At 57.6% G+C, this 230,686-nt stretch carries 189 protein-coding genes, 3 tRNA genes and 1 pseudogene (1 of these 193 cut by a window edge); 126 read left to right on the top strand and 67 right to left on the bottom strand.

Features of this window, described 5'->3' with window-relative positions; all coding sequences use genetic code 11:
- From trhA to ACN0TS_RS08540, 3 genes are all read right to left on the bottom strand, one after another.
- Positions 1-232, bottom strand: the 5' end (the start) of a protein-coding gene (gene trhA, locus ACN0TS_RS08550; RefSeq protein ID WP_417258930.1) for a PAQR family membrane homeostasis protein TrhA. The gene continues 416 nt to the left of window position 1, outside the view; only the first 232 of its 648 coding nucleotides appear in the window; its start codon is at positions 230-232; its stop codon lies off the left edge, out of view.
- 163 nt (positions 233-395) lie between these two features.
- Positions 396-1,451 (bottom strand): ABC transporter ATP-binding protein, encoded by a 1,056-nt coding sequence (locus ACN0TS_RS08545; protein ID WP_417258929.1) that lies wholly within the window; start codon positions 1,449-1,451, stop codon positions 396-398.
- Between the two features lie 11 nt (positions 1,452-1,462).
- A complete protein-coding gene (locus ACN0TS_RS08540) occupies positions 1,463-2,251 on the bottom strand; it encodes an IclR family transcriptional regulator (protein WP_417258928.1) in 789 nt (262 codons plus the stop codon).
- Between the two features lie 150 nt (positions 2,252-2,401).
- Here ACN0TS_RS08540 and ACN0TS_RS08535 point away from each other — a divergent pair, with 150 nt between their 5' ends.
- From ACN0TS_RS08535 to ACN0TS_RS08505, 7 genes are all read left to right on the top strand, one after another.
- A complete protein-coding gene (locus ACN0TS_RS08535; protein ID WP_417258927.1) occupies positions 2,402-3,658 on the top strand; it encodes an ABC transporter substrate-binding protein in 1,257 nt (418 codons plus the stop codon).
- A 116-nt stretch (positions 3,659-3,774) separates the two neighbouring features.
- Entirely contained in the window at positions 3,775-4,689 is a 915-nt protein-coding gene (locus ACN0TS_RS08530) for a carbohydrate ABC transporter permease (RefSeq protein WP_417258926.1), read from the top strand.
- A 1-nt stretch (position 4,690) separates the two neighbouring features.
- The gene (locus ACN0TS_RS08525) at positions 4,691-5,539 is read left to right on the top strand and encodes a carbohydrate ABC transporter permease (protein ID WP_417258925.1); all 849 of its coding nucleotides are present in this window, start codon (positions 4,691-4,693) and stop codon (positions 5,537-5,539) included.
- A complete protein-coding gene (locus ACN0TS_RS08520; protein ID WP_417258924.1) occupies positions 5,536-7,620 on the top strand; it encodes an alpha-galactosidase in 2,085 nt (694 codons plus the stop codon). Before ACN0TS_RS08525 ends, ACN0TS_RS08520 begins: the two co-directional genes overlap by 4 nt.
- A gap of 76 nt (positions 7,621-7,696) precedes the next feature.
- Positions 7,697-8,608: a 2-dehydro-3-deoxygalactonokinase gene (locus tag ACN0TS_RS08515; protein ID WP_417258923.1), complete on the top strand. Its 912-nt coding sequence runs from the start codon at positions 7,697-7,699 to the stop codon at positions 8,606-8,608.
- Positions 8,605-9,210 (top strand): 2-dehydro-3-deoxy-6-phosphogalactonate aldolase, encoded by a 606-nt coding sequence (locus tag ACN0TS_RS08510; protein WP_417258922.1) that lies wholly within the window; start codon positions 8,605-8,607, stop codon positions 9,208-9,210. Before ACN0TS_RS08515 ends, ACN0TS_RS08510 begins: the two co-directional genes overlap by 4 nt.
- A 62-nt stretch (positions 9,211-9,272) precedes the next feature.
- The gene (locus ACN0TS_RS08505; RefSeq protein WP_417258921.1) at positions 9,273-11,183 is read left to right on the top strand and encodes a beta-galactosidase; all 1,911 of its coding nucleotides are present in this window, start codon (positions 9,273-9,275) and stop codon (positions 11,181-11,183) included.
- Here ACN0TS_RS08505 and ACN0TS_RS08500 read toward each other — a convergent pair.
- On the bottom strand, positions 11,164-12,192 hold the full coding sequence (locus tag ACN0TS_RS08500) for a glycosyltransferase family 61 protein (protein WP_417258920.1): 1,029 nt from the start codon (positions 12,190-12,192) through the stop codon (positions 11,164-11,166). The two genes, ACN0TS_RS08505 and ACN0TS_RS08500, sit on opposite strands and share 20 nt — an antisense overlap.
- Before the next feature lie 242 nt (positions 12,193-12,434).
- Here ACN0TS_RS08500 and ACN0TS_RS08495 point away from each other — a divergent pair, with 242 nt between their 5' ends.
- From ACN0TS_RS08495 to ACN0TS_RS08480, 4 genes are all read left to right on the top strand, one after another.
- The gene (locus ACN0TS_RS08495) at positions 12,435-13,958 is read left to right on the top strand and encodes an aldehyde dehydrogenase (NADP(+)) (RefSeq protein ID WP_417258919.1); all 1,524 of its coding nucleotides are present in this window, start codon (positions 12,435-12,437) and stop codon (positions 13,956-13,958) included.
- A gap of 306 nt (positions 13,959-14,264) precedes the next feature.
- Positions 14,265-17,393 carry a methyl-accepting chemotaxis protein gene (locus ACN0TS_RS08490; RefSeq protein ID WP_417258918.1) on the top strand — a complete coding sequence of 1,043 codons (3,129 nt, stop codon included), beginning with the start codon at positions 14,265-14,267 and terminating at the stop codon, positions 17,391-17,393.
- Positions 17,394-17,408: 15 nt separating this feature from the next.
- Positions 17,409-18,497 (top strand): chemotaxis-specific protein-glutamate methyltransferase CheB, encoded by a 1,089-nt coding sequence (gene cheB / locus ACN0TS_RS08485; protein WP_417258917.1) that lies wholly within the window; start codon positions 17,409-17,411, stop codon positions 18,495-18,497.
- On the top strand, positions 18,497-19,030 hold the full coding sequence (locus tag ACN0TS_RS08480; protein WP_417258916.1) for a chemotaxis protein CheD: 534 nt from the start codon (positions 18,497-18,499) through the stop codon (positions 19,028-19,030). The genes cheB and ACN0TS_RS08480 overlap by 1 nt, the downstream gene beginning before the upstream one ends.
- 216 nt (positions 19,031-19,246) lie before the next feature.
- Here ACN0TS_RS08480 and ACN0TS_RS08475 read toward each other — a convergent pair whose 3' ends face one another.
- The 10 genes from ACN0TS_RS08475 to ACN0TS_RS08430 form a co-directional block, all read right to left on the bottom strand.
- Positions 19,247-19,642, bottom strand: a complete 396-nt coding sequence (locus tag ACN0TS_RS08475) for a hypothetical protein (RefSeq protein WP_417258915.1) — start codon at positions 19,640-19,642, stop codon at positions 19,247-19,249.
- Entirely contained in the window at positions 19,642-20,028 is a 387-nt protein-coding gene (locus ACN0TS_RS08470) for a response regulator (protein WP_417258914.1), read from the bottom strand. Before ACN0TS_RS08470 ends, ACN0TS_RS08475 begins: the two co-directional genes overlap by 1 nt.
- Before the next feature lie 32 nt (positions 20,029-20,060).
- Positions 20,061-20,933 (bottom strand): CheR family methyltransferase, encoded by an 873-nt coding sequence (locus ACN0TS_RS08465; RefSeq protein WP_417258913.1) that lies wholly within the window; start codon positions 20,931-20,933, stop codon positions 20,061-20,063.
- Positions 20,930-21,397, bottom strand: a complete 468-nt coding sequence (locus ACN0TS_RS08460) for a chemotaxis protein CheW (RefSeq protein ID WP_417258912.1) — start codon at positions 21,395-21,397, stop codon at positions 20,930-20,932. The genes ACN0TS_RS08465 and ACN0TS_RS08460 overlap by 4 nt, the downstream gene beginning before the upstream one ends.
- Positions 21,398-21,401: 4 nt before the next feature.
- Positions 21,402-23,711: a chemotaxis protein CheA gene (locus tag ACN0TS_RS08455; protein WP_417258911.1), complete on the bottom strand. Its 2,310-nt coding sequence runs from the start codon at positions 23,709-23,711 to the stop codon at positions 21,402-21,404.
- 11 nt (positions 23,712-23,722) lie between these two features.
- Positions 23,723-24,088 carry a response regulator gene (locus ACN0TS_RS08450; RefSeq protein ID WP_417258910.1) on the bottom strand — a complete coding sequence of 122 codons (366 nt, stop codon included), beginning with the start codon at positions 24,086-24,088 and terminating at the stop codon, positions 23,723-23,725.
- Entirely contained in the window at positions 24,085-24,366 is a 282-nt protein-coding gene (locus ACN0TS_RS08445) for an STAS domain-containing protein (RefSeq protein WP_417258909.1), read from the bottom strand. The genes ACN0TS_RS08450 and ACN0TS_RS08445 overlap by 4 nt, the downstream gene beginning before the upstream one ends.
- A 204-nt stretch (positions 24,367-24,570) precedes the next feature.
- The gene (locus ACN0TS_RS08440) at positions 24,571-25,548 is read right to left on the bottom strand and encodes a glucokinase (RefSeq protein WP_417258908.1); all 978 of its coding nucleotides are present in this window, start codon (positions 25,546-25,548) and stop codon (positions 24,571-24,573) included.
- Between the two features lie 5 nt (positions 25,549-25,553).
- Positions 25,554-26,900, bottom strand: coding sequence for a GH1 family beta-glucosidase (locus ACN0TS_RS08435; RefSeq protein WP_417258907.1), 1,347 nt, complete (start codon positions 26,898-26,900; stop codon positions 25,554-25,556).
- 170 nt (positions 26,901-27,070) lie between these two features.
- Positions 27,071-28,102, bottom strand: coding sequence for a substrate-binding domain-containing protein (locus tag ACN0TS_RS08430; RefSeq protein WP_417258906.1), 1,032 nt, complete (start codon positions 28,100-28,102; stop codon positions 27,071-27,073).
- A 315-nt stretch (positions 28,103-28,417) separates the two neighbouring features.
- Between ACN0TS_RS08430 and ACN0TS_RS08425 the strand changes: the two genes are divergently transcribed.
- The 13 genes from ACN0TS_RS08425 (at position 28,418) to ACN0TS_RS08365 (ending at position 46,706) form a co-directional block, all read left to right on the top strand.
- Positions 28,418-29,701 carry an ABC transporter substrate-binding protein gene (locus ACN0TS_RS08425; protein WP_417258905.1) on the top strand — a complete coding sequence of 428 codons (1,284 nt, stop codon included), beginning with the start codon at positions 28,418-28,420 and terminating at the stop codon, positions 29,699-29,701.
- A 199-nt stretch (positions 29,702-29,900) separates the two neighbouring features.
- On the top strand, positions 29,901-31,106 hold the full coding sequence (locus ACN0TS_RS08420) for a carbohydrate ABC transporter permease (RefSeq protein WP_417258904.1): 1,206 nt from the start codon (positions 29,901-29,903) through the stop codon (positions 31,104-31,106).
- A gap of 18 nt (positions 31,107-31,124) precedes the next feature.
- On the top strand, positions 31,125-32,267 hold the full coding sequence (locus tag ACN0TS_RS08415; protein WP_417258903.1) for a carbohydrate ABC transporter permease: 1,143 nt from the start codon (positions 31,125-31,127) through the stop codon (positions 32,265-32,267).
- 42 nt (positions 32,268-32,309) lie between these two features.
- Complete coding sequence (locus tag ACN0TS_RS08410) at positions 32,310-33,947, top strand: alpha-glucosidase (RefSeq protein ID WP_417258902.1); 1,638 nt, start codon at positions 32,310-32,312, stop codon at positions 33,945-33,947.
- A gap of 18 nt (positions 33,948-33,965) precedes the next feature.
- The gene (locus ACN0TS_RS08405; protein WP_417258901.1) at positions 33,966-35,063 is read left to right on the top strand and encodes an ABC transporter ATP-binding protein; all 1,098 of its coding nucleotides are present in this window, start codon (positions 33,966-33,968) and stop codon (positions 35,061-35,063) included.
- A 151-nt stretch (positions 35,064-35,214) separates the two neighbouring features.
- Positions 35,215-36,228 (top strand): tellurium resistance protein, encoded by a 1,014-nt coding sequence (locus ACN0TS_RS08400; protein ID WP_417258900.1) that lies wholly within the window; start codon positions 35,215-35,217, stop codon positions 36,226-36,228.
- Between the two features lie 163 nt (positions 36,229-36,391).
- Positions 36,392-37,843 carry an IMP dehydrogenase gene (gene guaB / locus ACN0TS_RS08395; protein ID WP_417258899.1) on the top strand — a complete coding sequence of 484 codons (1,452 nt, stop codon included), beginning with the start codon at positions 36,392-36,394 and terminating at the stop codon, positions 37,841-37,843.
- Positions 37,844-37,935: 92 nt separating this feature from the next.
- A complete protein-coding gene (locus ACN0TS_RS08390; protein WP_417258898.1) occupies positions 37,936-39,114 on the top strand; it encodes an RsmB/NOP family class I SAM-dependent RNA methyltransferase in 1,179 nt (392 codons plus the stop codon).
- A 202-nt stretch (positions 39,115-39,316) separates the two neighbouring features.
- Entirely contained in the window at positions 39,317-41,629 is a 2,313-nt protein-coding gene (locus ACN0TS_RS08385; protein WP_417258897.1) for an ATP-binding protein, read from the top strand.
- 324 nt (positions 41,630-41,953) lie between these two features.
- Positions 41,954-43,048, top strand: a complete 1,095-nt coding sequence (gene recA / locus ACN0TS_RS08380; protein WP_417258896.1) for a recombinase RecA — start codon at positions 41,954-41,956, stop codon at positions 43,046-43,048.
- Between the two features lie 150 nt (positions 43,049-43,198).
- On the top strand, positions 43,199-45,853 hold the full coding sequence (gene alaS, locus ACN0TS_RS08375; RefSeq protein WP_417258895.1) for an alanine--tRNA ligase: 2,655 nt from the start codon (positions 43,199-43,201) through the stop codon (positions 45,851-45,853).
- A 67-nt stretch (positions 45,854-45,920) separates the two neighbouring features.
- A complete protein-coding gene (locus ACN0TS_RS08370; RefSeq protein ID WP_417258894.1) occupies positions 45,921-46,208 on the top strand; it encodes a DUF1330 domain-containing protein in 288 nt (95 codons plus the stop codon).
- Between the two features lie 117 nt (positions 46,209-46,325).
- Positions 46,326-46,706: a VOC family protein gene (locus tag ACN0TS_RS08365; RefSeq protein ID WP_417258893.1), complete on the top strand. Its 381-nt coding sequence runs from the start codon at positions 46,326-46,328 to the stop codon at positions 46,704-46,706.
- A gap of 81 nt (positions 46,707-46,787) precedes the next feature.
- On the opposite strand, the gene typA is transcribed toward ACN0TS_RS08365, so the two are convergent.
- From typA to ACN0TS_RS08340, 5 genes are all read right to left on the bottom strand, one after another.
- Positions 46,788-48,605, bottom strand: a complete 1,818-nt coding sequence (gene typA / locus ACN0TS_RS08360; protein ID WP_417258892.1) for a translational GTPase TypA — start codon at positions 48,603-48,605, stop codon at positions 46,788-46,790.
- Between the two features lie 195 nt (positions 48,606-48,800).
- Complete coding sequence (locus ACN0TS_RS08355) at positions 48,801-49,415, bottom strand: YitT family protein (protein ID WP_417258891.1); 615 nt, start codon at positions 49,413-49,415, stop codon at positions 48,801-48,803.
- A gap of 76 nt (positions 49,416-49,491) precedes the next feature.
- Complete coding sequence (locus ACN0TS_RS08350; protein WP_417258890.1) at positions 49,492-50,115, bottom strand: YitT family protein; 624 nt, start codon at positions 50,113-50,115, stop codon at positions 49,492-49,494.
- Positions 50,116-50,224: 109 nt separating this feature from the next.
- Positions 50,225-51,439, bottom strand: coding sequence for an NADP-dependent isocitrate dehydrogenase (locus ACN0TS_RS08345; RefSeq protein WP_417258889.1), 1,215 nt, complete (start codon positions 51,437-51,439; stop codon positions 50,225-50,227).
- Between the two features lie 124 nt (positions 51,440-51,563).
- On the bottom strand, positions 51,564-52,253 hold the full coding sequence (locus tag ACN0TS_RS08340) for a VIT1/CCC1 transporter family protein (RefSeq protein ID WP_417258888.1): 690 nt from the start codon (positions 52,251-52,253) through the stop codon (positions 51,564-51,566).
- Positions 52,254-52,480: 227 nt separating this feature from the next.
- Between ACN0TS_RS08340 and rplM the strand changes: the two genes are divergently transcribed.
- From rplM to ACN0TS_RS08305, 7 genes are all read left to right on the top strand, one after another.
- Positions 52,481-52,945 (top strand): 50S ribosomal protein L13, encoded by a 465-nt coding sequence (rplM, locus tag ACN0TS_RS08335; RefSeq protein ID WP_417258887.1) that lies wholly within the window; start codon positions 52,481-52,483, stop codon positions 52,943-52,945.
- Positions 52,946-52,947: 2 nt separating this feature from the next.
- On the top strand, positions 52,948-53,433 hold the full coding sequence (rpsI, locus tag ACN0TS_RS08330) for a 30S ribosomal protein S9 (RefSeq protein ID WP_417258886.1): 486 nt from the start codon (positions 52,948-52,950) through the stop codon (positions 53,431-53,433).
- A 559-nt stretch (positions 53,434-53,992) separates the two neighbouring features.
- A complete protein-coding gene (gene ytfQ / locus ACN0TS_RS08325; RefSeq protein ID WP_417258885.1) occupies positions 53,993-54,943 on the top strand; it encodes a galactofuranose ABC transporter, galactofuranose-binding protein YtfQ in 951 nt (316 codons plus the stop codon).
- Positions 54,944-55,045: 102 nt separating this feature from the next.
- Positions 55,046-56,563: a sugar ABC transporter ATP-binding protein gene (locus ACN0TS_RS08320; protein ID WP_417258884.1), complete on the top strand. Its 1,518-nt coding sequence runs from the start codon at positions 55,046-55,048 to the stop codon at positions 56,561-56,563.
- Positions 56,560-57,594 carry an ABC transporter permease gene (locus ACN0TS_RS08315; RefSeq protein WP_417258883.1) on the top strand — a complete coding sequence of 345 codons (1,035 nt, stop codon included), beginning with the start codon at positions 56,560-56,562 and terminating at the stop codon, positions 57,592-57,594. Before ACN0TS_RS08320 ends, ACN0TS_RS08315 begins: the two co-directional genes overlap by 4 nt.
- A complete protein-coding gene (gene yjfF, locus ACN0TS_RS08310) occupies positions 57,591-58,583 on the top strand; it encodes a galactofuranose ABC transporter, permease protein YjfF (protein WP_417258882.1) in 993 nt (330 codons plus the stop codon). The genes ACN0TS_RS08315 and yjfF overlap by 4 nt, the downstream gene beginning before the upstream one ends.
- Positions 58,580-59,311 carry a FadR/GntR family transcriptional regulator gene (locus tag ACN0TS_RS08305; protein ID WP_417258881.1) on the top strand — a complete coding sequence of 244 codons (732 nt, stop codon included), beginning with the start codon at positions 58,580-58,582 and terminating at the stop codon, positions 59,309-59,311. The genes yjfF and ACN0TS_RS08305 overlap by 4 nt, the downstream gene beginning before the upstream one ends.
- Positions 59,312-59,322: 11 nt before the next feature.
- Here ACN0TS_RS08305 and ACN0TS_RS08300 read toward each other — a convergent pair whose 3' ends face one another.
- The 11 genes from ACN0TS_RS08300 to ACN0TS_RS08250 form a co-directional block, all read right to left on the bottom strand.
- The gene (locus ACN0TS_RS08300) at positions 59,323-59,943 is read right to left on the bottom strand and encodes a TetR/AcrR family transcriptional regulator (protein ID WP_417258880.1); all 621 of its coding nucleotides are present in this window, start codon (positions 59,941-59,943) and stop codon (positions 59,323-59,325) included.
- A gap of 8 nt (positions 59,944-59,951) precedes the next feature.
- Positions 59,952-60,854 (bottom strand): polyphosphate kinase 2, encoded by a 903-nt coding sequence (gene ppk2 / locus ACN0TS_RS08295; RefSeq protein WP_417258879.1) that lies wholly within the window; start codon positions 60,852-60,854, stop codon positions 59,952-59,954.
- An 87-nt stretch (positions 60,855-60,941) separates the two neighbouring features.
- Positions 60,942-61,859, bottom strand: coding sequence for an alpha/beta fold hydrolase (locus ACN0TS_RS08290; RefSeq protein WP_417258878.1), 918 nt, complete (start codon positions 61,857-61,859; stop codon positions 60,942-60,944).
- Positions 61,859-62,782 (bottom strand): homoserine O-succinyltransferase, encoded by a 924-nt coding sequence (locus tag ACN0TS_RS08285; protein ID WP_417258877.1) that lies wholly within the window; start codon positions 62,780-62,782, stop codon positions 61,859-61,861. Before ACN0TS_RS08285 ends, ACN0TS_RS08290 begins: the two co-directional genes overlap by 1 nt.
- A gap of 44 nt (positions 62,783-62,826) precedes the next feature.
- On the bottom strand, positions 62,827-63,699 hold the full coding sequence (locus ACN0TS_RS08280; RefSeq protein WP_417258876.1) for an ATPase: 873 nt from the start codon (positions 63,697-63,699) through the stop codon (positions 62,827-62,829).
- Between the two features lie 61 nt (positions 63,700-63,760).
- Positions 63,761-64,681 (bottom strand): DMT family transporter, encoded by a 921-nt coding sequence (locus ACN0TS_RS08275; RefSeq protein WP_417258875.1) that lies wholly within the window; start codon positions 64,679-64,681, stop codon positions 63,761-63,763.
- A 155-nt stretch (positions 64,682-64,836) separates the two neighbouring features.
- Positions 64,837-65,943 (bottom strand): OmpP1/FadL family transporter, encoded by a 1,107-nt coding sequence (locus ACN0TS_RS08270; RefSeq protein ID WP_417258874.1) that lies wholly within the window; start codon positions 65,941-65,943, stop codon positions 64,837-64,839.
- Positions 65,944-66,162: 219 nt separating this feature from the next.
- Positions 66,163-67,062 (bottom strand): DMT family transporter, encoded by a 900-nt coding sequence (locus tag ACN0TS_RS08265; RefSeq protein WP_417258873.1) that lies wholly within the window; start codon positions 67,060-67,062, stop codon positions 66,163-66,165.
- On the bottom strand, positions 67,059-67,337 hold the full coding sequence (locus ACN0TS_RS08260) for a putative quinol monooxygenase (RefSeq protein WP_417258872.1): 279 nt from the start codon (positions 67,335-67,337) through the stop codon (positions 67,059-67,061). The genes ACN0TS_RS08265 and ACN0TS_RS08260 overlap by 4 nt, the downstream gene beginning before the upstream one ends.
- Positions 67,338-67,451: 114 nt before the next feature.
- On the bottom strand, positions 67,452-69,023 hold the full coding sequence (gene guaA, locus ACN0TS_RS08255) for a glutamine-hydrolyzing GMP synthase (RefSeq protein ID WP_417258871.1): 1,572 nt from the start codon (positions 69,021-69,023) through the stop codon (positions 67,452-67,454).
- A gap of 384 nt (positions 69,024-69,407) precedes the next feature.
- Complete coding sequence (locus ACN0TS_RS08250; RefSeq protein ID WP_417258870.1) at positions 69,408-69,701, bottom strand: DUF6477 family protein; 294 nt, start codon at positions 69,699-69,701, stop codon at positions 69,408-69,410.
- A gap of 301 nt (positions 69,702-70,002) precedes the next feature.
- Here ACN0TS_RS08250 and ACN0TS_RS08245 point away from each other — a divergent pair, with 301 nt between their 5' ends.
- A complete protein-coding gene (locus tag ACN0TS_RS08245; protein WP_417258869.1) occupies positions 70,003-71,187 on the top strand; it encodes a DUF6456 domain-containing protein in 1,185 nt (394 codons plus the stop codon).
- Between the two features lie 241 nt (positions 71,188-71,428).
- On the opposite strand, the gene ACN0TS_RS08240 is transcribed toward ACN0TS_RS08245, so the two are convergent.
- Entirely contained in the window at positions 71,429-72,883 is a 1,455-nt protein-coding gene (locus ACN0TS_RS08240; RefSeq protein WP_417258868.1) for a catalase, read from the bottom strand.
- A 96-nt stretch (positions 72,884-72,979) separates the two neighbouring features.
- Between ACN0TS_RS08240 and ACN0TS_RS08235 the strand changes: the two genes are divergently transcribed.
- On the top strand, positions 72,980-73,909 hold the full coding sequence (locus ACN0TS_RS08235; protein WP_417258867.1) for a hydrogen peroxide-inducible genes activator: 930 nt from the start codon (positions 72,980-72,982) through the stop codon (positions 73,907-73,909).
- 62 nt (positions 73,910-73,971) lie between these two features.
- Here ACN0TS_RS08235 and ACN0TS_RS08230 read toward each other — a convergent pair whose 3' ends face one another.
- The gene (locus tag ACN0TS_RS08230) at positions 73,972-74,523 is read right to left on the bottom strand and encodes a peroxiredoxin (RefSeq protein ID WP_417258866.1); all 552 of its coding nucleotides are present in this window, start codon (positions 74,521-74,523) and stop codon (positions 73,972-73,974) included.
- A gap of 337 nt (positions 74,524-74,860) precedes the next feature.
- Here ACN0TS_RS08230 and lipA point away from each other — a divergent pair, with 337 nt between their 5' ends.
- The 3 genes from lipA (at position 74,861) to ACN0TS_RS08215 (ending at position 77,938) form a co-directional block, all read left to right on the top strand.
- Positions 74,861-75,820: a lipoyl synthase gene (lipA, locus tag ACN0TS_RS08225; RefSeq protein WP_417258865.1), complete on the top strand. Its 960-nt coding sequence runs from the start codon at positions 74,861-74,863 to the stop codon at positions 75,818-75,820.
- A 4-nt stretch (positions 75,821-75,824) separates the two neighbouring features.
- Positions 75,825-76,946, top strand: a complete 1,122-nt coding sequence (locus ACN0TS_RS08220) for a THUMP domain-containing class I SAM-dependent RNA methyltransferase (protein ID WP_417258864.1) — start codon at positions 75,825-75,827, stop codon at positions 76,944-76,946.
- A gap of 110 nt (positions 76,947-77,056) precedes the next feature.
- On the top strand, positions 77,057-77,938 hold the full coding sequence (locus ACN0TS_RS08215) for a LysR family transcriptional regulator (RefSeq protein ID WP_417258863.1): 882 nt from the start codon (positions 77,057-77,059) through the stop codon (positions 77,936-77,938).
- On the opposite strand, the gene ACN0TS_RS08210 is transcribed toward ACN0TS_RS08215, so the two are convergent.
- Complete coding sequence (locus ACN0TS_RS08210; RefSeq protein ID WP_417258862.1) at positions 77,860-78,141, bottom strand: hypothetical protein; 282 nt, start codon at positions 78,139-78,141, stop codon at positions 77,860-77,862. The genes ACN0TS_RS08215 and ACN0TS_RS08210 overlap by 79 nt on opposite strands.
- Positions 78,138-78,698 (bottom strand): hypoxanthine phosphoribosyltransferase, encoded by a 561-nt coding sequence (gene hpt, locus ACN0TS_RS08205; RefSeq protein WP_417258861.1) that lies wholly within the window; start codon positions 78,696-78,698, stop codon positions 78,138-78,140. Before hpt ends, ACN0TS_RS08210 begins: the two co-directional genes overlap by 4 nt.
- Positions 78,699-78,779: 81 nt before the next feature.
- On the opposite strand from hpt, the gene ACN0TS_RS08200 reads away from it, so the two are divergent.
- On the top strand, positions 78,780-79,241 hold the full coding sequence (locus ACN0TS_RS08200; RefSeq protein WP_417259088.1) for a type II toxin-antitoxin system RatA family toxin: 462 nt from the start codon (positions 78,780-78,782) through the stop codon (positions 79,239-79,241).
- A gap of 73 nt (positions 79,242-79,314) precedes the next feature.
- Here the strand turns inward: ACN0TS_RS08200 and ACN0TS_RS08195 are convergent, their stop codons facing one another.
- The 4 genes from ACN0TS_RS08195 to ACN0TS_RS08180 form a co-directional block, all read right to left on the bottom strand.
- Positions 79,315-80,493, bottom strand: coding sequence for an ammonium transporter (locus ACN0TS_RS08195; RefSeq protein ID WP_417258860.1), 1,179 nt, complete (start codon positions 80,491-80,493; stop codon positions 79,315-79,317).
- A gap of 224 nt (positions 80,494-80,717) precedes the next feature.
- A complete protein-coding gene (locus ACN0TS_RS08190; protein ID WP_417258859.1) occupies positions 80,718-81,206 on the bottom strand; it encodes a CinA family protein in 489 nt (162 codons plus the stop codon).
- Positions 81,203-81,703 carry a phosphatidylglycerophosphatase A gene (locus tag ACN0TS_RS08185; RefSeq protein ID WP_417258858.1) on the bottom strand — a complete coding sequence of 167 codons (501 nt, stop codon included), beginning with the start codon at positions 81,701-81,703 and terminating at the stop codon, positions 81,203-81,205. Before ACN0TS_RS08185 ends, ACN0TS_RS08190 begins: the two co-directional genes overlap by 4 nt.
- A gap of 23 nt (positions 81,704-81,726) precedes the next feature.
- On the bottom strand, positions 81,727-82,884 hold the full coding sequence (locus ACN0TS_RS08180; RefSeq protein ID WP_417258857.1) for a bifunctional 2-C-methyl-D-erythritol 4-phosphate cytidylyltransferase/2-C-methyl-D-erythritol 2,4-cyclodiphosphate synthase: 1,158 nt from the start codon (positions 82,882-82,884) through the stop codon (positions 81,727-81,729).
- A gap of 170 nt (positions 82,885-83,054) precedes the next feature.
- Here ACN0TS_RS08180 and dusB point away from each other — a divergent pair, with 170 nt between their 5' ends.
- The 10 genes and pseudogenes from dusB to ACN0TS_RS08130 all read left to right on the top strand — a co-directional run bounded on the left by dusB (position 83,055) and on the right by ACN0TS_RS08130 (position 95,559).
- Entirely contained in the window at positions 83,055-84,035 is a 981-nt protein-coding gene (dusB, locus tag ACN0TS_RS08175; RefSeq protein ID WP_417258856.1) for a tRNA dihydrouridine synthase DusB, read from the top strand.
- On the top strand, positions 84,032-85,102 hold the full coding sequence (locus tag ACN0TS_RS08170; protein WP_417258855.1) for a two-component system sensor histidine kinase NtrB: 1,071 nt from the start codon (positions 84,032-84,034) through the stop codon (positions 85,100-85,102). Before dusB ends, ACN0TS_RS08170 begins: the two co-directional genes overlap by 4 nt.
- Before the next feature lie 66 nt (positions 85,103-85,168).
- A complete protein-coding gene (locus ACN0TS_RS08165) occupies positions 85,169-86,545 on the top strand; it encodes a response regulator (RefSeq protein ID WP_417258854.1) in 1,377 nt (458 codons plus the stop codon).
- A gap of 135 nt (positions 86,546-86,680) precedes the next feature.
- A complete protein-coding gene (locus ACN0TS_RS08160) occupies positions 86,681-88,957 on the top strand; it encodes an ATP-binding protein (RefSeq protein WP_417259087.1) in 2,277 nt (758 codons plus the stop codon).
- A 21-nt stretch (positions 88,958-88,978) separates the two neighbouring features.
- Complete coding sequence (locus ACN0TS_RS08155; protein ID WP_417258853.1) at positions 88,979-90,382, top strand: sigma-54-dependent transcriptional regulator; 1,404 nt, start codon at positions 88,979-88,981, stop codon at positions 90,380-90,382.
- A gap of 79 nt (positions 90,383-90,461) precedes the next feature.
- Positions 90,462-91,850: pseudogene (gene trkA, locus ACN0TS_RS08150) on the top strand (Trk system potassium transporter TrkA); the annotation flags it as partial.
- A complete protein-coding gene (locus tag ACN0TS_RS08145; protein WP_417258852.1) occupies positions 91,850-93,397 on the top strand; it encodes a TrkH family potassium uptake protein in 1,548 nt (515 codons plus the stop codon). The pseudogene trkA and the gene ACN0TS_RS08145, both read left to right, overlap by 1 nt.
- 165 nt (positions 93,398-93,562) lie before the next feature.
- Positions 93,563-93,802 carry an RNA chaperone Hfq gene (gene hfq / locus ACN0TS_RS08140; RefSeq protein WP_062215548.1) on the top strand — a complete coding sequence of 80 codons (240 nt, stop codon included), beginning with the start codon at positions 93,563-93,565 and terminating at the stop codon, positions 93,800-93,802.
- A gap of 152 nt (positions 93,803-93,954) precedes the next feature.
- Complete coding sequence (gene hflX / locus ACN0TS_RS08135) at positions 93,955-95,250, top strand: GTPase HflX (RefSeq protein ID WP_417258851.1); 1,296 nt, start codon at positions 93,955-93,957, stop codon at positions 95,248-95,250.
- Between the two features lie 3 nt (positions 95,251-95,253).
- On the top strand, positions 95,254-95,559 hold the full coding sequence (locus ACN0TS_RS08130) for a hypothetical protein (RefSeq protein ID WP_417258850.1): 306 nt from the start codon (positions 95,254-95,256) through the stop codon (positions 95,557-95,559).
- 18 nt (positions 95,560-95,577) lie between these two features.
- On the opposite strand, the gene ACN0TS_RS08125 is transcribed toward ACN0TS_RS08130, so the two are convergent.
- The gene (locus tag ACN0TS_RS08125) at positions 95,578-96,006 is read right to left on the bottom strand and encodes an RbsD/FucU family protein (protein WP_417258849.1); all 429 of its coding nucleotides are present in this window, start codon (positions 96,004-96,006) and stop codon (positions 95,578-95,580) included.
- A 41-nt stretch (positions 96,007-96,047) separates the two neighbouring features.
- On the bottom strand, positions 96,048-98,510 hold the full coding sequence (locus tag ACN0TS_RS08120; protein WP_417258848.1) for a penicillin acylase family protein: 2,463 nt from the start codon (positions 98,508-98,510) through the stop codon (positions 96,048-96,050).
- 42 nt (positions 98,511-98,552) lie between these two features.
- Here ACN0TS_RS08120 and ACN0TS_RS08115 point away from each other — a divergent pair, with 42 nt between their 5' ends.
- From ACN0TS_RS08115 to ACN0TS_RS08080, 8 genes are all read left to right on the top strand, one after another.
- Positions 98,553-99,506, top strand: coding sequence for an NAD(P)-dependent oxidoreductase (locus ACN0TS_RS08115; protein ID WP_417258847.1), 954 nt, complete (start codon positions 98,553-98,555; stop codon positions 99,504-99,506).
- 105 nt (positions 99,507-99,611) lie between these two features.
- Positions 99,612-100,352, top strand: coding sequence for an RlmE family RNA methyltransferase (locus ACN0TS_RS08110; protein ID WP_417258846.1), 741 nt, complete (start codon positions 99,612-99,614; stop codon positions 100,350-100,352).
- A 5-nt stretch (positions 100,353-100,357) separates the two neighbouring features.
- The gene (locus tag ACN0TS_RS08105) at positions 100,358-101,431 is read left to right on the top strand and encodes a hypothetical protein (protein WP_417258845.1); all 1,074 of its coding nucleotides are present in this window, start codon (positions 100,358-100,360) and stop codon (positions 101,429-101,431) included.
- Between the two features lie 98 nt (positions 101,432-101,529).
- Complete coding sequence (locus tag ACN0TS_RS08100; RefSeq protein ID WP_417258844.1) at positions 101,530-102,018, top strand: Rrf2 family transcriptional regulator; 489 nt, start codon at positions 101,530-101,532, stop codon at positions 102,016-102,018.
- Between the two features lie 178 nt (positions 102,019-102,196).
- Positions 102,197-103,141, top strand: coding sequence for a phosphatase PAP2 family protein (locus tag ACN0TS_RS08095; protein WP_417258843.1), 945 nt, complete (start codon positions 102,197-102,199; stop codon positions 103,139-103,141).
- A 69-nt stretch (positions 103,142-103,210) separates the two neighbouring features.
- Positions 103,211-104,602, top strand: a complete 1,392-nt coding sequence (locus ACN0TS_RS08090; protein WP_417258842.1) for a phosphomannomutase — start codon at positions 103,211-103,213, stop codon at positions 104,600-104,602.
- Positions 104,603-104,789: 187 nt separating this feature from the next.
- On the top strand, positions 104,790-105,902 hold the full coding sequence (ald, locus tag ACN0TS_RS08085; protein WP_417258841.1) for an alanine dehydrogenase: 1,113 nt from the start codon (positions 104,790-104,792) through the stop codon (positions 105,900-105,902).
- 115 nt (positions 105,903-106,017) lie between these two features.
- Positions 106,018-108,348: a Tex family protein gene (locus ACN0TS_RS08080; RefSeq protein ID WP_417258840.1), complete on the top strand. Its 2,331-nt coding sequence runs from the start codon at positions 106,018-106,020 to the stop codon at positions 108,346-108,348.
- A gap of 26 nt (positions 108,349-108,374) precedes the next feature.
- On the opposite strand, the gene ACN0TS_RS08075 is transcribed toward ACN0TS_RS08080, so the two are convergent.
- A complete protein-coding gene (locus ACN0TS_RS08075) occupies positions 108,375-108,794 on the bottom strand; it encodes an IclR family transcriptional regulator domain-containing protein (protein WP_417258839.1) in 420 nt (139 codons plus the stop codon).
- Positions 108,795-109,045: 251 nt separating this feature from the next.
- On the opposite strand from ACN0TS_RS08075, the gene ACN0TS_RS08070 reads away from it, so the two are divergent.
- The 12 genes from ACN0TS_RS08070 (at position 109,046) to ACN0TS_RS08015 (ending at position 142,974) form a co-directional block, all read left to right on the top strand.
- Positions 109,046-110,089 (top strand): NAD(P)-dependent alcohol dehydrogenase, encoded by a 1,044-nt coding sequence (locus ACN0TS_RS08070; protein ID WP_417258838.1) that lies wholly within the window; start codon positions 109,046-109,048, stop codon positions 110,087-110,089.
- Positions 110,090-110,584: 495 nt separating this feature from the next.
- Positions 110,585-111,469, top strand: coding sequence for an AraC family transcriptional regulator (locus ACN0TS_RS08065; RefSeq protein WP_417258837.1), 885 nt, complete (start codon positions 110,585-110,587; stop codon positions 111,467-111,469).
- Positions 111,470-111,558: 89 nt separating this feature from the next.
- Positions 111,559-112,476: an ABC transporter substrate-binding protein gene (locus tag ACN0TS_RS08060; protein ID WP_417258836.1), complete on the top strand. Its 918-nt coding sequence runs from the start codon at positions 111,559-111,561 to the stop codon at positions 112,474-112,476.
- 60 nt (positions 112,477-112,536) lie between these two features.
- Positions 112,537-114,039 (top strand): sugar ABC transporter ATP-binding protein, encoded by a 1,503-nt coding sequence (locus ACN0TS_RS08055; protein WP_417258835.1) that lies wholly within the window; start codon positions 112,537-112,539, stop codon positions 114,037-114,039.
- Positions 114,029-115,006, top strand: a complete 978-nt coding sequence (locus ACN0TS_RS08050; RefSeq protein ID WP_417258834.1) for an ABC transporter permease — start codon at positions 114,029-114,031, stop codon at positions 115,004-115,006. Before ACN0TS_RS08055 ends, ACN0TS_RS08050 begins: the two co-directional genes overlap by 11 nt.
- An 80-nt stretch (positions 115,007-115,086) precedes the next feature.
- Positions 115,087-116,718, top strand: a complete 1,632-nt coding sequence (locus tag ACN0TS_RS08045; RefSeq protein ID WP_417258833.1) for an FGGY-family carbohydrate kinase — start codon at positions 115,087-115,089, stop codon at positions 116,716-116,718.
- Between the two features lie 73 nt (positions 116,719-116,791).
- A complete protein-coding gene (locus ACN0TS_RS08040; RefSeq protein ID WP_417258832.1) occupies positions 116,792-117,517 on the top strand; it encodes an SDR family oxidoreductase in 726 nt (241 codons plus the stop codon).
- Between the two features lie 99 nt (positions 117,518-117,616).
- Positions 117,617-118,345 carry an SDR family oxidoreductase gene (locus ACN0TS_RS08035; protein WP_417258831.1) on the top strand — a complete coding sequence of 243 codons (729 nt, stop codon included), beginning with the start codon at positions 117,617-117,619 and terminating at the stop codon, positions 118,343-118,345.
- A gap of 780 nt (positions 118,346-119,125) precedes the next feature.
- On the top strand, positions 119,126-119,764 hold the full coding sequence (locus tag ACN0TS_RS08030) for a hypothetical protein (protein ID WP_417258830.1): 639 nt from the start codon (positions 119,126-119,128) through the stop codon (positions 119,762-119,764).
- On the top strand, positions 119,764-140,367 hold the full coding sequence (locus ACN0TS_RS08025) for a leukotoxin LktA family filamentous adhesin (protein ID WP_417258829.1): 20,604 nt from the start codon (positions 119,764-119,766) through the stop codon (positions 140,365-140,367). Before ACN0TS_RS08030 ends, ACN0TS_RS08025 begins: the two co-directional genes overlap by 1 nt.
- 14 nt (positions 140,368-140,381) lie before the next feature.
- The gene (locus ACN0TS_RS08020; RefSeq protein ID WP_417258828.1) at positions 140,382-142,049 is read left to right on the top strand and encodes a ShlB/FhaC/HecB family hemolysin secretion/activation protein; all 1,668 of its coding nucleotides are present in this window, start codon (positions 140,382-140,384) and stop codon (positions 142,047-142,049) included.
- A gap of 136 nt (positions 142,050-142,185) precedes the next feature.
- Positions 142,186-142,974, top strand: coding sequence for a SapC family protein (locus tag ACN0TS_RS08015; RefSeq protein ID WP_417258827.1), 789 nt, complete (start codon positions 142,186-142,188; stop codon positions 142,972-142,974).
- A gap of 262 nt (positions 142,975-143,236) precedes the next feature.
- On the opposite strand, the gene ACN0TS_RS08010 is transcribed toward ACN0TS_RS08015, so the two are convergent.
- A tRNA-Ser gene (locus ACN0TS_RS08010) sits at positions 143,237-143,326 on the bottom strand.
- A 226-nt stretch (positions 143,327-143,552) separates the two neighbouring features.
- On the opposite strand from ACN0TS_RS08010, the gene ACN0TS_RS08005 reads away from it, so the two are divergent.
- From ACN0TS_RS08005 to ACN0TS_RS07975, 7 genes are all read left to right on the top strand, one after another.
- Entirely contained in the window at positions 143,553-144,413 is an 861-nt protein-coding gene (locus ACN0TS_RS08005; protein ID WP_417258826.1) for a hypothetical protein, read from the top strand.
- A gap of 288 nt (positions 144,414-144,701) precedes the next feature.
- Positions 144,702-145,304: a 50S ribosomal protein L21 gene (locus ACN0TS_RS08000; protein WP_417258825.1), complete on the top strand. Its 603-nt coding sequence runs from the start codon at positions 144,702-144,704 to the stop codon at positions 145,302-145,304.
- 23 nt (positions 145,305-145,327) lie between these two features.
- Positions 145,328-145,597: a 50S ribosomal protein L27 gene (gene rpmA, locus ACN0TS_RS07995; protein ID WP_417258824.1), complete on the top strand. Its 270-nt coding sequence runs from the start codon at positions 145,328-145,330 to the stop codon at positions 145,595-145,597.
- Between the two features lie 210 nt (positions 145,598-145,807).
- Positions 145,808-146,380, top strand: a complete 573-nt coding sequence (locus tag ACN0TS_RS07990) for a GNAT family N-acetyltransferase (RefSeq protein WP_417258823.1) — start codon at positions 145,808-145,810, stop codon at positions 146,378-146,380.
- 192 nt (positions 146,381-146,572) lie between these two features.
- Positions 146,573-147,625, top strand: a complete 1,053-nt coding sequence (obgE, locus tag ACN0TS_RS07985; RefSeq protein ID WP_417258822.1) for a GTPase ObgE — start codon at positions 146,573-146,575, stop codon at positions 147,623-147,625.
- Positions 147,613-148,728, top strand: a complete 1,116-nt coding sequence (gene proB, locus ACN0TS_RS07980; RefSeq protein WP_417258821.1) for a glutamate 5-kinase — start codon at positions 147,613-147,615, stop codon at positions 148,726-148,728. Before obgE ends, proB begins: the two co-directional genes overlap by 13 nt.
- Complete coding sequence (locus tag ACN0TS_RS07975) at positions 148,725-149,990, top strand: glutamate-5-semialdehyde dehydrogenase (protein ID WP_417258820.1); 1,266 nt, start codon at positions 148,725-148,727, stop codon at positions 149,988-149,990. Before proB ends, ACN0TS_RS07975 begins: the two co-directional genes overlap by 4 nt.
- Before the next feature lie 80 nt (positions 149,991-150,070).
- Here ACN0TS_RS07975 and ACN0TS_RS07970 read toward each other — a convergent pair whose 3' ends face one another.
- The gene (locus tag ACN0TS_RS07970) at positions 150,071-150,670 is read right to left on the bottom strand and encodes a histidine phosphotransferase family protein (protein ID WP_417258819.1); all 600 of its coding nucleotides are present in this window, start codon (positions 150,668-150,670) and stop codon (positions 150,071-150,073) included.
- On the opposite strand from ACN0TS_RS07970, the gene ACN0TS_RS07965 reads away from it, so the two are divergent.
- The 3 genes from ACN0TS_RS07965 to ACN0TS_RS07955 all read left to right on the top strand — a co-directional run bounded on the left by ACN0TS_RS07965 (position 150,588) and on the right by ACN0TS_RS07955 (position 152,679).
- On the top strand, positions 150,588-150,893 hold the full coding sequence (locus tag ACN0TS_RS07965; RefSeq protein WP_417258818.1) for a DUF3553 domain-containing protein: 306 nt from the start codon (positions 150,588-150,590) through the stop codon (positions 150,891-150,893). The two genes, ACN0TS_RS07970 and ACN0TS_RS07965, sit on opposite strands and share 83 nt — an antisense overlap.
- Before the next feature lie 164 nt (positions 150,894-151,057).
- Positions 151,058-151,837, top strand: a complete 780-nt coding sequence (locus ACN0TS_RS07960) for a GNAT family N-acetyltransferase (RefSeq protein WP_417258817.1) — start codon at positions 151,058-151,060, stop codon at positions 151,835-151,837.
- Entirely contained in the window at positions 151,834-152,679 is an 846-nt protein-coding gene (locus tag ACN0TS_RS07955; RefSeq protein WP_417258816.1) for a lysophospholipid acyltransferase family protein, read from the top strand. The genes ACN0TS_RS07960 and ACN0TS_RS07955 overlap by 4 nt, the downstream gene beginning before the upstream one ends.
- Before the next feature lie 6 nt (positions 152,680-152,685).
- Here ACN0TS_RS07955 and ACN0TS_RS07950 read toward each other — a convergent pair whose 3' ends face one another.
- Positions 152,686-153,324: a thiamine phosphate synthase gene (locus ACN0TS_RS07950; RefSeq protein WP_417258815.1), complete on the bottom strand. Its 639-nt coding sequence runs from the start codon at positions 153,322-153,324 to the stop codon at positions 152,686-152,688.
- 190 nt (positions 153,325-153,514) lie between these two features.
- Here ACN0TS_RS07950 and ACN0TS_RS07945 point away from each other — a divergent pair, with 190 nt between their 5' ends.
- From ACN0TS_RS07945 to ACN0TS_RS07930, 4 genes are all read left to right on the top strand, one after another.
- The gene (locus ACN0TS_RS07945) at positions 153,515-154,303 is read left to right on the top strand and encodes an RNA methyltransferase (protein ID WP_417258814.1); all 789 of its coding nucleotides are present in this window, start codon (positions 153,515-153,517) and stop codon (positions 154,301-154,303) included.
- Between the two features lie 124 nt (positions 154,304-154,427).
- The gene (gene ctaA / locus ACN0TS_RS07940) at positions 154,428-155,573 is read left to right on the top strand and encodes a heme A synthase (RefSeq protein ID WP_417258813.1); all 1,146 of its coding nucleotides are present in this window, start codon (positions 154,428-154,430) and stop codon (positions 155,571-155,573) included.
- 1 nt (position 155,574) lies between these two features.
- Entirely contained in the window at positions 155,575-157,056 is a 1,482-nt protein-coding gene (locus ACN0TS_RS07935) for a carboxypeptidase M32 (RefSeq protein WP_417258812.1), read from the top strand.
- A 3-nt stretch (positions 157,057-157,059) separates the two neighbouring features.
- Positions 157,060-157,482 (top strand): PaaI family thioesterase, encoded by a 423-nt coding sequence (locus ACN0TS_RS07930; protein ID WP_417258811.1) that lies wholly within the window; start codon positions 157,060-157,062, stop codon positions 157,480-157,482.
- On the opposite strand, the gene ACN0TS_RS07925 is transcribed toward ACN0TS_RS07930, so the two are convergent.
- From ACN0TS_RS07925 to ACN0TS_RS07915, 3 genes are read right to left on the bottom strand one after another with little or no spacing between them, the layout of a single operon-like run.
- The gene (locus tag ACN0TS_RS07925; RefSeq protein ID WP_417258810.1) at positions 157,479-158,654 is read right to left on the bottom strand and encodes an HD domain-containing protein; all 1,176 of its coding nucleotides are present in this window, start codon (positions 158,652-158,654) and stop codon (positions 157,479-157,481) included. The two genes, ACN0TS_RS07930 and ACN0TS_RS07925, sit on opposite strands and share 4 nt — an antisense overlap.
- A complete protein-coding gene (locus ACN0TS_RS07920) occupies positions 158,644-158,913 on the bottom strand; it encodes a hypothetical protein (protein WP_417258809.1) in 270 nt (89 codons plus the stop codon). Before ACN0TS_RS07920 ends, ACN0TS_RS07925 begins: the two co-directional genes overlap by 11 nt.
- A 13-nt stretch (positions 158,914-158,926) precedes the next feature.
- Complete coding sequence (locus ACN0TS_RS07915; protein ID WP_417258808.1) at positions 158,927-159,580, bottom strand: alpha/beta hydrolase; 654 nt, start codon at positions 159,578-159,580, stop codon at positions 158,927-158,929.
- 433 nt (positions 159,581-160,013) lie between these two features.
- Between ACN0TS_RS07915 and ACN0TS_RS07910 the strand changes: the two genes are divergently transcribed.
- The 14 genes from ACN0TS_RS07910 (at position 160,014) to ACN0TS_RS07845 (ending at position 171,295) form a co-directional block, all read left to right on the top strand.
- A complete protein-coding gene (locus tag ACN0TS_RS07910; RefSeq protein WP_417258807.1) occupies positions 160,014-160,493 on the top strand; it encodes an Rrf2 family transcriptional regulator in 480 nt (159 codons plus the stop codon).
- A 15-nt stretch (positions 160,494-160,508) separates the two neighbouring features.
- Positions 160,509-161,555, top strand: a complete 1,047-nt coding sequence (locus ACN0TS_RS07905) for a cysteine desulfurase family protein (protein ID WP_417258806.1) — start codon at positions 160,509-160,511, stop codon at positions 161,553-161,555.
- Between the two features lie 56 nt (positions 161,556-161,611).
- On the top strand, positions 161,612-163,141 hold the full coding sequence (sufB, locus tag ACN0TS_RS07900; RefSeq protein ID WP_417258805.1) for a Fe-S cluster assembly protein SufB: 1,530 nt from the start codon (positions 161,612-161,614) through the stop codon (positions 163,139-163,141).
- Between the two features lie 117 nt (positions 163,142-163,258).
- Positions 163,259-163,411, top strand: coding sequence for a hypothetical protein (locus tag ACN0TS_RS07895; protein WP_417258804.1), 153 nt, complete (start codon positions 163,259-163,261; stop codon positions 163,409-163,411).
- The gene (locus tag ACN0TS_RS07890) at positions 163,408-163,620 is read left to right on the top strand and encodes a hypothetical protein (RefSeq protein WP_417258803.1); all 213 of its coding nucleotides are present in this window, start codon (positions 163,408-163,410) and stop codon (positions 163,618-163,620) included. The genes ACN0TS_RS07895 and ACN0TS_RS07890 overlap by 4 nt, the downstream gene beginning before the upstream one ends.
- Before the next feature lie 125 nt (positions 163,621-163,745).
- A complete protein-coding gene (locus ACN0TS_RS07885) occupies positions 163,746-164,315 on the top strand; it encodes a hypothetical protein (RefSeq protein ID WP_417258802.1) in 570 nt (189 codons plus the stop codon).
- Positions 164,316-164,459: 144 nt separating this feature from the next.
- Entirely contained in the window at positions 164,460-164,729 is a 270-nt protein-coding gene (locus ACN0TS_RS07880) for a hypothetical protein (RefSeq protein ID WP_417258801.1), read from the top strand.
- A gap of 136 nt (positions 164,730-164,865) precedes the next feature.
- Positions 164,866-165,630, top strand: coding sequence for a Fe-S cluster assembly ATPase SufC (gene sufC / locus ACN0TS_RS07875; protein WP_417258800.1), 765 nt, complete (start codon positions 164,866-164,868; stop codon positions 165,628-165,630).
- A complete protein-coding gene (sufD, locus tag ACN0TS_RS07870) occupies positions 165,630-166,925 on the top strand; it encodes a Fe-S cluster assembly protein SufD (RefSeq protein WP_417258799.1) in 1,296 nt (431 codons plus the stop codon). Before sufC ends, sufD begins: the two co-directional genes overlap by 1 nt.
- A 3-nt stretch (positions 166,926-166,928) precedes the next feature.
- Positions 166,929-167,417 carry a YIP1 family protein gene (locus tag ACN0TS_RS07865; RefSeq protein WP_417258798.1) on the top strand — a complete coding sequence of 163 codons (489 nt, stop codon included), beginning with the start codon at positions 166,929-166,931 and terminating at the stop codon, positions 167,415-167,417.
- Positions 167,418-167,422: 5 nt separating this feature from the next.
- Complete coding sequence (locus tag ACN0TS_RS07860) at positions 167,423-168,640, top strand: cysteine desulfurase (RefSeq protein ID WP_417258797.1); 1,218 nt, start codon at positions 167,423-167,425, stop codon at positions 168,638-168,640.
- 67 nt (positions 168,641-168,707) lie between these two features.
- Positions 168,708-168,784: transfer RNA gene (locus ACN0TS_RS07855), tRNA-Arg, on the top strand.
- 169 nt (positions 168,785-168,953) lie between these two features.
- Positions 168,954-170,627 (top strand): tetrathionate reductase family octaheme c-type cytochrome, encoded by a 1,674-nt coding sequence (locus ACN0TS_RS07850; RefSeq protein ID WP_417258796.1) that lies wholly within the window; start codon positions 168,954-168,956, stop codon positions 170,625-170,627.
- Entirely contained in the window at positions 170,624-171,295 is a 672-nt protein-coding gene (locus ACN0TS_RS07845) for a cytochrome b/b6 domain-containing protein (RefSeq protein ID WP_417258795.1), read from the top strand. The genes ACN0TS_RS07850 and ACN0TS_RS07845 overlap by 4 nt, the downstream gene beginning before the upstream one ends.
- A gap of 172 nt (positions 171,296-171,467) precedes the next feature.
- Here the strand turns inward: ACN0TS_RS07845 and ACN0TS_RS07840 are convergent, their stop codons facing one another.
- The gene (locus ACN0TS_RS07840; RefSeq protein ID WP_417258794.1) at positions 171,468-172,037 is read right to left on the bottom strand and encodes a YcbK family protein; all 570 of its coding nucleotides are present in this window, start codon (positions 172,035-172,037) and stop codon (positions 171,468-171,470) included.
- A 585-nt stretch (positions 172,038-172,622) separates the two neighbouring features.
- Here ACN0TS_RS07840 and ACN0TS_RS07835 point away from each other — a divergent pair.
- From ACN0TS_RS07835 to ACN0TS_RS07820, 4 genes are all read left to right on the top strand, one after another.
- A complete protein-coding gene (locus tag ACN0TS_RS07835; RefSeq protein WP_417258793.1) occupies positions 172,623-174,272 on the top strand; it encodes a L,D-transpeptidase family protein in 1,650 nt (549 codons plus the stop codon).
- 155 nt (positions 174,273-174,427) lie between these two features.
- Positions 174,428-175,495 (top strand): UDP-3-O-(3-hydroxymyristoyl)glucosamine N-acyltransferase, encoded by a 1,068-nt coding sequence (locus tag ACN0TS_RS07830; RefSeq protein ID WP_417258792.1) that lies wholly within the window; start codon positions 174,428-174,430, stop codon positions 175,493-175,495.
- 113 nt (positions 175,496-175,608) lie between these two features.
- Entirely contained in the window at positions 175,609-175,875 is a 267-nt protein-coding gene (locus ACN0TS_RS07825; protein ID WP_417258791.1) for an acyl carrier protein, read from the top strand.
- The gene (locus ACN0TS_RS07820) at positions 175,872-177,083 is read left to right on the top strand and encodes a beta-ketoacyl-[acyl-carrier-protein] synthase family protein (RefSeq protein WP_417258790.1); all 1,212 of its coding nucleotides are present in this window, start codon (positions 175,872-175,874) and stop codon (positions 177,081-177,083) included. The genes ACN0TS_RS07825 and ACN0TS_RS07820 overlap by 4 nt, the downstream gene beginning before the upstream one ends.
- An 81-nt stretch (positions 177,084-177,164) precedes the next feature.
- Here the strand turns inward: ACN0TS_RS07820 and ACN0TS_RS07815 are convergent, their stop codons facing one another.
- Positions 177,165-177,830, bottom strand: coding sequence for an invasion associated locus B family protein (locus ACN0TS_RS07815; RefSeq protein WP_417258789.1), 666 nt, complete (start codon positions 177,828-177,830; stop codon positions 177,165-177,167).
- 508 nt (positions 177,831-178,338) lie between these two features.
- Here ACN0TS_RS07815 and ACN0TS_RS07810 point away from each other — a divergent pair.
- Positions 178,339-179,934: a helicase HerA-like domain-containing protein gene (locus tag ACN0TS_RS07810; RefSeq protein WP_417258788.1), complete on the top strand. Its 1,596-nt coding sequence runs from the start codon at positions 178,339-178,341 to the stop codon at positions 179,932-179,934.
- Positions 179,935-180,010: 76 nt separating this feature from the next.
- On the opposite strand, the gene ACN0TS_RS07805 is transcribed toward ACN0TS_RS07810, so the two are convergent.
- The 5 genes from ACN0TS_RS07805 to ACN0TS_RS07785 form a co-directional block, all read right to left on the bottom strand.
- Entirely contained in the window at positions 180,011-180,802 is a 792-nt protein-coding gene (locus tag ACN0TS_RS07805; protein ID WP_417258787.1) for a 23S rRNA (adenine(2030)-N(6))-methyltransferase RlmJ, read from the bottom strand.
- 45 nt (positions 180,803-180,847) lie between these two features.
- Positions 180,848-182,161, bottom strand: a complete 1,314-nt coding sequence (locus ACN0TS_RS07800; protein ID WP_417258786.1) for an HlyC/CorC family transporter — start codon at positions 182,159-182,161, stop codon at positions 180,848-180,850.
- A gap of 60 nt (positions 182,162-182,221) precedes the next feature.
- Positions 182,222-183,151 (bottom strand): site-specific tyrosine recombinase XerD, encoded by a 930-nt coding sequence (locus ACN0TS_RS07795; protein ID WP_417258785.1) that lies wholly within the window; start codon positions 183,149-183,151, stop codon positions 182,222-182,224.
- On the bottom strand, positions 183,148-184,632 hold the full coding sequence (locus tag ACN0TS_RS07790; RefSeq protein WP_417258784.1) for a hypothetical protein: 1,485 nt from the start codon (positions 184,630-184,632) through the stop codon (positions 183,148-183,150). The genes ACN0TS_RS07795 and ACN0TS_RS07790 overlap by 4 nt, the downstream gene beginning before the upstream one ends.
- Before the next feature lie 107 nt (positions 184,633-184,739).
- Positions 184,740-184,877, bottom strand: a complete 138-nt coding sequence (locus tag ACN0TS_RS07785) for a hypothetical protein (RefSeq protein WP_417258783.1) — start codon at positions 184,875-184,877, stop codon at positions 184,740-184,742.
- A gap of 123 nt (positions 184,878-185,000) precedes the next feature.
- Here ACN0TS_RS07785 and ACN0TS_RS07780 point away from each other — a divergent pair, with 123 nt between their 5' ends.
- From ACN0TS_RS07780 to ACN0TS_RS07770, 3 genes are all read left to right on the top strand, one after another.
- Positions 185,001-185,633 carry a shikimate kinase gene (locus ACN0TS_RS07780; protein ID WP_417259086.1) on the top strand — a complete coding sequence of 211 codons (633 nt, stop codon included), beginning with the start codon at positions 185,001-185,003 and terminating at the stop codon, positions 185,631-185,633.
- On the top strand, positions 185,630-186,754 hold the full coding sequence (gene aroB, locus ACN0TS_RS07775; RefSeq protein ID WP_417258782.1) for a 3-dehydroquinate synthase: 1,125 nt from the start codon (positions 185,630-185,632) through the stop codon (positions 186,752-186,754). Before ACN0TS_RS07780 ends, aroB begins: the two co-directional genes overlap by 4 nt.
- Positions 186,755-186,925: 171 nt before the next feature.
- Positions 186,926-189,268: a methyl-accepting chemotaxis protein gene (locus ACN0TS_RS07770; protein ID WP_417258781.1), complete on the top strand. Its 2,343-nt coding sequence runs from the start codon at positions 186,926-186,928 to the stop codon at positions 189,266-189,268.
- Between the two features lie 142 nt (positions 189,269-189,410).
- On the opposite strand, the gene ssb is transcribed toward ACN0TS_RS07770, so the two are convergent.
- Positions 189,411-189,923: a single-stranded DNA-binding protein gene (gene ssb, locus ACN0TS_RS07765; RefSeq protein WP_417258780.1), complete on the bottom strand. Its 513-nt coding sequence runs from the start codon at positions 189,921-189,923 to the stop codon at positions 189,411-189,413.
- A gap of 174 nt (positions 189,924-190,097) precedes the next feature.
- On the opposite strand from ssb, the gene ACN0TS_RS07760 reads away from it, so the two are divergent.
- The gene (locus ACN0TS_RS07760) at positions 190,098-190,700 is read left to right on the top strand and encodes a lytic transglycosylase domain-containing protein (protein WP_417258779.1); all 603 of its coding nucleotides are present in this window, start codon (positions 190,098-190,100) and stop codon (positions 190,698-190,700) included.
- Between the two features lie 106 nt (positions 190,701-190,806).
- Here the strand turns inward: ACN0TS_RS07760 and ACN0TS_RS07755 are convergent, their stop codons facing one another.
- Both ACN0TS_RS07755 and miaA read right to left on the bottom strand, forming a co-directional pair.
- Positions 190,807-191,757: a helix-turn-helix domain-containing protein gene (locus ACN0TS_RS07755; RefSeq protein WP_417258778.1), complete on the bottom strand. Its 951-nt coding sequence runs from the start codon at positions 191,755-191,757 to the stop codon at positions 190,807-190,809.
- A 158-nt stretch (positions 191,758-191,915) separates the two neighbouring features.
- Positions 191,916-192,800, bottom strand: coding sequence for a tRNA (adenosine(37)-N6)-dimethylallyltransferase MiaA (miaA, locus tag ACN0TS_RS07750; protein ID WP_417258777.1), 885 nt, complete (start codon positions 192,798-192,800; stop codon positions 191,916-191,918).
- A gap of 203 nt (positions 192,801-193,003) precedes the next feature.
- Between miaA and pyrH the strand changes: the two genes are divergently transcribed.
- The 13 genes from pyrH to lpxB all read left to right on the top strand — a co-directional run bounded on the left by pyrH (position 193,004) and on the right by lpxB (position 205,676).
- Positions 193,004-193,741, top strand: coding sequence for a UMP kinase (pyrH, locus tag ACN0TS_RS07745; RefSeq protein ID WP_417258776.1), 738 nt, complete (start codon positions 193,004-193,006; stop codon positions 193,739-193,741).
- A gap of 287 nt (positions 193,742-194,028) precedes the next feature.
- Positions 194,029-194,592, top strand: a complete 564-nt coding sequence (gene frr, locus ACN0TS_RS07740; RefSeq protein WP_417258775.1) for a ribosome recycling factor — start codon at positions 194,029-194,031, stop codon at positions 194,590-194,592.
- 141 nt (positions 194,593-194,733) lie between these two features.
- Positions 194,734-195,450 carry an isoprenyl transferase gene (locus ACN0TS_RS07735; protein ID WP_417258774.1) on the top strand — a complete coding sequence of 239 codons (717 nt, stop codon included), beginning with the start codon at positions 194,734-194,736 and terminating at the stop codon, positions 195,448-195,450.
- The gene (locus ACN0TS_RS07730; protein ID WP_417258773.1) at positions 195,447-196,130 is read left to right on the top strand and encodes a phosphatidate cytidylyltransferase; all 684 of its coding nucleotides are present in this window, start codon (positions 195,447-195,449) and stop codon (positions 196,128-196,130) included. Before ACN0TS_RS07735 ends, ACN0TS_RS07730 begins: the two co-directional genes overlap by 4 nt.
- Positions 196,131-196,139: 9 nt before the next feature.
- Positions 196,140-197,306, top strand: coding sequence for a 1-deoxy-D-xylulose-5-phosphate reductoisomerase (gene dxr / locus ACN0TS_RS07725; protein WP_417258772.1), 1,167 nt, complete (start codon positions 196,140-196,142; stop codon positions 197,304-197,306).
- Positions 197,307-197,393: 87 nt separating this feature from the next.
- A complete protein-coding gene (gene rseP, locus ACN0TS_RS07720; RefSeq protein WP_417258771.1) occupies positions 197,394-198,728 on the top strand; it encodes an RIP metalloprotease RseP in 1,335 nt (444 codons plus the stop codon).
- 165 nt (positions 198,729-198,893) lie between these two features.
- The gene (locus ACN0TS_RS07715; protein WP_417258770.1) at positions 198,894-199,025 is read left to right on the top strand and encodes a hypothetical protein; all 132 of its coding nucleotides are present in this window, start codon (positions 198,894-198,896) and stop codon (positions 199,023-199,025) included.
- Positions 199,026-199,201: 176 nt separating this feature from the next.
- Positions 199,202-201,538, top strand: coding sequence for an outer membrane protein assembly factor BamA (bamA, locus tag ACN0TS_RS07710; RefSeq protein WP_417258769.1), 2,337 nt, complete (start codon positions 199,202-199,204; stop codon positions 201,536-201,538).
- 2 nt (positions 201,539-201,540) lie between these two features.
- Positions 201,541-202,302 carry an OmpH family outer membrane protein gene (locus ACN0TS_RS07705; RefSeq protein WP_417258768.1) on the top strand — a complete coding sequence of 254 codons (762 nt, stop codon included), beginning with the start codon at positions 201,541-201,543 and terminating at the stop codon, positions 202,300-202,302.
- 172 nt (positions 202,303-202,474) lie between these two features.
- Positions 202,475-202,933 (top strand): 3-hydroxyacyl-ACP dehydratase FabZ, encoded by a 459-nt coding sequence (gene fabZ / locus ACN0TS_RS07700; RefSeq protein ID WP_417258767.1) that lies wholly within the window; start codon positions 202,475-202,477, stop codon positions 202,931-202,933.
- A 3-nt stretch (positions 202,934-202,936) separates the two neighbouring features.
- Complete coding sequence (lpxA, locus tag ACN0TS_RS07695) at positions 202,937-203,734, top strand: acyl-ACP--UDP-N-acetylglucosamine O-acyltransferase (protein WP_417258766.1); 798 nt, start codon at positions 202,937-202,939, stop codon at positions 203,732-203,734.
- Positions 203,735-203,742: 8 nt separating this feature from the next.
- On the top strand, positions 203,743-204,525 hold the full coding sequence (locus tag ACN0TS_RS07690) for an LpxI family protein (RefSeq protein WP_417258765.1): 783 nt from the start codon (positions 203,743-203,745) through the stop codon (positions 204,523-204,525).
- Positions 204,522-205,676, top strand: coding sequence for a lipid-A-disaccharide synthase (gene lpxB / locus ACN0TS_RS07685; protein ID WP_417258764.1), 1,155 nt, complete (start codon positions 204,522-204,524; stop codon positions 205,674-205,676). Before ACN0TS_RS07690 ends, lpxB begins: the two co-directional genes overlap by 4 nt.
- 8 nt (positions 205,677-205,684) lie before the next feature.
- On the opposite strand, the gene ACN0TS_RS07680 is transcribed toward lpxB, so the two are convergent.
- Complete coding sequence (locus tag ACN0TS_RS07680) at positions 205,685-205,939, bottom strand: zinc ribbon domain-containing protein (protein ID WP_417258763.1); 255 nt, start codon at positions 205,937-205,939, stop codon at positions 205,685-205,687.
- A 110-nt stretch (positions 205,940-206,049) separates the two neighbouring features.
- Complete coding sequence (mnmA, locus tag ACN0TS_RS07675; protein ID WP_417258762.1) at positions 206,050-207,195, bottom strand: tRNA 2-thiouridine(34) synthase MnmA; 1,146 nt, start codon at positions 207,193-207,195, stop codon at positions 206,050-206,052.
- 124 nt (positions 207,196-207,319) lie between these two features.
- On the opposite strand from mnmA, the gene ACN0TS_RS07670 reads away from it, so the two are divergent.
- From ACN0TS_RS07670 to ACN0TS_RS07650, 5 genes are all read left to right on the top strand, one after another.
- Positions 207,320-207,598, top strand: coding sequence for a DUF1153 domain-containing protein (locus ACN0TS_RS07670; RefSeq protein ID WP_417258761.1), 279 nt, complete (start codon positions 207,320-207,322; stop codon positions 207,596-207,598).
- 103 nt (positions 207,599-207,701) lie between these two features.
- A complete protein-coding gene (ctrA, locus tag ACN0TS_RS07665) occupies positions 207,702-208,415 on the top strand; it encodes a response regulator transcription factor CtrA (RefSeq protein ID WP_417258760.1) in 714 nt (237 codons plus the stop codon).
- Between the two features lie 165 nt (positions 208,416-208,580).
- Positions 208,581-210,722: an NAD-dependent DNA ligase LigA gene (gene ligA, locus ACN0TS_RS07660; protein WP_417258759.1), complete on the top strand. Its 2,142-nt coding sequence runs from the start codon at positions 208,581-208,583 to the stop codon at positions 210,720-210,722.
- Positions 210,719-212,812 (top strand): ATP-dependent DNA helicase RecG, encoded by a 2,094-nt coding sequence (gene recG, locus ACN0TS_RS07655; RefSeq protein WP_417258758.1) that lies wholly within the window; start codon positions 210,719-210,721, stop codon positions 212,810-212,812. The genes ligA and recG overlap by 4 nt, the downstream gene beginning before the upstream one ends.
- 147 nt (positions 212,813-212,959) lie before the next feature.
- Entirely contained in the window at positions 212,960-213,082 is a 123-nt protein-coding gene (locus ACN0TS_RS07650; protein ID WP_417258757.1) for a hypothetical protein, read from the top strand.
- Positions 213,083-213,309: 227 nt separating this feature from the next.
- Here the strand turns inward: ACN0TS_RS07650 and ACN0TS_RS07645 are convergent, their stop codons facing one another.
- Positions 213,310-214,716 (bottom strand): methyl-accepting chemotaxis protein, encoded by a 1,407-nt coding sequence (locus ACN0TS_RS07645; protein WP_417258756.1) that lies wholly within the window; start codon positions 214,714-214,716, stop codon positions 213,310-213,312.
- A gap of 56 nt (positions 214,717-214,772) precedes the next feature.
- Positions 214,773-215,219 (bottom strand): iron-sulfur cluster assembly scaffold protein, encoded by a 447-nt coding sequence (locus ACN0TS_RS07640; RefSeq protein ID WP_417258755.1) that lies wholly within the window; start codon positions 215,217-215,219, stop codon positions 214,773-214,775.
- Positions 215,220-215,283: 64 nt separating this feature from the next.
- Here ACN0TS_RS07640 and hisI point away from each other — a divergent pair, with 64 nt between their 5' ends.
- Complete coding sequence (hisI, locus tag ACN0TS_RS07635) at positions 215,284-215,643, top strand: phosphoribosyl-AMP cyclohydrolase (protein ID WP_417258754.1); 360 nt, start codon at positions 215,284-215,286, stop codon at positions 215,641-215,643.
- Positions 215,644-215,647: 4 nt separating this feature from the next.
- Here the strand turns inward: hisI and gluQRS are convergent, their stop codons facing one another.
- The 6 genes from gluQRS to ACN0TS_RS07605 form a co-directional block, all read right to left on the bottom strand.
- Complete coding sequence (gluQRS, locus tag ACN0TS_RS07630) at positions 215,648-216,490, bottom strand: tRNA glutamyl-Q(34) synthetase GluQRS (protein ID WP_417258753.1); 843 nt, start codon at positions 216,488-216,490, stop codon at positions 215,648-215,650.
- Complete coding sequence (gene trmFO / locus ACN0TS_RS07625) at positions 216,490-217,836, bottom strand: methylenetetrahydrofolate--tRNA-(uracil(54)-C(5))-methyltransferase (FADH(2)-oxidizing) TrmFO (RefSeq protein ID WP_417258752.1); 1,347 nt, start codon at positions 217,834-217,836, stop codon at positions 216,490-216,492. The genes gluQRS and trmFO overlap by 1 nt, the downstream gene beginning before the upstream one ends.
- Positions 217,837-217,932: 96 nt before the next feature.
- Positions 217,933-220,716 carry a DNA gyrase subunit A gene (gyrA, locus tag ACN0TS_RS07620; RefSeq protein WP_417258751.1) on the bottom strand — a complete coding sequence of 928 codons (2,784 nt, stop codon included), beginning with the start codon at positions 220,714-220,716 and terminating at the stop codon, positions 217,933-217,935.
- 145 nt (positions 220,717-220,861) lie between these two features.
- Entirely contained in the window at positions 220,862-221,008 is a 147-nt protein-coding gene (locus tag ACN0TS_RS07615) for a hypothetical protein (protein WP_417258750.1), read from the bottom strand.
- A gap of 18 nt (positions 221,009-221,026) precedes the next feature.
- Complete coding sequence (locus ACN0TS_RS07610; protein WP_417258749.1) at positions 221,027-221,524, bottom strand: disulfide bond formation protein B; 498 nt, start codon at positions 221,522-221,524, stop codon at positions 221,027-221,029.
- Positions 221,521-222,099 carry a YqaA family protein gene (locus tag ACN0TS_RS07605; protein ID WP_417258748.1) on the bottom strand — a complete coding sequence of 193 codons (579 nt, stop codon included), beginning with the start codon at positions 222,097-222,099 and terminating at the stop codon, positions 221,521-221,523. The genes ACN0TS_RS07610 and ACN0TS_RS07605 overlap by 4 nt, the downstream gene beginning before the upstream one ends.
- Positions 222,100-222,283: 184 nt before the next feature.
- On the opposite strand from ACN0TS_RS07605, the gene ACN0TS_RS07600 reads away from it, so the two are divergent.
- The 3 genes from ACN0TS_RS07600 to ACN0TS_RS07590 all read left to right on the top strand — a co-directional run bounded on the left by ACN0TS_RS07600 (position 222,284) and on the right by ACN0TS_RS07590 (position 230,432).
- A complete protein-coding gene (locus ACN0TS_RS07600; protein WP_417259085.1) occupies positions 222,284-223,156 on the top strand; it encodes a neutral zinc metallopeptidase in 873 nt (290 codons plus the stop codon).
- 68 nt (positions 223,157-223,224) lie between these two features.
- Positions 223,225-223,311, top strand: a tRNA-Leu gene (locus tag ACN0TS_RS07595).
- Between the two features lie 800 nt (positions 223,312-224,111).
- Entirely contained in the window at positions 224,112-230,432 is a 6,321-nt protein-coding gene (locus ACN0TS_RS07590) for a cadherin-like domain-containing protein (RefSeq protein ID WP_417258747.1), read from the top strand.
- The last annotated feature ends 254 nt before the right edge of the window (positions 230,433-230,686 follow it).

Below are 230,686 nucleotides of genomic sequence, written 5' to 3'. Positions count from 1 at the left end.
GGCTGTGCAAGGGCGCGAAATGATAGGTGAAAGACGCAAGGTTCGAGATCAGCGCACAGGCGATATAGACCATGACGGCCACCATGAGCGAGGTGTCGAGTGTGCCCGCAGCCTTGGCTATCAACAGGCTGCCTGCACTCAGGATCAGAATTAAACCGACGATATGCACGCCCAGATCGGCATGACGATGGGACGGGATCGGGCTTGGATAGGTGGGGGCGGACATCGACATGGAAACTCTCACGCTTGGGCTGCCTCCGCGTTACGGGGGAACGGGCGTGATGTCCACGATACCGGTGCGTCAGATTGGACGCGGGGCGCGTGAGGGGAGAAATTATGCCGACCCGCGCCCCGTATGTCAGGCGCAGATCGGCGGAGTGTTAAGGCGAAAACCTTTAGCGTAGACGGGCTTCCGTTTGGGCGTCAAAGAGCATTACATCTTTGGCGTCAAATTCGACGGATACCGCATCGCCTTCGCGCATCCGCTCAAGACCGCGTTCTTCGATCACGATTTTCTCGCCTGAGGGCATCACGACGTGGGTGTAGCTGACGCCGCCAAGGGCTTCGGACAATTCAACCGCGAGCGGACCGCCGCGGGAGATGGTACAATGCTCGGGGCGGATACCGACAGAAACGGCCGTGCCATCAGCGGGCAGGGCGGTTGATACCTTGATCGTGCGATCAAGTGCATCAATGCGTACCGCGCCGTTATCAACGACACCGTTCAAGAAGTTCATCGACGGGGAGCCGATGAAGCCCGCAACGAATTTATTGTCAGGGTCGCGATAAAGATCAAGCGGCGCGCCGACTTGTTCAATGCGTCCCGCGCGCAAGACCACGATCTTGTCGGCCAATGTCATGGCTTCGACCTGATCGTGGGTCACGTAGATCATCGTCGCGCCGATTTCCTTGTGCAGGCGGGCGATTTCCACCCGCATCTCGACGCGTAATTCGGCATCAAGGTTGGACAAAGGTTCATCGAACAGGAAGACCTCGGGCCCACGCACAATGGCGCGCCCGATGGAGACGCGTTGCCGTTGGCCCCCCGAAAGGGCGGAGGGTTTACGCTTGAGGTAATCGTCGAGCTTGAGAATGCGGCTGGCCTCGGCCACTTTGGCTTCGATCTCGGCTTTTGGGTAGCCGTTCATCTTTAGCCCGAACCCCATGTTTTCCTTGACGGTCATGTGAGGGTAAAGGGCATAGGTCTGAAACACCATTGAGACCCCGCGCTCGGCGGGTTCCATGCGGGTCACGTCCCGTTCACCAATGAAGATTTTACCTTCCGACGTTTCCTCAAGACCCGCGACCATGCGCAACAGGGTGGATTTGCCACAGCCCGACGGGCCGACAAAAACACAGAATTCCCCATCATCAATCTCGAGATCAACGCCGTGGACGACCTGAACGTCGCCATATTTCTTGATTACGTTTTGTAGCGTTACACCTGTCATTGGGTTCCTCTCTAGGCGGTCATTTTGGATTCAGGGAAACGCCAGTTCTGCGCCTCTCTTGCGATATGGTCGGCTGTGTCACGGATGAGTGGCACATTGTTTTCGAGGGTGTCGAGCGTGGTGCGCAGCGTCGAGGAGGTCACGGAGATCGCGCCGAGGACGCGGCCGCGCTCGCTGAGAATCGGCAGCGCCACACAGATGATTCCAATCTCGTGTTCTTCGCGGTCATAGGCATGGCCTCGCTCACGGATCGCGGCAAGCTCTGCCTTGAGTGCGGCTTCGTCGGTGAGCGTGCCATCGGTAAAACGGTGCCACGATTGCTGCGCCAGAACGCCTGTCAGTTCGTCGTCGGGCAGGTAGGCAAGCATCGCTTTTCCCACACCTGTGCAATAGGCGGGGCCGACCTTACCAGCCTCCGAGAACATCGGCAGCGGTTGCGAGGCGTTGCGTTTGTCGACGTAGATGACCTGTGCGTGATCGAGTTGCGCCAAGTGAACGGTTTCGCCCGTTTTTCCTGATAATTCATCAAGGTAGGGGCGCGCGATCGGAGCCAGAGAACTTGTCCGCCATGCGTCATGGGCTAGCCGTACGAGGCGCACGCCAAGGGTATACATGCCCGTATCGGGATCATGGGCCAACATGCGTTGGTTGGTCAGCGTTTGTAGGAGCCGGTACAGGGTTGCTTTGGGGTAGGCGCTTGTGGCCAAGACCTCACTAAAGCGAACTGGGCGCCCAAATCCCGCAACTTCTTCGAGCACGGCGAGCGCCTTGCCCACGGTTCCGTCCATTTTGCTTTCCATTTTTCCTCCCTCTCCCAGGTGATCCTAGGAAACTATTGACAAGACTATACCCATTCGCGTTATGTTTTCAATATTAGAAACGCGGTTCCATTATATGAAACTCAAAGCGAGAATCAAGCGAACTGCACGGAAGCATAAAGGGAGGACATTATGCGTTCTATGAAGAGACTGATGCTGGCCGGATTGGCTGCAACCACAATGTTGAGCGGCGCGGCATTTGCCGATGGGCTGTCGGGCGAGTTGAGAATTTTCTCCGACATGTCGAACCCTGCGCCCCGCGCAGTGATGGAGGGCATGGTCGAGCGCTTTGGCGCAATGCACCCTGATCTCGACATCGAGCTGACCATCATTGACCGTGAAGCTTACAAAACACAGATTCGCAACTTCCTGACCGCAGACGCGCCGGATGTTGCCAACTGGTACGCGGCAAACCGTATGGGTCCATACGTGAATGCGGGCCTGTTCGAAGATGTGTCTGACCTGTGGGCCGAGCCTGAATTTGCTGATCTGGCGTCGACCAAAGGGGCGATGACCATCGACGGCAAACAGTGGGGCGTGCCTTATACCTACTATCAGTGGGGCATCTACTACCGTCAGGACATTTTCGAAGAATTGGGCCTCTCGGTTCCAACGACCTTTGACGAAGAACTGGCAAACTGTGAGAAAATCGTGGCCTCCGGTCGTGCGTGCTACACCATCGGTTCCAAGTTCCTTTGGACCGCTGGCGGTTGGTTCGACTACATGAACATGCGCACAAACGGCTATGATTTCCACATGGCTCTTGCCCGTGGTGAAGTCTCATGGACCGATGAGCGCGTGCGCGCCACCTTTGCAAACTGGCGCAAGCTGATTGACATGGGCGCTTTTGTTGAGGATCACCAGACCTACAGCTGGCAAGAAGCGCTGCCCTTCATGATCAATGGTGAAGCAACGGCTTACCTCATGGGGAACTTTGCTGTGCCACACCTGCGTGAAGGTGGCCTGACCGATGATCAACTTGGTTTCTACCAGTTCCCGGCGATCACCGACGGTATTCCAATGGCTGAAGATGCGCCAACGGATACCTTCCACATCCCTGCGAACGCCAAGAACAAAGAAGCGGCGCGTGAATTCCTGCGCTTCGTGACATCTGCCGACAACCAGACCCTGATCAACGCAGGCGATGCTTTGGGTCAGTTGCCTGTGAACGCGGCGTCTTCGGTTGACGACGACAAGTTCCTCGAAGCCGGGTTCGCTATGTTGTCCAACGACGCCCCAGGCGGTGTTGCACAGTTCTTTGACCGTGACTTCTCTGCCGAGATGGCTGCGGCTGGCATGGAAGGTCTGCAAGAATTCATGGTTTACCCTGATAATCTTGACGACATCCTTGAGCGTCTTGAGGCTGTTCGCCTCGAAATCGCTGAATAAAACCACGTATAGGGCGGGGTGGCATGTGCTGCCCCGCTTTTCCTTCCATCAACGAGAGACTGAATTGTAAACGCCTGTGCTGCGGACGTTTTCATTTGGGATCTGAGGAGACTCGCATGACCGACACGTCAGGGCTGCCACGGCGACATGGCTGGTATCATCGAAACAGGCAAACAGTGACCCCTTGGTTGTTTCTGTTGCCTGGCATTTTGTTTTTCGGGGTCTATGTGGTTTACCCGATTATTCAGAGTGTGAACCTGTCCTTTTACAAGTGGGACGGGTTGGGGGAGGCCGAGTTTGTCGGCACCCGCAACTATGAAAAGCTGGTCAGCGACCGCGCGTTTTCTGTGTCTTTGATCAATAACGTGAAATGGCTGCTGCTCTATTTGCTCGCCATCCCTGCGGGTCTGTTCATTGCCTTGTTCCTGAACCAAACCGTGCGTGGCATTCGTATCTATAAGTCGCTGTTTTTCTTTCCCTTCGTGATTTCTCAAGTGGTTGTGGGGCTTGTCTTTACATGGTTCTATGATCCGAATTTCGGTCTGTTGAACTCGGTGCTGGGGCTTGTTGGCCTTGGTCCGATCAACGTCTTGGGCGATCCCGCTTTGGCCACCTACGGTATCATCGCGGCGGGTCTTTGGCCGCAAACGGCCTATTGCATGATCCTGTATCTGACGGGTCTGAATGCCGTTGATCCCGAACAAATCGAGGCCGCGCGACTGGACGGGGCAAAGGGGGGGCGGATGTTGTGGCACATTATCATTCCGCAACTCAAACCCGCGACCTTTATTGCCTTTGTTGTCACCATCATCGGAGCGCTGCGCTCGTTTGATTTGATCTCGATTATGACCAACGGCGGACCGTTCGGGTCGACCCGCGTTTTGAGCTTTTACATGTTTGAAAAGGCGCTGTCGGAATACGGGTTCCGCATGGGGTATGGTGCGGCCATTGCCGTTGTGTTGTTCCTCATCATGCTATGTTTCATCGCCTACTTCCTGTGGTCGATGTATCAAGAAGAGAAAGGGCGCTAAGATGTTCCCCACCCCCCTCGAAAAGACATCTCGCGCGTGGCAGATCAGTTATCAAAGCCTGCTACCTGTCGCGCTCATCGCATGGTTGTTGCCGCTCATTGCTGTGGCGCTCTTCTCCATCAAACCTGCCGCTGATTTTACGGCTGGGAACTATTGGAACCTGCCGTCGCGCTTTGCCGGATTTGAAAACTATGGCCGCGTGTTCATGGGCAGCCCCATGCCGCGTTACATTCTGAACTCGTTCATGATCACCATCCCGACAGTGATCGGTGCGGTGGCCCTGTCCTGTATGACGGGGTTTGCGCTCGGGATTTACCGCTTCAAACTCAATCTGCTTGTGTTTTTCTTCTTCATCGCGGGTAACTTCGTGCCGTTCCAGATCTTGATGATCCCTGTGCGCGATCTGACGATTGATATGGGGCTTTATAACACCAAATTGGGTCTGGTTCTGTTCCATGTCGCCTTCCAAACGGGCTTTTGCACCCTGTTTATGCGCAACTTTATCCGTGCGCTGCCGTTTGAATTGGTCGAGGCGGCTCGCGTCGAAGGCATCACCGAGTTTCAGATTTTCTGGAACATCGTGCTGCCCTTGATGAAACCTGCCATCGCGGCCCTGTCGGTTCTGGTCTTTACCTTCATCTGGAACGACTATTTCTGGGCTGTTGTGCTGACCCAAGGGCCACAGGCCCAACCCGTCACCGCGGGGATTACCAGCTTTAACGCCCAGTTCGGTGTGGCCTATCAAATGCTCTCGGCAGGCTCGATTGTCGCCGCATTGCCACCCGTCCTGATGTTCTTCTTGATGCAGCGCCACTTTATCGCTGGTCTCACCCTTGGAGCCGTCAAATGATCCATTGTTGGCGACTGGATGATGCGCGCCAAACGCTTGTATTGGGCGTGCGTGATAATCACCTCGCAGAGGCGATCTATTGGGGTCCGCGTCTGCCCGATGATGAAAACCTTGAGATGCTGTATGGGGCGCATGAGATTGATGTCACGGGCGGGATGCTCGACGTTAATCCCGAGCTGTCGATCTGTCCCGAGGCGACGCGTACCTTTCCTGGTCAACCGGGGATGGTGGTGCGTGATGAGACGGGCAAGTCTGTGTTGCCGGCATTCAGTTTTGAGAGCGTGGAGCAGAGCGAGACTGCGCTGACGCTGACCTTCACCGATGCCGAGAATGGGCTGGCTTATCGTGCGCATTTCGCGATTGATCCGCAAACCCATCTGATCACGCTTTGGGCGGAACTCGAGGGGACGCGGGCGCTCAACCTGCATTGGTTGTCAGCCCCTGTTTTGCCCGCACCGCAACTGTCCGACGAAATGATTGATGTCGCAGGGCGGTGGTGTGGCGAGTTTCAGATCAACCGCACACCGTGGTCGGCAGGGATGCGCACCCGCGAGAACCGCACAGGGCGTACGGGCCACGAACATTTTCCGGGTCTGATTGTTCCGTGCCGTGGCGCGACCAATACCCAAGGCGAGGCCTACGGCTTTCACTACGGGTGGTCGGGTGGCCACAAGATGGTGGCCGAAGAGCTGCCTGACGGGCGGCGCCAAATCCAGTTTGGCAATGCCACACAAGTCGAAGACGAGGCGCGCACCCTGTTTAAAACCGCGCCGCTCTATGTGACCTATTCCAACAGTGGTTTGAACGGCTGTGCGGTGGCGTTTCAGCGACATGTGCGGGATCGCCTGATCACATGGCCGCATCCAGAACGCCCGCGTCCTGTGCATTACAACTGTTGGGAAGCAATCTATTTCGATCACAACCTGCCCGAACTCAAAGAGATCGCGACCATCGCCGCGGGCCTCGGTGCGGAGCGTTTCGTGCTTGATGACGGGTGGTTTGGCGAGCGTGATGATGACACCTCGTCACTCGCAGATTGGGAGGTTGATCCGCGCAAATACCCCGATGGTCTGACGCCACTTATCGACCATGTACGCGGCCTTGGCATGGTGTTCGGCATTTGGTTCGAACCGGAAATGATCAATCCTGATAGCAACATCTATCGTGCCCACCCCGAATGGGCGTTGGGTCGCGAAGACCAGATTTTGGGCCGCAATCAACTGGTGCTCAATATGGCGCTGCCCGAGGTGCGCGAGTTCCTATTCGAGCGCATCGGTAAAATTCTGGCTGATCACGATATTGATTACGTCAAATGGGATCACAACCGTGTGCTGCCGACGCCCGATGCCGATCAGACGCGCGGGACGTATGCGCTGTTGGATCGTTTGCGCACGGCCTTTCCCGATGTGGAAATCGAAAGCTGTGCCTCGGGTGGGGGACGGACGGATTTTGGCATTTTGGAGCACACCCAACGGGTGTGGCTGTCGGACAGCAACGATGCCTTGGAGCGGTTGAAAATCCAGCACAACGCCGCGCTGTTCCTCCCGCAATGCGTCACGGGCAGCCATGTCGGACCACGCGTGTGTCACACCTCTGGCCGTGTTCTTGATATCCGGTTCCGCGCATGGGTCGCCGCACAGCGCCACATGGGGTTCGAGATGGACCCGCGTGAGCTGACAGATGAGGAGGCGGACGTGTTGCGCCGTGTCACTGCTTGGTGGAAAGCCAATCGTGGCTGGATGTATCACGCCGATATTTTGCGCTTGGATGCCGCCGATCCTGCGGTGGTGGCCGAGCAACATTTGCACGAGGACCAGTTCGTGGTCTTTGCAGGCAAAGCCGATACATCGGATCAGATTTCACCGCGCCCCCTGCGCTTCACAGGTTTGAACCCCGACGCCATGTACCGCGTTGATCTGGTCAACCGCGACGAGATTGCACGCGTGGCGCTGTCACGCGGTCGCTCCATGTTGAAAACCGGAGCGATGAAGGTCAGTGGCCGCTATTTGATGCACCACGGCGTCACCCTGCCGTGGAGCTTCCCAGAGACAATGTGGGTCATTGAGGGCCATAAAATATGAAACAACCACACCGCAGCCGCCAAAAGCCCACGATGATGGGCGAGGCCTCGCGCCGTGTTTCATGGGAGCGTGTCTGATGGACTCTAGACAGGCACAAGACGACTGGATCGCCGTTGATTGGGGCACATCCAATCTGCGGGTTTGGGTCATGCGTGGCACACAGGTGCGCGAGCGGATCGTCTCGGATCAGGGTATGGGCAGCATTACGCCGCGTGAGTATGAGCCTGTGCTTTTGGGCCTCGTTGCACCGTATTTGAGCGCCACGACCACGCGCGTTTTGGTCTGCGGCATGGCAGGATCGCGTCAGGGATGGGCAGAAGCGCCGTATGCCTCGGTGCCCTGTGCGCCGCCAAACCGCGACAATGCCGTGTCTGTCGCCACGGATGATCCGCGCCTGAGCGTGTCGATCCTTCCGGGGATGAAGCAACAGACTCCAGCGGACGTTATGCGCGGGGAAGAGACACAAATTGCTGGTTATCTGGCACAGAAACCCCATTTCGAGGGCGCGATTTGCCTCCCTGGGACGCACTCGAAATGGGCTCAAATAAGCGCGGGCACGGTCGCCCAGTTCCGCACCTTTATGACGGGCGAGGTCTATGCGCTTTTGTCGAAGACCTCCATCCTGCGCCACTCGGTTGGCGAGACCTGTGATCTTGAGGCATTTGATGCGGCGGTTGCAGATATGATGCGCCACCCCGAAGCCTTCACAGCCGATTTGTTCGGATTGCGCGCGGGGACCTTGGTTGGTGGTCTTGGGGAGGATGCGGCCTTGGGGCGCTTGTCCGGGTTGATGATCGGGGCCGAGATTGCAGGGGCGCGGTCCTTTTGGTCGGGGCAGAATGTGGCCTTGATCGGGGCACCGAAAATCTCCGCTCTTTATGCGCGCGCATTGACTGCGCAAGGCGTGGATGTGGATATCGCCTCTGGCGAAGATATTGTACTTGAAGGGCTCATTGCAGCCTATCATCAGACGGAGGGCCAGACATGAGCCGGAACATTATTGCGATTTTGCGAGGGCTTGAGCCTTCCGAGGCACAGGTTATTGGCGCGGCTTTGATCGAGGCGGGCATCGACCACATCGAAGTGCCGCTCAATTCGCCACGCCCACTTGAGAGCATCGCGACGCTTGTGCAGTCCTATGGCGATCACGCAGTGATTGGCGCGGGCACGGTCTTGAGTGTGTCCGATGTGAACGATGTTATGGGCGTGGGCGGGCGGCTCATTGTCTCGCCCAACTGCAACTCTGATGTGATCAAGGCGACCAAAGCCGCTGGTGGTTTGAGCTACCCAGGTGTGATGACGCCGACCGAGTGTTTCACCGCATTGGACGCAGGCGCCGATGGGCTCAAGTTTTTCCCCGGCTCCCTGATCGGTGTGGATGGGTTCAAAGCCGTCTCTGCCGTGCTGCCCAAATCGACGCAATGCTATGCCGTGGGCGGCGCAGGGCCATCCAATTTCGCCGCGTGGTTCGCTGCGGGCGTTGTCGGGTTCGGCATCGGATCGGCTTTGTTCAAGCCCGGGATGAGTGTGGCGCAGGTTCGGGCCAATGCCGAAGAGATCGTTGCCGCCTATGACGCCGCACAGGCCTAAGGCCTAGGCGCGTCCTTTCTCCACCCCATCAAACGCGACGTTCTATATCAGGTGCAATTTCAATGACTTCAGTTGGTTTTCCACGTGCGCTCGGCACATGCTACTATCCCGAACACTGGCCCCAAGAGGTCTGGGCCAAAGATGCTCAGATGATGGTTGAAAGCGGTCTGACGTGGGTGCGGATTGGTGAATTTGCGTGGTCGCGTCTTGAGCCAAAGCCGGGTGTGTTGGAATTGGAGTGGCTTGAAGAGGCCATCAAAACGCTGACCTCTGCGGGGCTCAAAGTTGTGTTGGGCACGCCCACGGCGACCCCGCCGCGGTGGATGCTTGATAAGCACCCCGATATGTTGGCCGTCGATGCCGAGGGCCGCCCGCGCGGATTTGGCTCACGGCGGCACTATTGCTTTAGCCACGCGGGGTATCGCGAGGAAAGCCGTCGGATCACAGGGATCTTGGCCGAAGTCTTTGGGTCGTCTGTGGCCGCATGGCAGACGGACAATGAATACGGGTGCCATGACACAACCCTGTCCTATTCCGACGCAGCGCTAGAGGCGTTTCAGGATTGGCTTGAGGCGCGCTATGGCACCATTGAGGCGCTCAATGCGGCGTGGGGCAATGTGTTCTGGTCGATGGAGTATGACCGCTTTGATCAAATCGGCCTGCCGAATTTAACCGTCACCGAACCCAATCCCGCTCATGTGCAGGCGTTTCGGCGCTTTTCCTCGGACCAAGTGGTGGCCTTCAACCGTGCGCAGGTCGAGGAAATCCGCAAATGGTCCGATGCGCCGATCAGCCATAACTACATGGGGCGGGTGACGGATTTTGATCACTACGACGTGGGTGCGGACTTGGACATTGCCACGTGGGACAGCTACCCGCTCGGCTTTCTGGAGGACCGCGTCGGCGCAAGCTCTGAGCGTCAAAAAGCCTTTTCACGTCAAGGCGATCCAGATTTCCAAACCTTTCACCACGATCTTTACCGCGCCGTTGGCAAGGGGCGTTGGTGGATCATGGAGCAACAACCCGGTCCGGTGAATTGGGCGCCCTATAATCCTGCGCCTTTGGCGGGGATGGTGCGTCTGTGGAGTTGGGAAGCCTTCGCCCACGGCGCCGAGGCCGTGTGCTATTTCCGTTGGCGTCAGGCCCCCTTTGCGCAAGAGCAGATGCATTCGGGCCTGTTGCGCCCCGACAGCGCACCCGCCGCAGGACTGGCCGAAGTGCGCCAAGTGGCTTCCGAACTGGCCGCTGCCCCGCACGTCGAGGCCAATGTCGCCGATGTGGCTTTGGTGTTCGACTATGACGCCGAATGGGCATGGGCCGTGCAGCCGCACGGGCAGGGGTTGAGCTATTTCGATCTGGTGTTTGAACACTACCGTGCCCTGCGTCGTGCAGGGTTGAACGTCGATATCGTTGCGCCGACGACACGTGATTTTACAGCGTACAAAGCCGTGTTCGCACCGGGATTGATGCATCTGTCTGACGACTTGCGCCATGCGCTTGAGACGGCGGATTGTCCCTGTGTTCTTGGACCGCGCACTGGGGCGCGGACGCTCGATTTTGAGATTCCTGTGCCATTGCCCCCTGCGTTGAGCGGGTTGGATGTGACGGTGACGCAAGTGCAAACTCTGCGCCCTGATCGCCCCGTTGCGCTTGCGGGCGGTGGTCATGCGGTCGGATACATTGAGACACTAGATGGTTCGGCGGCGACAATTTTGGAAGATACATCAGGGGCTTGCGTCGCAGTGCAAACCCAAAACCTGATCTATTGCGGGGCGTGGCTTGACGAGGCGGGGCTTGATCGTTTGGTTGCTCTGGTTGCCGACAGCGCAGACGTGTCGATACGCAGCTTGCCTGATGGTGTTCGCGTCCGACGCACCGCGACACAGGAGTTCTGGTTCAACCATAACGCTCATTCTGTGGACACCGAGGCAGGCCCAATGGCCCCCGCATCGGTTATCTGGCGCGATCTGTAAGCGCAGGGGCGAGGTCAAAGGCGCGGCTGAGCGCGGCAATATCAATGCTAAAGCTGTCGAGAGATTGTGACAGGAACGGTTGTGACAGGTCATAGGCGGGGGTGACGTAATTGGGCTTGATCCGCCCGCGCACTCCTGTCCAGCCGATCCCCAGTTGCGCCGCCATCACGCGGTAGACGTCCGTCATATGGCCGCAGGGCATCAGCTCGATCAGCCGCTTGGGGCGGGTATTGGCGTGGGTGTAGAGCAAGGGGGCGAGGCTCGCGCCGTGAATGGCCACGATCTCATGGGCTGTATTGAACAGGCGGAACTGGTCGGCGGCACTGAGGTCTTCGACGTAGAGCTTTACAAAGCCTTTCGTGCGCAGCCAATCCGACACTTCCGTTTCGTTTTCCAAGGTGCGTGTGTCTCTGCGCGACAGAAACGCTTTTTGCGGTAGAAGTATGCCATCGGGCCGCGTGTTGCGGGCCACGGTGCGGGTGCGGTTGCGCACCACATCGCTGTCGACCCACAGGTGGCGCTCGGGGCGCAGACCTGTCCACGGCGTCAGATCATACAACAGACCTTCGCCCTGAAAATGCGCGTCGCTGGCCAGAAGCGTGATCCCCAACAGGTCCGCTGCTGCCTTGATGTAGGCAGGGGTGTTTTGGGGTACCAAAAGCGTGACCTCCGCAGGGTCGATCTCCATGAGTTCACAGATTTTGAAGATTAACGGCAGATGGTTGTTGAGAAAATGCGCCCAGTTTTGCGGTGCGTCACGGCGCAGGTCGATCACGTCGCCCTTGGGAGCGGGTTCGGATTTTGCTCGTTTGAGCAGCCGTGCCGTGCGACTGGCCGGCACTGGTGCGGGCAGGGGGCCGCGCGATAGGGTTAGCGTACCGCCCTCAACCTGTTTGGCGGGCAGAAGGATTTGTTCGCAGTCTGGTACAAAGCGATCCACAAAATGCGACGCGGGCGTGATGAGCCAGTGTTCGGGCACCGTAAACGGGGCAATCGTAAGCGCGTGCATGTGGGCGTCCTTGTTGTCCTAATCAATGGCCGGCGCGGGCGGGCCGTGGCGCATCATAGGGGGACTATGCCCGCTGTTCCATTTTCCGCAAGGGGGGTGCGCTATATCGGATGTTATATGGCGGTGAAGTGGGATAACAATTTGGCTATAACCCCATATTGCGTTCACGCGTTGACGGAGCGAGGTAAACATGTCTTTTCTTCCGCCAAGCCGACTTTGCGCAAATAGACTGGAGATTTCCGATGACGACTGACACCTTCACCCCCCACGGCAAGCATTTGATTGCTGGCGACTGGATTGGCACCGAGGCGACGTTTATGTCGGAGCCTGCAACGGGGACGGCGCATCCGTTTTCAGTTGGGACACCTGCGCTTGTCGATCAGGCCGCTCGCGCCGCTGAGGAGGCCTTTTGGTCTTTTGGCTATTCAACCCGCGAAGAGCGTGCCGCATTTTTGAACGCGATTGCCGATGAGATTGAGGCCCGCGCCGAGGCCATCACACAGATCGGCAGTCAAGAAACAGGCCTGCCGGAAGCCCGACTTCAGGGCGAGCGTGGCCGCACCACGGGCCAGTTGCGCCTGTTTGCGACCCATATCCTGTCGGGCGATTACCTTGACCGTCGCTATGACAGAGCTCTGCCTGATCGTGCGCCACTGCCACGTCCCGACATTCGCATGATGCAGCGTCCTATCGGCCCTGTGGCGGTGTTCGGCGCGTCTAACTTCCCGCTCGCCTTTTCCACCGCAGGCGGCGACACAGCGGCGGCTTTGGCTGCGGGCTGTCCCGTTGTGGTCAAAGGCCATTCCGCGCACCCTGGTACGGGCGAAATTATCGCTGAAGCCATTGATGCGGCTATTAAATCTTGCGGCCTTCATGCGGGTGTTTTCTCGTTGATCCAAGGCGGCACACGTGAAGTTGGTGCGTCCTTGGTGCAGCACCCGTTGATTAAGGCCGTGGGCTTTACAGGCTCATTGGGTGGCGGTCGTGCGCTGTTCGATCTGTGCGCACAGCGCCCCGAGCCGATCCCCTTCTTTGGCGAACTCGGGTCGGTCAACCCGATGTTCTTCCTGCCCGAAGCGCTCAAGAACCGTGGCACAGACATTGCCGAAGGGTGGGCGGGCTCGCTCACAATGGGCGCGGGTCAGTTTTGCACCAATCCAGGGATCTCGGTCGTGATCGACGGACCTGACGCCGATGCCTTTACAGAGGCTGCAACCGCGGCGCTTGCGCCGATGGGCGCACAGGTCATGCTGACCGATGGTATTGCGCAGGCCTATCGCTCCGGTCGCGACAAAATCGCGGCCACGGCGGGGGTTCAGGAATTGCTGACCTCGACCTGTGATCTGCGCAATGCGACGCCGTATCTGTTTGCGACCACGGGCAAGGAATGGCTCGACAACGAGATTTTGGGCGAAGAGGTCTTTGGCCCGCTCGGTCTGATCGTGCGTGTTGCTGACATGGATGAAATGCGCAGCCTTGCCAAGGCGTTGCAGGGTCAGCTGACCTGCACGATCCACCTTGACGATGGCGATGCGGATGCAGCCAAAACGCTTCTGCCGATCTTGGAGCGCAAAGCGGGTCGCGTGCTCGCCAATGGCTTCCCAACTGGTGTGGAAGTGTGTGACGCGATGGTGCATGGCGGGCCTTACCCTGCCTCGACCAACTTTGGCGCGACCTCCGTGGGGACATTGTCCATTCGTCGCTTCTTGCGCCCTGTGAGCTATCAGAACATCCCTGAAAGCGTTTTGCCAGCCGACCTCGCGTAACGCGTCATTTTCCGCGTCAAACGCAATTACAGTCCATAATCCGAATTTGCCCCTGCACAGTGTGTCTGTGTGGGGGCGTTTCATATGTGCCGCCCCATGTTTGGTTACTCACCCCTTTCAATCAAAGCGGTCTGACGATTTTTTTGCGAATTTTCCCCAAAGTCACCACAACGGTGCACTGCACTTAAACGAATCTTCATTCCTTCGCGTCATGTCTCGGTTCAGGTCGAGCTGTCTAAGCTCATCCGCCGATTGGTTAGGCGCTGCTCCGTGTCATGGTCACGGGCTGTCGCGAGGAGATAAGAAATGAAGTTCATTAATAGTATCAAACTGGCCGTTAAACTCCCTGTGATCATGATCGCATTGTCGGTGATGACCATCACCATTGCCACCTACGTGTCGTACAAACGCGCGTCTGCGTCGTTGTTGGTTGAAGCCGAAGATATGCTTCAAACCGTTTCAGAGGCGCGGTCTCTGGAATTGCAAAGCTGGTTCAACGGTATTGATATTGATCTGCGCTCGCAGGCCTCAAACCCCACTGTTTTGTCAGCCATTCGCGGGTTTGACGAGGCATGGCGGTCGATTAACGGGGATGCGACGGAGTATCTGCACAAGTGGTACATTGATGAAAACCCCAATCCTGCCGGGGAGAAGCAAGCTCTTGATCTCGCCGAGGACGGTAGCTCCTACAGTCAGGTGCATAAGCTCTACCACCCGTATTTCCGCAAACTTGTGGAGGAAAAGGGGTACTATGATGTCTTCGTGTTCGATCTTTTGGGGGATTTGATTTATTCGGTTGTTAAAGAACGCGATTTTGCGACCAACTTTGTTGAGGGGCCATTCGCGGACACAGGGCTGGGCCGCGCGGTCAGCCACGCGCTTAATGCTGAAACACCTGGAATTTTCTTCTCCGATTTCCAGAATTATGACCCTTCTAACGGCGCGCCGGTGTCCTTTGTTTCCTCTCCTGTGGTGGACCGTCGAGGGGAAGTGCGTGGTGTCATTGCGTTTCAACTCCCTGCAAACCGCCTCGACAGTGTGATGCAACGCAGCACGGGGCTGGGCGAGACGGGCGATGCCTATATCGTTGGCGAAGATCATTTGCTGCGCTCCGATCCACGTCTTGGCGATGGAAATGACGTTCTTGTGGTGTCGGTGACAACCCAGTCCGCTAAAAACGCTCTCAAAGGCCAGACAGGTCTGTTGCGTGAAGTTGAGGTACATGAAGAAACGGGTTTTTCCCATGAACACCTCGCGGCCTATGTCCCTGTCGAATATCATGGCGTTAAAATGGGCCTCATTGTCGAACAGAGCATTGAGGAAATTCTGACACCCGCCAAGGAACTTGGGGCAACCATGTTATGGCAGGGTGCGGTGATGATCGCCGTTGTCGGTGTCATCTCTCTGTTGATTTCCCGAGCTGTTTCGCGACCTCTGACCAATGTCGAATCCGCAATGCGCAGCGTGTCGGAAGGGGACTATAACGTCGTCATCCCTGAGACGGATCGAGGTGATGAAATCGGTGGAATCGCTGCAACTCTGGATGATTTCCGCGATGCTTTGGGGCGGGCGGAACACGCTACGCGCGACGCGTTATTCAAAGGGTCGGCCTTTGAAGGCTCCTCTGCTGCGCTGATGATGACCGATCAAGACGTCAACGTCACCTATATGAACGAAGCGGCTCTCACCTTGATGCGGCATCATGCGGCCGCGTTCCAAACGCGGTTCACGGATTTTGATGCTGACACATTGGTTGGCAAGAATATCGACGCATTCCATGATGAACCTGAATATGTCCGCAAGATGTTGGCTGATCCCAGCAAGATGCCATTCTCCTTGGATATGAAGATGGGAGAAGTGTATTTTTCTCTGGATGTGAATTCCGTGGTCGATACCGAAGGCACACCAATCGGCTGTGTCATGGAGTGGAAAGACGTCACCGACATCCGCACGAGCGAAGCCGTGATCAGAACGCTCAACGAAACCCAAGCCAAGGTAGAGTTTAACCCGAATGGGCAAATCCGTGACGCCAATGATCTCTTTGCCAACATGCTCGGCCAAGAGAAAGCGGAGCTGATCGGAAGGGCACAGGATGAATTCTTCAACTGGGACGAGCAAGCCAGCAGTGATGAGGGCTCGGTATGGGAGCGCCTGATCGACGGCGAGAGTATCTTCGGGCGGTTTAACCTTACCGGGGCCAATGGCCAAATCTCTATCATTGAAGGGACGTTCAGCCCCGTGAAAGATGGCGAGGGCAACGTGTTCCGCGTGATCCTTTTGGGGTCCGATATCACCGAAAACCAACTGCTTCTCGCCGAAGCCGATGCGCGTCAGAAAGCAATGAAAAGAGAACAGGATCAAGTCGTTGATGGTCTTCGCGTCAGTTTGAAAAAACTCGCAGAGGGGGATTTGACAGCGCGTCTCGAGCAGGAGTTCGGAGCGGAATACGAAACGCTGCGATCCGATTACAATACAGCCGTGGACAACCTGCTCGAAGCAATGTCAAACGTTGTCGAGAATGCGGATATGATCCGTGGCGAAGCGTCTGAAATTTCAAGCGCAGCCGATGATCTGTCGCGTCGGACCGAGAAACAGGCGGCAACACTTGAGGAAACAGCCACAGCACTTGACGAGTTGACCTCCTCTGTGCGCTCGGCCTCTGAAGGAGCCAACCAAGCCAGCCAAATGGTGGAAACGGCGAAATCCAATGCCGAAGCCTCGGGTGAGGTGGTTCAGCATGCCGTGGATGCAATGAGCGAAATTGAAAGCTCTTCCAACCAGATCTCGAAAATCATTTCCGTGATTGACGACATTGCCTTCCAGACCAATTTGCTCGCTCTCAACGCGGGTGTTGAGGCGGCACGGGCCGGCGAGGCAGGACGCGGGTTCGCTGTCGTGGCCTCGGAAGTGCGTGCCTTGGCACAGCGTTCCTCGGAAGCAGCACGGGAAATCAACGATTTGATTTCGAAATCGGGCGCCCATGTGAAACGGGGCGTGAGTCTGGTTGGTGAGACGGGCGAGGCGCTGCGCGGCATCGTGCAATCTGTGACGGAGATCGCGCATAATGTAAGCGAAATCGCTCTGTCCGCCCGCGAACAATCATCGGGCCTGGCCGAGATTAATGAGGCGGTCAATCAACTCGATCAGGTGACGCAACAAAACGCCGCCATGTTTGAACAGACCACGGCTGCGTCGCATTCTTTGACGCGCGAAGCCGAAAACCTCAATGCAACAACCTCGCGGTTTTCGATTGGTGCCGTAGCTCGTGAGGCATCGGAGGCAAAGATCGTCAACATGCCACCCGCCGTAACCGCGCCAGTTCAGGGGGACGAGGATCCCGATTCAACTGCGCAAGATGAGAAAATCGCAGTCAATCAATCCGCGATGGACCCAACGCCAACGGCGCCAGCAAATGATGGTTGGGAAGATTTTTAATCACCGAAAGGTCGTGTGACTGTGAGTTCTCTTGATAAGGTATTTAGAGCATCGAAGGTGGAAAAACCTGCCGCTCCTGTTCGAACGCTCATCGTGGACGACTCGCGGACAATGCGAGGATTGATCCGGACGGTTCTGGAGCGTGACCCACGTATCAAGGTTGTGGCCGAGGCAGAAACTGCGCGCGAAGCCCGCGATGCCGTGAATGAGCACTGCCCAGATGTGATGACATTGGATGTGGAAATGCCATCAATGTCGGGGCTTGAGTTTCTCGATCGGTTGATGCGTCATCGCCCTATGCCCGTCGTGATGGTGTCTACTCTCACGACGGCAGGGAGTGAAACCGCGGTTGCCGCTTTGGCGAAGGGGGCGTTGGAGTGCGTTGCAAAGCCTACCATCGGGCAAAGAAGCCCGCCATTCGCAGGCCTTGCCGACATCCTCGTCGCGGCCGCCTCGGCGCAGGTAACTGTACCGACTTCAATATCGCCCGTGGTGCCAAATAGAATAAGCGGTCGGAATTTCCGTCGGATTTGCCTGTTGGGTGGCTCTACGGGGGCGGTGGAGGTCATTGAGAAAATCTTGCGGCATTTTCCTGCGGATTGTCCGCCAACCCTGATCACGCAGCATATGCCTGCGCCGTTCCTGAGCAGCTTTGCAGCGCGGTTAAACAATATCATTGCACCGACCGTGCGGTTGGCCCGCGATGGTGACGAATTGCGCCGGGGGGAGGTTTTGCTGGCCCCGGGTGGAGATTGCCACCTCAATATCGAACAAGGCCAAACGCGTTGTGTTTCTCTTCTCAAGGGGCCGGATGTGTCGGGGCATACTCCATCTGTGGACTCGATGTTCTATTCGGCGCTCCATATGAGTGATCAAATCGTGGCAGGCATTATGACCGGTATGGGCCGTGATGGTGCCGAGGGGATGGCTGAACTGCGCGCCAGAGGGGCCATCACGCTTGCCCAATCTCAAGACAGTTGTGTTGTCTTCGGCATGCCCCGTGTCGCGGGAGAATTGAGCGGGGTTGATGATTGGGTTCATGTCGATGACTTTGGAGAAGCGCTGTTGGAGGCAGCAGAAGTGCCAGTTGGAGCAAAAATATAATGATTCATGCAGAGATTTCGCCCAAATCGTCCAAGAACACCTATATCACGCAAGGCGAGTATGCCGTGTCGTCGGAATGTGATGCGGTTATTTCCACCATTTTGGGCTCCTGTGTTGCGACCTGCCTTTGGGATGCTGAGGAAGGGATTGGCGGTATGAACCACTTCCTTTTGCCTGAGGGTGCCATAGGGCAGGGAGGAACGGATTCCTTTGGGGCGAACGCGATGGAATTGCTCATCAATGGTCTGATCCAGAAAGGGGCCTGTCGAAAAAAGCTCCAGGCCAAAGTCTTTGGTGGAGCGGCTCTCCGCCAGGGGCTCACCTCAGTGGGGCGGGATAACGGGCAATTTGTGTTGGACTATCTTTCGAAAGAAGGCATTCCCTGCATCAGCCAGAGTTTGGGAGGAACAAGTGCGCGGCGCATCGAGTTTGAACCCGTATCGGGCAATGCCCGCCAGAAACTTGTGACGGATCATAACCTCAAGGAGGTCGCACCTCCGCCACCACCGTCGAGCGATATAGAACTCTTTTAAATTGCATGACCCGCTCTCGCCCGAGAGTGGGTTTTGTTCGGCTGGCAACGGATAGGATGACCTTGCAATGGGATATGCACGCGACGTCCCGTGAGCCGGGTGCATTCACATAGCAAAAGACCTGCACGTTTTATAAACGGCAGGTGGGTATTTCTAATCTGTTGTGTGGGTTTGGTGTCGGGACCCGCGCCATCGGCGCAATTGGGTCTGATCAGGTTAGAACCATGATACAGTTCCGGACTCCTCTTCGCTGAGGGTAAATGGGGTGTCGATGTCGTCAAAAAGCTTATGGGCCAGATGGCGTAACTGAATGCTGTCTTTTATCGGCGTAATGTCGATGGTGGAGCTTCCGTTTTGGATAGAGAGTTGCGCCATGACACTTTGGAGATCTTCGAGCGTTTGTTGGAGGCGGTCGATGGCCTGCATACTGCGCTGCACCGACGGAGACAGGTTTTGCACGTTTTTCAGGGTGGCACCGAGAGCGATTTGAACTTCGGCGGCCAACATCGTGAGGGCTAGCATCTCATCTTGTAGACGTGCGTGGAGCGTCGCCAATGGCATGACGGTGCTATTACGGCCGCCGCGGGTGATATTCGGTGCCTGGAACGTCATTACAGTTTCCCTACGATCGCTTCGATTGCGATTTTGAGTGTCATGGGATCAAATGGTTTTTTGACAAAATTGTTCATCCCGAGCTTTTTTCCCATCTCGATGATTTCACGGTCTGCACGCCCTGTAATGAGCATAAAACCGATCCCTTTGGTGCGAGGGTTGGTTCGCAGGGCATGGAGCAATTGAAGCCCGTCCATACCCGGCATGTTGTAATCTGAAATCACCAGATGCACAGGAGAGGTCTGTAGCTTGGTCAGCGCCGTCGGTCCATCAGACGCACTCGCAATATTGCGAATGCCAAATCCATCAAGTGCATTTGTAATGAGGCCGCGGCTGGTCGACATATCGTCCACGACCATGATGCGGAGTTGATCCCTAAGTGCCATGTTTTAAACCTTTTTATTGGCGCGATACGGCATTAGTGTTTATGCGCACGCGTGTAAGTCGTGACGCCGACATTGGTAAGTTGCGGGGCAATATCATCGGGTAGGCGTTCAGAGTGGCCGATCATCAGCCACCCATTTTGAGTGAGCTTGTTGCAGAACCGTGTGAGCAAACGAGATTGCGTTGTCGTGTCAAAATAGATCATCACGTTGCGACACATAATCAGGTCAAATGATCCTTGCATTGGCCAGTCATCATTCAGGTTGAGTTGACGGAACCGCACCAGAGATTTCACCTTATCCGTGACGTGATAGCGCAGGCCATCAGCCTCCTGCGACACCGTGAAGGATTTGGTCAGAAGGGGCTCCGGAATGCCGCCGATCAGGGAGACGGCATAAGAGGCAGCGCTGGCGGTGGCCAAGACCAAGGGGTCAATGTCGGTGGCCAAAATCAGACAGTCCTTTGAGCCAATTGCGGGATCGCAATCGAGCAATGTCATCGCAATCGAATAGGGCTCTTGACCATTGGAACATCCCGCCGACCAAATTCGCACCTTTTCGCCGCGATCCAGTTTGGCTTTGATCTGCGGATAGATGGTGGTTCTGATAAAATCGAAATGGTGGTTTTCACGAAAGAACTGCGTCACGTTGGTGGTCAGTGCCGAGACAAAGGCGCTCATCTCATCCGCATTTTCCGCACGTTCGAGAAAGTCGAGATAGCCCTCAAATGTGGGGATGCCCAACACGCGTAGACGCCGCGTCAGGCGGGATTTGACCATCGACACCTTGGAGGGCGACAGCATGATGCCCGCTTGTGACTTCGAGAGCGCAACAATCCGTGCGTAAGCCGCATCAGAAATGTGGCTTTCAATTGGAACGCTTCGAGGGATGGAGGCGACCTGAGTCATGCGGCCTCCTCATCGGGCGGGGGCATGACAGCATCCAGATCGAGAACGCGGATCATGCGGTTCTCAACCACGATCAAAGCGGATACGAAATTGCGGGCGTCGTCGATCGACATCTCGGGGGGAGCTTGTAGCTCGTCGTGCGGAATGGCGAGAATGTCCGAGACAGCATCGACCATCAGACCGGCAGTGCGCCCGCCAAGATCAACGACGATGATCACATTGCGATCATTGTTGCCCTCTGTTTCCAGACCAAGACGGGCCGCGAGATCGACGATAGGAAGGACCGTACCGCGCAGATTGATCACGCCTTTCACAAATGCGGGAGCGTGCGGCAATGATGTGGCTTTGGCCGACCCACGGATTTCGCGGACGGACATGATATCTACCGAATAGTCCTGACCGCCGACGCGGAAAGACAGTAGCTCGATAGACGCAGATGCGGATTGTTTGGTGTCTTCTGTCATGAGCTTAACCTACGAGAGATGGGGTTGGGGAGGGTGTTTTGGTGCGGCCCGAGGCCTGCGCCACCAGATCGCCGGGGTCGAGAATGAGCGCAATTTGTCCGTCGCCCAAAATGGTTGCTGCGGCGATGCCCGGAATGCGGCCATAGCTGCCTTCCAGGCCTTTGATGACGACCTGGCGTTGATCTTCGATGGCATCGACGGCGAGGGCGGCGCGATTGCCATCCTCTTGCCCGATCAAAAGCACGACACGACCAACATAGCTTGGCTCTGGCGCGCGATATCCCAATTCGGCGCCCAAATCGAGCAATGGCACAAACCCGCCGCGAACTTGAACAACCTGACTTTGCGGGCCAAGGGATTCCAAGTCGTCTTCGGTCAGCGTCAGGGTTTCCAGAATGGAGTTGAGAGGGACGACAATTGTCTCGTTTTCGACGCGCACGACCATGCCATCCAACACGGCGAGGGTCAGCGGTAGCGAGATCGAGAAGGTGGTGCCTTTGCCTTCGATCGACGAGATGGAAATACGTCCACCGAGTCCCTGAATCGCGCTTTTGACGACGTCCATGCCGACACCACGACCAGATAGGTTGGAGATTTCGCTCGCGGTGGAAAATCCGGGCATAAACAGGAGGTTATCAATATCGGCGTCGCTCAGTTGCGCGTCTGGCGCTATCAGCCCGTTCTCAATGGCTTTTGCCTTCACGCGGTCACGGTTGATGCCCGCGCCATCGTCGGCAATTTCGATGACGATCCGTCCCGAGCGATGTTGTGCGGAAAGGGTGACATGTCCGATTTCAGGCTTTCCATTGTCGCGACGCACTTCGGGTGTCTCCAACCCATGATCGACAGCATTCCGGATCATATGGGTCAGGGGGTCGGCAAGGCGTTCGATGACGGTTTTGTCGACTTCTGTGTTCTCGCCGATGGTGGTCATGCGGACATCTTTGCCGACCGAGGCTGAGGACTCTCGGACGATTCGCCCCATCCGTTGGAAGAGGGATTTGATCGGCTGTGCGCGGATCATCATCACTGATTCCTGAATGTCGCGGGTGAGTTGCAAGAACTCTTCAAGACCCGAGCTGACAGGCGAATTTGGTGGAATATTGGCCTCTACCACGGATTGGCTCAGCATGGCTTGGTTGATGACCAACTCCCCGACGAGATTGACCAACCTGTCGATCCGCTCAAGGTCCACGCGCACGGTTGCGCGCGGTTGCGTTGGGGCAGGAACGGCCTCTTTGGCCTCTGTGGGGGCGGGCGTGGGCACAGGAGCAGGAGATGCTGCGGCAACGGGTGCTGCGGCGTTTTCCGGTTCCGGCGTGGGAGTTGTTTGCGGTGTCGCGGGCGCGTCCAAAGCTGCGGGCTGATCATCCGTCAGTGTGGGAGCCTCTTGCGCGCGGTCCATGACCGGAGCGTTCATTGAGCCCAATGCAGTGTCGAGCAACGGCTCATCCGCGTCAACGGGGTCTGGTGTGAGCGGTGTGATGCTCAACTGGCATAGGCCATCGACGAATTCGAACACATCTATAACGGCGGTTTCAGGCTCGTCGGTAAGCAGATCAATGGTCCACGACAGATAGCCGGCATCTGGGTCCAAGTCCTCAAGCGTGGGGAGGTTGGCGGTGTGGCATGTAATCGTGCACTCGCCAAGCTCGCGCAACGCGCGAAAGAGATAGAGTGGTTCGTTGCCAGAGGTGTATAGTGCGTTCTCCGGCTTCAGACACACGCGAAATCCCTTGGCTGTTGTCATATCGTGGAGGATGGTGTCGTCCACATCGTCGGTGCCATCGAGCTGTGGCAGATCCGACAGATCGGGCAAGTCACCCAAATCCATACCGTCCGCCATATCAACATCATCGCTCAGATCGAGATCGAGTGAGAGAGTCGCGGGCGTGAAATCCACGGCGTCTTCGTCGTCCTCTTGCGAGATGCCGACCATTTTACCGAGCGTTTCGAGCACGGGCTCCGTGATGTCGTCTGAGATGACCTCGCCGTCGCGGGCGGCACGCACGAGATCGCCAAGGATGTCGCTACAGGTGTAAAACAGGCGGATTGCGTCAGCGCCGGGGGTGAACCGACCGGCACGGACCTCGTCCATTGCTGTCTCGAACTGATGGGCGAAGCGAACAAGGTCGTCGAGGCCGAAGGCACCAGCCCCGCCCTTGATCGAGTGAACGGCGCGGAACACGACGTTGATTGTCTCTGAGTCCGTCGCGCCGTCATCCATTCGTTGAAGGCCATCATTGAGGCTTTCGAGAAGCTCTTCGCATTCGACAAAGAAAGACGCGCGGATTTCTGCCATCGGATCGGACATGGGACTACCTCTCAGCCAGAGACCATTTGAAGGGCCTTAACGAGTTTCGCGGGATCAAATGGTTTGACGATCCAGCCTGTCGCCCCTGCGGCGCGGGCCTTTGTTTTTAACTCGTCCGCACTTTCGGTGGTCAGAACGAGGATCGGGATGCGTCGCCATTTTTCTTCGGAACGTACAGCGTTGATAAAGGCGAATCCGTCCATGCGTGGCATGTTGATGTCGGTGATGATGACGTCAGGTTCGGTTTTCTCGAGCACCTCCAGCCCGTGAACGCCATCTTCAGCGAGGTGTGCAGTAAACCCTGCAGATGACAGCGCAAGGTTAAGCATATCACGCATCGTTCGGCTGTCGTCGACAGCAAGGACTTCAAGGCTCATGTCCAGGCCTCCGGTTGGGATAAGGTTTCAGGTGAAAAGCCGAAAAGGCCTAACATTTCGATACAGGCATCATTGGCATTGGCGATGCGTGTCGATTTGCCTGCTTCGGCGCGGGTTTTGATTGCCGACATAATGGTTTGCAGGGGCAGGGTGCCTAAATGACGCAATTCTTGCGCGTCAAGAACAAGGCTGTCATCCGTCACCGATTTCAGTTCATCAAGCAAGTCAGGCAAGGATTGATAGTCGAGACGTTGGGGCAAAGCGAGTGTCTTGCTCATGCCTGTCCCTCCCTTTCTGGATGCGCAGCAACCATATCAAAAACTCCGTATTGGTCTGTCTTGACCATCGGTGTAAGGCGCAGGGGGTTAAGACGACGTTACATCGTGCAAAAATGTCATCAAAAAAACCGCACAGAGATTTTCCCTGTACGGCCTAAATGTGTGTATTGAGATGTCGCTTGGCCCCGTAATCGGGGCGGAGGGTTAGCGCATGATATGGACCAGATGCGAGGCACAGCCCGTCAGCGCGGCATAGTCGTCCTCGATCACATAGATCGGGAAGTTCTTCATAAACCCTGCAAATCGACCCTTGTCGCGGAAGGCATCGGTGAAACCGAAACGGTCGAGATACGGCGTGATGGCACGGGCTACGCCGCCAATCAGGTAGACCCCGCCAAAGGGCAGTTGGATCAGCGACAGGTTGCCCGCGACGGTCCCGAGGATCTTGACAAACAACTGGGCCGTGGCGTCGGCGCGTGGATCGTCGCCCGCCTCGACAGCGGCCATAATGTCGGCGGCTGATTTCTCGCGCGGATCGCCCTCTTGTTGGCCCAAGAACAGATAGACCCGCTCCAACCCGCGGCCTGACAATACGTCCTCGACCGCAGGAAACCCGTGCGCGGTTTCAACGTATTGGCACAGCGCCAATTCGTCTTCGTTGCGGATCGGCAAGTTGGCGTGGCCGCATTCGGACGGGGCAACAAACCGCCCCATCTCGGTCTCGAACACGGGCGCGGCGTTAAAGCCCGTACCGACCCCGATCACCATGCGCACGGCATTGGGGGACGGCTCGGGCGCATCGTCGATAATGGTGCGGATGTTTTCAGGGGCGACAAAGCCAAGCGCGTGGCCCTGTGCCTGCAAATCGTTGAGGATCGCGACATGTTCGGCATGGGCCGCACGGCGCAGCGTGTCCTTGTCAATCGCCCAATCGAGGTTGGTCATGGTGCCAACGCCATCACGGACGGGACCGGCCAAGGCGACACAGGCGCCCTTGCAATCCACGTTGTCCTCTTCGGCGATATACTGGCTGAGAATGCTCTCAAGACCGGGGAACTTGCGGTTGGAATAGCGCCGCACCGTTTCGGGCAAAAGCGATGTCCCATTGGCCAAGGCCACACGCGTGTTGGTGCCGCCGATGTCGGCCACAAGCGAAAGGGTGTTTGCAGGGTGCTTACTCATCAAGGTCAGCCTTTGGTCAGAATGTCTTTGAGCATGTGATAGGAGGCTTTTGGCGTCCGCTGCAAGGTGTCGAAATCAACATGCACGATGCCAAAGCGCTTTTCATAGCCCTCAGCCCATTCATAGTTATCCATCAGCGACCAGTAAAAGAAGCCCTTGAGGTTGGCGCCATCGGCGATGGATTGTTTCATAGCGGCCATGTGGCCTTGGATAAAGTCGCACCGCTCGGGATCGTTGACCGTGCCGTTGATCTTGCGGTCATCCCACGCCATGCCGTTCTCGGTGACGTAGATTGGCAGGTCGCCAACATAGTCTTTGGCCATGCGGGTGATGAAGTGGCGCAGGCCCTCGGGGTAGATTTCCCATCCCATCTGCGTGGTCGCAAGGTGGCCTTTGACGCCCTTGGTATAGGGCCATGCGGTGGCCTCGGGGTCGTGGGCGTGATGGTTGCGAGTGTAGTAGTTGACGCCGAGCCAGTCGAGCGGCTGATGGATGTAAGTTTTGAGGTCATCCTCCCATCCGTGCGGCATATGCGCCCCGAAGCCTTCGAGCGATTCGGCGGGGTAGGTGCCTTTGGTGATGGCTTCGATGAACCAGCGGTTGAACACGGCGTCGGCGGTGGCGGCGGCGCGGGCGTCCTCGTCGCTCTCGGTGGCGGGCACGGCGTAGTCAAAATTGAGAACGATACCGAGGTTGTCGCGGCCTTTGGCGCGCAGGCGCGTCATCGCCTCGCCGTGGGCTTTGAGGACATGGTGCATCGCACGGGATGCGGCACGGATGTCACGGGTTCCGGGTGCGTGGGCACCGAGGAAATGCGACAGAAACGCCACGCACCACGGTTCGTTGATGGTGGCAATCGCCTCCATGCGGTCGCCAATGCGGTCGTCGATGATCTCGACGTAGTCGCCAAACCAGTTATGAACATCGGGGTTGGTCCATCCGCCCAGATCGGACAAGGCAGAGGGCATCTCCCAGTGGTAGAGCGTCTGAAACGGTTTCAACCCGCGTTCAAGCAGTGCATCGGTGAGGCGGTCGTAGTAATCCAAGCCCTCTTGGTTCACCTGTCCGCGCCCCTCGGGCAAAACACGCGCCCATGAGGTTGAGAAACGGTAGGCGTCAAAATTACCCGCTTTCAGCAGGTCGAAGTCCTCGGCGTAGCGGTGGTAGTGATCGCAGGCCCGCGCGCCGTCTTCCGCCCGCACCACATTGCCGGGGGTGGCCGCAAAGGTGTCCCAATGGGTCGGACCCGCGCCGCCAAAGCTATGGCCTTCAATCTGATAGGCCGCTGTGGCAGCGCCAAAGGTGAACCCGTCAGGAAAGTCCGCGCGGGTCAGTTTGGGGGACTTGGTCATGGCTGTGCTCCCTTAAGGCCAATTGCTGCACCCTAAGGGGGCATGTGTGGCGGTGTTGTTGTCGGTTTCAAAATCAACGTTAGCGCTATCTATAACGATTACATAGATGAATTGACAACACCAAAGCGCTTTGATTTTTCGCGCTGCGTGTTTTGTTGCGTAGCGGGCCTTTAGGGTTTGGGGGCAGGGCCGTGGGTGTGGCCGATGATCAGTTCGGCATCAAGCAACCGATGTTCTGGTGGCGCACTTGGATTGGCGATCCGCCGCATCAGCATATCGGCGCAAATCCGTCCTGCAAGGCGCACGGAGGAGCGGGTTGCAGTGTAAATCGGTTCACTCGTGCCATTGCGCAGATAGGACAAATCGTCGTCGTGGATCACCAAGGACACATCGCGCCCCAGTTTCAGATTGGCCTCTTCACAGGCGCGGCGCACACCGATGCCGATGATGATGGATGAGGCGAGAAAGGCCGTGGGGGGCTCGTCTGATTGCAGCATGGCGCTGGTCGCGTTATAGCCGAATTCCTCTGTCATTTCAGCAGAGTAACAAATGGTAGGGTCTTCGGGAATGCCGCGTGCGGTGAGCGAGGCGGTGTAGCCGTGGCGGCGGCGCAAGGCAAAATCCATGCTCTCCAATCCATTGAGCAAACCGATCCGCCTGTGCCCGAGATCAAGCAGGAAATCGGTGGCCCGCTCGAATGCCCGCGCATTGTTCATATCCACCCACGAATAGTCATCTTCACCTTTGCCACCCGAGCGCCCATGCACGACAAAGGGCATGCCGATGCTGCGGAGCAGTTCGATCCGTTTGTCGTTGTCCTTTGGTCCGTGAACGATGACCGCATCCACCGCGCCTTTGAGCGCGATGTCGCGGTAGGTTTGTTCCTCTTGCGCGTCGGGGACAATTTTCAGGTGCATATCGTAGTTTTCGCGAGCGTAGATCTCGGACGCACCTGCGATGAAGTCGGTGAATACGGGGTTAACCACTTCGTGTTCGGTGGAAACGGGAATCACGTGGCCGACGGCGTGGGTGCGCCCTGTCGCCAAGGAACGCGCACGGTTGTTCGGTGCGTAGTTATACTTTTCGGCAGCCTTGCGCACGCGCTCGCGGGTGGCTTCCGAAACCTCTGGATATCCATTGAGTGCGCGGCTCACTGTCGTTTGCGATAAGCCAACTATATCTGAAAGTTTTTTGAGATTCATGGGGAACGACGGCCCTTTGGTCTGCTTGGAATATTGATAAAGCGTAGAGCGTTTCCTGTTTCATGGCAAAGGTTTAGTCCGTGTTTGACGTTGGGTTCGTCAATCAACTTGATGCTGCATTGCAGCATTGGCATTTGTGTCCACTGTTTGGGGGGACTGTGCGTTTATGGCCGCGCTAACATCATTGACAGTGCCGCCAGTTTAAACCACCCTAGGGCATCCAAAGCGCTTTGGTAAATGGATCGAATCTGTTTGATTCCATCGCTTGAGCGCTCGGAAACGTACCATTGTCTAGGCAGAAACTGGGAGGTTTACATGAAGACATATCTTTTGACGGGTGCCGCTGTTGCCGCACTTTCCATCGGGGCCGCATCCGCGCAGGACCTGTCTGGCGAAGTGATTACAGTTGCAGGTCCGTGGCTCAGCCCTGAGTCCGAAACTATCGCAAAAATCTTTGATATTTTCGAAGAGAAGACAGGCGCTGAAGTTAAATATGTTGGCTCCGATAGCTTTGAACAGCAAATCGTCATCGACGCCGAAGCCGGCTCCGCGCCAAACGTAGCTGTGTTCCCGCAGCCCGGTCTTGCCGCTGATATGGCGTCACGTGGTTTCCTGACGCCTCTCAAACCCGAAGTGGGCGAGTGGATCAAAGAGAACTACGCTGCGGGTCAGTCTTGGGTTGATCTGGCGACCTTCGCCAACAAAGAGGGTGAAGATCACCTGTACGGCATGTTCTTCCGTGCCGACCTGAAATCTCTCGTCTGGTATTCGCCTGAGAACTTCGAGGACGCCGGTTACGACGTTCCAACCACAATGGAAGAGCTCAAAGCTTTGACCGAAGAGATTGCCGCAAACGGCGAGACACCTTGGTGTATTGGTCTGGGTTCCGGTGCCGCGACGGGTTGGCCTGCAACCGACTGGGTCGAAGACCTGATGCTGCGCACGCAGTCTCCTGAGGACTACGATGCATGGGTCTCCAACGACCTGAAGTTCAACGACCCAAAAGTTGTTGCTGCTATCGAAGACTTCGGTTGGTTCGCACGTAATGACGCTTACGTTGCTGGCGGCGCAGGTGCGGTTGCAACCACCGATTTCCGCGACAGCCCCAAAGGCCTGTTTGACAGCCCACCCCAATGCTACATGCACCGTCAGGCATCCTTTATCCCTGCGTTCTTCCCTGAGGGCACGGAAATGGGTGTGGATGCGGACTTCTTCTACTTCCCTGCCTATGCTGAAAAAGACCTCGGCAAGCCTGTTCTCGGCGCTGGTACGCTCTTTGCGATCACCAACGAATCCGAGGGCGCGCATGCTCTGATCGAGTTCCTCGAAGATCCAGCCGCTCACGAGCTGTGGATGGCCGAAGGCGGCTTCCTCACACCGCATAAAGGTGTTGATCCATCGAAGTTCTCTTCCGATACGCAACGGGCGATGAACGACATCTTGCTCAACGCAACCACCTTCCGTTTCGACGGCTCCGACCTGATGCCTGGTGGCGTTGGTGCAGGCTCGTTCTGGACGGGTATGGTTGACTACACAGGCGGCAAAGATGCCCAAGCTGTGGCTGACGAGATTCAGTCCTCTTGGGACGCTCTGAAGTAAGAGATTCACATTTTGGGCAATCCGAGCATGTCTCGGGTTGCCCTTTTTCAATGGCGAGCGCCATACTGACTTAAGGTTGCTATCCGCAGGGAGCAGTCCATCCGCTCTCTTCGCGTAACTGCCATCATAAAAACGCGCCCAATTCGCGATGACGAACACGGCGCGATGACGGAACGATCCTTTTGGGAGGGGAATGGACATGCATCCAGCACTTCAAGGTCTGATGACCATCGTGGTCGGGGTCGGGGCCTGTGTAAGCTACTTTTACGCCTCGAACCTGTTGATTGATAAGGTGCTATTTCCACCGCGAAATGTTTCAGTGCAACAAGCCAAGACCAAAAGGTTAATTGCGTTCGCACTTGTGATCCTCATTATTCTTGGGATTGTCCTATTGGGTTTGAAACCATTCCCTCTCTATTCATTACAATCATGGGGGGGCTACACATCGCTCTCCATGACATTGTTTGTGTCGGCCGTGTTCCTTTTGGGCGTACATTTTCTCTTTCCTAAAGTTGAGCAATCGGCGGGCAATAATATCAACCGCGCCAATATCATTCGCCCGTGGCTGTTCTTGTTTCCCGCGCTCTTCGTGCTGACGGTCTATCTGGCCTATCCCGTGTTCGAGACGCTGCGCCTGTCGCTGACAGATCGCGCTCAGGACGGGGCCTTTGTGGGGTTGGATAACTACCGTCAACTGGTCTCCGAGCCCAAGTTCTGGGAAGCCATTCGCAACAATATGCTCTGGCTGATCGTCGTGCCCGCCATGTCGACCATTTTCGGTCTGATCGTGGCGCAGCTGACCGACCGGATCAAATGGGGCAATATTGCCAAATCGATCATTTTTATGCCGATGGCGATTTCCTTTGTCGGCGCTTCGGTGATCTGGAAACTCGTATATGACGCGCGCCCACCCGGCACCGAGCAAATCGGTGTGCTCAACGCGGTTTATATGTACCTGACAGGCAATGACCCGCAGCAATGGTTGACCATTCCGCTGTGGAACAACTTCTTTTTGATGGCGGTGCTGATCTGGATTCAGACGGGCTTTGCCATGGTGATCCTGTCGGCGGCGCTGCGCGGTATTCCTGAGGAAACTATTGAGGCTGCGATCATCGACGGGGCAGGGCCGTTCCAGATTTTCTTCAAAATCAAAGTTCCGCAGATGATGGGAACGATCATGGTGGTGTGGACCACGATCACCATCACCGTGCTGAAGGTGTTCGACATCGTTTACGCCATGACCAACGGTCAATGGGAGACGCAGGTCTTGGCCAACTACATGTATGACAAACTGTTTCGGGCCAATGACTGGGGCGTCGGGTCGGCGGCGGCGATGGTCATTATGTTGCTCGTGACACCGATTTTGGTGTGGAATGTCGTCAACGCACGTCGGGAAATGCGCTGATCGCGCGGGAGAGAGATTATGGATAATATCGCTGGATCTAAATCATCGCTCACCTGGGCCGTTCACATTTCGGTCGCCCTTCTCGTGTTGCTATGGATTTTCCCCACGCTTGGGTTGTTGGTGTCCTCTTTCCGCACCGCTGATCAGATTTACTCCTCAGGGTGGTGGGCGTCGCTGTTCACCCAAGAAAGCCAGAACCCCGCCATCCGCCTTGAGGGTGATGAGGTCATGGATGGTCCGTTCTATGTGATCGAGGGCGATCTGTTCCCATCCACGGATGCGACGATTTCCAAGTGGGGCACGTCCTCGCGTGATCCCGAGGCATATTCCCCCGGGGAAACGGCGGAACTGAAAAACGATTGGACCGTGACCGTGGATGTGGCGGGCGATTTTCGACTGACTTCGCCCACGTCTTTTGAGGGGGAGCGGTTGCCGCGTGTGTTTACCACCGCCGAGACGCCACCAGAGTTTACCTTGGACAACTACAACGAGATGCTGTTCTCGCCGACAACATCGCAAAACATGGCCAAGGCGTTTTTCAATACGCTCACTGTGACCATTCCCGCGACGATCATCCCGATCCTGATTGCAGCTTTTGCGGCCTATGCTCTTGCGTGGATGGACTTTCCGGGGCGGGCGCTGCTTGTGGCCTTTGTGGTGGCCTTGCTCGTCGTGCCGCTGCAACTGGCGTTGATCCCGTTGCTTAAATTACACCTCGGCCTCGGCATTGGCAAAGGCTATCTTGGGGTGTGGTTGGCGCATACGGGGTTCGGGATGCCGCTCGCCATCTATTTGCTGCGCAACTACATGGTCGGCCTGCCCAAAGATATCATCGAAAACGCCCGCGTAGACGGCGCGACAGAGTTCCAGATTTTCATAAAGATCATCCTGCCGCTGTCCTTCCCCGCCCTCGCAAGTTTCGCCATTTTCCAGTTTCTGTGGACATGGAATGACCTCTTGGTCGGTCTGGTGTTCCTCATCGACAGTACGGGCGACACCACCATTATGACGCGTCAGATCATCGAGCTATTGGGCACCCGTGGCGGCAATTGGGAAATCCTTGCCACCGCCGCGTTCGTCTCCATCGCCGTGCCGCTTGCCGTCTTCTTTGCCATGCAAAAATATCTCGTTCGCGGCTTGCTCGCGGGCTCGGTCAAATAAGAGAACACATCTAAAATGAACGCAATGACAGGACAGGACCCTATGTCCAAAACCTTTACCCGAGACCCCGATTGGTGGCGTGGTGCAGTGATCTATCAGATTTATCCGCGCTCCTATCAAGACAGCAATGGCGATGGCATTGGCGATCTTTTGGGCATCGTCCAACGTCTACCATACATTGCCTCTTTGGGCGTGGATGCGATCTGGATTTCGCCGTTTTTCACCTCGCCGATGAAGGATTTCGGCTACGACGTGTCCGATTACTGCGATGTCGATCCGATGTTCGGCTCGCTTGCAGATTTCGATGCAGTGATCGAGACGGCGCACCAATACGGCGTCAAGGTTATGATCGACCTCGTGTTGTCGCACACCTCGGATCAGCATCCGTGGTTCAAAGAGAGCCGTGCGTCTCATGATAACGCCAAATCCAATTGGTACGTCTGGGCCGACGCCAAGCCCGACGGCACGCCGCCCAATAACTGGCTGTCGATCTTTGGCGGATCGGCGTGGCAATGGGATGCGGGTCGGATGCAGTATTTCCTGCATAACTTCCTGACCTCGCAACCCGATTTGAACTTCCACGAACCACAGGTCCAAGAGGCTTTGCTCGACGTCGCGCGCTTCTGGTTGGAGCGGGGCGTGGATGGCTTCCGCCTCGATACCATCAACTTCTACACCCATGACGCCGAACTGCGCGACAACCCCGCGCTGCCCGCCGAGGCGCGCTCGTCCAAAACTGCGCCCGCCGTCAATCCCTACAACTGGCAAGAGCATCTCTACGATAAATCGCGCCCTGAAAACCTCACCTTCCTGCGCAAACTGCGCGCGGTGATGGAGCCCTATAATGCGGCTGCGGTCGGCGAAGTGGGCGACGAGCAACGCGGTCTAGAGATCCTTGGGGAATACACCTCCGGCGATGACCTCATGCATATGTGCTACGCCTTTGAGTTGCTGTCGGGCGAGACCCCTGATGCGGCCTATATCAAGGAGGTGATGGACAAAGTCGCCGCTGTAGCCGCCGATGGGTGGGCCTGTTGGGCCTATTCCAACCACGATGTGGTCCGCCATGTGTCGCGGTGGAACCTGTCCCCCGCGGCAGCACGGGCCTTTACCACCTTGATGATGTGTCTGCGCGGGTCAGCTTGTATCTATCAAGGGGAGGAGCTTGGTCTGCCAGAGGCGGAGATTGCCTTTGATGATCTGCAAGACCCCTATGGCATTGAGTTCTGGCCCGAGTTCAAGGGCCGTGATGGCTGTCGCACGCCGATGGTGTGGGAAAAATCCAACCATAATGGCGGTTTTTCCGATGCGACAAAGACGTGGCTGCCCGTGCCTTCCGAGCATGTGAACATGTCGGTCAATGCGGCTGAGGATGATCCCGCGTCGCTCGTACACCACTACCGCCGCGCCATCGCATTTCGTCACTCACATGCCGCGCTCAAAGTGGGCACGCAAGAGGGGATGCGGGTCGAGGATGGTTGCTTGATCTTTACGCGCAAACAGGGGGATGAGGAGCTGTTTTGCGCATTCAACCTCACCGATACGCCCGCGACGCTTGAGACGCCTGCGGGTCAGTGGCACGCAATCGGTGGCGAACTTAATTCCGCCTCTCCAATGGAGGACGGCAAAATTCATCTTGGGCCTTGGCAGCCCTGTATCATGCTGCGTGAGCATGTTTGATTTGGGAGGGGATATCCAATGGCAGAGCTAAAACTGACCAATGTTGCAAAGACCTATGGCGGAAAGGTTGAGGTCCTCAAAGACATCAACCTCGACATCAAAACAGGCGAGTTGATCGTTTTTGTCGGTCCATCGGGCTGCGGGAAATCCACGCTTTTGCGAATGATTGCGGGTCTGGAAAAGATCACCAGCGGGACGCTTGAGATCGACGGTCTGCGCGTCAACGATGTGCCGCCCGCACAGCGCGGCATCGCGATGGTGTTCCAGTCCTACGCGCTCTATCCGCATATGACCGTGCGCGACAACATGTCCTTTGCGCTCAAGATTGCCAAGAAACCCAAGGCGGAAATCGACGCGGCCGTGGCCAAAGCCGCCAAGATCCTTCAGCTCGAAGACTACCTCGACCGTCTGCCCAAAGAACTGTCGGGCGGGCAGCGCCAGCGTGTCGCCATCGGGCGGTCGATTGTGCGCGACCCGAAGGTCTATTTGTTCGATGAACCCCTGTCCAACCTCGACGCCGCCTTGCGCGTCGCGACCCGTCTGGAGATCGCGCAACTCAAAGAGAGCATGCCCGACAGCACCATGGTCTATGTGACCCACGACCAAGTTGAGGCCATGACCTTGGCCGACAAGATCGTGGTTCTGGCCAACAAGGGCATCGCGCAAGTCGGCAGCCCGCTTGAGCTCTACGAGACGCCAGACAACGAGTTTGTGGCGCAGTTTATCGGCTCTCCTGCAATGAACCTTCTGTCGGGCGAGATCGTGAAAACGGGCGCGCAGACTGAAGTGAAACTGGACGGCGAGGGTGTCGCCATCTCTAACGTGCCGACGTCCGCCGACGATCTGGGGCGGCGTGTGAATGTCGGGGTGCGCCCCGAAGACCTGACCTTGGTCAAAGAGGGAGGTTTGGGCATCATCAACGGTGAAGTCGATATGATCGAAGCCCTTGGCGAAGTGACTTTGCTCTACTTCGTGCCAGAGCGCGGCAACGATCCGTTGATCGCAAAACTGCCTGGCATCCATAAGGGCCTGCGCGGCAACACGGTTAATCTCACGGCTGATCCGGCCAAGGTGCATTTGTTTGCCGATGGGGTGTCGATGCGCGTCAAAGCGTAAACAGGCGAAGCGAAAGATTGGGAAAGGGGGCGCTTTGGTGCCCCTTTTTCTATGGCCGCGACACCGCGTCACAAGACAAGGTGATGTGCGGGCTGTTCGCGGCGCTCGGGCGATGGTATTCAAGACAGGCAATATGACAAAGGCCGAACCCATGTCCGAGACTTCCGCACCGAAGAAACCGTATTTTCCACCGCCGCCACCGTTGAATACACCACCCAAAGGGCTGTGGCGCGCAACACCACCCGCGATCTTCCCGCCGATGTTGGGTTTGCTCGGCATGGGATTGGCATGGCGTCAGGCGGGCGTGGCTCTGAATGCGCCGACATGGATTGGCGAGATGATCCTCGGTGCGGTCTGTTTGCTCTATGTGTTTGGCGTCATTGCCTACAAAGCCAAGGTGGCACGACGTCCGTCGGTTGTGGCTGACGATCTGCGCATTCTGCCTGGTCGGGCTGGGCTGTCGGCGGGGACGGGGGCAGGGATGCTCTTTGCCGCCGCCCTTGTGCCGTTCTCCATTCCCTTGGCCAAGCTCGTGCTTGTCGTGTCCTTGATCGGTCATGCGATCGTGGCGCTGTTGATCATCCGTTCGTTTATGATTGGTCCTGCCGAGCAACGACGTGTGACGCCTGTGTGGCATCTGAGCTTTGTCGGCTTCATCATTGGCGGTGTGGCCGCGCCCGCTGTGGGCTGGTCCGCTCTGGCGCAAATGCTCTTGGTGACGACTTTGCCGATTGCCGCCGCTATTTGGCTCATCTCCGCGCTGCAATTTACCAAGGCCGATGTGCCGCCACCGCTGCGTCCGCTCTTGGCCATTCACCTCGCGCCTGTCGCCCTGTTCGGGATCGTCGCTGCCGGGCTTGGCTACGCAGGTCTGGCCGTGGCCTTTGGCTACCTCGGGATTACCGTGTTGGTCGTGATGCTGCTCGGGGTGCGCTATTTCACCAAGGGGGAGTTCACCGCTCTTTGGGGCGCGTTCACCTTTCCTATGGCGGCCTTCGCCAATCTGATGTTCGCGGCGGCCAAGTTCCAAGAGACGCCCTTTGCCATTATCGGCGGGCTTGAACTGGTGGCGGCAACACTCGCGATCTCGGTCATTGCCTTTAAAATCATGCAGATATGGGCGCGAGGCAAGCTGTCCAAGGCCACCAACGCCGCGACGGTATAATCCGCTAAACGCCCTTTAGGTGAGGCCAAGAGCGCCGTGGTCCGAACAGGCCGCGGCGCTAAATCTTGGGGTTGGGCGGGGAAATGGCACAAACACCCTTCCCAAATGGCCCGATCCGTGTAATAGCGGCGTGCCTAACCGTATCACGCCAAGGAGAAATTGGATGGAGATTCGCGAGGCTCTCACCTTTGACGACGTATTGCTTGTTCCTGCGGCATCCTCAGTGCTGCCGACGACAGCGGACACGTCAACGTTCGTCACAAAAACAATCAAGCTGAATATCCCCCTGTTGTCCTCCGCAATGGACACCGTGACCGAGGCGCGCATGGCGATTGCCATGGCGCAGATGGGCGGGATGGGCGTGATCCATAAAAACCTCAACGTGGTCGATCAGGCCAATGAGGTGCGCCGCGTCAAGCGGTTCGAGAGCGGGATCGTCTACAATCCAATCACCCTGACGGCAGACCAAACCATCGCCGACGCACGGGCTTTGGCGATGCAATACAATTTCACGGGCTTCCCTGTCATTGATGACGAGGGTCGCGTTGTGGGCATTGTGACCAACCGCGATATGCGCTTTGCCACGTCTGAGGACACTCCTGTGTCGCAAGTGATGACCTCCAACGACCTCGCGATCCTGCATGAGCCTGCGGACCGTGACGAAGCGATTTCTCTGATGAAGGCGCGTCGGATCGAAAAGCTGCTCGTCACTGATGGATCAGGCAAACTGACGGGGCTATTGACGCTCAAGGATACGGAAACAGCGGTGTTGAACCCTTCGGCGTGCAAAGACGACCTCGGGCGTTTGCGCGTTGCTGCGGCTACTTCTGTGGGCGACAGTGGTTTCGAGCGCTCAGAGGCATTGGTCGATGCAGGTGTGGATGTGATCGTGATCGACACGGCGCACGGACATTCCAGCGGCGTCATCGACGCAGTGGCCCGCGCCAAGAAAGAGTTTGGCGATAAGGTCCAGATCATCGCGGGCAACGTGGCCACAGGGGAAGCGACCAAAGCTCTCATCGGCGCGGGCGCGGATGCGGTCAAGGTCGGTATCGGGCCGGGCTCGATCTGCACCACACGTATGGTCGCAGGTGTCGGCGTTCCACAGCTCACCGCGATCATGGATTGTGCTGCGGCTGCGGGCGAGGTGCCTGTCATTGCTGACGGCGGGATCAAGTTCTCCGGCGATTTTGCCAAGGCCATCGCCGCAGGGGCCTCTTGTGCAATGGTCGGCTCGATGATCGCAGGCACGGATGAAAGTCCGGGCGAGGTCATTCTCTACCAAGGCCGTTCGTTTAAATCCTATCGTGGCATGGGCTCGCTCGGCGCGATGGCGCGCGGGTCTGCGGATCGCTATTTCCAAAAAGACGCAGCTTCGGACAAACTCGTGCCCGAAGGCATCGAAGGCCAAGTGCCCTACAAAGGCACCGTTGGCACCGTGTTGCACCAGATGGTCGGCGGTCTTCGCGCTGCTATGGGCTATACGGGCAACGCAACAGTGGCGGAGATGCGCAAAGGCTGCAACTTTACCAAGATTACAGGCGCGGGCCTCAAAGAGAGCCATGTGCATGACGTGCAGATCACCCGCGAAAGTCCGAACTACCGTATCGGCTGAGCCTGCGCTACAATTTGAACACGGGAACGGGGGCCTTACGCCCCCGTTGCTATTTGCGTCCTACTTTGTCCGTCCATAAGGGGCTGTCTCCAATGACACCAACCGCACGTCTCTCCGCCGCTATTGAATTGCTCGATACCGTTCTGTCTGGCGTTAATGCCGAGAGAGCCTTGACCAATTGGGCGCGGGGAAACCGCTATGCGGGGTCCAAAGATCGCCGCGCCATCCGCGACTATGTCTTTGACGCGCTGCGGTGTCTGCGCTCCTACGCATGGCTTGGTGGTGCGGGAGAGGCCACGCCCACGGGACGCCAAGTGATGATCGGGGCGCTTAGAGCCAACGGTGTGGACCTTGATACCTTATTCTCGGGCGAGCGGTTTTCGCCTGAGCCTCTGACAGACGCCGAGCGCGATCTGCCTCCCTTGGATGGCGCTCCGCGTGGCGTGCGTCTGGATACGCCCGATTGGCTTTTGCCCATGTTCGACGCGGCTTTGGGCGCGGAAGCGGATGCCGTTTTGGCCAAATGCCGCGAGCGCAGCGCTGTGTTTTTGCGCGTCAATCGTCGCAAAGCTACGGTTAAGCAAGCCATTGAAATGCTGGCCGACGACGACATTGTTGCCGCGCCGCATGGGCTGAGCGAGGGGGCGTTGATCGTCACCAAGGGCGCGCGCGCCGTGGCGCGCTCCTTGGCTTATCTCGATGGTGCGGTCGAGGTGCAAGACGCGGGCTCTCAGGCCATCATCAACACTCTGCCGATCGAAGACGGTCAAAGCGTGTTGGACTACTGCGCGGGCGGCGGCGGGAAAGCCTTGGCCTTGGCGTGCAAGGCAGATGTGTCCGTGACCGCCCATGATATCGACCCGTCGCGGATGCAAGACATTGCCCCGCGGTCCGAGCGGGCGGGGGTGACGATCCGCACGGCTGGGGCGGCGCAATTGGACGACATTTACGATCTGGTCGTGGCGGATGTGCCGTGTTCGGGATCGGGATCATGGTCGCGCGCACCGCAAGCCAAATGGGCGCTGACGCCTGAACGTCTGACCGAGTTGACCGAAATCCAAGCGCAAATCTTGGACGAGGTGGCCCCGCGCGTGGCCAAGGGCGGTGTGCTTGGCTACATGACGTGCTCTTTGTTCGAGGTCGAAAACGGCGACCAGATCACGGGTTTCTTGGCACGTCATCCCGAATTTTCTGTCGAGGTCACGCGGTTGATAACGCCGCTTGAGGGGGCGGATGGCTTTTTCGTCTGTGTGCTGCGCAAATCAGCCTAAGTGCAATTCGGGGCACGTGGACGCATAAGTGTCCATGATCTTAACAATTTCACGCATACGTTGCATTTCTGGGCTGAAACAACTTTACCGATAGTCGACCATTTACTACAAAGATGAGAGGGTTAAGGGCGCGTTAACTAATTTTGGGCACAGTCCGAGACCCGTGGATCGTGCGTAGCCCATTGGGCGAGAAGGGGCAGTTTTGAACGCAGCTGTAATGAGTGTTGGGCCTTTGGGGCGGCTTGGTGTGCGTCTTGCACCTTTGACGGTGTGGTTCTTCATCCTGGGGCTCGGCCTGTGTGTACTCTCCTTTGTTGTGCCCAATCCTCAAATAGGGGTTTTGGCATTTATTAGCGGGTTTGCACTGCTCTGGATCGTGTTGATCCTGCGCTTGCTCAATGCGCGGGAACGCCGCAAACGCCGTCAGTTCCATAAAATGATTGCCAATTTCGTCGCCCATGACGCGGCGCCGTCCTTCACCACGGATGCAGACGGGGTGATTGACTATGAGAACAAGGCCGCCGTGACACGGTTTGGTTCACGCCAAGGGGCCTCAATGCTGGCCACTGTTGAGGGTATGTTTGCCGCGCCCTCCGCGACCTTGGCGCGGTTGCAGAATTTTGCCCATGCCAAGGGCGCCGCGTGCGAAGATGTGGCCACCCGTACGGGACATATGCGCCTGTCTGTGCATTTGGTCGGGGCGGACAGCGAATACTATCTTTGGCGCTTGGAAGACCTCACCGAACGTGGCGAGCACGGGGTTGGAGGAGAAGCTGTTTCCCTACCGATGATTGTGCTCTCGGCGAAGGGAAAACTGTTGTTCTCCAATGCAGCACTTCACCGTTTGATCGGACACCGCCCCGCGGCTCTCGATCGGATCGTCAACGATTTGCCGCTGCGCAACGGCGATCTGCATTTGCTTTCGGGGAAATCTACCCCCATTTCAGCTCGTGTTGCGGTGTATGAAACGCCGACAGGGCGACAGGAAGTCTATTTCCTTCCCGAATTGACGCCGCAAGTGGGCGCATGGACCGATTTCGATGCTTTGCCCGTTGCGCTGCTCAAAGTGAGCGCAGAGGGTGAAATCCTCGAAAGCAACCGTGCGGCGCGTGAATTGCTCGCCATGCCCGCCAATCCGCGCAATCTCAACCTCGGAGATGTCGTTGAGGGGTTGGGCCGGTCCGTGTCGGAATGGGCCGGTGATGTGGCGCAAGGACGGATGCACAAACCCGAGTTTGTGCGCGCCTCGCGACCAGAAAAGGACACCTTCCTGCAAATCTCGCTCACCCGTGTCGAGGGGGAGGATGGCGCGATTGAATTGGTCTCCGTATTGACCGACGCCACACAGCTCAAGGCCCTTGAGGCGCAGTTCGTGCAAAGCCAGAAAATGCAGGCGATTGGCCAACTTGCGGGCGGTGTGGCCCATGACTTCAACAACCTGCTGACCGCCATTTCGGGGCATTGTGATCTGTTGCTCCTGCGCCATGATAGTGCCGACCCCGAATATGGCGATCTCGTTCAAATTCACCAAAACGCAAACCGTGCCGCTGCCTTGGTCGGGCAGTTGCTCGCCTTCTCGCGCAAGCAAACGCTCAAGCCTGAGGTGATCAATCTGCGTGATACCCTGTCCGATCTGACCCATCTGCTCAACCGCTTGGTCGGAGAGAAGATCAGCCTTGCCGTCTCCCATGACGACGATCTGCGACCTATCCGCGTTGATAAGCGGCAGTTGGAACAGGTCATTATGAACCTTGTGGTAAATGCCCGTGATGCCATGCCGGGAGGTGGGGAGATCGCGATAGAATCGCGTAATGCGGTGTTGCATGAGGCCATGATGAAAGGGCGCGCGACGGTGCCTGCGGGAGACTATGTTTTGATCTGCGTGACCGATCAGGGCACGGGTATTCCCAAAGAGTTGCTACAGCAGGTGTTCGAGCCGTTTTACACCACGAAGCGAACGGGCGAGGGCACAGGGCTTGGCCTGTCCACGGCTTACGGAATTATCAAGCAGACGGGCGGCTTCATCTTTGTGGATAGTGCCGTTGGCGTGGGCACGAAATTCTCCATCTATCTGCCCACCCATGCTGCTAATGGCGATGAGGTGGCCACGGAAGCGGCGACCACACCGAAACGTGTTGTGGAGCGGGGCGATGGTGTCGTGCTTTTGGTCGAAGATGAGGCGCCTGTACGTGCCTTTGCGGCACGTGCCCTTAAACTGCGCGGATATACGGTGTTGGAGGCCGAATGCGCCGAAGATGCTTTGGAGCTTTTGGAGGACGAGAGCCTGCGCGTCGATCTATTCCTGTCCGATGTCATCATGCCCGGAATGGATGGCCCCACATGGGTAACCAAGGCGCGCGAAGCCCGTCCGGATGTTAAGGTTATCTTTGTCTCCGGCTATGCGGAAGATCATTTCTCCGATCAGCAGGCACGGATTCCAAATTCGGTGTTCCTGCAAAAACCGTTCTCTCTGTCTGAGCTGACCGAAATCGTGCAGCAACAGTTCGAAGAGTGAATTTTATCGCGGTGCTTTGATGCGAGCGCTCCTGTGATCTATGTCACTCATTTTACACTAACTTTTTTGCTTAAATTCCAGCACTTACACCTTGTAGTTAATTGAATGGCGTAGCTGATTTAGCCCGAAATTTTCCCCTAAATGAAACATTAACCAATTTCTGCCACTCCTGACCTCGTCAGATTTTTGTTGAAATGTTCTCTTTTTGATCTCATAAGGAGGCAAGAGAACAAGACAGGAACATAACCTGTCCTTGTGGAAGGTCACGGACCATCGAGTTTCCGTTGCCGCCCCAAGGTGGGTGTGAAATAAGGGTAGAGACCAATGGCTAAAGCAGCGGTAGTAGAGATGAGCAAAAACGACAGCAATAAGCAAAAAGCCCTCGATAGCGCTTTGGCGCAGATTGAGCGTCAATTTGGCAAGGGCTCGATTATGAAAATGGGCGCGGATAATCCCGCCCATGAGATCGAAGCTACGTCCACAGGCTCGCTTGGCCTCGACATCGCGCTTGGCATAGGCGGTTTGCCAAACGGGCGCATCATTGAAATCTACGGCCCTGAGTCCTCGGGTAAAACAACCCTGACGCTGCACTGTGTCGCCGAAGAACAGAAAAAAGGCGGCGTCTGCGCCTTTGTGGATGCGGAGCACGCGCTTGATCCGATCTATGCCCGCAAGCTGGGTGTGGACCTTGACGAACTGCTGATTTCGCAGCCTGACACAGGTGAGCAGGCGCTCGAGATTGTGGACACCTTGGTGCGCTCCGGTGCTGTGTCGCTCGTTGTTGTCGACTCCGTCGCCGCGTTGACGCCGAAATCCGAACTTGAGGGTGACATGGGCGATAGCTCTGTTGGTGTGCAGGCCCGTTTGATGTCGCAAGCCATGCGCAAGCTGACAGGGTCGATCAACCGCTCCAAATGTACCGTGATCTTCATCAACCAGATCCGCATGAAAATCGGCGTGATGTTCGGCTCGCCCGAAACCACCACGGGCGGCAACGCGTTGAAATTCTATTCTTCCGTGCGTCTTGATATTCGCCGCATTGGCCAGATCAAGGATCGCGACGAAGTTGTCGGCTCCGAGACCCGCGTGAAGGTCGTCAAAAACAAAGTGGCGCCACCCTTCAAACAGGTGGAATTCGACATCATGTATGGCGAAGGTATTTCCAAAACGGGTGAGCTTCTGGACCTCGGTGTGAAAGCGGGCGTGATCGACAAGTCGGGATCGTGGTTCTCTTATGGGGACGAACGTATCGGGCAGGGCCGTGAAAACGCCAAACGGTTCCTCAAGGAAAACACCCATTTTGCGCTTGAGATCGAGGACAAAATCCGCGCCTCTCACGGGCTTGAGTTCGATCTTGGTAAAGAGATGGCTGCGATTGAAGAGATCACAGACGTTGTTGAGGGCGATGAGGCCGAATAAGCCACGCATCCTGCGCTAAAATCCACTGAAAAAAGGGTCGGAACCATCGGGTTTCGGCCCTTTTGCATTGTGGGGTGATGGACAGGCTCTCAAAGGGGCGATAAACCCGATGCAACGCCAATCCCTGCCCAAAAACAAGAGCCCTGTGATATGCCTAGCGTCAACGACATTCGCTCCACATTCCTGAACTATTTCGACAGCAACGGCCATACGGTCGTGGACAGTTCTCCGCTGGTCCCGCGCAATGATCCCACCTTGATGTTCACCAACTCGGGTATGGTTCAGTTCAAAAACTGCTTCACGGGTGTGGAAAAGCGCGACTATGTGCGGGCCACCTCGGCGCAAAAATGCGTGCGGGCAGGGGGCAAACACAACGACCTCGACAACGTTGGCTACACCGCCCGTCACCACACGTTCTTTGAGATGCTCGGCAACTTCTCCTTCGGCGACTATTTCAAGGAGGAAGCGATCCCCTTTGCATGGGAATTGATCACGGGGGTGTTCGGCATCCCCAAAGACAAGCTCTATGTGACCGTCTACCACACCGATGACGAGGCGTTCGACATCTGGAAAAAGGTTGGTGTTCCCGAAGACCGGATCATCCGCATTGCCACCTCCGACAACTTCTGGCAGATGGGCGACACGGGGCCTTGCGGTCCGTGCACCGAAATTTTCTACGATCACGGCGATCATATCTGGGGCGGCCTTCCCGGAACACCTGAGGAAGATGGCGACCGTTTCATCGAGATTTGGAACGTCGTGTTCATGCAGAACGAGCGGTTTGCGGATGGGTCCATGACCGAACTGGATATGCAATCCATCGACACGGGCATGGGGCTTGAGCGGATTGCGGCGCTTTTGCAGGGCAGCCACGACAACTACGACACCGACATGATGAAGGCGCTGATCGAGGCTTCGGCTCATGCCACCTCCGTCGATCCCTATGGTGACAAAAACGTGCATCACCGTGTGATTGCCGATCACCTTCGCTCGACCTCGTTCCTGATTGCCGATGGTGTGATGCCATCGAATGAGGGCCGCGGTTATGTGTTGCGCCGCATCATGCGCCGCGCCATGCGTCACGCGCATTTGCTTGGGGCGAAAGATCCGATCATGCACAGCCTTGTGCCCGAATTGGTGCGCCAGATGGGCGACGCTTACCCCGAGCTGCGCCAAGGTCAGTCGATGATCGAAGAGACGCTGCGCCTTGAGGAAACACGGTTCAAACAGACACTTGATCGCGGGTTGAAATTGCTCGACGACGAATTGGACGGGCTGCCCGAAGGCGAAAAACTGGCCGGTTCCGCGGCGTTCAAGCTCTATGACACCTATGGTTTCCCGCTCGATTTGACGCAGGATGCGTTGCGCGAAAAGGGCCGTGAGGTCGACACCGATGGCTTCGATGCGGCGATGGCCGAGCAAAAAGCCAAAGCCCGCGCCGCTTGGGCCGGATCGGGTGAAACGGCCGACGCAACCGTGTGGTATGACGTCGCCGAGGACAAAGGCACCACTGAATTCTTGGGCTATGAGACCGAAAAGGCCGAGGGCGAGATCGTCGCACTGGTCAAGGACGGCGCACGTGTGGAATCTGTAAATGCAGGTGACACGGTGCAAATCGTCGTCAACCAGACGCCCTTCTACGGCGAAAGCGGCGGTCAGGTCGGCGACACGGGTGTGATCCGGATCGACGGTAATATTGCCAAAGTCACGGACACCAAAAAGGTTGCAGGCGTGTTCATCCACATGGCCGAAGTCGTTGAGGGAACGATCACGGTTGGCGAGCCTGCGGTGCTGGAAGTCGATCACGCCCGCCGTGCTGCTATTCGCGCCAATCACTCCGCCACCCACCTGTTACACGAGGCGCTGCGCGTCACGTTGGGTGATCATGTGGCGCAACGCGGGTCGTTGAATGCGCCTGATCGTTTGCGCTTCGACTTTTCGCATGGCAAGGCATTGAGTGCTGAAGAACTGGCCACGGTTGAGGCCGATGTGAACGCGTTCATCCGTCAAAACACCTCCGTCGAAACCCGTATTATGACGCCCGACGATGCCCGTGCCATTGGCGCACAGGCGCTGTTTGGCGAGAAATACGGCGACGAGGTGCGGGTTGTCTCGATGGGCCGTGCCGATACGGGAAAGGGCGTTGATGGCAAGACCTATTCGCTCGAACTCTGTGGCGGCACCCATGTGGCGCGCACGGGCGATATCGGTGTGTGCATTATCACCGGCGATAGCGCATCATCCGCAGGTGTGCGCCGTATTGAGGCTCTCACAGGGCAGGCGGCACTTGATTACATGGCGCAGGCCGCAGGGCGCGCCGATGAGGTCGCCACGCTTTTGAAAGCCCCCGTGGGCGAGGTCGTGGACCGCGTCAAAGCACTCAGCGACGAGCGTAAAAAACTCGAACAAGAGGTCGTAAATCTGCGCCAACAAATCGCTATGGGCGGTGGAGCCTCTGGTGGCGCTGTCGAGGCCCGCGATGTGAACGGCGTGCCGTTTTTGGCCCAAGCCTTGCAAGGCGTGTCGGGCAAAGACCTGCGCGGATTGATCGACGCCCATAAAAACAACCTTGGCTCTGGCGTGATCCTTTTGATTGCCGATGATGACGGTAAAGTCGCCGTGGCCTGTGGCGTGACGGACGATCTGGTGGATCGTGTGTCCGCCGTGGATGTGCTCAAGGCCGCTGTGCCCGCAGTGGGCGGCAAGGGCGGCGGTGGCCGTGCCGACATGGCGCAAGGCGGGGGCAAGGATTTCTCGGGCGCCGAGGCCGCGATTGCCGCTGCTGAGGCTGTGTTGACGGCATAAGGACCGTGAGGGCCGCGCAATGAGCGTGGCCGCGCACCCGCAATGATTTCATAAGAAGGACACTGAAATGGCTGCACTTTGGATCACGAATGTGACGGTGACGGACGAAGAAGAATACGGCAAATATGCCAAGCTCGCAGGGCCTGCGATTGCCAAACATGGCGGCGAATTTATCGCCCGTGGTGGCGCTTATAAGCAGATGGAGGGGCGCGAGCGTCCCCGCAATGTCGTGATCCGTTTCGAGAGCATCGCGGCAGCAGAGGCCTGCTATAACTCGCCCGAATATCAAGAGGCGCTTGCCTTTGCCAAGGACAGTTCCGAGCGCGATTTGGTGATTGTCGAACTGCTCGACTAAACCGCGCAACCGCTCTGAGATCACGCCCTGCTTGTTATGAGCGGGGCGTTTTTGTTTGGAAATTGCCCATAGGTTCGGCATCATTGGCGCACTTTGCATAAATGAATGGAGCGAGCCATGAGTTTGGGATGTTTTTCAGTGAGCCTGACGGTCAAGGATTTAAAGGCGTCAAAGACGTTTTACGAGACGCTTGGATTTGAAAAATTTGGCGGTGATGAGGCGCATAACTATCTGATCTTAAAGAATGGCGATGCCATCATCGGCCTCTACCAAGACATGTTTGAGGCCAACATTCTGACGTTCAATCCCGGATGGAATACGAACGCGCAGCCTGTGGAGACGTTTGAGGATGTGCGCCACGTGCAGGACCAGCTGAAGGCCGCAGGTGTTGACATGGTAAAAGCCGCGGATCCGGAGGGCACAGGGCCAGATCATATCATCTTCACCGATCCTGACGGCAATACGATCATGTTTGATCAACATGTGGACAAGCCGTAATCCGCAATCTCTAACAAGCGGGAGACGCAAAAAGGGCGACCGCTTGGGTCGCCCTTTTGTATTCGGTACTTGTGGTGGCGCTTACTGCGCGGAACGACCTTGGCGCTTGCGCTCATGCGGGTCGAGGAAGCGTTTGCGCAGACGGATCGCGTTTGGCGTGACTTCGACCAACTCGTCGTCGTCGATATAGGCAATCGCTTGCTCCAGTGTCAGCGTCACGGGCGTGGTCAGACGCACAGCGTCATCGGTGCCAGAGGCGCGCACGTTGGTGAGCTGCTTGCCTTTGAGGGGGTTCACTTCGAGATCGTTTTCACGGGTGTGCTCGCCGATGATCATGCCTTGGTAGACATCTTCCTGCGCACCGATGAAGAAGTGACCGCGATCTTCAAGTTTCCACAGGGCGTAAGACACGGCTTTCCCTGCATCCATAGAGATGAGAACACCTGCGCGGCGGCCCGGAATGTGACCTTTGTGCGGGGCCCATTCGTGGAACACACGGTTGAGAACGCCAGTGCCGCGCGTATCGGTGAGGAATTCACCGTGGTAGCCGATGAGGCCACGCGAGGGGACGTTGGCAATGATGCGTGTCTTGCCGTTTTGTTGTTTCATCTCCGTCAGGTCGCCTTTGCGTGCGCCTGTCAGTTTCTCGATCACGGCGCCGGAGTATTCGTCATCCACGTCAATGGTGACTTCCTCAATGGGCTCCATTTTCACGCCGTCGATTTCGCGGATCAGAACCTGCGGGCGGGAGATCGACAATTCGAACCCTTCACGGCGCATGTTTTCGATCAGAACTCCCATTTGAAGCTCGCCACGTCCGGCAACCTCAAAGGCTTCACCACCGGGGGTGTCGGTGACTTTAATCGCCACGTTCACTTCGGCTTCGCGCATCAGGCGGTCACGGATGACGCGCGATTGCACTTTTTTACCATCGCGACCCGCAAGCGGGCTGTCGTTGATGCCAAAGGTGACGGTGATGGTTGGCGGGTCAATCGGCTGCGCCTCAAGCGGCGTTTCGATTTCAAGCGCACAAAGCGTGTCCGACACGGTGGCTTTGGACATGCCTGCGACGGAAACGATGTCGCCGGCGATAGCTTCGTCAATGTCCTGCATCCCAAGGCCGCGGAAGGCTTGGATTTTCTTGACTTGGAACTGCTCGATCTTTTGGCCGTTGCGGGTCAGCGCCTGAATGGTTGCGCCTGTTTTCAACGTACCTGTTTCAACACGCCCCGTGAGCAAACGCCCCAAGAAGGGGTCAGCGCCGAGGGTTGTGGCGAGCATTGTGAACGGTTCATTTTGTTTTTTGAGCTGCTTTGGCGCAGGGACGTGGTTCAAGATGAGGTTGAACAGCGCGTCGAGGTTCTTGCGCGGACCGTCGAGTTCCGTGTCGCACCAACCGCTACGACCAGAGGCGTAGAGGTGGGGGAAGTCGAGTTGATCTTCGTCAGCGTCGAGGGAGGCGAACAGGTCAAAACACTCGTCGAGCGCACGGTCAGGCTCGGCGTCGGGCTTGTCGACCTTGTTGAGAACAACGATCGGGCGCAGGCCAAGAGCGAGCGCTTTCGAGGTCACAAATTTAGTCTGGGGCATCGGGCCTTCGGCGGCGTCCACCAAAAGGACAACACCGTCGACCATGGACAGGATGCGTTCGACTTCGCCACCGAAGTCGGCGTGGCCTGGCGTGTCAACGATATTGATGCGGTGGCCTTTGTATTCCACAGAGGTGGCTTTCGCGAGGATGGTAATCCCGCGCTCACGCTCCAGATCGTTGCTGTCCATAGCCCGCTCGGTGGTGGCTTGGTTTTCACGGTACGTGCCCGATTGTTTGAGTAGCTCGTCCACCAGAGTCGTCTTGCCGTGGTCCACGTGAGCGATGATTGCGATATTGCGAAGGTCCATTAAGGTTCTATCCGTAGGTAAAGGGTTTGCGCTGCCCGTAACGCGTGTTGCGCCAAAAGACCAGAAGAAAAGGAGGCGACGCGGCGATGCACGCGCTTTCCTGTGTTAATCGTGCTCTAGAGTGTCATGACACGTAATATTATGGCGTGATCTGTTAAGGCTGCCACTATCTGCCGTAAACTCGCGATGCGATGTTTACATTGCGATATAGCGGTCGCGGCGGTGGTTGATGGCGATGACGAGGTTCAGGATCACAGCGCCCAAGAGCGAGTAACCAACCTGCGACAGGGGCAAGAGGAAGGCCGCGACAGCGAAGAGAACGGCGTCGAAGCCAAGCTGCACATAGCCCGCTTTGAGTTTCGTCGCGTCTTGTAAGTAGAGCGCCAGAATGCCGATGCCGCCCAATGAACCGCCGTGGCGGAAGATGGCCATAAGCCCTGCGCCTTGGAGGAAGCCGATCATCACTGCGCCGAAAATTGGATCGACGCGCTCAAACGAGACCAGATGCGGAAACAGTTCGGAAAAGCCGGAAATCAGGGCGACGCAGGCAAAGGTCTTGAGAACGAATTTCACGCCCATGCGTTTGTAGCCAAACCAGTAGAACGGCAGGTTCACCGCGAAAAACACCCACCCGAACGGCGCTTCAAGCACATAGGACGCGAGCAGGGCGAGGCCTGCGGTCTGACCAGTGATGAATCCCATGTCTCGTAACATTACCACGGCAAAGGCGCACATGGCGGTGCCAAAGATGAATCCTTGGGCGTCTTCAAAAAGGGTGTGACTGGCGGCGGTTTGTTCTTTTGTCTGCATGGCGGTCTTGGATACCGAAACGCGCAGGAAATCAAGAGGGGCGGTACAAATGTCTTTTGCCGTAGGCGAGAGCGGACTATGGCGCGATGTAGCGGTCGCGGCGGTGGTTGAAGGCGATCACACCGTTGAGGATCAAAGCGCCGAGCAGCGAATAAAGCACGCGTTCGGGCGCAAAGAGGAAAAAGGCGACCCCGAATAGAATGGCGTCAAAGCCGAGCTGCACCAGTCCTGCGCGGATGCCAAAGCGGTCTTGGGCGTAGAGCGCCACCACGCCCAAGCCCCCAAGCGAGCCTTTGTGGCGAAACGTGCCGAGAAGCCCGTATCCCGTGAGGACGCCAAAGGCCACAATCCCGAACAACGGGTTGAGGTGGGAAAATTGCATCCAGTTGGGGACGACCTCCATCAAAAGCGATAAGGATGTCACGCAAGCGATTGATTTTAGAGTGAACTCTTTCCCCATCTGCGTCCATGCCAAGGCGTAGAAGGGGATGTTGATAATCCAGAACACCCATGAGAAGGACCAGTCCGTGAGGTAGGAAATGACCAAGGCCAAGCCCGCCGTTTGTCCAGTGATGAACCCCAGTTGGGTGATGAAACTCAGTCCGATTGCCGTTGTCACAAGGCTGATTGAGAACCCTTGCAGATCCTCAAGTGCGGTATGTTTCGGCGGGTCAATCGGGAGAGGGATGGGAGATGGCATGGGGTTATCTTATGGCAGCACTGCTGACCTGTCTAGCAGGATATGTCGACATAACAAAAAGGGCCACCCGTGAGGGCAGCCCAATGCTTAATAATGTGGCATATAGGGGTTAACCCACGAGAGCCTTGTTGAGATTTTCGTCGATCTTCTCAAGGAAGCCCATGGTGGTGAGCCAGCTTTGATCGGGGCCGACCAAAAGTGCGAGGTCTTTGGTCATGTGGCCGCTTTCAACGGTGTCGACGATCACCTTCTCCAAGGTTGTGGCGAAGCGCATCAATTGCTCGTTGTTGTCGAGTTTGGCGCGGTGTTTGAGGCCACCCGTCCATGCGTAGATCGACGCAATGGAGTTGGTTGAAGTGGCTTCGCCTGCTTGGTGCTGACGGTAGTGGCGCGTCACGGTGCCGTGGGCGGCTTCGGCTTCGACGATCTTCCCGTCTGGCGTCATCAGTTGCGAGGTCATCATGCCAAGGCTGCCGAAGCCCTGCGCAACCGTATCCGACTGCACGTCGCCGTCGTAGTTCTTACAGGCCCAGACAAATCCACCCGACCATTTGAGCGCGCAGGCGACCATATCGTCGATGAGGCGGTGCTCATACCAGATGCCCGCTTCTTTGAACTTTTCGGCAAATTCGGCCTCATAGACCTCTTCAAAGATGTCTTTGAAACGACCGTCATAGGCCTTGAGGATGGTGTTTTTGGTCGACAGGTAAACGGGCCAGCCGAGGTTGAGGCCGTAGTTGAGCGAGGCATAGGCGAAATCGCGGATGCTGTCGTCGAGGTTATACATCGCCTGATAGACCCCAGCGGAGGGCGCATCAAAGACTTCCTTCTCGATTACCGTGCCGTCTTCACCAACGAATTTCATCGTCAATTTACCTGCGGAGGGGAAGGTAAAGTCGGTGGCTTTATACTGGTCGCCATAGGCATGACGCCCGACGACAATGGGTTTGGTCCAGCCTGGAACAAGGCGCGGCACGTTTTTACAGATGATCGGCTGACGGAAGATCGTCCCGCCAATGATGTTGCGGATCGTCCCGTTGGGAGAGCGCCACATCTGTTTGAGGCCAAATTCCTCGACGCGGGCCTCATCGGGCGTGATGGTCGCGCATTTCACCGCGACACCGACCTCTTTGGTCTTTTCAGCGGCATCAATGGTGATTTGGTCGTTGGTCTCGTCGCGTGATTCAATTCCCAGATCATAATACAGCAGATCGAGGTCGAGATACGGCAGGATCAGTTTCTCTTTGATGAACGCCCACATGATGCGGGTCATCTCATCTCCGTCCATTTCGACGATCGGGTTGTCTACCTTGATCTTTGTCATCGGGTCGCGCTCCTTGGATATGGGCGATGCTTATGTCTCGGGGTGTATATAGCGTAAAGTCGGGGTAGGGGGAAGTGCTGTATACATTGGTATACTAGAAAAGTGCGGCGGCGCTTCGGCTCATTTATCCGCCCGCCACAATCAGGCCGACACCATAGGCAACGCCGGCGCACACTCCCCCTAGCGTGACCGTTTCTCCGACGCAACGCACAAGACCCGCACGGGTGGCGACATGGCGCAACAGTCCCAGCAAGATTAGTGCGATAAAGGTGGCAATGACTGCGGCGCGGGTCTGTGTCGAGACGGGAAGGCCGAGCAAGTAAGGCAGGAGTGGAATGGTTCCGAAGATGACAAAGGACACAAAGGTGACAAGGGCCCGTGGCCATAGTGGCCCTTGGCCGGGGTCTTCGATCCCGTCGACTTGGCTTAGGGTCAGTTCCGCCATCAGCGCGGGCGATTTGGCGGTGAGCGAAGCCATCGTTGTGGCATCAAGCGTCGATAATCCGCGCGATTTGAGATGTGTTGTCAGCGCGTCCACTTGCGCAGACGGGTCACGGGCCAAGGTGGCGCGGCGGCGTTTTATCATGTCACGAGCGGCACGGGCGGACAGGAATTCCCCCAAGCCCATAGAGGTGGCATCGGCAAACAAATTGGCCAAGCCGAACAGCAACACGGCCAAAGCACCGATCTGGGCGGTGCCTTGGGCTTCGGCGCCCGCAAAGCCCGCAACAATGGCAAATGTGGTGACAATCCCGTCATTGCCGCCGTAGACGATTTGTTTAAGGTGGTCGGTAAATTGGGCACGTTTGGTCATCATGGGCTCCGTGGGGCATAAGTATGCTGAGTGTAGACGATTTGATCTCTTTTGGCTTGCGCGAGCGCAATGAGGGGTGAAAGAAGTGCTGAATTTTGGGGTATAATGATACCTATTTCATAACGCATTGTTTTTGAATGATTAATAAGGGTTTGTTGCGCTTGACTGTGCGTGTGAAACCTATAGAACACCCCAATCTGAAGTATCGACCCCAAAGGGCATCTATCATGAAGACTTTTACCGCTACTCCGGCGGACGTGGACAAGAAATGGATCATCATCGACGCTGAAGGCGTTGTTCTTGGCCGTCTTGCGTCTATCGTCGCCATGCGTTTGCGCGGCAAGCACAAAGCCACGTTCACACCGTCCGTCGACATGGGCGACAACGTGATTGTTATCAACGCTGACAAAGTGCAGATGACAGGCAAAAAGCGCACCGACAAAATCCACTACTGGCACACTGGTTATCCAGGTGGCATCAAACAGCGCACCGCTGGTCAGATCCTTGAGGGCAAACACCCCGAGCGTCTCGTGACGAAAGCTGTTCAGCGTATGCTTCCAGGCAACAAGCTGTCTCGCAAAGTGATGACAAACCTGCGCGTCTATGCAGGCACCGAGCATCCTCACGAGGCTCAAAAGCCTGAAGTCCTGGACGTGAAGTCCATGAACAAGAAAAACACTCGGAGCGCGTAATCATGGTTGATGAAATCAAATCCCTCGACGAGCTGAATGCCGTCGCCGGTGGCGAGGCAACGACCGAAGTTGTAGCGCCCCGTGAACCCGTACGTGATGAACTCGGCCGCTCCTATGCGACTGGTAAGCGTAAAGATGCGGTTGCCCGCGTGTGGATCAAACCTGGCTCTGGCAAGGTCACCGTCAACGGCAAAGAGATGAGCGTTTACTTCGCCCGTCCCGTTCTGCAGTTGATCGTCAAGCAGCCATCGCAGGTTGCCGGCGTTGAAGGCGAGTTCGATGTTGTTGCAACTGTTAAAGGCGGCGGTCTCTCCGGCCAAGCTGGCGCAGTGAAGCACGGCATCTCCAAAGCTCTGCAACTTTACAACCCCGAACTGCGTGGCGCTTTGAAAGCCGCAGGCTTCATCACACGCGATAGCCGCGTTGTTGAGCGTAAGAAATTCGGTCGTCGTAAAGCACGTCGTTCCTTCCAGTTCTCCAAGCGTTAATCCGCTACACTGGATGTCGAATTGGAAAGGCCGCCCCGACAGGATCGTGGGCGGCCTTTTCGTTTGTTTGAGTGGGCGAGTGGGTCTGCCGCTTTAGCCCCCGTGTGTCGCCCGCTGTTTGGTCTCCACACACTCTTTGCGCGGGACTGTGGGGATGCTGAATTGATTCGTTGCCGCATGAAACCATGCTTTCCTGACAGTGCTGTGACACCGCTAATCGGCACTTTGACACTCACCCAACCTCATTACTCTGCGTGGCGCAGTTGTCTGTTCGTCGTGGTCCCCATTACGCGGCTGCGCGGCTATGGTGGAGGTGAGGTGTCTTGATTTTTGTGACGCCCTGTTTTCTGAAATCATGTTTATATTGAATACTTTATAGTGATTTCTTTAATGTCGCCTTGATCTCTCAAGCTGTCTTTTGTCGGCGCGTGATGTGTCGTTTTTTGGGGGGGCGTTTGCCCATGAAAAATCCGCGTTTTAGCGGGCTAAAACACGTCGCGCTTTACAAAAATAATAAAGTAATACTTAATGACCTCACTTAAAGTTTTGGGAGGAACTCATGAATATCAAATCAACACTACTCGCGTCTGTCGTCGCCTTGGCCCCCTTTGCCGTTTCGGCGGAGGTCACTATCGGCTTTTCACAAATCGGATCGGAATCCGGTTGGCGCGCGGCCGAAACCACGGTCACAAAACAACAAGCAGAAGCCCGTGGCATTAACCTCAAATTTGCTGACGCACAGCAAAAACAGGAAAACCAGATTTCTGCGCTGCGCTCCTTTATTGCGCAGGGCGTAGATGCAATTTTGATCGCGCCCGTTGTGGCCACAGGTTGGGATGAAATTCTCGAAGAAGCCAAGGATGCGGACATTCCCGTCATTCTTCTGGATCGCACCGTCGACGCATCCGATGACCTGTACCTGACGGCTGTTACATCCGATCTGGTCCATGAGGGTATGGTTGCAGGTCAATGGTTGGTCGATGACCAAGCGGGCGCGGATTGCCGCATCGTCGAGCTTCAAGGCACAACGGGATCGTCCCCAGCCATTGATCGCAAAAAGGGGTTTGAACAGGCTATCGCAGGTCACGACAACCTCGAAATCGTCCGTTCGCAAACAGGGGATTTCACCCGTTCTCAGGGTAAAGTCGTGATGGAAAGTTTCCTTAAGGCCGAAGGTGGCGAGAACATCTGTGCGCTTTACGCTCACAATGATGACATGGCAGTTGGCGCCATTCAGGCTGTGCGTGAAGCAGGTCTGAAACCTGGTGTCGACATCAAAATCGTTGCTATTGACGCGGTTCCTGATGCACACTTGGCACTCGCAAATGGTGAAATGAACGCCACGATCGAGTTGACGCCAAACATGGCAGGCCCTGCGTTGGACGCTTTGGCATCCTACTTGGCTTACGGCACTGTGCCACCAAAATGGATCCAAACCGAATCGCGTCTTTACACGGCGGCAGACGACAATCAGGCAGTTTATGAGATCAAAAAAGGTCTGGGCTACTAACCAGAACGGGCCAATTGTAGGCTAACTTGATCGCATATCATCCTTTGGCAACGCGCATTTGTGCGTTGCCAATCGTCACTCTCTCTGCCTGAGGACTTCTTAATGACTGATATATCCCCCCCAATGTTACACGCTACGGGGATTTCCAAATTTTTCCCCGGCACCGTTGCTTTGGATAATGTGGAGCTCACCTTACAGCGCGGTGAAATTCATGCGCTTTTGGGAGAAAACGGTGCGGGAAAATCCACCCTCATCAAATGCCTCACAGGGGTGTATCGCCGTGATGGAGGTCAGATTGTTCTGGACGGCGAGACCGTCGATCCGACATCGACCCACCACAGCCAGACCCTCGGGATCGGCACCGTTTACCAAGAGGTGAACTTGTTGCCCAATCTGACGGTGGCCGAAAATCTCTACCTTGGCCGTCAACCGATGCGCGGCCCGTTTTTGGATCGACGCCGCATGAATGCCGACGCGCGGAGATCGCTGCGCAGCTTTGGCATCGAGATTGATCCATCTCAACCTTTGTCTACGTTTTCTGTTGCAATTCAACAGGTTGTCGCCATTGCGCGCGCTGTTGAAATGTCGGGAAAGGTTTTGATCCTCGATGAGCCAACGGCAAGTCTGGATCAGGACGAAGTGCAGTTTCTATTCTCGGTGATCCGAAAGCTCAAAGAGCGCGGATTGGCGGTTGTTTTTATCACCCACTTTCTTGATCAGGTGTTTGACCTATGCGACTGCGCCACTGTGTTGCGTAATGGTCAGATGGTCGGCCACCTTGATCTCAAAACCGCGAGCCGCAATGACGTCATCACCATGATGCTCGGCCGCCAATTGGCCGCGCAGATCAAGGCGGCGCCCCCCAAAGCAGGGGCCAAAACTCTATTGCAGATCGATGGTCTGCAAAAGACAGGGATGTTGGACGCCTTCAACCTCGATCTCAATGAGGGCGAAGTTGTCGGTCTGGCGGGGCTTTTGGGCTCTGGACGTACTGAGACCGCCAACCTAATTTTTGGTGCGGTAAAGGCCGATCATGGACAAATGCGTTTGCGTGGTCAGGATATTCAGGTCCGTAACCCTCGTAGCGCTGTGGCGCATGGATTTGCGCTTTGCCCCGAGGACCGCAAGACCGAAGGCATCGTTGGTGATCTCAGCGTGCGCGACAATATCGCCCTTGCCTTGCAGGCCCGCCAAGGGTGGCTGCGTCCAATCCCGCGCCGCAAAGTCGAAGAGATCGCACAGCATTATGTGCGCACGCTCGACATCCGTTTGGCCAATCTCGACATGCCGATACGCCTGTTGTCAGGCGGCAATCAGCAAAAGGCCATTTTGGCCCGTTGGCTGGCCACTGACCCTGATTTCCTGATCCTCGACGAGCCGACCCGCGGCATCGACATTGGCGCGCACGCCGAAATCATCGCTCTGATCGGACGCCTGCAACAAGACGGTATGGCGCTTTTGGTGGCCTCCTCCGAGATGGAGGAACTGGTCGCCTATTCCAACCGCGTAATTGTGCTACGCGACCGCAAGCAGGTGGGCGAGTTGACGGGCGACGAGATCACCTCTGACAATATTATCCGTGCCATCGCGGCCGAACCCACGGGGGAGATCGCTCAATGACCCGTCATGCTTTTATACGCCGCATCTCGCCGCAACTGATTATCTTGGCCGTTGTTCTGGGATTGAACCTCTTGGTTTTCCCCGACTTTTTCAAAATCGAAATGCAGAATGGCCGCCTGTTCGGCTATTTGATTGATGTGCTCAACCGTGGCGCGCCAACGGCGTTGCTGTGCCTTGGCATGACCTTGGTGATCGCCACCAAAGGGATCGACTTGTCCGTGGGGGCTGTCATGGCCATAGCAGGGGCCACTGCCGCATCGCTCGTGGTGGATGGACACCATTGGATGACCGCCGTGGCCGGCGCTTTGGCCGTTGGGGTTTTGTGCGGGCTTTGGAATGGCATTTTGGTTGCCGTTCTTCGTATCCAACCCATTGTGGCAACGCTTGTGTTGATGGTCGCAGGGCGCGGGATTGCGCAGTTGATTACTGAAGGTACAATCCTGACCTTTCTCGATCCTGGTCTGATCCATTTGGGGGCGGGCACCGTGCTTGGGATGCCAACCCCTGTGGTGATCTGGGTGCTACTCGGAGCCTTTGTCACCATAGGCGTGCGTCGCACCGCCCTTGGGATGCTCATCGAAGCCATCGGCATCAATGAGGCCTCGTCGCGCCTTGCAGGGATCAACAGCCGCGTGCTTTTGCTCTGTGTCTACGTCGTATCCGGCATCGGGGCCGCTATTGCTGGGGTTATCGTTGCCGCCGATATTCAGGGGGCAGACGCCAATAATGCGGGGCTGTGGTTAGAGTTGGACGCCATCCTCGCGGTGGTGATCGGGGGCAATAGCCTGCTCGGCGGGCGGTTCTCGATTGTCGCCTCATTGTTGGGGGCCATGATCATCCAATCGGTCAATTCACTCATCTTGCTCTCGGGTATGCCGCCTGAATTCAACTTGGTGATCAAGGCCTTGCTGATCCTTTCCATCCTTGTGATCCAGTCGCCCAAAGTCGGGCATATCCTCTACATCCTGCGGGCCTCTGCGCCTCAACCCACCGCCAAAACGGCGCCAGCTCTAAACGAGGACCACTCATGATCCGCGCCAGCCATCTTCCGCTTTTCGTCACGCTTATCACCTTTGTCTTGGCCTATGCGCTCTGTGCCTCGCAATATCCCGCGATGTTGTCGTGGCGTGTTGTGGCCAACTTGCTCACGGATAATGCTTTTCTCGGCATTGTCGCCGTGGGGATGACCTTTGTGATCTTGTCGGGCGGGATTGATCTGTCAGTAGGGTCCGTCATTGCCTTTAGCGGTGTGTTTCTGGCAGTTATCCTGCGCGATACCTCGATCCATCCCCTCGTCGCATTCGCAATGGTTCTGGTGATCGCTACCGTCTTTGGCGCGGCTATGGGAGCGCTCATCCATTACCTTGAAATGCCTCCCTTTATCGTGACGCTCGCGGGGATGTTCCTCGCGCGTGGCGCAGCCTATTTGCTGTCCACCGACTCTGTGCCAATCAACCATGAGTTCTATGACACGTTACAATCGCTCTACTGGAAAACGGGCGGCGGGGCGCGGTTTCGCTTGATCGGCGGGGTTATGATTTTGACCTTTATCGTCGGTGCTTTGATCGCCCACCGCACGCGGTTCGGACAGAATGTCTACGCCTTGGGCGGGGGCAGTGCGACATCTAAACTCATGGGCGTTCCTGTGGCCTCGACCACAATCGGGATCTATGCGATTTCGGGGGGGCTGGCAGGGCTGTCTGGCATCGTCTTCTCGCTTTATACTTCAGCGGGCTATTCGCTTGCCACAGTGGGCGTCGAGCTGGACGCCATTGCGGCTGTGGTCATTGGCGGCACGCTTTTGACGGGTGGCTACGGATTTGTGGGGGGCACATTCTTCGGTATCTTGATCATGGGGTTGATCCAGACCTACATCGTTTTTGACGGTTCGCTGTCGAGTTGGTGGACAAAGATTGTGATTGGGGTTTTATTGTTTGCATTCATCCTGTTGCAGAAGGGACTGACGTGGGCGTCGACGGCACGCAGAAAAGCGGCAACAAGCTACATCGCGCCATCATGAGCTTTGTCCATTCTGGTGGACGGGTGGAGCGCGCATCGAACCACACCACATTTGTTGTCGATCAGTTGGGACGAGCGATTGTCGCGGGGGAATATCCCGAAGGCACAATGATCCCGCTCGACCCTGATCTGTGCGAAATGTTCGGCGTCTCTCGCACGGTGGTCCGTGAAGCGAAAAAAACGCTTATTGCCAAAGGGTTGATCATGTCCAAGGCCAAGGTCGGCACCCATGTGCGCCGCGCCGATGATTGGAACATGTTCGATGAAGACGTGTTGATGTGGCACACGGCACAGAAAAATCCGACACAGTTTTATGAAGAGCTGTTCGAAATCCGTATGATTTTCGAACCTGCCGCTGCTGCGAAAGCTGCGAAAATGGCCAATTCCGTGGATCATGAGCGTTTGACGCAACTGTGCAACGATATGGAAAACGCCACAGACCGCGCGGCTTTTGCCGTCGCCGACTACGAGTTTCACAAACATATCCTGAAGCTTTCGGGCAACAGGTTTTTGCATTCGCTTGGCGATATGGTGCAAACGGCGCTGTATTCGATGTTTATGGCGGAGGCCAACGACGCATTTCCGCAAAGCAAGGTGGATGTGGCGCGCCGCCACCGCACTATTGCTGCGGCCATTTCCGGTGGGGAGCCTGCGACGGCCTGTGCGGCCATGACCGAAGTCATCAGTGACAGTTTTGCGCGGACACGGATGCGACTACAGGCGAACTGATCACGCCGCGCCTATGTGTCCGTGGGCAGCAACCCCAACCCGCGCAAGTAAATTCCGATACCGGTCTCCAACAGATCCTCGGGCGGGAAGGGGCTTTTTGTGCCGGGGCTGTTGCGAGCGAACAGTTCGACCACGCCGTGACTCATCGCCCAGATATGGGCAGCAAACATCTGTGGCGGTGGTCGGTTCTCGGCAGGGATGTGTTTCGACAACTCTTCGGCGGCGCGTTCGAGAACGCCATGGGCGCGGGTCGCGACCTGATACAATTCAGGTGTGCGTTGGATCGAGATGGAGCTTTCAAACATCGCCACATAGTGGCCAGGGTATTTGCGGGCAAAGGCCAGATAGGCGCGGCCCACGGCCTCGAAACTGGCGAGGGCCGAAGGTTGCCCCTTGGAATAGGCGTAGTCCAACAGATCGCCAAAGACTGCATAGCCTTGCTGTGCGATCTCCGCGATCAGATCCTCACGTCCTTCGAAATGGCGATAGACCGCCGCAGGGGTGACGCCCGCCGTTTTGGCGGCCTCGGACAGGGTGAATCCCGTCGGTCCCTTGGCTTCAATCAGACCAAGGGCGGCGTCAACGAGCGCCTGACGGAGATTTCCGTGGTGATAACCGCGTTTTTTGACCATATCGGCGCTTACTCCGCCTCCGTGCCTGTAAGGATCATCTCAGGTCCGCCGCACACTTTGGTGTCGACCTCTCTGAGTTGTTTGGCGTCTTTGCCTGCGTAGTCAATTTGCGACAGCACGGCGCGAATGGCGTTGAGGCGGGCGCGGTATTTGTCGTCCGAGCGCACAACGGTCCACGGGGCAGTTGCGGTATGGCTGAGCTGCAATGTCTCGGTAATGGCCGTTGAATAGTCGTCCCAAAGTGACAGGCCTTTGACGTCGATGCCTGACAGTTTCCACTGTTTGAGCGGATCGGACTCGCGGGCCAGAAAACGGCGCAACTGCTCGGCGCGACCGACGTTGAGCCAGATTTTGAATAGCTGAATACCTTCGCTCACCAACATGTCCTCGAACTCGGGCAATTGGTGAAAGAACCGCGTGCGTTGTTCATCGCTGCAAAAGCCGAAGACCTTTTCGACAACGCCGCGATTATACCACGAGCGGTCGAACAGGACGATTTCACCTTCGGTAGGTAAGTGTTTGGTATAGCGTTGGAAATACCACTCTCCGGCCTCGCGGTCTGTTGGTTTTGAAAGCGCAACGACACGGGCGGAACGGGGGTTCAGGTTCTCGCGAAACCGTTTGATCGTGCCGCCTTTGCCCGCGGCATCACGGCCCTCAAACACCACCACAATCCGTTTGCCCGTGGCTTTGACATCCCCGAGCATTTTGACCAACTCGCGCTGAAGGGACGCCATCTGATCTTCATAGTCATCCTTGTCCATCCAGCGGTCATAAGGGTAGCTGGGCGACAGGATATCTTTTTTCTTCCCGTCTTCAATCGCGTCGCGGATGTGATCGGGGGCCTCTTGCGCAAAGAATTTGGATATCGCGCCATCAAAGGGAAGATCATTAACAGGGGTGTCGCTCATCTGTCGGGGCCTTTTGGTTTGGGGCGCGGGGTCGCGGTGTTAACTCGTTTAACAATATGGGGGCTTTCGCCCTCCAAAGCAATGAAATCACATGAGTTTGGCACGTTTCGCTGCGCGCATCACCGCTTGGACCACCGCGCCTGTGGCCACGTGGTGCGGCATATGGCCAATTCCTGTAAGGGTGGTGAGGTGGTTGCTTGTGATCTCCGCCTCAAGAGGTTGGGCGTGAAGCGCAATGGGCACGATTTTATCGGCCTCACCGTGTAAGCTTTCAATCGGCATCTGCAGCGCAGGATAGGCATCCACCATGCTCTCAAGTTGCGATTTGAGCGCGACACGTTGGCGTGCGTTGAGCATATGAGTGGCGGGACGCAGGGCCATTTCGGGTTGGAAGTAGGCACCGTAGCCTTTGGGCGTGGGCTGCGGGGCAAAGACATCCTCAATCTCGGAGTCAATATGGGACGGCGGCACCCATGCGGCGATCATCCATGCGAGAACGCCGCCAATCACAGGCATGGCGAGCAGGCGGTAGAGCCATGCAGGACGTCCTTTCCATGTGTGTGATGGTGCGGAGACAAGCACGAGGGCGGCGAGGCTGTCGGGCGCGTCCACAGCCCATGCAAGTGCCACCGCGCCGCCGTAGGACTGGCCCAAAACGATGGGGGGGCGCGGGTCGATTTGGGCAATGGCGGCGCGAATGGCGGTGGCTTGTGCGGTCAGACCCTCGCGGGCAAGCGGGACGGAATGGCCAAAGCCAGGGCGGTCGACGACATAAACGCGAAAATCCTGCGCCAGTTTGGGCGCAAGGGAAAAGGTCATGTCATAGGTGGACCCAGATGCACCGTGGATCAACACCACCGATGGCGCGCCCTCAGGCCCGTAGCTTTCCACGTGCAGCCCGTTGACCATTTGGCCGCGAGCATCAGCAATCCGCTCGACATTTCTGCCGCGCCATGTGGCGACGGCAACCGTGGCGACGGCCAGAATGAGAAGCACAAACAGCATTACGCTCCAATATCAGCCAAGCGGAACGGCGTGGTTTGATAAATCTCGTTGATCCAGTTGCCATAAAGCAGGTGCGCGTGTGAGCGCCAACGATTGACAGGCCGTTCGTCGGGATCGTCGTGCGGATAGTAGTTTTGCGGGATCTGGATCGGTTGGCCCGCTGCCTTGTCGCGCATCAACTCCTCGTGCAGCGTGCCCGTGTCATATTCAAAGTGGTTGAAGATGTAGAGCGCACGGTGGTTTGGATCTTCGACAAGGCACGGCCCCGTTTCATCCGAGCCGAGCAGCGGGATCAAGGCGGGAACGGCGTCGATCTCTGCCTGTTTCATCTCGGTCCAGCGGCTCACGGGAATGTAGCACTCATCCGAAAATCCACGCAGGTAGGGCGAGGAGGGCGCGAGGTTGTTCTGGCGGAACAGGCCAAAGGTCTTGGCCTCCAACAGGTGCTTCTTCACGCCGTGGAAATAGTTGATCATCGCCATGCCGCCCCAACAGACGCCAAAGGTGGAATGGACATGGGTTTGGGTCCACTCAAAGACCTCTTTGAGTTCCTCCCAATAGGTAACGTCCTCGAAATCCATATGCTCGATGGGAGCGCCTGTGATGATCAGCCCGTCGAACTTTTCGCCCGAGGCTTTGACCTCGTTAAAGGGGCGGTAAAACTGCTCCATATGTTCGGCGGCGGTGTTCTTGGTCTGATGTTCGCTCATCCGGATGAGTTGAAAATCAATCTGCAACGGCGTCGCACCGATCAGGCGGGCGAACTGGTTTTCCGTCTGGATTTTCTTTGGCATCAGGTTGAGCAGCGCGATGCGAATGGGACGAATTTCCTGTGACGCTGCGCGACCCTCGCCCATGACCATAACACCCTCGGAGGAGAGGACGTCAAAGGCGGGCAGGTTTTCAGGCAACGTAATGGGCATGAGACAAGACTTTCAGCTGTGTTTCAGGTGGGTGAGGACTGCAATTAGGGCGCAGATGCGCGGTTATCAAGAGCCGCTCCGATGAGGTCGCAAACGGCATCGGGGGTGGGTGCTTTGGCCAGTTCGTCAGCACAGATGGTCACGCCCCAGTTGTCCGCCATTGCTTTGTAGCGCGGTTGGCGATGTGCAAGGGCGCGGGCGTAGGTGTAGCGGATGAAGTCGTCGGGGTTCACCTCTGCCTCGCTCACGCCTTTCTGGTCGAGGTATTCCTCCCAGATCGCGTCGAGGAATTCGGGCTGATAGGCCATTGGTTTGGGCGCACGGTCAAAGCGGCGCACCAATTCCTCTGTGTGGGCGTCCGAGCCCTCGATCCACACAAGCAGCGCGTCGCGGGACAAGGCGGTTAGGATCGGATCGTTTGCATCCTCGGCATCAACCCATTCACAGATGGACCCGCCCGTATCGCCCACGAAATGCGGGTAGCCGTAAAGCTCTGTCGCGCGGGAAATAAAGTGCCCCGTGTCCAGAAGTGCGGCCTCTTCGGCGGCGCGGAATTGGGCTTGGCGGCGTTTGAACTCTGCAATCGGGATGCCGCCCAGGTCCGGATTTCCCGGTTTTCCAAGGTAATGGGAGACGGGGGCGAGGTTGTTAAACGTCACATTCGACTTGATAAAGATGCTGTCGGAGAGCAGCTGCGCGCGCAAAAAATCCGACTTCATCGCCTCTGCTTTGAGGTTGTCGTCAATGGATTCACCCAAGTAGCGTGTGGCAATGCGGTAATCGACCGAATAGTGATACCATTGCTTTGTGTCACGCAACATGTTGGAAACATGTGTTTTTCCAAGGCCCGACATGCCAAACAGGATCACCCGTTTCGCTGTGCAGTCACGCCACTCATCACCTGTTTTATACGTCATCGCTCGCCTCATATGCCTTGCCCTATTGGGTGCCACGATGAGGGTGAAAAGCCAAGAGGGTTTAGGCGGTTTTGCGGCCACGTATACGGCGCAGGAGCCGCCCGTCGATTACCAAAAGTCCAAGCGCGAGGAAGGCAAAGCCGAGATAGGTCGACGGGGCGAGGCTTTCGCCCAAAACGACCGCGCCCAAGATCACGGAGACAGGGGCAACCCCCAAGGTCACAAGTGTCGCATTGCCTGATCCCGCAGATTTGATGACGCGGAACAAGAGCAAATAAGCCAGTCCCGTGGACACGATCGACACATAAGCCCATGCGCCCAGTGTCGTGGGCGAGAAGGTCGCGAACTGCGGCCAGCCGTGATTGATGAGCGTTGCGGGCACCATAAACACCGCAGCCCCTGTGATCATACCCGCAGCCGAAACTTCGAGCGGCATGTCCGTGAGGTGCATCCGCGCCAGAGCAGCGCCAAAGGCATAGCACAGTGAGGCAGCGATCAATGCCATTTGACCCGCCGAGGTCAGATCGAAGGCGCGAATGGCGTCGAGGCCGATGATCGTGGCCACCCCGAAAAAGCCCAAGATCACCCCCGCCAGTTTGCGTGCGCCAAGGCGTTCGTCAGCAAAGAGGAGGGCTGCGACGAGGGGGCCGAAAATGGCGGTGGTGGCGTTGAGAATGCCCGCGAGGCTCGAGGTGATATATTGCTGTCCCCATGAGATGAAGGAGAAGGGCGCAGCCACGTTGATCCCGCCGATAATGAGAAAGGCGAGCCAGATTTTTGGCGAGCGGGGCAATTCCAGACGGGCGAGAAATACATAGGTCCAAAGCGCGATTGCGCCGCCCGAGACACGCAGGGCGACAAGCGTCTCGAACGGCATGTCGCGCAGCATCAATTCGATGGCCAGAAACGATCCGCCCCAAAACAGACCCATCAGGCCAAGCCCGATCCAAGCGGCGGTGGTGATGGTCTTTTGCGGAGCCATTGGCGCGTCCTTCGCGAAATTTGATCAGATGGTCATATAGACGCGCAATGCCGCCGCACACAAACCGGAAATTGTGCAAAGGGGGATCACAAGATTTGATATGAAAAAGCCCCGCACAATGGCGGGGCTTTAAATCGTTTTAAGTGATTTCGCGTTTAGAAGTTGTGCGAAATTTTGATGCCGAATGCCACAGCATGGTTGCCGGTAAAGTCACCAAACGCCATGCCTGCAGGGAATGGAGCGGGGGCTTCGGTTTGCGCATCGCCGAGTTTTACGTAGCGCACGCCACCGGAAATGGCGGTGCTGTCGCTGACCTGATATTCAAGGCCAAGTGCGAGCGAAATGTATCCATCAGTTGGGCCTAGGTTGCCCGCGAAACCACCATGGGATTTTTCATAGCCAATGGTTGCGGAGCCCGACAGTTTGTCGTTGAAGCGACGACCGACACCAAGGGTGTAGGAAAACGTGTCGTTGTCATAAGACACCAAGGAGCTGCCACCTGACGCGATGGTAAAGCCAGCGGGAGAGATGTCGAATGATGTCCAGTCAGCCCAACGCACAGAGGCCATCAGCAATGTATCCGCGGCGATCCCTGTCTGGAAGTCGAGGTTCACAGATTTAGGCAACGTTGTTGTCATCGTGTGCGGACCAGTGAAGTCGGTCGCAGTGAAATCGTGGGTGATTTCGGAGTTATAGGTCAACGATGCGCGCAGAGCGATATCAGGAATTTCGTAGCTTGCGCCAATCAGGTAGCCATAGTCTGTCTCTTTCGAGGTCGACATGGTGTAGCCACTGGACAAAGAGACTTCGCCAGAGGATGTGATCGAACGTACACCGCCGTGAATTGAGAAGCGGTCAGACAATTTGTAGCGACCGACAGCGGTCAGGCTGTTGCTTGTCACCCGCGCTGTTGAACCGCCATAGGCGTATCCTGTCGCCGCAGGGTAGGCTACGTCGGCACCAAAGGGCTGATCCCAGATCAATGCAAAGCTGAGCTTGTCGCTCAAGTCGCGTTTATAGGCGGCACCTGGCAAGACATAGTCTTTGGCCATTTTCCCTGATTGGGAGCCAGCAGGACTTGGGCCTGCTGGTAGAAGCTGTGTGCCCGACACGCTTGGCAATACAACACCCATTGAAAATTCAATGTAATTGCCGGTTTCGAAAATAGGTAAAATGGATTGACCTGATCGGTCAATGCCGCCTGCGAATGCGCCTGTGGCGCCGACCGCGAGAGCCGCGGCCAAGGTGAGGTGTGTTTTCATGATCTCCATCCCTTATCGAGCACTGGGCTCCGAGAAATTTTTGTTTTTTGCCCGACGTGTCTCCTCACGTCTGGCCTTTAAAAAGCCTAAGCGAGGAGTTGCCGATCACGCAATTCTGACGCAGCGTCAGAATATATCAAGAGGCTCTGTGATCAACGTATACGTGTTTTTCCCGCAACGGTTCTCCGCGCGGGCGGTCGCAGCGCGGGACGGTATGGGCTACGCAGCCTTAAAGGCGCGTGACTTTCGCGATTCCGACAGGATGTTGATGTAGTTTGCGCCAAAGATGATCGCCGCGCCCACATAGGTGGCCCATGTCGTGGCTTCGCCGTAGAGCAGATAGGCGATAAAGGCGATCAGTGGCAGGCGCAGGAAGTCAATTGGCGTGACGACCGAGGCCGGTGCCAAAGACAGTGCGGTGGTCAGGCAAAAATGCGCGCCCAGACCTGCAAGCGAGAACACGGCGAGCAGTGGCAGTTGCGCAAGTGTGAACAGCTTCATCTCGCCATCAATCATCGCACAACCGATCCCGAGCGCCAGTTGCATCAGCGAGAGCCAGAACAGGATGTTGGTGACGGTGCCATCAGGCGTGCGGGTGAGGCGTTTGGTGAAAAGTGCAGACCCTGCAAAGCCGAAAGCGCAGGCAATTGCGGCGAGAAGGCCAATGGACAGACCGCCCGCGCCAAACGGCTGTGCCACAATCAGGATGCCGATGAAGCCAAGCGCGGCGGTGGCGCTGCGCAGGGGCGTGAGCCGTTCGCCCAAAAACAGGCTCGCGCCAAGCGCCACAAGGATCGGATAGGCAAATTCAAGCGCGAAAAGCTGTGCCAGTGGGATCAGGGTCAGCGCGAAGAGCCACAGGTTTTGCCCCGTGAAATGCGAGACATTGCGCCCCAGATGTAAGGGCAGGGCGCGGGCACGGATTTGATCGCGTGTGCCGGCCAATGTAGAGATGATCAGCACCGTGAACACCCCGATGAGGGAGCGGTAGGCCATGATTTCGAAGGTGTCGAGATCAAGTGTCAGACTGCGCCCGACCACGGCCATAGACGAAAAGCCGAAGACAGCGCCTGACATCCAGAGTGTCGCTTTGAGCGGGTGGATGGTTTGGGCGCTCATGCCGATACCTTCTTGAAATCACGAGACATGTGTCGGGTGATACGCCACCAATCGGAGCCTTGGGTCCGTTCTTGGTGTTTGGCAAAGGCCGCTTCGCTCAGAAATACCTCGGAGACGTGGAACGCCGTGGGCGTCAGTTCGTCCTGCCACAGCTCGAACTGCATACAGCCCGCCTCGGCGCGGCTTTTGCGGATGTGGTCGGCCATAACGCTCAACACGTCGTCAACCTCGGAAGGGGCGCAGGTCATGGTGCCTGTCAAAAGAACTTTACTCATCGGATCAGGTAGCCATCTGTGATGGAGACGGGCAAGCAAAAAGCTAAAGGCGCCGCCCATTCCCATGAGAAGCGCCTTTGCATTTTTGATCAGTGATTCTGTTTTGTCAGCGGATCACTCCAATTCGATCGTACCCGGAGGCTTCGATGTGACGTCGTAGAAGACGCGGTTGACGCCTTTGACCTCGTTGATGATGCGGGTCATGGTCTCGCCGAGGAAGTCATGGCTGAACGGGTAGGTGTCTGCGGTCATGCCGTCCACCGATGTCACCGCACGCAGCGCCACGGCGTAGTCATAGGTGCGCCCGTCGCCCATCACGCCCACGGTTTTCATCGGCAAGATCGCGGCGAATGCTTGCCAAATCTCGTCGTAAAGACCGTGCTTGCGGATCTGGTCGATGTAGACCGCATCGGCCTTTTGCAGGATCGCCAGCTTTTCGCGGGTGATTTCACCGGGGCAGCGGATCGCAAGACCCGGACCGGGGAAGGGGTGGCGGCCAATGAAGCTGTCGGGCAGGCCAAGTTCGCGACCAAGCTCGCGCACTTCGTCTTTGAACAGCCCGCGTAGAGGCTCGACCAGTTTGAGACCCATCTTCTCGGGCAGGCCGCCGACGTTGTGGTGCGATTTGATTGTCACGGAAGGGCCGCCAGAAAACGACACGGATTCAATCACATCGGGGTAAAGCGTGCCTTGGGCAAGGAATTCCGCGCCTTCGATCTGATCGGCGTATTTCTGGAACACGTCGATGAACAGTTTGCCGATGATTTTGCGTTTGGTTTCGGGGTCGCTGACGCCTTCAAGCTCACCGAGGAACAAATCACTCTCGTCGGCGTGGATCAGTTTGAGGTTGTAGTTGTCGCGGAACATCTTGACCACTTGCTCGGCCTCATTGAGGCGCAGCAGGCCGTGATCCACAAACACACAGGTCAATTGATCGCCAATGGCCTCGTGCAGCAGGATGCCCGTGACGGAGCTATCAACACCGCCAGAGAGCGCGCAGATTACCTGTTTGTCTCCGACTTGCGCACGGATATCCGCGATCATTTCCTCGCGGTAGGCACCCATGGTCCAGTCGCCCGTGAAGCCCGCCAGCTTGACGAAGTTTTCATAGAGCGTCGCGCCGTTGGGCGTGTGGTGCACCTCGGGGTGGAATTGCACCGCGTAGAAATTGCGCTCCAGATCCGCCGTGATCGCGAATGGCGCGCCCGGTGAGGTGCCATAGACCTCAAAGCCCGGCGCGATTTTCGAGACGTGATCGCCGTGTGACATCCACACTTGCTCTTTGCCCGTGCCGTCGAGGAACCAACCCGTGAGGAAATCAGGGCGGATCTCTGTTGGCGTGACATAGGCGCGGCCAAACTCGGCTGTGGCCTCTTCGCCCGCTTCAACCTGACCGCCCAAGTCGAGCATCATTACCTGTTGACCGTAGCAAATGCCAAGGATCGGCACGCCCATCTCATAGGCCGCTTTCGGCGGACGGGGGCTGCCCTCGCGCATCACGCTGTCTGGACCGCCTGAAAAGATGATCGCCTTTGGATCAAAAGCACGCAGGCTTTTGTCCGTGACGTTCTGATAGGGGTGGATTTCGCAATAGACATTGAGCTCACGCAGGCGACGCGCAATGAGCTGCGTGACCTGAGAGCCGAAGTCGATGATGAGGAGGCGGTCATGGGAAATCTGTGTCATGTCCTGCGTTTACTCGCAGGCGTATATATGAGGCAAGGTGGATTCTGCGTCGAAGGTGGCGCGGAGGTGAAATAATGGAGCAGGGGGACGAAAAAGGGACAAGAATGGGCGATTTGTCGTCTTTTCACATTGTCTCCGCTTTGCCTCTATCCCTGAGCTTCCCCCGTTCGTTGCCCATACTTCCATCCCGCGAGCGGCGGCGACCGTTAGGGAGCTTTTTCTTGCTTGTCTGTCTGACGGGCCGTGACGCGGCTCAACTTTGGTTAATAAAATGCCCTGTCCCACTGGGAGGTGGCGGAACAGGGCGATGCGCAATTCTTAACGCATTGTAAAAGGACCAGACGGGTCGAAATGGTTACCTGACGGGTAATATTCCTTAAAAATTCAGGCCGCTGTGACAGTCGGCGTAAGCAGGCGGGCCTCGCCCATCAGTGCAATCAGGACCTCGACGTGGCGCACCACGCTATAGCTGCCGTCATCTGTTTTGCGGGTCGCTTCCAATTCGGCCTCGCGTTCCATCAACATCGAAACGCTGGCACTCGGAGAGGGCAAAGTGGCGCTGCGCAAGACGCGTTTGAGATCTCTGCGACGGTTGTAATCCATAACGCCACAACGGGCTGCGCGGATCAAAAGGCGCGGACGACGAAGATGAGTGAGAGCGTTTGCTGAGGTTGTCATTGTGGTCTCCTGTTAGTGCCTTGGTGCGGCTTTTATAGGAGGAAGGTTACACAACCTAAGCGGGTGTTGCGTACGGGCGGATCGCGGCGAACGGTGATTTTTACGAACCTTTAACTATTTGGCTCAGCATGGGTTTTGTCAGGAATTGGTTAACCTTTACTAAAGGAATGCAACTTTAGGTTGACTGAGACTCACGGGGTTATTTTGTTACAAGTCGCGGTTTTAGCGAACAAAAGGGCCTCTGGTATAGAATTGTCGCAGCATAAGAGACAAAGGGCTGCGTTAACACTTTGGGGAACATATGCACGACCACGGGAACAGTTCACTGGGGCGCCACGCGGGCATGGTCACATTGCCAACTTGGGTGCCGAAAGACGCACAACGATATCTCGCACATACAGAAGGCGGGCATAGCATCCGCGAATTGGCGCGCAACGGGGGCTGCGCACCATCCACGGTGATGAGACAGGTCAGGCGGATCGAGCAAAAGCGCGATGATCCACTGGTGGATGAAGCATTGGACCGCTTGCGGATACGCCGTGACATTACGGGCGCTTCCACACCATCCGACGCCACCGATTTGTTCTACTCCGCTGCCACAAAAGAGGATGCGCACCCTATGAGTAAACCTCCCAAAGACCCCCAATTGCACGCCGCAAGTGCGCCCGACGACATGACTTTTGAACGCGAAGGCAAACGGATTTTACGCCGTTTGTCCGAGCCGGGTGCCTGTTTGGCAGTGGCCAAGGATATGGAAAAGGCGGTGGTTGTTCGCGATCTGCCCGATGGGCGCACGACACGCACGGCGGTGTTGGATCGTTCCGTGGCGCAAATGCTCGCCCTCAAAGGATGGATTGAAGCGCAGGTGAAGGGCAAAATCACCCGTTACTCCATCACGTCGGCGGGACGCACGGCGTTTCGCGAGTTTTTAGCCGCCGAAGAAAGCGCGCGTGCGGGGTTTGCCGAGGCCCCTTCGGTCTTTGGCGACAGCACGGAAGCGTGGCAAGGCGAGGCCGTCGGGGGGGCGGACAAGTCAAAGAGCAAGCGCATTCGCTACAATGCGGTCGAGAGCCCCGTCATGGTGTTGGCGCGGCGGCGCAATAAGGACGGTTCTATGTTTTTGCCGCCCGAATTGGTCGCGGTGGCAGAGCGGTTGCGCGAGGATTTCGAATTGGCGCAGATGGGAGATCGTGTGGCGCAAGACTGGGAGGCGTTCTTGGCAGGGGAAGAGCGCGGCTTACTGGAGGGAGATGTCCAAGGGTTCGGTGCCGATGCAGCACAGGCCCGTGTGGCGGCAGCCCTCGACGAGCTTGGGCCTGGATTGGGCGACGTTGTTCTGCGGTGTTGCTGCCGACTTGAAGGCATGGAGCAGGCTGAAAAACACATGGGATGGTCGGCCCGTTCGGGAAAAATCGTACTGCGCATCGCACTTCAGCGACTCAAGCGGCACTACGATCGTGCGGGTTATTCTAACCTGATTGGGTGATCCACGGTTCGGCCAAAGGCCGATGAAAGGTCCAGTGGACCTTTCAAGTGGATCACGGGCGGAGCCCTGGACGGTTCGGCCAAAGGCCGATGAAAGGTCCAGTGGACTGTCTCAGCGCCTCACAGGCCGCGCCCTCATTGGGTCCAACACTGACGATAAACTCTACACTATGGTCTGACACTGATAAAAAGCCGCCCGATGATATCCATCGGACGGCTTCATTTCTATGGATTTGCGCGTTTTAACTCGCGTCGATTTGGGCCAATGCGGCGCGGACACCGGCTTCATAATCGGGATGCACACGGCCCAAGACGGCAAGCCACCGCTCGCGCACACTGTCCGAACAAGGGGCCATTGCCCCCGCCATATTGGCGTGCAGGCGACCGCGCTCGGCCTCTCCGATAACATCGGCATAGAGCGCGCGGGGTTGGACGTAATCGGCATCCGTCATCTCTTGGACGTATTTATCCGCGTCGCCCGAGATGTTCAGCGGCGGTTCGGCCACCGATGGGTCGGGCTTGGCGCTCGCCTCATATTGGTTCGGCTCATAGTATGCGTCGATGTGGCCCGTGCTTGGCCCCGTAAAGTTCATCGCGCCGTCTTTGTGGTAGTGATGCACAGGCGATTTAGGCGCGTTTGCGGGCAGGGCCTCATAGTGGGTGCCAAGGCGGTAACGGTGCGCATCGGCGTAGGAGAACACCCGTGCTTGCAGCATTTTATCGGGGCTAAATCCAATGCCCGGCACTTTGTTGGATGGGGAATAAGCCGCATTTTCAACCATTTGGAAGTAGTTGTCAGGGTTCTTGTTAAACTCCAACATGCCCACAGGAATGAGAGGGAAGTCGGCATGGGGCCAGACTTTGGTCAAATCGAACGGGTTGAAATCGACCTCTTCTGCCTGTGCTTCGGGCATGACCTGAATGTTGAGCTCCCATTTCGGATAGTTGCCCGCTTCAATCGCGCTGAACAGATCCTCTTGGTAGCTTTCACGGGTCTTGCCGATCAGCGTTTCGGCCTCTTCGGAAGTATAGTTTTTGATACCTTGTTGATTGCGGAAATGGAATTTGACCCAGACCCGCTCGCCGTCTTTGTTCCACATCGAATAGGTGTGCGAGCCATAGCCGTGCATGTGCATCGGATTGACGGGAATACCGCGATCCGACATCAAAATTGTCACCTGATGGACGCTTTCGGGATGGGCGGCCCAGAAATCAAACATCGCCTCGGGTGAGCGCAGGTTGGTTTTCGGGTGGCGTTTCTGGGTGCGGATGAAGTCGGGGAATTTGAACCCGTCGCGGATGAAGAACACAGGCGTGTTGTTGCCGACCACGTCCCAGTTGCCCTCGTCGGTGTAGAATTTAACCGAGAATCCGCGCACATCACGTTCCGCGTCGGCTGCGCCCAATTCGCCCGCCACGGTAGACCAGCGGCTGAGAATGTCACAGGTATTGCCGACTTTGGAGAAGATGTCGGCGCATGTGTATTGGCTGATGTCATGGGTGACGGTGAAGGTGCCCTGTGCGCCCCAACCCTTGGCATGGACGACGCGTTCGGGGATACGTTCGCGGTTCTGGTGGGCGAGCTTTTCGATCAACTGGTAATCATCGAGCATCGCGGGGCCACGTGCGCCGGCGGTTTTGGTGGTGTCGTTGTGGCTGACCGGAGCGCCAGCGGAGGTTGTGAGGCGTTTGGACATGTGAACTCTCCCATTTGTGTGTCGTTGGCGGGAGTGTGGCGCAGAGTGATGATAAAATGAAATTGTAAGATTTTCTATATGCTATAATCTTAGCTTATGATTACACTCAAGCAAATGACTGCCTTTGTCGCTCTCGTTGAAACGGGCAGTTTTTCTGCGGCCGCCGAGCGTGTCCACGTCACGCAACCCGCGCTCAGTCAACAGATTAAAGAGATGGAGCGGATTCTTGGCGTCACTCTTGTCGAGCGTCTGCCGCGCGATATTCGCCTGACACGGGCGGGGCAGGTGGCGCTTGAACGGGTGCGGGGGATTCTTGCCATGACCCATGATCTTGCCGCAGAGCTGCGCTTGCAACAGGGGCTATCGGGGCGGCTGACGCTTGGTGTGATCCCGACCATCGCGCCTTATCTCTTGCCGCGTGCGCTGACACGGATCAAAGCGGCGGCACTCGACATCGACATGCGGGTGCGAGAGGCGCAAACGGCGGACTTGCTTGGCGATGTGGCCCGTGGGCGGTTGGATGCGGCGGTGATCGCGTTGCCCTATGATTTGCACGGGCTTGTGGCCGAGCCGTTGTTTACCGACCGCTTTTTGCTGGCAGGATCAAAGGCGCGGATTGCAGCGCTCTGTACCAATGACGCGCCGCCACGGCCCTCTGATTTGTCTCCCGATGCGCTTTTGCTGCTCGACGAGGGGCATTGTCTGGCCGATCAGGCGTTGGATGTCTGCGGGCTGAACCGCGCGCGGCAACGGGTGGACCTCGGGGCCTCATCGCTCTCAACGCTGTGCGGACTTGTGGCGCAGGGGTTCGGGCTGACCTTTGTGCCAGAGATTGCCTTGACCACCGAGCAGGCCGCCAGTCCCGACATGGCCGTGCTGCGGTTTCCGTCGCCTGAACCCGAACGGGTCATCGCCCTCGTGCGGCGCAGTTCGACACAGGCTTCGGCATGGTTCAACGATCTGGCGGCGCTGCTTTCAGAGGCGGGCGGGGAGTTGCTTTTCGAGGCGCGGCGAGTCAGGGGCTAGGCCATGAAAAAGGCCCGACAGTTTCCCGTCGGGCCTCATTGGAGCATTAAGCGCTGTGCTGATTATTCAGCGGCGACTTCTTTTTGTGCGTTCTTGAGGTAGGCCATAACGGTCTCGGGGGAGGAGACGCCGTAGGGGTCTTCGCCGTGGTTGTCGGCCAGACCGGGTTCTTCGAACCATGCTTCAATCACGCCGTTATTGACGACGGCGGCATAGCGCCACGAGCGCAGGCCAAAGCCGAGGTTGTCTTTGCGCACCAGCATACCCATGCGGCGGGTGAACTCACCGGAGCCATCGGGGATCACTTTGACGTTTTCAAGGTTCTGCGACTGCGCCCATTTGTTCATCACAAAGCTGTCGTTGACAGACATGCAGTAAATCTCGTCGATGCCTTGCTCTTTGAAGTCGGCAAAGCCGTTTTCAAATCCGGGCAATTGGTATGTGGAGCAGGTCGGTGTGAAGGCCCCAGGCAAGGAGAACAGCACAACGCGTTTGCCTGCGAAGTAATCAGCGGTTGTTTTGTCTTCCCATTTGAACGGGTTGTCGCCACCGATGCTGTCGTCGCGCACACGGGTGTGGAAGGTCACGTCGGGGAGGGTGTATCCGGCTTTCATGGGGATCGTCCTTTATGAGAGGTCTTGAATGAATTGGTTGGGGCGTGTTTAGAACGATTCTGAACTTGGGTGCAATGCAGGTGCGGCATTTCCCCGTGTGCCTGATGTATCTTCTTGAAAATAAAATAAAAACAAGAAGGTTCGGGTTTGCCATCTAACGTTTTGAGGAATGATCCTTGCGTATGGTGCATGGCAATGTGTCGCGAGACGCATGGCGTGACGATGGAACGGGTTGGACAGGGCTCAACCGAAGGCCTATATCGGTGGAAATGTCTGGAGCGTGACAAGCCCGCAATGCCCCTTGGCGGCGGGACACAGCACTCCAAAAGGAGGACCAATGGCGCCACGTGACCTTAAAATCCCCGAGCAACGCCACCCTGAAAAGGCGCGTCGCCCCGACAATGCACAGCCTAAAAAACCGTCTTGGATCAGGGTCAAGGCCCCGACGTCGGAGGGCTACCAAAAGACTCACAAGATCATGCGCGAGCATAAACTCGTCACGGTCTGCGAAGAGGCAGGGTGCCCCAATGCGGGTGAATGTTGGTCGCAAGGACACGCGACGATGATGATTATGGGAGAGGTCTGCACACGGGCCTGTTCGTTCTGCAACATCGCGACGGGTAAACCGCCTGAGGATCTGGATGTATTCGAGCCGGGTCGTGTGGCCGATGCCGTGGCTAAACTGGGTCTTAACCACGTGGTTGTCACCTCGGTGGACCGCGATGACATCGAGGATGGTGGGGCCGAGCATTTTGCCCAGACCATCCGTGCGATCCGTCATCGGTCTCCCGGAACCACGATCGAAATTCTGACTCCTGATTTTATCCGCTGTGACGATAGCGTTTTGGAAACAGTGGTTGCCGCGAAACCTGATGTGTTTAACCACAATCTTGAAACCGTTCCGGGTCTCTATCCCGAAGTGCGCCCAGGTGCGCGGTATTTCCACTCGTTGCGCCTGTTGCAGCGCGTCAAAGAGATCGACCCGACGATGTTCACCAAATCAGGCATCATGGTTGGTCTGGGTGAGGACAAACAGGCCGTTATTCAGGTGATGGAAGATATGCGGGCCGCCGACATCGACTTCCTCACCATCGGTCAATATCTGCAACCTACGCCGAAACACCATGCGGTGGATCGCTTCGTGACGCCCGAGGAATTCAAAACCTACGAGAAAACCGCGTATAACAAGGGCTTTCTGATGGTGTCGGCATCGCCGCTGACCCGTTCGAGCTACCATGCGGGTGACGATTTCGCGCGGTTGCGCGAGGCGCGGAACCAAAAACTCGGTCGGGCCTGAGCGGGTGACGGAACAGACCTTCGAGATTTTTCTCGCGACTCCTCCAGGGTTGGAGGAGTGGCTTTTGGCCGAGGTTGTGGAGGCGGGATTTTCCAATCCACGCGCCACAGGCGGCGGTGTCACGATTGACGGCACATGGAGTGATGTCTGGCGGGCCAATATGACCCTGCGCGGCACCTCGAAGGTTCTGGCGCGGATCGGTGAGTTCCGCGCGTTTCACCTTGCCCAACTCGACAAACGGTCACGCAAGTTTCCGTGGGGCGACATCCTGACCAAAGGCCAGTCGGTCAAGGTTGAGGTGAGCACCAACAAGAAATCCAAAATCTATCACGCAGGCGCCGCTGTCGAGCGTATTGAGCGTGCCATTGCCGAAGAGTTCGGCGCTCCTATAGCTGAAGGGTTGGAAGACGCCGATCTGGTGATCAAGGCGCGGATTGACGACAACAACGTGTTGCTGTCAGTCGATACCTCTGGTGACGGGCTACACAAGCGCGGCCATAAACAGGCCATGGGCAAAGCGCCGATGCGTGAAACGATGGCAGCGCTGTTCCTGCGTGCTTGTGGCTATGACGGGCATGAGCCAGTTTTGGACCCGATGTGCGGCTCTGGCACCTTTCTCATCGAGGCGGCTGAAATTGCGCGTCACATGATGGCGGGACGGGCGCGGGCGTTTTCGTTCGAACGTCTGGCGACTTATGACGCGGCGGCGGTTCAGGCGATCCGCGATGCGTGGCAGACGCGCCCAAGCGATCAAAAATTCTATGGCTCGGATCGCAATGTCAATGTGATCGGATCGGCGGGCGAGAATGCCGCGCGGGCAGGGGTGGCCGATATGTGTACCTTTGCACCGACACCTGTTTCGGGGATCACGCGCCCGGATGGACCTGCGGGGCTTGTGGTCGTCAACCCGCCTTACGGGGCGCGTGTTGGTAAAAAGAAAGACCTCTTTGCCCTCTACGGGGCCTTTGGCGACAAAATGCGGGCCGAGTTCAAAGGCTGGCGTGTCGGTTTGATCACCACCGACACGCAACTGGCAGAGAGCTGCAAGCTGCCGTGGCTACCCACGGGCGCACCGATTGCGCATGGCGGTCTGAAGGTCAAATTATTTCGGACCGATCCGTTGTAGGGCGACGTCCTATTTCTCGAAAATTAGAACAAAACCTGATCTCCCTCAAAGCAGAGATGCTGTGTGAAGGTTACTATACTGTCATCACTTCGGAGGAGGCGTGTTAAAATATGCACAAGACAAATTGGGATGACTTTCGCTTTGTTCTCGCTGTTGCGCGGATGGGATCGGTATCTGCGGCGGCGCGGGAGCTGGGCGTAAATCACGCGACCGTGCTGCGGCGGGTTGCTGGGGTAGAGGAGCGGCTCGGCGTCGAGTTGTTTGAAAAATCCGTGCGCGGTTATGATATCGCTCCGGAAAAGCTGCGCCTGATTGAGGCCGCCCGCGAAGTCGAAGCCGCTGTGAATGCGGTCGAGCGGATGGCGCAGGCGGGGGAAGCGCCGCTTGCAGGTGTGATCCGTGTCACCTCGACGGATACGTTGTGTCACGAAGTCCTGCCCTCCATCGTCGCGCGGATGTCGATGAACTCTTCTGATTTGTCCTTTGAATTGCTGTGTTCCAATGCGCATATAGACCTGTCGCGCCTGCATGCCGATGTGACTGTACGCCCGGCATTTAAACTTCCTGATGATCTATACGGCGAGATCGCGGGACAAATGGCATTCGGATTTTACGCAGCCGAAGGCGTGGCTGAAGATCATTGGCTCGGTCAATCGGGTATGATCGGGCGGATACCTTTCGCTCAAAAGCTGCGTGAGCGGTTGGAGAAGGATGGCGCGGCGTTTCGCGCTGCTGCCGATAGTTTCTTGACCCTGCGGTCGATGGCGGAGGCGGGGTTGGGGCGCACGATGCTGCCGTGTATCATCGGGGATCGCAGCCCGAAACTGCACCGCGTTCATGCGCCGATTGAATTACCTCCTGTGCCGATTTTCGTGGCCTCACATGCCGATTTGGCCGACGCACCGCGTCAGCGTCAGGCCCGTACACGGATCGCGGCGGCCTTGGAGGCTGAGGCCGAGCAGTTGCTCGGGCTTACGTCCGAGGCGGCATAGGTGATTAAAGGTGGGCTTAAAAACTGAACGCCGCGCCGACCGGTGCGGCCTTCGAGTTCCATCCAAGCGGGCAGCAGGTCTGCGCGTTCAAGGAGATAGAGCGCGACACAGGCCGCAACCACCCCAAAGACCAAAAGTACCCGCTTGGCGGAGGGCGGGTGTTTGGCCCAACGTTTGGCGCGTATCAGCCAGAACAGGTTCATGAGTCTGCCTGTTGTTCCTCGTCGTCAAAGACCACCGCGCCGATAAAAGGCAGGTTGCGGTTGGCTTGGGCAAAATCAATGCCGTAGCCGACCACAAAGGCATCGGGGATTTCAAAGCCCGTCCATGTGGCTTTCAGATCGACCTCGCGCCGCGCGGGTTTGTCCAACAGGGCGATGGTTTCGAGCTTTCGGGGCTTGCGTGACGCCAACAGCTCCAACACGGCGGTGAGCGTGTGTCCTGTGTCGACGATATCCTCGACAACCAAGACGTCGCGCCCTTCAATTGCGCCACGCAAGTCTTTGAGAATGCGTACTTCCCGCGTGCTTTCCGTGCCGTCTCCATAGGAGGAGGCCTCCAGAAAATCCACCTCTACGTTCATGTCCAACTCGCGCACGAGATCGGCAATAAAGACGAAAGAGCCGCGTAAAAGTCCGACAACAACGAGCTTGTCTGTGTCGCTATATTCGCGACGGATGTCACGGGCGAGGTCTTCGATCCGCGCGGCAATGGCTTTGGCTGAGATCAAGACGTCGATGTGATATGGCCTGTGCGGCATGGTATCCCCTTGCAATTCGGTCGCGGGTTTAAGAGATAACAGGTGAACCAGAAATTGCCAGAGCCTCAGACACCCGAGATCATGCCAACACACCAAGAGACAAAACACCTGCCGTATACGGCGCAACAAATGTATGACCTCGTTGCAGATGTCGAGAGCTACCCGCAGTTTTTACCGTGGAATGCGGCGGCTCGGATACGCTCACGCGAAGATTGCGGCGATTACGACCTGTTGCTTGCCGATCTGGTGATCTCGTTCAAGGTGTTCCGCGAAAAGTTCGGCTCGCGGGTGAAACTGTTTGACGCGGAGCGACGCATTGACACCGAATACCTCGACGGGCCTTTCAAATATATGAAAAGTTGGTGGGTCTTTCGCGAAGCTCAGGGAAAAGAGGGCGGTTGCGAGGTCGAGTTCTTTGTGGACTTCGAATTCAAGAACGCCATTTTGCAGAAGGTGATCGGCGTGGTGTTCAATGAGGCAATGCACCGTATCGTGCGGGCCTTTGAGAAACGCGCAGAGGCGCTTTATGGGACTGCTGCCTAGCCAGCCTCATCATATCCCGACATGAAAACGGCGCCCCTATGGAGCGCCGTTTGTTGTTTGCGGGGGGCTGAGATCAAGAGTTGTGATCGTAGGCCGTCTCACCATGTTGGGCCAGATCGAGGCCGGTGTGTTCCGTTTCGGCGTCCACGCGTAGTGGCACGATGGCTTTAACGAGATAGACAAGCGCCACTGTCACGACGGTGGTAAACACGCCGACAATGACCAAGGCGCCAACCTGTGCGATCCATGCGCCGTGGCCAAATGCTGCGATCATCATGGTGCCGAAGATGCCGCCAACGCCGTGAACGGCAAAGACGTCGAGTGTGTCGTCGATCTTGGCCTTGTTACGGATGAGGTTGACCAACTCCTGACACAGGATGCCAGCAACGCCACCGATCACCAGAGCCTCGACAGGACCGACAAAGCCCGCCGCGGGGGTGATGGAGGCCAGACCCGCGATGGTGCCTGTGACCATGCCCACCATGGAGGCCTTGCCGTATTTGATCTTTTCCCACAGCGCCCATGTGAGCGAGGCGGCAGCGGCCGATAGATGCGTGACGGTAATGGCCATTGCTGCGCCACCGTCTGCGGCGAGTTGCGATCCACCGTTAAAACCGAACCAACCAACCCAGAGCATCGAGGCACCGATCATCACGTAGCCGGGATTGTGGGGCGGTTTGTTGTTCACTTTGCGGGCGCCGAGCATCACCGCGATGATGAGGGCCGCCAGACCTGCGGTTTCATGCACGACGATGCCGCCCGCAAAGTCGCGGGTGCCGACCGCGCCAAAGATACCGCCATCGGACAGGAAGCCGCCGCCCCAAATCCAGTGGGTAACAGGCGCGTAGCACACAAGCATCCAAAGGGCGGAGAACAGTAATACGAAGCCGAAGTTGATCCGTTCCACATATGCCCCGACAATCAGAGCAGGGGTGATAATGGCGAAGGTCATCTGGAAGGCGAAGAACAGCACTTCGGGAATGGTGCCCGACACCGTGTCGGCGTCGATCCCGTTGAGGAAGGCCTTGCCCAGTCCGCCCCAGATCGCGTTGCCGTCGCCAAAGGCGATGGAATAGCCCACGGCCAACCACAGCACCGACATCAGCGCCGCGATGGCGTAGACGTGCATAAAGACCGACAGCACGTTGCGCGCTCGTACAAGCCCGCCGTAAAACAGTGCCAATCCCGGCAATGACATAAACAGGACCAACGCCGTTGCGACGATGATCCACGCGGTATCTGCTCCAACCATAGGCTTTCCCCTCCAAAGGCCGCTTTTTAATCGTTGCGGCGCGTAAAGCGGCTTTGAAGCGATAATGAAAGCAGCATGAGGGGGTGGATGGGGCTGAAAAATGCAGCAATACGTAAAGTGCGCAATTTAGGGGCGCTTATATCGGGTCGTGCATAAAAATAAGACGGAACTGAAATTCGCGACGGGTGTCGTGGGGGCAGGGGAACAAAGCGGGCCGTGTCGCTTTATGTCGTGAGGGCGTTGAGTGCGGTTTGTAGCGCGTGGGCAACCGTTGCCTGTCGTACCGCTGTGCGTCCCAAAGCGCCAAACTCGACCGTCTCAACCGTGGTCTCGCGACCTTCCTGTGCCAGCCCGAAGCACACGCGGCCCTCGGGTTTGTGGTCTGACCCACCTGGTCCCGCAATGCCCGTCACCGAGAGCGTTAGCGTGGCGGCAGAGTGTGCCAGTGCGCCCTCGGCCATTTCGCGGGCAACGGGTTCGGAGACCGCGCCGTAGGCGTCGAGGGTTGCTGCTTTTACGCCGAGCATGTCCATCTTGGCCGCGTTGGAATAGGTGATGAACCCGCGATCAACCACATCGGAGGAGCCGGCTATCTCGGTCAGCGCCCCGATGATCAATCCGCCTGTGCAGCTTTCCGCCGTGGCGATCATCACGCCACGGGCGCGGGCGGCCTCAAGGACATCTGTGGCCAACTGTGTCAGATCGGGAGTCATGGCATCAACAGCCCGTGTGACAGGCCCGCAAGGAGAATGACCAACACCGCGGCAAAGACGCCCGCGATCACATCATCAAGCATCACGCCAAGCGCATCGCCGCGACGGTCCGCCTTGCCGATCCATAGCGGTTTCCAGATATCAAACAGACGAAACAGGACAAAGGCGGCAAGCCAACCGGGCCAAAGGGCCGTGGCCTCGACGCCCATCATTCCTGCGCCATAAAGAACGGGAAGCAGGGCGATCCATTGGCCGACAACTTCGTCGATGACGATCTCGGCCGGGTCGTGATCCTTGGCGCCGTCTGTCATTTCCTTGGTCGCCCACCACCCAACGAAAAAGACCAGAAGCGTGGCGATCACCACCATCGCAAAGCCCGTGTGCTCATATATGGCCCAAGCCAAGGCGACAGCGGCGGCCGAGCCCCATGTGCCGGAGGCGGGCTTGATATAGCCGATGCGGGCGAGGGTGGCGATAATTTCAGCGAGTTGTTTCATGGGGTTGTGTCCCTGTTTTGATCCTATTGCTTTGCAAGGGCGGCGGTGGCGATGGAGGCGATACCTTCTTCGCGACCTGTAAATCCCAGTTTTTCCGAGGTGGTCGCCTTAACCGAGACGCGATCCAGATCGACGCTGAGAATATCCGCCAAAGCGCCGCGCATCGCATCCGCATGTGGCCCGATCTTGGGGCGTTCGCAGATCAGGGTCACGTCGCAATTCATCAGCTCATAGCCTTTGGAGCGGGCCAGCTCAATTGCGTGGCGCAGGAAGATGTGACTCTCCGCGCCTTTCCATTTCATATCGGAGGGCGGGAAGTGGCGGCCAATGTCGCCCTCTGCCAAAGCGCCATAGATGGCATCGGTCAGGGCGTGCATACCAACATCGGCATCCGAATGCCCCTGAAGACAGCGGTCATGGTCGATTTTGACGCCACACAGCCACACATGGTCGCCGACACCAAAGCGGTGAACGTCGTAGCCATTGCCCAATCGGATATCCAACATGCTCTGTCCTTTTCGGTCTGTCTGTCCCATGCGGGTCGCAAGCAGCGCCTCGGCGCGGGCGAAGTCCTCGGCATGGGTGATTTTGAAATTCTCTTCGTGGCCTTGGGTGATGGTTACGGCCAGTCCCGCGGCGCGGGCGACCTCAACATCATCAAGGGGCGCACCTGTATAAGTGTCATGGGCGGCTTTGATCGCGTCAAAGTGGAACCCTTGCGGCGTTTGTGCGCGGTAAAGCCCGTCTCGCGGCTGTGTGCCAATCACGGTGTCTGCATTACCACGCCAAAGCGCATCGGTGACGGCAAGGGCAGGGGCCGCGGCAGGAGCATGATCAAGTGCGTCGATCACATCGGAGATCACGGCGTGTGGCGTCAGTGCGCGAGCGGCGTCATGGATCAGCACTTTGGTGATGCCTTGACCCGTCAGCGCGGCGAGGCCAGCCGCAACGGATGCGGCGCGGGTTTGCCCGCCCTCCACAAGCGTCACATCGGCAATGGTGCTTGCGCGCTCTGTGTCGTCGGCATGATGCACAATGACGATCATATCTGCGAGATCGCGAAAGGCGGCCACGGCATGATCAATCACGCGGGCATCGCCCAAGGCCCGCCACTGTTTCGGGGTATCGCCTCCGGCACGGGTGCCGCGGCCTGCGGCGACTATGAGAGCTGCAATCGTCATGGCAAAAGGGGATAGTCTTTGGTCGCGTCGGTGGCAATGGGCGTGTTTTTTACCCTTTGGTTGATTAAAAAATAGGCAGATGGTGTTTTTGGCGTCTTTTGGGCCCCAAAGCCTTTGCGCCCAAACAAATCGCACGATACCACGGAGGAAATTGCACAGGGATTAATCGCTTGCCCGTTCGTTTGGCAGATATAACACTAGACCCGCCTGTTTTTCTCGCACCGATGGCGGGAATCACGGACTTGCCCTTTCGCAATGTTGTGGCCTCCTTCGGTGCGGGTTTGGTCGTCTCCGAGATGGTCGCTTCCCACGATATGCTCAACGCGCGCCCTGGAAGCCGTGAAAAGGCCGAATTGGGCTTTGGCGTCGAGAAAACCGCCGTGCAACTCGCAGGACGTGAGGCCGAACCGATGGCGCTCGCGGCCAAGATGGCCGCAGATAATGGCGCGAAGATCATCGACATCAATATGGGCTGTCCCGCCAAAAAGGTGGTGTCGGGCTATTCCGGTTCTGCGCTCATGCGCGATCTGGATCATGCGCTGACGTTGATCGAGGCGGTTGTGGGCGCGGTCGATGTGCCTGTGACGCTCAAGACCCGCCTTGGGTGGGATGACGCGCTAATGAACGCCGCTGATCTGGCCAAGCGGGCCGAGGATGCGGGTATTCAGATGATTACAATACATGGCCGCACGCGGTGTCAGTTTTACAAAGGCTCCGCCGATTGGGCCGCAATCCGCGCTGTAAAGGATGCCGTGTCGATCCCCGTGGTGGCCAATGGGGACATCACTTCGACCGAAGCGGCCCGCAAAGCGCTCGCGCAATCGGGCGCGGACGGTGTGATGATTGGTCGTGGCGCACAGGGGCAGCCGTGGCTGTTGGCGCAGGTGGCCGCCAATCTGATGGGCGCTCCCGCACCGACGGTGCCAACGGGGCGGGCCTTTGCCGATATGGTCGCAGAGCACTACGCGGCGGGACTGTCCTTTTACGGGGCCGAGCTTGGCGCGCGTGTGCTGCGCAAACATTTGGGGTGGTACATGGATCACGCCGGTACGCCCGCCGACCTGCGCCGCGCTGTTTTGACCCAACGGGGCGAAGATGAGGTGCAGCGGCTTTTGGCCGAAGCGCTATGTTTTGAAGGAGAAGCCGCATGAGCCAGTCCGATTTCGAGACCCTGTGGCAGTCTCTGCCCGTTCCCACGGTGCTCGTCGGCGCAGGGGATTTGATCACCGATATTAACCCCGCCGCCGAATCCTTTCTCAATGCCTCGGCCAAGTCCATGCGTGGGGTGCCTGTTCTCGACAAGCTCGCGATTGATGCACCGTTAGAGGAAGCCTTCGAGCGTGTGCGTCGCGACAGCTCCCCGATGTTTATCAATAATGCCGATGTGTCGGGCGGCAACGCCGCGCCTGTGCTGTGCAATATCCAGATTGCTCCGATGCAGGGCGATACCGAGACGGTTTTGGTGATGATGGAGCCGCGTCAGATCGCGGACCGTTTGGGCCGCTCGCATCAGGTCAAGAAATCCGCCCGTTCGGCCATTGGCATGGCCGAGATGCTCGCCCATGAAATCAAAAACCCGCTCGCAGGGATCACAGGGGCGGCACAGCTGTTGTCGATGAATCTTGCGCCAGAGGACTTGGAGCTGACCGATCTGATCGTGGCCGAAAGCCGACGGATCGTGGCGCTGTTGGAACAGGTAGAACAGTTCGGCAATCTGCGCCCGCCTGCGAGAAAGGCCGTCAATATCCACGACATCATTGATCGCGCCCGAAAATCGGCGCAGGTGTCTTACGGGGCCTCGATGACCTTTGTCGAGGATTTCGACCCCTCATTGCCAGCGACCTATGTTGACGGCGACCAGTTGTTACAGATCTTTTTGAACTTGTTCAAAAACGCCTCGGAAGCCGCGGGGAAAGAGGGCGGCACAATCCGCATTCATACCTTCTACGATATTTCGCTGCGCTTGCGTCGCGCCGATGGATCAGGCGCAGCCCTGCCATTGCAGGTGGAGATTATCGACGACGGGCCAGGCCTGCCGCCAGAAATTTCCTCGGATATTTTCGAACCCTTCGTGTCGGGACGCGAGAACGGAACGGGGCTTGGCCTTGCTCTGGTGTCCAAGATTGTTTCCGACCACGAAGCATGGATTTCGGTGAACTCGGTGCCCGGTAAAACGGTGTTCCGGCTTTCGCTTCCTGTGGCGCCCCGCGAAGACTAACGGGGCGCGACACCGACAGATGAACACGCTGCGCACATGGGTGCGACGCAAAAAGGAGACGACACGATGGACGGTACAATTCTCGTCGCAGATGACGACCGCACGATCCGCACGGTTCTAACGCAGGCCTTGACGCGGGCAGGTTGCAAAGTCCACGCCACCTCATCCTTGGTCACGCTGATGCGGTGGGTCGAGGAAGGCAAAGGCGATCTGGTAATCTCCGATGTGATGATGCCGGACGGCAATGGCCTTGAAGCGCTGCCCAAAATCGCGGAATTGCGCCCCGGGTTGCCCGTGATTGTGATCTCTGCGCAAAACACCATCATGACTGCCATTCAGGCGGCCGAGGCTGAGGCGTTCGATTATCTGCCTAAACCGTTTGATCTACCTGACTTGATGAAGCGATCTGCGAAGGCGCTTGAGGTGAAACGCCGCGCCAACCCTGCGCCCTCCAATGCCAAAGCCCCCTCAGACAGTGCGCAAGACGATCTGCCGCTTGTGGGGCGCACGCCTGCGATGCAAACGTTGTACCGACTTGTGGCCCGCGTGATGAATACAGACCTGCCTGTGTTGGTGACAGGGGAGAGCGGAACGGGGAAAAGCCTGATTGCGCGTGCGATCCATGATCTGTCTGATCGTCGCAACCTGCCGTTTGTGGTGGTGTCCGCCTCCGATCTGGCGGTGATGGAGGGGCCGGCCGCGGTGATTTCCAAGGCCCGCAATGGCTCAATCCTGTTTGACGAGGTCGGTGATCTGGACGAGGAAGCGCAGGCCCGTGTGGTGCGTATGCTCGACAGCTTTACCGACAATGCACCGCGCGTGATGGCGACGTCTCAGGCCAATCTCAGTCTTAAAATGGAGAACGGCGCCTTCCGTCAGGATTTGTTCTACCGTTTGGGCGGCGTGACGATCGCAGTGCCGTCTTTGCGCGAGCGCGTCGACGATATTCCGCTTTTGGCGGACCATTTTTTTGCCAAGGCCGAGCGGGAGGGAATGAGTGCGCGGCATTTTTCGGACGCGGCTGTCGATCTTGTGCGCAGTTACAGTTGGCCGGGAAACGTGCGGCAATTGGAAAACACCATCCGCCGTTTGGTCGTGACCTCCGCAGAGGCAGAGATTTCACGCGCCGAGGTCGAAACGGTACTGGGCAATCAGCCCGCGATGGAGCCGCTTCAGGCGGGCGGAGATGGCGAAAAACTTTCGGCCTCCGTGGCAAAACACCTACGGCGCTACTTTGATTTGCATGGCGGAGTTTTGCCGCCACCGGGTCTTTATCAGCGGATTTTGCGCGAAGTTGAGATGCCATTGATCGAAATTGCGCTCGATGCGGTCGGTGGAAACCAAGCTAAATGTGCTGATTTACTTGGGATCAACCGCAATACCTTGCGTAAAAAGATCAATGATCTCGATATTCAGGTGACACGCCGCCGCAAACTGATGTAAAACAGCCACAGCCGTGGTTTTCAGGGCGCAGTGACAGAATCAACACATTCTGTGGCCGCCGTTTTGATCCTCACGTCCAATGAGTGGCGGCGCAAATCTGTGTCGTTTGTCAGGAAGCAGACAGCGGGGGCAGTCTTGCGCAGGTCCATCGGTAAAGACAGTTGGAACAGACTGGTGCGTCTGCGTCGGGCGCGCCGTTTGCAAAACGCGGGCACCATTGCTGTCTTCGTTCTTGGCCCTGTCTTGGCTGCTGCAACCTTCCTTGTGCTTGGCCCGATGGAGCAGTTCAGCGCCACAGGGGCACTTCGCTTTGTGTTGCTATGTGACCTTGTTTACGTGCTGGTCGTCGCGGGGCTTGTGGCCGCGCGTATCGCGCGGATGGTGGCGGCGCGGCGCAATCATTCGGCGGGCTCACGGCTTCACATGCGCCTGACGGGCGTTTTCGTTCTCTTAGCGCTGATCCCGACTATTACAGTTGCGGTATTTGCGGTTGTGACGGTGAATTTCGGTCTTGAGGGGTGGTTCTCCGAACGTGTGCGCAATGTGGTTGGCTCGTCTTTGGCCGCCGCTGAAGCCTATGAGCAGGAACACCGCGAAGGGTTGGCCGAGGATACCCGCGCCTTAGCAAATTTTATCACCGATGCGCGGCGTAAGGTGACAATCCTGCCAGACGGGGCGTTGCGCGTTGCGCTCAATCAGGGGCAGGGTCTCGTGCAGCGCGGGCTTGAGGAAGCCTATGTGATCAACCGTGCGGGCGTCTTAAAGGTGCGCGGAGATCGGTCGTATATGTTTGACTACGAACAACCCTCTGAGGAGGATTTGGCGCGGGCCGAGGCGGGCGAATTGGTGATGATCAACGATTGGGATCACAATGAAAGCCGCGCCCTGCAACGTCTGTCCGGTTTTGCCGACCGCTATCTCTACGTGACCCGCGATGTCGATGGCGGCATTCTGAACCTGCTTGACGAGACACAGGAAACCATCGCGCTCTATACGCAGTTGGAAAACGATCGCGGGCGGTTGTTGTTTGAATTCGGCCTGTTGTACCTCGGCTTTGCGATCATTCTCATTCTGGCAGCCACGTGGGTGGGTCTGTGGTTCGCCGAGCGGCTTGCGCGCCCCGTTGGGCGATTGGCGGAAGCCGCACAGCGCGTTGGTGAGGGCGATTTTGATGTGCGGGTGATTGAGGCCGATGGGGATGATGAGATTTCCATGTTGGGCCGTGTTTTCAATCAGATGACGGGTCAACTTAAAGTGCAACGTGAAACGCTTTTGGAGCGCAACGCCCAGATCGAGCGTCGTCGTCGCCTGTTCGATAGCGTACTTGGCTCGGTGACTGCGGGGGTGATTGCCCTTGACCCTGAGGGGCGCGTAACCCTGACCAACACCTCGGCGCAAGCGCTTTTGAACCTTGGGGAGCGTGATGTGTCGGGTGAGCCTTTGGCGGTCTTTGCGCCTGAGTTCGGACCTTTGTTTGATGGGCTGCGCGCGCAGGGACGCGATGTGGCCCAAGAGGAATTGCGCCTGATCCGTTCGGGCGCCCAAGAGAGCCTGTTGGTGCGGATCGCCACGCGGCGTGATGTGAACGGCGCACTAGAGGGCTATGTGGTTGTCTTCGACGATGTGACCGATCTTGTGAGTGCGCAGCGCATGGCCGCTTGGGGCGATGTGGCGCGCCGTATTGCCCATGAGATCAAGAACCCGCTCACCCCGATCCAACTGTCCGCCGAACGCATTATGCGCAAGTTTGGCAAGAATCTGGACGAGGACGCGCGGGCCGATCTGGAACAATACACTGGTGTGATCGTACGCCAGACGGGGGATTTGCGGCGGATTGTCGATGAGTTCTCCAAATTCGCGCGGATGCCAAGTCCCGAGCGGCGTGAGAACGATATGGTGGACCTCGTTAAGGGGGCCGTCCTGTTGCAGCAGAATGCGCAGGTGGACGTAGAGATCACGCAGGAGATCAGCGTTGAGAGTGCTGTTGCCGAAGTGGACGGAACCATGATCGGGCAGGCGCTGACCAATCTGATCAAGAACGCCGGTGAGGCCATCGAGAGCCTCTATGAGGTCGAGCGGCCAGAGGGGCATATCGCCCGCGTGCGGGTCGAGTTGGATGTCGAGGACGGCGATGTGGTTGTGCGGATCACCGACAATGGTATCGGCCTGCCCGAAGATCGCTCGCGCCTGTTCGAACCTTATGTGACAACACGTGAAAAGGGCACGGGCCTTGGCCTGCCCATCGTGAAGAAAATTATCGAGGAGCATGGCGGCACCTTGACGCTCACTGATGGTGAGCCACTGGACGATACAGGACGGGTGGGGGCGTGCGCGACGATGCGTCTGTCTTTGCTCCGTGATGATGCCTCGGTGAGGCAAAAAGACAAAATGAAACAAAAGCTTGCAGTGTGAAACTGATGTTGGGGGTTGATCATGTCTGATATTCTTATTGTAGACGACGAGCGCGATATTCGTGAATTGATCGGGGATATTCTACGCGATGAAGGGTTTGAAGCCCGTCTCGCGGGAGGCTCGGACGAGTGCCTAAAAGAGATCAGCGAGGCTGTGCCCTCATTGATGGTGCTCGATATCTGGCTCAAAGACAGCGAGATGGACGGGATCGACATTCTCAAATACGTTAAACGTGAACATCCCGAAGTTCCGATCATTATCATTTCGGGGCACGGCAATATCGAGATCGCGGTGGCTGCCATCAAGCAGGGCGCTTATGACTTCATCGAAAAGCCGTTCAATATTGATCAGCTGATGGTGGTGGTGCGTCGTGCGATGGAGACCTCGCGTCTGCGTCGTGAAAACGCCACGCTCAAACGGTCGGGCGGAACCGAGGTCGAGATGTATGGCGTCTCTCCTGCCTTTAAAGTGCTTAAAAGCAATCTGGAGAAAGTCACCAAATCCAATGGCCGCGTGATGCTCACGGGTCCGGCAGGGGTTGGCAAAGAGGTGGCCGCGCGGTGGATACACATCAATTCGGACCGCAAAGACGCACCCTTTGTCACCGTCTCTTCGGCAACAGTTGAGCCCGAGCGGATGGAAGAGGTGCTGTTCGGGCGCGAAAGCCCAGAGCGCGGTATCGAGAAGGGTCTGTTGGAGGAAGCCAACGGCGGGGTCATTTTCTTTGACGAAGTGGCGGATATGCCATCAGGAACGCAGTCGAAAATCCTGCGTGTCTTGGTGGATCAACGCTTTACCCGTGTGGGTGGAACCTCTCAGGTTTCGGTCGATTTGCGGGTGATTTCCTCCACCAGTCGCGATCTTTCGGCTGAAATTGCGGCGGGCAATTTCCGTGAGGAACTCTATCATCGTCTCAACGTGGTGCCGATCGAGGTGCCGAGCTTGGAAAAACGCCGCGAGGATATTCCGGTTCTGGCCGAGCAATTCATAGCCTATTTCAACCGCACCCAAGGTTTGCCTCTGCGCAAACTGACAGGGGATGCTGTGGCTTTGCTGCAAACGATGCCGTGGCCCGGTAATGTCCGTCAGCTCAAAAATGTCGTGGAGCGGGTCTTGATCTTGGGCGAGGGGGCCGGTGACATCGAGGCCTCCGAACTGCCTGAACAAGAGCCTAATGGCGATGATGATACCCGTGCGGTGTTGTCGCCAGCTATTGCGACCCTGCCACTGCGCGAGGCGCGTGAGATGTTCGAGCGCGAGTATTTGCTCACGCAGATCAACCGTTTTGGCGGCAATATTTCCCGCACGGCGACCTTTGTTGGCATGGAACGCTCGGCATTGCACCGCAAGCTCAAATCGCTTGGGGTTGTGACGGGCAACAAATCCGGCGGACGTGTGGCCTATGTGTCAGAGGATGCAGAGTAAGGCGCAGGGTGGCGTTTGGGGCCGTGTCTGTGTGCTTGCGAAGCGGGATGAATAATGCCATGCCAATGGGGAAACAGTCGGGGCTGATTGCATGAAAGTCATCATTTGTGGAGCGGGTCAGGTCGGTTGGCAGATCGCGCGTCAATTGTCGGGTGAAAATAACGATGTAACGGTGGTGGATAACAACCCCGCCCTCGTGCGTCGCGCCACTGATACGCTTGATGTTCAAGGGATCGAAGGCCACGCGTCCTATCCGGATGTGCTTGATAAAGCGGGGGCGCGTGATGCGGATATGATCATCGCGGCAACCCATTCCGATGAGGTCAATATGGTGACCTGTCAGGTGGCGCATTCGGTGTTTAATGTGCCGCGCAAGATCGCGCGCTTGCGGGCGCAAAGCTATCTTACGGCGATCTATTCCGACCTGTACCGCCGTGACCATATGCCAATCGACGTTGTGATTTCGCCCGAGCGCGAAGTGGCCGAGGCTGCGATGCGGCGACTTGCGGCGCCTGCGGCCTTTGACACTCAGGTGTTTTTGGCGGGCCAAGCGCATTTGTTGGGGATTTTGCTCGCGGAGGATTGCCCCGTTTTGAACGCTGCGCTGCGCGAGCTGAGCGAGTTGTTCTCTACCTTACGTGTCACCGTTGTCGGCGTGCGTCGTGAGGGACGCCTGTTTGCGCCTGATCCCGACGATCAGTTGTTTGCAGGTGACGAGGTCTATTGTTTTGCCCATGCCGAAGACGTCAATCGCACGATGGAAGTCTTTGGTAAAACGCAGGCCAAACAGGATCGTGTGGTGATTTTGGGTGGTGGCAATGTTGGTCTCGGTGTGGCGCAAGCGCTTGAAGCACGGACCGAACGGGTCCGCGTGAAGATCATCGAAAAAGACCGTCGCATTGCCGAGCGCGCCGCAGATAGTCTTGAGCGCACGATTGTGTTGCATGGTGATGCGCTTGATGTCGAGTTGTTGCAGGAGGCAGGCGTGTCACGGGCCAACGCCGTGCTGTGTGTCACTGATGACGATAAGGTCAATATGCTCTCGGCTGTCCGTGCGAAACAGGCGGGCTGTGCAATGGCGATTTGCCTCGTTAACGATCCGTCCTTGGTGCCGATCCTGACCGCACTCGACATTGACGCGCATATCAACCCTCGGGCCACAACCGTTTCGTCGATCCTGCGCCATATTCGTCACGGACGGGTGCGCAACGTCTATTCGGTCGGCGATGGCGAGGCCGAGGTGATCGAGGCACAGGTGCTATCGACCTCACCAATTTCGGGCCGCAAAATCCGCGATATCGAGTTCCCCGAAGGCGTGCTTGTCGGCGCGATCATGAAGGGGGACAGCTACACCAAGCCCACTGGTGACACCGCCATCGAAGAGGGCGATGTGATCACCATTTTCTCACTTGCGAATGATGTACCTGAAGTGGAGCGGCTCCTTCAGGTGTCGATCGATTACTTCTAATGAACCGCTTTTCGCGCATGCCCTTTTTCGTCCAACTGATGTTGGTGGCGGGTGCGGCGATGATGGTGCCCGCGATCTACGGTGCTGTTGTCAGCCAACACGAAGATTCCCGCGCATTTTTCTATTCGGGCATTTTGTTGATGAGCTTTGCGGGAATGATCGCCATTGCGCGTGCCCGCCCCGAGTCCACCGCCGACCGAGACACCCGCCGAGACCGTGATCGCGAGGGTCGAAACCAGCTGATGACGCTTTTGGTGGCCTATACGGTGTTGCCGTTTTTTCTGGCCGTTCCTTTTGTCGAAGCCACGAAAAACACAACATTTTTCAATGCGTATTTCGAAATGGTCTCGGCACTGACCACCACGGGAGCGACACTGTTTGACGATCCTGACCGCCTGTCACGCACCGTGCATTTGTGGCGGGCTTTGGTCGGTTGGCTTGGCGGATTGTTCGCATGGATTACCGCCATTGCGGTGCTGGCGCCGCTCAATCTGGGCGGGTTCGAAGTGCTGTCCTCACGCCAAGTCGGTCAAGGCTCTTCAGGGGCCACGCAGTTCATTCAGGTGGCCGCAGGGCCAGAGCGGATCGCGCGTTATACGACCCGCCTTTTTCCGATCTACTTTGGACTGACCGTGGCGCTTTGGCTTGCCTTGGCGATGGTCGGGGCATCGCCTTACGTGGCGCTGTGTCATGCCATGTCGGTGATGGCCACTTCCGGCATTTCTCCCGTGGGCGGTTTGACGTCCTCGGGGGCAGGGTTTCTGGGAGAGATGTTGGTCTTTGCCTTTTTGTTCCTTGCGATCTCGCGCAAAACCTTTGCGACCGATGATATGCGCCGCGATGCGCCGCCATTGTACCGTGATCCCGAGATGAAAATCGGTTTGGTGCTTTTGGTTGTACTACCGAGTTTGCTGTTCCTTCGCCATTGGGTTGGCGCCTATGAGGTGGAACGGATTTGGGATATTCCTGCGGCGCTCTCGTCGCTGTGGGGCGGGTTGTTCATGGTGCTGTCTTTCCTGACAACCGCAGGGTTTGAAAGCGCGTCATGGAGCGAGTCCCGCATCTGGTCGGGGCTTCAGACGCCAGGCGTCTTGCTATTGGGACTTGCGATCTTTGGTGGCGGGGTGGCGACCACGGCGGGCGGTGTGAAACTTTTGCGTCTTTACGCATTAGTGCGCCACGGTGAGCGGGAAATCGAAAAGATGATTTCTCCCCATTCTGTTGGTGGTGCAGGGGCGATGGCACGACGCGTGCGTCGCCAAGGGGGCTATGTGGCATGGGTGTATTTCATGTTCTTTGCTCTCACCATCGCGGCAGTGATGATTATCCTGTCGCTGTTCGGTATCCATTTCGAGCAGGCCGCTGTTTTCACCATCGCGGCACTGACCACGACGGGGCCATTGGTGCAGGTGGCTGCTGAAGTGCCGTATTCCTTTGCGGATCTGGCAGTGGGGCCAAAGGCGGTTTTGGCCGCGACGATGGTTTTGGGGCGGTTGGAACTGCTTGCGATGATCGCCTTGATCAATCCCGATTTCTGGAGACGTTAGGCGTCAGTGACGCGGTTTTGCACCGCTGGGGCATGAACTCCACGGCAACATCCTGAAAAAGCTTCGCAAATCTTGACATTCGTGAAGTTTAGCTGTGAGGTTGCCGTTAAGTGCTGCCAACGCAAGGCAGCTCGCATCATAAGCGCAAGAAAAAAGGCAACTGCAATGGCCGGTGATAAACAGAACCTACAAGACGCATTCCTGAACCATGTGCGCAAAACCAAAGTGCCCGTTACGATCTTTTTGATCAACGGTGTCAAGCTTCAGGGCGTGATTACATGGTTTGATAACTTTTGCGTTTTGCTGCGCCGTGATGGCCAATCGCAACTGGTGTATAAACACGCGATTTCCACGATCATGCCTGCGCAGCCGATCAGCCTCTACGACGGCGAAGACGCACAATAACCCGTTTGCCATCGCGATCTGGCGTCGGCCTGCTCGGGGAAAGCCCGCGCGGGCCTCTTGTCATGGAGAGCGCTTCGACCTAGGTGCGGTAGTGAATACAGGCGCAGGCGGGCGGTCGGGCCCTGAGCAAAGACATCAAAGGACCAATTGAATTGGGTGACTATTACGATCACGAGGTGGAGCCAACGCGCGCGTGGGTGATCCATCCTGACATCACCTCGGACCGTGGACGCCGCGATGCGCAGCCACGTCTTGACGAAGCGGTATCGCTTGCAGCCGCTTTGCCCGATATCGAGGTGTTGGGCGCCGAGATCGTGCGCTTGCCCAAAACGCATCCCGCCGCATTGTTCGGCAAAGGTAAAATCGCGGAGTTGAAAGCACGTCTGCAAGAGAATGAGGTGGAACTTGTTCTCGTCGATGGTCCCGTGACACCTGTGCAGCAACGCAATCTGGAGAAGGAATGGAAGGTCAAACTGCTTGACCGAACCGGCCTGATTTTGGAGATTTTCTCGGATCGGGCGCGGACCCGTGAGGGCGTGTTGCAGGTCGAAATGGCGGCCTTGTCCTATCAACGGACCCGTCTGGTGCGGGCATGGACCCACCTTGAGCGTCAACGTGGTGGCTTGGGGTTTGTGGGTGGTCCGGGTGAAACACAGATCGAGGCCGACCGTCGCGCCATTGACGATCACCTGAACCGTCTGCGTAAACAGCTGGCCCGTGTGATCAAGACGCGCGAATTGCATCGTGCATCGCGGGCGAAGATCCCGTTCCCGATTGTTGCCTTGGTGGGCTACACAAACGCAGGAAAATCGACGTTTTTCAACACGGTGACGGGTGCAGATGTGTTTGTGAAAGACATGTTGTTCGCCACGCTCGACCCGACCATGCGTCAACTCAAATTGGAAACGGCGCACGGGGGGGATCGCGACATTATCCTGTCCGATACCGTGGGATTCATCTCGAACCTGCCGACACAGTTGGTCGCTGCGTTTAGAGCCACGTTGGAGGAGGTGCTTGATGCCGATCTGATCCTGCACGTGCGCGACATTTCCGCCGACGAGACCGAAGATCAAAAAACGGATGTCCTTAAAATCCTCTCCGATCTGGGGATCAAGGAAGACGCACCGATCATCGAAGTGTGGAACAAAATCGACAAGCTCGATGACGAGGCCCGCGCGGCCCGACTGGAGCGGGCTGAAGGGCGTGAGGACGTTTTTGCGATCTCTGCGGTGACGGGCGAGGGGGTGAAACCCCTGCTCGATGCAGTGTCGGCCTATTTCGAAGAGGACAAGATCGAGCGCGATTTGATTGTGCCGTACTCGGAGGGTAAGAAACGCGCGTGGCTCTTTGCGGAGGGCGTTGTGCAAAGTGAAGCGGCGAATGAAGAGGGCTATGCGCTCAAAGTGCTTTGGACCCCGCGCCAAGAAAAACAATTTCGGGATATGTGAGCCATGGAAAATCGTTTGTACCTGATGCTGATCGAAGCCGATGCAGGCCCGTCCAAGGTCTTGGTCGAGGGGCGTCGCTACATCATCAACTGCTTTGCCGTTGCCGAAAGCCTCGACGCGGCCAAGGCCCCAGTCGATAAATATTTCTCCTCTGGCGGGTGGCGCAATATCGAGGTTCAAAAGGCCAAAGAAATTCCGCCACGGTTGTCGGTCCTGCCCACACCCGAATTGAAAGCGGCGGCCCGTAAGGCCGCCGATCAAGGTGTCGGGTTTGTGGTCTACGACAAGCCCGCAACGACCAAGCACTAAGGCGAAGTTTTCGCAGCCTTAGACGATGATGCCTTTGGTGAGGATGATGTTGCCGTAGGGGCGTGGCTCGCCCGTTTGGATCACCGCGAAGGCCTCTCGCGCACGGTCGTAGAAGGCAAATCTCTCGATGGATTCGATCGGGGCCGGGTTGTCGGCTTTCGCATCAATAATGGCTTGAAATTCGGCCACTGCGGGCGGGATCGTGTCAGGTTCTCCGACCACCTGCATCGTGACCGCGCGATCCTGCACAAAGGTGTCGAGCGGCAGGAGCGTGACAACGGCCTCCAGAATCTCGGTTGCATTTGATCCTTCACAACGGATCACCCGTTTGCCCATTGTTTGCGCGGGAAAGTTGCTGTCCGCGATGACGATCATGTCGCCGTGCCCCATTTGCGCCAGATACAGAAGGGCTTCGGGCGGCAAAATAGCAGGAATATTATGTAGCATATCAATGTCCTTTGTTGCGAGTGAATGGGGTGGTGCGCGCTCTATTGTGTCGCGGGGATGAGGTGGGTGATGCCGACCCCTGCGGCGCGTGCGAGTTCGGGGTCGAGTGACATCGGGACATATTCCCCGCGCCGCCAGAGTTCGCCCAGATCATCATAGTGACGGCTGAGCGGGTGGCCCGATTGTCCTGTGGGAATGATGAACACCGAGCTGTCAGGGTCGGCGAAGTCATAGACGCCACGATAGGCGGCTCCGTGAACATTGGCAAAAGGCATCGGCCCATCGCCCGCCGTGACGCCACGCATGAGTGTGTTGTCGCCGCCCGATGTTGTCTGGCGGATGTTCACAATCCATTTGAGGAAGGGCATATCGCCAAGCACGGGGTGTTTGTGGATCGCGGTATGTGCATCGCCCCAACGCAGCGATTCCAGCGCAGACCCGTAGGTCTGTTCAATCCAGACAATTGCATCGTCGAGGGCAAGGCGGGCAATGTCGTTGCAGCTTTCGACCGCTGCTGACTGGATCACGTCGCACCATTTCGAGGCCCCGCCAATGTCGCGGAAGACCCGTTCGATGAAGATCGGCTCTACATGCGAATAGGCATGGTACAATGGCCCGAGTTCGTCACGGATCAGACGGTTCTGCAACTCGCGCATCCATGCATAGTAAATCAGTGGCTCGGGCAGGTGTTCGTTCATCTCACCGTTCCATTCGGCCAAGAGCGTTAGCGCCTTCTGGCGTTGTGCCTCTGGCGTGCCTTCGGGAGCGGCTTCGCCCGTGAACCACAGATCGGCCCCGACAAGTGGCAGGAGAGAGCGGGCAGAATAGGACACGATGTCGTTTTGCACTTCGATAAAGCTGTCGCGGGTGTGGACCTCGCGGCTCTGCATCAGGCGGCGCCAGCGTTGGATGCGTTGTGTGTCGCCCCAGTGGTAGGACAGATGGTCGGGGAAGGGCGCGTCGACGGTCTTGTTGTTGGTATTGCCGACAATGCCCGCTTGGCCCGTCTCGAACAGCGGTAGTTCGTCATAGTCGCGCCATCCTTGCCATCTGTTGGTCGCGATCCATCCAGGGGAGGGAATGCGGCCTTGGCTTTGGTGTTGCGGGTCGCGTTTGGGGGCGCGACCGATGACTTTGAGCGCCACGCGGTCTTTTTGGGCAAGGGTGAGGTTTAACGCAGGGGCGACAAAATCACGGGCGGCCTCAAGCCCCTCGTCAATGGAGCCTGACCGCATCAGGGCAATCACCGCGCTCATGGATGTGTCGTCGGGCGCAAGGGCCGTCCATGACAGCGACATCACATGATCGGGTGGGGTGACGGTCTTGACGTTGAACGCCGCTTCGGGAAGCACAGGGCCGTTGTCGGTCCATTTCAATTCGAGCGTCACAGGAGTGGCATCTTTGATCCGCACGATCGACGGTTGGGTGCGCATGGGTTTGAAGCCGTTTGGAGTTTCGACTTCATTCGGATTGGCGGGGTTGAGCCGTTCGACATAGAGGTCGGCGTCGTCAAGGTAGGCAGAGGTGATCCCCCATCCAAAAGCGTCCTTGCGTCCCGTGACAATAGCGGGAATGCCCGCGATGGAGGCGCCGATGACGTCGCCAGTGGAGAGGTGCAGCCGCGCCAGATACCATGCGCCAGGTGCGGAGAAATTCAGGTGCGGGTCGTTGGCCATAAGCGTGGCCCCTGTGGCCGACCGCTCTGGGGCTGCGGCCCAGACGTTTGAGGCTCCGCCAAAGGGAGCCACGGGTGGTTCGGCAAAGGCGTATTCAACGTCGCTGTCATCGGTGTAGGTCGGCACCGTAGGAAACAGGCTTGCATAGTCGGTCAATAGGGCTGTGCCCGTCCCGGGGGCGTCGGGCAAAATATCGCGCAGACGGTCTGGGCCGATCAGGAGCGAGGTGCGTGCGCGGAGCACTTCTGATGAGGCTTGGTCGGACAGTTGAAACGCCACCAGTTTCATCAGGGCGATGCTGTCTACAGGACGCCAATAGGAAATTTCGGCAGGGAATAAAAAGAACTCGGGCGCACCACGGCCCATCGCACCGCTGTTCACGGCGGTGATCCATGCGTTAACGCCGCGCGCGTAGGCTTCCATTGCTTCCATGGCGTCAGGCGTCTGGGAATTGACCGAGGCTTCGGCGGCGGCATAAATCCCCAAGCGACGCATAAGCGTGTCGGTCGGCAGTGTGGCCTCGCCAAAGACTTCCGACAATTTACCCTGTGCCGTGCGACGCATCAGCATCATCTGGAACAGGCGGTCTTGGGCGTGGGCAAATCCCATGCCGTAAAACACATCCGCGTCCGTCTCCCCGAAGATATGCGGCACATTGGCGTTATCTCGCGCAATTTCGACAGGCGCCGACAGGCCAGCAACTTCGTGTGTGGCGTCATAATCGGGCAAAGACCGTGAGGCGAGCCAATAGGCCAGCCAGCCGCCCACGAGGGCCAAAATTACAAGTCCCGTTACGAGCTTGAGCAGAAGAGAGAAAATACGCGCCATAGGTAAGTGTGCCGTTCATAGTCATTATGCGGGTTTCATGAGTTGACGCGGCCGCGCCAATCCCTACCGTTCTGGCAAGCGTTAAAGCACACCTGTGCGCAATGGAAAAGGACATCGAGACACATGGCAAAAGTAGCATTTCTAGGGTTGGGCGTCATGGGCTATCCGATGGCGGGGCATTTGGAAGCCGCAGGACATGAGGTCACGGTTTATAACCGCACCGAGGCCAAGGCCGCCCGTTGGGCGGTAGATCACAAAGGCGGATCGGCGGCCACACCGCGCGAGGCGGTGGAAGGGTGCGATTTCGTCATGGCTTGCGTGGGCAACGACGATGACTTGCGGTCCGTTTGCACAGGAGACGACGGAGCCTTTGCGGGGATGAAAGAGGGTGCGATCTTTGTCGATCACACCACTGTATCTGCGATTGTTACCCGTGAATTGGCGGAGGTGGCCCGTGAGGCGGGACTTGGCTATGTCGATGCGCCTGTTTCTGGCGGGCAGGCAGGGGCCGAAAACGGTGTCTTGTCCGTGATGTGTGGCGGGTCTGAGGCCGATTATGCAGCGGCGGAGCCGATCATGGCGGCCTATGGTAAAACCGTCAAACGTCTGGGCGAGGTCGGCATGGGCCAGACCGCCAAGATGTGCAACCAGATCTGCATCGCAGGACTGGTGCAAGGCCTGTCCGAGGCGCTGCATCTGGCGGAAAAATCGGGTCTGGATGGTGAGGCCTTGGTCGAGGTGATCTCTGGCGGGGCGGCGGGCTCATGGCAAATGGTCAACCGTCACAAAACAATGCTGGCCGATGAATACGAGCATGGCTTTGCCGTCGATTGGATGCGCAAGGATCTGGCGATCTGCTTGCAAGCGGGCGATGATGTGGGCGCGAGCCTGCCCGTGACGGCGCTTGTCGATCAGTTCTATAAGGACATCCAGAAAATGGGTGGCGGTCGTTGGGATACTTCAAGTCTGATGAAGCGCCTCAAGGCCTTTGATTAACGCCGTTTTCCACAACTCACATGAGCAAAGGGCTTGCCTGAGGTAAGCCCTTTCATCCTTTCGCGTGAGCCTGCTATAAGCGGGCTAAGAAAAAGGACCACGTTCATGCCACCCAAAAAACCATCAGGTCGCGGCGCACGCGATTTGCGCGTCAAAGTCAAAACCGCACGTGGGCGCAAATTGTCCTCCACCCTCTGGTTGGAGCGCCAACTTAACGACCCATACGTGAAGCGCGCGAAGGCCGAAGGCTATCGCGGGCGGGCGGCGTTCAAGATCCTCGAACTGGACGACAAGTTCCGTTTCCTCGTGCCAGGGGCGCGGGTGGTGGATTTGGGTTGTGCACCCGGTGGGTGGTGTCAGGTCGCGGTGCGACGTGTGAACGCCTTGGGCGAAAAGTCGGGCAAGAAGATCGGCACGGTTCTGGGCGTTGATTTGCAAGAGGTCGAACCGATTGCGGGGGCTGAGGTTCATCAGCTCGACTTCATGGAAGATGGCGCGGACGATAAGGTCAAAGACTGGCTTGGCGGCGAAGCTGACGTTGTGATGTCGGACATGGCCGCTTCGGCGTCGGGGCACAAGCAGACCGATCACAACCGTATCATGGCGCTATGTGAAGCCGCCGCCTTTCTGGCTTTTGATGTTCTCAGTCCCGGAGGTACCTTCGTGGCTAAGGTACTGGCAGGGGGCGCAGAGGGCGATTTGCAAAAGTTGCTCAAACAGAATTTCGAGAAGGTGCAGCATATCAAACCACCTGCATCGCGGTCAGATAGTTCTGAAAAATTCGTCGTCGCCACAGGTTATCGCGGTCAGCGGATGACCGTCGACGAGCATTACGAGACCCTGTAGACCGAATGGGCGATTGGGCGCGTATCAAAGCGGGGGCCTGTGAGGTCGCGATTGATCCTGCATTGGGCAACATTCGCCGCTTTTTGGTGAAGGGCCGCGAGATTTTGCACACAGCCCACTGGGTCGGCACCGAGGCTGCGCCCCTAGCGGGTGCGCCGATAGATCAACACCTTGCGGGAGATTTCTTTGCCGCGCCCTTCGGGGCCTCGGATGTGATCGACGCACCTAATCATGGGTGGTCGGCCAATTCGCATTGGTCGGGGGTGACACGCTCACAAGATGACGATCACGCCGAAATCAGTTTGACGCTCGACCGCGATGTCATGGGAGCCACGATCACCAAGACGTTGGGCCTTAAGGATGGTCAGGCGGTGCTATACCAAACCCATGAGATTTCAGGCGGGCGGGGGGATTTGACCTTCGCCCATCATCCGATGTTTCGCATGGAGGCGGGCGGCCATCTGGCGTTTTCGCCAAAACGAGTGGCGCTGACCACGGCGCCTGCACTGGAGCCTGCGCATTTGTTGGCCTATCCGGCGCGTAGCACGAACCTATCCGCATTTCCCGCGCGTGATGGCGGCGTATGCGATTTGACCCGCTACCCCAGTGCGACAGGACATGAAGATTTCGTCACGCTTGTTGAGGCCGAAGGGGCAACGCTCGGATGGACCGCGCTGAGCCGTTCGGCGGAGGGTGATATTATCGTGGTTCTCAAAGATGCCCGCGTGGCCCCCGTGACGATGCTATGGCTCTCAAATGGCGGGCGCGAATACGCCCCGTGGGATGGGCGTCATACGGGAGTTTTGGGCATTGAGGACGGCTGTGCGGCAGGTGCGCTTGGCCATGCCGCAGCCTCAGGCGATAATGCGGTCGCAGCCGAGGGCGTGGCCACTGCGCTGACCCTTGGTGCGGATGTGCGCCACACCATGCGCCACGCCATTGCGGTGTTCGACGCCCCTGACGGGTTTGGTCCCGTGGCGGATGTGACGCTCGAAGGCGATGTCCTACAAGTCAGGGGAGCATGTGGTGAGACGCTACAGATGGCCTTTGATGGCGCGTTTTTTCGCGACCTGACGTAACGGCCCACATCCCTAAAAGGTGTACCTGATATATATCAAGGTCGCGCGCTTTCGAGGGCGGTAGATGTTATGGAGCTGTTCAAAAGAGAGTATGTTCCATGCGCGTCACCATTCGTACCAATCTTGCCATCCGCGTCCTCATGGCCTGCGCCGTGAATACGGGCCATATGGTGCGCCGAACCGAGATTGCCCAAGCCACCAATGCCTCTGAAAACCATTTGGCTCAGGTGGTGCATCTTTTGGCCGCAGAAGGCTTTATCAAAACCATTCGAGGTCGGGCTGGCGGGGTGGAATTGGCGCGACCCGCAGCGGAGATTTCCGTGGGCGAGGTCTTTCGCCATTTCGAAGCCGGCACGCCTTTTGCCGAGTGTTTCGATGGGGCTGAGAATACATGTCCGTTAAAAGACGTCTGTCGTTTGCGTGATGCGCTTTTGGCGGGGTTGGCGGCGTTTTATGATGTGCTCGACAATCTGACGGTTGATGATCTCGTGCATGACAATGACGGCCTTGCGGCCCTGTTGCAGATGCCCGACAACAGTGCGGTTCTGACGGCTGGCTGTGCGCCTGCTGCCGCACGGATGGGCTAATAGGCGCGTCAAAGCGGCGTTATGGCCTCCGACGCCATAGGGTGCATGTTGTCCGTGATGCAACGCTTTGTGACGGAAAGCCCCTCCATCACCTGAATTGTTTTGGCCCACGCAAGTGGGATGTTAGTTCTTGCTCAAAGATTGATACATTTAGATTTCGGATAGAGCAGGACGACATATGGGCCTTTCAAACATTGCTACGGGGTTTGTACTGACATGTGTTGCGGCTCTGGGCGGCCTTTCGGGGACAGGCGCACAGGCGCAAGATCGCACAGAGCAATTTGCTGTCGTCGACCAGATGGCGCAAACCCGCTGGCAGAAGTCGGGGTATGTGTTGCGCGAAGCAGGGCGTAGCATTGGACCGGAAATTAAGGGCATCGTCCGTATGCCCATCGACTACAAACGCGAATTTGCGCTCGGCGCGCTCGGAGTCGGCGCGTTGATGTTGATTGACCGACCTGCCACCGAATTCTACCAAGACAATATTGAAAGCGCCTTTGATGGCTTTGCTTTGCCCGAACATCCTTTGAAGGACAAATTGGGATCTTCGGGTTTGGCCAATGAGGATTTGTGGCTTCTGACGGGCGTTGCGGGGCTTTATGGATACGGTCTTGTCGCGGATGATACCCGTGCGCAACGCGCGGCAATCCTCTCGGCCAAGGCGGTTGCCTACTCCTATGCGGCGTCGCATCTTGTGCTGAAATCGGTTATCGGACGCAAGCGCCCCTACGCCGATCTGTCCTCTCGCGGAAATCAGGAAGGCGATATTTTTACAACCGACCCGCTTGATTTCGGTAATTATCACGGTGTTTCTCTCAAGCCTGACGGTTATGGCACGGCCATGCCATCCTATCACTTTACCGAGTATTTCTCTGTGGCGCATGTGTTGTCACGCAGCTACGACAATTCGTGGGTGCCTTACGGTTTGGCAACGGTGCTTGCGGTGTCGAATATTCGTGGCCATCGGCATTGGGTGTCGGATATGGCGGCGGGAACGCTTTTGGGCATCGGGATTGGCGAGGTGCTTTGGCGGACCAATCAGGACATGCAACGCGGCCAAATGTCGTTTGAGCCGCAAGTCTCAAAGGATTTGGTTGGCCTGACAATGCGGATGGAATTCTAGCCTCGTCACGGGAATCCAAGTCCGCCTTGCTGTAATACAAAACATGATAGCGATAAGAAGAGGTTAAGCATGGCACCGTCTTTTGGAACCAGTGGCCTGCGTGGCTTAGTCACGGAGTTGACAGACACACTGGTGGGCAATTACGTCCATGCCTTTCTCTCGACGTTAGAGGGTTGTGACACGCTCTATGTCGGGCGCGATCTGCGTCCGTCCTCGCCGCGCATTGCCAAAACCGTGTGCGATACCGCGAGGCAGGCGGGGGTGAACGTCGTCGATTGCGGAGCCTTGGGCACACCAGCTTTGGCTTTGGCGTCGATGGGTCATGACGCCGCCGCCATTATGATAACGGGTAGCCATATTCCCGCAGATCGCAACGGGTTGAAATTCTATCTGCCACAGGGCGAAGTGTCCAAAGAGGACGAGGCGAGTATAAGCGCTGCTTACGCCTCAGGAGTGCGGGCCTCATCGGGGCAGGTGGGCCGTTACCGCGTGGACGATACTGCCGAGCCATACTATGTCGCCCGCTATGTCACAGCCTTTGGCGCAGATGCGTTGGTGGGGCTGAAGGTGGGCGTTTACCGTCACTCTTCCGTGGCCCGCGATACGATGGAGCGCATATTTGCGGCCCTTGGGGCCGATGTCGTCTCCCTTGCGCATTCCGACACCTTTATTCCCGTCGATACCGAAGCCGTCGATCCACAGACCCGCGCTGATTTGGCCGATTGGTGCCGCACGCACGGGTTGGATGCGATTGTCTCTACCGATGGCGACGCCGACCGCCCGATGTTGACGGACGCCACGGGCAAGGTGATCGCGGGCGATGTGCTTGGGATTTTGACCGCGCGGGTGGTGGGGGCTAAGGGCGTTGTGACGCCTGTGTCGTCCAACGACATGGTGCGCCGTCTGCCCGAGTTTAGCGACGTGCGCCTGACACGTATCGGATCGCCCTATGTCATTGCGGGCATGGACGCGGCACGGGAGACCACGCCCGAGATTGTCGGCTTCGAGGCCAATGGCGGTTTCTTGCTAGGGTTTGATGCGATGATCAACGGGCCGATCACGGCCTTGCCCACACGTGACTGTATGTTGCCGATCCTCGCGCCTCTTTACGCGGCGCAAAAGGCCGCGCTTAGCCTTGCGGATCTCGTGAAAGCATTGCCCGCCTGTTTCACCGCTGCAGATCGGCTTCAGGAGATTGATCGCGCCAAGGCCGCGCAGTTTCTTGAGGGATTGATCGAGGACCAAACAGCCCGCACCGAATTCTTCGCCCCCTTTGGCAGCATTGCCTCTGTTGATCTCACAGACGGGTTGCGGGTCAATTTCGATAGTGGCGACGTGGCGCATCTGCGCCCCTCAGGCAATGCGCCTGAATTTCGGATTTATGCCCAATCCGATACGCAAACGCGTGCCCAAGACCTGACAGATCATCTCAAAGATGCTGTTTCTGACCACGTAATGTAGTGGGCATTGGCGCGGTATTTTCTGCACTGCACGAATGTTTTGTTTACGCAAGAATACCCCAAAACATTGGGTGTATTGGGTGTTTTTCCCAAATGAGTCAGATCTACCCGAGATTTTTCTCGGATTCTCCCACTGTTTTCGGGCAATTCTCTATATATAGATTGACCCGCAGGCACAGGAGAGATGCATGCACATTGGTTGCCCAAAAGAAATCAAACCCCAAGAGTTCCGTGTCGGGATAACACCCGATGCCGCAGCAGAAGCTATCGCACATGGACATAGCGTGGTGATTGAAACCAACGCAGGTCTGGGCGCAGGTTTTCCGGACGAAGACTATATCGACGTGGGGGCCCAGATCGCGCCCGATGCGTCAGCGGTTTTTGACGCGGCCGAGATGATTGTCAAAGTCAAAGAACCGCAGCCCGTAGAATGCGCCATGCTGCGGAAAGGTCAAATCCTGTTCACCTATTTGCACCTCGCGCCCGATCCGGATCAGACACGGGCGCTTATGGCCTCTGGTGCGACCTGTATCGCCTATGAAACCGTGACGGATTCCCGTGGAGGTTTGCCGCTTCTGGCGCCAATGTCCGAGGTCGCGGGGCGTCTTGCGCCTCAGGTCGGGGCGTGGACCTTGCAAAAAGCCAATGGTGGACGTGGCGTGTTGATGGGCGGTGTTCCCGGTGTCGCGCCTGCGCGGGTCTTGGTTATTGGTGGCGGCGTTGTCGGAACCCACGCGGCACGGATCGCGGCAGGCATGGGTGCGGATGTGACGGTTCTGGACCGTTCCTTGCCGCGCTTGCGTCAGCTTGACGATCAGTATGGCGGCACCTTCAAGACGGGCTATGCGTCGAAATCGGTCACAGCCGAGTTGGCACGAGAGGCCGATTTGATTATCGGTGCGGTTCTGATCCCTGGGGCGGCTGCGCCCAAACTCATTGCCCGCGACCAGTTGAAAGGTCTGAAAACGGGGGCGGTGCTGGTGGATGTCGCGATTGATCAGGGCGGCTGTTTCGAGACCTCACGCCCTACAACGCACAATGCCCCGATTTATGAGGTCGACGGTGTGATGCACTATTGCGTCGCCAACATGCCCGGAGCAGTGGCCCGCAGTTCAACGCTTGCGCTTGGCAATGCGACGATGCCCTTCATGGTGGCGCTTGCGGATAAGGGATGGAAAGAGGCGTGTCGGGCCGATCCGCATTTGCTGAACGGTTTGAATGTCCATGAGGGACAGTTGACCTACGCCGCTGTTGGTGAGGCGCTTGGGATCGAAACGGTTCCCGCGTCGAGCGTGCTTTAAGGGGGCGGACCTTCCCGTACGGCCCCTGTTCGCCGATGATGCGGATGGGGGCTTGGCGCGGCTGAATTGCGAGGGTATCACGGGCCTCTTGATGACCCATGAGGAGCCCGCCACCATGACCGCACAACCCGCCACAGCACAGCGTATTGCCCGCACGATTGCCGCCGATATCGGGGCGCGCGCAGATCAGGTGACGGCCACGGTTGCATTGCTTGATGGTGGGGATACCGTTCCCTTTGTGGCGCGGTATCGTAAAGAGGCCACGGGCGGTCTGGACGATGCGCAACTCCGCCGTCTGGCGGAACGTCTGGATTACCTGCGTGACCTAGAAAAGCGCCGCGCGAGTATTTTGGCCGAGATTACCTCCCAAGGGAAAATGACCGACGCCTTGGCCCGCGATATTGCTCAAGCAGACACCAAATCCGTTCTCGAAGACCTCTATTTGCCGTTCAAGCCCAAGCGCCGCACCAAGGCGATGATTGCACGTGAAAACGGGCTTGAGCCGTTGTTGCAAAGTATTTTGGAGGATCGTTCGGCTGATCCGATGGATTTGGCTCAGGGCTATCTGAGTGAGGCGGTCGAAACTCCCAAAGATGCACTGACTGGCGCACGGGATATTCTGGTTGAACAATTGGGCGAGAACGCTGCGCTCTTGGGGCGCTTGCGGACCTTCATGCAGCAAGAGGCGATGATCACCTCAAAGGTCACAAGCGGGAAGGAAGAGGCGGGCGCGAAGTTCTCCGACTATTTCGACCATAGCGAAAAGTGGTCCGCGATTGCCTCTCACCGTGCCTTGGCCATCCTACGTGCGGCGAAGGAAGAGGTCGTCACGATTAACATCGCGCCTGATCTCGAGACAGGATTGCCGCGCGTGCTTGGGATGATTGCCGCCGAGATCGGGATCACGGGCACGGGCAAGGGCGATGAATGGTTGCGCGAAGCGGCCAGTTGGGCGTGGAGCGTCAAACTCAGCATGGCCATGTTTATGGACCTGTTGACCGAATTGCGTCGTCGCGCTCATGCTGACGCGATTGAGGTCTTTGCCCGCAACCTGCGCGATCTGTTGTTGGCGGCCCCTGCGGGGGCACGGGCGACCTTGGGCCTTGATCCCGGTATCCGCACGGGCTGTAAGGTTGCTGTTGTCGACGAGACGGGGAAACTGCTTGAAACCGCGACGATCTATCCGTTTCAGCCGCGCAATGATTTGAATGGCGCGAAGGCGACGCTGACACAGTTGATCGCTCGCCACGGGATTGCCCTCATAGCTGTTGGCAACGGCACGGCCAGTCGTGAGTCCGAGCGGCTCGTGGCCGATGTGATCAAGGCGCTTCCCGCAGGAACGCCGCGCCCCACACCGGTTATCGTGTCGGAGGCGGGGGCTTCGGTCTATTCGGCCTCCGAATTGGCCTCGCAGGAATTTCCCGACATTGACGTGTCCCTACGCGGCGCGGTGTCGATTGCGCGGCGATTGCAAGACCCCTTGGCGGAGTTGGTCAAGATCGAGCCTCAGGCCATTGGTGTTGGTCAATACCAACATGACGTTGATCAGCGTCAGCTGATGCAATCGCTTGGCGCTGTGGTCGAGGATGCGGTGAACGCGGTCGGGGTGAACCTCAATATGGCCTCTGCGCCACTGCTGTCCTATGTCGCGGGGCTCGGTCCGTCACTGGCGCAATCCATCGTCGCGCACCGCGATGCCAACGGACCATTTCCCTCGCGCAAAGCCCTGCTTAAAGTGGCGGGTCTTGGCCCGAAAGCCTTCGAGCAATGTGCGGGGTTCTTGCGGATACCTGATGGCGAGGAGCCGCTTGATGCTTCCTCTGTCCACCCTGAAGCATATGGCGTCGCCCGTAAAATCGTTAAAGCCTGTGGGCGCGATATCCGTGACATTATGGGGTCTCCCGAGGCACTGTCGGGGCTGCGGGCCGAGCAATTCGTGGACGATAACTTCGGTCTTCCCACGGTGCGCGATATTCTGTCCGAATTGGAAAAACCAGGCCGCGATCCCCGTCCGACCTTTAAAACCGCGACCTTTGCCGAAGGGGTGGAAAGCATCACCGACCTCAAGGCGGGAATGTCGCTCGAAGGCACCGTCACCAATGTGGCGGCGTTTGGCGCGTTTGTGGACATCGGCGTTCACCAAGACGGCTTGGTTCACGTCAGCCAACTGGCCGACCGTTTCGTCAAAGACCCCCATGAGGTCGTGAAAACGGGCGATGTGGTGCGGGTGCGTGTGACCGAAGTGGATGTAGCCCGCAAACGGATCGGCTTAACCATGCGGAAGGATGGTGGTGGAAGCAAACCGCCACGGGACCGTGAGGCGGCCAAATCAAAAACACCGCGCGGCGCCAAAACCAGTGCCGCGCCACGGTCTTCTTCGCAAAGTCAGGGGGCTTTGGGATCGGCCTTGGCCGAGGCGATGAAGCGACCCAAGAAGGGATCGTAACACCCGAACGGGCGAGGGAGGTCGCGTTACGGCCGCCCAAGGTCTGGCGAGTAGCCAAGTGACAATGAGGCTTCCAATCCGAGGTCGCGTATCGTTTGCGCGATTTCGGGCTGTTTGGCCTCGTCAAACCGAAACAGCGGAAAAGCGATCGACATGGCGGCCACGGGGCGTCCGAGATGGTCGAAAACCGGAACCGCCATACAGCGCACGCCCGCTTCGCTTTCCTCAATTTCCTCGGCATAGCCACGTGCACGGGTTGCCGCCAAATCCGAAAGAAGCACCGTGCGCGACGTGATCGTGTTGGGAGCTGTGACCTCGAAATCCATCCGCGAAATCCGCTCCTCGATGTCCTTTGGGTCGCGCCACGCCAAAAGAGCCTTGCCTAAAGAGGTGATATATACCGCCTCACGTCTTTGCCACTTTTTGAGTGGACGGCGATATCTCAATTTGATTCTCGGGTTGGAGAGCGGCGTGTTCCTTTTGGCCGTGACCCGTTCCAATGCGGCGAATTATTAGAGCGGGTTTCCCTATCTGTGAGGCTTCGATATAGATCAGGACGGGCCCTGATATAATTTTTGCCGCTTTGGAAGTCTGTCTCACACCTGTTGGGTTTGTATCTCTATACTAGCGAAATTGAGTGCAGCGTGGGGCCATGTCGGCAATCGGATAAAAGCTGCCATAAACGGGAGGCGTAACATTGGTCAAAGCACTTGTTCTCGAAGAAAAGGGAAAACTGAACATTCGGGATTTTCCCCTCACACAGACCTTGGGGCCTGCCGATGTTCGTATCGGTATCCGTTCTGTCGGTGTCTGCGGGTCTGATGTTCATTACTATACGCACGGAAAAATCGGACCCTTTGTTGTAAACGAGCCAATGATCCTCGGGCACGAAGCTGCGGGTGTTGTCCTTGAGACTGGTGCGGACGTGACGCATTTGAAAGTCGGTGATCGGGTCTGCATGGAGCCGGGTATTCCCGATCCAACATCGCGCGCCTCAAAGCTCGGGATTTACAATGTTGATCCTTCTGTCAGTTTTTGGGCCACGCCGCCCGTGCATGGCTGTCTGACCCCTGAAGTCATCCATCCCGCGGCTTTCACCTATCGACTGCCCGATCAAGTTAGCTTTGCCGAAGGGGCAATGGTCGAGCCATTCGCCATCGGGATGCAAAGTGCGCTGCGGGCGCGTATCCAGCCCGGTGATATTGCGATTGTAACGGGTGCGGGGCCTATCGGAATGATGACGGCTTTGGCCGCCTTGGCTGGGGGATGTGCTAAGGTCTTTATCGCTGATCTCGCGCAGCCCAAACTGGATATCATCGGGGCCTATGATGGTATCGAGACAATCAACATCCGCCAAAAATCCGCAGCCGAAGTTATTGCCGAGGCCACTGACGGATGGGGGGCTGATGTTGTGTTCGAATGTTCTGGTGCAGCGCCCGCTATTTTGGGACTTCCCGCACTTGCGCGTCCGGGCGGGGCGGTGGTCCTTGTCGGGATGCCTGTCGATCCTGTGCCTATGGATATCGTTGGTCTACAGGCCAAGGAACTCAGGGTCGAAACAGTGTTCCGCTACGCCAACATCTATGATCGGGCGATTGCCTTGATCGCGGCGGGCAAAGTGGACCTCAAGCCGCTGATTTCGGCCACGCTGCCGTTCAAGGACAGCATCGCCGCCTTTGATCGTGCCGTCGAGGCCCGCGAGACGGATGTGAAAATCCAGATTGATATGCAAGGGGCCTGAGACCGCAACGCATCGCGGATCTGACCGAATAACAATAGGGGCATCGGGGCATGAAACCTCCGGTGCCCCGTTTTATTTCACACACCTTTTAACACTTTGTCTCAATGACAGCATTGTGCTGTGAATGAGGAAAGCACTGATACTAATTCGGCCAAGTCTTTCGCGGAAAAGTATCAGAACTTGTGAGGTCTCTTGGATATTCATGAAGTCAGCGTGTTCACGGCACACATCGTTGTGCTTGTACCTATGGTACCTGTAATCTCCCTCTATGTTCTGCGCCGCAGCGAGGTCACGCTGCGCTGCTTTTCCTCCGTTGGCACGCGCGAAGGTGGGGTCTACGCCTGTATGTGCGGACAGGGTGTCAAAAAAGTATCATCATTAGCTCCGTGGTGTGGTGGCTGGCGGGAGAGGGGACTGATATAAAAGAATCAACACGAATAGGAGGGGCGGCCCCGTTGGGAGACGGAACAGCCTCGGGGACATGGGGAGGATGACATGCAGCTCGACCTAGAGTTGGTGCATATCAGAGAGGGAGAGTCGTTTGCCGCTTGGCGTCACGGCTATCCGTTTCGCACCGTGCGTTGGCACTATCATCCTGAATACGAAATCCACCTCGTGGCGGCGACACATGGGAAGTTCTATGTGGGCGACCATGTTGGTGAGTTCTCGCCAGGTCAGCTCATTATGACGGGGCCGAACCTGCCGCAAAACTGGATCAGTGACATTGGATCTGCCGAGACCGTTCCGCAGCGTACAGAGGTGATTCAATTTCCTCAGAGTTTCGTCGACAAGGTTCTTGATGCATTTCCTGAGGCGGCGGCTGCGCAGTCGCTGTTTGAGCGCAGTCGGCGCGGAATCCTCTTTGACTACGAGACCGGAGAGGCAGTTCGCCCACTTATGCGGCGGTTGCTCAATGCGCGCGGCGTTCTTCGGTTAGGGCTGTTCTTTGAAATATTGGACACGCTCTTGAAGGCGTCGAGTGTCCAGACGCTGTCCAGTCTCAGCTATATGTTGAATTTGGAGAAACAAGAAGAATCCGAAATGAACAGGGTGATCGCCTATCTGCGCGAGAACCTGACGGAACCCATCAGTGAAACCGAGTTGGCGGAGATGACTGGCCAGAGCCAGAGCGCCTTTTCCAGATCGTTCAAGCGGCACACGGGAACGAGTTTGGTGCGGTTTCGCAATCAGCTTCGGATCGATCTGGCCTGTCAAATGTTGGTAGTCGATCCAGAGGCCAAGGTGTCTGACATTTGCTTTGATGTCGGCTTTTCAAATCTATCCAACTTCAATCGTCATTTTCTGCGGGTGAAAGGTATGTCGCCGTCGGAATTCCGACAAATCTTTGCAGAGAACGAGGCGGTGCGTATGCCCGCTTAACTACCAAAGACCCCTTTGGATCTAAAGAACACCGCAGGCATCTGCTTTGCGGCAAGGGGGATTTTGTCTGTCAATCAAGGGAGGAACCCATGACAAATCTACTCAAAACTGTTTCCGTAGCAGCACTCGGACTGGCCGTAACGGCTGGTGCGTCCTTCGCACAGGATGATCAACTCAAGATCGGTATGACCTTTCAAGAGATGAACAACCCTTACTTCGTCAGCATGCAAGAAGCACTGATGGAAGCTGCTGGTGCCATCGGCGCCGAGGTTGTTGTCACCGATGCAGGGCATGACGTGGCCAAGCAGATTTCCGATGTCGAGGACATGCTTCAGCAAGACATCGACATCCTGTTGCTCAACCCAACCGACAGCGCAGGTATCGAGGCTGCCGTGCGCATGGCCAAAGAGGCAGGCGTGATTGTGGTTGCTGTGGATGCAAACGCTAACGGTCCGGTTGATACATTCGTTGGCTCCAAGAACCGCGATGCGGGCTATATGTCCTGCAAATACATGGCTGAGGCTATGGGCGGCGAGGGCGAAGTTGCTATCCTCGACGGCATCCCCGTTGTGCCAATCCTCCAGCGCGTCGAAGGCTGTAAAGCGGCACTCGAAGAAGCTCCTGGCATCACATTGGTGGACACCCAAAACGGTCGCCAAGACCGCTCTGTTGCCCTTGGTGTTGTCGAGAACATGATCCAGGCGCATCCAAACCTTGGCGGGATTTTCTCCGTCAATGACGGTGGCGCAATGGGCGCATTGGCCGCGATCCAAGGCTCCGGCAAGGACATCAAGTTGACCTCGGTTGACGGTGCTCCTGAAGCAGTTGCCGCCATTGCGCAGGGCACGCCATTCATCGAGACCACAGCACAGTTCCCACGTGATCAGGTGCGTGTTGGCCTTGGCATGGCGCTTGCCCAATACTGGGGCGCTCGTGTGGTTCCCTCCGAAGTTCCAATCGACGTGCGTGTGGTAGATGCCGACAACGCCGAAGGGTTCTCGTGGTAAACCATTGACGACAGCTGCGCCCGAAAACACTCGGGCGCAGCGATTTGCGGGAGAAAATGAATGCTCGAAATGACGGGAATACAAAAGACCTTTGGTCCGGTGAAGGTGCTTCACGGGGTCAATCTGGAGGTCCGTGCAGGCGAAGTTCACGCCCTGTTGGGGGAGAATGGCGCTGGTAAATCCACGATGATGAAGATCCTGTGCGGAATTCTCAAAGCGGACGAAGGCACTATTCGCATCGACGGCGTTGAGCGTCATTTTGCCCATTACGATGAGGCGATTGCCGCAGGTATCGGCATCGTGTTTCAGGAATTCAGCCTCATTCCGTATCTGACGGCGGTTGAAAATATCTTTCTCGCTCGCGAGCTACGTACCCGTTTTGGCCTGTTGGACCGCAAGGCCATGCGCGCGCGTGCCAGTGAGGTGTTGAACAAACTCGGCGTTGAGGTGTCCCTCGATGTGCCTGTGGCCGAGTTGAGTATTGCCGAACAACAGTTCGTCGAAATTGCCAAGGCATTGTCCCTTGATGCACGTGTTCTGGTGCTTGACGAGCCGACCGCGACCTTGACGCCGAGCGAGGTGGAATACCTGTTTCGGGTGATGCGGGAACTGCGGTCGCAAGGTGTTGCCATCGTCTTTATCTCCCACCACCTCGAAGAGATTTTCGAGATTTGCGACCGCATCACGGTCCTGCGCGACGGCGAATATGTCGACACCTGCGAGGTGAACGCGATTGACACCGACAGGCTTGTCGAGATGATGGTCGGCCGCAAAATTGAAAGCAATTTCCCGCCCAAGACTATTTCGAACCCGAATGCGCGGATCGTGATTGATGCACAGGAAATCCAGTTGCACAAAAACGGTCCTGTCAGCGCCTTTCAACTGCGTCAGGGCGAGATTTTGGGCTTTGCGGGTCTTGTGGGCTCAGGACGGACGGAAACGGCGCTGTCGATCATGGGAGCGTTTCCTGCCGTGCGCGTGAAGGTCGAGATCAACGGCGATCCTGTCCCTCCGAAAAATCCCAGCGAGGCACTTGCCAGAGGCATCGGTCTTTTGCCCGAAAGCCGCAAGGAGCAGGGGCTGATCACTGCGTTCTCGATTATGCAGAACATCTCGATCAACAATTACGGCAAATATCGCCGCCTCGGGGTTTTCCTCGATCTGGCAGCAGAGAACCTCCACACGAGACAAGTCATGCAGGACGTGCGGGTCAAGGCTCCGGGACCGGAGGTGTCGTGCAATACGCTTTCTGGTGGGAACCAGCAAAAAGTCGTGATCGCCCGATGGCTGAACCACAACACGCCGATCCTGATCTTTGACGAGCCAACGCGCGGGATCGATGTGGGGGCCAAGGCCGAGATTTATCAGCTGATGCGCAAACTGACCGAGGAAGGCTACTCCATCATCATGATCTCTTCGGAACTTCCGGAAATCACTGGTCTGGCCGACCGTGTCTGCGTGTTTCGCAGCGGCGCGATCGTGGCCACACTCGATGGCGCACAGATCACCTCGGAAGACATAATGAAAAACGCCACTACAGGAACACTCAGATATGCCGCATAACTCCACTGCTCAAACGCCGTCTTCAGCCCCGCAGTCGGTGGTCAACAGGCTCAAGCACTCTCCGTTGTTGCTGCCGATGGTTGGCTTGATCGTTGTGTCAGTCGTCATGGCCTTTGCCAGTGACAACTTCTTTAGCGTCGACAACATCGTCAACGTTCTGCGCCAACAGTCCATTATCGGCATTCTCGCCATCGGTATGACATTCGTCATTCTGACGGGGGGGATCGATCTGTCGGTGGGCGCGGTCATGGCTCTTTGCGGAACGCTCGGAGCGGGCGTGATGGTCAATATGGGACTGCCTGCGGGGCTTGGCCTGCTCACGATGGTCGTCGTTGGCATCCTGTTTGGCATGTTCAACGGCCTGTTGGTGGCGTGGGGCAAGATGCCCGCGATCATCGTCACGCTCGCGACCATGCTGATCGCGCGCGGTTTCGGGCTTGTCTACTCGGGCGGCTACCCGATCAGCGGCTTGCCAAGCTGGATCTCGTGGTTCGGGATTGGTCGCATCGGCGGCATTCCCGTGCCGATTATCATCATGATCATTCTCTACGCCTTGGCGTGGGTTCTGTTGCAGCGCACATCCTTCGGGCGTCATGTCTATGCCATCGGCGGCAACGAGACTGCGGCCTCTCTGTCGGGCGTCAATACCAAGCGCGTCAAGCTGATCGTCTTTATGCTTTCCGGCTTCACCTCGGCAATGGCCGCCATCATCCTGACAGGTCGTCTTATGAGTGGCCAACCCGGAGCGGGCGTTGCCTTCGAACTTGATGCGATTGCGATGGTTGTCCTTGGCGGCACGGCAATTGCAGGCGGGCGCGGGCTCATCCTCGGGACGCTGATCGGCGCGGTCCTGTTGGGGATCATCAACAACGGCCTGAACCTGATGGGGATCAACCCCTATCTGCAGGACGTTATTAAAGGCTTCATCATCCTTCTTGCCATCTACATTGGTCGTGAATGGCGCTGATCGAAGCCCGCGGACCCGAGTGTTCCTCCCACCATTTGGGTCCGCATGGAATTTCTTCGCACTGAACAGGAACTGAGACGATGGCAGATCACTTTATAGGTGTGGATGTCGGCACGGGGTCTGCGCGGGCCGGTGTCTTTGACGCGACTGGAACGCTGCTTATGTCGGCCAAACACGACATCGACATGTACCGCGCGCCTAATGGTATCGTTGAGCAAGCGAGCGCACAGGTCTGGGACGCAGTATGTCGGGCAACACGCAAGGCTGTGGCTGATGCTGCGATTGATCCTGTGAGTGTCCGCGGGATCGGTTTTGACGCCACATGTTCGATGGTTGTGCGCGGCAGGGACGGGCAGCCGCTCGCCGTTGGCGATCCGGCCCACCCTGAACGGGACATTATCGTCTGGATGGATCACCGCGCCATTGAACAAGCCGAACGCATTAACGCTGATAAACACGACGTTTTAAAATATGTCGGTGGTGTGATCTCGCCAGAGATGCAGACCCCTAAGCTTTTGTGGCTGAAAGAAAACCGCCGAGAAACCTATGAGGCGGCGGGGCATTTCTTCGATCTGACCGATTTTCTCGGATGGAAAGCGACAGGGAGCACGGCGCGATCGTCCTGCACTGTCACGTGCAAATGGACCTATCTCGCTCATGAGAACCGTTGGGACGCCGCGTATTTTCGCGCGATCGGCCTTGGTGATCTGGCCGATGAGGAATTCGTCCGTATTGGCCACGATATCGTCGCGCCTGGAACGGCGTTAGGATCGGGCCTAACCGAAGACGCAGCATCGCAGCTTGGTCTGGTGGCGGGCACGGCTGTTGCGGCGGGCCTGATCGACGCACATGCGGGCGGTGTCGGAACCGTGTGTGCAGGAGGCGGGACTGAAGGCCCGACGTCCTGTCTTGCTTATGTGTTCGGCACATCGTCCTGCACTATGACGACAACCCGCGATCCGGCCTTTGTTCCCGGTGTTTGGGGGCCTTATTATTCTGCCATGGTGCCGAATGCTTGGTTGAACGAGGGCGGGCAATCAGCGGCGGGGGCGGCCATTGATCACCTGATATCCCTGCACCCCGCATACAGCGAGGCCAAAGCGCAGGCGCAGACCGCGGGACAGCCGTTGCCTGTCTGGTTGGCCGATGCCGCACTTGCCGCCTGTGAAGATGCGTCCGAGGCGGTGTCCTTGGCGGGGGATTTGCATGTTGTGCCCGAGTTCTTGGGAAACAGGGCGCCCTTTGCCGACCCTCATGCCCGCGCCGTGATTATGGGGCAGGGGATGGAGACGGACATTCTGTCTCTTATTGCGCTCTACGTCGCAGGGATTTGCGGGTTGGGCTACGGGTTGCGCCAAATCATCAAGACACAAGCTGCCCACGGGGCGGGTGTGAAAACCATCGTGGTTAGCGGCGGTGCGGGACAGCACCCGCTGATCCGTCAACTTCTGGCCGATGCGACAGGATTGCCTGTTAAGACAACGGTATGCGCTGAACCCGTTTTGTTGGGATCTGCCATTCTTGGCGCGGTTGCGGCCCGCCGTTTCGACGGGATCGAAGACGCCATGCCGGTGATGTCGCATATCGCGGATGTATTCGCACCGACGGGCAAAGCCATCGGGCTTCGGCATGATCTGCGGTTCGATGCCTTTTTGAAACTACAGGCCACCGCCCGCGAAATCCGCAACGCCACACAGGGCATCAGTTCATGACCGATAGCAGTTTGGCGATAGTCACCAAAATTTGGGCCGCAACGTGCCCGACCCAATTATGAGAGAGAGGCCAATGCAGTTTTCTGGAAAATCCGTCATTATTACGGGCGCAGGCAAGGGGATCGGTCGCGCGACCGCTCAATTGCTCGCGCAACGGGGCGCTGAAGTCGTGGCAATAAGCAGAACACAGTCGGACCTCGACAGTCTGCGTGCCGAAATCGGTGGTCGCAGTCTCATTGCCGATCTGTCCAAGGCCGAAGAGGCGCGGCGGGCGATGGCCGAGGCAGGCCCCTGCGATATGTTGGTCAACTGCGCGGGAACCAATGTGCTCGAAAGCGTTCTCGACATGACCGACGAAGGCTACGAGACGGTCATGGGCATCAACCTGAAAAGCGCTCTGATCTGTGCGCAGGAGTTTGCCCGTGCGCGTGTCGCTGCAGGCGGCGGTGGAGTGATCGTCAATGTGACCTCCATTGCTGGGCATCGCGGATTTCAGGATCATGTTTGCTATGCCGCCTCCAAAGCGGGTTTGGAAGGCGCAACCCGTGTCATGGCACGCGAGCTTGGTGAGCACGGTATCCGCGTGGTTGCCTTGGCCCCGACTGTCACGATGACCGAACTGGCGGCAGAGGCTTGGAGCGATCCAGCGAAGAGCGAGCCGATGATGGCGCGTCACCCCATTGGCCGCTTTGCACAGGCCGAGGATGTCGCCCGGGCGATTGCTCTGATGCTGTCGGATGATGCGGGCATGGTGACGGGATCGGCGCTGTCCGTAGACGGCGGCTTCCTCTCGGTCTGACAAAAATATCCGCGCACAGACCATGTGATTGGGCGTGCTTGGAATTGAAATTTAGCAATTGGCGCAGCGAGAATGCAGCCAGAATACAGGAGTGTGACTATGGGTGTAGCATTGGATGGCAAGATTGCCGTTGTGACAGGCGCGGCCTCGGGGATTGGTCTGTCGATAACGAAAGACCTGTTGGATGCGGGCGTGACAGTCGTCATGGTGGATCGCGACGAAGCAGCGGTAACGAAGCTCGCGGGCGAGTTGGGCGAGGCCGCTGTGGCGCAGGTGACGGATCTTCTCGATCCGCAAAGCTGTGATGCGATGGTGCCCGAAATCCTCGAAAAGGTCGACCATATTGATATTCTTATGTGCAACGCGGGCAGCTATATCGGTGGCGATCTCGTTGACACCACTCCCGCCGCGATTGACCGGATGATGAACCTCAATGTGAACGCCGTGATGAAGAATGTGCATGCAGTTGCCCCACATATGATCGAACGCGGCACGGGCGATATCGTTGTGACATGTTCCATCGCGGGGCATTCGGCGATCCATGTGGAACCCGTCTATTCGGCATCCAAATGGGCGATCACCAGCTTTGTGCAAACAATGCGCCGCCAGTTGATGGAACACGGCATTCGTGTCGGTCAGGTCTCTCCCGGCCCTGTCATTTCCGCGCTTCTGTCCGACTGGGAACCCGAACGCCTTCAGAAGATGAAAGACGCAGGGGCCTTGATGGAAACACGCGAAGTGTCGGACGCGATGATGTATATGCTCACGCGGCCGCGCAATGTGACCATCCGCGATATGATCGTCTTGCCGTCGAATTTCGATATTTGATGTATCCCCCTAATCACGAGGGAATCTACAGGAAAGCCTGCCAAGCGGGCTTTCCTCACTTTGCAGCGAAGTGCATCAGATAAGGGTGCTGTCCAGCAGTATATGCAAGTCCCGCGCAGAAAAGCTGCCACTCTTCCAATAGTACATTACGAATATGGCGTGTTTTACGGCTTATGCGGTGGAGAGACAGGTATCCATTTGAACCGATGTGATCTCGTCATTGTCACTCTTCTTGTTGTGTTCTCGCTCCCATATTGGTGCGCGTTTTCAATCGGTGGCTGTGGTCGCACATATCTGGAGCACTTCAGGTGGGCCGGTCGGCTCGGATCGCGAGTTCAGTCCCAACGTGGCGGGTATCGACACTTTTCATCTTATGTCTCACTTGCACGCGCGCTGCCTGTGCTAGTGTTCGTGCTGACGCCAGTGGCTGTCCCGCCAATCGGAGGCCCGCATCACATTTGAGGGGTGTAATTCGTCGAAGATGTGTTAACGTGACGTTAAGTGGGCCATTTGTGTGTGTTTTTTCAAGGTGTTTTATATTTGATTCTATGACGTCATTGCCGATTTCGGCTTGTGGTGAGATGTGTTTTTTTAGGGAAATGGCTTTGAAATCGAACAAAGTGTTCGAATGACGACTTAAATTTACCGCCATCATAAGGCGGACTTAGGACGAAATTGTCCAATAACACGATCGCACGATTACACTGGAGGAATTATATGCTGCACAGCGCGACTACTCAGGTCCCCCGTCGGTTTTTTTGCACGCTTGGTGCCGCGGCTTTGTCATTGTCACCCATGATCGTTCCGGCTGCGGCGCAGTCCACGACGGAGGCCGTTTCGGCTGATCAGGCGGTGGAGGCTATAGTCCCTGCGGTGGTGGTCAACGGTTTCCGCTCTGCGACATTCGGGATGGATCACGACGCGGTGCGCGCGGCCATTCTTGCCGATTTCGACATCAAGGACGACGCCATTCAGGCGGGGGAAAATGCGGTCGAGCGGACCAAGATCCTCACCATTGCTGTGCCAAACCTCATTGTGGACGGCGGCACGGCCCAAGTCTCCTATGTCTTTGGATATAAAAGCGAAACCCTGATCCAAGTTGGCGTGACATGGAGCGCCAAAACCGACCCGGATCTGACCGCAAAGATGCTGTATGACAACGGCGATGTTTTGCGCAGTCATTTTATGACCGAGGGCTATGTGCCTGATACGGTCAAAGCCAACGTGGCGCTGCCCAACGGGATTTTGCTGTTTCGCGGTGCGGACGCCGAAAATCACGCGACGCTGTTGTTGTTGCAAGGCACCTATACGACCGATGATAGCGGGCGCAATACGCTGATCCCCGCCAGTCTCGATCTGCTCTATTCTGCCGATCCTGACGACCCTGACATTTTCTCCCTTCCAAAAGGATCATTCTAATGTCCAAGCGGATCCAGCGCGGCACATCGACCTCTAAACCGCAGGTTCGGGCCTCGCGATCCGCTCATTATGCACTTAGGGATGCACGCGCGGGTGCGCAAACTGTGGAAATACGCCACGGCGCAGCACAAAGAGCCGCATTGTTCCGCAAACCTCTGACCGCACAGCTGCGCTTGGGCGCAAGCACCATCGCATTGGCCGCATTGGCCGCCGTCACGGGGCCGCTTGGCGCAACCGCGCAGGACGCGGGCGCAACGGCTGGCACCAATAACATCGTCACCGATGGCCGCACCCAGACGACGATCACCGTTACGGGCAACCAGACAGGTATCACCACGGGCACCGTCGCCAATCGCACCGGTTACAACTCCTTTAGTCGCTTTGAGCAGGCCGTTGGCAATACCGTCAATCTCTACCTGCCGAGCGCGACCGACAACCTCGTCAACATCGTGCGTGACGGCCCTGTGGTCATCAACGGCATCCTCAATTCCTTCAAAAACGGCGACATTGGCGGGAATGTCTATTTTTCGGATTCCCATGGTTTCATTGTGGGTAAAACGGGTGTGGTGAACGTCGGCTCCCTGACCGTGAACACACCCACGGACGAATTCCTCGAGTCTGTGATTGGCGCCGATGGCACGATCAACCAAGACGCCGCGGGCAAGCTGATGCGCGGCGAAATTCCGATTTCGCCCGATGGCTCGATTGTTATTTCTGGCCAAATCAACGCAGAAAATGGCATTACGCTCGACGGTCAAAACGTTACTTTGACGGGGCCAAGCGGCACACACGTTACTGCTAAAGATTTGACGCAGCGCCAAAAATTCCAAGCCACAGTGAACTCGACCGGCATGGTCGAAGGCGGCGCAATGGTCAGCCGCAACGGAGTGATCTCGATTGTGGCGGCGGGTCAGGCCAAAGTGCGCGGGCGTGTCAAAGTCAAGGCCAGCCCAAGCGGGCAGGGCGGCAAGATCAACATCAAATCCGGCGGCGACACCACCATTGGATCGACCGCAAACCTGAGCGCGGATGGCGAAGGCGCGGCGGGCATCGGCGGCACGATCGTCGTCTATGCAGGCAGCTCGCTGTTCGCTCAGACTGGCGCGGTGATCTCGGCCCACGGGGCTGGCACAGGCGCAGGTGGTTTCGTTGAGTTGAGCGGGAAAAATGCCGAAATCGGCGGTGTTATCCTCGATCTTTTGTCGGATGCGGGCCGTGGCGGCACGCTTTTGATCGACCCGATTGATGTGACCATCACCGCGGGAAATTCCATGGTGACGGGCGGTGTGAACGCCTCGATTCTGGCCGATAACTCCATCACCATTGAGGCGGGCGGTAGCATCGACACCACGCTTGCGGGCGGTGTCTCTGGTGATATCACTCTGACTGCGCCGATCCTAAGCGTGGCGGCGGGCGGCGTATTGAACGCGGCAGCCGTTGGTGGCGGGACTGCGGGGACCGTGAGCCTGATTGCGACGAAATCCGATGGCGGCACGGCGCAGATCACCGTGGGCGGGGCGATCTCCGGCGGCGACGTGAACCTGCTGGCAACGGCGACAGCGGCCCCTTTGACCATCCTTGCCTCTTTACCGACCGCGACGGCGTCCGTGAATATTGATGGCGGCCAGATCACCGCCTCTGGCGCGTTGACCGCGACCGCGTCTGCCTCGACTGCTGCCTCCGCCGCCAACCTTCCGATTGGCGTTGTGGTTACAAATGTGGACGCTTCGGTCAATGTGACGGGCAACGCCGTGGTGCAAGCTGCGAGTGCGAACCTGTCCTCGATCGCCAGTGCCAACACCCAAATCGCAACCAAATCACTGGCGCCTGCGAATACCGCGGCGGATGGCGCGGTGGCGGTTTCGACCGTGAACAGTGCTGCGACCACCCATATCGGTGACGCCAGTTTGACCATCACGGGCGCGGCGAACCTGAGCGCGACCAACACGGTCACAAGCCACGCTGACGCCACACCGACGGCTGCGGCTTTCGGGGCCAGCGTCGCCGTGAGCGTCGTCTCCGCGACCACGACCGCAAGCGTAGACGGGGCGGGCTATATTGACGCCGCATCACTGGCGCTGGACGCCTCTACAACCACAGATATCGTGGCCAATGCCGCCGCAGCCGCAGGCGGCGCAACCGCGCCACAAGCTGGTAGTCAGGCAGACACATACCTTAGCGATCCCGAGTATCAATCCGCTGCCAGCACCTCCGAGGGGCAGGTCTCTGTCGTCGGGGCGCTTGCGATTTCCGACCTGACATCAACCACCACGGCGGCGATCAACTCGAGCCGTGCCTCTGACATTTCGGGGGCATCCACGCTCTCCACCGAGACCTCGAACAGTGCGGCAGTCATCGCCGATGGCTCCGCAGTCGATTCAAGCGTCGGCGTGGGCGTCGCCGTTGGCATCAACATTGCGTCCGTACAAAACAACGCGACATTGGGCGGGCAGGGTATCTCCACGGGGAGCCTTGAAGTCACCGCTGCGATGACGGCGGGGGGCAGCAATAGCTTCACCACCAAGGCCACATCCGGCGCGGGTGGCACCAACGTCGGTGTCGCGGGGTCGCTGGCGGTCAATCTTGTCGACACACAGAGCCAAGCCACCATCAACGCCGCTTCGCCTGTGACGCTTGCGGGCGGTGATGTGACCATCTCGGCTGAGGATGAGACCGAGTCCACCGCCGAGGCGGTCCCTGACACCACAGGGGCCACGGGCAAGGTTGGCGTCGGTGCATCAGTCGCAATCAACATCGCGGCCAACCGCACGGCGGCAACGGTTGCGGATGGCACGACATTGACAACCCCCGGCGCGATCACGCTCTCTGCAGCGTCGATCCACGAGATCACCACCAAGGCCGAAGCAGGCGCCAGCGGCGGTGTGTCCATCACACCCGCATTGGCGTTGTCTCTGGTGGGTAACACCACCACTGCAAAGCTCGGAACGAGCGCCACAGTGCAGCAATCTTCCGGTGATATCAGTGTCTTGGCCAGTCAACAAGCACGTGAGGAGACCTCTGCGTCCGGCATTGCCGCAGGTAGCGATGCGGCGATTGGTGCGGCCGTTGCGGTTGCACTTGTCAATGATACCGTCTCGGCCACGACCCTCCGCGATTTGAATGCTGCGGGCAACGTCACCCTGCGCAGCTGGGGCAGTTCGCTCAACACGCTTGAGGCGACCGCCAGCGCAAGCGGTGCCGAAGCTGCAGAGGATGACGGCGATGCCGCCGCGGATCAGGACAGCTCCGTCGATGAAAAAGTCACCAACAACCTGACCCACGCCGCGGATCAACAAACCAGCGCGGGCGTTGGCGACGCAGAACAACAACAGGCCAGCGCCGATGGCGCAGCCGACGAAGATGGCCGCTCCGCCTCGACGGGTGAAGGCGGCGCGAGCAAGGTTACCGTTGCCGCCGCCGTGGGCGTCAACGTCCAGACGGCCTCTGTGACCGCTGGCGTGCCGGACGGTTTGGACATCACCGCAGGCGGCACGCTCACCGTCGCGACTTCGAACAACACTTCCGCCAGCGTGACCTCAGACGGAACCGCCGCTGGCGAGTCCACCGTTGGCATCGGGGCCGCAGTTGCTGTGAAAGTGGTCCACAGCAACAATGATGCGACAGTGGGCAATGGCACAATTTCTGCCGCCTCGGTCAATCTCTCCGCGCTCAAGCTCGACGTGGCCAAACTGGTTTCGGGCGATCCGGCCGATGCTGTCTCCGACACCTATTTGACCAGCGCGACCTCTGGCGCGGGCGGGACAAGCGTTGGCCTCGCTGGATCGCTGGCGCTGAACCTCGTCGACACGCAAAGCCGCGCCGCCGTTGCGGACGGCGCGTCCGTATCGCTCACGGGCGGCGATCTGACCTTGTCCAGCGACAATCAGACCTCAACCACCGCCACCGCTGTGCCTGATGAGACAGGTGCGGCAGGCGGCAAGGTCGGCGTCGGCGCATCGGTTGCGTTGAACATCATCGCCAACCGCTCCACCGCCACACTGGGCGATGAGGCCGTGTTGACAGGTGCGGACACGATCACGCTGTCGGCCAATGCAATCCATGAGATCACCACCACAGCCGAAGCAGGCTCCGAAGGCGGGATTTCGATCACACCTGTTGTCGCTTTGTCGATGGTGAATAACACGACCACTGCACAGCTTGGCACCTTGGCGGCGGGCGTCTCAACGACAGGGGCGGTCTCCGTTTCGGCGGCGCAACAAGCGACCACAACGACCACAGCCAAGGGTCAGGCCGCAGGCGGAACAGCCGCGATCGGGGCGGCGCTGGCACTCAATCTTGTGAATGACACTGTCATCGCAACCACCAAACGTGACATTTCAGCGGGCGGCGATGTCACACTCGCTGCGGCGGGGGCATCGCTGGGCACATTGACGGCGGAGGCCAGCGCCTCTGGCGGAAAAGCCGCCGATGAGGACGGTGACGCGGAAGCGGGCGAAGACGCCACAGTGGACGAGACAGTCGACAAGCGGCTGGGTAGTGCGCGCGATCAGCAAAGCGCATCTGGCGTGGGCGATGCAGAGCAGCAAGGCGATACTGACGCGGCCGCCGCTGACGAACATTCTGCCGAGACATCCGAGGGCAAAGTCACCGTTGCCGCCGCCGTTGCGGTGAACATCCAGAACGCCACCGTTGAGGCCAGCGTGCCGAACGCGGTCAACATCACGTCGCCCACAGGCGCATTGAAAATCCTCGCCGCCAGCAACACCGATGGCCGTGCCACCACGACCGCGGATGCGGTGGGTGAAGACGGCGCGCAGGCGCAAATTGGCATCGGCGCGGCGGTCTCTGTCAACGTGGTTCATGCCAAGAATAACGCCACACTCGGCGCGGCCAACCATGATGTTGGCAGCCTTGAGATCACCGCCAGTAAACTCGACGTGGCGGCGCTCGTGGCCAATCCCGCCAGCACGGCGACCCGCAAAGACAGCTATCTGGCCAGTGCCACATCCGGTGCGGGTGGTTCCAAAATCGGTATCGCTGGTGCGCTTGGCCTCAACCTCGTGGACACGCAAAGCGCGGCCAGCATCGCAGACGGGGCCACGGTTGCGTTGCACGGCGATGTGACGATTTCTGCTGATAACCAGACCGAAACCACCGCCGAAGCTCTGCCAGTCACAGGCACCGCAGGCGGGACCGTGGGGATCGGCGCGTCTGCGGCGATCAACATTGTCGGCAACCGTGCCACCGCCGAGATCGGCGACAACGTCACGTTGACGAATGCGGACAACCTGACCCTTTCGGCCAGTGCTGTCCATGACATTACCACCACCGCCGAGGCGGGGGCCGAGGGCGGTGTCTCCATCGTGCCCGTACTCGCTCTTACGCTTGCGACCAACACGTCCAGTGCCACAATCGGAAACAATGTCAATACCTTGTCCGTAAACGACTCTGTGACGGTCAGCGCCGAACAAGAGGCCTCCGAGACCACTGATGCCTCTGCCACGGCTGTGGGTGACAAGGCCGCCGTGGGTGTTGCGCTCTCGCTTGCATTGGTCACCGATAAGGTTGTCGTCTCCACGGGGCGCTCGATATCCGCGACCACGGGCGATGTCACATTTGCCGCAGCGGGCACATCGACAGGCTCGCTCACCGTTACCGCAGGCGCGGGCGGGGCCGAAGGGGCAGATGAAAACGACGAGGCCTCCGATGGCGAAGGCACCGTCGATGATCGCGTCGCAGGGCAATTTGATCACGCGAAAACCACACAAGCCGACAGCGGCGTGGGGGACGCGGACCAACAAGCGGCCACGTCCGAGACTTCAGATCAAGACCACTCCGCAAAAAGCAGCGAAGGCAAACTCTCGGTCGCCGCCGCCGTGGGCGTCAATGTGGTGACGTCGTCGGTCAGCGCCGCAATGCCAGACGGCAAGGACATCTCCGCAGGCGGGCGTTTGACCGTGCGCGCCTCCAATGGCACGGACGGGACGGTGTCTTCTGATGCCTCCGCATCTGCTTCGCAAATCGCCATCGGCGCGGCCGCTGCGGTCAATGCGATCACCGCAACCAATGTCGCGAGCCTCGGCAATGCAACCTATAGCGCCAACGGCGTGACTGTTTCTGCGATGACCGCCGCACCTGCGGCGACGCCACATGTCAGCACCTTTACCACCTCTGCCAAATCGGGCGCGGGCGGATCGAACGTCGGCATTGCGGGCGCATTGGCGCTCAATCTCATTGACAGCTCCAGCACCGCCACGGTGGACGGGTCGGCAATCGTCGACGCGGGCACGGGCGCATCGACCATTTCCGCAGATCAACGCATGAGCGCGTCCGCCACCGCTGCGCCGCAGGACGACAGCCTGACCTCGGGCGGCAAAGTCGGCATCGGGGCCTCTGTGGCGCTCAATCTCATCACCAGCACATCAACGGCTGAAATCGAAGATGGCGCCACCGTCAACAATGGCGCGGGCCTTGCAGTTACCGCCAATTCCGACGTCTCTACCGAGACCGAGGCAAAGGCAGGCTCCGAGGGAGGCATCGCCATTGATGCCGTGGTGGCCTTGGCACAATTGGACGTCACCACGACCGCGCGCATTGGCACGGGCAACGCGCTCACCACGTCAGGCACAGTCGAAATTGATGCCACCAGCAGCGGTGAGAACACCGCGACAGGGACCGGCGAGGCGAAGGCCGGTAAGGTCGGCGTTGGCGCGGCTGTGGCGGTTATCATTGGCGGCGGCGATCAGGCGACCGACCTCAAGAATACCTCGTCCACCTCCGCCGAACTGGCGCGCGATCTGACGGCCTCGGCTCTGACAATTTCGGCCTCTTCTGAGCGTAGTTATGAGGCCTACGCCACTGCCAGCGCGGGCGGCGGTAAGGATAAAGACGCCTCGGAAACCTCCGACGCGAAAAGTACACAGAGCTTGAAAGGGACCGAAAACTACCAAAAGGGTACCGACGGTTCCGATCAGAAAACTGGCAAGAATGGCGCCAAAGTCACCGTTGCCGCCGCCGTGGGTGTCGCCGCCGCACAAGATGCAGTCAGTGCAAAACTGGGCGACGTCACCGTAGCCCTCGACAATGACCTGACGGTTTCGGCCAGCAACGCCGCCAATATCGCCACTAGCGGTGACGGGCAGGCTTCGGGCGCGAAAATCGGTGTGGCCGTCGGTGTGGCCCTCGCTATCTCCAACAACTCCGCCACAGCCAGTATTGCCGATGGCGCGACTGTGACGCGGGCGGGCAACGTCAATGTGACTGCTGCCACGAGCAAAAACATGGCTAACGAAGCGGGCAAAACCGATTTCGTTAACGGCCTGTCGGCGCTTGCCTATGCGGGGGCGTCGTCCAAAAAGGTCTCCGTCGCGGGTGCGCTGGCGGTTGATGTCTCCAACACCACCACCGCCGCCACCATTGGCGACAACGTCACCATGGGCAGCTCGAGCCGCGTCGGTGCGGTCAATGTCACCGCCGACAACGCCAGCCGCATGGCTGCGAAATCCACCTCCCTTGCACGGTCAAGCGGGAATGCGGGGATTGGCGCATCTGTCGCCGTTGTGGTCTCCGAGAACGCTTATACGGCCAACATCGGGGCAGGGGCTGATATCACCTCTGGCGGCGTGAATGTCGCCGCGACCAACGCCAAAATCGCGCCCTCTGTGCCGTTCAACTTTACTGATCTCGAAGACTTCCAGTCCAACATTGTCAGCCAGCCGCTGTTCAGCACTGGCAATTACTATGCTGAGGCCATCGGTGGCGCGCAGTCGAGCAAAGTTGGCGTGCAAGGGTCCTTCGCCGTCATGGTGTTCTCGGATGTGACCTCCGCGGCAGTTGGCAAAAGCCTCAACGATCCCGCCAGCACCGCTGCCTCAATCCTTGATACAGCGGTTGGCGATGTCACGGTTTCGGCCAATAATGCCTTTGGTGCCAAGGCCTTGTCGGGCGGCGTTGCCCTGAGCGGTAAGGTCGGCGTGGGGATCTCCAGCTCTGTGATCGTCAACAGCGGAAGCTCCACGGCCGAGATTGCGCGCAACGTGCAACTGGCCAATGTCGGCGCTGTCGGCGTGACGGCGGGCGGGGTGCAATCCATTGATGTCATCGGTGTAAGCGCGGCAGGGGCCAGTACCGCTGGCGTGGCCGGTGTCGCAACGGTTCTGATCTCTGAAAACGATGTGGAGGCACTGATCGGCAAGGGCGTGCAAATCGCGGCCTCTGGCGATGTGTCACTCACCGCCAATAATGCATTTGAGACCTTGAGCGTCGCGGGCGGACTCGGTGTCGGCGGCAGCGCAGGGATTGGTGCGGCGGCCTCCGTCGTGACCGTCGAAAATGTCACCCGCGCGGCGATTGCCAATGGCACGAGCGCTGCGGATGCAGTGAAAATCTCCCAAGCGGGTGCGCTTAATATTGACGCCAATGCACGCCAGACGGGTCAGACCTTCTCCGTGGCAGGTGGCGTAGCAACGGGTTCGGCGGGCGTCGGCGCTGGCGCGGGCGTCTTTGTGCTTGAGACCACCACCGAAGCGTTGCTCGGCGACTATGCGCAAATCGGCCAAACGGGCACAGTGGGCGAGATCGCCGTGACGGCTACGGATGACAGTACGCTTGACACTTTCCCCGGTGCGGCAGGTGGCGGCGGCTCTGTCGGCGCGGGCGCAGGGGTTGGCGTGGGTGTCATCACCAAAACCGTGACGGCGGCGATTGGCGACAACGCACGGGTGCGTGGCAGCGATGTGCTGGTTAACGCGCAAAGCGGCGAGGCGGCCAACATCGTGGCCGTCAGCGCAGGCGTCGGCGGCAGTGCGGGCCTTGCGGGCGCGGTTGCGGTCTATACCATCGAGAACACCACAACGGCGAAGATCGGCGAAAACGCAGTGGTCTTTGCCAGTGATGACGTCGCGGTTCTGGCCAATGATTTTGCCACAGTGGACACGCTTGTCGGCTCCATCGGGGTTGGCGGAAGCGCGGGCATCGGCGCCTCTGTCGGCATCGTTGTGATCGACAACACCACGCATGCCACGATTGAAGGTGGCGCGCAGGTTACCGCGCTTGGATATGGTGCGGGTGTCGACTATGTCTCTGATTTCGATGTGAATTTCACGTCCTTCGCGGATAACTTCCAAGGGGCGGATCTGCCTGATTGGGATGCGTCGAGCGGTCTGGAGGCCAGCAATGCAAGCAGCGCAAGCGACGTCGGGCTGACGGCGACGGATGCGCGCAACACTGGTCTGTCGCTGCTGACCAAAACCCGCAACGGCACGGCGCACACCGAGACGGGCCACGGCGTTGTGGTCAATGCGGCGGCTTCCAATGCCGTGCGCGCGCTTGAGGTCGGTTTCGGCGGTGCAGGCAGCGCGGCAATTGCGCTGTCAGGCAATGTCCCTGTCATCACCTCGGACACCCAAGCGACGATCAAAGCGGCGCAGATCAACACACTCGCAGGCGTGGCACATGCCAACCAAGGGGTCACCGTTGCTGCCGCAAGCGACACCTATAACCTCGGAATCGCAGGGGCCGCCGCCATTGGTGGCGCGGTTGGAGCGGGCGCGGGGGTTACGGTCGCAGTGGTCAACACCACCACCAAAGCCACTGTCGAGAACGGGGCCGACATGGCAGCCAAAGGTGACGTGGCCGTTACGGCAAACACCCAAGCCGATTTCGCAGCCTTCGCGGCGGCAGCAGCAGGCGGCGGCAGTGTCGCGCTTGCGGGCGGTGTGGGTGTCATCTCTGTCACCGATACCACCTCCGCATCTCTTGGCGGCACCACAGTCGCAGGCGGCAATGTGCAGGTTCTGGCAGATGACCAGACCCGCGTGGCCACTATGGACGGCTCTGTCTCCGTCGGTCTCGGCGTGGCGGGCGTCGGCGGCGCGATCGGTGTCTTGTCGGTGACGAAAACCACCACCGCGGACATTCTGGACAGCGCTCACGTGACGGCACTGGGCAACAGTGGCCGCACGTTCGACGCCTACACAGGCACAGCCCCCACGGGCGCGGACGACGTGATGACCCACACCAAAGCGGTGCGCGGGATCAACGTCGCCGCACGCTCTGGCGAAAGCAATTTGACCATCGCGGCTTCGGCTGCGGGTGGGCTCTATGCGGGGATCAGCGGCGTGGTCACGGTGCAGCTGCACGACGTGACCACCTCCGCCAAAATCGGCGATAACGCACAGATCAACCAAGACGCGTCCCAAGCGGGTGCATCGGGCACACAAGACGTCTACGTCACTGCGCGCGACACCTCGATCTCCAACGTCTATGCGGGCGGGCTTGCAGTAGGTTTCGTCGGCCTTGCGGGCACAGTCGATGTGGGCGTCATCAAAACCACAACCAGCGCCACCATTGGCGATGGCGTGACGCTCGCGGCCAAACGCGACGTTGCGGTCAATGCGCTCTCCAACACGGCGGGCAATTCTGTCATCGTGGCGGGGGCTGCGGGGCTTGTGTCCATCGGCGCGGCGATTGCGATCTATGACTACGGCGACGGGATTGCGCCGGGTGGTGACGCGGATGACAAGATGAGCGACGCCAGCGATGGTGCGCATTCACTTGACGACATCACGGGTCAGGCACTTGAACAGACCAATGACAGCGATGGCAAGGGCGTCAGCAGCCTGTTTGAAGGCTCCGATACCGATCCGCGCATCAAATCTGCCAGCGCCAAGGCACAAACCGCGCGCGAGGCGATTACTCTTGATACCGCGCCAGACACAGGCCTCGTAGTCCCCGTGGGAACGTCGGCAAATATGGGGAACGCTACCGTTACGGCGGGCGGCTCACTCGGGGTACGCAGCTATGACAGGCTCACGACCAGCTTCACTGCGGGGGCTGCTGCGGCAGGCATCGCGGGTGTCGGTGCGGGTATCGTTGTGCAAAGCGTGGATACCACCAATACGGCACAGCTCTCTGGGGCTGCGGATGTGACAGCGGCAGCCTTAGCCGTCAATGCACAGACACGCCACGCGCTCACCTCCAATACGGTTGTTGGTGCGGCGGGGGGCTTTGGCCTCGCGGCTGCGGTCTCTGTGGTCTCCGACGACTCGGATACCTACGCATATATCAACGGCGCGACGGTCGACGTCTCTGGCGGCACAGCCGTCAACGCCATCTCGGCGCGAAGCATTGACGGTGAAGCGCTTGGCGTCGCCTTCGGTATCACGGGCGCTGCGGGGGTCTCTTACACCGAGTCCAGCATCGGCGGCGTAACCAAAGCGGCCTTGGGGGCGGATGCCTCGGGCAAAACCACAGATCGCGGCGTCACCATTGGCAGCAGCGGTGATCGCAGCGGCGCAGTGTCCTTGGGCGCGTTGTCCAACGATTGGGTCAAAGCCAATACAACGGCAGCGGGCGGAGGTATCGGATTTGCCGTGCAAGGGGCGGTGGCGCTTGGCGATGTGACAACCGCAGTCTCCACCGAGATGAAGGATGCAACCATCTACGCCTCTGGTGCGATTTCCAGTGACGCAGCGGCCGTCAATAGTGCCACCACGGATGCGGGCGGCGCATCGCTTTCCGGCGGTTTGGCGGCAGGCGTGTCACTGGCGCATTCGACGCTGCGCGCGACGGTCAAGAACGACGTCCACGGCAATTCGGTCCTTGACGGCGGGTCGGTCTCCATCGACTCCTCCATCGCGGGCGGCACCGCTGATGCGGATGCAATTGCGGTAGCGGGCGCACTTGTTGGGCTTGCGGGCAGCGATGCCAAGAGCAAGAACCTGTCGTCGGCGCTCACAGACGTACGCGACAGCGGCATCACGGCTACGGGCGCGGTCAACATCACAGCCAATTCCAACTCCAAGCAATCGTCTGACGCGACGGGCTATGTCTTTGGCATCGCGGCCCTTGGCAGCAACAACGCGAAGTCCACCTCCGCCACCACCACGCGCGCGATTGTCACGGATATGACAGGGATCACAGGGGGCGACGTGACGGTCTCTGCGACGGGCACGGACGACAACTTTGCCACCGCTGTGGCGGGTTCTGGCGGCGTTGTTGCTGGGGCAGCCTCCTCTGCGGACACAGTGACCAACAGCACTACCGAGGCGTTGATCAACACCAGCACGTCGGGTGACAGGTTCCTCGTTGGGGCCACCGATGGCACCGTTGATATCAATGCAACGCATACGGCGCTGTTCGGCGGCTCTGTGGACAGCACCCAAGCCTCGCTTGTGGGCGCAAGCGGTGCGTCGCTCGACCATCAGGTCAGTGCCATCGTCAACGCCGGTGTGGGCGATTACGCGCGGATCTGGGCGGCCAACCTGACGATTGATGCGGCCAACTACGTGCATAACTTCTTCTTGGGCGAAAGCGGCTACAGCCTCGACGGTGCAGCCCCCGCAGCCTTCAACGCCGATGCGGCGGATTGGAACGTGAATTCTGGTTCGGGCGGGCTGTTGAACCTGCCTGCGGGCAAGGCGAATGTGAATATCGTTCAGGCCTCCGCGGCCAATGTCGGTTCGAATGCGGATATCTGGTTGTTGAAACCGACTTCAGGGGTCTCGAAACTTGAGATCGAGGCCTATAACGAGGTCATTACACACCAAAAAGCCAAGCTCGATTCTGCGGGCGCGATTGCCACAGCCAAGTCGGTGGTGGAGCTTAAGGCGGATCAAGACGCAACGGTGAACGTCGGCTCCGACGGTACGCTGTTGGTCGATATGGGGGACGTCTTCATCGGCGCGTGGAACCAAGCGGAGATGGACGGGCGCAGCTCGGCCACCACCTACGGTGTCGCAGGTGCGCCAGACGGCCACGCATGGGCCAACCTTGATGTGGCGAACAACGTCGATATCGGCACGGATGTGCGCATTGAGGCCACGGACGGAATTTCTCCGGCGGACGGCTCTCTGCCAAGTCACGCAACGGTTAATATCTATGCTGGGCGCGGTCTGGACGGGACACGCTCCGTCAACGACCTCAAGACCACAATTGATTTGTTCAACAACTCAGCGATTCCAATTCCGGGCTCCCCTGACGCACAATCCAATGTCATCAGCAATGCCACCGTAAGCCAAGGCACGACGGACAACACAAATCCGCCGCCGCTCAAAGGCATTCTGGCCGCAGGCGACATCACCATCGCGGCAGATCGTGGTGATACGACCCTCTCGGCTGTAGGCACGGGCACCGACATCTACCGCGAGGCGCTTGCTGCGATTGCGAGTGCTGTGAGCGAAGTCTTCGGCGGCGACGAGGTTACCTTCGATTACCACGGCGGCACCACCAGCAACACCGGCGTCGGACGTCTCTCGCTCGACGGTCTGGTGGCAACGGGTCTTCAGAAATTCAAATCGCTCACCTTGAATTACGTTGCGGGCTGCGCTGATCCCAACGCCGGCTCCTGCATCGACATCAGCGGCACAATTGGCGAGGACGGTATTGTTCGTAGCAGCATCTCTGTCGACAATTCCGTTATTGTTCAGCGTCTGGCGCAGCTTGAGCTTTTGAAAGCGAATACCGAAGGTGACACGGTTGCGCTCGGTGCGTATCAAAACGAGATCAACTTCTTGCAGCAAAAGCTGATCGCACTCGGTCTTGGCTCCTTCGATGGCAGTGGCAAATTCAACCTCTTGCCTTACGCCTCAGGCCTGTCACTGAAGCAACAGCTCACCCAGGAACGCGACGCGACACAGGGTCAACTTGATACCGTCACCAATGGCTTTACCAATCAAGCCACCGTGGTGGACGACTCAATTACGAGCCTCGTCTTGGAGACCTATAACAACGACACGACCAGCGATTACCGCTCCTACGTGACAGCGACACGCAACGCGGCAGTGCCCGTAACGGCCTATAATGCGGCCGCCGCTGTCCCCGCAAGAATTGACGACGGAAGCGGATCTGGCGCGACCATCCCCAACCCTGCCTATGCGGCAGCGCAGACGCTTGTTCAACGGTATGACGCGATCACGAACGCGGTTGGTGATGCAGATGGATATGAATCCACCATCAAGAGTATGCGCACGGCAAACGCGACGCTACAGACCCAGATCGACGCCCAGATTGCCATCATAAACGCCCCGGGATCGAGCGCGGCACAGGTGACAACCGCGCAAAACCAGATCACGTCCAAGCTCAACCAGATCGTCAGCAACAACGCGACGATCAAAACCGCGACGAATAACCTCAATAGCAAGATGGGGACAATCAACAGCACGCTCACCGCTTTGGCGGCGTCGACCAACGGCGGAGTGGTCCCCGCAGGTACGATCGCGGACAACATTGAAGCCCTCGGGCGGGCCAAAACTGGCGTGGACGGGTGGAATACCGCGCTTGGGGCGGCAAATAGCTATACCAGCGACCGCGTCACAACGCTCAACGGTGCGACGCCACCAACGGGCGGCTATACGGTCTCCTCCTTCACCACAAGTGCGTCTACACTCGCGTCAAACATCGCCGCCCTGAACGCGCAAATTCCGGGCGCATCGAACAGCCCCGCGACAGCCCCATCGACACCGATGATCGAAGTCAAGGATCTCGCGGCGCGTCTTGGCAATATCTATCTGTCGGGCGATAGCGTCACGGGCGGCGGCACGGGCGTGCTGTCGGCTCCGGGCAACGCCGAGATCGCAATCACCAACAACACGGCGGCCACGCTCAAGGTCAACAATATCACCATGCCGTCCTATGAGGCGGGCTTCATCCGCGTCAACGGCGTGATCGTGAATTCCGTTGATGATGTGGCGGCCTTCGCACCGGGGCAGCCTGTTTCCGCGAAATTCGATCAGGTTATCTCTGGACTGACCAGCAGCCGACCAAAGGTCACGCTGACCAACACCTACAACCCAAGCAGCCCGACCACGCCAGCTGGCTTGGCCCCGCCGGACCTGATTGTCGCCGAAGGCAAAGCGATCAACAACCTCGACGGCACTGTCGACCTGACATCGGAATACGGCAACATCTACGTCTATGGCGCGATCAACGCGGGCTCCGTCAATATTCTGGCGCGCAATGGTGACTTCGTCTCCAGTTACGTCAACGGGTTCGATCACATTGGCGGCGATCCGGCGAGTTTCAACTCTCCAACAAACGCCGCAGAGGCGGGCAGCGGCATCATCGCCAATGGTGCGATTTCGATTAGCGCGCGCTACCTCAACATTAACAGCACGATCCAGTCGGGCATTGTTGACCTGTCGGTCTCACTGGACGGCAGCCCGCTGCTGACCGCGCTTGATCCGGCTCAGATCGGTGTCAGCACGAGCGCCATCGACACGGCCGCAAGCGCATACCGCGCCAGCATCACCGCGGGGGCTCCGCTCCCCTCGACGACCACGGTTACGAACAATCAAGGCAAGCTGATTACGCTCAACCTCAATCCGGACGGGCTTGACGCCACCGCGCTGCGCGCGGCCATTTCCGAGTATAACGCCGCCGTGGTGCTCGATGAGTCGACCAATCCTATGTTTGCGATCCCCGTTTCGGGCGGCGGTTCGCCCATGCTGATCAACATCAAGGATTTCCTCAGCGGCACAGGCGTGGCGCCGCGCCTTGAGTTCTCGGTGGCACAGGCCAATACTTATAAGACAGACGCGGGGGCCAACGGTCTTGCCTATACGGTCATTGGCGATGCGACCGATAATATCGGTGTCAGCTATGACGTTGATAATGCGCAATATGTCGTCAATGGTGCCGAAGTGCATGGCGGCTATATCCAGCTGTACGGCCAGCTGATGAATACCTCGTCGACGGGTGGCGAATTGAACGTGCTTGACGGCTTCGGGCGCATCAATGTCACCAATACGGGCAATATCCCTCTGGTGCTCCAGACCCTTGATGCAGGCTCCGACACAACTGGTGTCTTGGGGCGCGGTACCGCAGGTGTCATCGACATCACCGACATTACCCGCGTGAATGCCGCCACCAATCCGTCGCAAGTGAATGTGAAACACACCGTCTATACCCGCGACTATACCCCCGGCGATGCGCGCGGCCAGATCATGGTCGCGACACAACACGGGACGCTGGACACCACCACAGGCCTGCCAAACTATTCGGCCTTGGTCACGGTGGCTGACGCGTCAGCGAGCAGCGATTCCAACGACCGCAGTGCAAGCTATGCAACCACGGCGGACCTGCGCTACATCTGGACCTCCGCCGAGAAATTCCAGCTCACCACGCTTGTGTCCACGGAAGATCGGCAACTGTTTGGTTCGGCTGATTTGAGCATCGGATTCAACACCAACTTCTCATCGCGTGGCCTTGCGGTCATTTCCCCACAAACGCGACTGGCGAGCGGCACATACCTGAGCCAGGATTACTCACCGACCGGAACCACACAGTTCATCGACACCAATGGCGCAATCACTACAAATCCGGCGAATGCGGCCTTCCTCGTCACATCGCCCAACTACAGCTCGATAGCGAACAGCACAATCGGAGATCAAAATCTCACGAGCGATTTTTCGTTCATGACGGATTTCTCATACACGCAGAAAGGCTCCAGCAGCCGTGACTGTAACTGGTTGACCTTGTGTATCGATTCAACGGTGACAACGAACTACGAGCTGATCCAGAAATACACCACGATCACCACCAATGCGCTCAAGGCCGATAACCCGATTGCGATCAACTTTATCGGCGAGAACACCTCGGCCGTGCAGGTGTCATCGAGCTCGGATATCACACTCAACGGGAAAGTCAGCGCCCATGACGGTGACGTTCAAATCGCCGCCACAGGCACAGGGCATTCAATCTTCTCTGGTAATGCGGGTGCGACCATCACGGGGCGCCGTATCAAGCTGGAGGCGGGGGGCTCCGTTGGCACAACAGGCGCGGCGGTGCAGCTGCGCATGGATGGTGCGGCAAATGGCAATGGCGCGCTGGTGGCCACGGCGGCGGCGGGCAATGTGAACTTGAACGCCTCCAACGGTCTTGTGATCGAAAAGGTCACAGCGGCGGGCGATCGTGCGGCGGACAACGGCGCGGTCAACATCACCGCAGGCACCGACATCGTGTCGGCGCAGAACGCTCAGACCTTTACACCAATCCTCGATGCGCTGCTTCACCCCGTCTCGGGCACCTTTGGTTTCATCCAAGCGCCACGTGTGACGCTTGAGGCACGCAATGGCGACGTCGGCTCCATCGCGGATCCGCTGACGGTCAACACAGGCTATTCGCTGGCCAATCGCAACTTCGGCGATAGCGTCGACCCCGATCCGGCCTATGGTCTAAGCGTTCTGGCGGCGGGCGATATCGGCATTGCGGCGACAAGCTGGGGCACCAACGCTCAGGCGTGGACGGGCAACGCTGATGGCACCATGCTGGTCGACCAAGTGGTCTCGCTGGGTGGCGATGTCTTGTTGTCCACTCCGGGGCAAATCCTCGACAACAATCCGACCCAAACCGTCGATACGCGCACCTATGCCGAGCTTTTGGGTTACTGGAATACACTTGGCCTGATCGAGGGCTCCGCCGAGAACGATGCGAAAGTCCAGCTTGCGATTGACGCCTTCGCCAACGGGCGCACCGCTGACTACAACGCCTATTGGCAGATCCGCCAAAGCCAATCTGACGGCGGTGCCGCTTATGATCCGAGCTACACATATACGCTCGACACAGGCTCGCTTCAGTATAAGGCGTTGGTGGATCAGGGCGTGGATATCACCGCGTATCAAAACGAAATGACCACTCGCTACCACCAGTTGAATGATACTGTCGGTGGTCTCTCCTCGACCTATGTCGCGGGTTACACCTATGACCCTGCCGATCACCCCGATGACGTCGCAGCCCTCAAACGCGGCGCGGGTTGGTCCGATCGCCAACTGGCCTTCGCATTGTCCCCAGGTGCGCTCAAAACGGTGACGGGCACCAACCCTGTGCTCAAGGCACCAAACGTCTCGGGGCGCACGGTGAGCTTGAATGCTGGCGTCGGGATCGGTGAAACCGTCGGCGCGGGCACTGGCACTGTTGGGGTGCTGATCCCTGCGAACCTCGACCCAAGCGCGCTCACAGATGCACAGAAAATCGCTCTGGTCACGGCTGAACGTGCAGATTTGCAGCTTATCGTTGACGCCATCGGCGCATTGCCAGCCAATGCGACACAGGCGCAAATCGACGCCCATGCAGCGGCTGTGGCTGCGGGTATTATGAGCACGCAGACCATTGTGCCTCTTGGTTTGGACGAAAGCGCTATGACGCAAGCGCAACGTGCGGCCCTTCATGCTGCGGCCAACCAGCTTGTTGCGGGGGCCGATCTGACGATTCAGGTGTTGAGCAAACGGCCCGTGAACTTCGATGCGGTAACGGCGCTTGAGGTTGACGTGACGGGCGCTACCGGCGCACTCGACAACGGCACCGCTTATCTGGCGTCGCGCGGAAATGGTCTGCTTGGCGATATCAACGTCACGGGCGATACGCGTATCCAAGTCGTCGGCCCGATTGCCAATGTCGGCTCGGGTGTTGTGTCCACGGGGAACCTGATCCTCGAAGCCTCTCAAGGGGGCATCGGGTCAGGGCTCAATCCGCTCAACCCAAGCGCGCCGCCCTTCGGCGCTTTGGTACTCTCACCGCGTGCAGGGGCAACCATTACCGCACGGGCGCAGGGGGACATCAACCTCGACGTCACGGGCACAGCGACCATCGACACAATCTACTCACCGGGCAATGTGACCATCCTCGCCGACACTGGCATTTTGAACGCCAACGACGATGAGCTGATCAACATCCTCGGCACCAAAGTGGTCTTAACCACCGTTGCGGGCGATATCGGTGCCGCAGGGCGGACGTTGAACGCCGGTGTCAACTTTGGCGGCGACATCACGGCGTCGGCTCAGGCGGGCGCGATCTATCTCTTCGGTCCCCGCAGCGACAGCTTCGTCATCAGTTCGGCCACCTCGGCCAACGGTATCTTGTTGCAGTCCGAGAACGCCGCGACCATCAACGGGCCAGTGACCACCGCTGGACCCATCCAGTTGATCGCAGGCGGGCACATGGCGATCACGGGCAATAGCGCAATCTTTTCCACAGCGGGGAGCATCGTTGCCTCCGCAGGGGCGCTGCAAATGTTCAATGGCGCGACACTGCGCGCGCCAACAAGCACGGTTTCGATCACCACGACGTCGGGCGACGCGCTCGTAACGGGGATCGCGGCCTTGGGCGACGTCACCATCGACGCCAAAGGTCATGTGCTTGCCGGCACCGATCCGGCGCGCAGCTTCGACATCGAAACATCCGATCCGAATGCCATGGTGCGCATTGTTGCGGGTGCGGGCATTGGTGACCAAACGAAGCCGAATGCAACGCCTCTCGATTGGCCTTATGACGGCGCGTCCGTGATGGCGGCGACCACCGATGTGGCCAATCCGCTGATCATCAAAACCGGACGTATTGATCTCGCGGCGACGGCTGGCGACATCAACGCCAAGACACCGCTTGCGATCACGGAGGCTGCACTCGCCGCAGGCACGGGCAGCATCGACATCGACGCGGGCAGCACGTTCCACACCCAATCCACCTCAGCGGGCGGAAATGTCAAAATCGCGTCGCTCGGGGATCTGACTGTCGACATGCTCGACGCGGGCACAGCTGGACCAGGGGCGGTCGAGCTGACCACAACCAGTGGCGCGCTGGACGTCGGAACCTCGACTAGTACGGGGACACAGACATGGCAGGCGCTCAACGATGTGACCTTCGACCAGATCACGACCACGGGTGCGCTTCCGACCGATATCGGCGATGTCACTTTGACCGCCACGGATGGGGCCATCACAGGGGGCTCGATTGACGCCAACGGCACTGTCCGTCTGAATGGCAATGGCATCACCTTTGCCACCGTGATCGCGGGTGTCGATGCGATCTTGAACTCAAGCAAAGACATCTTCGGCACGTTGCTTGAGGCCGGAAATCACGTGGATCTTACCGTGGGGAGCGTTGTGGGCGGTGTTGTCACTTATGATGGTGATATCCTGATTGATACGGTGCGCGGCAAAACCATGTCGTTCGACGCTACGGGCGACCTCACATTGCCTGATCTCGAAGTGGCAGAGAAGATCGTCCTGCGCGGCGGCACCGTCACGGCGGGGATCACGCAAGTGCCATCAGGGCCGAACCCATTGCAAGTCACGCTCACGGGCGGACGCGGTTCTGTCGGGACGCTGGCCACAGTCACCATCGACGCGCCCGTTGGGGTCGACTTCGATGATCTGTTCTTTACCGATGCGACCGTCGACACCACGGCTAAAGATGTGAATATAGCCAACGCCTATGTTGACGGATCTCTGCTGCTGACCTCGCCGTTGCAAAAGCTGTTGTTCGACAACCGCACGCCACGACCGCATTACAACGCCAACGTTCAGTTCTTCGAGCCTGAATACGCCTTCGCGCTCGAACTGGCGGGATATTACAGCATCTCGGACGCTTATGTGGTGCAATATACCGTCTCACCTGACTCCGCCAACGAGCTGCAATTCCTTGACTTCCCGGGCGCGGGACTGGTGCGTGATACCATCCGCGTGATGCGCAACGGCATTGATATGGGGCATGGTCCGGGGACATCCTTCTGGCAGCTCAGCTCGGTGACGCCACGTGGCAGCCGCGTTGAAAATCCCGATGAATTCGTCGTCGTTGATGGCGTGATATATTACGTCGGATCGGCCAGTGGACAGGGCGCTGCCGTCCAACTAGACAGGAATAACCAATAATGAGGAGTGGTGTAGTGCGGGCACAAAACAAGGCGGGCAGGCGGCGCCATGCGATCCTGAACCATCTGGGTGCTACGGGCATGGCGGCAGTTTTGTCGGTGTCGGGACAGACCGTGTTGGCACAAGCGACCAATCCAGCCACATCGGTCGAGCAACAAAACGCACAGCGATTGCAACAGCTCGCTGCGACCCCGCGCCAAACGGGGCCTGTGGTGATTAGCCCTGAGGCCTCTAGCGGCGAGATCGCGCCTGCGGGCGGGCCAACAGTGCGTCTTGTCGGTGTGGAATTCACCACCTCGGATTTTCTCACACAGGCCGATCTGGATGCGGTGCTTGTCAAATACGTTGGCAAGCAGATTGATTTCTCGCAAATCCAGCGCCTCGTGCAAGACATCAACGACCTCTACACAGAGAAGGGCGTGATCACGGCCAGCGCGGTCTTGCCGCCGCAAACCCTCGATCGCGGCATTCTCAAGGTGCAACTTGTCGAAGGCAAACTGGCGTCGGTCGCTATGAGCGGCAACAAACAGGTGCCAGACCAATTCGTGCTTGATCGGGTGCGCCTGACACGCGGCGAAGATACGGTGGATGTGCCATCAGCGGCCACAGACATCAATCGTTTCAACAAGATATACAATGCGCAGCTGCGCATGTCGCTTCAGCCAGGGGCCAGTTTTGGCACGACCGATCTGGCGCTACAACTGACCGAGCCCAAAACCAACCAACTGTCGTTCTTTCTGGACAACCAAGGTGTGAACTCGACAGGGCAGGCACAGCTTGGGGCCTTCTACCACCGTTACAGCCTGTTCACGCCTGACGACAATTTCCTCGCCTTTGGTACTGTGGCCGAGGGCAGCGTGTCGGGGACATTGTCCTATGATGCACCCATCTCCCCGTTGGGGACGCGGTTGAGCGTGACCTATAGCGGGTCGCAGATCAAAGTCGTAGATGGCCCGTCAGAGCCGCTCAATATCAAAGGCAAGTCGCATTCTCTCGCGGCGTCGCTGTCACATCCGATGTTCATCTCGCCTGAATGGGCGGTGTTTGGTGTGGCGGGCACCTCTTTTGGCGTCTCCGAATCCAAATCGAACAGCACACCGTTGGTCGATTCAAAGACGGAGAAATATTCGCTGGGGCTGAACGCTTCGTTTGCGAACCAGAAGATGGCGTTTTCGATCAGCCCGCAGATCACCTACGCGGTGGCGAACGATTACCTCGCCCCCTCGACGCGTGACATTGGGCTGTTCACGGGGTCATTTAATGGCACCTATCAATTGGACAACGGCATCGCGTTGACGACCAATGGGGCGTGGCAATACACCAATTCCAAACTTCTGCCCGGGGACCTGCTGTTTCAGATCGGCGGCCCCTCAACGGTACGTGGTTTCCCAAGCGACGCAGCCTCTGGCGATTCAGGGTATTTCGCCCAGTTCGAAGCGCATAAAGGCGTCTCCATCGAGGGGCTTGCCAATCAAGCGGATGTCTATGGTTTTGTCGACTTGGGTGCAGTCTATTCAACGTTCCCCGAAGAAGTGTTCCTGATGTCAGCAGGCGTTGGGGTCACCTTTGCACTAAGCGACAAGGTCAAGTTTGAACTGGGGCTCGGTGTGCCGCTTGTCCAAGCTGTGGCAAATCAGGATGCCGCGACACTCTACGCTCGCCTGACTGCGGTCACTTTCTGACCAGAACGGCTACAAAGGCAGGGGCCGCCACCGTCCTCTTCGCCACATAATTTCTCGTCGCTTTTCAAGAATTGATCAGCTAACCTTTTCAAAACATGGACCGAGTTGTCCTGTCTCACCAAAAGTAAGGATGAATATGACCAAGCAATTGATGATCTACGAGCGGGCGGTCCCTGTGTCCTCACAAAGCCACAGGGAGTGGTCGGTGAAGATGGGCAACAATTACAGCTTCGCTAACAGCGTCAATTCCGTGCCCCTTCTGGCAGCCGAGTTCCGCACCGCCGCTCAAGAATATGCCATTGTTTTTGCAGGTGACGGAAATGATGTTGTGCCCTCCGTTATCTTGGGTGTGCGTGATGGCGAGAACAGCAATGTGGACGTGGACGGGGCGTGGACGGGGAATTACGTTCCCGCGTTCTTGCGCCGCTATCCTTTTGTCTTCTCGCGGTCTGACGACCAAAAGGAATTTGTCCTGTGCATCGACGAGAGCTTTGACGGGTTCAACACCGACGGCAAAGGCGAACGCCTGTTCGACTCCGAGGGGGAGCGCACCGCCTTCCTCAAGGACAAGCTGACGTTTGTAAGTGAATACCAAACACTGTTCGAGCGCACAGCGGTGTTCTGCAAACGTCTGCAAGAACATAACCTGCTCGACGAGGCGCAAGCGCAGTTCAACCTCGCTGACGGTCAAACCGCTGCACTGTCAGGTTTCTTTACGATCAATCGCGAAAAGCTCAAGGCGCTCCCCTCGGAGGTGTTGCTTGAGATGATGGGCACGGACGAATTGGAACTGTGCTACGCGCATCTGTTCTCGCTCGGCAATCTGACACCAATGGCGCAAAAAGTCACCGGATCGGCGCCGCAAGTTAGCGCGACCGCCAAGAAGAAAACGACAGCCAAGGCAAAGACGAAAACCGACGCTTAAAACACCGCGATCTGGCCCGCAGTCTAGTGGCGCCAGATCGTGTCGTATCCGTCGTCAGGTTTGTTCTCACAAATGCCGCTGTAAGTCGTGGTTCGCCGTGTGGCCCCGATTTTCACCTGACGGCAAGTGTTCGAAGGAAGAACCATCCATTGTTATCCCCCACAAATTCATCGTGGCAGATTGAAGCTAGTGTCGGGCATCCTACGGAAATCAGTAAAAGCCAAGTTTTTTAGGCCTTCAAGCCCTTAAAAATAAGGGGAAATGGCGGAGAGACAGGGATTCGAACCCTGGGAACCCGTGAAGGCTCAACGGTTTTCGAGACCGCCCCGTTCGACCACTCCGGCACCTCTCCGCGGGCAAGTGGTGGTGCGATTTAGCCGCCCTTTTTGGTGACTGCAAGCCTCTTTTGTAATAAATTTCCATTGAGTGTGATTTCTGGTCTTTGCTCCAGCCTTAGGCGCAATGCCGCAGATGTGTTTTCGTGTGGCTTGGCAAAGAGCGGGGCGGCGCTTAGATGTGGGGATAAAGGACACGCCCGCTAGGTGTTGTCCTATAATTTACTGTGAGGATGGCCCCGAATGCCCAAGCACCTTTCGCTGCTCAAAATCGTTTTATCCGTATTGATGGCGGCGCTTTTGGCGGTCTCGCTTGCGCGCGGTGCGAAGGCCGAGCCAACAGCGCAGCCGGTTGATGCCTTGATCGAGGCGCTCCGGATGCCCGAGATTGTTGACGTTCTGGCCAACGAAGGGCGGGCGATGATTGACGATCTTGATCGGGACGACGACGGCATCCCGCGCAGTGCGTGGGTGAATATGCTGGCCGATCTGTATCGGTCTGATGTGATGCTTGAGGCGTTCCGCGTCGAGATGGCCAAAGCGTTGGACGGAGTGGATGTCGCGCCGATTGTGACGTTTTTCGAGACGGATTTGGGAAGGACCATTGCGCAGGTCGAACTGGATGCGCGGATCGCAATGGGCGACGAGGGGATGGAAGATGTGGCGGCTCAGGCATGGGCTGAACTGCCCGCTGACAGCCCGCGCGCCCTGTTGATCGAGGACTACGTGGCCGCCAATGATCTGGTCGAGATGAACGTAGTGGGCGCGATGAATGCCGACTACGCCTATATGATCGGTTTGGGTCAAACTGGTGACGCGGAGGCGATGCCTTCGGACGAGGATATTCTGCGCGAAATCTGGAGCTATGAACCGGAAGTGCGGGCCGATGTCTCGGAATGGATCTACAGCTACTCGACACTGGCGTATGAATCGTTGAGCGATGACGAGTTCGCGCAGTACATCGCATTTTCCAAATCTGCGGAGGGGAGCAAGCTCAACTACGCCTTGTTCGCCACATTCGATGCAGTTTACTCTGATTTGTCGCGTGCGCTCGGGGCAGGGACGGGGCAGCTGATGCAGGTCTTTAGTGGACAGGAGTTGTAGTGGGGCGGCAGAGCAGAAAACGGTGATAATTCGCCTGATTTTCCTGACTCTACGCTTGACTTGAGGGCGGCGTTCCACGATACACGCGCCACTTGGCGTACCTTTTGGTGCGATCGGGTGGTTATCTATTGGTCAATGGCGCGATGCGTCTGTCTCGGTTGAGATGGCTAAGGTAGCAAAATTAATGACAATCTCGTCTCCGTAGAGGGACGCGCTGTCTGAGGTAATAAACGTTGGGACATTGAGCCCAAGACCAAAGGACGCGGGTATATAGAAAAGGACGACTGCATGTTTGCGGTTCTGAAAACCGGCGGTAAGCAATATAAAGTGCAAAAAGGTGACATTTTGCGCGTTGAGAAACTTGCCGCTGAAGCTGGTGAAACACTCCAGTTCAACGAGATTTTGATGGTTGGTTCCACCATCGGTGCGCCCTACGTTGCTGGCGCAGGCGTTCAAGCGGAAGTGATCGACCAGATCAAGGGTAAGAAAGTTATCCACTTCGTTAAGCGTCGTCGTAAGCACTCGTCGAAGCGCACCAAAGGCCACCGTCAGCAGCTTACGCTTCTGCGTGTGACCGACATCCTTGAAAAAGGTGCTGATAAATCCGGCGTGAAAGCTGCTCAAGGCGCAGGATCTGTTCCTGGCGTTGCGAAAGCTGCCGCTCCGAAAAAAGCCGCTGCTCCTAAAGCAGCTGCGAAAGCCAAAGCGCCTGCCGCTTCCGGTGCTGACGATCTGACCGCCATCACTGGCGTCGGTCCCGCAGCTGCTGCGAAGTTGAATGACGCTGGCATCACCACCTTCGCGCAGCTCGCTGCCGTAGATGCGGCAACCTTCGACGCCGTAAAAGTGAAGCCCGAGTGGGTTGAACAAGCCAAAGAACTGGCTAAGTAAGCGATAAGTTAGGAGATACTACCATGGCACATAAAAAAGCAGGCGGTTCATCCCGTAACGGTCGCGACTCAGCAGGTCGCCGTCTTGGCGTCAAGTTGTACGGCGGTGAGACAGCAATTGCTGGTAACATCATCGTGCGTCAGCGCGGCACAAAGTTCTGGCCAGGCGAGGGCGTAGGCCTTGGTCGTGACCACACGATCTTTGCAACGACCGACGGCAAAGTGACCTTCCACAAAGGTCTCAAGAAGCGCACCTTCATTTCCGTGCTTCCGGTGGCGGAGGCCGCTGAATAAGCCGACCCGAAACGGTTTGAGAAAATCAGGGGGATCGGCGAAAGCCGGTCCCTTTCTTATTTTGTGGGTCACATTTGATCGAAACGTAATGTTATGGGGATAGACCCAAATGGCCGTTCCCGATCAAATCGTTGTTTTGCGTGACATTTTATATCCATCCCGCACATAGACGGGGCGGATTGCGCGAGGCCCTTTCGAGGAGGAAAGGACATGACAGTCATTATGACGGATTTACCCAAGACACCGATGTCGCCCGCTCTGGGTGAGCAGCCTGTGATCGAGACGGAGCGGTTTACGCTGCGCCCGCCACGGATCTCTGACCAAGGTCTTTTGCATCTTTATGCTGGTGATAAACGTGTGGCGAATGCGACGCGGTCCATCCCGCATCCTTTGCCACCCGAGGCGACCGAGGCCTTTATCAAACGCGCAAGCGATCCGGAACGCAGCCAGCAGACATGGGTTCTGGATGGCGCGGCTCAAGGTTTGTCCGAAGTGCTTGGTGTGATTTCGCTCAAGCCGCTCGACCGTGATCAGTGCGAAGTGAGCTTCTGGGTGGCTCCGTCCTTTTGGGGCACAGGTCTGGCCCGCACGGCTGTAAAGGCCATTGTGGATGCCAACCCCCTCAAGTCAAAGACGATTTTCGCGTCCATCTTTCAGGACAATCAGGCCTCTGCCCGTGTTGTGACCTTTGCAGGGTTCCAATATTTGGGCGACGCAGAGGCCTATTGCGTGTCGCGGGAGGCGACGGTGAAAACATGGACCTACCTGTGTAAAACCGCGTAACCGCGAAAACAGCACAGTACATTTTGGGCGGGCGCGCGTGGCAAACGGGCGCTCGTCGTCGTTTTGGCGCAGATTAGGACGTGACATCACGTGGTTTGATATCTCAACTCAAACAACCTGCATTGAGTTTGCCGCCCACAGCAGGTAATCCTGCGCCAAGCGCCCCGTTTTGGGGTAGATAAGGACATAGACATGAAATTCCTCGATCTCGCCAAGGTATATATCCGCTCAGGTTCGGGCGGAAACGGCTGTGTGTCGTTTCGGCGCGAGAAATACATCGAGTACGGCGGCCCGAATGGCGGCGACGGCGGTAAGGGCGGTTCGGTTATTATTGAGGCTGTTGACGGTCTCAACACCTTGATCGACTTTCGCTATCAACAGCACTTCTTTGCCCAAAACGGCCAAGCGGGCATGGGCAACAACCGCACAGGTAAAGACGGGCAGGACATCATCTTGCGTGTCCCTGCGGGGACCGAAATTCTCGACGAGGATCAAGAGACGGTCCTGTTGGATATGACGGAAGTGGGACAGCGCGTCGTCTTTGCCAAGGGCGGCAACGGCGGGTGGGGCAACTCCCACTTCAAAAGCTCCACCAACCAAGCGCCGCGTTCGGCCAATCCGGGCCTTGAGGGGCTTGAGCGCACTATTTGGTTGCGCCTGAAACTGATCGCGGATGCGGGGCTCTTGGGGCTGCCCAATGCGGGCAAATCAACGTTCCTCGCGGCCACCTCCAATGCGCGACCCAAGATTGCCGATTACCCCTTCACCACCTTGCACCCCAACCTCGGCGTTGTGGGCATTGATGGTGCGGAATTTGTGGTCGCTGACATTCCCGGCCTGATCGAAGGTGCTTCTGAAGGGCGCGGTCTTGGTGATCTGTTCCTCGGGCACGTTGAACGCTGCGCAGTGCTGTTGCACCTTGTGGATGGCACGTCAGAGGATGTTGTGGGCGATTACCAGACCATTATCGACGAGATTTCGAACTACAACGATGTGCTTGGCGGCAAGCCCCGCATCACGGTTCTCAACAAGGTGGACAGCCTTCTTGAGGAAGAAATCGAAGAGAAGATTGCCGCACTGCAAGAGGCCAGCGGCGAACGGGTCTACACGATGTCGGGCGTGTCCAAAGCGGGCGTCGATACGGTATTGCGTGCGCTGAAGGCCGAGATTTCGATGGATCGTCTGCGTGTCAAAAAACTTGAGACGAAAGGCGACGACGAGGAAGAAGAGTCGTGGAAACCCTAACCGCCACATCGCTTTCTGACGCCAAAACCATTGTCGTCAAAATCGGCTCGGCCTTGTTGGTCGAGCAGGGCGCGTTACGTTCTGCGTGGCTTGACGGGTTGGCCGAAGATGTGGCGATGCTGCGTGCGAATGGCGCACGGGTGGTGATCGTCTCGTCTGGCTCGATCGCTTTGGGACGCGGTGTGCTGCATCTGCCAGCGGGGGCGTTGCCCTTGGAGCAGTCACAGGCAGCGGCAGCTGCGGGCCAAATTCGTTTGGCGCGTGCTTATCAAGAGGCGCTTGACCCCCGTCAGATCACTACGGCACAGATCCTGTTGACCCTTGAGGACACGGCGGATCGTCGTCGCTATCTCAACGCTCGCGCCACTTTGGATGCGCTTTTGTCACTTGGCGCTGTGCCAATTGTGAACGAGAATGATACCGTCGCCACCGATGAAATCCGCTATGGTGACAACGACCGTCTGGCTGCGCAAATCGCGGTGATGATCGGCGCGGACCATCTGGTTTTGCTCTCCGATATCGACGGGCTTTATACCGCCAACCCTGCAACCGACCCTGAGGCCACGCATATCCCGCGCGTGGACGCCATTACGCCCGAGATCGAGGCGATGGCAGGGGAGCCTGTTTCGGGCCTGTCCAAAGGCGGGATGAAGACCAAGGTGTTGGCCGCGAAAACGGCTATTGCGGGTGGCTGTGCCATGTCCATCACGCAAGGGGATGTCTCACGCCCGCTCAAAGCGCTCATGGACGGCGGGCGCTCTACGGTGTTTGTCCCCGTGGGCGATCCTGCTCATGCCCGCAAGAACTGGATCGGAGCGATGAAGCCCAAGGGCGAGATTATCGTTGATGCCGGTGCCGTGACAGCCTTGGGCAAGGGGAAGTCTCTCCTCCCTGCGGGCGTTGAGGACGTTGTGGGCCTGTTCGGGCGCGGCGATCCGGTTGTGATCATCGGGCCGACGGGCAAACGCATTGGCATGGGCCTGACCCGCTACACTTCGGCAGAGGCGGAGGCGATCAAGGGCGCACAGACAACAGATATCGAGGCGATCCTCGGCTACACGGGCCGAGCCGCATTGATCCACAGGGATGATATGGTGCTATGACTGACGATATGAACATTTCCGAGGTGATGACCGACATCGGTAAGCGCGCCAAAGCGGCGGCGGCTGACCTGTCTTACGCCTCAGCAGAGCGCAAACACGCTGCTTTGATTTCTGCGGCGGATGCGCTTTGGGCGCGACGCGCGGACATCATTGCGGCCAATGAGAAAGACCTCGCATTCGGGCGCGACAAGGGGCTGTCTGATGCGATGATGGACCGTTTGATGCTCGACGAGGATCGCATTCGCGCCATTATGGATGCGCTGCGCACCATTGCGGAGCAAAACGATCCCGTGGGCGAAGTGATCGCGGAGTGGGATCGTCCCAACGGGTTGCATATCAAACGCGTGCGCACGCCCCTCGGCGTCATTGGCGTGATCTACGAAAGCCGTCCTAATGTGACCGCCGACGCAGGCGCGTTGTGCCTCAAGGCGGGCAATGCGGTGATCCTGCGTGGCGGTTCCGAGAGTTTTCACAGTTCCGGCCTGATCCACGAATGTCTGCAACAGGGGCTCAAGGACGCAGGCCTGCCCGTGGATGCCATCCAACGTGTTCCGACCCGTGATCGTGCCGCTGTCAAAGAGCTATTGACGATGACCGACTACGTGGACGTGATCGTGCCCCGTGGGGGGAAAGGCCTTGTCGGTCTTGTGCAACGCGAGGCCCGTGTGCCCGTTTTTGCCCACCTCGACGGGGTTGTGCATATCTACATCGACAAGGACGCCGACCCGCAAAAGGCGCTCGATGTGGTGGTCAATGCGAAGACGCGGCGCACGGGGATTTGCGGCGCGGCTGAATGCCTGCTCATCCACAAGGATATTGCCGATAGCCTTGGGGCTGCGGTGATTGAGGCGCTGATCGAAAAGGGGATCGAAGTGCGCGGTGACGCGGCACTCCAGTCTCTCGCGGGTGTCGTTCCAGCCACGCAGGACGATTGGGGCCATGAGTATCTCGACAGTATCATCGCTGCGAAGGTGGTTGACGATGTCGATGGAGCCATTGCCCATATCCATGCCAATTCATCAAGCCACACCGATTGCGTGATCACCGAGAACGCCGATGTCGTGGCGCGGTTCTTTGAACGGGTGGACAGCGCCATTGTGATGCACAACTCGTCAACGCAGTTTGCGGATGGTGGAGAGTTTGGCATGGGCGCGGAGATCGGCATTGCGACGGGGAAAATGCACGCCCGCGGTCCCGTTGGGGCCGAGCAACTGACATCTTTCAAATATCTTGTGACGTCTGACGGGGCTACTCGTTCCTAAGGCAAGCGATCCAAAACTGAAAAACGCGGACCTTGATTTGAGGTCCGCGTTTTGTTTTGGCGTAAGGGGCGTGATGTCGCTCAGGCTTGCAAGATCAAAACGCCGTCTTGGTCGCCGTGTTTGATACGGCGCCCGATCAGATTGGCCTGAAGCGGGGCGAGGATAAATTGCACTTGTGCGGGTTTGAGTGTGTCGACTTCGGTGATTGATCCCAAACGCGCCCAAAGTGCGGGATCGGGCTCAAGGCGTTCTGCGCGGGCCACAACCGTCCATTGCCCGTCATGGTGGCTGACCTGTATCACCCCACCACGCGGCATGGCCGTTTCGATACACATCATCATGAGGCAGGCAAGTTTGACCTCTTCGCGCGGCTGATCGTCCTCAACGGCCCAGTCATAGGTGAGACGGTTGGTGGCCAGCGCCTTGCATATGGAGCGCATTTCGGCGGCGCCCGTCATTTGACCTGTGGTGGCTTGCCCAAAGGCGATACGGAATAGTTTGACCCGTGCGTTGGCATTCTCGACACTATCGGAGATAAGGCTAAGCTCGGAATTGTCGGTGGTGCCAGACAAGCCAAGCAATTCTACGCCATTGGAAATGGCTCCGATTGGGCTAATGAGGTCATGGCAGATACGAGAGCCGAGGAGGGCGGCAATCTGTGTTGCGTGCTCTTGGGGCATTTTGGGGTCCTTCTACGGGCACGATTGGAGTTTTGAACGAATGAAAGAAGATTTGAACGCTATGCTTGAACCTGGCCAACTGGTCCGGCATCCGACACAAAACGCGTGGGGCACAGGACAGGTACAATCCAACATAAATGGTAAACTAACTGTTATGTTTCTGCATGAAGGGAAAGTTGTCATCGACAGTTCCCGCATTGCACTCCTTCCCGTTTATGAATGATCATGAAATGACACAAAGAGGCGTCATCCATAAGCCTAGGGTGGCGTGAATCCCAAGTTAATTCAACTGTAAGTTGATATTTGCCGCGAAGAATTGACCATTTTGTTGCATTGGGGCGGCGAAGCCCGTAAGACCCGTCCACCCATTTAACGGAATTTCAGACTATGAATGAGCAGCAGCCGCAGTTCGAACTGCGCTTTGCCAAGAGCGACGCAGATTTAAGGGCGGCCCAACGGCTGCGCTATCGCGTCTTCGTTGAGGAGCTTGGCTCCGATGGGGATATGGTGGACCATGCTCTGCAATTGGAACGCGATGAATACGATCCCCACTATGAACATCTGATGTTGTTGGACCGCGCTCGCTCGGATGACCCTTTAGAGCAATGCGTGGCCGTCTACCGTTTGTTGACGGGGGAGACGGCTGAAAAATTGGGAAGTTTCTATACCGAGGGCGAATATGATCTCTCGGTGCTCAAAGCCTCGGGAAAGCAGTTGCTTGAACTTGGCCGGTCCTGTGTGGCCCCCGATTATCGTGGCGGTACGGCCCTGTTCCATATGTGGGCGGGTCTGGCCAAATTCGTGTTTGAGGGCGGCTATGACGTGCTCTTTGGGGTAGCTTCCTTTCACGGGACAGATATTGCGAAACTGGCTGAACCGCTGTCGCTTCTCCATCACCGTCACCTTGCCCCTGAAGCTCTGCGGGTCCGTGCGGTTGAGGATCACTACCAAAACATGGATCTGATCCCGGAAGAGCAGATCGACCGCCCAAGAGCGATGCGGGCCATTCCGCCGTTGATCAAGGCCTATCTGCGCACCGGTGGAACCGTGGGCGAGGGGGCTTTTATCGACAGGGCGTTCAATACCGTCGATGTATGTCTGATCCTTGACACCACGCAAATCCCGCAGCGCCAAAAAGATATGTATATCAAGGGGCACGGTCTATGAGCGATCCGATGTGGGATAGCAAAATCCCGCCAGCGGAAGTCACACCTGTTGCGGGAGGAACGTGGCGGATGGTGCGGCGCGGTGTGCCGATCCTCGTGATGATTGTGCTGTGTCTCGTGCTGATGATGCTGACCCGCGCTGTGGAGCGTCTGTTCAAAGGGGCAAGACGCCCGTGGTCGTCGGTCTTTCCGCGGTTTGTGTCGCGCAATGCCCTACGTCTGTTGGGGATTGGTTTAGAGGTCACGGGGCAACCGATGCGCCACCACGGCGCGGTGGTGGCCAATCATTCCGCTTGGCTCGACATTTTCGTCCTCAACGCCGTGCAGCGAATTTTCTTTGTCTCGAAAGCGGAAGTGGCCAATTGGGCAGGCATAGGACCAATGGCTAAGGCCGCGGGTACTGTGTTTATCAAACGTGACCGCAAAGACGCCGCCGTGCAAAAGCAGATGTTCGAGGAGCGTCTTCATATGGGGCATAAGCTGTTGTTTTTCCCTGAAGGCACCTCAAGCGATGGTCTCAGGGTCTTGCCGTTCAAACCGACCCTGTTTGCCGCGTTTTTTGCACCCGAATTGCGCGACGAGGTCTATGTTCAACCCGTCTCCGTGGCTTATGTCGCCCCAACGGGCGAAGAGCCACGGTTTTACGGGTGGTGGGGCAACATGGAATTTGTCCCGTCCTTGATCAAGGTGTTCAAAGCTCCACGTCAGGGCCATGTGCATGTAACTTTCCACGATCCGATTGCAGTGGCCGATGTGGACGATCGCAAAGAGATGGCGCGCCTGTGTGAGCAGGCCGTGCGCAGCGGCCTGCCTGAGACTCCCAAAGAATATCTGGACGTATAATCGCGTCTACGACATGACCGCGATCAAAGCGCCAAGGGCGCCCACAGGATCGTCAGTGGCCCAGATTTCCTCACCAACGGCAAAGAAGTCGGTGACAGATGTGAGATCACGCACGATGTCGACCGTCAGAGCGCCTTCGGCCACAACGGGTACTTCGATCATTTCCGACCACCACGCAAACAGTTCTTTTTCCGCTTTGGTGCCATCGCCCAGATCGGTATCGCCCACGGGGCCAAAGGCGATGTAATCCGCGCCAATCTCACCTGCGGTCATGCCGTCATGGCGCGACGCCCCGCAATAGGTGCCGACAATGGCGTCATCGCCCAAGGTCTTGCGGACTTTGCGAATGGTGCGTGCGCCATCGGTGAGATGCACGCCATCAAGCCCATGACGCTCGGCCAAGGCCACATGGCTGTCGATCACAATCGCCACGTCGCGGGCGTGGCACACTTCGCGGCAGGCATCGGCCGCACGGCCCAAGGTCTCTTCGTCCTTGGTCGCCAGAGCGAGACGCACACAGGCAATCTCATGTGCATCCAAAACCGCGCTCAATTGCGCGGGGAAGGTGTCGACGTCAAAAGCGGCAGGGGTGATGAGATAAATCTGTGGGCGGTCAAGAGCGTCGGAATTGGGCTGATCGGACATGTGGGTCATCCTCATGGGGCGTTTTGCACTGCTATAACGGTATTCTCCTGTGGGCGGAAGAGTTTGCGCACGGGTGATTTACAGGGGATCTATGCGCCCCCCTCGATTGGCGCCTGCCACAAGAACCTCTCTTGCATGGTTGGGCCGTCCATCCTATCACGCGCAAACACCTGTCCAACGGAAAGTGCCAATGTCCAACCCTGTGTCTAACACCGATGAGATCGACGTTTCTGATCCCAAACTGCTCGGTCCCACGCCAGCATTCATTCTCGTGCGACCACAGATGGGCGAGAATATCGGCGGGGCGGCCCGTGCGATGTGGAACTTCGGCCTTGATCGGATGCGCGTTGTGGCTCCGCGTGACGGTTGGCCAAGCGAAAGCGCCGTGGCGATGGCTTCGGGGGCAGGGCGATTACTCGACGAAGCAGGGCATTACGACAGCGTGCAAGATGCAATTGCCGATTGCGATTACGTCTTTGCCACCACCGCGCGGATGCGCGACATCACCAAACCCGTGATGAGCCCTGAGCGGGCCATGGAACACGCCCGCGCCATTCGCGCCCAAGGCGGCAAGGTCGGCGTGTTGTTCGGACCAGAGCGCGCGGGCCTTGAGAACGACGATGTGATCCAAGCCAATGCGCTCATCTCCATCCCCGTGAACCCCGAGTTTCCCTCGCTCAACCTCGCGCAGGCGGTGTTGCTCAACGCCTATGAATGGCAGCGCCAAACCACCGAGGTGGTGCCCGAAGTGGTGATGATGGCCAGCACAGAATGGGCGGGTCTGGTCGAGGTTCAAAAGCTCGCAGATCACTACGAGGAAACGCTTGAGGCTGCAGGGCTGTTCTATCCTGAGGATAAAGCGGCTTCGATGAAGGCGGTTCTGCGCAATATGTGGAGCCGGATGCCACTGACCCGCGCCGATGTGCAGGTGTTCCACGGCATGATGCGCCAGATGAAACGCTGGAAAGAACGCGGTTAGGCGCGCCGCGTTCTGCCCGCGACACTTTTTCTGCCTCTGAGAGCGAGGCAAATCACCCGCAAGGTGTTGCCCTTCGTCGTGCTGCTGCCTAGGTTCACGGCAAGATAAAATGAGGGGCCGAACCATGGCGCAGAAACGCTCGATCTTCGAAGACGTCAGCACAGCAGACAAACCAACACCCGCACCACGCGGCGGCTTGATCGACAAGCACGGGCAGGGCGCGCGCGGCGCGATCCGTATCTGGCTGTTCGTTCTCTTTGCAATGGTCATGGCGATGATTGCCGTGGGCGGTTTGACGCGCTTGACAGACAGTGGCCTGTCCATCACCGAGTGGAAACCCGTCACGGGAGCTATGCCGCCCTTGTCCACCGAGGCGTGGGCAGACGAGTTTGCGAAATACCAAAGCAGCCCCGAATACGTGTTGCAAAACGAGGGCATGTCCCTCTCCGAATTCAAACAGATTTACTGGTGGGAATGGGGCCACCGTCAGCTTGGCCGCACCATTGGTCTGGTCTGGGCTTTTGGGTTTCTGGGCTTTGCCCTTGCGCGCAAAGTGCCAACGGGGTGGTATCCACGACTGTTCCTGATTGGCGCTTTGGGTGGATTACAGGGTGCAATCGGTTGGTGGATGGTCGCTTCGGGCCTTGAGGGCGAGATGGTCGATGTCGCCTCTTACCGACTGGCCACGCACCTTGGTCTGGCTTTTGTGATTCTCGGATTTATCGCATGGTTCGTCTTTCAGTTGGGCCGCACCGAGGCACAGATGTTGCAGGCGCGGCGTTCAGCGGACGCCAAACTGTTCAGCCTGTCCACGGGGATGTTGCATTTCGCCTTCCTGCAAATCCTGCTCGGCGCATTGGTTGCAGGGATCGACGCAGGGCGCGGTTATACCGATTGGCCGCTGATGGGCGGACAGATCCTGCCGCCTGATCCGTTTGAATTGACGCCCGTGTGGCGCAACTTCTTTGAAAATCCTGCGACGGTGCAGTTCATTCACCGCGTGTCGGGTTATCTGCTGTTTATCTTTGGCGTTATCACATGGCTCAAAGGGCGCAAATCCGCGAACCGTGCCACGGTGGCGGCGTTTAACATGATGGGTGCGGCTTTGCTCGCGCAGGTGGTCTTGGGCATCGTAACCGTGCTCTACGGCGCTCCACTCGCACTCGGGCTTGCGCACCAAGTGGGGGCGGTTGTCCTCTTCGTTCTCATCTTGCGGGCGCGGTTTATGAGCCGCTATCCCACACAACAATCCGTTCGGGAGGGCCTCTAATATGTCCGCATACAATGATTTGATGGCGTTTGACCGAGAAACACAGGCCTTGGCCCAAATCGCGGGACGCCTCGGGTGGGACCAAGAGACGATGATGCCGCGTGGCGCGGTTGAGCAACGTGGCGAGGAGTTTGCCGCCCTTGAGGGTGTGCTACACGCCCGCCGTGTGGACCCGCGCATTGGCGAATGGCTTGCCGCGATTGACTCGGATGCACTCGATGCTGTCGGACAAGCCAACCTGCGCCATATCTCGCGCTCTTACGCCCGCAACACCAAAGTGCCCGCACGTCTCGCATCTGAATTGGCCCGCGTAACATCCATGGCGCAAGGCGTCTGGGCTCAGGCACGTGCGGCAGAGGATTTCGCCGCTTTTGCGCCCACCTTTGAAGAGGTCGTGCGCCTGCGCCGCGAAGAGGCTGCGGCTTTGCAGGAGGGGACGGAGTTTGATCTGTGGGATGCGCTGCACCAAGATTATGAACCCGGCTCGTCTGGTGCAGACCTCGACGCGATGTTCGGCGCTTTGCGTCCGCGCCTTGTGGCTCTGCGTGACAAAATCATGGGCGCGGATCAGCCCAAGGGCGTAAGTGGATCGTTTGACGAGGCGGCGCAACTCGCGCTCTCCACCGAGATTGCCAAAACCTTCGGCTATGATTTCAACCTCGGGCGGATTGATAAGGCCGTTCACCCGTTCTCAAGCGGTTCTGGCCATGATGTGCGCATCACCACGCGCACCTCGGAAAATGACCCGTTCAACTGTCTGTATTCCACCATCCATGAAGTGGGTCACGCCTGCTACGAACAAAATATCTCCGACGACTATCTGCTGACGCCTCTGGGCGCTGGCGTGTCGATGGGCGTGCATGAAAGCCAGTCGCGGATTTATGAAAACCAGTTGGGCCGCTCGCAAGCCTTCACCTCCTACCTTTACGGACGGATGCGTGATGTGTTCGGTGATTTCGGGATCGACAGCGAAGCGGGCTTTTTCGCCGCTGTGAACCGCGTCACCAAAGGCTTCATCCGCACCGAGAGCGATGAGGTCCAATATAACCTGCACGTCTTGCTGCGCTTCGATCTGGAGCGCCAGATCATCTCCGGTGATCTCGAAGTCGCGGATCTGCCCGAAGCATGGGACGCGCGGTTCGAGGCCGATTTCGGCTATAAGGTCGACAAGATTTCCAACGGCTGTTTGCAAGATGTCCATTGGCCCGTTGGCCTGTTCGGCTACTTCCCGACCTATTCGCTCGGCAACGTCTATGCAGGCTGTTTGCACCAAGCGATGCGGTCGGCGCTTCCCGATCTCGACGCGCAGTTGGCGCAGGGCAACACGGGAGCGGCGACGGCTTGGCTCGGTCAGAACCTGCAACAGTTCGGCGGGCTGCGTGAGCCACGCGATACCATTGAGCACGCCTGTGGCTTTGCGCCCTCGGAAGCGCCGCTTCTGACCTATCTCGAAGAGAAATTCGGCGCGATTTACGGATTCTAATCTATGGCCCTGGTTATGGATAAAGCGGCCATTGAGGCCTTTATGGCGCAAGAGTTTGCGCAGGTCGCTGATGTCCTGAGCGTCCATGAGGTGCGTGAGGACTGCGTGACACTCAAACTCATCCCCACCGAGGCGCATTTGCGTCCGGGTGGGACGGTGTCGGGCCCGTCGATGTTCATGTTGGCCGATGTGGCGCTGTATTTTGCGATCCTGTCGCGCATTGGCCCTGTGGCCTTGGCCGTGACCACCAATGCGCACATTGATTTTATGCGCAAACCCGAAGGCGGCGAACCGATCTATGGCGAGGCAACGATCCTGAAACTCGGACGCAATCTCGCAGTCGGGCAAGTGGCGATCAGGAACGCAGGCAGCGATGACGTGTTGGCGCAAGCCTCACTGACCTACGCCATCCCGCCGAAACGCTAGGCGCAATTTGCCGTGAACCACGGAGCGACCTGAGAGCGAATGAATGGCCAAAGGGCAGGGGCGCCCCGTGCAACCTTATCGCCCACACGCGTTTCGAGTTGCTCAAGTGTCACATCGTAGGCGCGCCATGACCCGCCGTCATTGGCCAGATTGTGCAGCACAGGTTGAGCGCGGTCGATGCTTTTGGCGTAAATCGCTGTTGATGTTTGCGCTGCTTCGAACTCTTCCCAAATGCGCCGCAGGGCCGCGCCTTCGCCATCAGGCAACAGGCCGAATAGACGATCAGCGGCTTTGATCTCGGCGGCCTCTTGGGCGGCTTGGGCTTCTGGTGTGACGGCGCCGTGGATCGGTGTGTCGCCTGCGTCGACTTCGACAATGTCGTGCAAGAGCATCATCTGGATCGCGCGGCCCAGATCAATTTCGGCGTGGGCATGGGTGAACAAGGTGAGCGCGTAGAGCATGACGTGCCACGAATGCTCCCCCGAATTTTCAGGGCGCGAGCCATCAAGGATCGGCGTGGCCCGCAGCACCAGTTTAAGACGATCCGCCTCACACCAGAACGCGAACCGTGCCTGCATCACAGGGTCAGTCGCGGAGCCCTCAAAGGCGGCTTTGGTAAAGGCGTAGAGGTCGGGCAGGATGGCTTCGGTCTTGGTGGCGCGCCCCTCTCTCAGGTTGCGCTCAACGATGCCGCGTTCTTCGTCCAACTGCTCGGGCGCGCCGATGCACTGCAACGCTGGGGCCAGAAAATCGATGGCTTTGGCATAGCGGGCGGTCGGCGTCTGCATCGCCTCGAATTCTTCCCACGTGGCGCGAAACGCAGCGCCTTGTTCCATTGGCAAAAGCCCATAGAGCCGATCCGCAGCAGCCGCCTCAAGAGCGGCCACGGAGGCGGGATCATGGGAAATATGGATCGGATGGTCGCCCGCGTCGATTTCCACCAGATCGTGCAGGATCAACATCTCAAGCACGCGGTTCAGATCGACATCGTCGGCGGCTAAGGGGGCGAAAACGAGGGCGGCCAGACAGGCGTGCCAACTGTGTTCGGCGGAATTCTCGAACCGCGAACGGTCCATGAGCTGATTGGCGCGCAGTACCGATTTGAGACTGTCCGCCTCCATCAGAAAGGCAAACTGTTGCTCTAGGCGGGGCTGCTGCGTGTCAGTATTCAATGTCGTCCTCTGGAGAAGGGGGCGGCGCAGTGGCGGCTTTCCCCTGTTTGGCTTCCGCAATGCGTTGGAGCAGATATTCACGCCCACGTTTTTCCGACAGACGCACACGGGCGGCGGTCAAGAATGCCTCCTGTGTGGTCATGGACCCCGCGCCGATCACCCGTGCGACGTCCTGAATCAACTGCTCGTCCTCGAACAGGTCCAAGGCCTCAATGGTGTCTTTGGCAAGGGCGTCGGCCAGATCTTCTGTGATACCCATAGAATACGGCTCCTTAGCGCGTGTTTTCCGTCAGGCGACGGCGCACATATCCGTCTACGTGGCCGATCATCTCGTCCATATGTGGATCTTCAAAGAAGTGGCCAGCGCCCTCAATCTCGGTGTGGGTGATGGTGATCCCTTTTTGCTCGTGCAGTTTGCCCACAAGCGTATCGGTGTCTTTGGGTGGGGCCACACGGTCGGCGGTGCCGTTGATGATCAGACCGCTCGACGGGCAGGGTGCCAGGAACGAGAAGTCATACATGTTGGCGGGTGGAGCTACAGAGATGAAGCCGGAAATCTCGGGGCGGCGCATCAGCAATTGCATACCGATCCACGCGCCAAAGGAGAAGCCCGCAACCCAGCAATGTTTTGCGTTCGGGTTCAGTGATTGCAGGTAATCAAGCGCGGAGGCCGCATCTGACAGCTCGCCAACCCCTTGGTCGTATTCACCCTGAGAGCGGCCCACGCCACGGAAATTGAACCGCAGCACGGTGAAGCCCATGTTGTGGAAAGCGTAGTGCAAATTGTAGACGACGCGGTTGTTCATCGTGCCGCCAAATTGCGGATGTGGATGAAGGATGATCGCAATTGGCGCATCTTTTTCGCGTTGCGGGTGGTATCGGCCTTCCAGACGGCCTTCTGGGCCGGGAAAAATTACTTCGGGCATGTCGGTCCCTGTCTCCTCATGTCGTCCCATGTGCGGCGCATGTTATATGCGGTAGGGACGTGCCATATCGGCATATGCTTTTGCACTCGTGTCTGCTGATGAACCGCTTTATAGTTGACGAAATTGCTCAGGTTATTTAGAAGCGTTCTAAATAGTCTGATGTCGTCCGTCTAGGTCCGGCGCAGGATGTTAATCAGGTAAGGGGCCATGTCGCTTACGTCAATGTTTTTGCGCCGAATTTTGCGTTCAAGAGACCAGATTCGGCACAAGCATGGTCAATGAGTGCTTTTGGACGGTGCAATGGTCGGGTTTTGGCTTCGAGTGTTGCGCATTTTGACACAAAAATCGCGCGACCTGAGAAAGGTCAAGGCGCGGATGGGAGATGCGGACGTAAGTCGGCGTTGAATGTGACGCAGTTTAGGATGGGTTTGGAATGAAACTTTCGACAAAAGGCCGTTACGCGATGGTCGCCCTCACAGATTTGGCGCTGCTAAACGAGGGGCAACTGTTGTCCCTCGCAGAGATATCCAAGCGTCAGGATATTTCCTTGCCCTATCTGGAGCAACTGTTCGTCAAACTGCGTCGCGCCGAATTGGTCGCCTCTGTGCGTGGTCCAGGAGGCGGGTACAAATTGGCGCGCCCCGCGTCGGAAATCCGCGTGTCCGATATTCTGTCGGCAGTCGATGAGACGGTGTCAGCCATGCACACGGGTGCGGGTGCCTCCGGTGGTATTTCGGGAAGTCGTGCGCAATCCATGACCAACCGTCTTTGGGAAGGCCTCTCCGCGCATGTCTACGTGTTCTTGCACCAGACCCGTTTGGCCGATGTGGTGCAAAACGAATTGCGCCCATGCCCTGCGGTGCCGCACCTGTTCGAAGTGGTGGACGAAGAGCCAGCCGCTCCCGCGTCCTAAGTTGAAAGTCGCCTCTTGAAAACCTTGCGCACATATCTTGATTACAACGCGACCGCGCCCTTGGCGCAGGTGGCGCGTGACGCCATGATTGCGGCGATGGACGTCGTCGGGAATCCGTCCTCCGTCCATGCCGAAGGACGAGCGGCGAAGGGGATTATGGAGCGGGCGCGTGGTCAAGTGGCCGAGGCGTTTGGTGCCTCAGGTGCGGATATTGTGTTTACCTCTGGGGCGACGGAAGCGGCGGCTCTGGCGATGACGGGACGCGACTTGCATTGTGCGGATGTTGAACATGAGGCGGTATCCTCATGGGGTGTGCGTGATCTTGCGGTGGATGAATTTGGCGCTGTAACCGTTTCAAAACCCGAGAAAAGTTCTGTTCAACTTGCCAACTCCGAGACGGGAATAGTCCAGACACTACCCGACGGTCTCGCCGTGGTGGATGCCACGCAAGGCTTCGGGAAACTGCCTGTCGCGTTCAACTGGCTTGGCTGCGATATGGCGCTCATCTCGGCGCATAAAATCGGCGGCCCCAAAGGGGTTGGTGCCTTGGTTCTCAAACAAGGTCTGGATGTCGAGGCGCGTATTCGCGGCGGCGGTCAGGAAATGGGGCGGCGCTCTGGGACAGAAAACCTGATCGGCATCGCGGGATTTGGCGCGGCGGCAGAGGCTGCGGCGCAACAGCTTGCCGATGGGGTCTGGGAGCCTGTGGCTCAATTGCGCGATCATTTGGAAGCGCATCTTGAGAGTGAGACGCGCGGAGCCATATGTGTAGGGAAGGGGCAGACGCGTCTGCCCAACACGATGTGTCTGATCACGCCCGACTGGAAGGGCGAGACACAGGTGATGCAGATGGATTTGGCAGGTTTTGCGGTCAGCGCAGGGTCGGCCTGTTCCAGTGGCAAGGTCAAGGCGTCCCGCGTCTTGCGTGCAATGGGATATTCCGAAAGTGAGGCGTCCTGTGCCATGCGTGTATCGCTTGGTCCCGAGACGACAATGGATGAGATTGAGCGGTTTGCCGAGGCTTGGCTTGCCGCATATGCCCGTAAAAAACGGGCGGCATAAGATAAACGACGGGGCCAAATAGCGCCTCGAGATACGCACATGAAGGAGACATCCAAATGGTGGATGACGTTCAGGTCAAAGACGGTGTTGAAGAAGAAACCGTGGCAGCCGTACAGGCGCTTGCGGGCACCTATAAATACGGTTGGGAAACCGACATCGAAATGGATTATGCGCCCAAAGGTCTCAATGAGGACATTGTGCGTTTGATTTCGGCCAAGAACGAAGAGCCTGAATGGATGTTGGAGTGGCGTCTTGAAGCCTTCCGCCGTTGGCTCACTCTGGAAGAGCCTGATTGGGCGATGATCGACTATCCCGAAATTGATTTTCAGGACCAGTATTATTACGCGCGTCCCAAATCTATGGAGATCAAACCAAAGTCTCTGGATGAGGTCGATCCCAAACTTTTGGCCACTTACGAAAAACTCGGTATCTCCCTGAAAGAGCAGATGATTTTGGCGGGTGTCGAGGGTGCCGGCAATGTGCCCGCAGACGGGGACAACTCCGAGCGCAAGGTCGCTGTGGATGCCGTGTTTGACTCTGTCTCTGTCGGTACTACTTTCAAAAAGGAACTCGAAAAAGCAGGCGTTATTTTCTGTTCGATCTCGGAAGCGATCAAAGAGCATCCCGAGTTGGTCAAAAAATACCTCGCCTCTGTGGTTCCTATTTCGGACAACTATTATGCGACGCTGAACTCGGCGGTCTTCTCGGACGGTTCGTTCGTTTACATCCCGCCAAACACGCGCTGCCCGATGGAACTGTCGACCTATTTCCGTATCAACGCGGAAAACACAGGCCAGTTCGAGCGCACGTTGATCATCGCCGACAAGGGCTCATTTGTGTCTTACCTTGAAGGCTGTACCGCCCCCAAACGCGACGTGGCGCAGTTGCACGCCGCCGTGGTCGAAATTGTCATCGAGGAAGATGCCGAGGTGAAATATTCCACCGTGCAGAACTGGTTCCCCGGCGATGAAGAGGGCAAGGGTGGCATCTATAACTTCGTAACCAAACGCGCAGATTGTCGCGGCGACCGCTCAAAGGTGATGTGGACACAGGTCGAAACCGGCTCTGCTGTGACGTGGAAATACCCCTCGTGTATTCTGCGCGGGGATGACAGCCAAGGCGAGTTCTACTCCATCGCCATCACCAACAACATGCAGCAGGCCGACACAGGCACAAAGATGATCCACTTGGGCAAGAACACCAAGTCGCGGATCGTGTCCAAAGGTATCTCGGCGGGCAAGGCGCAAAACACCTACCGTGGTCAGGTGTCGATGCACCCCAAAGCCAAAAAATCGCGCAACTACACCCAGTGTGACAGCTTGCTGATCGGGTCGGACTGCGGGGCGCATACAGTCCCGTATATCGAGGTGAAAAACAACTCGAGCCGCGTCGAACACGAGGCCACCACCTCCAAGGTGGACGACGATCAGCTGTTCTATTGCCGCTCGCGCGGGATGGACGAGGAAGAGGCCGTGGCCTTGGTCGTCAACGGGTTCTGCAAAGACGTGTTGCAAGCCCTGCCAATGGAATTTGCGATGGAAGCACAACAGCTTGTCGCAATCTCCCTCGAAGGCTCCGTAGGCTAAGCCATGCAAGGGTTCTGGAGCAGCTCATATTTTCGCAGCGCGTGGGTGACGTCGGTGATCGCGGGACTTTTGTTCCCGTTCCTATCCGCGCTTATGCCGTCTGAGGCAGAGGCGTCCATGAGCTATCTTATGCGGGTGAATGACGGATTTTTGAGAACAGCGCTGTCTTTTGCGGCGGTGTTTCTGATCCTCCAACTGTTCTTTGCGCGATATCAGTACCTTCGGGTAAAGACGAAAGCCAACAGCAACAAGAAAGACGACACGCCATGACCCCTGATATGCTTCCCACACTGGCGCTCTCGACGATGGGCGTGGCCGTTGGCGTCTTTATTGGCGCACTGGTGGGCATCGCCATTTCCCGTCGCAATTCTGGGAGCAATCCCGATTGGCTGTTTCGCGGATCGGTCTATGCCACGGCGTTTCTCGCGTCGATGGGCGCTTGGTTCGTGGCCATCGTTCTGAAAGGGCTACTTGGTTAATTTTTCCATAATGTTGACACCTAATGTTCATATCTCGGGGATCTCCCTGCCTGAATATCGCCGCAATGAGGTGGTATTCGTCGGGCTGTGGGGTCGCGCGTTATATCATTGCAAGGGGTTTGAGTATGGAAAGGTCGCACCTGCGTTTTTACCAACGGTTGAACGCCACCGGACATCTGTCGAGGACGGAACTCCCTCTTGCTGGTCCGTCGAAAAACAGGACGTTTACCCGCAATCAGCACCTCGCCGCCATGCTCGAACGCCACGAGGAATTGCTCGGGCGCGCCAAACGCTCGAAATGGCGCCAAGATCCCGTCGCGGCGGTCGCACCGTTTCTGTCCGTGCTTCTGGCCTTTTCTATGGGCTGGATGGCAGCGATTATCGCGCTGTTTCTGCGGTTCCAACTGTCGGGACAGTCGGGCAGTACCTTGCATCCGGACATCGACCTGACGCTCAACATCGTTCTGGCTATCGCCGTCGCATTTTTGCTGCGCGAAGTGCTGTCGTTGTCCGCGGTCAAGCGGATGGGCGCACAGTTCGCGGGTATTCTGTTGGCGATCATGACCATGCACAACGTTGTACACGCGATGCCAACGCCCTTTGCGCGGCTGTTCTCACCTGCTTGGGTGACCAATGTGCAATCGACAACCGAGGCGGGCACGTTGCAGTTTCGCGGACACAGCTACCACATCTGATCGAGCCGGAAATCCGCGAGGCTTCCGCGACGTTAGCTAAAATTTTGTTAACATCGCCGCAGTCTCGTCCAATTTCGATCCCATTTGGCGGCCAAAGTGTAGTCCAACACGGGGATATCCCCCGAGCAGGAGTGCAAAAGCCTCATGGATATGACGCAAAAGACGCAGTTCACCGACCGTATCGCCCGCATTCAAGCGGGTGGCCCCAACACCTTCGGGACGGTCTATTGTGGTGTTCAAAACAGCAATGCCCCCAAGCGACAAAAGGTGAAGGTGACACAGGCCCAATCTCTGCAAGAACGCTCAGGGCCCTCCAAAATGAAATTGATGCGAGTAGGACTGCAATCAGGACTGATGAAAGTCAGTCTGCTGAGCGTACTCGTTGTCGGTTACATTCGCTACGTCGGCATCTAACGCCGTCACAGGCCATCCGTAACATCTGCGAGCGCGACACCGTGCCCGCAACCGCCACTCATACACAAAATACGCACAAAGCTGTTCGCCGATCCGATGGGATCGCGCGGACCGTTCTTCGTTGAAAGGATAAAACATGTTGGAAATCAAAAACCTGAACGTCAAACTTGAAGAAGAGGATAAGCAAATCCTCAAAGGCGTCAATTTGACTATCGGCGAAGGCGAAGTTCACGCCATCATGGGTCCGAACGGCTCAGGTAAATCCACAACCTCCTACGTTCTGTCGGGCCGCGATGGTTACGAGGTGACCGAAGGTTCCGTCACGATGGACGGGGTGGACCTGTTGGAACTGGAACCAGAAGAACGCGCGGCGGCGGGCATCTTCCTTGCCTTCCAATACCCTGTCGAGATTCCCGGCGTGGGGAACATGACCTTCTTGCGCACGGCTGTGAACGCGCAACGCAAAGCCCGTGGCGAAGAAGAACTGTCCGCAGGTGAATTCCTCAAAGTCGTTCGCGAAAAGGCCAAGAGCCTGAAGATCGACGCCGATATGCTCAAACGTCCCGTCAACGTCGGCTTTTCGGGCGGCGAGAAAAAGCGCAACGAAATTCTGCAGATGGCAATGCTTGAGCCAAAAGTCTGCGTTCTTGACGAGACAGATTCCGGTCTCGACGTGGACGCGATGAAACTGGTGGCCGAGGGTGTGAACGCGCTGCGCGATGGCAAACGCTCCTTCGTGGTTATTACCCACTACCAACGTCTTCTGGATTACATCAAACCCGACGTGGTGCACATCATGGCCGACGGCCGTATCATCAAATCGGGTGGGCCAGAACTGGCGCTTGAAGTCGAACACAATGGCTACGCCGATATTCTCAAAGACGAGGGGGTAGAGGCCTAATGAAACGCGCACAACAATTGCAACGCAAACTCGACGCAACGGCCGCGCGGGTTCAGGGCATGGCGATGCCGCAGGGCGCAGGATGGGCGAATGACGCCCGTCAAGACGCGCTCAACCGTCTGTTGTCTATGGGGCTGCCCGAAGGGCGTGACGAATACTGGCGTTGGACGCGCCCTGACACGCTGACGGCTGACACAGCCCCATCTGCCGCCGTGTTCGCCGATGATGACGCGCCAATGTTCGGTGCGATTGACCGGTTGAAAATTGTCTTTGTGGACGGTGTGTTCGACGCGGAGGCCTCCGATGATTTGACGGGTGAGAACCTTGAAATTATGTCTCTGGCTGATGCATTGGCGACCGACATTCATTGGGCGGCTGACCTCTACGGCAAGATCGAAATCAAATCGCAAACGCCCGTCGCACGTCCCTTGGCCACGATGAACACCGCCTTTGCGAGTGATGGCATGGTGATCCGCGCTACGGGTAAGGTCACGCGCCCCGTGAACCTGATTTACCTGCACACCTCCGAGACCTCGGATGCGATTTTGCACCATGTGATCAAGCTCGAAAAAGACGCCGAGCTGACCATTCTTGAAAACGGTCCTGCTGCTGCACGGTTCAACAAAACGATGGAAGTCGAGGTCGCTGATGGCGCGTCGTTCCACCATGTCCGCACCCAAGGCCGCGACCATGAACGTCGTGCGGTGACGCATCTGTTTGCGACACTTGGCCAAGAGAGCCGGTTGAAATCCTTTACCATGACCGCCAACGGTGTGCTGACGCGCAATGAGGTCTATCTGGAGATCAACGGCGACGACAGCGTTGCCCATGTGGCTGGCGCGGCAATGGGCGATGGTGAATTTCACCACGATGACACCGTGTTTATCACCCATGACGCCGAGCGCGGTGAAAGCCGTCAGGTGTTCAAAAAGGTGCTGCGCAACGGCGCCAAAGGCATTTTCCAAGGCAAGATCCTCGTCAAAGACGGCGCGCAGAAAACCGACGGCTACCAGATTTCTCAGGGTCTTTTGCTTGATGAAGACAGCCAGTTCCTCGCCAAGCCCGAGTTGGAGATTTACGCCGATGACGTGATCTGTAGCCACGGCTCTACGGTTGGGGCCATCGACGAGACCGCGTTGTTCTACATGCAGTCGCGCGGTGTATCGCGCAAAGATGCCACCAACCTGTTGACGCTGGCGTTTCTGGCCGAAGCCATTGACGAGATCGAGGACGCGGCGATTGCCGAGGATATCCTGTCCCGTCTCGAAGGCTGGCTTGCGCGGCACGGGAGCTGATCCTTGGGCGTTGCCGCTGACATCATTCGCACCTACCGCGCCCCTGGTGCGGTGGTGCGTCACCGCCTTGGCCCGACCGAGAACGAAGGCGGGGCCTTGGTCACGCTCATGCTCGCTTGCGGGCTGATCTTTGTGGCGCAATGGCCGCGTTTGTCGCGCGAGGCTTTCGTGACGGGCCAAGAGGTGCAGATGTTACTCGGCGGGGCGCTTTTGGCGTGGCTGTTTATGATGCCTTTGGTGTTCTACGTCTTGGCTGCTGTTTTGACGGCGGCTTTGAACCTGATGGGCGGCAAGGCCAGTGGCTATGAGGGGCGCATGGCGACCTTTTGGCCGCTCTTGGCCGCTTCACCGCTTTGGCTGTTGTGGGGGCTGACAATGGGCTTCATAGGGCAGGGGCCAGCGGCCACGATAACGGGCGCTCTGGCGCTTGTGGCCTTCTTGATATTTTGGGGGGCGGGCCTGCGAGAGGTCGCCTTTCCACGAGAAAGATAACCGATATGTTCGACGTTCAAAAAATACGAGCCGACTTCCCGATCCTTGCCCGCCAAGTGAACGGCCAGCCGTTGACCTATCTTGATAATGGCGCCTCCGCGCAAAAGCCGCAGGTGGTGATTGACGCCATCACCAAGGCCTACTCGGATGAATATGCCAATGTTCACCGTGGCTTACACTTTTTGTCCAACCTTGCGACCGACAAATACGAAGGCGTACGCGCCATTGTGCAGCGGTTCTTGAACGCAGGGTCCGAGGATGAAATCGTGTTCACCTCTGGCACCACCGAGGGCATCAATCTGGTGGCCTATGCGTGGGCGATGGAAAACCTGAAGGCAGGCGACGAGATTTTGCTCTCTACGCTTGAGCATCATGCCAACATTGTCCCGTGGCATTTCCTGCGAGAACGCATGGGCGTGACCCTCAAATGGGTGGATGCCGAGGCTGATGGGTCGCTCGACGCGGATAAGGTCATCGCCGCGATGACGGCCTCCACAAAGCTGGTAGCAGTCACCCATATGTCCAACGTCACGGGGGCCAAGGTCGATGTGAAATCCATCTGTGCGGCGGCGCGTGCCCTCGGCATCGCCACGCTCGTCGATGGCAGTCAGGCCTCTGTGCATGGCCCTGTCGATGTGCAGGATTTGGGCTGTGATTTCTATCCGATCACGGGTCACAAACTCTATGGCCCAAGCGGGTCTGGTGCGATCTATATTCGTGCCGAACGCCAAGCCGAGATGCGTCCCTTCATGGGCGGTGGTGACATGATTGATGTGGTGACAAAAGACACCGTCACCTACAACAAGCCGCCGATGAAGTTCGAGGCAGGTACCCCCGGTATCGTGCAAACCATCGGCATGGGTGTGGCGATTGACTATCTCATGGGCATCGGCATGGACAATATCGCCGCCTATGAGGCCACACTGGCCAGCTATGCAACCGAACGGCTGCAAGGGCTGAACTGGCTCAGTGTTCAGGGGACAAGTGTCGGTAAAGGCGCGATTTATTCGTTCACGATGGAGGGTGCACATGCGCACGACCTCTCAACCGTGCTTGATAAAAAGGGCGTTGCGGTCCGCGCGGGGCATCACTGCGCACAGCCCTTGATGGCGCAATTCGGTGTCTCGGCCACCTGCCGCGCGTCGTTTGCGATGTACAACACCACAGAGGAGGTCGATCGTCTGATCGAGGCCTTGGAGTTGTGTCGTGAGTTCTTTGCCTAAATGAGATGTCGCGGCGCGGTCAAAACGGATTGCGCCGCCGCTTTCGGTGTCCTATAGACGCCCGTGCGCACCCATAGCTCAGCTGGATAGAGCGCTGCCCTCCGAAGGCAGAGGCCGCAGGTTCGAATCCTGCTGGGTGCACCAAACACTCCTCCCCACGTCCTCCATATATTTTGGACTGTAGCTTATCACTGTCCCGCGCAGCAAAGCCCCATTTGCGCTAGATCAAAGCACATCTCCATCAAAAATCATTCAATGATGTGAATGTGTTTCGCACGCGATTGCGCGAGTCGTCTGCGTGAAGGAGGGCTATATGCACACGCACTGGCTAAAATCAGGTCTCGTTGCCGCCTTTGCGGCCATCACCACAATGGCGGGTGAGGCACAGGCGCAAGAGGCGTCGGAATCGGTTGTCACCCCAATGGCCTCATGGGCAGGGACCACTGCGGATCACTCCAAATTCAAAATCCTGCAAAAGCCCTTTGCCAGCGGTCCCGAGGTGACAGAGGCCTGTATCACCTGTCACACCGAGGCCGATGACCAAGCCATGCACTCGATCCACTTCGAGTGGAGTTTCGAGAATGAAGCCACAGGGCAGACGCTCGGAAAATCCAAAGTCATAAACGCGTTTTGTGGCAACGTTGTGGGCAATGAGGCGCGATGCACCTCCTGTCACGCGGGCTACGGATGGGACGACATGACCCAACCCGCGCCGCAACAATCCTCGGCTGTGGACTGTTTGGTCTGTCACGACCAATCGGGCCAATACACCAAACTCGCCACGGGCGCGGGGCATCCGCCTCTTGGCGATGACGTCACTGGGCAGACCATCACAGGGGAGAAGGCGTGGGCCGTGGACCTGATGGAATCGGCGCAAAGCGTCGGCATGCCTGACCGCGACAACTGTGGTCAGTGCCACTTCTATGGCGGTGGCGGTGATAACGTAAAACACGGCGATCTGTCCTCCGCGCTCTTTGATCCCGACATTCACACTGATGTGCATATGTCCAAAGACGGGGCCAATATGGTCTGTTCCGATTGCCACGTTGAGGAAGATCACGCATGGGCGGGCTCGCGTTATTTGCTAGATGCCAAAGATGAGATCGGCACAGGCAAACCCGGAGAGAGGCGCGATGCGGCGTCCTGCGAAAGCTGTCACGGGGTCGAGCCTCACCCGATTAATATCAAGGGCGTCAAGCTGAACGATCACGTCGACAAAGTCGCCTGTCAGACCTGTCATATTCCATCCTTTGCCCGTGGCGGTGTCGCGACCAAGACCTTCTGGGATTGGTCCACAGCAGGGCGGTTGAACGAAGCGGGCAATCCGATTGCCGAGCATAACTTCATCCAAAGCGATGGCGCTGAATTGCACACCTACCTGTCGACCAAGGGCGATTTCAAATGGGGCGAGAACGTCACGCCTTATTACGCATGGTTCAACGGCGCGATTGAATACACACTGCCCGAGGAGACAATTGACCCGAGCCAGGTGGTCGAGATCAACAAGGTTCTCGGCACACCCGATGGCGAAGACAGCCGCATCTGGCCGTTCAAACAGATGATCGGTCGTCAGGCCTATGACGCGGGCTTCAACAAACTGGCCTATAGCCATGTGTGGGGACCAACCACGGACACCGCGTTTTGGACCAACTTCGATTGGGGCAAAGCCATCGAGGCAGGGATGAAAGCGGCGGGTTCGGAGTATTCGGGCGAGTTCGGGTTCATCGACACACATATGTATTGGCCGATCACCCACATGGTCGCGCCATCCGAGGAAGCTGTTGATTGTGCCGAGTGCCACGTGGAAAACGGGCGCCTTGCGGGGATCACAGGTGTTGTCATGCCCGGCACCGATTCAGGGTCCATCGTCGGACAACTGGGGCGGCTGCTCGTGCTTCTGACCCTTTTGGGTGTTGCGGGGCACGGTATTTTACGCCTGATCTCGCGCGGCAAATCCACGTCTCACACGGGAGGGACAGAGCTATGACCAAACGTATTGTAAAAGTCTATCCGCGCTTTGAGCGGGCATGGCACTGGGTTCAGGCATTGTTGATCGGGGTGCTATTGCTCACGGGTTTGGGCCTCAATGGCGTGCATCATCTGATCCCTTTTGGTCCAGCCGTGATGTTGCACACCATCGCCGCACTCGTGCTTTTGGTGGTCTGGGTTTTTGCGACATTCTGGCTGTTCACGACAGGCACATGGCGGCAGTTCATCCCGAAAATCGAGGGGATGTTGGAAACGGCCCGCTACTATGCCTATGGCATCTTCAAGGGTGAAGAGGCTCCCTATAAGAAGGTGTTCTGGCGCAAGCATAACCCGCTGCAAGCGGCGACCTATTTCGGTCTGAAGTGGTTTGTGTTTCCCGCTATCTGGGTCTCCGGCATCATCTACCTGACCTATAATTTCTGGGATAGTGGATCGGATGCGACGCTGATTTTACAAGTGGTGCGTAATATCCACCTGTTGGCGGCCTATGTCATCTTGGCCTTTATCATTGTTCACGTTTACCTGCTGACCACGGGTCACGGGTTTCGCGCACATGTCAAACCGATGGTCACGGGTTACGACGAGATTGATCTCACGCCTGCACAGGAAGCCTATCTGGAAGCCAACGAGCCAAATCGGTTGAAACCCGTCACACCCGCCGAATAGAGGAGCGGGTAGGGGAATTGACAAAGGGCGGCCTCATGGGGCCGCCCTTTTTGTCGTCACTTGATGCGCGGATACCGTGCCTTCGCAATTGTTGCGGGTATGGACCTGATAAGGCCCCATAGAAAAAGGCACCCGAAGGTGCCTCACTGTCGTTTCTCGATGTGTCGGTCGGTTACCCGTTCCATGAGCGGACAACGCCGCAATCCATGTGAACAAAGTTGGAGCCGCGATATTTGCCAACGCCACCTGCGGAACATTGTTGTGCGGCTTGGGCCATCTGATTGACCGAACGCGACTTGAGACGCAGATCGGCAGCTTGGCCTTTCATGTGGAGCGAATTCTTGGCCACACCACGCGAACGGGCGCGCAACATCGCATTGGTTTCAGGGGAGCGGTAGCCAGACAACAGCATGTAAGGCTCGTTCACGTCCATCAACCCATGTGCCGCCGCCATAATGTCGACGGTGCGGGCATCAATTGATTTGAGTTTGTTGTTGCGCCAATCGCGCATGAAGTAGGTCACTTCTTTCAAGGCGTCTTGGATATACTCGCCTTCGATCCAGTAGATCGTGTCAATGCTTTCGCCAGTGCGTCCCGAATACATCCGGATGCGGCGAATATCGCCAGAGCCGCGAAGGAATCCCGCGGCGTTGGCATAAACTGGAGCTGCCGAAAGGGTAGCTGCTGCGAATCCGCGCAAAACTCCGCGCCGTGTAATCACGTTAGAACCATTTTTCGTCATATCTATCAGCGTCCCGTCGCTTACCTTAAGTCCCGCCTCACGCGGCTGTCTTTTACAGCGTCGCTTATTGCGACATTCTTAACCGTATTTCCCACCACCACTTTGATCCGCATCAGTTTTGCGTAAATTATGGTCTCGGCGGGAACCGACATGGCAGTGTCGGCGTTTCCCTTTTGGTTCTGCGCCTTTGGCGTCTCGAACCGTGGGAACCTTATGGCACGAAGTGATTCTTCAACCAAGCCACAGTTTTCCCAGATTCCTTAAATCGTCAAAAATCGGCAGGAATTTGCGCACTTCGTGAGGTGTGCGGGGCTTTGGTGTGGTTAAAATTTGACGAATTTTCCCGATATCGCAATGCTTTAGCCGCGATTCAATCTCTCTGTTATGCAAGGGCGCGTATATTCAATGCGTCAAGTGCTTAGTCCCACATCGGTCCGTATTGCGCCTATTCTGTGACCAAAGGGACAGCATCACGCGGATGTTGGGTGGATTAGGGAGGTTGGGACTTCACGGGGATAGGCTTTTTCGGCTACGCTTCCCTGATCTGTTATTCACGTTACCGCTGACATTACTTGGGGGCTTTCTATGGTTCTGTATCCTGTATTCCGGTCTGGCATGGCGCGTTGTGCGTCGGGGACTGGCAAAATTGCAAAAGCACTGCGTGTGCTCATGGCGCTGACATTGCTGTCAACAGCCGTCGCACCGTCTGGGGCCTCTGCGCAACAGGTCACAGCGATGATGCAATCCATCGCTGAAGCCGCATCCAAGTCGAAAGATTTGTCGGCCTACTACCGCGCTACGGGGTATAAACCCGTCTTTGCTGATAATTCCGCACGGGCCAAATCGCGCCGCGCCGCTTTGGTGAAAGCCTTGCGCGACGCGCCTGCGCATGGCCTTGCGCCCTATGACACCTCGTTGTTGGAAGCCAACCTGCGCTCCATCAAATCAGAACGTGATTTGGGCCGCGCCGAAGTGCAAATGGCACAGTTGTTCCTTGATTACGCCCGCGACATGCAAACGGGTCAGTTGATCCCGTCGCGTATCGACAGCGGCATCGTTCGTCAGGTGCCATACCGTGACGGTGTCAGCCTGCTGACCAATTTCACCAAGTCGAACCCCGCAGCATATCTGCGCAAACTTATGCCATCCTCGCCTGAGTATGCGCGTCTTCTTAAAGAGAAAGCTAAGCTTGAAAAAACGCTCGGCGCAGGTGGATGGGGACAAAAGGTTCCAAGTGGGAAATACCAGCCGGGATCAACTGGCAACGGCGTTGTGATTCTGCGCAACCGTTTGATTGCTATGGGGTATCTGCCGCGCTCTGCCGCTGCGAGCTATGATGGTGCCATGCAAAAAGCTGTGCAGCAGTTCCAATTGCGTCACGGTTTGGCCGCCGATGGTGTTGCCGGTCCTGGCACGATCCAAGAGATTAACGTTGAGCCAGCCGAACGTCTGGCATCCATTCTGGTGGCTCTGGAGCGTGAACGCTGGACCAACATGCCACGTGGTAAACGTCACATCTGGGTGAACATCACAGATTACACCGCAAAGGTCATCGACAACGATAAGGTTACATTCCAGACCCGTTCAGTTGTTGGTGCAACGCGCGGCGATCGTCGTACGCCAGAGTTTTCCGACGTGATGGAACATATGGTCATCAACCCGACGTGGAACGTTCCACGCTCGATTACGACCAAGGAATACCTGCCGCTGATGCAGAAAAACCCGAATGCCGCAGGTCACTTGCGGATTGTTGATAGCCGTGGACGCACCGTGCCTCGTAGCGCCATCAACTTTGCAAGCTACACGGCGAAAACCTTCCCCTATGCGATGAAGCAGCCACCATCGGACGGGAATGCGCTTGGCTTGGTGAAGTTCATGTTCCCGAACAAGTATAACATCTACCTGCACGACACGCCGTCAAAGAGCCTGTTCGGACGCGAAACCCGTGCCTTTAGTCACGGCTGTATCCGCCTCGCGGACCCCTTTGACTTCGCCTACACGCTGCTCTCCAAGCAAACCAATGATCCAAAAGGATTATTCCATTCGCACCTCAAAACGGGCCGTGAATCGGTTGTGCCGCTTGAGACACAAGTGCCGGTCCACATCGTGTACCGTACCGCGTTTGCGCAGCCGAAAGGTGGCATGGAATATCGTCGTGACGTCTACGGGCGCGATGCGAAAATCTGGAACGCGCTGCAAAAACAAGGTGTGCAGCTGCGCGCTGTTGGCGGCTAAGCCGTCGCACATGTTATGATAAGGGGCGTCTCGATTGAGGCGCCCTTTTTTATGGTGGTTTTGAATGACAACTTGCTTCCTGCCTGTATGTGCCAGAGCTTTCCAAACCCCGACAAACCCCTTATGTCCTTGGCAAGACTTGCTTTGGAGGCGCTATGACCCGTTCCATCACCATCGCCGATTTGGCGCAACAGCTTGGCGCTCCATTTGGGGGCAATGGCGAATTCTGCGTGACGCGCGCCTGTGAACCGCGCGATGCGGGGCCTGACGATCTGGCCCTCGCGATGGACCCACGGTTTGCCGAAAACCTCAAAGACGGAGCAGCCAAGGCGGCTGTTCTATGGGCCGATGCGGATTGGCAGGCTCTCGGGCTTGAGGCGGCCATTCTGGTCGGGCGCGGGCGGTTGGCGATGGCGGGCATCACGGCGGCGTTTGATCACGGCGTCGGCCTTGAGGAGGGCATCCATCCTACGGCGGTGATCCACGAGAGTGCCGAGATCGGCGCGGGTGCCACAATCGGCCCGCTTGTTGTGATCGGAGCTGGGGCTTCTGTCGGCGCAGGGGCAAAGATCGCGCCTCAGGTCTCTATCGGAGCGGGCGTGACGATAGGCGAGGCTGCGTTGATCCACGCAGGGGCGAAAATCGGTGCGCGGGCCAAGATCGGAGACCGCGTTATCATTCAGCCCGGAGCTGTGATCGGCGCGGACGGGTTTTCCTTTGTCACAGTCGAGAAAAGCCATGTGGAAGAAGCCCGCGAAAGCCTCGGGGCTGCCGTCGAAGCCGAAGGGCAGGCATGGCAGCGCATAGCCTCCATCGGCGGTGTCGAGATTGGTGATGATGTCGAGATCGGTGCCAATGTCACGATTGACCAAGGCACCATTCGGGCGACCAAAATCGGCGATGGCTGTAAACTCGATAACCAAGTGCACATTGGCCATAACGTTGTGGTTGGCAGGCATTGCCTGCTGTGTGGGCAGGTTGGCATAGCGGGATCGACCGTTGTGGGCGATTACGTCGTCATGGGCGGACAGGCGGGCGCTGCCGATAACCTCAGCATTGGATCAGGCGCTATTATCGGTGCTGGCACGGGTGTGTTATCCAACGTACCCAAAGGACGCTCCATGATGGGCTACCCTGCGGTGGCTATGCAAACCCATGTCGAGATGTATAAGGCATTGCGCCGTTTGCCACGCCTGTTGGCGAAGCTGTCTGGCAAGGATTGATGCCGCTACGGAAAGCCTGAGCCGTAGCGTTACACCCACGCGTTACAAATACCTGTTTAAAAACGGGTCAAGACAGACTAAATCAAACGCGAGTTTTTGGACCGGAGGCGTCAATGTCGCAAGATGTGAAAGAAAAGATCATCGAGATTATCGCGGAACAGGCTGTTTTGGAGCCTTCCGATGTATCGATGGATCAATCCTTGGCCGATCTCGGGATCGATAGCCTTGGCCTTGTTGAGAGTATTTTCGCTATCGAGGAGGCTTTTGATATTTCCGTGCCATTCAATGCCAATGAGCCTGAACAGTCCGATTTCGATATTTCCTCTGTTGCCTCAATCGTGGCTGCGGTCACGGGCCTGATCAAAGAACAAAACGCATGAGACGTGTTGCCATCACGGGGGCGGGCACAGTTAACGCTCTCGGCCTGACTGTTGACGCGACGCTCGACGCGATGCGCGAAGGCAAATGCGGTATTTCCGACCTGAACTTCCGCGATGTGGATCGTCTGGCGATCAAGATCGGCGGACAGGTTCACGACTGGGACGCGACAGGTCGGTTCAACCGTCAACAAATGGCGCTCTACGATCGTTTTACCCAATTCACTCTTGTGGCTGCCAAAGAGGCTATTACCCAATCGGGGCTGGAATTTGTCGGTGATTTGGCCGCGCATTCCGGCGTGATTTTGGGCACCTCTGGCGGTGGTTTGACCACTCAAGACGACAATTATCGCATGGTCTACGAGGAGGGGAAGAACCGCGTTCACCCCTTTGTGGTGCCAAAGCTGATGAACAACGCCGGCTGCTCGCATGTGAGTATGGAATACAACCTCAAAGGTCCGTCCTTTACTGTGGCCACGGCCTGTGCCTCGTCCAACCACGCTATGGGCCAAGCTTTCAACATGATCCGCTGTGGAATGGCGACGGCGATGGTGACGGGCGGCTCGGAGTCGATGCTGTGCTTTGGCGGCGTTAAGGCCTGGGAAGGGCTACGCGTCATGTCGAAAGACGCCTGTCGTCCATTCTCGCTCAATCGCAATGGCATGGTCCAAGGCGAAGGCGCTGCTATTTTTGTCTTCGAAGACTACGAGCACGCGCAAAAACGTGGCGCTGAAATTTTGGCCGAAGTGATCGGCTTTTCGATGACCTCCGACGCCTCCGACATTGTGATGCCCTCCAAACAAGGGGCGGCACGCGCCATCGAGGGTGCAATGCAAGACGCCAAGGTCAATCCGGAAGAGGTCGGCTACATCAACGCGCATGGCACGGGAACGGCAGCCAACGACAAAACCGAATGCGCCGCAGTCGCTGACGCGCTTGGCCATCATGCCGATAACATCATGATTTCCTCGACCAAATCCATGCACGGGCATTTGATCGGCGGGACAGGGGCGGTGGAACTGCTTGCCTGTATCATGGCGCTCAAGGACGGCGTGATCGCACCCACGATCAACTACGAAGAGCCAGATCCCGAATGTGCGCTCGATGTGGTGCCCAATGAGGCGCGCGATGCTGAGGTGGATGTGGTCTTGTCCAACGCCTTTGCTTTTGGTGGGTTGAACGCAGTTCTGGCCCTTCGCAAAGCGGGATAAGATCGCCCTTTAAGATGCTGATTAGAAATAAAAAACGCCGCCCGACTGGGGCGGCGTTTCTGTTCGAATGTGTTGACAGCCTTATTCGGCAGCGTTGATCCGGGCGACAGCATCATAGGCGGCGGTGAAGCCTTTGAGCGACGCGGTCACTTCGACCATTTTGCCCTCTGGGGCAGCAATCGGCACAAGCGTGACTTTGACCTTGGCGCCTGCTTTGAACGCGGCGACTTCCTCAGCGGTAAAGCCTACGCGGGAGAAACAGCCGATTTGGTTACAGAACGCAAAGGGGTAGCGTTTGCCTTGACCACTATCGACGGCCAGTCCGATGCCGGGCTGGAGCGCCGTTTCAAGCGGGGCGACCATTGTACCGCCAGCAACCGCCTGTTGACCTTCAGGTAGTTGAAAGAGGGTGATCTCGGACACCTGATTGCCCTGATCATCGATCAAAAGCTGATACATGGTGCAGGGGTCTTTTTGACCTTCCGGCATTTTTACGCAGCGGATTTCCCAATCACCGTGGGTTTCGGCGGTGTAGGTTTTGCCAATATTGGAGTCCTCGACGGCTGCGTCTTCGGTTGCGGCGGGGGCTGCTGCGTCAGCGGGCGCAGCAGGTGCGGCGTCCTCGGTGGTGGCTGCCTCGGATGTGGCATCCTGCGCAAAGGTCGGAGCCAGTGCGGTGCCTGCCAAAAGTGCGGCGAGACCTGCGATGCGGGCGAGCGTGAGAGCCGTTTGGGACTTAAATGCCATTTGGATGTATAACTCCTGAGTTCCTGTTGCGCGAATTCTATCATGGCTTTTGGGGAGTGTCAGGCGAGAAATGTTTTGAAAACACGCGACTAGCGATTTCTTGCGGACGCAAAGCCGTGATCGTTTCGTGATCCTAAAACAGGTTTAGGGGCGAAAAATAATAAAAGGAAAAGAGCCTCGGCTAGGCCGAAGCTCTCTCCTGATCTGGTGATCAATTCTTCTCCCCGTCGGACTGGGCCGACTTATGAGACAAACGCTAAGAGCATCGCGTGAACAGGTCAACGATTTTTTTCGTCAATTTGTGATGACGCGTGACTGAAATTGATCGGCGCGAATTGGAAAAAAGCCGCGTGATAAATCACGCGGCCAGTCTGACAGGGAGGAAGTCAATCCAGACAGGGAGATGTCCGGATGCACTAAGACTGGCAGTGAATGGTTAAAATTGTATTGTGTCACCGAACACATTGAAAAGCCCTGTAATTGGGACGAATCATGAGGAACGCGTGGTATGAGCGAGACGGAACAGAGCATTTTTGTTGGCGGTGGTGGCGAAGGCTACGGCGAGGCACAGGAGTTGTTGTTAAAATACGGCAACCGCCACGGCTTGATCGCGGGGGCCACCGGCACGGGGAAAACCGTAACGCTGCAAATTCTCGCCGAAGGCTTCTCGGCTGCGGGCGTGCCTGTTTTTCTCTCTGACGTCAAAGGCGATCTGTCGGGTTTGGGCCATGCGGGCAGTGCGGATTTCAAACTGCACGATGCCTTTATGTCGCGGGCTGAAACCATCGGTTTTGCGCAGGATTACACCTACGACAAGTTCCCCGTTACGTTTTGGGATCTCTACGGTGAACAGGGCCACCCGATCCGCACGACCGTTGCCGAAATGGGGCCGCTGCTTCTGAGCCAGTTGTTGCAGCTCACCGAGGCGCAAGAGGGCGTGCTCAACATCGCTTTCCGCGTTTCCGACGAACAGGGCCTGCCGCTTCTCGACCTCAAAGACCTACAGGCTTTGCTTGTTTGGGTGGGCGAGAATGCCGATACGCTGTCTTTGCGCTATGGCAACGTTTCGTCCTCGTCGGTCGGTGCGATCCAACGCTCTCTTTTGGTGCTTGAGAACCAAGGCGGCTACAATCTGTTCGGTGAACCGGCCTTGGACCTGGCCGACATGATGCGCACGGATACGGACGGGCGCGGGCGCATCTCCATTCTGGCGTCCGACAAACTGATGGCCTCGCCAAAACTCTATGCCACCTTCTTGCTGTGGTTGCTCTCCGAGTTGTTCGAGGAACTGCCCGAGGTCGGTAACCCCGACAAGCCCAAGCTCGTGTTCTTCTTTGACGAGGCGCACCTATTGTTTGACGATGCGCCCAAGGCACTGGTCGATAAGGTCGAACAAGTGGCGCGTCTCATCCGCTCCAAAGGGGTCGGCGTCTATTTCGTCACGCAAAACCCCGATGACGTGCCTGAGGATATTCTGGGCCAGTTGGGCAACCGCGTGCAACACGCGCTGCGCGCCTTTACCGCCCGCGATCAAAAAGCGCTGCGCATGGCCGCCGAAACCTACCGCGCCAACCCGCGTTTTGACATCGAAGAGGCGATTAAATCCGTCGGTACAGGTGAGGCTGTGACCTCGTTCCTCGTAGCTAAAGGCGCGCCGGGGATTGCCGAGAAAACTCTGATCCGTCCGCCCTCAAGCCAGTTGGGTCCGATCACCGCCGCCGAGCGTCAGGCGCTCATTGCGGCGTCCCCGATTGCAGGCAAGTATGAGGCCAAACTCGACCGCGAAAGCGCGTTTGAAATGCTGAGTAAACGTGCGGACGCTGCCGCCAAAGAGGCAGAAGCCGCCGAAGCTGCGGAAGAGGAGGCCGAACTGGCCGCGCAACAGGCCAAAGAGGACGACAAACGCCGCAAGGAGTTGGAGCGCGAGTTTGCCAAGGCGCGGCGCTACGAGACCAAAGACTACGGTCGCTCCACCTCGCGCCGCTCCAGTAAAGACAGCGGCGTTGCGGCAACCGTTACCAATCTGGTAATTAAGGAACTCAAAGGCACCACAGGACGCCGCATCGTACGCGGCATTCTGGGCGGCTTGTTCAAAGGCCGCTAACGCCTCTCGCGCGAGGCGCCACAAAGACGGGCTCGGGCAAGGGTGTTTTCACCACGCACTGCCCGAGTACCGCGTCTTACAACACGTTGAACAGTTTGGTCAGACGCGCCGCCTCATCCGCGACACCCCACGGGGCGTTGATGATGAACATGCCCGACCCGTGCATCCCGTGGCCCTTTTGCGCAGGGCGAAAGCGGACCTCGTGGTGCAGGCATTTCGGGAAGTTGGCGCGTTTCATTCCGTCCACAAGCGGCAAATGCGTGCCGTTCTTCAGAACGGGATACCACAGCGCGATGATGCCAACATTCCATTTGCGGTGCAGCTTGTAGATCATCGAGGGGAAGGCCTCGAACTCTGTCTTGATCTCGTAGGACGGATCAATGAGCATCAAGCCACGGCGCGGCTCAGGCGGGCAGATCGACTGCGCGAACTGCATTCCGTCTTGTTGCTTGAGGTGTAGACCCGCCATGGAGGACGACGCGGCAGTGGCCTCTTTGAGGTGAGCAAATTCCTGTGGGTGCATCTCGGCCAGATGGATCTGATCGGTCGGGCGCAGCAGGGCCTGTGCGATTGCGGGAGAACCAGGATAGATCGACGGCCCATGTGTCTTGGCAATGGCGCGGCGCGCTCGGGCATAGGGGTGATCGCCCTTGAACCATTGCCCAACCTTTTCAATGCCCTGTGCAGCTTCGCCCGTTTTTTGCGATTGTTCGCCCGACAGATCATACAGACCGCGCCCCGCGTGAGTCTCGATATAGCTCACAGGTTTGTCTTTTTGCGTCATGTAGTCGAGCATGGTCGCAAGCAGCGCATGTTTTTGCACATCGGCAAGATTGCCCGCATGAAAACCGTGTTGATAGGAAAGCATATGGATATCCTTCGGGCTTAACCCGTTTGTAGCATGGGAGCGCGTTCAGGCGTCCGAGAGAGGGCGAATGCGCAATTCGGTGATGCGGTTGTCTTTGCGGGCAGCGACCTCGAACCGGTAGCCGTGGAAGGAAAACACCTGACCCGCCATTGGGATCGTTTGTGCCTCGTGGATCACGAGACCCGCCATGGTGTTGGCTTCCTCGTCGGGCAGATTGCATTCGGTGAAGCGGTTGAAATCACGGATCGTCATGGCCGCATCAATGATCCAGTCACCTGTTTCCTTTGAGCGCACGGGTGCTGTTTCGGTATCGTCGAACTCGTCGGTGATCTCGCCCACGATTTCCTCGAGAATATCCTCAAGCGTGATCAAGCCTTGCAGCGCCCCGTATTCGTCAACCACAAGTGCAAAATGTGTGTGACGGCGCAAGAATTGGCGCATCTGGTCATCAAGCGTGGTGGTCTCTGGCACGAAATAGGGTTTCATCGCTACCGACAGCACATCAAACTCGGCGTCGATCTGTCCTGTCGACCGTTCCTCACGGTCTTTATACATGGCCCGCAACAGGTCTTTGGCGTGGATCACACCGACGATGTTTTCAGGATCGTCACGGTAGAGCGGCAAGCGGGTGTGTGAGGACTTGAGACAGGTCTCCAACACTTCAACTGCGGAGGTGTTAATGTCGATCATCTCGATTTGCGAGCGGTGAAGCATAATCTCTTCGACGGTGCGCTCGGACAGATCAAGCGCGCCGAGGATACGGTCGCGGTCTTCCTTCTCGACGGTGCCTTCTACATGGCCCAGGGCAATGGCCCCTGCTATTTCGTCTTTAACGGCCAGAATATCGGCCTCTGGATCGGTCTCGACCCCCAACAGGCCGAGCAGCCCGCGCACAAGGGCCCGCACAAAGGCCACAACAGGGGAAAACACGGCGACAACAATGGCAATCGGTCGCGCTACGCGTGAAGCGGCAAGTTCGGGATTGGTGATCGCATAGGTCTTGGGCAGTACCTCGGCAAAGACCAAGACCAAACCCGTCATGATCAGAGTGGCCAAGGCCACGCCGTTGTCGCCGAACACACGGGTGAACAGCGCCGTGGCCAGTGAGGTGGCCAGAATATTCACAAGGTTATTGCCCAACAGAACCGATCCGATCAGCCGTTCGCTGTCTTCGGTCACGTCAAGAGCGCGTTCGGCACCCACGGACCCTTTGTCCGCCTGAGCGCGTAACTTGCCGCGCGACGCAGCCGTGAGTGCGGTTTCCGAGCCTGAGAAAAAGGCGGAAAGGATCAAAAGCCCGATAATGGCGGCGCAGGTGCCCCAAAAGGCAAAGTCGAGGAAAGAGGAAATGTCTGTCATGGAAATTGTTATGGGGGCGCAAGGGGCGCGGCGCAAGAGGGTGCGACGTCCACTGTGGCCTTAGTCCTTTGCGAGTGGGTGATGATCAAGCACCAGTTCTTTGAGGCGCTCGTCAAGAACATGGGTGTAAATCTCGGTTGTTGAGAGGTCCGCATGTCCCAAAAGCGTCTGGATCGCCCGCAGGTCTGCGCCATTGGCCAACAGATGCGTGGCAAAGGCGTGACGCAACGTGTGCGGCGTGACCTTAGCGGGCGAAACTCCCGCGGCCACCGCAAATGTCTTGATCTGCTGATAGAAACTCACGCGGGTCAGATAGCCGTCCTTGCCGCGGGACGGGAACAGATAGGGCGAGGGCTTTGCGCCTTTGGTGCGGGCAAGATCCTGTTCGGCGTCGCGGGCAGCGAGCCATGCGGTCACGGCTTCACGGGCAGGGGGCGAGAGCGGCACCATGCGTTCCTTGCCGCCTTTCCCGCGCACGAGGATCATGCGGGGATCGCCACGCACAGCGGCCACAGGCAGCGAGACCAATTCGGTCACGCGCATTCCCGTGGCATAAAGGATTTCCATCAAAGCCGTATTGCGCAGCCGGTCAGAGGCCGACCGCCCCGTAGTGCGTGCAGCTTCTAGCAGGCGTGACACCTCATCCTCGGTCAGGGTTTTGGGCAGCCGCTTGGCACGTCCCGGTCCTTTGATCAGGATCGCGGGATTGTCCGTTCGCCACCCTTCCTCAAAGGCAAATCGAAACACTTGCTTGATGGAGGAGAGCCGCCGTGCACGGGTGGATTGCGCCAAGCCCTGCGCCTCGCAGTCAATGAGATAGTCCTCGACGTGCTTGCGGGTGGCCCGTTCAAAATCCACCCCTCGGGCTGTCAGGAAATCGGAGAAATCCACCAAGTCACGCCCGTAGGACAGCCGCGTGTTTTCGGCGGCTCCCAGTTCGGCCATTTGCGCCTCGGCAAAGGCGGATATCCAACGGTCATTGAGGCTCATCCGCGCCGTTCCAACAACAGCAATTCCAACGCTGCACGCCGTGCGGTGGCCTCAAGGCCCACGGAGCGGAAGAACTGTAAAGCGTCGGACAACTCGTCATAATCGCCCGCAGCGCCGCCCTCCAAAAGTTCGATGGCGCGTAAAATGGCCTCGCCCAAACGGCGGCTATCGACCAATCCCTTGAGCCGTACTGGCACACCGTCATGACGGAACCCGTCCAAAATCGCCCGCTCCAGATTGTCGCGTGGGCGGGTGGCTGGTACCTCACCAGAGGCGAGACTTTTGAGCAAAGTCACACGGTCGCTCTGTGTTGCGTCATAATCGACGCCGAGCACTTCGTAGTCCTTCGACAGCAAGGCCACTTCAAAGGCAATCTCGGCCTCGGCACCGCTAAGAGGCATCGCGTTCAGGCGCGCCGCGTAAAGATCGGCAAACACCGTTTGCAGACCAGAGCGGCGCATTTCCACCCACACGGGGCCAAGCGCATGGGCGGTGGCGACGGGGTTATTGGTGCTGAGCGCAATATCAAACCGTTGCAGCGCGTCGATGCGATCCCAAATCCCGCCAGAGGCGGCGGGCAAGTGTTCGGTCCAAATGCCAAGCCACCGATTGGGGTCCAAAGCGCCAACCCGCGCGAGGCGTTCGGCAGCGGTGGCGCGGGCTTTCCACCCGTTGGTGGAGCGCAGATCGGATTGCGCGAAGGCCAGCGGCAATGTCACTGTAGGTAGCGGCTCGCCAATGGCTTCCATCAGCCGAAACGTCAGCGGAGAAGGATCTTGTGGCGCTTTGAGCGGTGGGTCTTCCTCGAACAATTCAGGATCAAGGAACCGCGCAAGCAATTCGGATTGCTCCTCGTCAATCAGCCCGAGGGCATCGGAGGTCTCCAAGGTCAAGGCCGCAGCATTCCAATCGCCCGTACGGGCAAGGCAGAACACCTTGGCCTGAAGCGTTGGCGACAAACCCGGGGTCGAGGTGAGTTGGGCGCAGGCCTCGTTTTCGGTGCCAAGCAACAGTTTGGTGTCGAACGAGCGGCGGAAAATCGTGGGGTCGGTTGTGCCTGAACGCGCCATCATCGCATCGGCCTCATCCAACAGCCCCTGTGCGAGCAGCGCATCAAGGCGGGCACGAAACAACCGCCCATCGCCGCCAGAGGCCACGGGCGGGTCCAACTCGGTCAGGATCAGCGTATTGAGCAAACGCCGTGAAGCGGGCAACAGATCGGAGCGGGCCGCAATCGTGGTGATGCGCCGCGCCAGATCGGTTGCGGTTGACGCCCCCCAAAGCCCGCGGGGCAATCCTGTCGAGGCGGCAGACAACAGGCCCGTGGCATCAATGTTGATCTCGCCCAAGGGCCGCACGGTAATATCCTCGGGCAGAGCATTCTCCGAAATGTCCGAGGGTTTGGGCGGTGTCTGGGCCGCAGGGTTGGCAACCGCGCGCGGCTGCTCCAAGGTTTGCGAAATCCAGTCAATCGCCGACATCGGCGCCCCTTGTGCAAACGCGCCGCATGGCACGGCCCACAACAGGGCAATGCGACAGACCGATCGCAACAGGTCAGAGGGGCGCGAGAGCATCACTGCGCTGCGCCTCAGTCGAAATCAATTGTGACAGGAACGGATTGTTCACTGCGTTCTGGCGTTAAATCGCCGACATAAGCAAAACCAACAAGACCGATTGCGGCCAACCCCAACAAAATCACGATCAGTCTAAATAGAAATTTGCGCAAGGAACTGCCTCCATTCGTGCGGTACGGCGCGGGTTTTGGTCCCGGCTCGGGTGTGTCGCTGTTTTATATATGGTATTTTAGCGAAGATCACGTCATTGAAGGAGCGAATTTTTCGTGAGCGAGATGTTGCCGCAGGGCGCGGCACAGTGCAAAAGGGTCGACATGGCAGTTGGACTGAAAAAAACGGTCGCTTTGGTCGGCATGATGGGGGCGGGAAAAACCGCAGTCGGCAAAGCACTTGCACAAAAGTGCGGTGTCGAATTCCTCGATTCGGACGCCGAAATTGAAAAGGCGGCGAATTGTTCCATCGCCGAGATATTCTCCGATTACGGCGAAGCCTTTTTCCGCGACAAGGAAACGCTTGTGATTTCGCGCCTGCTCGATTCCAAGAAAGTGGTATTGAGCACTGGCGGCGGCGCATTTTTGTCGCGCGTCAATCGCGACATGATTGCGGAAAAGGGCGTGGCGGTCTGGCTCAAGGCCGATCTGGATATCTTGTGGAATCGCGTGCGCCACAAAAATACGCGCCCCTTACTGCGCACCGATAACCCCTATGAAACACTGCGCGAGCTGATGCGTACCCGCACTCCCTTTTACGAGGAGGCAGGGATCATCGTTGAGGCGGAGTTGAGTTTGAGCATTGAGGGCATGGCCGACAAGGTCATCGACGCGTTGCGCGACTATGGTGGAATTCTCGATGAGGATAGCCCGCCAAAGCCTGCGTCCTCTGAGACTGGCGTGGAGGCCAAAGAATGAGTGATTTTGAAACCGTACACGTGCCCCTTGGTGATCGCGCTTATGACGTGCGCATCGGCGAAGGGTTGATCGAGACGGCAGGCACACATATCGCGCCGCTCTTGGGACGTAAGAAATCGGTTTGCATTCTCACCGATACCAATGTGGCAGGGCTGCATCTCGACACGCTCAAAACTGCGCTCGCAGCGCAGGGCATTCGCAGCGAAGCCTTGGTCTTGCCCGCGGGTGAGGCCACGAAATGCTGGGCGCAGTTGCAGGTGGCGGTCGAGTGGTTGATCGAGCACCGCGTTGAGCGCGGTGATGTCGTGGTCGCCTTTGGCGGTGGTGTGATCGGCGATTTGGGGGGCTTTGCTGCGGCGATCCTGCGTCGTGGTGTCCGTTTTGTGCAAATCCCAACCTCGCTTCTGGCGCAGGTGGACAGCTCCGTGGGGGGCAAAACGGGGATCAATTCGCCACGGGGCAAGAACCTGATCGGCGCATTCCACCAGCCCGCATTGGTCTTGGCCGATGTTTCCGCACTCGGCACACTGACCCCTCGTGACTTCCTTGCGGGTTATGGAGAGGTGCAAAAATACGGTCTGTTGGGCGATGCCGCGTTTTTTGAGTGGCTTGAGGACAATGGGCCCGCTCTTGCGGCGGGCGATGTGGAAAAGCGCATCTACGCCGTGAAACGCTCGGTGCAGATGAAAGCCGACATTGTAGAGCGCGACGAGACGGAGCAGGGCGACCGCGCTTTGTTGAACCTCGGACATACCTTCTGTCACGCGCTTGAGGCCGCGACGGGCTATTCGGATCGCCTGCTGCATGGCGAAGGCGTGGCCATCGGCTGCGCACTTGCCTTTGAGCTTTCGGCCCGATTGGGGTTGTGTAGCCAAGAGGCGCCAAGCCGCGTCCGTGCCCACCTCAAAGACATGAACATGAAATGCGACCTGTCGGATATCGAGGGCGAATTGCCCGATGCCACGGCGCTTGTCGACCTCATGGGCCAAGACAAAAAGGTCGTTGACGGGCAGTTACGGTTTATCCTCGCGCGTGGCATTGGCGACAGTTTCGTAACAGCGGATGTGCCGCGTGATGTGGTGCTTGCGGTGCTCGAGGATGCGTTGCGCACAAGAGGTTAAAGCGTGCAGCACTGACCTTACGGCACCCCTTTTTTCGAACCGTTTTAAATCAGAATTAAGCCTTTCCTTGATAAACCCACTCAACGCCTGATTGTGGATGGTTGGAAACCTCTTGTTTCCTGTCGCCTCTCACATCGGGTTTTGTGAGGATTATCTCGAAGGGCGACATGTATGTTTAACAAACTGATCCGATTGTTCAGAAGCGTTGCAGTGAAACTCGTTAGTGTGCTGGCCTTCATGGCCCTTTTGACGGGGATCGAAGTGTATCAAGGCCTATCGTCGGCCCATCAATCCAAAGACGCGGTCAATGCCTTTCGGACCGAAGTGGTGCCCGACCTGGAACGCAGCGCACGGATGGTGCAGGCGATTGGTCTCGTGACCGAAGGGCTGTCCCAAACCCTACAGGCCTCCGACAATGCCGATATGGACGTGGCGATGAGCGATGTCATTCGTTACACCGAACAAATCAGCCGCATCGCGCGTGATCTGCCCGACGACGAGCGCGACTTCGTTCTCAATTCCGCCGCGGAGATCGAGGGCTATATCGCCGAGGTCCAATCCGCGCAGCTTGATGCAATCACCTATGACAGTCGAACCCTCAAAGGCGCAGACGAATTGAGTGCAGCCATCATCGCCATTCAATCCGCATTATCGGGAATGATAGAACAAACGATGACGGCCATGCTCGCCCGTGCCGGCGAGATTCCAGAGGCGACATTCACCCTCAATGACATTGAAAACAAACGCCTTTTGTCAAATGACCTTGGGGTGCTCAACTCGGTCGTTCTCACAGGCGCCTCGGCAGATCACGCAAAGGATTTGGCCGCAGCCCAAACAACCGCGCTCGCCTTACTTGACGCTATCAGGCAAAGAACTCAGACGCTGACCCTGCCGAAAGAGCTGACGGCCCATTTTGACACAATCTGGGAATGGACCACCGACGACACCGGTATTCTGGCGGCGCGTGAGGTGGTTTTAGAGGCGCGTGAGGCCGCAGATGAAGCTGCCTATGAGGCCAGCAGTTATATTTCCGCGCTTTCCATGCGCGCGCAGGCTCATGGCAAAGAAATCCTTCAAGGCATTTCGGACACCAGCCAGATCACGGAAACCAATGCCGAAAAGAACATCCAGACGATGTTGATCGCTGCAGGCCTGTCTTTGGTGGCCGTCCTCGTGGCTTTGGCCGTGACATTCCTCTATATCATCCGTCCGCTTCTCAAAGTCACACGCGTGACCGAACGCCTGTCCAAAGGCGATATGCGCCCCGTAACAGGGTTTGAGACCCGTAAGGATGAGATTGGCCGCATGGGCGCGGCAATGGCCGTGTTCCGCGACGGTATGATTGAACGCGAACGGCTGCGCGACGAAGAGAGCGCACGCGAGGCCGAAGAACAGGCACGCAAAACCCGTGAGGCCGCTGCGACACAAAAACGCGAACAAGAAGAGCGCGAACGAGCTGCCGAGATGGAGCGTGAGCGCCTCGAACAGGAAACCCGCCTGCTCGAAGAAAAGGCGGAACTCAACCGCATTGCCGAAGAAGAGCGCCGTGCATTGGCCGATGAGCAAGCCGTTGTCGTCAGCACATTGGCGCAGGCCATGTCGCGTATGGCCGATGGCGATATGGCAATCCAGATCAATGACCAATTCCCGCCCGCCTATGAAACCCTTCGAGCCGATTTCAACAGCGCGATCACCTCGCTCTCCGATATGATTTCCGAAATCGCAACAAGTGCAGCGCGTATCGACAACACGTCGACCGAGATTGCTTTGGCCACCAATGATCTGTCCAACCGGACCGAAAACTCGGCAGTGTCTCTTGAACACACGGCCTCGGCCATTCACGAAATGACGGCGGCGGTGGCTTCTGCTGCGGAAAATGCCGAGGTGGCAAATAGCGTGTCACGCGAGACAAATGATCGAGCCGGCATATCTCAAACCGTTGTGAGCGAGGCCATAACGGCCATGTCCGAAATCGAAGGCTCTTCGCGCGAAATCTCCAAAATCATTGACGTCATCGACGATATTTCGTTTCAAACCAATCTCTTGGCGCTCAATGCAGGGGTCGAGGCGGCGCGGGCAGGCGAGGCGGGACGCGGCTTTGCCGTTGTGGCCTCCGAAGTGCGGGCCTTGGCCCAACGCTCCTCGGATGCGGCGCGCGAAATCAGCCAACTGATTACGGCGTCGAACGGACATGTGGAACGCGGTGTGCATTTGGTCGGCGAGGCGGGCCAGACACTCAAGGATATTATCACCTCGGTGTCCGAGATCGCCTCGAACGTCAACGGCATCGCCACGTCGTCGCGCGAACAATCGATTGGCTTGCAAGAGATCAATACCGCCACGAGCCAACTGGAATCCACGATGCAGCAAAATGCCGCCATGACCGAGGAAACGACTGCGGCCAGTCAAATGCTCTCCTCCGAGGCGCAGCATCTCATTGAAATCGTCCAGCGGTTCCACATTGAGGCCGACACACAGTCCCCCCACGCGCCGCCTTTAAGCGGAGCAGCGTAAAGGCGGATAGACGTCGCATCATCCGCCGCCATTACAACAGGTCGACACAGCAAAAAGCCGCGCTCCTGGCGCGGCTTTTCTTCGTCTGAAACTGTTTGACCAAATCACAGCAGATCTTAAATCAGCCGTGCAGATCGATTGCTTAAAATGGGATTTCGTCGTCATCCATGGACGACCGGCCACCGCCGCCGCTCTGGGAGCCGCCGCCAAAACCGCCGCCTTGGCCGCCGTCGTCATAGCCACCCGATGGGCCTTGGTCGTAGCCACCACCTTGACCGCCGCCAAAGCCGCCATCACCGCCACCGCGCGCGTCAAGCATGGTCAACACACCGTCGAAGCCTTGCAGAACGATTTCGGTCGTGTAGCGATCCTGACCTGATTGGTCCTGCCATTTGCGGGTTTGGAGTTTGCCCTCAATATACACTTTCGAGCCTTTGCGCAGGTATTGCTCCGCAATGCGAACAAGACCCTCTTGGAAAATTGCAACCGAATGCCATTCGGTGCGCTCTTTACGCTCGCCCGTGGTACGGTCTTTCCACGTCTCGGAGGTCGCAATCCGCAGGTTGCACACCTTGCCACCGTTTTGGAATGTGCGCACTTCTGGGTCACGCCCCAAGTTGCCAACGATGATCACTTTATTGACCGAACCAGCCATACCCATGTCTCCCAGTAAGAATCTCTTTGACCCGTTACACCATTGTGACGGCCGTTTTGAAAGGCGAAAATCCGCAGATATGGGGCAGGGCGGGTCATGCGAGGGCACAGCCCCTTGGCGAATGGCGCAACTACGCCTATATTCGCGCAGTGATATAATGAGGGACGGATAACAATGCCAATCCAAGTGAAGACCGCAAGCGGTGCCGCATTTTCTACGCTCCTTTTGATCGGGGTGAGCGCAGCCCCAGCTGTCTCTGGGGATATCTTCTCCACCAAAAACCGTTCATCTATCTATGCCTCGCAATTATCAGTCCTCGAAGGCCGCGCAGCCGAGCAATATTCTGCCTCGGTGAGCTTGCAGCCCGAACGCTTTGGCGCAGATCTTGCGGGGCCGGCCTATCGCGGGGCCTATTCGGGGCCGTGGTTGGCGGTGGCGCGCGATACCGCACGACGTCACGGTGTGCCGTCCGACCTGTTCTTGCGTCTGGTGCAGCAGGAAAGCGGCTGGAACCCGAATGCCGTCAGCCATGCGGGGGCAAAGGGATTGGCTCAACTGATGCCCGACACGGCGCGTCTGCTTGGCGTCAATATCAACGATCCCGCACAAAACCTGTCAGGCGGGGCGCGTTATCTGCGCATGATGTATGAGAAATTCGGCACATGGCGTCTTGCGCTCGCGGCGTATAACGCAGGCCCGCAAGCGGTTGAAAAATACGGCGGCGTGCCACCTTACAAAGAGACCCGCAATTACGTGCGCATCATTTGGGGCAGCTAACGACCGCTCTTGTTCTCTGATCCATCGGTTGTGCAAATCACGAGACCGCACCGAAAAGCCCCGCCACATATCCTGTGACGGGGGCTTTCGTTAGATAATACGGGAATTAGCAGGACTGGCGGAACTGACGTGGCGAGACGCCCGTGGCCTTATGGAAAGACCGTGAGAAATAGGCGGGCGAATGGAACCCCAATTTCGCCGCGATGTCTTTCACGGGCAGGTCGGTTTCTTTGAGCATCCGCCGTGCCTCGAAATGCACGCGATCCGCGAGGATTTTCGACGCGGGATGCCCGTTGGCAATATTGCACGCACGGGTCAAATGCGTCGCCGTCACGCCGAGCGCGGTGGCGTAGTCCGCAACGGTGTGGGTCTCGTGGAACTTTTCCTCGATCAAAGCAGTATAGGCGGCGACAAGACGGCGCGACGCATCGGGCGTCAGCTCGTATTCCGGCATCACCGACATTTGCCGTTCCAACCAGACCGAAATCATCCCTGCCTGAAGCGCCAAAGCGCGGTCATGACCAGGTTGGTCATTGTCGATTTCACGGGCGAGATTCTCGATCAGGCCGGTAATTTCGTTTTGCTGAATGACTTCGGTAAAGCGCAGGTGTAGCGGCTCTTCGGGCCATTCCATCTCGTTCACTTGCGGCAGGTGAACAATGTAACCCGAAATTTGCCCAATGGGTTCAAAGCCATACATAGTGCGCGGCGGGAGATAGACGAGGTTATGAGGCCCGAAGCCCCGTGTCACGCCAGACATGGTAAAGCGTCCCTGACCACGGGTGAACCAGATCAGGGTCGGCACACGGTGCGACCGCATCGCCTGAGTGCGCCATTTGTCGCCGTGACCGCTTGCCGTCGATGCGCCGTTGTAACGGGCCAGTGGAATAACGCGGTAGGCGGGGGGCATGGGAATGTCGGGAATTTTGGGCGTTGCGGCTTTGCGTTTTTTGGGCGCAGGGGTCGCCACACGGGCGGATGTCGCCTGCGACGCGAGCGCCTGTGGTGTGTCGCTCAGATTGCCGAGGGGCGGAGTATGAAAAATCTTGTTTGGCATTGGGTCTGCCTGCGCGTTGAGGGTCACATGAAGCCGCGACAGTCCTGAGGAATGTTCGCTTTGTACAATTCTACGCCCAAGGCAAAGAGAGTCAAAGATTTAAATGTGATTTTTCAATGGCATAGAAGAACATCTTCGCATGCAGCCACGATCTGTAGTCAGGGCAACGATATCTTGTGGTAGGCCTTCATCCGCGCCCTAAACCAAGTGCGCTGTCGTTTGGCGAATTGTCGCGTAGAAATGGTCGCTGCCTCGATTGCGGCCTCCAAATCACAGGTTCCGTGCAAATACGCCATCAATTCCGGCGCTCCTATGGCCTTGGATGAGGGGTGCGCGGGGTTCCAATTGGGCAAGTTTGCCTCCGCCTCGGCCAATGCGCCGCCATGGACCATGTCCTCAAACCGTCGTGCGATTCGCGCGCCAAGCCAGTCACGGTCTGCGTCCAACACGATCGGATAGGCTGATGACAGGGGCAAAAGCGGGGGCGGGGTTTCGGCCTGCCATGCGGCAATCCCGCGCCCTGTGGTGCGCAAAACTTCCCATGCCCGCTGCACCCGCAGGGGGTTGGCGCGGTCTATCTTTTGCGCTGTCACAGGGTCTTCGGCGTCAAGCTCGGCCAAGAGGCCCGCATGTCCATCCTCCGCCAAACGCCGCGCATCTGCCTCGGCACGGATTTCGGGCGGGGTGGCGGGAATGTCGACCAATCCTTCGGTGAGAGCGGAAAAATACAGCCCCGTGCCACCGACAATAATCGGGCGCATCTCCCCGTCGAGATAGGGGGCCACATCGCGCAGCCAATGCCCCACGGAGTATTGCGCATCATATGGAACATGGCCGTAGAGCGCATGAGGCGCGCGGCGCTCATCCTCCTCAGAGGGGCGCGCACTTAGAACGCGCCAGTTCTCGAACACCTGTAATGCATCCGCATTCACGATAACGCCGCCCTGTGTCTCGGCAATCTCCAAGGCCAGCGCGGATTTCCCGCTTGCCGTGGGGCCCGCGATCAGCACGGGTTGATCGGCAGAAAGATCACGCGGGATCATGTCGATGGCTCCTCATCAAGCGGGTCGGGCAGGCGGGGTACAGGCCGTCGGCGGGCGGCCAAAGGCGTTAAACGGGCGTGTCTGTGTAAATTTTGCGCGCCACCATGCAGTTTGTGCGTATTTTTCTCACACAGCGCATTGAACCTCCAGCGGTTTTAGCGCATTTTGCCCGAAATCACGGACATGTAAGGCGAGGTCAAGCCATGAACGACACGGAACAGGATCACCCTTCCATGAAATATAAACGTGTGCTTTTGAAGATTTCAGGCGAAGCATTGATGGGCGACCAAGGGTTCGGGCTGCATCCGCCAACGGTTGAACGCATCGCCAAAGAGATCAAAACTGTTCACGATATGGGCGTCGAGATTTGCATGGTCATTGGCGGCGGCAATATTTTCCGCGGGCTGCAAGGCTCGGCACAGGGGATGGAGCGCACCACAGCTGACTACATGGGGATGCTCGCCACGGTGATGAATGCGCTCGGGATGCAGGCGGCTCTTGAGGCGCTCAACATCAACACCCGTGTGATTTCAGCGATCACCATGAACGAAGTGGCTGAGCCTTATATCCGCCGTCGCGCCGTGCGCCACCTTGAGAAAAAGCGGATTTGCATTTTCGCAGCGGGCACAGGCAACCCTTATTTCACCACAGATACAGCGGCGACGCTGCGGGCCAACGAGATGGCCTGTGAAGCGATCTTCATGGGGAAAAACGGCGTCGATGGTGTCTATGACAAAGACCCCAAGACCAATCCGGATGCCAAACGCTATGACCATGTGAGCTATGACGAGGTTCTGTCCAAGCACCTCAAAGTTATGGATGCCTCCGCCATTGCCTTGGCCCGCGATAACAAATTGCCGTTGATTGTCTTCCCGCTCGACGCGCCGGGCGGGTTCCGCTCCATCCTTGAGGGCAAGGGCACCTATACCACGGTGAGCTGAACACGGGCGAACGCGCGACATCGACGATCATACGACTAAGACGCCCTTGCTTCCCGCAGGGGCGTTTGGTTTGAGCGGCCGTTGTGTCTTGCCATGGCATGCGAGCGGCGCAAGAGGCGTCAGGTTTCGCGCGTGCCGGATAACGCCGTAAAAGGACAGGCAAAAGCGGCTATACAATTGGGGCAGGACACCGTAAAAAACATCAAACTCGTCAGCATGTGACTGTGGCTCGGACCACGGCCATATGAGGGCGCAGGCAAAGAGCAATACTGCAAGGAGGACGCACAATGTCCGAAGATTTCATTCTCGATACCGATGATCTGAGCCGCCGTATGGATGGTGCTTTGGCCAACCTGCGCTCCGAATTCGCCTCGTTGCGCACAGGGCGCGCCTCTGGCTCCATGCTCGATCCCGTTTTGGTCGATGCCTATGGCCAGATGACACCGATCAACCAGGTAGGCACCGTGAACGTGCCCGAACCACGTATGGTGACGATCAACGTGTGGGACAAGGGACTTGTCGGCAAGGTTGAGAAAGCCATCCGCGAAAGCGGCCTTGGCATTAATCCGCAGCTCAACGGCACTATCATCATGCTGCCGATCCCCGAGCTGAACGAAGAACGTCGCCGTGAATTGACGAAAGTGGCAGGTGGCTACGCCGAACACGCCCGTGTGGCGATCCGCAACGTGCGTCAGGACGGGATGCAGCAGATCAAAAAGGCCAAGGCCGACGGCATGTCCGAGGACGACCAGAAGCTATGGGAAGACGAGGTCCAATCCCTGACCAACGCCCATATCAAGCGGGTCGACGAGATGCTTGAGAATAAACAAGAAGAGATTATGCAGGTTTAATCCTGTAGGTGCACGCGTCCCTTTGGGGCGCGTGACGTAAATAATGTGCAGGACGGTTCGTTGCGGAGACGTCTTGTTGTGGTTAAAGTCGTGGTGACACTGGCGCATCGAAGTGATGTCACGCGAAACGAGGATACATGAATGGGCGATACGCAAACGGGACCAAAGCATGTCGCTATCATTATGGATGGCAACGGTCGCTGGGCCCAATCACGCGGCAAGCCGCGCCTGTTTGGACACCACGCCGGCGCCAAGCGGGTCAAAGAGATCGTACGAGCCTGTCCTGCGCAGGGCGTTAAATACCTGACAATATTCGCCTTTTCCACCGAGAACTGGAAACGCACACAGACCGAAGTTGCGGGTCTGATGTCCCTGTTTCGCACCTATATTCGGGGCGAAATGCGCGCGCTCAAGAAAGAGGGTGTGCGGGTGCGGTTCATCGGCGACCGTGTGCGCCTCGACCGTAAACTCGCCAATCTGATGGACGAGTTGGAGGCGGAAACCAAAGACAACGATGTCACCCACCTGACCATCGCGCTCAACTATGGTGGCCGTGATGAGGTGGCCCGCGCGGTTAAGGATATGGCCCGCGATGTGGCCTCGGGTGTGTTGGATGCTGAGTCTGTGGATGAGACCACGTTGACAAGCTACCTTGATACAAAGGTGCTGCCCGATCCCGATCTGGTGATCCGCACCTCTGGCGAGGCCCGCATTTCCAACTTCCTGCTCTGGCAATCGGCCTATGCGGAATACGAGTTTATCGACACGCTCTGGCCCGACTTCTCGATGGAGGTCTTTGCCGATGTGTTGAGCCGCTATGGCGTGCGTGAGCGCCGCTTTGGCGGGGTCAACTCGTGAAGCGTCTCCACGGAAAGTGGGGCGATCTTGGCGTCCGTATCATCTCCGCGCTTGTCTTGCTTGCGATCGGGGTGTTTGCGGTCCTGTCCGGCACGATCATTTTTAGCGTCTTTGTCCTCATCGTCGTTTTGATCGGTATTTGGGAGTTGGTCCAAATGGGCCGTTTCAAATCGGCAAATGTCGGCTTTGCCTTTGGCGATTTCTTTCTGCTCTCCGGCTACGCCTTCTTCCTTTGTCTGGCGGCGGTGAGCCTGATCTTCCTTCACGCGGGGCTAGATATCATCGGGGTCGGCTATCTCATCCTCTTGGTGATCGTCACCGATACGCTTGGCTATTTCGTCGGGCGCATTGTCGGCGGCAAGAAGTTCTGGCCCTCCATCAGTCCGAAAAAGACATGGGCGGGCATTTTGGGCGGTTGGGCCGGTGTGGCTGTGTTGGCCTTGCTGTTTTCCTCACTCGACATCATGCAGGGCATTTCGACCCTGATGTTTGTGCTGTTTTCCGTGGCCATGTCCTTTGCCTCGCAGATGGGTGATATCGCTGAAAGTGCGCTCAAGCGGCGGATGGGTGTCAAGGACAGCTCGAACATTATCCCGGGGCATGGCGGGGTGCTTGACCGCTTTGATGCGCTTCTGGCGGCCAGTGTCATCATGCTCGGGTTGATCTTCTCTCTCATTTAAGGAGCCCGCATGAGACGTATCTCCATTTTCGGCTCTACTGGGTCCATTGGCCAATCTACCATCGACCTGATCCACCGTGACCGCGAGGCCTATGAGGTCGTCGCACTCACAGGTGGCGCGAATATCGAGCTTTTGGCCCATGACGCGCGTCAACTCGGCGCGAAAGTCGCCGTGACCGCCTATGAGGACAAACTCCCCGCACTCAAGGACGCGCTTGCAGGCTCTGGCGTTCATGCCGCCGCGGGCGAACACGCACTCATTGAGGCCGCCGACCGTCCCGCCGACTGGATCATGTCCGCGATTGTCGGCTCTGCGGGTCTGGCGCCTGGTCTGCACGCGCTCAAACACGGGACCACCTTGGCGCTTGCCAACAAAGAGAGCCTTGTCACCGCAGGACCACTTTTGATGAGTGAGGCACAGGCCCACGGTACGCGGATTTTGCCCGTCGATAGCGAGCATTCTGCAGTGTTTCAGGGCTTGGTGGGCGAGGAGCGTTCCGAGGTGGAGCGCGTCATCATCACGGCCTCTGGCGGCCCGTTTCGCGACTGGAGCCTTGAACAACTGGCGGGGGCCACATTGGCGCAGGCCTGTAAACACCCGTCATGGGACATGGGCCAACGCATCACCATTGATAGCGCGTCGATGTTCAACAAGGCCTTGGAAATCATCGAGACCCACGAATATTTCGGCTTTGCGGGCGATATGATCGAGGTGCTTGTGCATCCCGGTTCCTATGTCCACGCGCTTGTGGGGTTCAAGGACGGGGCGTTGATGGCGCATCTTGGCGCGCCTGATATGCGCCATGCTATCGGCTATGCGCTGCACTGGCCCGAACGGCGTAATCTGCCCGTGGCGCGGCTTGATCTGGCGCAGGTCGGCACGCTGCGTTTCGAACCACCCGACGAGGTGCGCTTTCCCGCGCTGCGTTTGGCCCGCGACGTCATGGAGATCGGCGGACTTGCAGGGGCGGTGTTCAACGCTGCCAAGGAAGCCGCACTCGATATGTTTATTGCCCAAGAGATCGGCTTTCTGGACATGGCGCGGATTGTCGAGGTTGTCCTCAACGAAATGTCATCAGCAACAAGCCTTGGAAATGCCGCATTGACCTTGGATACGGTGCTTGAAGCCGATAAAGAGGCGCGAGCCCGTGCGCGGGCCTGCCATGCCCGCTCATAAGGGACGTGCGCCGCGCACCTGAGACAAGACGATTGACCGCTAGGGCCATGACGCCCAATGCACGTGAGACAAGGGACTGATGTCACTATGGATTTATCCAACCTATCCGCCATTTTCGGAAACTCTGCCTTTACGGTGGTGGTGTTCATTGTGGCCCTGTCGATCATCGTGACCGTCCACGAATACGGCCATTACATCGTTGGCAAATGGTGCGGGATCAAAGCGGATGTCTTTTCCTTGGGCTTTGGCAAACCGCTCTTGCAGCGGACAGCCAAGGACGGAACGGTCTGGCAAGTGGCGGCAATCCCCTTGGGCGGCTATGTGAAATTTGCAGGCGACGCCAATGCGGCCTCTGCACCTGATCCCCATGCGGTCGACGGTATGGCTCCCGAAGACGCCCGCCACACCATGCCAGGTGCGCCGCTTTGGGCGCGGACCCTGACCGTTGCGGCAGGGCCGATGTTCAACTTCATTTTCTCCGCAATCGTCTTTGCGGGTCTTCTGCTCTCAACGGGGCAGGTCAAAGACACGCTTGAGATCGCAGAGGTCAAACCCGTTCCCTTCGAAGTCGGCTTGCAAAGCGGTGATACCATCGTGGCTATTGCGGGCATGCCTGTGCCCGAACTCTCCCAAATGGGTGACTTTATCGAGACCCTGCCACGGGCCGCGCAAATGGATTACACCGTCGAACGTGATGGCACCGAACTGACCGTCACAGGACCACATCCGTTCCCCGTGATCGTTGGCGGCATCACTCCTAAATCCGCCGCCCGCGATGCGCGGTTGCAGGTGGGCGATGTCATTACCAAAGTGGATGATGTGACGCTCAACAGCTTTTACGAATTGCGCGATGTCGTTGCCGCCGCTGAGGGCAACGAGATGACCCTGACCGTCTGGCGCGATGGCGAAACCTTCGAGAGCGCCATGACCGCGCGCCGCCGCGATATTCCTGCGGATGGTGGCGGCTTTGAGACCCGCTGGCTGATTGGCATTTACGGCTCGACTCTTTACACGCCCGCAACGGACCCCGTTGGTATCGGTTCTGCCCTGTGGGGCGGTGTCGAAGGTGTCTGGTCTGTCATCACAGGCAGCCTGTCGGGTCTCTACAACATGATCGTGCGCAACATTTCCGCGTGTAACCTGACCGGCGCTGTCGGCATGGCAGGGGCGGTTGGCACAATGGCCAGCCAAGGCATCGACAGCTACATCAATGTCATCGCCTTCCTCTCCACCGCGATTGGCCTGATCAACCTGTTTCCGATCCCTGTGCTTGATGGCGGCCACCTCGTGTTCTACGCGGCAGAAGCCGTGCGCGGCAAACCGCTTCCCGACCGCGCGGTGGGGATCATGATGACCATTGGCCTTGTGATTGTGCTGTTCTTTATGACGATGGGTCTGGTCTCGGATTTCTTCTGCACCTGACACATAGCGCGCCATAGGGCAGGGACCGTTGATAAGGATTTGGGGTCATGGCCCAATTCTTGCCATATTCAGTGTTTATAGTCGGTTCAACAGCATCAGATACGGCGGGCAAGGCCTAACGGATCTGATGCATAACCGCTTTGCTTCATCACAAGGAGCCTGAACATGACGGCACTTCGCTCTGGATATCGTGGCCTTGCCTATCTGGCCTCTTTGAACACGGATCGTCTCCTCTACGGTGTAACGATCGCCGTGGCACTGGTCGCGGGATCGTTTTTTGGATCGCTCTTTTTGTAATGAGCAGCGAGGGGGACGCCATCGCGTTTGGTCCTCACCACAACATCTAGCAGTTTCTGACGGCATAGGCTCCCGATGTGGGGGCCTTTTTTGTGTGCATTTGTGGCGCAGAGTTTTGACAACAGATGCCATTCACGTTACTCAATCTTAACACTGGGGCCATAACGAGAACCGCTATGAAAAACAAAACGTGTGACACCGACAAACGGGTCAAAAGCACCACAGGCAAAGCCTTCGCGCTTTCTTTGACGGCTTTAACCTTAACTACAACGGCTTACACGGTATTTCCGAGTGCTGTTGTCGCGCAAAGTTACGCGTTTTCATCCGTTTCAATCGACGGAAATACACGGGTCGGCGCCGATACGATCCTGTCCTATGCGGGAATCGCTCGTGGCGAACAGATTTCTGCCGCTGCTTTGAACGACGCCTACCAGCGTATTGTGGGCTCCGGCCTGTTCGAAAGCGTCGAAATGATTCCACAGGGCAACCGCCTTGTGATCAAGGTCACGGAATTCCCCATCGTGTCGCGCATCAACATCGAAGGCAACCGTGCTCTCGACGACGCGGCTTTGGCCAGTTTGATCCAGACCCGCGAACGCCGCGTGTTTTCGCCATCGACCGTTGAGGCCGACGCCGCGGCCATCACCGAAGCCTACGCTGCCAAAGGCCAGTTGGTCGCAACAGTAACCCCACAGATCATCCGCCGCAGCGGCAACCGCGTCGACGTTGTGTTTGACGTGAGCGAAGGCAAGGGCGTTGAAATCGAACGCTTGTCCTTTGTCGGCAACCGCTCTTTCTCGGATGCCCGTCTGCGCCGCGTGCTTGGCACGAAACAGGCAGGGTTGCTGCGCTTCATCGTTGGCCGCGACACTTATAACGAAGATCGCATTGCCTTTGATAAACGCGTTCTGACCGATTTCTACACCTCGCGTGGCTATATTGATTTCTCCGTTCTCAATGCCACCGCCGAGTTCTCGCGTGAGCGTAATGCGCATTTCGTGACCTTCTCCGTCCGCGAGGGGCAGAGCTACGATTTTGCCAATACCTCTGTCGTCTCCGAGATCGACGGTGTGGATGCCGCCGACTACCAACGCGCGATCAATCTGCGTCCGGGGCAAACCTATTCCCCCGTGGCAATTGAAAACGTCATCTCCCGTATGGAGAAAATCGCTCAGGATAAAGGCGTTGATTTCCTGCGCGTCGAACCTCGCGTGACCCGCAACGAGCGCTCTTTGACGCTTGATGTCGAATTTGTCCTGAGCAAAGGCCCGCGCATCTTTGTTGAGCGCATTGATATCGAAGGCAACGCCACCACGCTTGACCGTGTTGTGCGCCGCCAGTTCCGCACCGTTGAGGGCGATCCCTTCAATCCGCGTGAAATTCGCGAAGCCGCAAGCCGCATTCGCGCGCTCAACTTCTTCTCCAACACCGATGTGAACGCCCGCGAAGGCTCAAGCCCCGATCAGGTCGTGGTTGATGTCAACGTGGAAGAGGCCCCCACGGGCTCGTTCAGCTTTGGTGCAAACTACTCGGTGTCAGACAACTTCGTTCTGATCGCTTCTTTCTCCGAGCGTAACTTCCTTGGCCGTGGCCAGACTGTTTCGGCAGATTTAACCACGAATATTGATGATGGCACCTTGCGGTTCAACTTTATTGAGCCTGCCTTCTTGGGACGTAATGTGGCCTTGGGCTTCGGCCTTGGGCTCTCCTCATCACAGCCATCCTACGCCCTGCACACCACACGCACGGCCTATGTCTCGCCAAGCCTGACCTTCCCGATTTCCGAACGCGGCAAGCTGCGCCTCGACTACCGATTCCAGATGTCGGAGATGAGCAATCCGGACGGGGCAACACTGCCCAGCTTGGTGCAGAGTGATCTTGTTTTGGGTCGCCAGACAACGCAGTCCGTCGGCTATACCTATTCCTTCGATAGCCGTCGCAACGGGTTGAACCCTGATGCTGGCATTCTGTTCACTTTCGGACAGGAATACGCGGGGCTTGGTGGCGACGTGGAATACATCAAAACCACCGCAGAATTGCGTGGCCAGATGAAAGTGTTCAATGACCAAGTCACCTTGCTCGGTGTGATCGAGGGGGGTGTTATTGACGCCGATGGGAGTTCCATGGTCAATGATCGCTTCTTTAACAGTTCCGATATGATACGTGGCTTTGAGCCAGGTGGTATCGGCCCGCGTGACTCAGGAACGAATGCCGCTCTGGGCGGTAACTACTTTGCAGTAGCCCGTCTTGAGGCGCAATTCCCGCTGGGTCTGCCCGAAGAATACGGCCTCAAGGGCGGGTTGTTCCTTGATCACGGCGCGGTCTGGGGACTTGACGATACAACTGGCATTATCGCGGGCAGTGATGATCGCACCTTCCGCACCGTGGCAGGGGCTTCGCTGTTCTGGGATACTCCGATTGGTCCATTGCGATTTAACTTCTCCAAAGCCTTGGACAAACAATCCTACGATGATGAGCAAACCTTCGATCTGACCATTTCGACGGAGTTCTGATCATGCGCCAGTGGCGGAGGGATGGCGGCGTGATCCACGGTTGGATTCTGACCGCCTGTCTCTGTCTGGCGCTGCCGTTAAGCGCGGTGGCTCAAGAGGCCGCCCCGACGAATGACGATGCGACAACAGGGGCGGATATAACGCCCTTGGGCGTGGCGACAGGGGGAGACGAGTCTCTGGACGCGACACCATCCTTACCCGTCTTGCCCGTTCTGGTGTTCGACCGCGCCCGAATCCTATCCGACAGTTTGATCGGTCAGGCGTTCGAGGATGACATCGAAAAGGCGCGCGCGGATTTAATTCAAGAAAACAACGAGATATACAACGCTCTTGAGGAAGAAGAGGCCGAGTTGTCCGACTTGCGCCCCACGCTTTCGGAAGAGGCCTTTGCCCAAAAGGCTGATGCCTTTGATCAAAAAGTGACCGCCGTGCGCGCGGCGCAAGATCGCAAATCCGCTGAAATCCAGACGCTCTATGATACGAAGCTACAGGCGGTTGAGCAGGAGATGAACGAAGCGTTGAGCGCTGTCGCCCGTGAAGTGCGGGCCTTGGTCGTGTTCGAGCGCCAGCAGGTCTACATGATGTCAGGGGCAATTGATGTGTCCTCCGAGATTATCCGCCGTCTTGACGCGCATTTCGTTCTCGATGCTGCAACGCAAGACACCACAGTGCAGACCGAGGAGAACAGTGACGGAGCCGCCCCCGCCGAAGACGCGCAAAGCCCGTCGCCCGCAGAGCCCGATGCTCCCGCCACATCCGAGTGACCCCGCGCATCACTGTTGCTGATAAAATCCCCACCAAAGGCCGTAAACTGCCAATGAAATTAAGGGGTTTCTTGTCAGCCCCCCGCTTTCCTTGGTAGGAAGGCTAAACGGTCGCGCTCATGCGACATAAAACGACAACAGATAACGACAAACGTCCAAGAGGAAGAGTCAGATGAGCAATGACCTGAAAACCGCCGACATCAAACTGATCCAACGGATTATCCCGCACCGCTATCCGTTTTTGTTGGTGGACAAGGTGATTGATATCAACGGCTCGCAAAGCTGCACGGGCATCAAGAATGTGACCTTCAACGAGCCACATTTTACGGGCCACTTCCCCGGCACACCAATCATGCCCGGCGTGACGATTGTCGAGGCGATGGCACAGGCCGCCGCCGTGATGGTTGGCGTGGATCAAGACCTCGCAGATAAGGACTTCCTCGTCTACTTCATGGGGATTGATAGCTGTAAATTCCGCCGCAAAGTCGTGCCCGGCGATGTCTTGCGCCTCAACATCACCACCAAACGCGGTGGCGGTAAGGTGTGGAAGTTCGAGGGATCGGCAGAAGTCGACGGTGAGGTGGCCTGCACCGCATCATTTACGGCCATGATGGACCTTCCGAAAGAATAACCCATGCGCATTCATTCAAGTGCTGATATCCATCCGTCCAGTGTGATCGAAGACGGCGCCGTCATCGGCGCAGGCTGTAAAATCGGTCCGTTCTGCGTTGTCGGCAGCGATGTTACGCTCGGCGAACGGGTAGAGTTGAAATCCCACGTCGTCATCAGTGGTGATACACAGGTGGGTGACGACACGGTGATCTTCCAGTTCGCCTCCATCGGTGCCATTCCGCAGGATTTGAAGTTCAAGGGCGAAAAATCCCGACTGGAAATTGGCAAACGCAACCGCATCCGCGAATACGTCACGATGAACCTTGGCACCGAGGGCGGTGGCGGAGTCACCCGTGTGGGCGATGATGGTCTGTTCATGGCCTCGTGCCATGTGGCCCACGACGTGCAAATCGGCAACCGTGTGGTGTTGGTCAATTCCGTCGCGGTGGCGGGTCACTGCGTGATCGAGGACGATGTGATCGTGGGCGGCCTGTCTGGCATCCACCAATTCGTACGCATCGGGCAGGGCGCCATTATCGGAGCCTTGTCGATGGTCACGGCCGATGTCTTGCCGCACGCCTTGGTCCAAGGGCCACGGGCCGAATTGGACGGACTCAATCTGGTCGGGCTCAAGCGCAAAGGCGTGGACCGCGCCGATATCAACGCGCTGCGCGCTGCCTTTCAGATGCTCAAACAGGGCGAAGGGTCGTTCAAGGATCGTGCGTCCCGTTTGGGTGAGGACTTCGATAGCGACTATGTCCGCGCGATGGTGGCCTTTGTCATGGCTGACAGCGATCGCGGCTTTTTGACCCCGAACTGAGGTCGACAATGACACGCACAGCGATCATTGCAGGGTCAGGCCAACTGCCACAGATTTTGGCGGCGGCTTTGGAGGCCCCTGTCTATGTCACGCTGTCCGATGTGACGGTGCCCGATGGCGCGGACCATGTGACCGCGCGGATCGAGAAACTCGGCAAACTGTTCAAAGCCCTCAAAGCCCGCGATGTGACGTCCGTCGCCTTCGCTGGCGCTATGGCACGGCCTAAGGTCAATCCCGTCTTGCTTGACCGTCACGCGCTGCGCTTGGCCACATCGCTGGGCAAGGGCGATGACGCGCTCCTGCGCGAGGTGATTGCCACCTTCGAAGGGCAGGGGTTCACGGTCCGCGCCGCCACCGAAATTTGCCCCGACCTCACCCTGCCTGCGGGCACGCTCTGGGGGCGCAAGCCCTCGGCCACAGACCTCGACGATGCGGCGCGCGCGCAGGCGGTTCTCGACGCGCTGTCGCCGCTCGACGTGGGGCAAGGTGCGGTCTGCGCAGGCGGTCAAATGCTCGGGATCGAAACGCTCCAAGGCACAGATGCCATGCTCGGCTTCGTCGCCGCCACACCCGCATCTCTGCGCCGCGAACGTGGCGTTTTCGTTAAAATGCCCAAGGCAGGACAGGATTTGCGCATCGACATGCCCACCATCGGGTTGGACACCGTCGAGGCCGTGATCGCGGCGGGGATCGGCGGGATGGTAATCCCTGCGGGCGGTGTGATCGTGTTGGATCATGTGGCAATGAAATCCCGCATCGAGGAGGCAGGGCTATTCCTGCAGGCCCTATGAGCAACCAGCCGTTAAAAGTCTTTGTGATTGCGGGCGAAGCCTCAGGCGACCGCCTTGGGGCTGCGGCAATGGCGGGGCTCAAATCCCTTGCGGGCGACGTTGAGTTTCGCGGTGTGGGCGGCCCGATGATGAAGGCGGAAGGCCTCGACAGCCAGTTCCCGATGCACGAGTTGTCACTGATGGGGCTGATGGAAATTCTGCCGAAGTATTTTCACCTCAAACGCCGCATCCGTGAAGTGGCCGAGGCCGCGATTGCGTGGAAACCCGATGTCGTGCTGACCGTGGATAGTCCCGATTTTTGCCTGCGCGTGGCCGACATCATCAAAGCCCGCTCCAACATTCGCGTCTGTCACTATGTGGCGCCTTCTGTCTGGGCATGGCGTCCCGAACGGGCCGAGAAAATGGCCGCACGGGTGGATCAGGTTTTGGCGCTCTTGCCGTTTGAGCCACCCTATTTCGAAGCCCACGGGCTGCGCTGTGATTTCGTCGGCCATCCTGTGGTGAGCGAAGAGACCGCAACGGCAAAGGATGTGCGTGAGTTCCGCGACGACCACGGCATAGGCGAGGCCCCTGTGGTGCTTGTCCTGCCCGGATCGCGCGAAGGCGAGATTGCTCGTTTGTCCCCGACCTTTGGCGCAGCTCTTGATCTGTTTTCCGCCTCCCATCCCGACGCCCGTTTTGCCTTGCCCGTGGCGCATGGTCGAATGGAAAGCATCCGTGCGCAGGTGGCACAGTGGGATGTCGATCCGATATTGATCCCCGCCGAAAATGCCCGCGAAAAACGCGCGGCCTTCAAAGCGGCGGATGTCGCTTTGGCCGCCAGTGGTACGGTATCCTTGGAATTGGCGGCGAACGACACGCCGATGGTCATCGCTTACCGCATGAACCTGCTCACGCAATATATTGTGTCGCGCAAACTGATGATCGACACCGTGACCTTGGTCAATCTGGTCAGTGAGACGCGCGAGGTGCCCGAGTTTTTGGGGTCGCGCTGTACGGCGGAGAAAATCGCACCGGCCTTGGTCCGCTTGCTTGAAACCCCTGCCGCACAGGCCCGTGCCCTTGATCTCACAATGGAGCGTTTAGGACGGGGCGGCGAGGCTCCGGGTGTGCGAGCCGCACGCGCCATTCTGGAAGGTTTGAGAGAGTAAGCGCGCCCTTATTCGTCGCGCCATCGCTCCAGATGCGGGATTTGGCGGGTAAAGAGCCACGCCTTCGGTCGGAGCATTCCTTGTTTACGCAAATGTTCCATGCACAAGTCTTGCATGTCCTTGGCGGTTTTACAGGTGTCTAGAAAGGCACCACCCTCATAGCAATAGGAGCAAAATTTGGTCGAGCGCGCCCCGTCGCTTTCCGTTCCTCCACCCTTCGGGTCTTTTTTGAGTGGCAGGCCGCAGCTTTGACATTGAATCATAGGTTTACGTCCCTCGTCATGTCTTTAAAGCATAACATGGGCGGGACGCTTTGGACTATATCAAACCGGTTTGGATCGGCGGAGTAGGGCGCTCGGTGGCAATGTCCCGCTCAATATCCGCGCCAGATCCACCCACCGCCAAAGATGCGCGTGCTTTTATCGTCATAGAACACACAGGCCTGACCCGGAGAAACGCCTTCTTCAGCGACGATCAACTCGACCTCGGCTTCGGTGTCGGAAATCGGGCGGATGATGGCTTCGCGTGGCGGACGGGTCGAGCGTACACGGACAAGCACATGCCATTCCTCGCGTGACGTAAACGGCTCGTCACCAAGCCAGTTGATCTCGCGCACGGGAATCTTGCGGGTCGCCAACATCTCTTTGGGGCCGACGATGACCTGTTTCTTGTCCACGTCGAGTTTGACCACATAGAGCGGTTCGGACAGGCCGCCGATGCCAATGCCGCGCCGCTGACCAATGGTATAATGCAAAACCCCGTTGTGGGTGCCGCGCACATTGCCCTCATGGTCCACGATTTCACCCGGTTCCGCAGCCCCGGGGCGCAATTTCTCTATCACGCTGGCGTAGTTGCCATTGGGCACGAAACAGATGTCCTGACTGTCGGGCTTGTCCGCCACCGACAGCCCGTATTTCGCCGCGAGCGCGCGGGTGGCATCCTTGGACGGCAAATGCCCGAGCGGGAATCGCAGGTAGTCGAGCTGTTCGGGTGTGGTAGAGAACAGGAAGTAGGACTGATCACGGTTAGGATCAGCGGCGGAATGCAACTCGGGGCCATTCGGGCCGACACTGCGTTGGATATAATGTCCCGTCGCCATGCAGTCGGCATCCAGATCCTTGGCCGTCTCCAACAGGTCTTTGAATTTCACTTTTTCATTGCAGCGAATGCACGGCACAGGGGTCGCGCCCGCCAGATAGCTGTCGGCAAACTCGTCAATCACCGCGTCTTTGAACACGTTTTCATAATCGAGAACGTAATGGGGAAAGCCCATTTCCTCGGCCACGCGCCGCGCGTCGTGAATATCGCGCCCCGCACAACAGGCGCCTTTTTTGGCCAAAGCCGCGCCATGGTCATATAGCTGAAGCGTCACGCCCACCACGTCATAGCCTTCCTCAGCGAGCTGGGCCGCCACAACGGAGCTGTCCACGCCGCCCGACATCGCCACAACCACACGGGTTTCGGAAGGGGGCTTGGCAAAGCCAAGAGAGTTCAGCGGATGTGCGCCGTCATGAGCCATTTACAAATCCTTTCGGGAATACTGACGGAATATAGGAAAATGCGAGGTACTCTCAAGGGCTGGTTTCACTACCCATTAAGAGATTTGCGGCAAAAGTCGGTGAGCAAGCCAAGAGGGTGACGTGATGTATCTAAAAAAAGTTGATGGCCCGCGCGCTGTAACCCTTCCTGATGGATCGGTTATGACACGGGCCGACCTGCCACCGAAAACAACCCGCCGCTGGGTAGCCTCACGCAAAGCCTGTGTCGTCAAAGGTGTTGTTTTCGGACTGATTTCCGAGAGCGAAGCGCTCAAGATGTACGGGCTGTCCGATGAGGAATTCCAGTCATGGAAAACTGCTATTCGCGACCACGGGGAAGCTGCACTCAAAGCAACGGCGGTGCAAAAATATAGACAACCATAAGTTGCGCTGTTAGGATTTACATATCTGGTAACGTGTGGTTAACCATTTTAAACCATTTTGTTTGTTAACGGACGACAGAGAAATAAATCGGAGAACCGCTATTATGCGTATTTTGCTCGTAGAAGACGATCCAACAACATCCAAAAGCATTGAAATGATGCTCTCCCACGCGAATTTAAATGTCTATTCAACGGACCTGGGCGAGGAGGGCATCGACCTCGCAAAACTATATGATTACGATTTGATCCTTTTGGATCTCGGCCTACCTGACATGAACGGCCACGAAGTGTTGCGCCAATTGAGATTGGCCCGCGTTGATACTCCGATTCTCATCCTCTCTGGGGCGGATGACCCCGAGAACAAAATCAAAGGCTTCGGTTTCGGCGCTGATGACTACCTGACCAAACCATTCCACCGCGAAGAATTGGTGGCTCGTATCCATGCCATCATCCGCCGCTCGAAAGGGCATTCGCAATCCATTATCAAAACGGGCAAAATCGAGGTCAATCTTGACGCCAAAACGGTCTCTGTCGACGGACGACCTGTTCACCTCACGGGCAAAGAATACCAGATGTTGGAACTTCTTTCCCTACGTAAGAGCACAACCTTGACCAAAGAAATGTTCCTGAACCACCTCTACGGTGGCATGGACGAGCCCGAATTGAAAATCATCGACGTGTTTATCTGTAAGCTGCGCAAGAAACTCGCCACAGCGACAGGTGGCGACAACTACATCGAGACGGTTTGGGGACGTGGCTATGTCTTGCGCGATCCTGAGCCGAGCGAGATGGACCATCCTCTCGCTATCGGGGCTTAAGGCTTACGTTTTTCCTCCTCTGTTTCCTCCCGTCGTGGCCGTTGGGTTTCTCCGAACCTGACGGCTTTCGATTGTGAAATTGCCTGTCTTTCTGATCATCTTCATCTAGACCTCCCCGCCGCGCTCTCCTAAACCTTGAGGGGCGCGAAATTGGGAGATCGTTTCATGTCGGCCGACACCTCTTTGGATCAGGTAAGTGTAGATGCGTTGACCCGCGACCAAGCGGAAGCCGAACTGGCGCGTCTTGCCGATCTCTTGGCTCAGGCCAACGCGGCCTACCACACCAATGATGCGCCCGTGATGGATGACGCCGGCTATGACGCGCTCAAACGGCGCAATGCCGCCATTGAAGCCCGATTCCCAAATCTCAAACGCGCGGATAGCCCCTCCGAACAGGTGGGCGCAAAGCCGTCGGACGGATTTGGCAAGATCACCCATGCGGTGCGGATGATGTCGCTGTCCAACGGGTTTGACGATGCCGACATTCACGAATTCGACGCGTCCGTGCGCAAATATCTCGGCGCTCCAGGAGAGATCGCCTATACCGCCGAGCCAAAGATTGACGGGCTATCACTGTCCCTGCGCTATGAGAGGGGCGAGCTGATCCATGCGGCCACGCGCGGCGACGGGGCCGTAGGCGAAAACGTCACCGCCAATGCCCGCACCATCGCCTCCATCCCGCAGCATATCGACGGGGCGCCCGACATTCTCGAAGTGCGCGGCGAGGTCTATATGACCCATGCCGATTTCGCCGCCCTGAACGCGCGCCATACCGAGCGCGGTGGAAAGACCTTCGCCAATCCGCGCAACGCCGCCGCTGGATCGCTGCGCCAGTTGGATCCCGAAATCACTCGCGCGCGGCCTTTGGCGTTTTTCGCCTATGCGTGGGGCGAGTTGTCCGAACCTTTGGCCGAGACCCAAATGGAAGCTATCGAACGGCTCGCCGCATTCGGCTTTGCCACCAATCCGCTGACCAAACGCTTTACCGAGATCGACGCACTCTTGGCCCATTACCGCGAAATCGAAGCGGCCCGCGCCACACTCGGCTATGACATCGACGGCGTGGTCTACAAGGTGGACCGCCTCGACTTGCAGCGCCGATTGGGATTTCGCTCAACCACGCCACGGTGGGCCATCGCCCATAAATTCCCCGCCGAACTGGCATGGACCCACCTTGAGGCCATCGACATCCAAGTGGGCCGCACGGGCGCACTCTCTCCCGTAGCCCGTCTGAGCCCCGTGACCGTCGGCGGTGTCGTGGTCTCCAACGCGACCTTGCACAACGAGGATTATATCGCGGGCTACGGCTCGAAAGGCGAGGTCATTCGTCCCGATGAGGAGGGGCAGCCCAAGGACATTCGCGTGGGCGATTGGGTACAGGTTTACCGCGCGGGCGATGTGATCCCGAAGGTCGCAGATGTCGATCTTGCCCGACGCAAGTCCGACACGTTGCCATACAGCTTTCCGACCACCTGTCCGCAGTGTGGATCAGACGCCATCCGCGAGGAGGGCGACGCCGTACGCCGCTGCACTGGCGGCATGATCTGCCCTGCGCAGGCGGTGGAAAAATTGAAGCACTTCGTCTCCCGCGGCGCCTTTGACATTGAGGGGCTCGGGGCCAAGCAGGTCGAGCAATTCTACCATGACGGATGGGTGCGCGAACCCGCCGACATCTTCACCCTGCGCGCGCGTTTCGGCTCTGGCCTGCAACAGCTCAAGAACCGAGATGGGTGGGGCGACAAGTCTGCTGCCAACCTGTTCGAAGCTATTGACGAAAAACGAAAAATACCCCTCGCCAAACTCATTTTTGCCCTTGGCATTCGCCATGTCGGTGAAAACTCCGCCACGCTTTTGGCCGCCTCATACGGCTCATGGGAGGCGTTCGAGCGTGCCATGACACAGGCCGAAATCGGCAGCGGCACCGCATGGGCCGAGCTATTGGACATCGACGGGGTCGGCGAGGTGATGGCAGGCTCACTCGTCGCGGCCTTCCACCAAGAGGGTGAGCGCGCCTCAATCGACCGCCTCGTGGCGCATTTGACCGTAGAGGACGCCGCACGCCCCAAAGCGGACAGCCCAGTGAGCGGAAAAACTGTTGTGTTTACAGGGACTTTGGAGAAAATGACCCGCGCCGAGGCCAAGGCCCGCGCGGAATCGCTTGGGGCCAAAGTTGCCGGTTCCGTGTCCAAGAAAACCGACCTGCTTGTTGCGGGGCCAGGTGCGGGATCGAAAGAGAAAAAAGCCACAGAACTCGGGATCGAGATCCTTGATGAGGATGGCTGGCTCGCGCTGATCGGTGACGCATGAGCCGAGGGCGCCCCGATATCCTTTTCCCACTCTTCGCGGGGTTGGAAACGCTGACGGGCGTTGGTCCGAAAACGGCCAAATCCATGGCGGGATTGAATGTCGAGCGTCCGCGTGACTTATTGTTTACATTGCCAAATTCGGTCATTGATCGCCGTCGCCGCGCGACCGTTCAAGGGGCCAATGTGGGCGAGGTCGTGACCGTCGAGGTTACGGTGCTGCGCCACCAGAAACCCGCCCGAAAAGGATTGCCCTACCGCGTCACGGTTGAGGACGACGCGCTCGCCTTTCAGGTCGTGTTCTTTCGCGGAGCCCCCGACTGGATCGAAAAGCAACTGCCACTCAACGAGCGACGGCTGATTTCGGGCAAGGTCGAGATGTACGACGGTCAGTTCCAGATGCCCCATCCAGACCACATTCTGGAGGTGGACAAGGCCGACGAATTACCCAAGTTCGAACCGGTTTACCCACTCGCAGCGGGCGTAACGCAAAAGGTGATGGCCAAGGCCGTCGCGGCCGCTCGCGCCTTGGTTCCTGAGGTCGATGAATGGATTGAACCCAACCTGCGCGCCCGCGAGGGATGGCCCGATTTTGCCACGGCATTGGAGCAAACCCATGAGCCGCTGTCAGGCCATGAGGTGGCCGCCAGCTCGCCCGCGCGTCAACGTCTGGCCTATGATGAATTGTTCTCGCATCAGGTCACATTAGCCTTGGCCCGTGCGCAGGTCCGGCGCGGAAAAGGGCGTGAAAACAAAGGGAACGGTGCTTTGCGCAGTCGGGTTTTGGCGGCGTTACCCTTTGAGCCCACGGGCGCTCAGGGCCGCGCCATGACCGCCATTGCTGAGGATATGGCCAGCCCCAAACGCATGAACCGACTGCTCATGGGCGATGTCGGATCGGGCAAGACACTGGTTGCGTTCGATGCGCTTTTGATCGCCGTTGAGGCGGGCGGGCAGGGCGTGATGATGGCCCCCACCGAAATTCTCGCACGGCAGCATCTGGAGAGTTTACGCCCCTTGGCCGAGACGGCGGGTGTGGTGCTTGAACTGCTCACAGGGCGCGACAAAGGACGCGAGCGCAAGGCCAAACTCGAGGCTTTGGCGCGGGGCGATATTCAGATTTTGGTCGGCACCCACGCGGTGTTCCAAGATGAGGTGATCTATCATGATCTGCGTCTTGCCATTGTCGATGAACAGCACCGCTTCGGCGTGTCGCAGCGCATGGCGCTCGCGAAAAAGGGCAAAGGTGTCGACGTCTTGGTGATGACGGCAACGCCGATCCCGCGCTCGCTTTCCTTGGCGCAGTTTGGCGACATGGATGTGTCGGTGCTTGATGAAAAGCCACCTGGGCGAACACCTGTCAAAACCGCTTTGAGTTCCACCGAGCGCTTGGACGACGTGGTTGCGCACCTCAAATCCGCAACCGAACAGGGACGGCAGGCCTATTGGGTCTGCCCCTTGGTCGAGGAAAGCGAGGTCATGGACATGATCGCCGCCGAGGAGCGGTTCAAGGTCTTACGCGCCGCCTTGGGCGAGGGACGCGTCGGCTTGGTTCACGGGCAAATGCCGCCCGAGGCCAAGGACGACATCATGCGGCGGTTTTCGGCGGGCGAGATATCAGTTTTGGTCGCGACAACGGTGATCGAGGTTGGCGTCAACGTGCCAAATGCCTCGATTATGGTGATTGAACGGGCCGAGCATTTCGGCCTCGCGCAATTGCACCAATTGCGCGGACGGGTCGGGCGCGGCGATGTGGTGTCGACCTGTCTGCTGCTCTACCAACCGCCGTTGACCGAGGGCGGGCGCAGACGGCTTGATATTATGCGCGACACCGATGACGGGTTTCGGATCGCTGAGGAAGACCTCGCGATCCGTGGGGCAGGTGATGTTTTGGGCACGGCGCAATCGGGACTACCGCGGTTTCGTGTGGCGGATCTGGAGCGCCAGTCGGCGCTGATGGCTTTGGCGCAAAACGACGCAAGGGCGCTGTTGGCGACAGATCCCAAGCTGGAAAGCCCGCGTGGGGCAGTGGTTCGCCTGCTTTTGTGGCTGATGGGGCGAGACGAAGCTATTCGTTTAATATCAGTCGGTTAACAACATGCGCCTAGGTGGTGTTCTATTTTGTTCGCAAATGTTCTCAAAAAGTTCTTTACACAGGTCGGTAAAAGTGAGAACAAATGAGCAACGAAACATCAACCACTTAGCGATCACGCAATATCGCCAGCACGTAGGAGACATCATATGTTGACCGAGATTAAAGCCATCGTTGCCCGTTCCCGCTCCACGATGATCGAAGATATGATTGGTGTCATTTCTTTGATGGTGATCCTGATGGCTGGCCTGTCCCTGCCGGCTCTCGTCTAATTGGCCTCTGTTTGATTTTACCTTTCTGCCCTTGATCTGTCCCTGCGACCCTTCATTCGTCCCCTGAATGTCTGACCTTTTCCTGTCCCGTCAGGTGTCGGTGCCTCATCACGACACTTTCGGTCGCCAGATCAATACTTCCGCCGCCTTCGTCCCCGAAGTGCGGCGGTTTTTTGTCTAAGGCTCAAAAGAGCAGGGGGGAAGACGCTCTGTGCGGGCAAGGTTGCCTAAAACGTATAGGCGACACGCAAACCGCCCCAGTGTTCGCCATCCACAATGATCGGCGCAGAGATATCTTTCATCATGACAAAAGTTCCACCGCCCATATCACGGCGGTAAACCTGTAGCAGGAACGGTTTGGTGTTGCGGCCTGCCTTCAACCCCACACGGTCATTAAAGATGCGTCGATTGCGTGCGTGGCCTGCATTCCATTCGGGATCTTGGCCCTGAGGCTGTGAGAATTTCTTGTTATGGGTCGGCAGATAGCCGTTTGGATCGATCGCAGCACAAAACACGACCTTGTCGCTAAACTCCAACATCGGCTCTTGAACAGCGGGAAGGACAGCATCAGTGAAATCGGTAAACCGCGCCCGATATTGCTGCGGATTTGTGCCGCCCATCGGTGTGTAGGTGCGGTTAAACAAGTCCTCTTTGGTAATACGGCCCGCGGCGATGCCGTCTTCAAAGAGGGCCGAAATCTGTTTGGCGGCCTCTTTGGTGCGCTCGATAAAGACCAAATCCTCGCTCGCGCCACCGAGATCGACAGTGGTGCGATAAATGGTTTCGGACGTGTCGATCAGGTTGTTGACGCGGCTGTGTGCCTCATGGATGCCCGATGCGGTGGCCTCTGCCGACTGGCCGATTGAGGCAAAGGCGGGTTGGAATTCCTCGACCGCCAGACGCACCTTTTCCGCCTCAGAGGCCATAGTACGGGTCGCATCGCTTGTCTGACGCACCCCATCGGCAATCTCGGTCAGGGCGCGATCGGTTTCCTCGGAGCCATCCAATACCACTGCGGCGTCATTGGATACGCTCGACGCCTCTGTTCTCAATTTCTCGACCCATCCCGACAGGGCCTGAATATTTTCCTCGATCCCTTCGGCTGCGGTGGCGGTTTTACGGCTCAGCTCATTGATCGCTTCGGCTACAACGCCAAAGCCACGCCCGGAGTCCCCCGCACGCGCCGCCTCAATCTTGGCGTTGATCGCGAGGATATTCACCTGCCGCGCAATGTCGGCGATGTTCTTGTTGTCGAGTTCAACGGCGGAAAGAGAGGAGGCGACTTGCTGCATCCGTTCGGATAGCGCTTTTACCCATGAGGCAACGGTGTTGGAGCGTTTACCGTTTTCGCGCACAAACCCCACTGATCCCTCGACTTTCGTGAGCGTGTCTTCGGTCACGCTTGTCACTGTTTCCAAGGCGTTGCGCACTGTCGAATTGGCTTCAAGCACACCCTCGGCAGATTTTTCAACCTGCTTGAGCACCATAAGTTGGCTTGAGGATTGTTGATCCACTGCATCCAGAAAACCCGCGATATCGACGATTTCATAGCCCAATCGCCCTGCGTGATCGGCAAGTTCGCTCAATTTCGGGTCCGCATTGGATGCGGCCTCAAAGGTTGGATTTGGAATCATAGGCTCCTCCGCTCTTAGCAGAGGCCTACAGCAATTCGATTACCTGTCCGTTAAAACTAGACCTGTTTGGCTGTCTCAGCTTCATGGGCAGCCTTTGCAGCGGCGGTGACAGCCAACAAAATGGACGCATGGCGGTTCTTGTAGTCTCGCGCAGGCAATAAGGCTTCAAACCCCTCAAAAGGGGCCGATGGCACGGGACCATCCTGTTTGAGAAAGGCGGTCATTTCATCGCGAGCTTGGTCCAACTCCTCCGCCGTGCGCCCCAAAATATGTGCGCCGAGCACTGCCGCAGAGGCCTGACCCAAGGCGCAGGCTTTGACGTCTTGGGCGAACTGCGCCACCTTGCCGTCCTCCATGACCACATCCACGGTCACGGTAGAGCCACATAGGGGCGCCCGTTCACGCACAGAAACTTGTGGTGCATCGAGGCGACCGACATGGGGAATATCAGCGGCAAGGGCGAGCAATTTGCCCGAATAGAGCTTGGCCAGATCGGTGGACATAGTTTGCCTTTCATCTCAAGGCCTTTTAGATAGGGCAAGCCGTGCCACAAGGAAAGAACCGAACATGACCTTTGATCCCGCCTCCCTGAAATTTGATGACAAAGGGTTAATTCCCGCAATCGCACAGGATGCTACGTCGGGCGAGGTGTTGATGATGGCTTGGATGAATGCGGAAGCTGTCGCGATGACCTTGGAGACGGGAAAAGTCACCTATTGGTCGCGCTCGCGTCAGGCGTTCTGGATCAAGGGCGAAACATCGGGTCACGTGCAAGAACTGGTAGATTTCCGATATGACTGCGACAGCGATTGCCTGCTGGTTCTGGTCAACCAGACGGGCGCGGCCTGTCACACCAACCGGCGCACTTGTTTCTATCGCGCGGTGCGGGATGGTGAAGTTGTCGAGTTGATGAAACCTATGGACTAGGCGCTTAAAACGGCGGCAGCAGGGCGATGACCTCTTGTGGTGTCAGTCCTGCGTCGCGGTAGGTTGCGATGGCGCGGGCATCGTCGCGTTTGGCGAGGCGTTTACCATTCTCATCCCTGATCAAGCCATGATGGTGATACGTCGGGACAGGCAGGTCGAGCAGCGTCAGCAAGATCACCTGAATGGCCGTAAAATCAAAGAGATCCTCGCCGCGCACCACATGGGTGATCCCTTGCGCCACGTCATCGAGGGCAGAGGCGAGGAAATAGGCCACGATCTCGTCGCCCTTACGTGACAGAACCACATCACCAATCTCGCGCAAGGCCCGCTCGCGGTTAATAACGTGGGTGCCTTGGTGTGTCGCACCCGTTTCCACAAAGCTCACCTCACGATCCGCAAGTCGGTCAAGCGCATTGTCGAGGTGCAGCCGCAGCGCGTCGCCCGTCTTACGGCTATCCATCGTGCGATGTTTGCATGTCCCGGGGTAGACATCATGGGGAACGCCCTCTTGTGGGGCGGCCAGTGCGGCACGGATATCGGCGCGGGAACACGAACAGGGGTAGAGCAGGCCGAGCGCGTCGAGGCGCTCTAGGCTGCTGTCGTATGAGGACAGTTGCGCCGCCTGAGACAGAATCTCGCCGTCCCAATCCACCCCGAGCCACGTAAGATCCTCAACGATCTGAGCGGCCCATTCGGGCTTGGAACGTTCAAGATCCGTGTCCTCCATCCGCAGCAGGAATTGCCCACCAGCCGCTCGCGCCATCTTGTGACCGATCAGCGCCGAGTACGCGTGACCGAGGTGCAGCGGCCCCGTGGGGCTAGGTGCAAATCGCGTCACGTATTGCATTAACCTTGACCATCAAGCCATTGATTATAATCTTCTTTGGCGCGATCTGTGTAGCCTTTGTAGCGTTCTTTGCGGCCCTTGCGACCTCCGCGCATCCCGTCGAGCGGAGGGAAGAGGCCGAAGTTCACATTCATCGGCTGGAAGGTCTTGGCCTCCGCGCCGCCTGTAATGTGATTGATCAATGCACCCATAGCCGTGGTAAAGGGTGGCGGTGGCAGATCGCGCCCCAAAAGTTCAGCCGCAGCCATACGGCCCGCGAGCAAGCCCATGGCGGCACTTTCCACATAGCCCTCAACACCCGTCACCTGACCCGCGAAACGAATATTTGGGCGCGATTTCAAACGCATCTGGTCGTCAAGTAATGTTGGCGAGTTCAGGAAGGTGTTGCGATGGATACCGCCGAGGCGCGCAAAGACCGCATCCTCCAAGCCAGGGATCATTTTAAAGACCTCGGTTTGGGCACCGTATTTCATCTTGGTCTGGAACCCGACGATATTGTAGAGCGTGCCGAGCTTGTTGTCGCGGCGAAGCTGTACCACGGCATAGGGCTTGTTCTCAGGGTCATGGATATTCGTGAGACCCACAGGCTTCATCGGTCCAAAGCGCAGGGTTTCGCGCCCGCGTTCGGCCATAACTTCAATCGGCAGGCAGCCGTCGAAATAGCCCGCTGTTTCGCCTTCGTGAAACTCGGTTTTCTCAGCTTCGGCAAGGGCGTCGATGAAGGCCTCATACCGCTCTTTGGTCATTGGACAGTTGAGATAGGCCTTTTGCTCGTCCTCTGTCTCGCCTTTGTCATAGCGCGATTGGAGCCATGCAATGTCCATGTTGATGCTATCGGCATAGACAATCGGCGCAATGGCGTCGAAAAAGGCCAAACGATCCGTGCCCGTTTCCGCCGCGATTGCTGCGCCGAGCGTGGGGGAGGTGAGTGGTCCCGTGGCAAAAATCCACATGCCATCCTTGGGCAATGCGTCGATCTCACCGAATTCGACGGAGATATTAGGGTGCGCGTTGATTTTGGCGGTGATGTGTTCGGCAAAGGCCTCACGGTCAACGGCTAAGGCGCCCCCCGCAGGCAGCTTGTTGGCATCGGCCGCAGACATCACAAGACCATCTGCTGCCCGCATTTCCCAATGCAGCAGCCCAACGGCGTTTTGCTCGTCATCATCCGAGCGGAAAGAGTTGGAACACACCATCTCTCCGAAATTGCCTGTTTGGTGCGCAAAGGTTTCGACCTTAGGGCGCATTTCATGGAGGACGACGTTAATGCCGAGGTTCGCAGCCTGCCATGCGGCTTCGGAGCCTGCCATGCCGCCGCCGACGATGTGGAGTGTTTTATCTGTCATAGGGCCCATCTAATGCGCATTTGAGGAATTGAAAAGAGAAAGCGGGGGCGTTTTGCCCCCGCGTTCTGTCGTGATTGGAACCGTCAGAGCGGCGGATTATTCCGCGTCTGTCTCTGGCGTCTCATTGCTTGGCGCGTCCGTAACAGCGGAGCCCTCGTCCTCATCGCTTTCCGCAATATAGGCCACGGACACGACTTCTTCGCCTTTGCCGGTGTTGAACACCTTCACGCCACCTGCGCCACGCGAGCGGAAGGAGATGCCGCCAACGGGACAGCGGATCGATTGGCCTTTGGAAGTGGCGAGCATGATCTGATCTTCCATGCCGACAGGGAAGCAGGCCACGATCGGACCACCGCGCATGGTTTTCTCCATTGCGGTCACCCCTTGGCCACCGCGACCACGCACAGGATAGTCATGCGAGGAGGACAGCTTGCCGATACCGCCTTTGGTGATCGTCACCAGAAGTTCTTCGGCGGCTTTCATATCTTCGAACCGTTCCATGTTGATGGAGCCTTCCGAAACCTCTTCGTCGTCATCGGCGGCCTCGACTTCATCTGCACCCGCCAGTTGACGACGCATTTTGAGATAGGCCTGACGCTCGTAGCTTTCAGCCTCGAAGTGTTTAATCACCGACATCGACACCACCTCGTCGCCGTCATTGACCAACTTGATGCCACGCACACCGGTGGAGCTACGCGAGTTGAACACGCGCACGTCGGTGACGGGGAAGCGGATGGCGCGACCGCTTGAGGTCACAAGCATCACATCATCGTTCTCATCACAGATACGCACATTGATCAGACGGGTGTTTTCGTCTTCGCCTTCGAACTTCATCGCAATTTTACCGTTCGATTTCACATTGGTGAAATCAGACAGGCGGTTGCGACGCACGGAGCCTTTGGAGGTGGCAAATACGACCTGAAGATCATCCCATTCCAACTCGTCACGATCCACGGGCATAATTGCCGCGATAGACACGCCTTGCGGAATGGGCAAGATTTGCAACAGCGGCTTGCCTTTAGCCGTCCGGCCGCCAAGCGGTAGACGCCATGTCTTGAGCTTATAGGCCATGCCGTCATCGGTGAAGAACAGCAGTTGCGTGTGAGTGTTGGCCACGAACAGAGTCGTGATAACATCCTCGTCCTTTGTCGACATGCCCGACAGGCCCTTGCCGCCACGCTTTTGCGCACGGTAATCGGCAAGCGGGGTACGTTTGGCCCATCCCGAGGAGGTGATGGTCACGACCATATCCTCTTTCTCGATCAAGTCCTCATCGGCCATATCGCCTGACCAGTCCACGATCTCGGTGCGGCGGGGTACAGCAAAGAGGTTTTTCACTTCGCTCAATTCGTTGGAGATGATCTCCATGATCCGTTCACGCGACGCGAGAATGGCGAGGTAGTCTTTGATTTTCCCTGCAAGGTCTTGCAACTCGTCCGTGACTTCCTTGACCCCGATCTGGGTCAAGCGTTGCAAGCGCAATTCCAGAATAGCGCGGGCTTGGGTCTCGGACAGGTTATAGGTGCCGTCGTCGTTCATCTTGTGAGATGGATCGTCGATCAGCTGGATATAGGGCGCGATGTCTGCGGCAGGCCAACGGCGCTCCATCAATTTTGCGCGCGCCTCTGCTGCGTCAGAAGATGCACGGATGGTCGCAACCACTTCGTCCACGTTGGTCACAGCCACAGCCAAGCCACACAGGACATGGGCGCGATCACGAGCCTTGCGCAGCTCGAACGCGGTCCGCCGCGCGACGACTTCCTCACGGAATGTGATGAAATGCTCCAGGAACTGGCGCAGGGTCATCTGTTCGGGACGTCCACCGTTGAGCGCCAGCATATTACAGCCGAAATAGGTTTGCAGCGGTGTGAAGCGATAGAGTTGATTCAACACAACTTCGGGCGTCGCGTCACGTTTCAATTCGACCACAACGCGCACACCGACACGGTCGGATTCATCCTGGACGTGGGCGATGCCCTCCACCTTTTTGTCGCGCACAAGCTCGGCGATCTTTTCGATCATCGTGGCCTTGTTCACCTGATAGGGGATTTCGTCGACGACGATGGCGTAGCGGTCCTTGCGGATTTCCTCGACACGGGTTTTGGCGCGGATAATCACCGAACCACGGCCCTCAAGGTAGGCTTTGCGGGCGCCGGAACGGCCAAGCATCATCGCGCCCGTTGGAAAATCGGGACCTGGGATGATCTCCATCAACCGCTCGGTCGACACATCTGGGTTTTCGATCAGCGCCAGCGTCGCATCAATCACTTCGCCCAAGTTGTGCGGCGGAATATTAGTGGCCATACCGACCGCAATACCGCCCGCGCCATTGACGAGCATATTGGGATAGCGGGCAGGGAGAACCGTTGGCTCTTTGTCCTTACCATCATAGTTCAGCGTGAAATCAACGGTGTCCTTGTCGATATCAGACAACAGATAGGCGGCAGGTTTATCCATGCGCACTTCGGTATAGCGCATAGCAGCGGCCATATCGCCGTCCATCGAACCGAAGTTCCCCTGACCATCCAACAGCGGCAGAGACATAGAGAACGGCTGCGCCATACGGACCAACGCGTCATAGATCGCACTGTCACCGTGAGGGTGGTATTTCCCCATGGTATCGCCCACGGCACGCGCCGATTTGCGGTAGCTCTTGTCATGGGTATTGCCCGCTTCATACATCGCAAACAGGATGCGGCGGTGGACGGGTTTCAGACCATCACGCAAATCGGGAATAGCACGGCTCACGATCACCGACATGGCGTAATCGAGATAGCTCGATTTCATCTCATGGGTGATGGAGACATGCTGTCCGTCCCAAGGAAAGGGTGTGCGGATATTTTCGTCTTCGTTATCAGGGGTTTGGGGAGTGTCGCTCACGTTGTCCGCCTGTTGTTTGTCTATGATCTATATCGTGTTGTACGGCACTCTACCCCATACGGGATATAGGGTGCAATGGGCGATCCCATTGGGCGACAAGAGAGGCATATTTGACGTCAAACACCGCAGAATCGGCGCTTGCGCACTACTTTTTGCGGCGCTTGAGACGGTTGAGCGGATTGGCGCGTTTCAGGCGGTCTTTGAGCGCTTGCGCACGCAGGTCAGCCAACTCCGATCCAAGGCGGCGCGAGCGCGGTTTGAGCGGGATCACTTTAGGCTGTTCTTTGGTCATACGCGTATAAATAGGTGCTCAAGCGCGGGATTTCCATGCCCAGAGCCACAGTGCCACAAACACCACGGAGGCAAGCGCATTATACGAGGCCATCGACAGACCGAACAAGTCCCAAACCACTTCGTCACACAGCGCAATCGACACATCCATGCTCGCGGAGGGCAGCAAATCCGCGCCCGACAGGCCCGACAAGCTATCGCCCGTTGATGTGCAGGAGGTCGGCCCCTCCCACCAGTCGCGCTCCACACCCGTGTGGAACACCCCAAGACTCGCAGAAACGATCATCGTCAGCGCACCCAATAGCGCCACCCAACGACCACGTGTTAGCGCAAAGAGCAGGCCGAGGCCGATGGCGATAGCATGTGGCCATCGCTGCCACAGACACATGGCACAGGGCGCATAGCCCGCCGCTTGGAAGGCAAAAGCCCCGAGCAGAACGGCGAGCGAGCCAACAGCCGCCAAGGCAACCAGGCGCGAACGGGTCAGGGCAGAGGAGAGAGTGTCGATTTGGGTCATAGGTATTTCACGGCATAAAAGCCGCCCACAAAGATAAGGATTAGGAGTGTAAAGACGAGGCCCAAGCGGCGCTCGATGAAATCGCGGATCGGCGTGCCGAATTTCCACAACAGCGCCGCCACGATAAAGAACCGAAGCGACCGCGCCGCAATGGAGGCCGCGATAAAGACGGGCAGGGACAGCTGCGTGGTGCCCGACAGGATTGTGATGACTTTATAGGGGAAGGGCGTCACGCCCGCGATCAGAACCGCCCAAGCGCCATATTCATTATACTTGACCGCGAATTCGTCGAAATAGGCGTCCTTGCCATAAAACTCCAACACAGGGCGCCCGATGGTTTCAAAGGCCCCATAGCCGATCCAATAGCCGAGCATCCCGCCTGCAACTGATGCCACAGTGGCAATCCCCGCAATTTTGAACGCCTCACGCGGTCGGGCGATGATCAGCGGGATCATCAGGATGTCCGGAGGAATAGGAAAGACCGAGCTTTCGATGAAGGCGACAATGGCGAGCGCCCAGAGTGCGTTGGGGCTTTGGGCCAACTGCAAGGTCCATTGATAAAGGCGCTTGATCATCTGCTCTCGTCTCTTCGTGACTTTTGCCCTTTAGGCACCAAAGCTCCCACAGGGTCAAGATGCGCGTCGCACCACACATACACACATCCGCGTGTGGCGCGCCTCTGCGTGTCGCGTAATTTTGCTTGAGGGCAGGGCGCACGGCTCTATGGTACGGGCCAACAGATTTGGCGAGGGCATCACTATGAAATGGCGAGGGCGGCGCGGATCGCGCAACATCGAGGATCGTCGCAGCAGCGCAGGCGGCATGTCACGGGGCAAAGCAGTCAGCGGCGTTGGAGGACTCGGCCTCATCGCCATTGTGGTGATCGGAGGCCTGCTTGGCGTTGATGTCACCCCCTTGCTTAACGAGGTTGGCATGGGATCAACTGACGTGAGGACCAGTGGCAGCGCACAGATTACGGCCGCCGACAAACGCGCAGGCGAGTTCGTCTCTGTCACATTGGCCGACACCGAAGAAATCTGGAGCGAGATTTTTGCAGCGCAAGTCAACAAACCCTACGACCCCGCCATTCTGGTACTGTTCAAAGGTGTGACCCAAAGCCCGTGTGGCGGAGCATCAGGCGCAACAGGGCCATTCTACTGCCCCGCTGATCAAAAGGCTTACCTTGATACCGACTTTTTCACCACGATGGAACGCCAGTTGGGGGCAGGCGGAGATTTCGCTGCGGCCTATGTTGTGGCCCATGAGATCGCCCACCATGTTCAGGACGAATTGGGCATCCTGAGCCAAGCCAACCGCTTGCGTGCACAAGTGAGTGAAGAAGACAGCAACGCCATATCTGTACGCATCGAGTTACAGGCCGATTGCTTTTCGGGCATTTGGGCCCGCTACGCCCAAGAGCGGTTTGGATCTCTGGAACGGGGCGACATTGCCGAGGCTATGAATGCAGCCAAACAAATCGGCGACGACACACTGCAACGTAATGCGGGGCGAGTGCCTTCACCTCACACCTTTACCCACGGCACATCCGAGCAGCGGCAACGGTGGTTCGCGACAGGATTTGAGACGCCGGACCTAGCCGCCTGCGACACCTTTAGCGCCGAGCGGCTATAAAAACGAATTTTCATGCGATATGGGTCTGGACGAGGACGAAAACCTCGGCTAAACCGCGTCTCACTTCAGCCCGTGTGGTGGAATTGGTAGACACAGGGGATTCAAAATCCCCCGCTGTAACAGGCTTGGCGGTTCGAGTCCGCCCACGGGTACCATTCCAAAAATGTAAATGTGTGTTTCGAGGTTCATGTCCTAATTTGGGCAGGGAGACGTTTTACCTTTGCAGTCAGCGCATTTCCGCGTGTTTTTACCTACTGTCAGCACATTTCCGCGTATTTTCTTTGACTGAAGTCTTTTGGCGCTGCCGTTAACTATTTGTTCACACCAAGAAAACTATTCGTTTGAGAATCTATGTTCCCAATCTGGAAACGATTCGTTTTTCGGCACATTTTTGCCATATTCCACCGAACGTTGCGCAACTGCAGATTGAGCGAATTATTTTTTCAAAAAACACTACGTCACGAGCCGCCTTACTATTGACATAAAGGTTTCGGGAATGACCATCAAAGATAAACTATTGAATTAATTAAAAAACACACAATATTACCTAGAGTTAACATTTCTCTCCCTCCCCATAAATAGTGGGAAATCGTGGTTAACGTAGGGTGAGAAACACATTTCCGACAAAATTTCAGTTGCACGGCACGGCACAGGTCGTCATCTCTTGCCTTGCCCAACTGGGGGGCATCAAGGCCACGGGGGCGGCCACGAAGTTAACGTTCCATATTTGGATCGTACAACGCTCGTGACCGCAGTGGAAATCGACACGCAAGTGTCGGTGGTGAATAGCTGCTGGTTTTCACGGGGTTGCTTGTAAAGCAGCCCCCACGGTTGTTGTATATTCTAAACTTGGTTCTCTCCTTCGTGGATCGGCATTTGACTATGGCCGGCTCAGTTGAGTTTTGGTTCCGCGTTCCGAGCCGTTCGGACGCGTTCATGTTTGGAGAGACATACGATGACGTTTTGGTGGAAATGCAATGACGGTGGTTCAACCACCCCGACCGGTTCTTCAGAACCTGATTTCAACAGCAGCTTGGTAGAAAATCTGGTCGGCCTTTGGGAATTTTCCAATGGGGCCACGACAAAAGACACCGGGCTTGCCGATAACATTGCTCAGAACGGTCATTTCCATGGCGGAGCCCATGCCTCAAACGGGGCGCTAAAACTCGATGGAAACTGCGACTACTTTGACGTTTCTGGACAGGATGCACCGTTTGACCTCTCAGAAGGCACAGTGCAGGTCCAGTTCACCCAAGATGACCATGTCGGCTCTTCGCCTGATACGATCGTTAACCGCGGTGAATATTGCGACAAAGATAGCGAAGGCTATTTCAACATTCAGGTGACAGCTAACGGCGCTGTAACTGTGGCTCATTATTCTGGCTCGGACTCTCTCTCCCTGAGCACGGGTGCGGGTTTCTTTGATGAAGGTGACGAACTGCGCGTGTCCTATTCTTGGGATGACGACGGGCAGGGGTCTTTCGTTGTCGAGAACCTGTCTGAAGGTACGACATACGAAACCGAATTCGACAGCGCCGGTCTCAATATGGACATCGGCGACAACGACGACGAGAATTTCACATTCGGCGCGCGTGAAGTGGACGATGGTTCCTACGACCAATACTTTGACGGCTCGATTGCCTATGTCGCTGTGTTCTCAGATCCGAGCATCACCTCAGGTGGTGATCTCGATGGTATCGTCGAAGGCACAGACGGCGACGATCTGATCGACGTGGATTACACCGGCGATCCGGATGGTGACATGGTCGACAACGATGACGCAATTCTCGACGGCGAAGTCGGTGATGACGACATCATCATGGCAGGCGACGGTGACGACACCGTTCTTGCAGGCGAAGGCAACGACGAAGTGTTTGGCGGCAACGGCGATGACATCATCGACGGCGGCGCAGGTAATGACACGCTCTACGGCGACAACGGTGGCATTTCGACACCCTCAGGCAACAATGCCGACGCCCTGTCGCTCTCGGCTTCCAATGTCCGCGCAGGATCGCAAACAGGGGCTGATGGCTGTGCCTCCGAAGGCGATAGCGTCATCTATGAGAACGTCACAACCACTGCCGATGGCACCGTGGTCATGGCGAAACTCGTCGTCGTCGACGTCGACAGAGGTCTAAACGTTGACCTGACAGGCGGCGAAGGCTCCGAAATTTTGCTCAACGGCAATAACGATTCCTCTGATGGCGGCAAAGAAGCCTCCTTCCGTCTCGAGTTCTATAACCAAGCGACAGGCGAGCCGATTTCGATCAACTCGGTTGCAACCTTTGGCGATCTCGATCTGACGAACACGCCTGAAAAAGTCACCATCTCCACGGAGACCTTTAGCAACTACGGCACCACTGCGGACACGTCCTTGAACGTGACAACCGGCTCGGGCACAGTGACCGCCCAAGGCACCGAAGAGAATGATCCGAGCGACCAAGACGCATGGTTCTCGGCCAGCTTTGAAAACGAGAGCTTCATCGAATTCACGCTCACATCGCGTGACGTCAACTCGGGCTTCACTCTGAACGGTCAAGTGATCGACTCTCCTGTTGTCGTTGACATCGTCGATCCAGGCAATGATGTCATTTCCGGCGGCGAAGGTGACGATCTGATCTTCGGTGAAGGCGGCGATGATACGCTCGACGGCGGCGAAGGTGCGGATACCATTTCCGGTGGCGACGACAGCGACACCATTCTTGGCGGCGCAGGCGACATCATTGATGGCGGCGACGGCGGCGACGATTGGGACATTCTCGATCTCACGGGCAAAGGTCCGTTTTACCTCGACAACGTCACCGACGATCTTAACGGCAATGGCATCAACGGCACAGTTGTGTTCGTGGATGACGATGGCGAGCCCACAGGCGAGACCATCACCTTCACCGAAATCGAAGAAGTTCGTGGCGACGATGTTGGTCGTCCGCCCGAAGCGCATGACGACACTGCGACCGTTGAAGAAGACGGATCAACCGTCATCAATGTGCTTGGCAACGACACCGATCCGGACGGCGACGTTCTGACCGTTGATGAAGCCACAAGCCCCGATGGCACCGTCACCATCAATCCCAATGGGACGCTGACTTTCGAGCCAAACGAAAATTTCAACGGCTCGACCACAATCACCTACACTGTCAGCGATCCCGAAGGGAACGAGGACACTGCAACGGTCGACGTCACAGTCACACCTGTGAACGACGCGCCTGATGCGGTAAACGACGAGATCACCACGGATGAGGACACGGCTGTCACCATCGACGTGCTCGACAATGACACGGATGTGGATGGCGACACGCTAACGATCACAGGCGCAACAGTTCCAAACGACCAAGGGTCTGTTGAGATTGTGGCAGGCAAACTGGTGTTCACCCCAGCAGAGGACTTCAACGGCCCTGCAACCATTTCCTACTCCATCGAGGACGGAAACGGCGGCACGGACACGGCGACAGTCACTGTCAATGTGACCCCGGTGAACGACGATCCTGTGGCTGTGGACGACGCATTTGATACGGACGAAGACACAGCGGTTGTTATCGATCTGATCGGCAACGATACCGACGTGGACGGCGATCCGTTGACCATCGGCACTGTCTCTGTTGATCCTGCGTTCGGGACAGTGGTGGACAATGGCGACGGCACAGCGACATTCACACCCGCACCTGACTACAACGGCCCAGTCACCATCGACTACACGGTTGTGGATGGCCAAGGCGGCGAAGACGACGGCCAAGCCGTTGTAAACGTTGGGGCAGTTAATGATGGCCCAACCGCCAACGATGACAGCGATACAACACTCGAAGACACAACCATCACCGTGGACCTGCTCGGCAACGACACGGACCCAGATGGCGACAGCTTGACGGTTACAGGTGCTTCTGTGCCTGCAAGCCAAGGTACGCTCGTTGACAATGGCGACGGCACTGTGACCTTCACGCCTGCTGAAAACTTCAACGGCGAAGCCACCATCAGCTACTCCATCACGGACGGCAACGGCGGCACGTCTTCTGCGACCCACACCATCGACGTCACGCCTGTGAACGACGATCCTGTGGCTGTGGACGACAATGACACCACTGACGAAGATACCGAAGTTGTGGTTGATCTGATCGGCAATGACACTGATGTTGACGGCGATCCGCTGAGCCTTGGCTCCGTCTCTGTCGACCCTGCCTTCGGGACAGTGGTGGACAATGGCGACGGCACAGTCACCTTCAAACCTGCACCTGATTACAACGGCCCGGTCACAATCGACTACACCGTTGTTGACGGTCAGGGTGGCGAAGATGACGGTCAGGCCGTTATCTCTGTCGGTGCAGTCAATGACGCGCCTGTTGCAAATGACGACGAAGACACAACACTCGAAGACACAGCCATCACCGTGGATCTGATCGGCAACGACACAGATCCGGACGGCGACACATTGACAGTGATCAACGCCACGGTTCCTGCGGACCAAGGCACGCTCGTTGACAATGGCGATGGCACTGTGACCTTCACGCCGGCTCCAGATTTCAATGGCGAAGCGACGATCAGCTACGAAATCTCTGACGGCAATGGCGGCACAGACACAGGCGTTCACACCGTCAACGTGACACCTGTCGACGACGCACCTGTCACCGAAGACGACACAGCGACAACACCTGAGGACACTGCGGTCACCATTGATGTGCTCGACAACGACACGGATCCAGACGGTCAGCCTTTGACAATCTCGGACGCGACAGTGCCTGCAGATCAAGGCACCGTGGAAATCGTTGGCAACGAGTTGGTGTTCACACCTGCGCCTGACTTCAACGGCCCAGCCACGATCACCTACACAGCCCAAGACCCTGATGGCAACGAAACACCGGGCACCGTCACAGTTGACGTCACACCTGTGAACGATGCACCTGATGCGGTTGACGATACCGCGTCCACAGACTTCAACACAGCTGTCACCATTGACGTGCTCGACAACGACACGGACGTGGATGGCGATGATTTGAAAGTGGTCGCGGCGACAAGCCCCGACGGCACCGTTGACATCAATGCCGATGGCACCATCACCTTTACTCCGACTGACGGTTTTGAAGGTGAGACAACCATCACCTACACGATTGAAGACGACGGTGGTCTTCAGGACACGGCAGAAGTCACAGTCACGGTCGACGAACAGCCACTTGACGGTATCGTCGAAGGCACAAGCGGTGATGACCTCATCGATGTGACCTACACGGGCGACCCCGAAGGTGACATGGTCGACAACAACGACGAAATCCTGCCGGGCGAAGGTCCAAACGACGACATCATCTATGGCTACGACGGCGATGACACGATCTACGCTGGCGAAGGCGACGATGACATCGACGGCGGGACCGGTGATGACACCATCTTTGGTGAAGACGGCGACGACATTATCGTGGACGAGCAAGGCTCCGACACGGTGGATGGCGGCGAAGGCGATGACGTCATCGACGTGGCAGGCGGCGACAGCCCTGACACAATCGCGGACTTGCTTGGTCTGACCGATCCAAACAATCTGGCCGATCTGGACTACTCGCCTTATTCCGAAATCATCCCTGTCGATAGCGATCCCAACGACGACAAAGATACTGTCATCGGTGGCGCGGGTGATGACACCATCATCACAGGCGACGATGCGGACTATATCGAGGGCGGTGACGGCGACGACACCATCTACTCGGGCATCGACGATGATATCGTCTATGGCGGCGCAGGTGATGACTACATCGAAGACGTCCAAGGCGCCGACTATGTAGAGGGTGGAGCAGGGGACGACACGATTATTGTCGGCTTCGACACCTTCTCCGACTACACCAATGGCACCATCAGCGATGATCCGAACCTTCCATCTGCGGGCTATCCGTTCCTCAACGATCAAAACCAGATCGACGGGAAGGACGAGGTCCACGGTGGTGACGGCGACGATACCATCGTAACGGGCGACGATGCCGACCTGATCTACGGCGATGCTGGTAATGACACCATCAAAGCAGGTATCGACGACGACACGGTCTACGGTGGCGCTGGCGACGATTACATCCTCGGCGGACATGGTTCCGACTACATCGAGGGTGGCGACGGTGACGACTACATCGACGCGTCCGATGCGTTCAAGGTGATGAACTACACCGACGAGGACGATGCAACCGATCCGTTCCCCAACAACGACATGGACACGGTCTATGGCGGTGCGGGCAACGACACGATCATCGGTGGCGACGACCAAGACTCGCTCTATGGTGAAGATGGCAATGACACCATCGACGGCGGCATCGACGACGACATCATCGACGGTGGCGCAGGCAACGACACTCTCATCGGCGGTGACGGCGACGACACCATCACGGCGGGTGAAGGCTTTGACACGGTCGACGGCGGCACAGGGTCGGATACGATCTACGGCGGCGGGGACAATGACGTCCTCTCTGGCGGCGATGATAACGACTTCATCTATGTCTCCGAGAGCCCATCGGGTCTGAACAACACAACTGTGCATGGCGGTGCCGGTGGTCTCGATTGGGACACGCTCGACTTCTCCGACATGATCGACAACGGTTGGGTTGTAACAAACCACGTCAAGAACCCCGACAGCGATGGAAACGGCTTTGACGGTCAGGTTCAGCTTTATAACGCTGACGACAACGCCTACGCCAACATCAACTACACGAATATCGAGAAAGTCATTCCGTGCTTTACCCCCGGAACGATGATCGCGACCCCAGAAGGGGAACGTGCGGTTGAGAGCCTCAAAGTCGGTGACAAGGTCATCACCCGTGACAACGGGATGCAGACGATCCGTTGGGTCGGTGCCAAAAAGATGACCGTGGAAGAGATGACGAAACGGACGGAACTCAAGCCCATTCTCATCCGCAAGGGTGCGCTTGGTCAGGGTCTACCGGAGCGCGATATGATCGTGTCCCCGAACCACCGTATGCTCGTGACCTCCGAGAAAGCGGCGCTGTTGTTCGAAGACTACGAAGTCCTCGTCGCAGCCAAGCACCTCGTGGGGCGTGAGGGCGTCGAAGAGCTTGATGCCTGCGATGTAACTTACATCCACATCATGTTCGATCGCCACGAAGTCGTTCTCTCTGACGGTACATGGTCCGAGAGCTTCCAACCGGGGGACTACACTCTGGCTGGGATTGGCAAGGAGAGCCGCGAAGAGATCTTCGCCTTGTTCCCCGAGCTGCGCGACGTCGAGACCCGCGAGGATTACGTGACAGCCCGTCGCGTCCTGCGCAAACACGAAGCTGCGTTGTTGGTCAACTAAACCCGACACTTGTTTTGCTCTGAGGCGGCGCTTCGGCGCCGTCTGAACCGGACACCAACCTGTAGTGGGGCTGGGTGTCCGGTTTTTTGTTTTCAAAGATGGAAAATTGTCGGGGCTTCTTTCGTAACCGCCTCATTGATACCGCGGGTTATGCTGCTTGAGTGTCAGCTCTCGAGGCGTGAGGCTTCCAATTCCATGGCAACAACTCTTCAAGCCGGTTGATCGTGTGATCGTGGATGCGGTCGAGGATGTCG

Source organism: Celeribacter sp., from assembly GCF_048266405.1.
Classification (GTDB): Bacteria; Pseudomonadota; Alphaproteobacteria; order Rhodobacterales; family Rhodobacteraceae; genus Celeribacter.
Note: the sequence above shows the minus strand (reverse complement) of the source record. Positions and strands in the feature narration are given on the sequence as shown.

Coding starts and splice junctions, on each gene's coding strand:
- ACN0TS_RS08545 (WP_417258929.1), bottom strand. CDS start 1,451: ATGACAGGTGTAACGCTACAAAACGTAATCAAGAAATATGGCGACGTT.
- ACN0TS_RS08540 (WP_417258928.1), bottom strand. CDS start 2,251: ATGGAAAGCAAAATGGACGGAACCGTGGGCAAGGCGCTCGCCGTGCTC.
- ACN0TS_RS08535 (WP_417258927.1), top strand. CDS start 2,402: ATGCGTTCTATGAAGAGACTGATGCTGGCCGGATTGGCTGCAACCACA.
- ACN0TS_RS08530 (WP_417258926.1), top strand. CDS start 3,775: ATGACCGACACGTCAGGGCTGCCACGGCGACATGGCTGGTATCATCGA.
- ACN0TS_RS08525 (WP_417258925.1), top strand. CDS start 4,691: ATGTTCCCCACCCCCCTCGAAAAGACATCTCGCGCGTGGCAGATCAGT.
- ACN0TS_RS08520 (WP_417258924.1), top strand. CDS start 5,536: ATGATCCATTGTTGGCGACTGGATGATGCGCGCCAAACGCTTGTATTG.
- ACN0TS_RS08515 (WP_417258923.1), top strand. CDS start 7,697: ATGGACTCTAGACAGGCACAAGACGACTGGATCGCCGTTGATTGGGGC.
- ACN0TS_RS08510 (WP_417258922.1), top strand. CDS start 8,605: ATGAGCCGGAACATTATTGCGATTTTGCGAGGGCTTGAGCCTTCCGAG.
- ACN0TS_RS08505 (WP_417258921.1), top strand. CDS start 9,273: ATGACTTCAGTTGGTTTTCCACGTGCGCTCGGCACATGCTACTATCCC.
- ACN0TS_RS08500 (WP_417258920.1), bottom strand. CDS start 12,192: ATGCACGCGCTTACGATTGCCCCGTTTACGGTGCCCGAACACTGGCTC.
- ACN0TS_RS08495 (WP_417258919.1), top strand. CDS start 12,435: ATGACGACTGACACCTTCACCCCCCACGGCAAGCATTTGATTGCTGGC.
- ACN0TS_RS08490 (WP_417258918.1), top strand. CDS start 14,265: ATGAAGTTCATTAATAGTATCAAACTGGCCGTTAAACTCCCTGTGATC.
- ACN0TS_RS08480 (WP_417258916.1), top strand. CDS start 18,497: ATGATTCATGCAGAGATTTCGCCCAAATCGTCCAAGAACACCTATATC.
- ACN0TS_RS08475 (WP_417258915.1), bottom strand. CDS start 19,642: ATGACGTTCCAGGCACCGAATATCACCCGCGGCGGCCGTAATAGCACC.
- ACN0TS_RS08470 (WP_417258914.1), bottom strand. CDS start 20,028: ATGGCACTTAGGGATCAACTCCGCATCATGGTCGTGGACGATATGTCG.
- ACN0TS_RS08465 (WP_417258913.1), bottom strand. CDS start 20,933: ATGACTCAGGTCGCCTCCATCCCTCGAAGCGTTCCAATTGAAAGCCAC.
- ACN0TS_RS08460 (WP_417258912.1), bottom strand. CDS start 21,397: ATGACAGAAGACACCAAACAATCCGCATCTGCGTCTATCGAGCTACTG.
- ACN0TS_RS08455 (WP_417258911.1), bottom strand. CDS start 23,711: ATGTCCGATCCGATGGCAGAAATCCGCGCGTCTTTCTTTGTCGAATGC.
- ACN0TS_RS08450 (WP_417258910.1), bottom strand. CDS start 24,088: ATGAGCCTTGAAGTCCTTGCTGTCGACGACAGCCGAACGATGCGTGAT.
- ACN0TS_RS08445 (WP_417258909.1), bottom strand. CDS start 24,366: ATGAGCAAGACACTCGCTTTGCCCCAACGTCTCGACTATCAATCCTTG.
- ACN0TS_RS08440 (WP_417258908.1), bottom strand. CDS start 25,548: ATGAGTAAGCACCCTGCAAACACCCTTTCGCTTGTGGCCGACATCGGC.
- ACN0TS_RS08435 (WP_417258907.1), bottom strand. CDS start 26,900: ATGACCAAGTCCCCCAAACTGACCCGCGCGGACTTTCCTGACGGGTTC.
- ACN0TS_RS08430 (WP_417258906.1), bottom strand. CDS start 28,102: ATGAATCTCAAAAAACTTTCAGATATAGTTGGCTTATCGCAAACGACA.
- ACN0TS_RS08425 (WP_417258905.1), top strand. CDS start 28,418: ATGAAGACATATCTTTTGACGGGTGCCGCTGTTGCCGCACTTTCCATC.
- ACN0TS_RS08420 (WP_417258904.1), top strand. CDS start 29,901: ATGCATCCAGCACTTCAAGGTCTGATGACCATCGTGGTCGGGGTCGGG.
- ACN0TS_RS08415 (WP_417258903.1), top strand. CDS start 31,125: ATGGATAATATCGCTGGATCTAAATCATCGCTCACCTGGGCCGTTCAC.
- ACN0TS_RS08410 (WP_417258902.1), top strand. CDS start 32,310: ATGTCCAAAACCTTTACCCGAGACCCCGATTGGTGGCGTGGTGCAGTG.
- ACN0TS_RS08405 (WP_417258901.1), top strand. CDS start 33,966: ATGGCAGAGCTAAAACTGACCAATGTTGCAAAGACCTATGGCGGAAAG.
- ACN0TS_RS08400 (WP_417258900.1), top strand. CDS start 35,215: ATGTCCGAGACTTCCGCACCGAAGAAACCGTATTTTCCACCGCCGCCA.
- guaB (WP_417258899.1), top strand. CDS start 36,392: ATGGAGATTCGCGAGGCTCTCACCTTTGACGACGTATTGCTTGTTCCT.
- ACN0TS_RS08390 (WP_417258898.1), top strand. CDS start 37,936: ATGACACCAACCGCACGTCTCTCCGCCGCTATTGAATTGCTCGATACC.
- recA (WP_417258896.1), top strand. CDS start 41,954: ATGGCTAAAGCAGCGGTAGTAGAGATGAGCAAAAACGACAGCAATAAG.
- alaS (WP_417258895.1), top strand. CDS start 43,199: ATGCCTAGCGTCAACGACATTCGCTCCACATTCCTGAACTATTTCGAC.
- ACN0TS_RS08370 (WP_417258894.1), top strand. CDS start 45,921: ATGGCTGCACTTTGGATCACGAATGTGACGGTGACGGACGAAGAAGAA.
- ACN0TS_RS08365 (WP_417258893.1), top strand. CDS start 46,326: ATGAGTTTGGGATGTTTTTCAGTGAGCCTGACGGTCAAGGATTTAAAG.
- typA (WP_417258892.1), bottom strand. CDS start 48,605: ATGGACCTTCGCAATATCGCAATCATCGCTCACGTGGACCACGGCAAG.
- ACN0TS_RS08355 (WP_417258891.1), bottom strand. CDS start 49,415: ATGCAGACAAAAGAACAAACCGCCGCCAGTCACACCCTTTTTGAAGAC.
- ACN0TS_RS08350 (WP_417258890.1), bottom strand. CDS start 50,115: ATGCCATCTCCCATCCCTCTCCCGATTGACCCGCCGAAACATACCGCA.
- ACN0TS_RS08345 (WP_417258889.1), bottom strand. CDS start 51,439: ATGACAAAGATCAAGGTAGACAACCCGATCGTCGAAATGGACGGAGAT.
- ACN0TS_RS08340 (WP_417258888.1), bottom strand. CDS start 52,253: ATGACCAAACGTGCCCAATTTACCGACCACCTTAAACAAATCGTCTAC.
- rplM (WP_417258887.1), top strand. CDS start 52,481: ATGAAGACTTTTACCGCTACTCCGGCGGACGTGGACAAGAAATGGATC.
- rpsI (WP_417258886.1), top strand. CDS start 52,948: ATGGTTGATGAAATCAAATCCCTCGACGAGCTGAATGCCGTCGCCGGT.
- ytfQ (WP_417258885.1), top strand. CDS start 53,993: ATGAATATCAAATCAACACTACTCGCGTCTGTCGTCGCCTTGGCCCCC.
- ACN0TS_RS08320 (WP_417258884.1), top strand. CDS start 55,046: ATGACTGATATATCCCCCCCAATGTTACACGCTACGGGGATTTCCAAA.
- ACN0TS_RS08315 (WP_417258883.1), top strand. CDS start 56,560: ATGACCCGTCATGCTTTTATACGCCGCATCTCGCCGCAACTGATTATC.
- yjfF (WP_417258882.1), top strand. CDS start 57,591: ATGATCCGCGCCAGCCATCTTCCGCTTTTCGTCACGCTTATCACCTTT.
- ACN0TS_RS08305 (WP_417258881.1), top strand. CDS start 58,580: ATGAGCTTTGTCCATTCTGGTGGACGGGTGGAGCGCGCATCGAACCAC.
- ACN0TS_RS08300 (WP_417258880.1), bottom strand. CDS start 59,943: ATGGTCAAAAAACGCGGTTATCACCACGGAAATCTCCGTCAGGCGCTC.
- ppk2 (WP_417258879.1), bottom strand. CDS start 60,854: ATGAGCGACACCCCTGTTAATGATCTTCCCTTTGATGGCGCGATATCC.
- ACN0TS_RS08290 (WP_417258878.1), bottom strand. CDS start 61,859: ATGCTGTTTGTGCTTCTCATTCTGGCCGTCGCCACGGTTGCCGTCGCC.
- ACN0TS_RS08285 (WP_417258877.1), bottom strand. CDS start 62,782: ATGCCCATTACGTTGCCTGAAAACCTGCCCGCCTTTGACGTCCTCTCC.
- ACN0TS_RS08280 (WP_417258876.1), bottom strand. CDS start 63,699: ATGACGTATAAAACAGGTGATGAGTGGCGTGACTGCACAGCGAAACGG.
- ACN0TS_RS08275 (WP_417258875.1), bottom strand. CDS start 64,681: ATGGCTCCGCAAAAGACCATCACCACCGCCGCTTGGATCGGGCTTGGC.
- ACN0TS_RS08270 (WP_417258874.1), bottom strand. CDS start 65,943: ATGAAAACACACCTCACCTTGGCCGCGGCTCTCGCGGTCGGCGCCACA.
- ACN0TS_RS08265 (WP_417258873.1), bottom strand. CDS start 67,062: ATGAGCGCCCAAACCATCCACCCGCTCAAAGCGACACTCTGGATGTCA.
- ACN0TS_RS08260 (WP_417258872.1), bottom strand. CDS start 67,337: ATGAGTAAAGTTCTTTTGACAGGCACCATGACCTGCGCCCCTTCCGAG.
- guaA (WP_417258871.1), bottom strand. CDS start 69,023: ATGACACAGATTTCCCATGACCGCCTCCTCATCATCGACTTCGGCTCT.
- ACN0TS_RS08250 (WP_417258870.1), bottom strand. CDS start 69,701: ATGACAACCTCAGCAAACGCTCTCACTCATCTTCGTCGTCCGCGCCTT.
- ACN0TS_RS08245 (WP_417258869.1), top strand. CDS start 70,003: ATGCACGACCACGGGAACAGTTCACTGGGGCGCCACGCGGGCATGGTC.
- ACN0TS_RS08240 (WP_417258868.1), bottom strand. CDS start 72,883: ATGTCCAAACGCCTCACAACCTCCGCTGGCGCTCCGGTCAGCCACAAC.
- ACN0TS_RS08235 (WP_417258867.1), top strand. CDS start 72,980: ATGATTACACTCAAGCAAATGACTGCCTTTGTCGCTCTCGTTGAAACG.
- ACN0TS_RS08230 (WP_417258866.1), bottom strand. CDS start 74,523: ATGAAAGCCGGATACACCCTCCCCGACGTGACCTTCCACACCCGTGTG.
- lipA (WP_417258865.1), top strand. CDS start 74,861: ATGGCGCCACGTGACCTTAAAATCCCCGAGCAACGCCACCCTGAAAAG.
- ACN0TS_RS08215 (WP_417258863.1), top strand. CDS start 77,057: ATGCACAAGACAAATTGGGATGACTTTCGCTTTGTTCTCGCTGTTGCG.
- ACN0TS_RS08210 (WP_417258862.1), bottom strand. CDS start 78,141: ATGAACCTGTTCTGGCTGATACGCGCCAAACGTTGGGCCAAACACCCG.
- hpt (WP_417258861.1), bottom strand. CDS start 78,698: ATGCCGCACAGGCCATATCACATCGACGTCTTGATCTCAGCCAAAGCC.
- ACN0TS_RS08200 (WP_417259088.1), top strand. CDS start 78,780: ATGCCAACACACCAAGAGACAAAACACCTGCCGTATACGGCGCAACAA.
- ACN0TS_RS08195 (WP_417258860.1), bottom strand. CDS start 80,493: ATGGTTGGAGCAGATACCGCGTGGATCATCGTCGCAACGGCGTTGGTC.
- ACN0TS_RS08190 (WP_417258859.1), bottom strand. CDS start 81,206: ATGACTCCCGATCTGACACAGTTGGCCACAGATGTCCTTGAGGCCGCC.
- ACN0TS_RS08185 (WP_417258858.1), bottom strand. CDS start 81,703: ATGAAACAACTCGCTGAAATTATCGCCACCCTCGCCCGCATCGGCTAT.
- ACN0TS_RS08180 (WP_417258857.1), bottom strand. CDS start 82,884: ATGACGATTGCAGCTCTCATAGTCGCCGCAGGCCGCGGCACCCGTGCC.
- ACN0TS_RS08170 (WP_417258855.1), top strand. CDS start 84,032: ATGAGCCAGTCCGATTTCGAGACCCTGTGGCAGTCTCTGCCCGTTCCC.
- ACN0TS_RS08165 (WP_417258854.1), top strand. CDS start 85,169: ATGGACGGTACAATTCTCGTCGCAGATGACGACCGCACGATCCGCACG.
- ACN0TS_RS08155 (WP_417258853.1), top strand. CDS start 88,979: ATGTCTGATATTCTTATTGTAGACGACGAGCGCGATATTCGTGAATTG.
- ACN0TS_RS08145 (WP_417258852.1), top strand. CDS start 91,850: ATGAACCGCTTTTCGCGCATGCCCTTTTTCGTCCAACTGATGTTGGTG.
- hfq (WP_062215548.1), top strand. CDS start 93,563: ATGGCCGGTGATAAACAGAACCTACAAGACGCATTCCTGAACCATGTG.
- ACN0TS_RS08130 (WP_417258850.1), top strand. CDS start 95,254: ATGGAAAATCGTTTGTACCTGATGCTGATCGAAGCCGATGCAGGCCCG.
- ACN0TS_RS08125 (WP_417258849.1), bottom strand. CDS start 96,006: ATGCTACATAATATTCCTGCTATTTTGCCGCCCGAAGCCCTTCTGTAT.
- ACN0TS_RS08120 (WP_417258848.1), bottom strand. CDS start 98,510: ATGGCGCGTATTTTCTCTCTTCTGCTCAAGCTCGTAACGGGACTTGTA.
- ACN0TS_RS08110 (WP_417258846.1), top strand. CDS start 99,612: ATGCCACCCAAAAAACCATCAGGTCGCGGCGCACGCGATTTGCGCGTC.
- ACN0TS_RS08105 (WP_417258845.1), top strand. CDS start 100,358: ATGGGCGATTGGGCGCGTATCAAAGCGGGGGCCTGTGAGGTCGCGATT.
- ACN0TS_RS08100 (WP_417258844.1), top strand. CDS start 101,530: ATGCGCGTCACCATTCGTACCAATCTTGCCATCCGCGTCCTCATGGCC.
- ACN0TS_RS08095 (WP_417258843.1), top strand. CDS start 102,197: ATGGGCCTTTCAAACATTGCTACGGGGTTTGTACTGACATGTGTTGCG.
- ACN0TS_RS08090 (WP_417258842.1), top strand. CDS start 103,211: ATGGCACCGTCTTTTGGAACCAGTGGCCTGCGTGGCTTAGTCACGGAG.
- ald (WP_417258841.1), top strand. CDS start 104,790: ATGCACATTGGTTGCCCAAAAGAAATCAAACCCCAAGAGTTCCGTGTC.
- ACN0TS_RS08080 (WP_417258840.1), top strand. CDS start 106,018: ATGACCGCACAACCCGCCACAGCACAGCGTATTGCCCGCACGATTGCC.
- ACN0TS_RS08065 (WP_417258837.1), top strand. CDS start 110,585: ATGCAGCTCGACCTAGAGTTGGTGCATATCAGAGAGGGAGAGTCGTTT.
- ACN0TS_RS08060 (WP_417258836.1), top strand. CDS start 111,559: ATGACAAATCTACTCAAAACTGTTTCCGTAGCAGCACTCGGACTGGCC.
- ACN0TS_RS08055 (WP_417258835.1), top strand. CDS start 112,537: ATGCTCGAAATGACGGGAATACAAAAGACCTTTGGTCCGGTGAAGGTG.
- ACN0TS_RS08050 (WP_417258834.1), top strand. CDS start 114,029: ATGCCGCATAACTCCACTGCTCAAACGCCGTCTTCAGCCCCGCAGTCG.
- ACN0TS_RS08045 (WP_417258833.1), top strand. CDS start 115,087: ATGGCAGATCACTTTATAGGTGTGGATGTCGGCACGGGGTCTGCGCGG.
- ACN0TS_RS08040 (WP_417258832.1), top strand. CDS start 116,792: ATGCAGTTTTCTGGAAAATCCGTCATTATTACGGGCGCAGGCAAGGGG.
- ACN0TS_RS08035 (WP_417258831.1), top strand. CDS start 117,617: ATGGGTGTAGCATTGGATGGCAAGATTGCCGTTGTGACAGGCGCGGCC.
- ACN0TS_RS08025 (WP_417258829.1), top strand. CDS start 119,764: ATGTCCAAGCGGATCCAGCGCGGCACATCGACCTCTAAACCGCAGGTT.
- ACN0TS_RS08015 (WP_417258827.1), top strand. CDS start 142,186: ATGACCAAGCAATTGATGATCTACGAGCGGGCGGTCCCTGTGTCCTCA.
- ACN0TS_RS08005 (WP_417258826.1), top strand. CDS start 143,553: ATGCCCAAGCACCTTTCGCTGCTCAAAATCGTTTTATCCGTATTGATG.
- ACN0TS_RS08000 (WP_417258825.1), top strand. CDS start 144,702: ATGTTTGCGGTTCTGAAAACCGGCGGTAAGCAATATAAAGTGCAAAAA.
- rpmA (WP_417258824.1), top strand. CDS start 145,328: ATGGCACATAAAAAAGCAGGCGGTTCATCCCGTAACGGTCGCGACTCA.
- ACN0TS_RS07990 (WP_417258823.1), top strand. CDS start 145,808: ATGACAGTCATTATGACGGATTTACCCAAGACACCGATGTCGCCCGCT.
- obgE (WP_417258822.1), top strand. CDS start 146,573: ATGAAATTCCTCGATCTCGCCAAGGTATATATCCGCTCAGGTTCGGGC.
- ACN0TS_RS07975 (WP_417258820.1), top strand. CDS start 148,725: ATGACTGACGATATGAACATTTCCGAGGTGATGACCGACATCGGTAAG.
- ACN0TS_RS07965 (WP_417258818.1), top strand. CDS start 150,588: ATGGCTCCGATTGGGCTAATGAGGTCATGGCAGATACGAGAGCCGAGG.
- ACN0TS_RS07970 (WP_417258819.1), bottom strand. CDS start 150,670: ATGCCCCAAGAGCACGCAACACAGATTGCCGCCCTCCTCGGCTCTCGT.
- ACN0TS_RS07960 (WP_417258817.1), top strand. CDS start 151,058: ATGAATGAGCAGCAGCCGCAGTTCGAACTGCGCTTTGCCAAGAGCGAC.
- ACN0TS_RS07955 (WP_417258816.1), top strand. CDS start 151,834: ATGAGCGATCCGATGTGGGATAGCAAAATCCCGCCAGCGGAAGTCACA.
- ACN0TS_RS07950 (WP_417258815.1), bottom strand. CDS start 153,324: ATGTCCGATCAGCCCAATTCCGACGCTCTTGACCGCCCACAGATTTAT.
- ACN0TS_RS07945 (WP_417258814.1), top strand. CDS start 153,515: ATGTCCAACCCTGTGTCTAACACCGATGAGATCGACGTTTCTGATCCC.
- ctaA (WP_417258813.1), top strand. CDS start 154,428: ATGGCGCAGAAACGCTCGATCTTCGAAGACGTCAGCACAGCAGACAAA.
- ACN0TS_RS07935 (WP_417258812.1), top strand. CDS start 155,575: ATGTCCGCATACAATGATTTGATGGCGTTTGACCGAGAAACACAGGCC.
- ACN0TS_RS07930 (WP_417258811.1), top strand. CDS start 157,060: ATGGCCCTGGTTATGGATAAAGCGGCCATTGAGGCCTTTATGGCGCAA.
- ACN0TS_RS07920 (WP_417258809.1), bottom strand. CDS start 158,913: ATGGGTATCACAGAAGATCTGGCCGACGCCCTTGCCAAAGACACCATT.
- ACN0TS_RS07915 (WP_417258808.1), bottom strand. CDS start 159,580: ATGCCCGAAGTAATTTTTCCCGGCCCAGAAGGCCGTCTGGAAGGCCGA.
- ACN0TS_RS07910 (WP_417258807.1), top strand. CDS start 160,014: ATGAAACTTTCGACAAAAGGCCGTTACGCGATGGTCGCCCTCACAGAT.
- sufB (WP_417258805.1), top strand. CDS start 161,612: ATGGTGGATGACGTTCAGGTCAAAGACGGTGTTGAAGAAGAAACCGTG.
- ACN0TS_RS07895 (WP_417258804.1), top strand. CDS start 163,259: ATGAGCTATCTTATGCGGGTGAATGACGGATTTTTGAGAACAGCGCTG.
- ACN0TS_RS07890 (WP_417258803.1), top strand. CDS start 163,408: ATGACCCCTGATATGCTTCCCACACTGGCGCTCTCGACGATGGGCGTG.
- ACN0TS_RS07885 (WP_417258802.1), top strand. CDS start 163,746: ATGGAAAGGTCGCACCTGCGTTTTTACCAACGGTTGAACGCCACCGGA.
- ACN0TS_RS07880 (WP_417258801.1), top strand. CDS start 164,460: ATGGATATGACGCAAAAGACGCAGTTCACCGACCGTATCGCCCGCATT.
- sufC (WP_417258800.1), top strand. CDS start 164,866: ATGTTGGAAATCAAAAACCTGAACGTCAAACTTGAAGAAGAGGATAAG.
- sufD (WP_417258799.1), top strand. CDS start 165,630: ATGAAACGCGCACAACAATTGCAACGCAAACTCGACGCAACGGCCGCG.
- ACN0TS_RS07860 (WP_417258797.1), top strand. CDS start 167,423: ATGTTCGACGTTCAAAAAATACGAGCCGACTTCCCGATCCTTGCCCGC.
- ACN0TS_RS07850 (WP_417258796.1), top strand. CDS start 168,954: ATGCACACGCACTGGCTAAAATCAGGTCTCGTTGCCGCCTTTGCGGCC.
- ACN0TS_RS07845 (WP_417258795.1), top strand. CDS start 170,624: ATGACCAAACGTATTGTAAAAGTCTATCCGCGCTTTGAGCGGGCATGG.
- ACN0TS_RS07840 (WP_417258794.1), bottom strand. CDS start 172,037: ATGACGAAAAATGGTTCTAACGTGATTACACGGCGCGGAGTTTTGCGC.
- ACN0TS_RS07835 (WP_417258793.1), top strand. CDS start 172,623: ATGGTTCTGTATCCTGTATTCCGGTCTGGCATGGCGCGTTGTGCGTCG.
- ACN0TS_RS07830 (WP_417258792.1), top strand. CDS start 174,428: ATGACCCGTTCCATCACCATCGCCGATTTGGCGCAACAGCTTGGCGCT.
- ACN0TS_RS07825 (WP_417258791.1), top strand. CDS start 175,609: ATGTCGCAAGATGTGAAAGAAAAGATCATCGAGATTATCGCGGAACAG.
- ACN0TS_RS07820 (WP_417258790.1), top strand. CDS start 175,872: ATGAGACGTGTTGCCATCACGGGGGCGGGCACAGTTAACGCTCTCGGC.
- ACN0TS_RS07815 (WP_417258789.1), bottom strand. CDS start 177,830: ATGGCATTTAAGTCCCAAACGGCTCTCACGCTCGCCCGCATCGCAGGT.
- ACN0TS_RS07810 (WP_417258788.1), top strand. CDS start 178,339: ATGAGCGAGACGGAACAGAGCATTTTTGTTGGCGGTGGTGGCGAAGGC.
- ACN0TS_RS07805 (WP_417258787.1), bottom strand. CDS start 180,802: ATGCTTTCCTATCAACACGGTTTTCATGCGGGCAATCTTGCCGATGTG.
- ACN0TS_RS07800 (WP_417258786.1), bottom strand. CDS start 182,161: ATGACAGACATTTCCTCTTTCCTCGACTTTGCCTTTTGGGGCACCTGC.
- ACN0TS_RS07795 (WP_417258785.1), bottom strand. CDS start 183,151: ATGAGCCTCAATGACCGTTGGATATCCGCCTTTGCCGAGGCGCAAATG.
- ACN0TS_RS07790 (WP_417258784.1), bottom strand. CDS start 184,632: ATGTCGGCGATTGACTGGATTTCGCAAACCTTGGAGCAGCCGCGCGCG.
- ACN0TS_RS07780 (WP_417259086.1), top strand. CDS start 185,001: ATGTTGCCGCAGGGCGCGGCACAGTGCAAAAGGGTCGACATGGCAGTT.
- aroB (WP_417258782.1), top strand. CDS start 185,630: ATGAGTGATTTTGAAACCGTACACGTGCCCCTTGGTGATCGCGCTTAT.
- ACN0TS_RS07770 (WP_417258781.1), top strand. CDS start 186,926: ATGTTTAACAAACTGATCCGATTGTTCAGAAGCGTTGCAGTGAAACTC.
- ssb (WP_417258780.1), bottom strand. CDS start 189,923: ATGGCTGGTTCGGTCAATAAAGTGATCATCGTTGGCAACTTGGGGCGT.
- ACN0TS_RS07760 (WP_417258779.1), top strand. CDS start 190,098: ATGCCAATCCAAGTGAAGACCGCAAGCGGTGCCGCATTTTCTACGCTC.
- ACN0TS_RS07755 (WP_417258778.1), bottom strand. CDS start 191,757: ATGCCAAACAAGATTTTTCATACTCCGCCCCTCGGCAATCTGAGCGAC.
- miaA (WP_417258777.1), bottom strand. CDS start 192,800: ATGATCCCGCGTGATCTTTCTGCCGATCAACCCGTGCTGATCGCGGGC.
- pyrH (WP_417258776.1), top strand. CDS start 193,004: ATGAACGACACGGAACAGGATCACCCTTCCATGAAATATAAACGTGTG.
- frr (WP_417258775.1), top strand. CDS start 194,029: ATGTCCGAAGATTTCATTCTCGATACCGATGATCTGAGCCGCCGTATG.
- ACN0TS_RS07735 (WP_417258774.1), top strand. CDS start 194,734: ATGGGCGATACGCAAACGGGACCAAAGCATGTCGCTATCATTATGGAT.
- dxr (WP_417258772.1), top strand. CDS start 196,140: ATGAGACGTATCTCCATTTTCGGCTCTACTGGGTCCATTGGCCAATCT.
- rseP (WP_417258771.1), top strand. CDS start 197,394: ATGGATTTATCCAACCTATCCGCCATTTTCGGAAACTCTGCCTTTACG.
- ACN0TS_RS07715 (WP_417258770.1), top strand. CDS start 198,894: ATGACGGCACTTCGCTCTGGATATCGTGGCCTTGCCTATCTGGCCTCT.
- bamA (WP_417258769.1), top strand. CDS start 199,202: ATGAAAAACAAAACGTGTGACACCGACAAACGGGTCAAAAGCACCACA.
- ACN0TS_RS07705 (WP_417258768.1), top strand. CDS start 201,541: ATGCGCCAGTGGCGGAGGGATGGCGGCGTGATCCACGGTTGGATTCTG.
- fabZ (WP_417258767.1), top strand. CDS start 202,475: ATGAGCAATGACCTGAAAACCGCCGACATCAAACTGATCCAACGGATT.
- lpxA (WP_417258766.1), top strand. CDS start 202,937: ATGCGCATTCATTCAAGTGCTGATATCCATCCGTCCAGTGTGATCGAA.
- ACN0TS_RS07690 (WP_417258765.1), top strand. CDS start 203,743: ATGACACGCACAGCGATCATTGCAGGGTCAGGCCAACTGCCACAGATT.
- lpxB (WP_417258764.1), top strand. CDS start 204,522: ATGAGCAACCAGCCGTTAAAAGTCTTTGTGATTGCGGGCGAAGCCTCA.
- ACN0TS_RS07680 (WP_417258763.1), bottom strand. CDS start 205,939: ATGATTCAATGTCAAAGCTGCGGCCTGCCACTCAAAAAAGACCCGAAG.
- mnmA (WP_417258762.1), bottom strand. CDS start 207,195: ATGGCTCATGACGGCGCACATCCGCTGAACTCTCTTGGCTTTGCCAAG.
- ACN0TS_RS07670 (WP_417258761.1), top strand. CDS start 207,320: ATGTATCTAAAAAAAGTTGATGGCCCGCGCGCTGTAACCCTTCCTGAT.
- ctrA (WP_417258760.1), top strand. CDS start 207,702: ATGCGTATTTTGCTCGTAGAAGACGATCCAACAACATCCAAAAGCATT.
- ligA (WP_417258759.1), top strand. CDS start 208,581: ATGTCGGCCGACACCTCTTTGGATCAGGTAAGTGTAGATGCGTTGACC.
- recG (WP_417258758.1), top strand. CDS start 210,719: ATGAGCCGAGGGCGCCCCGATATCCTTTTCCCACTCTTCGCGGGGTTG.
- ACN0TS_RS07650 (WP_417258757.1), top strand. CDS start 212,960: ATGTTGACCGAGATTAAAGCCATCGTTGCCCGTTCCCGCTCCACGATG.
- ACN0TS_RS07645 (WP_417258756.1), bottom strand. CDS start 214,716: ATGATTCCAAATCCAACCTTTGAGGCCGCATCCAATGCGGACCCGAAA.
- ACN0TS_RS07640 (WP_417258755.1), bottom strand. CDS start 215,219: ATGTCCACCGATCTGGCCAAGCTCTATTCGGGCAAATTGCTCGCCCTT.
- hisI (WP_417258754.1), top strand. CDS start 215,284: ATGACCTTTGATCCCGCCTCCCTGAAATTTGATGACAAAGGGTTAATT.
- gluQRS (WP_417258753.1), bottom strand. CDS start 216,490: ATGCAATACGTGACGCGATTTGCACCTAGCCCCACGGGGCCGCTGCAC.
- trmFO (WP_417258752.1), bottom strand. CDS start 217,836: ATGACAGATAAAACACTCCACATCGTCGGCGGCGGCATGGCAGGCTCC.
- ACN0TS_RS07615 (WP_417258750.1), bottom strand. CDS start 221,008: ATGACCAAAGAACAGCCTAAAGTGATCCCGCTCAAACCGCGCTCGCGC.
- ACN0TS_RS07610 (WP_417258749.1), bottom strand. CDS start 221,524: ATGACCCAAATCGACACTCTCTCCTCTGCCCTGACCCGTTCGCGCCTG.
- ACN0TS_RS07605 (WP_417258748.1), bottom strand. CDS start 222,099: ATGATCAAGCGCCTTTATCAATGGACCTTGCAGTTGGCCCAAAGCCCC.
- ACN0TS_RS07600 (WP_417259085.1), top strand. CDS start 222,284: ATGAAATGGCGAGGGCGGCGCGGATCGCGCAACATCGAGGATCGTCGC.
- ACN0TS_RS07590 (WP_417258747.1), top strand. CDS start 224,112: ATGACGTTTTGGTGGAAATGCAATGACGGTGGTTCAACCACCCCGACC.